190 protein-coding genes, 6 tRNA genes, 3 pseudogenes and 1 riboswitch (2 of these 200 only partly in view) are annotated in these 230,686 nt (G+C 70.6%); of the genes and pseudogenes, 77 read left to right on the top strand and 122 right to left on the bottom strand.

Annotated features, from left to right (window positions below):
* On the bottom strand, positions 1-292 hold the 5' portion of the coding sequence (gene rsmD, locus OG978_RS29375; RefSeq protein WP_326768089.1) for a 16S rRNA (guanine(966)-N(2))-methyltransferase RsmD. 293 nt of this gene lie to the left of the window's left edge; 292 of the gene's 585 nt are visible here — the first part of the coding sequence; it begins with the start codon at positions 290-292; the stop codon falls past the left edge of the window.
* Between the two features lie 139 nt (positions 293-431).
* Entirely contained in the window at positions 432-2,657 is a 2,226-nt protein-coding gene (gene recG, locus OG978_RS29370) for an ATP-dependent DNA helicase RecG (protein ID WP_326768088.1), read from the bottom strand.
* 196 nt (positions 2,658-2,853) lie between these two features.
* On the opposite strand from recG, the gene OG978_RS29365 reads away from it, so the two are divergent.
* Both OG978_RS29365 and OG978_RS29360 read left to right on the top strand, forming a co-directional pair.
* Positions 2,854-4,743 (top strand): HSP90 family protein, encoded by a 1,890-nt coding sequence (locus OG978_RS29365; RefSeq protein WP_326768087.1) that lies wholly within the window; start codon positions 2,854-2,856, stop codon positions 4,741-4,743.
* On the top strand, positions 4,740-7,700 hold the full coding sequence (locus OG978_RS29360; protein ID WP_326768086.1) for a tetratricopeptide repeat protein: 2,961 nt from the start codon (positions 4,740-4,742) through the stop codon (positions 7,698-7,700). Before OG978_RS29365 ends, OG978_RS29360 begins: the two co-directional genes overlap by 4 nt.
* Positions 7,701-7,730: 30 nt before the next feature.
* Here the strand turns inward: OG978_RS29360 and OG978_RS29355 are convergent, their stop codons facing one another.
* Complete coding sequence (locus OG978_RS29355; protein ID WP_326768085.1) at positions 7,731-9,353, bottom strand: DAK2 domain-containing protein; 1,623 nt, start codon at positions 9,351-9,353, stop codon at positions 7,731-7,733.
* A 259-nt stretch (positions 9,354-9,612) separates the two neighbouring features.
* On the opposite strand from OG978_RS29355, the gene rpmB reads away from it, so the two are divergent.
* A complete protein-coding gene (rpmB, locus tag OG978_RS29350; RefSeq protein ID WP_030928661.1) occupies positions 9,613-9,798 on the top strand; it encodes a 50S ribosomal protein L28 in 186 nt (61 codons plus the stop codon).
* A gap of 106 nt (positions 9,799-9,904) precedes the next feature.
* Here the strand turns inward: rpmB and thiD are convergent, their stop codons facing one another.
* Both thiD and OG978_RS29340 read right to left on the bottom strand, forming a co-directional pair.
* Positions 9,905-10,711 carry a bifunctional hydroxymethylpyrimidine kinase/phosphomethylpyrimidine kinase gene (gene thiD / locus OG978_RS29345; RefSeq protein ID WP_326768084.1) on the bottom strand — a complete coding sequence of 269 codons (807 nt, stop codon included), beginning with the start codon at positions 10,709-10,711 and terminating at the stop codon, positions 9,905-9,907.
* Between the two features lie 9 nt (positions 10,712-10,720).
* Complete coding sequence (locus OG978_RS29340) at positions 10,721-11,692, bottom strand: thiamine-phosphate kinase (protein ID WP_326768083.1); 972 nt, start codon at positions 11,690-11,692, stop codon at positions 10,721-10,723.
* A gap of 327 nt (positions 11,693-12,019) precedes the next feature.
* Between OG978_RS29340 and OG978_RS29335 the strand changes: the two genes are divergently transcribed.
* Together OG978_RS29335 and OG978_RS29330 are read left to right on the top strand one after the other, a co-directional pair.
* Positions 12,020-12,253: an Lrp/AsnC family transcriptional regulator gene (locus OG978_RS29335; protein ID WP_072487263.1), complete on the top strand. Its 234-nt coding sequence runs from the start codon at positions 12,020-12,022 to the stop codon at positions 12,251-12,253.
* Between the two features lie 20 nt (positions 12,254-12,273).
* Positions 12,274-12,756, top strand: a complete 483-nt coding sequence (locus OG978_RS29330) for a DUF3515 domain-containing protein (RefSeq protein ID WP_442817760.1) — start codon at positions 12,274-12,276, stop codon at positions 12,754-12,756.
* A 49-nt stretch (positions 12,757-12,805) separates the two neighbouring features.
* Here OG978_RS29330 and OG978_RS29325 read toward each other — a convergent pair whose 3' ends face one another.
* From OG978_RS29325 to OG978_RS29315, 3 genes are all read right to left on the bottom strand, one after another.
* A complete protein-coding gene (locus OG978_RS29325) occupies positions 12,806-13,963 on the bottom strand; it encodes a D-alanine--D-alanine ligase family protein (protein ID WP_326768082.1) in 1,158 nt (385 codons plus the stop codon).
* A 101-nt stretch (positions 13,964-14,064) separates the two neighbouring features.
* Positions 14,065-15,075, bottom strand: coding sequence for an NAD(P)H-dependent glycerol-3-phosphate dehydrogenase (locus tag OG978_RS29320; RefSeq protein WP_326768081.1), 1,011 nt, complete (start codon positions 15,073-15,075; stop codon positions 14,065-14,067).
* The gene (locus OG978_RS29315; protein WP_326768080.1) at positions 15,072-15,824 is read right to left on the bottom strand and encodes a lysophospholipid acyltransferase family protein; all 753 of its coding nucleotides are present in this window, start codon (positions 15,822-15,824) and stop codon (positions 15,072-15,074) included. Before OG978_RS29315 ends, OG978_RS29320 begins: the two co-directional genes overlap by 4 nt.
* Positions 15,825-15,973: 149 nt before the next feature.
* On the opposite strand from OG978_RS29315, the gene cofC reads away from it, so the two are divergent.
* Together cofC and OG978_RS29305 are read left to right on the top strand one after the other, a co-directional pair.
* On the top strand, positions 15,974-16,714 hold the full coding sequence (gene cofC, locus OG978_RS29310; RefSeq protein ID WP_326768079.1) for a 2-phospho-L-lactate guanylyltransferase: 741 nt from the start codon (positions 15,974-15,976) through the stop codon (positions 16,712-16,714).
* A gap of 10 nt (positions 16,715-16,724) precedes the next feature.
* Complete coding sequence (locus tag OG978_RS29305) at positions 16,725-16,928, top strand: hypothetical protein (protein ID WP_326768078.1); 204 nt, start codon at positions 16,725-16,727, stop codon at positions 16,926-16,928.
* Positions 16,929-17,068: 140 nt separating this feature from the next.
* Here OG978_RS29305 and OG978_RS29300 read toward each other — a convergent pair whose 3' ends face one another.
* The 4 genes from OG978_RS29300 to leuC all read right to left on the bottom strand — a co-directional run bounded on the left by OG978_RS29300 (position 17,069) and on the right by leuC (position 20,245).
* The gene (locus tag OG978_RS29300) at positions 17,069-17,731 is read right to left on the bottom strand and encodes an HU family DNA-binding protein (protein ID WP_326768077.1); all 663 of its coding nucleotides are present in this window, start codon (positions 17,729-17,731) and stop codon (positions 17,069-17,071) included.
* A 143-nt stretch (positions 17,732-17,874) separates the two neighbouring features.
* Positions 17,875-18,102: a hypothetical protein gene (locus tag OG978_RS29295; protein WP_072487271.1), complete on the bottom strand. Its 228-nt coding sequence runs from the start codon at positions 18,100-18,102 to the stop codon at positions 17,875-17,877.
* Positions 18,103-18,206: 104 nt separating this feature from the next.
* On the bottom strand, positions 18,207-18,815 hold the full coding sequence (gene leuD / locus OG978_RS29290) for a 3-isopropylmalate dehydratase small subunit (protein ID WP_326768076.1): 609 nt from the start codon (positions 18,813-18,815) through the stop codon (positions 18,207-18,209).
* 5 nt (positions 18,816-18,820) lie between these two features.
* Positions 18,821-20,245: a 3-isopropylmalate dehydratase large subunit gene (leuC, locus tag OG978_RS29285; protein WP_326768075.1), complete on the bottom strand. Its 1,425-nt coding sequence runs from the start codon at positions 20,243-20,245 to the stop codon at positions 18,821-18,823.
* A gap of 174 nt (positions 20,246-20,419) precedes the next feature.
* Between leuC and ndgR the strand changes: the two genes are divergently transcribed.
* The gene (gene ndgR / locus OG978_RS29280; protein ID WP_014048551.1) at positions 20,420-21,136 is read left to right on the top strand and encodes an IclR family transcriptional regulator NdgR; all 717 of its coding nucleotides are present in this window, start codon (positions 20,420-20,422) and stop codon (positions 21,134-21,136) included.
* A gap of 72 nt (positions 21,137-21,208) precedes the next feature.
* On the opposite strand, the pseudogene OG978_RS29275 reads toward ndgR, so the two are convergent.
* Positions 21,209-21,709 (bottom strand): annotated as a pseudogene (locus OG978_RS29275) (DUF4188 domain-containing protein).
* 90 nt (positions 21,710-21,799) lie between these two features.
* Here OG978_RS29275 and OG978_RS29270 point away from each other — a divergent pair.
* Positions 21,800-22,441: a MerR family transcriptional regulator gene (locus OG978_RS29270; RefSeq protein ID WP_326768074.1), complete on the top strand. Its 642-nt coding sequence runs from the start codon at positions 21,800-21,802 to the stop codon at positions 22,439-22,441.
* Between the two features lie 84 nt (positions 22,442-22,525).
* On the opposite strand, the gene OG978_RS29265 is transcribed toward OG978_RS29270, so the two are convergent.
* The 10 genes from OG978_RS29265 to OG978_RS29220 all read right to left on the bottom strand — a co-directional run bounded on the left by OG978_RS29265 (position 22,526) and on the right by OG978_RS29220 (position 26,672).
* Positions 22,526-22,598, bottom strand: a tRNA-Glu gene (locus tag OG978_RS29265).
* A gap of 25 nt (positions 22,599-22,623) precedes the next feature.
* Positions 22,624-22,695 (bottom strand) — tRNA-Gln (locus tag OG978_RS29260).
* 12 nt (positions 22,696-22,707) lie between these two features.
* Positions 22,708-22,780 (bottom strand) — tRNA-Glu (locus tag OG978_RS29255).
* Positions 22,781-22,840: 60 nt separating this feature from the next.
* A tRNA-Glu gene (locus OG978_RS29250) sits at positions 22,841-22,913 on the bottom strand.
* 60 nt (positions 22,914-22,973) lie between these two features.
* Positions 22,974-23,046: transfer RNA gene (locus OG978_RS29245), tRNA-Glu, on the bottom strand.
* A gap of 25 nt (positions 23,047-23,071) precedes the next feature.
* Positions 23,072-23,143, bottom strand: a tRNA-Gln gene (locus OG978_RS29240).
* 145 nt (positions 23,144-23,288) lie between these two features.
* On the bottom strand, positions 23,289-23,984 hold the full coding sequence (locus tag OG978_RS29235) for an HAD family hydrolase (RefSeq protein ID WP_326768073.1): 696 nt from the start codon (positions 23,982-23,984) through the stop codon (positions 23,289-23,291).
* A gap of 129 nt (positions 23,985-24,113) precedes the next feature.
* The gene (gene gltX, locus OG978_RS29230) at positions 24,114-25,586 is read right to left on the bottom strand and encodes a glutamate--tRNA ligase (RefSeq protein ID WP_326768072.1); all 1,473 of its coding nucleotides are present in this window, start codon (positions 25,584-25,586) and stop codon (positions 24,114-24,116) included.
* On the bottom strand, positions 25,579-26,355 hold the full coding sequence (locus OG978_RS29225; protein ID WP_124716171.1) for a fumarylacetoacetate hydrolase family protein: 777 nt from the start codon (positions 26,353-26,355) through the stop codon (positions 25,579-25,581). Before OG978_RS29225 ends, gltX begins: the two co-directional genes overlap by 8 nt.
* Before the next feature lie 128 nt (positions 26,356-26,483).
* Entirely contained in the window at positions 26,484-26,672 is a 189-nt protein-coding gene (locus OG978_RS29220; protein WP_326768071.1) for a hypothetical protein, read from the bottom strand.
* A gap of 579 nt (positions 26,673-27,251) precedes the next feature.
* Here OG978_RS29220 and OG978_RS29215 point away from each other — a divergent pair.
* The 8 genes from OG978_RS29215 (at position 27,252) to OG978_RS29180 (ending at position 37,765) form a co-directional block, all read left to right on the top strand.
* Positions 27,252-31,013, top strand: a complete 3,762-nt coding sequence (locus tag OG978_RS29215) for a sensor histidine kinase (protein ID WP_326768070.1) — start codon at positions 27,252-27,254, stop codon at positions 31,011-31,013.
* Between the two features lie 9 nt (positions 31,014-31,022).
* On the top strand, positions 31,023-31,436 hold the full coding sequence (locus OG978_RS29210) for a roadblock/LC7 domain-containing protein (protein ID WP_259934900.1): 414 nt from the start codon (positions 31,023-31,025) through the stop codon (positions 31,434-31,436).
* A 133-nt stretch (positions 31,437-31,569) separates the two neighbouring features.
* Complete coding sequence (locus OG978_RS29205) at positions 31,570-31,977, top strand: DUF742 domain-containing protein (RefSeq protein ID WP_326768069.1); 408 nt, start codon at positions 31,570-31,572, stop codon at positions 31,975-31,977.
* The gene (locus OG978_RS29200) at positions 31,958-32,539 is read left to right on the top strand and encodes a GTP-binding protein (RefSeq protein ID WP_072487286.1); all 582 of its coding nucleotides are present in this window, start codon (positions 31,958-31,960) and stop codon (positions 32,537-32,539) included. The genes OG978_RS29205 and OG978_RS29200 overlap by 20 nt, the downstream gene beginning before the upstream one ends.
* Positions 32,540-32,886: 347 nt before the next feature.
* Positions 32,887-36,063, top strand: a complete 3,177-nt coding sequence (locus OG978_RS29195; protein ID WP_326768068.1) for a sensor histidine kinase — start codon at positions 32,887-32,889, stop codon at positions 36,061-36,063.
* A gap of 10 nt (positions 36,064-36,073) precedes the next feature.
* The gene (locus OG978_RS29190) at positions 36,074-36,487 is read left to right on the top strand and encodes a roadblock/LC7 domain-containing protein (RefSeq protein ID WP_124272100.1); all 414 of its coding nucleotides are present in this window, start codon (positions 36,074-36,076) and stop codon (positions 36,485-36,487) included.
* A gap of 89 nt (positions 36,488-36,576) precedes the next feature.
* Positions 36,577-37,203, top strand: coding sequence for a DUF742 domain-containing protein (locus OG978_RS29185; protein WP_326768067.1), 627 nt, complete (start codon positions 36,577-36,579; stop codon positions 37,201-37,203).
* Positions 37,184-37,765, top strand: a complete 582-nt coding sequence (locus OG978_RS29180) for a GTP-binding protein (RefSeq protein WP_014048542.1) — start codon at positions 37,184-37,186, stop codon at positions 37,763-37,765. Before OG978_RS29185 ends, OG978_RS29180 begins: the two co-directional genes overlap by 20 nt.
* A gap of 76 nt (positions 37,766-37,841) precedes the next feature.
* Here the strand turns inward: OG978_RS29180 and OG978_RS29175 are convergent, their stop codons facing one another.
* From OG978_RS29175 to OG978_RS29135, 9 genes are all read right to left on the bottom strand, one after another.
* Positions 37,842-38,042, bottom strand: a complete 201-nt coding sequence (locus OG978_RS29175) for an acyl-CoA carboxylase subunit epsilon (protein ID WP_326768066.1) — start codon at positions 38,040-38,042, stop codon at positions 37,842-37,844.
* A gap of 70 nt (positions 38,043-38,112) precedes the next feature.
* Entirely contained in the window at positions 38,113-39,696 is a 1,584-nt protein-coding gene (locus OG978_RS29170; protein WP_326768065.1) for an acyl-CoA carboxylase subunit beta, read from the bottom strand.
* Between the two features lie 153 nt (positions 39,697-39,849).
* On the bottom strand, positions 39,850-41,085 hold the full coding sequence (locus OG978_RS29165) for an ABC transporter substrate-binding protein (RefSeq protein ID WP_326768064.1): 1,236 nt from the start codon (positions 41,083-41,085) through the stop codon (positions 39,850-39,852).
* Positions 41,082-42,089, bottom strand: a complete 1,008-nt coding sequence (locus OG978_RS29160) for a hypothetical protein (protein WP_326768063.1) — start codon at positions 42,087-42,089, stop codon at positions 41,082-41,084. The genes OG978_RS29165 and OG978_RS29160 overlap by 4 nt, the downstream gene beginning before the upstream one ends.
* Positions 42,086-43,495 carry a hypothetical protein gene (locus OG978_RS29155; protein WP_326768062.1) on the bottom strand — a complete coding sequence of 470 codons (1,410 nt, stop codon included), beginning with the start codon at positions 43,493-43,495 and terminating at the stop codon, positions 42,086-42,088. The genes OG978_RS29160 and OG978_RS29155 overlap by 4 nt, the downstream gene beginning before the upstream one ends.
* Positions 43,496-45,841 (bottom strand): serine/threonine protein kinase, encoded by a 2,346-nt coding sequence (locus OG978_RS29150; RefSeq protein ID WP_326768061.1) that lies wholly within the window; start codon positions 45,839-45,841, stop codon positions 43,496-43,498.
* Positions 45,838-47,220, bottom strand: a complete 1,383-nt coding sequence (locus OG978_RS29145; RefSeq protein ID WP_326768060.1) for a S1 family peptidase — start codon at positions 47,218-47,220, stop codon at positions 45,838-45,840. The genes OG978_RS29150 and OG978_RS29145 overlap by 4 nt, the downstream gene beginning before the upstream one ends.
* A 68-nt stretch (positions 47,221-47,288) precedes the next feature.
* A complete protein-coding gene (locus tag OG978_RS29140; RefSeq protein WP_442817759.1) occupies positions 47,289-49,649 on the bottom strand; it encodes a polysaccharide lyase 8 family protein in 2,361 nt (786 codons plus the stop codon).
* Positions 49,650-49,727: 78 nt separating this feature from the next.
* Entirely contained in the window at positions 49,728-53,603 is a 3,876-nt protein-coding gene (locus OG978_RS29135) for an endo-alpha-N-acetylgalactosaminidase family protein (protein WP_326768058.1), read from the bottom strand.
* Positions 53,604-53,939: 336 nt separating this feature from the next.
* On the opposite strand from OG978_RS29135, the gene OG978_RS29130 reads away from it, so the two are divergent.
* Positions 53,940-54,407: a hypothetical protein gene (locus OG978_RS29130; protein ID WP_326768057.1), complete on the top strand. Its 468-nt coding sequence runs from the start codon at positions 53,940-53,942 to the stop codon at positions 54,405-54,407.
* An 81-nt stretch (positions 54,408-54,488) separates the two neighbouring features.
* On the opposite strand, the gene OG978_RS29125 is transcribed toward OG978_RS29130, so the two are convergent.
* Together OG978_RS29125 and OG978_RS29120 are read right to left on the bottom strand one after the other, a co-directional pair.
* The gene (locus OG978_RS29125; protein WP_326768056.1) at positions 54,489-55,361 is read right to left on the bottom strand and encodes an MBL fold metallo-hydrolase; all 873 of its coding nucleotides are present in this window, start codon (positions 55,359-55,361) and stop codon (positions 54,489-54,491) included.
* 129 nt (positions 55,362-55,490) lie between these two features.
* Positions 55,491-55,928, bottom strand: a complete 438-nt coding sequence (locus tag OG978_RS29120; protein ID WP_326768055.1) for an ATP-binding protein — start codon at positions 55,926-55,928, stop codon at positions 55,491-55,493.
* Positions 55,929-56,039: 111 nt separating this feature from the next.
* On the opposite strand from OG978_RS29120, the gene OG978_RS29115 reads away from it, so the two are divergent.
* The 3 genes from OG978_RS29115 (at position 56,040) to OG978_RS29105 (ending at position 58,548) form a co-directional block, all read left to right on the top strand.
* Positions 56,040-56,864: a helix-turn-helix domain-containing protein gene (locus tag OG978_RS29115; protein ID WP_326768054.1), complete on the top strand. Its 825-nt coding sequence runs from the start codon at positions 56,040-56,042 to the stop codon at positions 56,862-56,864.
* The gene (locus OG978_RS29110) at positions 56,861-57,109 is read left to right on the top strand and encodes a DUF397 domain-containing protein (protein WP_326768053.1); all 249 of its coding nucleotides are present in this window, start codon (positions 56,861-56,863) and stop codon (positions 57,107-57,109) included. Before OG978_RS29115 ends, OG978_RS29110 begins: the two co-directional genes overlap by 4 nt.
* Positions 57,110-57,318: 209 nt before the next feature.
* Positions 57,319-58,548 (top strand): glycoside hydrolase family 64 protein, encoded by a 1,230-nt coding sequence (locus OG978_RS29105; RefSeq protein ID WP_326768052.1) that lies wholly within the window; start codon positions 57,319-57,321, stop codon positions 58,546-58,548.
* Positions 58,549-59,378: 830 nt separating this feature from the next.
* On the opposite strand, the gene OG978_RS29100 is transcribed toward OG978_RS29105, so the two are convergent.
* A complete protein-coding gene (locus OG978_RS29100) occupies positions 59,379-59,816 on the bottom strand; it encodes an Imm1 family immunity protein (RefSeq protein ID WP_326768051.1) in 438 nt (145 codons plus the stop codon).
* The gene (locus tag OG978_RS29095; RefSeq protein WP_326768050.1) at positions 59,767-62,109 is read right to left on the bottom strand and encodes an RHS repeat-associated core domain-containing protein; all 2,343 of its coding nucleotides are present in this window, start codon (positions 62,107-62,109) and stop codon (positions 59,767-59,769) included. The genes OG978_RS29100 and OG978_RS29095 overlap by 50 nt, the downstream gene beginning before the upstream one ends.
* Positions 62,110-62,404: 295 nt before the next feature.
* On the opposite strand from OG978_RS29095, the gene OG978_RS29090 reads away from it, so the two are divergent.
* Positions 62,405-62,692 (top strand): DUF1905 domain-containing protein, encoded by a 288-nt coding sequence (locus OG978_RS29090; RefSeq protein ID WP_326768049.1) that lies wholly within the window; start codon positions 62,405-62,407, stop codon positions 62,690-62,692.
* Between the two features lie 36 nt (positions 62,693-62,728).
* Here OG978_RS29090 and OG978_RS29085 read toward each other — a convergent pair whose 3' ends face one another.
* Together OG978_RS29085 and OG978_RS29080 are read right to left on the bottom strand one after the other, a co-directional pair.
* Positions 62,729-62,974 (bottom strand): hypothetical protein, encoded by a 246-nt coding sequence (locus OG978_RS29085; protein ID WP_326768048.1) that lies wholly within the window; start codon positions 62,972-62,974, stop codon positions 62,729-62,731.
* 215 nt (positions 62,975-63,189) lie between these two features.
* Positions 63,190-63,714: a hypothetical protein gene (locus tag OG978_RS29080; protein ID WP_326768047.1), complete on the bottom strand. Its 525-nt coding sequence runs from the start codon at positions 63,712-63,714 to the stop codon at positions 63,190-63,192.
* 270 nt (positions 63,715-63,984) lie between these two features.
* On the opposite strand from OG978_RS29080, the gene OG978_RS29075 reads away from it, so the two are divergent.
* Positions 63,985-64,617, top strand: a complete 633-nt coding sequence (locus tag OG978_RS29075; protein WP_326768046.1) for a YceI family protein — start codon at positions 63,985-63,987, stop codon at positions 64,615-64,617.
* A gap of 108 nt (positions 64,618-64,725) precedes the next feature.
* On the opposite strand, the gene OG978_RS29070 is transcribed toward OG978_RS29075, so the two are convergent.
* The 18 genes from OG978_RS29070 to OG978_RS28985 all read right to left on the bottom strand — a co-directional run bounded on the left by OG978_RS29070 (position 64,726) and on the right by OG978_RS28985 (position 88,717).
* The gene (locus OG978_RS29070; RefSeq protein ID WP_326770200.1) at positions 64,726-65,739 is read right to left on the bottom strand and encodes an NAD(P)/FAD-dependent oxidoreductase; all 1,014 of its coding nucleotides are present in this window, start codon (positions 65,737-65,739) and stop codon (positions 64,726-64,728) included.
* 94 nt (positions 65,740-65,833) lie between these two features.
* Positions 65,834-68,506 (bottom strand): SpoIIE family protein phosphatase, encoded by a 2,673-nt coding sequence (locus tag OG978_RS29065; RefSeq protein WP_326768045.1) that lies wholly within the window; start codon positions 68,504-68,506, stop codon positions 65,834-65,836.
* A gap of 164 nt (positions 68,507-68,670) precedes the next feature.
* A complete protein-coding gene (locus OG978_RS29060) occupies positions 68,671-70,053 on the bottom strand; it encodes a hypothetical protein (protein ID WP_326768044.1) in 1,383 nt (460 codons plus the stop codon).
* A 74-nt stretch (positions 70,054-70,127) separates the two neighbouring features.
* The gene (locus OG978_RS29055; RefSeq protein WP_326768043.1) at positions 70,128-71,570 is read right to left on the bottom strand and encodes a GH1 family beta-glucosidase; all 1,443 of its coding nucleotides are present in this window, start codon (positions 71,568-71,570) and stop codon (positions 70,128-70,130) included.
* A 47-nt stretch (positions 71,571-71,617) separates the two neighbouring features.
* Positions 71,618-72,634, bottom strand: coding sequence for an ABC transporter ATP-binding protein (locus tag OG978_RS29050; protein WP_326768042.1), 1,017 nt, complete (start codon positions 72,632-72,634; stop codon positions 71,618-71,620).
* Entirely contained in the window at positions 72,631-73,689 is a 1,059-nt protein-coding gene (locus OG978_RS29045) for an ABC transporter permease (protein ID WP_326768041.1), read from the bottom strand. Before OG978_RS29045 ends, OG978_RS29050 begins: the two co-directional genes overlap by 4 nt.
* A gap of 3 nt (positions 73,690-73,692) precedes the next feature.
* Positions 73,693-74,673: an ABC transporter permease gene (locus OG978_RS29040; RefSeq protein WP_326768040.1), complete on the bottom strand. Its 981-nt coding sequence runs from the start codon at positions 74,671-74,673 to the stop codon at positions 73,693-73,695.
* On the bottom strand, positions 74,670-75,728 hold the full coding sequence (locus tag OG978_RS29035) for an ABC transporter ATP-binding protein (RefSeq protein ID WP_326768039.1): 1,059 nt from the start codon (positions 75,726-75,728) through the stop codon (positions 74,670-74,672). Before OG978_RS29035 ends, OG978_RS29040 begins: the two co-directional genes overlap by 4 nt.
* Positions 75,729-75,761: 33 nt before the next feature.
* Positions 75,762-77,447, bottom strand: coding sequence for an ABC transporter substrate-binding protein (locus tag OG978_RS29030; protein WP_326768038.1), 1,686 nt, complete (start codon positions 77,445-77,447; stop codon positions 75,762-75,764).
* A 79-nt stretch (positions 77,448-77,526) separates the two neighbouring features.
* A complete protein-coding gene (locus tag OG978_RS29025; protein ID WP_326768037.1) occupies positions 77,527-78,501 on the bottom strand; it encodes a LacI family DNA-binding transcriptional regulator in 975 nt (324 codons plus the stop codon).
* Between the two features lie 331 nt (positions 78,502-78,832).
* Positions 78,833-80,440 carry a citramalate synthase gene (gene cimA / locus OG978_RS29020; protein WP_326768036.1) on the bottom strand — a complete coding sequence of 536 codons (1,608 nt, stop codon included), beginning with the start codon at positions 80,438-80,440 and terminating at the stop codon, positions 78,833-78,835.
* A gap of 280 nt (positions 80,441-80,720) precedes the next feature.
* Positions 80,721-82,055, bottom strand: coding sequence for an MFS transporter (locus tag OG978_RS29015; RefSeq protein WP_326768035.1), 1,335 nt, complete (start codon positions 82,053-82,055; stop codon positions 80,721-80,723).
* Positions 82,056-82,153: 98 nt separating this feature from the next.
* On the bottom strand, positions 82,154-82,759 hold the full coding sequence (locus OG978_RS29010; RefSeq protein WP_326768034.1) for a TetR/AcrR family transcriptional regulator: 606 nt from the start codon (positions 82,757-82,759) through the stop codon (positions 82,154-82,156).
* A gap of 3 nt (positions 82,760-82,762) precedes the next feature.
* Complete coding sequence (locus OG978_RS29005) at positions 82,763-83,764, bottom strand: agmatine deiminase family protein (RefSeq protein ID WP_326770199.1); 1,002 nt, start codon at positions 83,762-83,764, stop codon at positions 82,763-82,765.
* A gap of 23 nt (positions 83,765-83,787) precedes the next feature.
* On the bottom strand, positions 83,788-85,476 hold the full coding sequence (locus OG978_RS29000; RefSeq protein WP_326768033.1) for an urease subunit alpha: 1,689 nt from the start codon (positions 85,474-85,476) through the stop codon (positions 83,788-83,790).
* Positions 85,473-86,153: an urease subunit gamma gene (ureA, locus tag OG978_RS28995; protein ID WP_326768032.1), complete on the bottom strand. Its 681-nt coding sequence runs from the start codon at positions 86,151-86,153 to the stop codon at positions 85,473-85,475. Before ureA ends, OG978_RS29000 begins: the two co-directional genes overlap by 4 nt.
* Before the next feature lie 193 nt (positions 86,154-86,346).
* Complete coding sequence (locus OG978_RS28990; RefSeq protein ID WP_326768031.1) at positions 86,347-87,435, bottom strand: branched-chain amino acid aminotransferase; 1,089 nt, start codon at positions 87,433-87,435, stop codon at positions 86,347-86,349.
* A 238-nt stretch (positions 87,436-87,673) separates the two neighbouring features.
* Positions 87,674-88,717, bottom strand: a complete 1,044-nt coding sequence (locus tag OG978_RS28985; protein WP_326768030.1) for a 3-isopropylmalate dehydrogenase — start codon at positions 88,715-88,717, stop codon at positions 87,674-87,676.
* Positions 88,718-88,911: 194 nt separating this feature from the next.
* Here OG978_RS28985 and OG978_RS28980 point away from each other — a divergent pair.
* A pseudogene (locus tag OG978_RS28980) lies at positions 88,912-89,169 on the top strand (phosphoesterase); the annotation flags it as partial.
* A 113-nt stretch (positions 89,170-89,282) separates the two neighbouring features.
* Here the strand turns inward: OG978_RS28980 and OG978_RS28975 are convergent.
* Both OG978_RS28975 and OG978_RS28970 read right to left on the bottom strand, forming a co-directional pair.
* Positions 89,283-89,411, bottom strand: a complete 129-nt coding sequence (locus tag OG978_RS28975) for a hypothetical protein (protein WP_266426945.1) — start codon at positions 89,409-89,411, stop codon at positions 89,283-89,285.
* A 357-nt stretch (positions 89,412-89,768) separates the two neighbouring features.
* Positions 89,769-90,314, bottom strand: coding sequence for a GNAT family N-acetyltransferase (locus OG978_RS28970; protein WP_326768029.1), 546 nt, complete (start codon positions 90,312-90,314; stop codon positions 89,769-89,771).
* A 100-nt stretch (positions 90,315-90,414) separates the two neighbouring features.
* On the opposite strand from OG978_RS28970, the gene OG978_RS28965 reads away from it, so the two are divergent.
* From OG978_RS28965 to OG978_RS28950, 4 genes are all read left to right on the top strand, one after another.
* Complete coding sequence (locus tag OG978_RS28965; protein ID WP_326768028.1) at positions 90,415-90,987, top strand: CDP-alcohol phosphatidyltransferase family protein; 573 nt, start codon at positions 90,415-90,417, stop codon at positions 90,985-90,987.
* Positions 90,984-91,844 carry a phosphatidate cytidylyltransferase gene (locus tag OG978_RS28960; protein WP_326768027.1) on the top strand — a complete coding sequence of 287 codons (861 nt, stop codon included), beginning with the start codon at positions 90,984-90,986 and terminating at the stop codon, positions 91,842-91,844. Before OG978_RS28965 ends, OG978_RS28960 begins: the two co-directional genes overlap by 4 nt.
* The gene (locus tag OG978_RS28955; protein ID WP_326768026.1) at positions 91,841-93,049 is read left to right on the top strand and encodes a lysophospholipid acyltransferase family protein; all 1,209 of its coding nucleotides are present in this window, start codon (positions 91,841-91,843) and stop codon (positions 93,047-93,049) included. Before OG978_RS28960 ends, OG978_RS28955 begins: the two co-directional genes overlap by 4 nt.
* Positions 93,050-93,130: 81 nt before the next feature.
* A complete protein-coding gene (locus tag OG978_RS28950) occupies positions 93,131-93,841 on the top strand; it encodes a nitroreductase family protein (protein ID WP_326768025.1) in 711 nt (236 codons plus the stop codon).
* Positions 93,842-93,933: 92 nt separating this feature from the next.
* Here the strand turns inward: OG978_RS28950 and pruA are convergent, their stop codons facing one another.
* Both pruA and OG978_RS28940 read right to left on the bottom strand, forming a co-directional pair.
* A complete protein-coding gene (pruA, locus tag OG978_RS28945; RefSeq protein WP_326768024.1) occupies positions 93,934-95,565 on the bottom strand; it encodes an L-glutamate gamma-semialdehyde dehydrogenase in 1,632 nt (543 codons plus the stop codon).
* 39 nt (positions 95,566-95,604) lie between these two features.
* Positions 95,605-96,531 carry a proline dehydrogenase family protein gene (locus OG978_RS28940; RefSeq protein ID WP_326768023.1) on the bottom strand — a complete coding sequence of 309 codons (927 nt, stop codon included), beginning with the start codon at positions 96,529-96,531 and terminating at the stop codon, positions 95,605-95,607.
* Between the two features lie 179 nt (positions 96,532-96,710).
* Here OG978_RS28940 and OG978_RS28935 point away from each other — a divergent pair, with 179 nt between their 5' ends.
* Positions 96,711-97,886 (top strand): PucR family transcriptional regulator, encoded by a 1,176-nt coding sequence (locus tag OG978_RS28935; protein WP_326768022.1) that lies wholly within the window; start codon positions 96,711-96,713, stop codon positions 97,884-97,886.
* A 15-nt stretch (positions 97,887-97,901) separates the two neighbouring features.
* Here the strand turns inward: OG978_RS28935 and OG978_RS28930 are convergent, their stop codons facing one another.
* From OG978_RS28930 to OG978_RS28900, 7 genes are all read right to left on the bottom strand, one after another.
* On the bottom strand, positions 97,902-98,489 hold the full coding sequence (locus OG978_RS28930) for a TetR/AcrR family transcriptional regulator (protein WP_326768021.1): 588 nt from the start codon (positions 98,487-98,489) through the stop codon (positions 97,902-97,904).
* A gap of 78 nt (positions 98,490-98,567) precedes the next feature.
* Positions 98,568-100,160 (bottom strand): phosphoglycerate dehydrogenase, encoded by a 1,593-nt coding sequence (gene serA / locus OG978_RS28925; protein ID WP_326768020.1) that lies wholly within the window; start codon positions 100,158-100,160, stop codon positions 98,568-98,570.
* A gap of 272 nt (positions 100,161-100,432) precedes the next feature.
* Complete coding sequence (gene ilvC / locus OG978_RS28920) at positions 100,433-101,434, bottom strand: ketol-acid reductoisomerase (RefSeq protein ID WP_326768019.1); 1,002 nt, start codon at positions 101,432-101,434, stop codon at positions 100,433-100,435.
* Between the two features lie 263 nt (positions 101,435-101,697).
* Positions 101,698-102,225 (bottom strand): acetolactate synthase small subunit, encoded by a 528-nt coding sequence (gene ilvN, locus OG978_RS28915; RefSeq protein WP_326768018.1) that lies wholly within the window; start codon positions 102,223-102,225, stop codon positions 101,698-101,700.
* A 22-nt stretch (positions 102,226-102,247) separates the two neighbouring features.
* Positions 102,248-104,104, bottom strand: coding sequence for an acetolactate synthase large subunit (locus OG978_RS28910; protein ID WP_326768017.1), 1,857 nt, complete (start codon positions 104,102-104,104; stop codon positions 102,248-102,250).
* 217 nt (positions 104,105-104,321) lie between these two features.
* Complete coding sequence (locus OG978_RS28905) at positions 104,322-107,156, bottom strand: putative bifunctional diguanylate cyclase/phosphodiesterase (protein WP_326768016.1); 2,835 nt, start codon at positions 107,154-107,156, stop codon at positions 104,322-104,324.
* Between the two features lie 274 nt (positions 107,157-107,430).
* The gene (locus OG978_RS28900; RefSeq protein WP_326768015.1) at positions 107,431-108,399 is read right to left on the bottom strand and encodes a 2-hydroxyacid dehydrogenase; all 969 of its coding nucleotides are present in this window, start codon (positions 108,397-108,399) and stop codon (positions 107,431-107,433) included.
* Between the two features lie 168 nt (positions 108,400-108,567).
* On the opposite strand from OG978_RS28900, the gene OG978_RS28895 reads away from it, so the two are divergent.
* The 3 genes from OG978_RS28895 to OG978_RS28885 all read left to right on the top strand — a co-directional run bounded on the left by OG978_RS28895 (position 108,568) and on the right by OG978_RS28885 (position 111,179).
* Positions 108,568-109,560, top strand: a complete 993-nt coding sequence (locus OG978_RS28895) for an aldo/keto reductase (RefSeq protein WP_326768014.1) — start codon at positions 108,568-108,570, stop codon at positions 109,558-109,560.
* 187 nt (positions 109,561-109,747) lie between these two features.
* On the top strand, positions 109,748-110,908 hold the full coding sequence (locus tag OG978_RS28890) for a PQQ-dependent sugar dehydrogenase (protein WP_326770198.1): 1,161 nt from the start codon (positions 109,748-109,750) through the stop codon (positions 110,906-110,908).
* A 22-nt stretch (positions 110,909-110,930) separates the two neighbouring features.
* Complete coding sequence (locus OG978_RS28885; RefSeq protein ID WP_326768013.1) at positions 110,931-111,179, top strand: DUF6191 domain-containing protein; 249 nt, start codon at positions 110,931-110,933, stop codon at positions 111,177-111,179.
* Between the two features lie 34 nt (positions 111,180-111,213).
* Here the strand turns inward: OG978_RS28885 and OG978_RS28880 are convergent, their stop codons facing one another.
* From OG978_RS28880 to OG978_RS28855, 6 genes are all read right to left on the bottom strand, one after another.
* The gene (locus tag OG978_RS28880) at positions 111,214-114,357 is read right to left on the bottom strand and encodes a helix-turn-helix transcriptional regulator (protein WP_326770197.1); all 3,144 of its coding nucleotides are present in this window, start codon (positions 114,355-114,357) and stop codon (positions 111,214-111,216) included.
* A 98-nt stretch (positions 114,358-114,455) separates the two neighbouring features.
* Positions 114,456-114,641: a hypothetical protein gene (locus OG978_RS28875; protein ID WP_326768012.1), complete on the bottom strand. Its 186-nt coding sequence runs from the start codon at positions 114,639-114,641 to the stop codon at positions 114,456-114,458.
* Between the two features lie 260 nt (positions 114,642-114,901).
* Complete coding sequence (locus tag OG978_RS28870) at positions 114,902-115,507, bottom strand: hypothetical protein (protein ID WP_326768011.1); 606 nt, start codon at positions 115,505-115,507, stop codon at positions 114,902-114,904.
* A gap of 101 nt (positions 115,508-115,608) precedes the next feature.
* Complete coding sequence (locus tag OG978_RS28865) at positions 115,609-116,700, bottom strand: alpha/beta hydrolase (RefSeq protein WP_326768010.1); 1,092 nt, start codon at positions 116,698-116,700, stop codon at positions 115,609-115,611.
* 132 nt (positions 116,701-116,832) lie between these two features.
* Positions 116,833-118,077, bottom strand: a complete 1,245-nt coding sequence (locus OG978_RS28860) for a serine hydrolase domain-containing protein (protein ID WP_326768009.1) — start codon at positions 118,075-118,077, stop codon at positions 116,833-116,835.
* A 69-nt stretch (positions 118,078-118,146) separates the two neighbouring features.
* A complete protein-coding gene (locus tag OG978_RS28855) occupies positions 118,147-118,374 on the bottom strand; it encodes a hypothetical protein (RefSeq protein ID WP_326768008.1) in 228 nt (75 codons plus the stop codon).
* 259 nt (positions 118,375-118,633) lie between these two features.
* Between OG978_RS28855 and OG978_RS28850 the strand changes: the two genes are divergently transcribed.
* Positions 118,634-121,105 carry an XRE family transcriptional regulator gene (locus OG978_RS28850; protein WP_326768007.1) on the top strand — a complete coding sequence of 824 codons (2,472 nt, stop codon included), beginning with the start codon at positions 118,634-118,636 and terminating at the stop codon, positions 121,103-121,105.
* Between the two features lie 39 nt (positions 121,106-121,144).
* Here the strand turns inward: OG978_RS28850 and OG978_RS28845 are convergent, their stop codons facing one another.
* From OG978_RS28845 to OG978_RS28795, 11 genes are all read right to left on the bottom strand, one after another.
* On the bottom strand, positions 121,145-123,397 hold the full coding sequence (locus tag OG978_RS28845) for an MMPL family transporter (RefSeq protein WP_326768006.1): 2,253 nt from the start codon (positions 123,395-123,397) through the stop codon (positions 121,145-121,147).
* Between the two features lie 249 nt (positions 123,398-123,646).
* Positions 123,647-125,773 (bottom strand): phosphocholine-specific phospholipase C, encoded by a 2,127-nt coding sequence (locus tag OG978_RS28840; RefSeq protein WP_326768005.1) that lies wholly within the window; start codon positions 125,771-125,773, stop codon positions 123,647-123,649.
* 177 nt (positions 125,774-125,950) lie between these two features.
* A complete protein-coding gene (gene gatB, locus OG978_RS28835; protein WP_326768004.1) occupies positions 125,951-127,459 on the bottom strand; it encodes an Asp-tRNA(Asn)/Glu-tRNA(Gln) amidotransferase subunit GatB in 1,509 nt (502 codons plus the stop codon).
* A gap of 15 nt (positions 127,460-127,474) precedes the next feature.
* Positions 127,475-127,714, bottom strand: coding sequence for a hypothetical protein (locus tag OG978_RS28830; protein ID WP_072486848.1), 240 nt, complete (start codon positions 127,712-127,714; stop codon positions 127,475-127,477).
* Positions 127,711-129,213 carry an Asp-tRNA(Asn)/Glu-tRNA(Gln) amidotransferase subunit GatA gene (gene gatA / locus OG978_RS28825; protein ID WP_326768003.1) on the bottom strand — a complete coding sequence of 501 codons (1,503 nt, stop codon included), beginning with the start codon at positions 129,211-129,213 and terminating at the stop codon, positions 127,711-127,713. Before gatA ends, OG978_RS28830 begins: the two co-directional genes overlap by 4 nt.
* A 5-nt stretch (positions 129,214-129,218) precedes the next feature.
* A complete protein-coding gene (gatC, locus tag OG978_RS28820; RefSeq protein WP_015036350.1) occupies positions 129,219-129,515 on the bottom strand; it encodes an Asp-tRNA(Asn)/Glu-tRNA(Gln) amidotransferase subunit GatC in 297 nt (98 codons plus the stop codon).
* Between the two features lie 242 nt (positions 129,516-129,757).
* Positions 129,758-131,917, bottom strand: a complete 2,160-nt coding sequence (locus OG978_RS28815) for a putative bifunctional diguanylate cyclase/phosphodiesterase (protein ID WP_326768002.1) — start codon at positions 131,915-131,917, stop codon at positions 129,758-129,760.
* A 344-nt stretch (positions 131,918-132,261) separates the two neighbouring features.
* Positions 132,262-134,454: an NAD-dependent DNA ligase LigA gene (gene ligA, locus OG978_RS28810; protein WP_326768001.1), complete on the bottom strand. Its 2,193-nt coding sequence runs from the start codon at positions 134,452-134,454 to the stop codon at positions 132,262-132,264.
* A gap of 30 nt (positions 134,455-134,484) precedes the next feature.
* The gene (locus OG978_RS28805) at positions 134,485-135,510 is read right to left on the bottom strand and encodes a methionine synthase (RefSeq protein ID WP_326768000.1); all 1,026 of its coding nucleotides are present in this window, start codon (positions 135,508-135,510) and stop codon (positions 134,485-134,487) included.
* Between the two features lie 58 nt (positions 135,511-135,568).
* Complete coding sequence (locus OG978_RS28800) at positions 135,569-136,258, bottom strand: SDR family oxidoreductase (RefSeq protein ID WP_326767999.1); 690 nt, start codon at positions 136,256-136,258, stop codon at positions 135,569-135,571.
* 29 nt (positions 136,259-136,287) lie between these two features.
* A complete protein-coding gene (locus tag OG978_RS28795; protein WP_326767998.1) occupies positions 136,288-136,827 on the bottom strand; it encodes a TIGR00730 family Rossman fold protein in 540 nt (179 codons plus the stop codon).
* A gap of 87 nt (positions 136,828-136,914) precedes the next feature.
* Here OG978_RS28795 and OG978_RS28790 point away from each other — a divergent pair, with 87 nt between their 5' ends.
* Both OG978_RS28790 and OG978_RS28785 read left to right on the top strand, forming a co-directional pair.
* The gene (locus OG978_RS28790) at positions 136,915-137,250 is read left to right on the top strand and encodes a DUF427 domain-containing protein (protein WP_326767997.1); all 336 of its coding nucleotides are present in this window, start codon (positions 136,915-136,917) and stop codon (positions 137,248-137,250) included.
* 108 nt (positions 137,251-137,358) lie between these two features.
* Complete coding sequence (locus tag OG978_RS28785) at positions 137,359-138,159, top strand: alpha/beta fold hydrolase (RefSeq protein WP_326767996.1); 801 nt, start codon at positions 137,359-137,361, stop codon at positions 138,157-138,159.
* A gap of 77 nt (positions 138,160-138,236) precedes the next feature.
* On the opposite strand, the gene OG978_RS28780 is transcribed toward OG978_RS28785, so the two are convergent.
* Complete coding sequence (locus OG978_RS28780; protein ID WP_326767995.1) at positions 138,237-138,509, bottom strand: ATP-binding protein; 273 nt, start codon at positions 138,507-138,509, stop codon at positions 138,237-138,239.
* A 162-nt stretch (positions 138,510-138,671) separates the two neighbouring features.
* Between OG978_RS28780 and OG978_RS28775 the strand changes: the two genes are divergently transcribed.
* Both OG978_RS28775 and OG978_RS28770 read left to right on the top strand, forming a co-directional pair.
* Positions 138,672-139,442 carry a helix-turn-helix domain-containing protein gene (locus OG978_RS28775; protein ID WP_326767994.1) on the top strand — a complete coding sequence of 257 codons (771 nt, stop codon included), beginning with the start codon at positions 138,672-138,674 and terminating at the stop codon, positions 139,440-139,442.
* A gap of 12 nt (positions 139,443-139,454) precedes the next feature.
* Positions 139,455-139,658 carry a DUF397 domain-containing protein gene (locus OG978_RS28770; protein ID WP_326767993.1) on the top strand — a complete coding sequence of 68 codons (204 nt, stop codon included), beginning with the start codon at positions 139,455-139,457 and terminating at the stop codon, positions 139,656-139,658.
* Positions 139,659-139,886: 228 nt separating this feature from the next.
* On the opposite strand, the gene mnmA is transcribed toward OG978_RS28770, so the two are convergent.
* Entirely contained in the window at positions 139,887-141,014 is a 1,128-nt protein-coding gene (gene mnmA / locus OG978_RS28765) for a tRNA 2-thiouridine(34) synthase MnmA (protein WP_326767992.1), read from the bottom strand.
* Between the two features lie 61 nt (positions 141,015-141,075).
* On the opposite strand from mnmA, the gene OG978_RS28760 reads away from it, so the two are divergent.
* Positions 141,076-141,777, top strand: coding sequence for an N-acetylmuramoyl-L-alanine amidase (locus tag OG978_RS28760; protein ID WP_326767991.1), 702 nt, complete (start codon positions 141,076-141,078; stop codon positions 141,775-141,777).
* 36 nt (positions 141,778-141,813) lie between these two features.
* On the opposite strand, the gene OG978_RS28755 is transcribed toward OG978_RS28760, so the two are convergent.
* The 3 genes from OG978_RS28755 to OG978_RS28745 all read right to left on the bottom strand — a co-directional run bounded on the left by OG978_RS28755 (position 141,814) and on the right by OG978_RS28745 (position 143,740).
* Positions 141,814-142,983 carry a cysteine desulfurase family protein gene (locus OG978_RS28755; protein WP_326767990.1) on the bottom strand — a complete coding sequence of 390 codons (1,170 nt, stop codon included), beginning with the start codon at positions 142,981-142,983 and terminating at the stop codon, positions 141,814-141,816.
* 189 nt (positions 142,984-143,172) lie between these two features.
* Positions 143,173-143,529 carry a DUF4190 domain-containing protein gene (locus OG978_RS28750; protein ID WP_326767989.1) on the bottom strand — a complete coding sequence of 119 codons (357 nt, stop codon included), beginning with the start codon at positions 143,527-143,529 and terminating at the stop codon, positions 143,173-143,175.
* Positions 143,530-143,578: 49 nt separating this feature from the next.
* Positions 143,579-143,740, bottom strand: a complete 162-nt coding sequence (locus OG978_RS28745; protein WP_326767988.1) for a hypothetical protein — start codon at positions 143,738-143,740, stop codon at positions 143,579-143,581.
* A 117-nt stretch (positions 143,741-143,857) separates the two neighbouring features.
* On the opposite strand from OG978_RS28745, the gene OG978_RS28740 reads away from it, so the two are divergent.
* Entirely contained in the window at positions 143,858-144,499 is a 642-nt protein-coding gene (locus OG978_RS28740; RefSeq protein WP_326767987.1) for a TetR family transcriptional regulator, read from the top strand.
* Between the two features lie 15 nt (positions 144,500-144,514).
* On the opposite strand, the gene OG978_RS28735 is transcribed toward OG978_RS28740, so the two are convergent.
* From OG978_RS28735 to OG978_RS28685, 11 genes are all read right to left on the bottom strand, one after another.
* Positions 144,515-145,513: a helix-turn-helix transcriptional regulator gene (locus OG978_RS28735; RefSeq protein ID WP_326767986.1), complete on the bottom strand. Its 999-nt coding sequence runs from the start codon at positions 145,511-145,513 to the stop codon at positions 144,515-144,517.
* A 48-nt stretch (positions 145,514-145,561) separates the two neighbouring features.
* Entirely contained in the window at positions 145,562-146,428 is an 867-nt protein-coding gene (locus OG978_RS28730) for a thioesterase family protein (protein WP_326767985.1), read from the bottom strand.
* 78 nt (positions 146,429-146,506) lie between these two features.
* Positions 146,507-147,178, bottom strand: a complete 672-nt coding sequence (locus tag OG978_RS28725) for a trimeric intracellular cation channel family protein (RefSeq protein WP_326767984.1) — start codon at positions 147,176-147,178, stop codon at positions 146,507-146,509.
* 18 nt (positions 147,179-147,196) lie between these two features.
* Positions 147,197-148,408 carry an ABC transporter ATP-binding protein gene (locus OG978_RS28720; RefSeq protein WP_442817853.1) on the bottom strand — a complete coding sequence of 404 codons (1,212 nt, stop codon included), beginning with the start codon at positions 148,406-148,408 and terminating at the stop codon, positions 147,197-147,199.
* A gap of 35 nt (positions 148,409-148,443) precedes the next feature.
* Positions 148,444-149,544: an ABC transporter ATP-binding protein gene (locus OG978_RS28715; RefSeq protein WP_326767983.1), complete on the bottom strand. Its 1,101-nt coding sequence runs from the start codon at positions 149,542-149,544 to the stop codon at positions 148,444-148,446.
* Positions 149,541-150,542, bottom strand: a complete 1,002-nt coding sequence (locus OG978_RS28710) for an ABC transporter permease (RefSeq protein ID WP_072486881.1) — start codon at positions 150,540-150,542, stop codon at positions 149,541-149,543. Before OG978_RS28710 ends, OG978_RS28715 begins: the two co-directional genes overlap by 4 nt.
* A gap of 144 nt (positions 150,543-150,686) precedes the next feature.
* The gene (locus tag OG978_RS28705) at positions 150,687-152,456 is read right to left on the bottom strand and encodes an ABC transporter substrate-binding protein (protein ID WP_326767982.1); all 1,770 of its coding nucleotides are present in this window, start codon (positions 152,454-152,456) and stop codon (positions 150,687-150,689) included.
* A gap of 95 nt (positions 152,457-152,551) precedes the next feature.
* Complete coding sequence (locus tag OG978_RS28700) at positions 152,552-153,556, bottom strand: ABC transporter permease (protein WP_326767981.1); 1,005 nt, start codon at positions 153,554-153,556, stop codon at positions 152,552-152,554.
* Between the two features lie 449 nt (positions 153,557-154,005).
* Positions 154,006-154,785 carry an enhanced serine sensitivity protein SseB C-terminal domain-containing protein gene (locus OG978_RS28695; protein WP_326767980.1) on the bottom strand — a complete coding sequence of 260 codons (780 nt, stop codon included), beginning with the start codon at positions 154,783-154,785 and terminating at the stop codon, positions 154,006-154,008.
* Between the two features lie 179 nt (positions 154,786-154,964).
* The gene (locus tag OG978_RS28690) at positions 154,965-155,735 is read right to left on the bottom strand and encodes an enhanced serine sensitivity protein SseB (RefSeq protein WP_326767979.1); all 771 of its coding nucleotides are present in this window, start codon (positions 155,733-155,735) and stop codon (positions 154,965-154,967) included.
* 36 nt (positions 155,736-155,771) lie between these two features.
* A complete protein-coding gene (locus OG978_RS28685) occupies positions 155,772-156,467 on the bottom strand; it encodes an AAA family ATPase (protein WP_326767978.1) in 696 nt (231 codons plus the stop codon).
* A 158-nt stretch (positions 156,468-156,625) separates the two neighbouring features.
* A riboswitch (glycine riboswitch) is annotated at positions 156,626-156,723 on the top strand.
* A gap of 141 nt (positions 156,724-156,864) precedes the next feature.
* Between OG978_RS28685 and gcvT the strand changes: the two genes are divergently transcribed.
* The 5 genes and pseudogenes from gcvT to OG978_RS28660 all read left to right on the top strand — a co-directional run.
* Entirely contained in the window at positions 156,865-157,980 is a 1,116-nt protein-coding gene (gene gcvT, locus OG978_RS28680) for a glycine cleavage system aminomethyltransferase GcvT (RefSeq protein ID WP_326767977.1), read from the top strand.
* Positions 157,981-158,072: 92 nt separating this feature from the next.
* Positions 158,073-158,450 carry a glycine cleavage system protein GcvH gene (gene gcvH / locus OG978_RS28675; protein WP_148839342.1) on the top strand — a complete coding sequence of 126 codons (378 nt, stop codon included), beginning with the start codon at positions 158,073-158,075 and terminating at the stop codon, positions 158,448-158,450.
* A gap of 20 nt (positions 158,451-158,470) precedes the next feature.
* The gene (glyA, locus tag OG978_RS28670; RefSeq protein WP_093549220.1) at positions 158,471-159,730 is read left to right on the top strand and encodes a serine hydroxymethyltransferase; all 1,260 of its coding nucleotides are present in this window, start codon (positions 158,471-158,473) and stop codon (positions 159,728-159,730) included.
* Positions 159,731-159,884: 154 nt separating this feature from the next.
* Positions 159,885-161,267: an L-serine ammonia-lyase gene (locus tag OG978_RS28665; protein WP_326767976.1), complete on the top strand. Its 1,383-nt coding sequence runs from the start codon at positions 159,885-159,887 to the stop codon at positions 161,265-161,267.
* A gap of 49 nt (positions 161,268-161,316) precedes the next feature.
* Positions 161,317-161,559 (top strand): annotated as a pseudogene (locus OG978_RS28660) (SulP family inorganic anion transporter); the annotation flags it as partial.
* A gap of 99 nt (positions 161,560-161,658) precedes the next feature.
* On the opposite strand, the gene OG978_RS28655 reads toward OG978_RS28660, so the two are convergent.
* Positions 161,659-162,534, bottom strand: coding sequence for a hypothetical protein (locus OG978_RS28655; protein WP_326767975.1), 876 nt, complete (start codon positions 162,532-162,534; stop codon positions 161,659-161,661).
* Between the two features lie 332 nt (positions 162,535-162,866).
* On the opposite strand from OG978_RS28655, the gene OG978_RS28650 reads away from it, so the two are divergent.
* Positions 162,867-164,720 (top strand): caspase family protein, encoded by a 1,854-nt coding sequence (locus tag OG978_RS28650; protein ID WP_326767974.1) that lies wholly within the window; start codon positions 162,867-162,869, stop codon positions 164,718-164,720.
* Between the two features lie 2 nt (positions 164,721-164,722).
* On the opposite strand, the gene OG978_RS28645 is transcribed toward OG978_RS28650, so the two are convergent.
* The 5 genes from OG978_RS28645 to OG978_RS28625 all read right to left on the bottom strand — a co-directional run bounded on the left by OG978_RS28645 (position 164,723) and on the right by OG978_RS28625 (position 171,531).
* Positions 164,723-167,554: a CHAT domain-containing protein gene (locus OG978_RS28645; RefSeq protein ID WP_326767973.1), complete on the bottom strand. Its 2,832-nt coding sequence runs from the start codon at positions 167,552-167,554 to the stop codon at positions 164,723-164,725.
* A gap of 2 nt (positions 167,555-167,556) precedes the next feature.
* A complete protein-coding gene (locus OG978_RS28640) occupies positions 167,557-168,237 on the bottom strand; it encodes an RES family NAD+ phosphorylase (protein ID WP_326767972.1) in 681 nt (226 codons plus the stop codon).
* A gap of 3 nt (positions 168,238-168,240) precedes the next feature.
* Positions 168,241-168,933 (bottom strand): hypothetical protein, encoded by a 693-nt coding sequence (locus OG978_RS28635; protein WP_326767971.1) that lies wholly within the window; start codon positions 168,931-168,933, stop codon positions 168,241-168,243.
* Positions 168,930-170,024, bottom strand: coding sequence for a hypothetical protein (locus tag OG978_RS28630; RefSeq protein ID WP_326767970.1), 1,095 nt, complete (start codon positions 170,022-170,024; stop codon positions 168,930-168,932). The genes OG978_RS28635 and OG978_RS28630 overlap by 4 nt, the downstream gene beginning before the upstream one ends.
* A gap of 226 nt (positions 170,025-170,250) precedes the next feature.
* The gene (locus OG978_RS28625; RefSeq protein WP_326767969.1) at positions 170,251-171,531 is read right to left on the bottom strand and encodes a cytochrome P450; all 1,281 of its coding nucleotides are present in this window, start codon (positions 171,529-171,531) and stop codon (positions 170,251-170,253) included.
* Between the two features lie 373 nt (positions 171,532-171,904).
* Here OG978_RS28625 and OG978_RS28620 point away from each other — a divergent pair, with 373 nt between their 5' ends.
* From OG978_RS28620 to OG978_RS28545, 16 genes are all read left to right on the top strand, one after another.
* The gene (locus OG978_RS28620) at positions 171,905-172,237 is read left to right on the top strand and encodes a hypothetical protein (protein WP_124723873.1); all 333 of its coding nucleotides are present in this window, start codon (positions 171,905-171,907) and stop codon (positions 172,235-172,237) included.
* A gap of 21 nt (positions 172,238-172,258) precedes the next feature.
* A complete protein-coding gene (locus OG978_RS28615; RefSeq protein ID WP_326767966.1) occupies positions 172,259-172,570 on the top strand; it encodes a pore-forming ESAT-6 family protein in 312 nt (103 codons plus the stop codon).
* A 145-nt stretch (positions 172,571-172,715) separates the two neighbouring features.
* Positions 172,716-173,102, top strand: a complete 387-nt coding sequence (locus OG978_RS28610) for a toxin-antitoxin system YwqK family antitoxin (protein WP_326767968.1) — start codon at positions 172,716-172,718, stop codon at positions 173,100-173,102.
* Positions 173,102-173,506, top strand: coding sequence for a toxin-antitoxin system YwqK family antitoxin (locus OG978_RS28605; protein ID WP_326767967.1), 405 nt, complete (start codon positions 173,102-173,104; stop codon positions 173,504-173,506). Before OG978_RS28610 ends, OG978_RS28605 begins: the two co-directional genes overlap by 1 nt.
* 231 nt (positions 173,507-173,737) lie before the next feature.
* Complete coding sequence (locus OG978_RS28600) at positions 173,738-174,070, top strand: hypothetical protein (RefSeq protein WP_124723873.1); 333 nt, start codon at positions 173,738-173,740, stop codon at positions 174,068-174,070.
* 21 nt (positions 174,071-174,091) lie between these two features.
* The gene (locus tag OG978_RS28595) at positions 174,092-174,403 is read left to right on the top strand and encodes a pore-forming ESAT-6 family protein (RefSeq protein WP_326767966.1); all 312 of its coding nucleotides are present in this window, start codon (positions 174,092-174,094) and stop codon (positions 174,401-174,403) included.
* Positions 174,404-174,470: 67 nt separating this feature from the next.
* Positions 174,471-174,884, top strand: coding sequence for a DUF6507 family protein (locus OG978_RS28590; protein WP_326767965.1), 414 nt, complete (start codon positions 174,471-174,473; stop codon positions 174,882-174,884).
* Positions 174,881-178,267 (top strand): hypothetical protein, encoded by a 3,387-nt coding sequence (locus OG978_RS28585; RefSeq protein WP_326767964.1) that lies wholly within the window; start codon positions 174,881-174,883, stop codon positions 178,265-178,267. Before OG978_RS28590 ends, OG978_RS28585 begins: the two co-directional genes overlap by 4 nt.
* Positions 178,264-179,028: a hypothetical protein gene (locus OG978_RS28580; RefSeq protein WP_326767963.1), complete on the top strand. Its 765-nt coding sequence runs from the start codon at positions 178,264-178,266 to the stop codon at positions 179,026-179,028. The genes OG978_RS28585 and OG978_RS28580 overlap by 4 nt, the downstream gene beginning before the upstream one ends.
* A 35-nt stretch (positions 179,029-179,063) precedes the next feature.
* A complete protein-coding gene (locus tag OG978_RS28575; protein ID WP_326767962.1) occupies positions 179,064-179,858 on the top strand; it encodes a DUF6508 domain-containing protein in 795 nt (264 codons plus the stop codon).
* A 312-nt stretch (positions 179,859-180,170) separates the two neighbouring features.
* The gene (locus tag OG978_RS28570; RefSeq protein ID WP_442817758.1) at positions 180,171-180,425 is read left to right on the top strand and encodes a hypothetical protein; all 255 of its coding nucleotides are present in this window, start codon (positions 180,171-180,173) and stop codon (positions 180,423-180,425) included.
* A 103-nt stretch (positions 180,426-180,528) separates the two neighbouring features.
* Positions 180,529-181,902, top strand: a complete 1,374-nt coding sequence (gene eccD, locus OG978_RS28565; RefSeq protein WP_326767960.1) for a type VII secretion integral membrane protein EccD — start codon at positions 180,529-180,531, stop codon at positions 181,900-181,902.
* Positions 181,903-181,955: 53 nt separating this feature from the next.
* On the top strand, positions 181,956-183,431 hold the full coding sequence (locus OG978_RS28560; RefSeq protein ID WP_326767959.1) for a MinD/ParA family ATP-binding protein: 1,476 nt from the start codon (positions 181,956-181,958) through the stop codon (positions 183,429-183,431).
* A gap of 238 nt (positions 183,432-183,669) precedes the next feature.
* Positions 183,670-187,641: a type VII secretion protein EccCa gene (gene eccCa / locus OG978_RS28555; RefSeq protein WP_326767958.1), complete on the top strand. Its 3,972-nt coding sequence runs from the start codon at positions 183,670-183,672 to the stop codon at positions 187,639-187,641.
* Between the two features lie 81 nt (positions 187,642-187,722).
* Positions 187,723-189,141 (top strand): DUF6177 family protein, encoded by a 1,419-nt coding sequence (locus OG978_RS28550; RefSeq protein WP_326767957.1) that lies wholly within the window; start codon positions 187,723-187,725, stop codon positions 189,139-189,141.
* Between the two features lie 532 nt (positions 189,142-189,673).
* Complete coding sequence (locus OG978_RS28545) at positions 189,674-190,651, top strand: terpene synthase family protein (protein WP_326767956.1); 978 nt, start codon at positions 189,674-189,676, stop codon at positions 190,649-190,651.
* Between the two features lie 78 nt (positions 190,652-190,729).
* Here the strand turns inward: OG978_RS28545 and OG978_RS28540 are convergent, their stop codons facing one another.
* Positions 190,730-192,025 carry a PucR family transcriptional regulator gene (locus OG978_RS28540; RefSeq protein WP_326767955.1) on the bottom strand — a complete coding sequence of 432 codons (1,296 nt, stop codon included), beginning with the start codon at positions 192,023-192,025 and terminating at the stop codon, positions 190,730-190,732.
* A 173-nt stretch (positions 192,026-192,198) separates the two neighbouring features.
* Between OG978_RS28540 and OG978_RS28535 the strand changes: the two genes are divergently transcribed.
* A complete protein-coding gene (locus OG978_RS28535; RefSeq protein WP_326767954.1) occupies positions 192,199-193,689 on the top strand; it encodes a long-chain-fatty-acid--CoA ligase in 1,491 nt (496 codons plus the stop codon).
* Between the two features lie 106 nt (positions 193,690-193,795).
* Positions 193,796-195,283, top strand: coding sequence for a carboxylesterase/lipase family protein (locus OG978_RS28530; RefSeq protein WP_326767953.1), 1,488 nt, complete (start codon positions 193,796-193,798; stop codon positions 195,281-195,283).
* Positions 195,284-195,329: 46 nt separating this feature from the next.
* Here the strand turns inward: OG978_RS28530 and OG978_RS28525 are convergent, their stop codons facing one another.
* Positions 195,330-195,539: an EF-hand domain-containing protein gene (locus OG978_RS28525; RefSeq protein WP_326767952.1), complete on the bottom strand. Its 210-nt coding sequence runs from the start codon at positions 195,537-195,539 to the stop codon at positions 195,330-195,332.
* Positions 195,540-195,704: 165 nt separating this feature from the next.
* Between OG978_RS28525 and OG978_RS28520 the strand changes: the two genes are divergently transcribed.
* A complete protein-coding gene (locus tag OG978_RS28520; RefSeq protein WP_326767951.1) occupies positions 195,705-196,343 on the top strand; it encodes a GNAT family N-acetyltransferase in 639 nt (212 codons plus the stop codon).
* Positions 196,344-196,380: 37 nt separating this feature from the next.
* On the opposite strand, the gene OG978_RS28515 is transcribed toward OG978_RS28520, so the two are convergent.
* The 6 genes from OG978_RS28515 to OG978_RS28490 form a co-directional block, all read right to left on the bottom strand.
* A complete protein-coding gene (locus tag OG978_RS28515) occupies positions 196,381-197,571 on the bottom strand; it encodes a YVTN family beta-propeller repeat protein (RefSeq protein WP_326767950.1) in 1,191 nt (396 codons plus the stop codon).
* Positions 197,571-198,389: a polysaccharide deacetylase family protein gene (locus OG978_RS28510; RefSeq protein WP_326767949.1), complete on the bottom strand. Its 819-nt coding sequence runs from the start codon at positions 198,387-198,389 to the stop codon at positions 197,571-197,573. Before OG978_RS28510 ends, OG978_RS28515 begins: the two co-directional genes overlap by 1 nt.
* A 355-nt stretch (positions 198,390-198,744) precedes the next feature.
* Complete coding sequence (locus OG978_RS28505) at positions 198,745-199,260, bottom strand: ATP-binding protein (protein ID WP_326767948.1); 516 nt, start codon at positions 199,258-199,260, stop codon at positions 198,745-198,747.
* Positions 199,261-199,511: 251 nt separating this feature from the next.
* The gene (locus OG978_RS28500) at positions 199,512-200,279 is read right to left on the bottom strand and encodes an enoyl-CoA hydratase/isomerase family protein (protein WP_326767947.1); all 768 of its coding nucleotides are present in this window, start codon (positions 200,277-200,279) and stop codon (positions 199,512-199,514) included.
* An 88-nt stretch (positions 200,280-200,367) separates the two neighbouring features.
* Positions 200,368-201,618: a L,D-transpeptidase gene (locus OG978_RS28495; RefSeq protein ID WP_326767946.1), complete on the bottom strand. Its 1,251-nt coding sequence runs from the start codon at positions 201,616-201,618 to the stop codon at positions 200,368-200,370.
* A 213-nt stretch (positions 201,619-201,831) separates the two neighbouring features.
* Complete coding sequence (locus OG978_RS28490; RefSeq protein WP_326767945.1) at positions 201,832-203,058, bottom strand: L,D-transpeptidase; 1,227 nt, start codon at positions 203,056-203,058, stop codon at positions 201,832-201,834.
* Between the two features lie 154 nt (positions 203,059-203,212).
* On the opposite strand from OG978_RS28490, the gene glgX reads away from it, so the two are divergent.
* Complete coding sequence (glgX, locus tag OG978_RS28485; RefSeq protein ID WP_442817757.1) at positions 203,213-205,444, top strand: glycogen debranching protein GlgX; 2,232 nt, start codon at positions 203,213-203,215, stop codon at positions 205,442-205,444.
* Between the two features lie 23 nt (positions 205,445-205,467).
* On the opposite strand, the gene OG978_RS28480 is transcribed toward glgX, so the two are convergent.
* The 4 genes from OG978_RS28480 to OG978_RS28465 are packed head-to-tail and all read right to left on the bottom strand — an operon-like array spanning position 205,468 to position 209,139.
* Complete coding sequence (locus tag OG978_RS28480; protein ID WP_326767944.1) at positions 205,468-206,115, bottom strand: response regulator transcription factor; 648 nt, start codon at positions 206,113-206,115, stop codon at positions 205,468-205,470.
* Positions 206,116-206,134: 19 nt separating this feature from the next.
* On the bottom strand, positions 206,135-207,424 hold the full coding sequence (locus tag OG978_RS28475) for a sensor histidine kinase (RefSeq protein ID WP_326767943.1): 1,290 nt from the start codon (positions 207,422-207,424) through the stop codon (positions 206,135-206,137).
* A gap of 31 nt (positions 207,425-207,455) precedes the next feature.
* Positions 207,456-208,235, bottom strand: coding sequence for an ABC transporter permease (locus tag OG978_RS28470; RefSeq protein WP_326767942.1), 780 nt, complete (start codon positions 208,233-208,235; stop codon positions 207,456-207,458).
* A 1-nt stretch (position 208,236) separates the two neighbouring features.
* Positions 208,237-209,139 carry an ABC transporter ATP-binding protein gene (locus tag OG978_RS28465; protein ID WP_326767941.1) on the bottom strand — a complete coding sequence of 301 codons (903 nt, stop codon included), beginning with the start codon at positions 209,137-209,139 and terminating at the stop codon, positions 208,237-208,239.
* A 184-nt stretch (positions 209,140-209,323) separates the two neighbouring features.
* On the opposite strand from OG978_RS28465, the gene OG978_RS28460 reads away from it, so the two are divergent.
* From OG978_RS28460 to OG978_RS28445, 4 genes are all read left to right on the top strand, one after another.
* Positions 209,324-211,195, top strand: coding sequence for an ABC transporter ATP-binding protein (locus OG978_RS28460; RefSeq protein WP_326767940.1), 1,872 nt, complete (start codon positions 209,324-209,326; stop codon positions 211,193-211,195).
* A complete protein-coding gene (locus OG978_RS28455; RefSeq protein ID WP_326767939.1) occupies positions 211,192-213,078 on the top strand; it encodes an ABC transporter ATP-binding protein in 1,887 nt (628 codons plus the stop codon). The genes OG978_RS28460 and OG978_RS28455 overlap by 4 nt, the downstream gene beginning before the upstream one ends.
* Before the next feature lie 344 nt (positions 213,079-213,422).
* On the top strand, positions 213,423-214,610 hold the full coding sequence (locus tag OG978_RS28450) for an NAD(P)/FAD-dependent oxidoreductase (RefSeq protein ID WP_326767938.1): 1,188 nt from the start codon (positions 213,423-213,425) through the stop codon (positions 214,608-214,610).
* Positions 214,611-214,685: 75 nt separating this feature from the next.
* On the top strand, positions 214,686-215,069 hold the full coding sequence (locus OG978_RS28445; protein ID WP_326767937.1) for a DoxX family protein: 384 nt from the start codon (positions 214,686-214,688) through the stop codon (positions 215,067-215,069).
* A 165-nt stretch (positions 215,070-215,234) separates the two neighbouring features.
* Here the strand turns inward: OG978_RS28445 and OG978_RS28440 are convergent, their stop codons facing one another.
* The gene (locus OG978_RS28440; protein ID WP_326767936.1) at positions 215,235-216,443 is read right to left on the bottom strand and encodes a cytochrome P450; all 1,209 of its coding nucleotides are present in this window, start codon (positions 216,441-216,443) and stop codon (positions 215,235-215,237) included.
* Positions 216,444-216,626: 183 nt separating this feature from the next.
* Between OG978_RS28440 and OG978_RS28435 the strand changes: the two genes are divergently transcribed.
* Positions 216,627-217,301, top strand: coding sequence for a helix-turn-helix domain-containing protein (locus tag OG978_RS28435; RefSeq protein ID WP_442817756.1), 675 nt, complete (start codon positions 216,627-216,629; stop codon positions 217,299-217,301).
* 269 nt (positions 217,302-217,570) lie between these two features.
* Here OG978_RS28435 and OG978_RS28430 read toward each other — a convergent pair whose 3' ends face one another.
* Both OG978_RS28430 and OG978_RS28425 read right to left on the bottom strand, forming a co-directional pair.
* On the bottom strand, positions 217,571-217,780 hold the full coding sequence (locus tag OG978_RS28430; protein ID WP_326767934.1) for a DUF397 domain-containing protein: 210 nt from the start codon (positions 217,778-217,780) through the stop codon (positions 217,571-217,573).
* Positions 217,777-218,607 (bottom strand): helix-turn-helix domain-containing protein, encoded by an 831-nt coding sequence (locus tag OG978_RS28425; protein ID WP_326767933.1) that lies wholly within the window; start codon positions 218,605-218,607, stop codon positions 217,777-217,779. Before OG978_RS28425 ends, OG978_RS28430 begins: the two co-directional genes overlap by 4 nt.
* A 111-nt stretch (positions 218,608-218,718) precedes the next feature.
* Here OG978_RS28425 and OG978_RS28420 point away from each other — a divergent pair, with 111 nt between their 5' ends.
* From OG978_RS28420 to OG978_RS28395, 6 genes are all read left to right on the top strand, one after another.
* Entirely contained in the window at positions 218,719-218,973 is a 255-nt protein-coding gene (locus tag OG978_RS28420; RefSeq protein WP_442817852.1) for a hypothetical protein, read from the top strand.
* The gene (locus OG978_RS28415; protein ID WP_326767931.1) at positions 218,970-219,434 is read left to right on the top strand and encodes a hypothetical protein; all 465 of its coding nucleotides are present in this window, start codon (positions 218,970-218,972) and stop codon (positions 219,432-219,434) included. Before OG978_RS28420 ends, OG978_RS28415 begins: the two co-directional genes overlap by 4 nt.
* 53 nt (positions 219,435-219,487) lie before the next feature.
* A complete protein-coding gene (locus OG978_RS28410; protein WP_326767930.1) occupies positions 219,488-221,128 on the top strand; it encodes an ABC transporter ATP-binding protein in 1,641 nt (546 codons plus the stop codon).
* Positions 221,125-222,897, top strand: coding sequence for an ABC transporter ATP-binding protein (locus OG978_RS28405; protein WP_326767929.1), 1,773 nt, complete (start codon positions 221,125-221,127; stop codon positions 222,895-222,897). The genes OG978_RS28410 and OG978_RS28405 overlap by 4 nt, the downstream gene beginning before the upstream one ends.
* Before the next feature lie 121 nt (positions 222,898-223,018).
* Positions 223,019-224,050: an alcohol dehydrogenase gene (locus OG978_RS28400; protein WP_326767928.1), complete on the top strand. Its 1,032-nt coding sequence runs from the start codon at positions 223,019-223,021 to the stop codon at positions 224,048-224,050.
* Between the two features lie 686 nt (positions 224,051-224,736).
* On the top strand, positions 224,737-226,767 hold the full coding sequence (locus OG978_RS28395; protein WP_326767927.1) for a M4 family metallopeptidase: 2,031 nt from the start codon (positions 224,737-224,739) through the stop codon (positions 226,765-226,767).
* Positions 226,768-226,845: 78 nt separating this feature from the next.
* Here OG978_RS28395 and glgP read toward each other — a convergent pair whose 3' ends face one another.
* Entirely contained in the window at positions 226,846-229,449 is a 2,604-nt protein-coding gene (glgP, locus tag OG978_RS28390; protein WP_326767926.1) for an alpha-glucan family phosphorylase, read from the bottom strand.
* A 640-nt stretch (positions 229,450-230,089) separates the two neighbouring features.
* On the opposite strand from glgP, the gene OG978_RS28385 reads away from it, so the two are divergent.
* Positions 230,090-230,686, top strand: partial view of an alpha-1,4-glucan--maltose-1-phosphate maltosyltransferase gene (locus OG978_RS28385; RefSeq protein ID WP_326767925.1) — the 5' portion only. It continues 1,443 nt past the right edge of the window; 597 of the gene's 2,040 nt are visible here — the first part of the coding sequence; the start codon lies at positions 230,090-230,092; its stop codon lies off the right edge, out of view.

Here is a 230,686-nt window from a genome sequence, read left to right as displayed (position 1 = left end):
CCTCGGCGCCGGGCAGGCCGAGGGTGCGGACGTTGTCCCGGACGATGCGGACGGCCTTGGCGTCGGCCTCGACGAGCAGGGCGTGCACCGCGCCCCGGGAGAGCGCCTCCAGGCCGACGGCCCCGGACCCCGCGTACAGATCGGCGATACGGGTGCCCTCCAGGCTGCCGAGGAGGGCTTCCCAGGTGGAGAAGAGGCCCTCGCGTGCACGGTCGGAGGTGGGGCGGGTGCCGGTGCCGGGCGGAACGGCCAGGCGGCGTCCGCCGGCCGAGCCGGCGATCACGCGGGTCATGGGTGTCTGGTCCTCCGTTCGTGGGCGGCCCGCGGGGTGCCGCGGCGCCGTGCCACCCACGATATGGCGTCGTGGCTGATCGGGCCCGCGCACCCGGCGCCCCCGCAGGTCCTGTCGGCATCCCCGCAAGTCCCGGGGGTCAGCCCTTGTCGAGGTACTGCTCCCGCTCCTTGTCGAGCAGCGCGTCCAGCGCGATCCGCAGCTCCGGCAGGTGTTCGAGCTCCGGGTCGGCGGCGACGATCGCGACGGCCTCCTCCCGCGCGGCGGCGATGACCTCCTCGTCGTCGATGACGGTGAGCATCCGCAGCGAGGAGCGGACCCCGGACTGGGCCTGGCCGAGGACATCGCCCTCGCGGCGCTGTTCGAGGTCGATCCGGGAGAGTTCGAAGCCGTCGAGGGTGGCGGCGACGGCGGAGAGGCGGGCGCGGGCGGGACTGGCCTCGTGGGCCTCGCTGACCAGCAGGCAGAGTCCGGGGGCGGAGCCCCGGCCGACCCGGCCGCGCAGCTGGTGCAGCTGGGAGACCCCGAAGCGGTCGGCGTCCATGATCACCATGGCGGTGGCGTTGGGGACGTTGACGCCGACCTCGATGACGGTGGTGGCGACCAGTACGTCGACGTCGCCCGCGGCGAAGCGGCGCATCACGTCGTCCTTGTCGTCCGGATTCATCCTGCCGTGCAGCACCTCGACGCGCAGACCGGCCAGGGGGCCCTTGGCGAGCTGTTCGGCGATCTCCAGCACGGCGAGCGGCGGGCGCTTCTCGCCGTCGTCCTCGGGCTCCTTCTTCTTCGCTTTCTTCCCCGCCGCCTCGTCGTCGGCGTCGTCGCCGATGCGGGGGCAGACCACGTACGCCTGGTGTCCGTTCTCCACTTCCTCCCGCACCCGTTCCCAGGCGCGGCTGAGGAAGTGCGGCTTGTCCTTGGCGGGGACGACGTGGCTGGCGATCGGGGAGCGGCCGGCCGGGAGCTGGTCCAGTACGGAGGTCTCCAGGTCGCCGAAGACGGTCATGGCGACCGTACGGGGAATGGGAGTGGCCGTCATGACCAGCAGATGCGGCGGCCTCTTTTCCCCCTGGGAGTTCCCCTTGGAGCGCAGGGCGTCGCGCTGCTCCACCCCGAAGCGGTGCTGTTCGTCGACGACGACCAGGCCCAGGTCGTGGAACTGCACCTTGTCCTCGATCAGGGCATGGGTGCCGATCACGATCCCGGCCTCGCCGGTGACGAGGTCGAGAAGCGCCTGGCGGCGGGCCGCGACGCCCATCGAACCGGTGAGCAGCACCACCTTGGTCCCCTGCTCGGAGCCGCCCAGCATGCCGCCCTCGGCCAGCTCCCCCATCATTTCCGTGATCGAGCGGTGGTGCTGCTGGGCGAGCACTTCGGTGGGCGCGAGCATGGCGGCCTGCCCGCCCGCGTCGACGACGCCGAGCATGGCGCGCAGGGCGACCATGGTCTTGCCGGAACCGACCTCTCCCTGGAGGAGCCGGTGCATCGGGTGTTCGGTCGCGAGGTCGTCGAAGATCTCCTTGGAGACCTTCTGCTGTCCGTCGGTGAGGGTGAAGGGGAGCTTGGCGTCGAAGGCGTCGAGCAGCCCGCCGGCGGTGGGTCTGCGGGCCACGGCCGGGAGCTGGGTGTCGGCATACCTGCGGCGGGCCAGCGCGACCTGGAGGACGAAGGCCTCGTCCCACTTCAGGCGGTCCCTGGCCTCGGCGATGTCCGCCTTGGTCTGCGGGCGGTGGACCTTCAGCAGCGCCTCGGGGAGCGCGGTGAACCCGCGCCCCTCGCGCAGGCTCGGCGGCAGCGGGTCGACGGCCTCCTGCGCGCTGGGCAGCACCGTGTCGACGGCCTTGGCGATCCGCCACGAGTCCAGCTGCTTGCAGGCCGGGTAGATCGGCAGCAGCCGCCCGGCGAAGGCGTCCACCGCCTCCGTGGCCTCGTCGGTGTCCGCAGCGTCCAGCAGCTGGTACGTGGGGTGGGCCAGCTGCATCTTCCGGTTGAAGACGGAGACCTTGCCCGCGAACATCGCCCGCCGGCCCGGCAGCAGCTCCTTGTGCGGCTTGTGGACGCCATGGCCGAAGAAGACCAGCTGGAGGTGGCCGTTGCCGTCGGTGAGGGTCACTTCGAGGCGCTTGCCGCGGCCGTTGTTGAACATCAGGACGCGTGCGTCGGCGACCTGGGCGACCACCGTCACGTGCTCGTCCAGCGGGAGGTCGGCCAGCGCCGTGAGCCGGCCGCGCTCCTCGTACCGCCGCGGGTAGTGGTGGAGCAGATCACCGACGGTGTGCAGGTCGAGGTGCTCGGCCATCACCTTCGCGGTGGCTCCGCCGAGCAGCTTCTTGAGGGGTTCATCGAACGCAGACACGCGATCCATTGCACACCACACCACTGACAGATGTCGGCGGGCACCACCCGGAACCCGGGAATCCCCTGGTCAGAATCGTCGCCACGCACCTAGGATCGGCTCCCACGCTTCCGGCTCGCGATCACCTCCGCAGGGATCGCCCGACCCGCGCTGTCGCAAGTGTCTCGCCGGGCGAGGCACAGGTCCCCCCACCGGCGCTGCGACGATGACATCTGAGACCTCAGCGAATTCCGCGTCCCCCGAACACACCGAGCCCTCCTCCGGCCGGTCGCCGCACACCTTCCAGGTGGATCTGCGCGGACTGGTCGACCTTCTCTCCCACCACCTCTACTCCTCCCCGCGGGTCTATCTCCGCGAGCTGCTGCAGAACGCCGTGGACGCCATCACGGCCCGCCGCGCCGAGCAGCCGGACGCGCCCGCCCTGGTACGGCTGCACGCGGACGGCGGGCGGCTCCGGGTCGAGGACAGCGGGATCGGTCTGACCGAGACCGATGTGCACAGCCTGCTCGCGACGATCGGCCGCAGTTCCAAGCGCGACGGGGCGGAAGGGCTGGCCTCGGCCCGCGCCGAGTTCCTCGGCCAGTTCGGCATCGGGCTGCTGGCGTGCTTCGTCGTCGCGGCCGAGATCCGGGTGGTGAGCCGTTCGGCGCGTACGCCCGGATCGCCGCCCGTGGAGTGGCGCGCCCGCGACGACGGTTCGTACACCGTCCGTACGCTGCCCGACGACGCACGGCCGGAGCCGGGCACCACCGTGCACCTGACCGCACGGCCCGGCAGCGGGGAGTGGCTCACCGAGGAGCGGGTGCGCTCCCTCGCCCGTGACTTCGGCTCGCTGCTGCCCTACGACGTACGGGTGGGCGAGTCGCCGGTCACCGATCTGCCGGCGCCGTGGGACCGCCCGTATCCGAGCCCGGCGGCGCGACGGGTGGCGCTCGCCCGCCACTGCCACGAGCAGTTCGGCTTCGCGCCGCTCGACGCGATCGACCTGGATCTGCCGCTCGCCGGGATCCGCGGCGTCGCCTACGTACTGCCGTCCGCCGTGAGTCCGGCGCAGCGGGCCGGCCACCGGGTGCATCTGAAGGGGATGCTGCTGACCGACCGGGCCGACGAACTGCTGCCCGACTGGGCGTTCTTCGTGCGCTGTGTCATCGACACGGACAGTCTGCGGCCCACCGCCTCGCGGGAGGCGCTGTACGCGGACGAGACCCTGGCGGCCGTGCGGGAGGCGCTCGGCGACCGGATCAGGCAGTGGCTCACCGGGCTCGCCGCGGGTGATCCGGAGCGGCTGGCGGAGTTCCTCTCCGTGCACCACCTGGGGGTGAAGTCGCTCGCCCGGCACGACGGCGCCATGCTGCGCACGATGCTGCCGTGGCTGCCGTTCGAGACGACGGACGGGCGGCTGTCGCTGGAGGAGTTCGCCCGGCGCCATCCGGTGGTGCACTTCACGCGGACCGTGGAGGAGTACCGGCAGGTCGCGCCGATCGCCTCCGCGCAGGGCATCGGGGTGGTCAACGGCGGCTACACGTACGACAGCGAGCTGGTCGAGCGGCTGCCGTCGGTCCGGCCCGGGACGGTGGTCGCCGAGCTGGACGCCGACACCGTCACCGCGCATCTGGACTCCGTCGATCCGGCGCAGGAGCTGGCGCTCGGCGCGTTCCTGGCGGCGGCCCGCGCCAGGCTGGACCCGCTGGGCTGCGACGTGGCACTGCGCGCCTTCCATCCGCTGACCGTGCCCGCGCTGCATCTCGACGACCGGGCGGCCCGCCACGAGCAGGCCCGCGCCGACGCGGAGGGGCAGGCCGACGAGCTGTGGGCGGGCATTCTCGGCTCGCTGCGCGGCAGTGCGCCGCGCGCCCGGCTCGTACTGAACCACCTCAATCCACTGATCCGGCGGATCAGTTCGCTGGACTCCCCGGAGCTGGCCGCGACCGCGACGGAGGCGCTGTACGGGCAGGCGTTGCTGATGGCGCAGCGCCCGCTGCGGCCGGCCGACTCGGCGCTGCTGAACCGGGCGTTCATCGGCCTGCTGGAGTGGGCCACGCATCCCGCAGTACCAGGACACTCCCCCGCGGACCCCCAGGAGGACGGCCGATGAGCCCCGACATCACCACGATCCGCCAGGCCCTGCGGGAGAACGACGGGGAGCCGGAGGGTCCCGCGCGCAACGCCCGCGCGGAGCGGCTGCTGGCGGAGGCCGAACAGACCGGGGACGCCGCCCTGGTCATCGAGGCGCTCACACACCAGCTGCAGGTCTACAACTACAGCTCCGAGAAGGACAAGATGTTCGTGCCCTTCGCGCGGCTTCTGCGCATGTGGGACGAACAGCCCGGCGATTTCAGCGACTTCATGACCCACCACCTGTTCTGGATGTTCAAGTGGGTCTCCAGCTCCATGGTCGACCAGCCGCACATCCCGCTCGCCGCCATCGAAAAGTGGCAGAGCGAGATGGAGTACCGCTACCGGCTCGCCGGTCACTCCGAGCGTGCCGTGTGCCAGGGCGAGCTGGAGATCGCCCGCCACCTGGGCGATCTGCCGCGTGCCGAGCGGGCGTACGCCGCCTGGCAGGCGGCCGACCGCGACCGCATGGCCAACTGCCACGCCTGTGAGCTGCACGAACAGGGCAGCTGGCAGGCGCAGCGCGGCCTGGACACCGAGGCGCTGGAGACCTGGGCACCGGTGCTGGGCGGTGAGCACACCTGCGCCCATGAGCCGCACGCCGTGCTGGCGGCCTCGCTCGTTCCGCTGCTGCGGACCGGCCGGTCCGAGCAGGCCCGTGCCCATCATCTGCGCGGGTACCGGATGGTCCGGTCGATGGAGAGCATGCGGAACGCGGCCGCGCAGCACATCGAGTTCTGTGCGCTGACCGGCAACGAGGCCCGCGCCCTGGAGATCATCGCCGAGCGGCCCGCGTACTTCACCGACAGCGGGAACCCCGGCAGTCTGATGGACTACCTGGCCGTCACGGCACTGCTGATGGACCGGCTGACCTCGCTCGGCCACGGCGGGCAGTCGGTGCCGGGGCCCGCCGGGACGGACTGGACCGCGTCCTCGCTGGCGGCACACGCCCGTGCGCGGGCGCTGGAGCTGGCCGCCCGGTTCGACGAGCGCAATGGCACCGCCCAGGTCGGCACGCAGGTGCGGGAACGTCTGGACCGCCGGCCGCTGGTGGACCGGCTGCCGCTCGGCGTACGGGCCGTGCGGCTGGCCGCCCCGGACCGGAAGCCGGACGCCACCCCGGCGCCGGTGCCCGGGGCACCGGCGGAGGCACCGCTCGGCCTGACCGGTCTGCTGGCCGAGGCGCACCGCCTCTCCGACGCCCAGCGCCCGGAGGCGGGGCCCGCCTGGGAAGCCGTCGCCCGCCGGATCGCCGAGCCGGACGGCGCCGCGGCCGGGCTGTCGGACCACGACCGCGCGTGCGTCGAGGACCACCGGGCGATGTACGGCTCGCTGCCGCCGGCCGAGGCGATGGCGGCCTTCGAGGCCGCCGCCGGTCTCTACGAGGCCGCGGGCGACCCGGGCGAGGCCGCCGCAGCGGCGGGCCGGGCCGCGTACGCCCGCGCGCTGGAGCCCGGCGGGGCGGACGAGGCCCTGGCCGGGATCGCGCCGGTCGTGGACCGGGCCCTGGCCCTGTACGCCGACGACGCGGCCACCGCCCGCCAGGCGAGCGCCGTGCTGGTGTGCCGGGCCCGCATCCTCGGCCGGCTGGTGCAGGACGCCCCGGACGAGGCGGCCGCCGAGTCGGCCGTCACCGGTCTCGAACAGGGGGCGCGGGAGCTGCTCGCGTTCACCGAACCGCTACGCGCGGAGGCCGGAGTGGCCACCCGGATCGCGGAGGCGCTGGATCTGCTCGGCGATGTCGCGGCGTACCGGGGCGACCCGCACGGCGCGCTGGAGCGGTACGAGCGGGCCGCCGCCGAGACCAATGACGCCGGGCTGTCCTGGTACGCGGTCGAGTACGAGGCCAAGACGTCCGGGCTCGCCGCTCAACTGGAGGAGTACGAGCGGGCGGAGGGCGCGGCGCGGGCCGCGCTGGAGCACGGGGCGGCGTTCGTCCCGGCGCGCGGGCGGGCCCGGCTGCATCTGCGGCTCGCCGAAATCCTCGCCGGCACGGGGCAGTTCGCCGAGGCGACCGAGCAGGCGCTGGATGCCGCGCACTGGGCGGACGAGTCGGGCGAGAGCGCGACGATCGGGGCCCATGCCCGTCATCAGCTCGGCGGCTGGCTGCTCCGGCTGGACCGGGCTGCGGAGGCGGCCGCGGTGCTGGAGGCCGTGCTGCCCGACATCACGGCCGAGGAACACGGCGACGGCACGGTCGTACAGACGCTGTGGTGGCTCGGCGACGCGCTCACGGCGCTGCACGAGCCGCGCGAGGCGGCCGAGCACTGGCTGAAGGCGGCGGACATCGCGCGCGGCTGGCCCGAGCAGCACGACCACGCGATGCTCGCGAATCTGGCCGCGCAGGCGCTCTACCGGGCCGACCTGGACCCGCAGGCGGAGCTGGCGTACGCACGGGCCGGGGAGTTGTGGCGCGAGCTGGGCGATGTCCCGGCGCTGGTGCGGACGCTGCGGGTGCGGGCCTGGATCGCGATCCGGGAGGGGCAGCCGGGCCCCCGGGCGGCACGGGCGTTCATGGCGGCGGCCGCGCGCGAGTGCGAGACGGCACTGTCCTCCAACCCGGCGGACGAGGCGCCCCGGCTGCTCGCGGAGCTCGCGGACACCCACCGCCAGACCGGCGAGCTGATCGCCCATGTCTGCCAGGGCGAGCCGGGCGAGGCGCCGGAGTACGAGGAGGCCCTCGGGTACGTGGACCGGGCGGTCGCGGGGTTCACGGAGGCGGGCGCCGGTTTCGTCGGTCTGCGCACGGCCGCCGAGCTGATGGCCGCCTGGCTGGAGGCCGACCTGGGCCGTCCGGACGCGGCCCGGGAGCGGGCCCGGAGGGTGCTGGAGATCCACGGGGCCGGGGAGCCGGACGAGACGGGCGAGGAGCGCCGTGCGGAGGCCGCGTCGCTGCTGGACCACGTGGACAGGAGAACCGGCCCGTCCGGCGCCTGAGGCAGCTCCGCTACCTCTGAGGCAGCTCCGCTACTCCACCCCGATGAGCAGCGGAGCGCGCTGGTGGCCGCCCCGGTACACCACCGTGTCCACCGCCAGATAGCCCTCGCGCACGTGCTCCTCCAGCGCGTCCGCGAGGCTGTCGGGGACGTCCTCGCCCAGGACCAGGGTGACCAGTTCGCCGCCCGCCGCCAGCATGCGGTCCAGTACGTCGCGGGCCGTCTGCGGTACGTCCTCGCCGATGACCGCGACGTCGCCGTCGATCAGGCCCAGGATGTCGCCGGCCTGGCAGATGCCCGCCATGGTCCAGGACTGCCGTTCGGCGACGGCGAGTTCGGCGTAGCGGGTGGCACCGGCGGCGGCGGTCATCGCCACCACGTCCTCGTCGAAGCTGCGGTCGGGTTCGTGGACGGCGAGGGCCGCGATGCCCTGGACGGCGGCCCTGGTCGGGATCAGGGCGACCCGGACGCCCTCCGCGCGGGCCTGTTCGGCGGCGGCCGCGGCGGTGTGGCGCAACTCCGCGTCGTTGGGCAGCAGGACCACCTCGCGGGCGTGCGCCCGGCGGATCGCGTCGACCAGTTCGCCGCTGGCCGGCGGCTCCCCGGGGCGGGCCAGGACCGTAGTGGCCCCGGCCTCCTTGCACAGGCCGCGGAGCCCGTCGCCGGGGACCACCACGACGACCGCGCGCTGCACGGGCTCGGCGTGGGGGTGTACCCGGTCCGCGCCGAAGTGGGTGATCCGGATCCGGTACGGCCGCCCCGCCTCGACCCCGGCCTCCACGGCCGCGCCCGCGTCGTCGACGTGCACATGGACGTTCCACAGCCCGTCGCCGCCCACCACCACGAGCGAGTCGCCGAGCCGGTCGAGCCGGGTCCGCAGCCGGTCCACCGCCTCGTCCGTGGCCTCCAGCAGGTAGATGACCTCGAAGGCCGGTCCGCCTTCCGCGTCGGCCGCCGCGCAGTCGTCCGGCACGGGAAGGGTGGGCAGCACCGCCACGTAGGTACGTTCGGGCGCCCGCCCGCAGACCGCTTCGACGAGTGCCGCGAGCACCGTCACCAGGCCCCGTCCGCCGGCGTCCACGACGCCCGCCCGGCCGAGGACGGCGAGCTGTCCGGGGGTCGCCTCCAGGGCCGTGCACGCCCCCTCGTACGCCGCCCGTGCGACCGCCGCGGTCCCGGCGTCGCCCTCGGTGCGCGCGGCGGCTTCGGCGGCCGCGGTGGCGACCGTCAGCACGGTGCCCTCGACGGGGTGGGCGACGGCCTGCCGGGCCGCGGCGGCGGCGACGGCGAGTGCCCGGCGCAGATGGTCCGCGTCATGGCCGACGGCCAGCACTCCCGCCATCCCGCGCAGCAGTTGGGCCAGGATCGTGCCGGAGTTCCCGCGGGCGCCGATCAGGGCGCCGTGCGCCATGGCCCGTACCGCGTCGGCCGCGACGGGCACGGTCCCACCGGTCTCGTGGGCGGCGAAGACCGCCTCGACGGCCTGGTTCGCGGATTCCACGGTCAGATAGAGGTTCGTCCCGGTGTCCCCGTCGGCGACGGGATACACGTTGATCGCGTCGATCGCCTCGCGCTCCCGGCCCAGCGCCTCCAGGGCCAGTGAGCACCAGGTACGCACCGCGACGGCGTCCATGTCGTCGGCGGTCTGCGGCACCTGTCGGCCCTCCTCGGATTCGGCCGTGGGCGGCCGGCTGCATCGCAGAGTATTCCCCGCGCGCCGGGTCCGGCGGGGACAGGGGGCGGGACGGGGTCGGTGGAACCCATGGTAGTTTCGTTCCACCGACGCAGCCGTTGTATGCTGCTTCGGTTGCCCGATGAGAGTCGGGCCATCCCTCCGGCACCGCCACTTCAGTCAAATGATTCCGGCGCGCCGGATTTCACTGTAAGTGCATCTGAAGTCTTTGGAGTGACCCGTGGCTGCCAACTGCGACGTCTGCGGCAAGGGGCCGGGCTTCGGCAACAACATTTCGCACTCGCACCGCCGTACGTCCCGTCGCTGGAATCCCAACATCCAGCGCGTGCGTGCCGTGGTCGGTCGGACGCCGAAGCGGCTCAACGTCTGCACCTCGTGCATCAAGGCCGGCAAGGTCGCGCGCTGACGTTCCCGTCGTAGCGCAGCCTTCCGGTTGCCCAAAAAGCCGGTCCATCTCGGTGGACCGGCTTTTTGCTGTGCTCTCGGCCCTTTTTGCCGGCGCCTGGGCGCCCTCATCCGGTGCGCGTCCGCCAGCCGTGGTCGACCGGGCCGATCCCGGAGCCCAGCGGGAAGCCCGCCATGATCGCCCCCGTGACGTACACCTTCGCGTGCCGTACCGCCGTGGGCACGTCCTGCCCCAGGGCCAGCCCGCAGGCGATGGCCGAGGCGAGGGTGCAGCCGGTGCCGTGGGTGTGACGGTTCTCGTGCCTGGGGGCGCGCAGCCAGTGCTCCTCGGTGCCGTCCGTGAGCAGGTCGACGGGCTCGCCCGGCAGATGCCCGCCCTTGACGACGACCCAGCGCGGCCCGAACTCCAACAGCGCGGCGGCGGCCCGCCGCATCCCGGTCTCGTCCTCGACGTGGACGCCGGTGAGCTGTGCCACCTCGTCCAGGTTCGGGGTGGCGACCGTGGCGGCCGGCAGCAGTTTCGTCCGTACGGAATCGAGCGCCTCGGCGGCCAGCAGCGGATCGCCGTGCTTGGAGACACCGACCGGGTCGATGACGGCCGGGGCGTCGGTGCCGGCGAGGAGTTCGGCCACGGTCTCCACGAGGACGGCCGACGACAGCATTCCGGTCTTGACCGCCTGCACCCCGATGTCGTCCACCACACTGCGGTACTGGGCGCGTACGGCCTCGGCGGGCAGTTCCCAGGCGCCCTGCACCCCCAGCGAGTTCTGGGCGGTGACGGCGGTCAGCACGCTCATCCCGTGCACACCGTGCGCCAGCATCGTCTTCAGGTCGGCCTGGATGCCCGCACCGCCGCCGGAGTCGGATCCGGCGACGGTGAGCACACGGGCGGGTACAGCAGCAGATATGGGCATACGCCGAATCTACTGGGCGTCCTCGATGTCCCCGAAGTGGTCCCAGCCGCCCTTGCTGGTCCAGGGCGCCCCGTCGACCGTCACCTGCGGCAGCGCAGAGGGGTTGAGGACCTCGCCGATCACCTTCCAGCGGGCGGGCAGCTTCACGTCCGGCGGGAAGGTGGCGACGATCGCGTGGTCCTCGCCCCCGGTCAGCACCCACTGGAGCGGGTCGACGCCGACGGCCTGCCCGATGTCGGACATCTGCGAGGGGATGTCGATGAGTCCGGAGCGCAGATCGATCCGGACCTTGCTGGCCTCGGCGATGTGCCCGAGGTCGGCGACGAGACCGTCGCTCACGTCCGTCATCGCGGTGGCGCCGAGCCCTGCGGCCGCGGGGCCCGCGTGGTACGGCGGTTCGGGGCGCCGATGGGCCTCGACGAAGGCGCGCGGCGAACGGAAGCCGCGGGAGAGCACCGCGTACCCGGCGGCGGACCAGCCGAGCCAGCCGGTGACGGCGACGACGTCGCCGGGCTGGGCGCCGGAGCGGGTGACCGGCTCGTGGTTGCGCAGATCGCCCAGCGCGGTGATCGAGACGGTGATCGTCTCGCCGCGCACCACGTCTCCGCCGACCACGGCCGCGCCCGCGACCTGGCACTCGTCACGGATGCCGTCCATCAGCTCGCCGGCCCAGGTGACCGGGAGTTCGGCGGGGACGACCAGGCCGAGCAGCAGCGCGGTGGGCACCGCGCCCATCGCGGCGATGTCGGCGAGGTTCTGGGCGGCGGCCTTGCGGCCGACATCGTACGCGGTCGACCAGTCGCGGCGGAAGTGCCGTCCCTCCAACAGGATGTCCGTACTGGCCACGACCCTGCGGTCGGGAGCGGTCACGACCGCGGCGTCGTCGCCGGGGCCGAGTCGTACCGCCGGAGTGGTGGTGAGCCGGGAAGTGAGCTCCCTGATGAGCCCGAACTCCCCCAACTCGCCCACGGTTCCCTTCACCGAGTCTCACCTCTCATCTGTCGCGCCGGACGGTCGTCCGGGCTGCTTCGGCGGCCGGGGGTCCGGACCATGGACCGGCCGCCGCCGCCGCAGGGAGCAGTCTGCACCGCTGGTCACCGCCATGCCCGTCCCCCTTCCGGACCGCTGCGCCCGCGGTCGCGGGCCGTCACTGCTGTCGGTACTGTCAAGAGATACGTCAACTTGTGTGTTGTGTGCGCCACGCTCTGGGCGTCAACGGTCCACAGGTCTCCCCGCGGCACGCGGCAACGCGATACCGTGGCGTCCCTTTCTCCCCCACATGATCCTCGTGGCCGCCCTGGAGGTTCCGTGGTACAGGCGTACATCCTTATTCAGACCGAGGTGGGCAAGGCGTCGACCGTCGCCGAGACCATCGCCAGAGTTCCGGGAGTGATCCAGGCAGAGGACGTCACCGGTCCCTACGACGTGATCGTGCGCGCGCAGGCCGACACAGTCGATGAACTCGGCCGCATGGTGGTCGCCAAGGTCCAGCAAGTGGAAGGCATCACCCGAACCCTGACCTGCCCGGTCGTTCATCTGTAGTCCCCGTCTACGCTGGCTCGGTGACATCATCGCGCCGGCTCCGCCACCCCTTGTTCCTCGGCCCGTCCGTCGCCGCACTGCTGCTGGCCGCGGCGGGCTGCTCCTCAACGGACGCCGCGGTGTCGATCACAGTTCCCTCACCGTCCCCGGAAGCCGCGGCCTACTGCCGTGCGCTGCACGAGGAGCTGCCGAGGACCGTTGCCGGACTCGACCGCGGTGACGCCGGGCCGAAGTCCGAACTGACCGCCGAGTGGGGGGACGGGGAGATCGTACTGCGCTGCGGTGTCCCCCGGCCCGCGAAGATGGACGACCCCATGGCGAAGGGGACCGAGGCGAACGGCGTCAACTGGCTGCTGGAGCAGCCCGATGACGCCGGTCCGCGTTTCACGACGACCTACCGCAAGGCGTACGTCGAGGTGACCCTGTCGGCGGCGTACGTCCATGACGCGAGCCCGTTGGCCGCGTTCGGCCCGGCCGTCCGTAAGACGGTTCCGGGACTGTAGGGCGTGCGCTCCCGCCCGGGAGCGCACGCCGTACTGCACGGGATCCGGCTCAGCGCAGGCCGGTCGGGCGGCTCAACGCGGCCTGGATCAGCCGGTCCACCAGTTCCTGGTAGCTGACACCGCTCTCCTGCCACATCCGCGGGTACATGGAGATCGGGGTGAAGCCCGGCAGGGTGTTGATCTCGTTGATCACGAAGGTGCCGTCCTCGGTGAGGAAGAAGTCGGCACGGACCAGCCCCTCGCAGGACGTGGCCTCGAAGGCCTCGACCGCGAGCCGCTGCACCTCGGCCGTCTGCTCCTCGGTGAGCGGGGCGGGCACGATCCCGGAGGCCGAGTCGATGTACTTGGCCTCGAAGTCGTAGAAGTCGTGCGAGGTCACCGGCGGGATCTCGGCGGGCACGCTGGCGCGCGGCCCGTCCTCGAACTCCAGCACCCCGCACTCGATCTCGCGGCCCTGCAGCAGCGACTCGACCAGGAACTTGGGGTCGTGGCGGCGGGCCTCCTCGATCGCCTCGTCGAGGCCGGACAGGTCGTCGACCTTGGTGATGCCGATGGACGAGCCGGCCCGGGCGGGCTTGATGAAGAGCGGCCAGCCGTGGTCGCCGGCGAAGTCCACGATGCGCTTGCGGGCACCGGAGGGGTCGTTGTCCCATTCGCGGGGACGCACCACGAGGTACGGGCCGACCGGCAGCCCGAAGGAGATGAAGACCCGCTTCATGTACTCCTTGTCCTGGCCGACCGCCGAGGCGAGCACGCCGGCGCCGACATAGGGCACACCGGAGAGCTCCAGGAGCCCCTGCAGGGTGCCGTCCTCGCCGTACGGGCCGTGCAGCACGGGGAAGACGACGTCGACCTCGCCGAGCGCCTTGGGCACCGAGCCGGGCTCGCTGAACACCACTTCGCGGCTGCCGGGGTCGACGGAGAGCACCACGGCGCCCTCGGTGGACTCGGCCAGTTGGGCCACTTCCGGCATCTTCCGGTCCGTGATGGCCATGCGTTCGGGTTCGTCGGCGGTGAGCGCCCAGCGGCCGTCCGTCGTGATGCCGATCGGCAGGACGTCGTACTTGGTCCGGTCGATGGCGTTCAGGACGGCGCCGGCCGTGACGACCGAGATGCCGTGTTCGGAGCTGCGGCCGCCGAACACGACGGCCACGCGCGGCTTGCGGAGCTGCTGCTCCGGGCTCTGGGGGAGGTTCTCGCTGCTCATATCGCGTTGAGCGTACCTGCTGGTACCACTCGCGTCAGCGCGGCCGGGGCCGCCGAAGCGGTGAGCGGGAACGTTCACCGCTCCACCCGCCCCGGCCGCCCTCAGCGCCGCTCGGGCTTCGCGCTGCGCGACATCAGCTCGCCCAGCGCAACCATCGGCGGCTTGCCCTCGTGGACGATGCCGACGACCGTCTCGGTGATGGGCATGTCGACGCCGTGCCTGCGCGCCAGATCGAGCACCGACTCACAGGACTTGACGCCCTCGGCGGTCTGGCTGGTGACGGCGATGGTCTCCTGGAGCGTCATGCCGCGGCCGAGGTTGGTGCCGAAGGTGTGGTTGCGCGAGAGCGGCGAGGAGCAGGTCGCCACCAGGTCGCCCAGGCCCGCGAGTCCGGAGAAGGTCAGCGGATCGGCACCCATGGCCAGGCCGAGGCGGGTCGTCTCGGCGAGGCCCCGGGTGATGAGCGAACCCTTGGCGTTGTCGCCGAGACCCATGCCGTCGGCGATGCCGACCGCCAGGCCGATGACGTTCTTGACCGCGCCGCCGAGCTCGCAGCCGACCACATCGGTGTTGGTGTACGGGCGGAAGTACGAGGTGTGGCAGGCGGTCTGGAGGCGCTGGGCCACGGACTCGTCCTGGCAGGCGACGACGGCCGCCGCGGGGCGGCGTTCTGCGATCTCCTTGGCCAGGTTGGGGCCGGTGATGACAGCGATCCGGTCCGCGGAGACCTTGGTGACGTCCTCGATGACCTCGCTCATCCGCTTCGCGGTGCCGAGTTCGACGCCCTTCATCATCGAGACGAGAACGGTGTCGGAACCGAGGTGCGGGGTCCATTCGGCAAGGTTGGCGCGCAGTGTCTGCGAAGGCACCACGAGTACGGCGAAGTCGGCGCCGTGCAGCGCCTCGGCGGCGTCGGTGGTGGCCCGGACGGATTCGGGGAGCTCGATTCCCGGCAGGTAGTCCGGGTTGGTACGGGTCGTGTTGACGGCCTCGGCGACCTCGGCGCGACGGCCCCAGAGGGTGACCTCGCAGCCGGCGTCGGCGAGGACCATGCCGAAGGCCGTACCCCATGAGCCGGTTCCGAAGACGGCCGCCTTTGCGGGGTGCGTCACTTGGGTCCCTTTCCTTCGGCCTTGCGCCGCTGCTCCGCACGGGCCTTGCGATGGTCGTAGGGCTGTACGGGGGCCTGCTCGCCCCGCACGATCTCCAGCTGCGCGGTGACCGCGGACATGATGGCCTCGGTCGCCTCGCGCAGGACGTCGGGCGTCGGATCCCTGTCATAGAACCTGGAGAGGTCCACGGGGGGTCCGGCCTGCACCTGAAGGGTCTTGCGGGGGAACAGCCGGAGCTTGTTGTCCTTGGCGTACGGCGGCATCGCGAAGTTGGCGCCCCACTGGGCGACGGGGATGACCGGCGCCTTCGTCATCAACGCGACGCGGGCGGCACCGGTCTTGCCGGCCATCGGCCACATGTCGGGGTCGCGGGTGAGCGTGCCCTCCGGGTAGAAGGCGACGCATTCACCGCGCTCGATGGCGTCGACGGCCGCCCGGAAGGCGTCCAGTGCGTTGGTCGTCTCGCGATACACCGGGATCTGTCCGGTACCGCGCAGCATCATTCCGACAAAGGGGGTCTTGAACAGGCCCGCCTTGGCAAGAAGCCGCGGCACCCGTCCGGTGTTGTACTGGAAGTGACCGTAGGAAAGCGGGTCCAGATAGGAGTTGTGATTGACCGCGGTAATAAATCCACCGTCGGCCGGAATGTGTTCCATCCCCCGCCAGTCACGCTTGAACAGAACCACCAACGGCGGTTTTGCGATGACCGCCGCCAGGCGGTACCAGAAGCCGATTCTGCGGCGGGACACTCGGACACCTTCCTCTAAGGACCTGAACTCTGCCTGGCTACCGACGGTCAAGTCTCGCCCCAGGCCCCTGCTCTGTCGAGAACACCGTACGCCCCGCTTTCGGGACCGACCCTCCAGGTTCTCGCACCGGCAGGCGAGAATAAGCGGCGATGCGCATCGAGGGGGAGATCGCCACGAACACCGACCCGACCGGTCCTTGGTCCCTGGTCGTCCCGTTGAAACCCCTGGCACGGGCCAAGAGCAGGCTGACGCCCACGACGGGGGCCGAGCTGCGCCCCCGGCTCGCCCTCGCCTTCGCCCGGGACACCGTGGCCGCCGCCCTGTCCTGCCCGGCGGTACTGGATGTGGTGGTAGTCACGGACGACCGGGAGGCCGGGGCGGCCCTCACGGCCATCGGGGCGCGCGTCGTCCCCGACGAACCCGGCCGCGGGCTCAACGCCGCGCTGGCACACGGCGAGCGGGCCGTACGGGCCGGGCGGCCCCGGGCCGCGGTCGCCGCCCTCAACGCGGATCTGCCCGCGCTCCGCCCCGGAGAATTGGCCCGGGTGCTCGACTATTCCGCCGAATTCCCTCGCGCATTTGTGACCGATGCGGCAGGAATCGGTACAACATTTCTGTCGGCTGCGCCGGGAGTGGAATTGCGTCCGGCTTTCGGCGGCCCTTCCCGGGCCCGGCACCTGGACTCCGGCGCGGTGGAAATCGACCTGACCGGCATCGATTCGGTCCGCCAGGACGTGGACACCGGCGACGATCTGCTGGCGGCGCTGACGCTGGGCGTCGGCGCGCACACGGCGGGGCACTGGGCCCCGGGAGCCCCCCGGGGGGCCGCCGCCGCCCCCGGCCGGGCCCGCGGCGACGAACTCTCAACGGCTCCCTCACCGGACCGATAGGCTGCCGTCCATGCAGGCGACCTCGTACACCTACGACCCCGAGACCCGCACCGGCAGTGTGCTGCTCGACGACGGCACGCCGGTGGAGTTCGACGCCCGGGCCTTCGACGCGGGCGGTCTGCGGCTGCTGCGTCCGGGGCAGCGGGTGCGGATCGAGGGCAGCGGCGAGGGTGCGGAGATGCGGATCACACTGGTGACCCTGCAGACGTTCTGAGCGGGCGCGGCACACGTTCTGACCGGCCACGCGCAGACTTTCCGAACGGCCGCACGCACAGGACCCAGAACAGCCCGCGGGCCGGGCTCCCCGAGGGGAGCCCGGCCCGGCGCGTGTGAGTAGCCCTGCGCTGCTCGGTCTCACTTCTTCCGTGCAGTGGCCTTCTTCACCGTGGTCTTGCGCGCGGTGGTCTTCTTCGCGGGCGCCTTCTTCGCCGTGGCCTTCTTCGCGGGCGCGGTCTTGCTGGCGGCGGCCTTCTTGGTGGCCGTCGTCTTCTTCGCCGCCGCGGCGGTGGTCTTCTTCGCCGTGGTCTTCTTGGCCGCCGCGGTGGTCTTCTTCGCGGTGGTCTTCTTGGCCGCCGCGGTCTTCGCCGCAGTGGTCTTCTTGGCGGTGGCCTTCTTCGCCGTGGCCTTCTTGGCGGCGGCCTTCTTCGCCGCGGCCTTGGTCGTCGTACGGGTGGAAGGACCGCCCGACAGGCTGCCCTTGGGCGCCTTCTTCACGGCCACTTCGCCGCCCTTGGGGAGCTTCTTCGAGCCGCTCACCAGGTCCTTGAAGCCCTGTCCCGCACGGAAGCGGGGCACCGAGGTCTTCTTGACCCGCACACGCTCACCCGTCTGCGGGTTGCGGGCGTAACGGGCGGGGCGGTCGACCTTCTCGAACGAGCCGAAGCCGGTGACCGAGACACGGTCCCCCGCGACAACCGCACGGACGATCGCGTCGAGTACCGCGTCGACGGCGTCGGCGGCCTGCTGGCGGCCTCCGACCTTGTCGGCAATCGCTTCTACGAGCTGCGCCTTGTTCACGTCTTCCCCTTCGGAGACATTGCCAGAACGAAAGTGTTCAAGCGTTTTCGCACGTTAGGCAGATATATACCGCAAATCAAACACGAAACGGGCTAATCACCCTAGTGCCGCAACGAAGTCGACCGCTGCACAGTTCCGCAGAGTCAGTCACCTTCGGGGAATCGGCCCTCATCGAGGTCCTTCATCAACCGGTCCAGACGCCTTGCCGCATCCGGGAGATCGTGCTTAGCCGCGGCCGTGATGACCAACAGCTTCCGGGACAGCGCCATCCTTACGCCCTCCGGGACTTGCAGTGCGCGCACTCTTGTGTGCGCTTCCTTCAATCGGTCGGCGACTTGGCCGTAAAGCTTGAGTTGGCTGTCGCGTTCCATGCACCGATTGTGCCATCTGGGGCGAGTTGTCGCCCGACGGGGTCTCAACAAGCGACTGCGCCCCCTACCAGATGGCAAGGGGCGCAGTCCTGGAAACGCGCTGCTCAGGCGTTAATTGTACGCGGCTTGAAGGTCGGTCTTGCCGCCTCATAAGTCGCGATGTCCGCTTCGTTCTGAAGGGTGAGGCTGATGTCGTCCAGCCCGTTGAGCAGTCGCCAACGGGCATTCTCGTCGAGCTCGAAGTCGGCGGTCAGCTTTGATCCGTCGGGGGCCTCGGCGCGGACCTGGCGCGCCTCCAGGTCGACGGTGATCTCGGCCGTGGGATCGGCCTCGGTCAGCTCCCAGAGCGCGTCGACGACCTTCTGGTCGAGCACGACGGTCAACAGCCCGTTCTTCAGCGAGTTGCCGCGGAAGATGTCGGCGAACCGGGAGGAGATGACGGCCTTGAAGCCGTAGTTCTGCAGCGCCCACACGGCGTGTTCACGGGACGATCCGGTGCCGAAGTCGGGGCCGGCCACCAGGACCGTGGCGCCCTCGCGCTCCGGGCGGTTGAGGACGAAGTTCTCGTCCTTGCGCCAGGCCTCGAAGAGTCCGTCCTCGAAGCCGTCCCGGGTGACCTTCTTCAGCCAGTGGGCGGGGATGATCTGGTCGGTGTCGACGTTGCTGCGGCGCAGCGGGACGGCCCGGCCGGTGTGTGCGGTGAAAGCTTCCATGATTCTCAGACTCCGGCGGGCGTACGGACGTCGGACAGGTCGGCGGGCGAGGCCAGGTGGCCCAGCACGGCGGTGGCGGCGGCGACCTGCGGGGAGACCAGGTGTGTACGGCCGCCCTTGCCCTGCCGGCCCTCGAAGTTGCGGTTCGAGGTGGAGGCGGAGCGCTCGCCGGGGGCCAGCTGGTCGGGGTTCATGCCGAGGCACATCGAGCAGCCGGCGTGCCGCCATTCGGCGCCCGCGGCGGTGAAGACCTTGTCCAGGCCCTCCTCGACGGCCTGCAGGGCGACCCGGACGGAGCCCGGGACGACCAGCATCCGTACCCCGTCGGCGACTTTGCGGCCGTCCAGGATCGCGGCGGCGTTGCGCAGGTCCTCGATCCGGCCGTTGGTGCAGGAGCCTACGAAGACGGTGTCCACGTTGATCTCGCGCAGCGGCTGGCCGGCGGTCAACCCCATGTATTCCAGGGCCTTTTCGGCGGCGTTGCGCTCCGAGGCGTCCTCGTACGAAGCAGGGTCGGGGACGTTGGCCGACAGCGGCGCGCCCTGGCCGGGGTTGGTGCCCCAGGTGACGAACGGGGCCAGTTCGGCCGCGTCGATGACGACCTCGGCGTCGAAGACCGCGTCGTCGTCGGTGCGCAGCGTCTTCCAGTACGCGACGGCGGCGTCCCAGTCCTCGCCCTGGGGGGCGTGGTCGCGGCCCTTCAGGTAGTCGAAGGTGGTCTCGTCCGGGGCGATCATGCCTGCCCGGGCGCCGGCCTCGATCGACATGTTGCAGATGGTCATCCGGGCTTCCATCGAGAGCTTCTCGATGGCGGAGCCGCGGTACTCCAGGATGTAGCCCTGACCGCCGCCGGTGCCGATCCGGGCGATGATCGCGAGGATCAGGTCCTTGGCCGTGACACCGTCGGGCAGTTCGCCGTCGATGGTGATGGCCATGGTCTTCGGACGGGCCAGCGGCAGCGTCTGGGTGGCCAGCACGTGCTCGACCTGGCTGGTGCCGATGCCGAACGCCAGCGCGCCGAAGGCGCCGTGCGTGGACGTGTGGGAGTCGCCGCAGACGACGGTGGTGCCGGGCTGGGTCAGCCCCAGCTGCGGGCCGACCACGTGCACGACGCCCTGCTCGACGTCGCCCAGGGGGTGCAGTCGTACGCCGAACTCCGCGCAGTTCTTGCGCAGGGTCTCCAACTGGGCGCGGGAAACCGGGTCGGCGATCGGCTTGTCGATGTCGAGGGTCGGGGTGTTGTGATCCTCGGTGGCGATGGTGAGATCAAGGCGCCGCACCTGGCGTCCGGCCTGCCGGAGGCCGTCGAAGGCCTGGGGGCTGGTCACCTCGTGCAGCAGGTGCAGATCGATGAAGAGGAGGTCGGGCTCACCTTCGGCGCGCCGGACGACATGGTCGTCCCAGACCTTCTCCGCGAGTGTCCTACCCATCGCTTTCCCTCCGGCCGGCGTCTTCGCCGGCCCAACTAGAGATTCGGTGCGCCGCCGTCCGGACCCCCGTGCGGGGCGGTGGCTACGGGCCGTTGTATGGCCGCCCGTACAGGTTCGCAATTTCCGCCGAATATTGAACTTGCGTTTCACAGAGTGAGACGGGAGTATCGTCGTATGGACAACTCTAGCGGCGTCGGCGTTCTCGACAAGGCGGCTCTGGTATTGAGCGCCCTGGAGTCCGGTCCGGCCACCCTCGCCGGGCTGGTCGCGGCGACCGGGCTCGCACGACCCACGGCCCATCGACTGGCCGTGGCACTGGAACACCACCGCATGGTGGCGAGGGACATGCAGGGCCGTTTCATTCTCGGTCCCCGGCTGGCGGAACTCGCGGCGGCGGCGGGCGAGGACCGACTGCTGGCCACGGCGGGACCGGTGCTCACCCACCTCCGGGACATCACCGGCGAGAGCGCGCAGCTCTACCGCAGGCAGGGCGACATGCGGATCTGCGTGGCGGCGGCGGAGCGGCTGTCCGGTCTGCGGGACACCGTGCCGGTCGGCTCCACGCTCACCATGAAGGCCGGCTCGTCGGCCCAGATCCTGATGGCCTGGGAGGAGCCGGAGCGTCTGCACCGCGGCCTCCAGGGCGCCCGTTTCACGGCGACGGCGCTCTCGGGCGTGCGGCGCAGGGGCTGGGCCCAGTCGATCGGCGAGCGCGAGCCGGGTGTGGCCTCGGTCTCGGCGCCGGTGCGCGGCCCCTCGAACCGGGTGGTCGCCGCCGTCTCGGTCTCCGGACCGATCGAGCGGCTGACCAGGCACCCGGGCCGGATGCACGCCCAGGCGGTCATCGACTCGGCGGCAAGGCTCAGCGAGGCCCTGCGCCGCACCGGCTGACGTACCCGGCACATCCCCCCCGGCCGCCCCAGCGTCGTGGCGGCCCCCTTCCAGTACCTCATTCCCGGACCCTCACTTCGCGGACGAGCGGTGCGCGAAACGGTCCGCCCCTCGACACCCCCGCGCCTCCAGCGGCAGTACGCCGGTCGCCCCGGCCAGTCCGTAGGCCGGCATATCGGCGTAGAACGATTCGTAACCGCCCTCGGGCACTATGTACGCCTCGTGCCACAGCCCCACGTGCCGCCGGGACTCCTCCTCCTCCTTGCGGTTCATGATCGCCCAACCCCTGCGGTGGAACATGTCGGGAGCGCTCGCGTACGCGTAGAGCTTCTCCTTCGACTCCCAGTACTGGACGACCTAGTACGTCCGCGGCGAGCCGGTCAACAGCGTGTGGCCCAGCAGTCCGCGCCCCTTGTCCTTGCCCAACTCCCGCAGCATGCGCTCCATCGCCAGCAGCGGGGGCGGCCAATGATGCACGCCCCAGAAGTGGTTGATGCGCATCCCGATGAGCAGCACGACCACCTCTCCCTCGGCCGCGGCGGTGATCTTTCCCGGAATCGGCTTCGCGAACATTGGCCGTACCCCTTGCCGTTGGAGAGTTCAACTATCCAATGATTGGATAGTTGAACTGCCCAAGAGGTGGTGCAAGGGAAGGCACGGAACATGCGGCTCTCGGAACTGAGCGAGAAGAGCGGAGTCAAGACCGCGACGATCAAGTACTACCTGCGCGAGGGTCTGCTGCATCCCGGCCGGCGGGTCACCGCGACGCAGGCCGAGTACGACGAGAGTCATGTGCGCCGGCTGCGTCTGGTGCGGGCCCTGATCCAGGTGGGCCGCCTTCCGGTGGCCACGGCCCGCGAGGTCCTCTCCCACATGGACGACGAGTCCCTGGGCCGGACGATCCGGCTGGGCGCGGCGCTGTGGTCGCTCCCGCACGGCCCCGACCCCGACGAGGAGGCTCCGGAGACCGCCGCGGCCCGCGAGGAGGTCGAGCGGCTTCTGGACCGGGTCGGCTGGGCGACGTCGCAGGAGATCGGCTCGCTCTCCCCCGCGCATCGCTCGCTGGTGTCGTCGGTGGCCACACTGATCCGCCTCGGCTACCCCTGTGACGTCGATTACCTGGCCGAGCAGGCCCGCCTGATGCATCAAGTCGCCGTCCAGGACCTGGACATGATGGAGACGCACCCCACGGAGTCGGAGCAGGTGGAGATGGCGGTCGCGTCGGCGGTGCTCTACGAGCCGTTGTTGATGTCCCTGCGCCGGATGGCCCAGGAGGAGGAGTCGGCCCGGCGCTACGGGCTCTGAACGGGTCCGCGGCCCGAACGGGCCTGGCGGGCCAGCGAAAAGGCCCTTCACCGAGGTGAAGGGCCTTTGTCTGTCCTGCTGTTGTACCCCCGACCGGATTCGAACCGGCGCTACTGCCGTGAGAGGGCAGCGTGCTAGGCCGCTACACAACGGGGGCTTGTTACTGCTGTTGCATTTCTGCGCTGGGCTACCAGGACTCGAACCTAGAATGACGGTACCAGAAACCGTAGTGTTGCCAATTACACCATAGCCCATGGTGTTACAAGTACCCCCGACCGGATTCGAACCGGCGCTACTGCCGTGAGAGGGCAGCGTGCTAGGCCGCTACACAACGGGGGCCCTAGCGATCCTGCATCGAGAGCGTGGGTGCGACCCAGATGATCTCGCGGGAAGGATCTGTACCCCCGACCGGATTCGAACCGGCGCTACTGCCGTGAGAGGGCAGCGTGCTAGGCCGCTACACAACGGGGGCCCTAGCGATCCTGCATCGAGAGCGTGGGTGCGACCCAGATGATCTCGCGGGAAGGATCTGTACCCCCGACCGGATTCGAACCGGCGCTACTGCCGTGAGAGGGCAGCGTGCTAGGCCGCTACACAACGGGGGCTTGTTACTGCTGTTGCATTTCTGCGCTGGGCTACCAGGACTCGAACCTAGAATGACGGTACCAGAAACCGTAGTGTTGCCAATTACACCATAGCCCACCAAAACTCAACCCCCGTGAGGGGTTTTGTTCGGTTGCGCTTCCCGTTCGGTTCTTTCGTTCCGCTTGGGCGGCGCAGGAAGAACATTACCCGAAGGTGTCCGGCGCTCCAAAACGGGTATTGCCCGCCGGGCCTGTCCGGCGGATCAGGGTCGGACAGGCCCCAGCAGTCCGGGCAGCTGATCGAGCCCGCTGATGCGGACGAGCTCGGGCCGTCCACCGCGCCCGCCCCGGTCCAGCCAGATCCCCATCAGCCCGGCGGCGACCGCCCCACCGGCGTCGATGTCCGGCTCGTCCCCCACGTACGCGACCTCTCGCGGCTCCAGCGCCAGCGCCTCGCAGGCGGCGTGGAAGGCTCCGGCCTCGGGCTTGGAGACACCCAGCTCCACGGCGCACACCACGGCCTCGAAACGGTCCCGCACACCGAGTGTGCGCAGCTTGCGGTCCTGGTTGTGGATGCTGGAGTTCGACAGCACCGCGTGCCGGAACCCGTCCGCCAGCAGATCCAGCACGGGCAGCACATCCGGGAAGAGCGCCCAGGCGGCCTCGTAGTGGGCCGCGTGCCGGGCAAACCAGTCGTCGGCCTCCTCGTCGTCCAGCGCCCGCGAGACGAACTCCCTGACCCGGTCCCGGCGCTGCCCCAGGAAGTCCGTCTCCCCGGCGGCGAACCGCGCCCAGTGCGCGTCGGTGATCGTCCGCCATGCGGCGAGGGCCTGCTCGACGGAGTCGTATCCGTCGGGCAGGCCCTCCTGTTCGAGATGCTTGCGCATGCCGACGCGGTCGGCACCCGAGTAGTCGAAGATCGTGTCGTCGATGTCCCAGAGGACCGCGCGGATCGTCATGGGGTCAGCGTAGAGGCCCGTGCGGCGGGCACAGCGGGTTCGCGCCAGTGCGTGCACGCACGACGGGAGGGGCGGCAGCCGTCGCTTGGCTGCCGCCCCTCCCGTGGATGTGCTTCGGTGGACCCGCCGTTACGCGGCCAGCTTCGCCAGGGCAGCGTCGATGCGGGCGATCGTCCTCTCGCGGCCCAGGATCTCCAGGGACTCGAAGAGCGGCAGGCCGATCGTGCGGCCGGTGACGGCGACGCGGACCGGGGCCTGGGCCTTTCCGAGCTTCAGGCCGTGCTCCTCGCCCGCGGCGAGGATGGCGTTCTTCAGGGTGTCCGCGTTCCACTCGGCGTCGACCAGCTTGGCGCGGGCCGTGGCGAGCAGGGCGTCGGAGCCCTCCTTCATCGCCTTGTTCCAGGACGCCTCGTCCGTCGCCGGCTCGTCGAGGAAGAGGAAGTCGACGTTGGCCGTGATGTCCGACAGGACCGTGACGCGGGTCTGGGCGTGCGGGGCGATCGTCGCGAACTGGTCCGCGTCGAAGGACTCCGGGGCCCACGGGGCGAACGGGGCCTTCAGCCAGGGGCCGCAGGCCTCGGTGAACGCCTTCATGTCCATCTTGCGGATGTGCTCGGCGTTGATGTGCTCGCACTTCTTCAGGTCGAAGCGCGCCGGGTTGGCGTTGACGTCCTTGATGTCGAACGCGGCCGCCATCTCCGCGATGGAGAAGATGTCGCGGTCCTCGGCGATCGACCAGCCCAGCAGGGAGAGGTAGTTGAGCAGCCCCTCGGGCAGGAAGCCGCGCTCGCGGTAGAGGTTGAGCGAGGCCTGCGGGTCGCGCTTGGAGAGCTTCTTGTTGCCCTCGCCCATGACGTACGGCAGGTGGCCGAAGGCCGGGGTGTCCTTGGCGATGCCCAGCTCGATGAGCGCCTTGTAGAGGGCGAGCTGACGCGGGGTGGAGGAGAGCAGGTCCTCGCCGCGCAGGACGTGGGTGATCTCCATCAGCGCGTCGTCGACCGGGTTGACCAGCGTGTAGAGCGGGGCGCCGTTGGCGCGGACGATGCCGTAGTCCGGCACGTTCTCCGGCTGGAAGGTCAGCTCGCCGCGGACCAGGTCGGTGAAGGTGAGCGCCTCGTCGGGCATCCGGAAGCGGACGATCGATGTCCGGCCCTCGGCCTCGTACGCGGCGATCTGCTCGGCGCTCAGCTCGCGGCAGTGGCCGTCGTAGCCGGACGGCTTGCCGGCGGCGCGGGCGGCGTCGCGGCGGGTGTCGAGCTCCTCGGTGGTGCAGTAGCAGTGGTACGCGTACCCGCCGGCGAGGAGCCTGTCGGCGACGTCCTTGTAGATGTCCATGCGCTGCGACTGGCGGTACGGGGCGTGCGGGCCGCCGACCTCGGGGCCCTCGTCCCAGTCGAAGCCGAGCCAGCGCATCGACTCCAGGAGCTGGTTGTAGGAGTCCTCGGAGTCGCGGGCGGCGTCCGTGTCCTCGATGCGGAAGACCAGGGTGCCGCCGTGGTGCCGGGCGAAGGCCCAGTTGAACAGGGCGGTGCGGACCAGGCCCACATGGGGGTTGCCGGTCGGGGAGGGACAGAAACGTACACGGACTGGTGCGTTAACCACGCTTGATCACCTTGTTGGTGAGAGTGCCGATGCCTTCGATGGTGACGGCGACCTCGTCGCCGACATGGAGGGGTCCGACCCCTGCGGGAGTGCCGGTGAGGATCACATCGCCCGGGAGCAGCGTCATGGCTTCCGTGATGTGGACGACCAGATCCTCGATCGAGCGGATCATGTCGCTCGTACGGCCGAGTTGCCGTTGCTCTCCGTTGACCGTCGCCTGAATGGTGAGGTCATGGGGGTCGAGGTCGGTCTCCACCCAAGGGCCGAGCGGGCAGGACGTGTCGAAGCCCTTGGCCCGGGCCCACTGCTTCTCCCGCTTCTGGGCGTCGCGGGCGGTGACGTCATTGGCGCAGGTGTAGCCGAAGATGACGTCCTTCACGCGCTCGCGCGGAACTTCGCGGCACATACGGCCGATGACCACGGCCAGTTCGGCCTCGTGGTGGAGTTCGTTGGAGAAGGAGGGGTACTCGATGGCGTCGCCGGAGCCGATCACCGAGGTGGTGGGCTTGAAGAAGGCGACGGGGACGTCCGGTACCTCGTTGCCCAGCTCCTTGGCGTGCTCCGCGTAGTTGCGGCCGATGGCCACGACCTTGTTGGGGAGCACGGGCGGCAGGAGGCGGACCTTGCTCAGCGGGACCTTGGTGCCGGAGAGCTCGAACTCGGCGTACGGGATGCCCTTGATGATGTCGAGGACGAGACCATCGGGCCCCTCGCCCTCGACGGCGCCGAAGGCGACATTGCCGTCGATGGAGAACCTGGCGATGCGCACGGGATGCTGTCGCCCCTCACTTGCTGGCTGAAGACTGACGCTCCAGGCTAACGCGTCGACCGGCGAGGATTGCCCCGATTACGGGGCGGCCCGGCGGGGCGGGGTGGGTGAGGGGGACGGCGCCCGCACTACTCCGCTACGGCGGCGGTGACCGGGGCTTCCATGAGGATGGTGCGCCGCGGGTTGGCCGTCTGGGTGGGCAGGTCCACGGTGTGCTCCGGCTGCTCCGGCGTCTGCAGTTCGTCGGCGTCCTTGAGGTGCGCCAGCGTGGTGCGCCGGGGGTTGGCAATGTTGCGGAACATCGTCGTCGTCTTCATCTGCCGTTCGGACCCTGTCGGTACGGGCGCCGCCCGGAGGGGCGCCGGTTGTCGGATTTGCCATCCCTGTAAAGCGTCAGGCTAAACACCCAATTCCCTCCCGAAGGCCGGAAGAGACGACGATCATCATGTGAGTTTGCTCACGACCGCGCCGACAATTCCCCCATTTCAGGCGGTCGATCAGGTTGACAGAAACGGACATTACGGCACTGAATCAGCCATTCCGCTCCTGATCATGTCGACTGGGACACCCTTCACGCTTCGCCGATTCACACCTGATCGTCCGCTTTATCCATGATCACGCTCCACGGCTTGTTACTCAGTCATCACAACGCGTCACCCAGGTCGCAGCCCGGCACTGGGCCCTTGTTGGAGATCCGGCACTGTGCTGGAATTCCACGCACCGCCGCGGGTTTTCAAGCCGGCGCGCAGGGGCGCAACGGAGCGCCGAGTGGCGGCGGAAAGGGGAAGGACGCCGGTCACTCACGACCACCATGGGGCGGGCACAACGCCCCAAGACGCCGACACCGTTCCACCGCCCAGAGCGGCGGAACGCCTGGTCCAGAGGTTGCGACGCTAGTGCAGGGACGTTTCAAGAGGGATGGCAGCGCTGCGGCGGAACAGGAGCCGCACGGCGGGACCGACCGCGGTTCCTCGGCCCAGCACGCCCAGAACCCCGGGCCTGCTGCGGCCGGTGACAGCGGCGACCGCGCTCAGCGCCCCGGTGCCACGGCGAACGGCGGCACCGATCCGGTCTCGTCGCTCAAGTCCCGGGGCCCCGTCAGCACCGGCTCGCGAGTCGCTCTTCGCAACTGGCGCATCAGCACGCGCCTGGTCTCCCTGCTCGCCCTGCCCGTGGTCGCCGCGACCACGCTCGGTGGACTGCGGATCAACGAGTCCATGAACGACATCCAGCAGCTGGATCACATGCAGCTGCTGACCAGGATGACCAAGCAGGCGACGTCGCTCGCCCAGGCGCTCCAGGAGGAGCGCGACCGCTCGGCCGGTCCGCTGGCCAACGGCGTGAAGCCCTCCGACTTCAAGGTCACCGAGCCCCGCAAGAAGACCGACCGGGCGAAGACGGCCTTCCTCGACGCGACGACCTCGATCGGCGACCCCTCCGGCGACGAGGCCCTCGAGGGCATCTACTCGAGCGTCACCCAGATCGCGAGCCAGCTGGCCGAGATCCGCGACATCCGCAAGACGGCTTACGCCAAGGACACTCCGAGTCTCCAGACCGTCGACCAGTACAGCCAGCTGATCACCTCGCTGCTGAGCCTCTCGCAGGACATGGCGCAGGCGACCAGCAACTCGGAGATGATCAAGCGGACCCGGGCGCTGGCGGCCTTCTCCTCCGCCAAGGAGTACGCCTCGGTCCAGCGCGCGATCATCGCCGCGGCCCTGCCCGGCGGCAACGACAAGCAGCCGCACCTCGACGAGAACGACAAGCAGTTCGGCAAGGCCGCGCTCAACAAGGAGCGTGCGGCGCTCCGCTCCTTCGAGGGCGTGTACCAGGCCACCGGCAACAACGCCGACGAGCTGACCGCCACGCTGGACGAGGGCAACCCGGAGATCAAGGCCGCCAACACCTACGCGAAGAAGGTGCTGGACAGCCCCTCGGGCATGACCGGCACCGCGCGGCGCTCCTACCTGGACTGGTACGACCAGAGCTCCACCAAGATCCAGGCGATGAAGACCATCGAGGAGACCCTCCTCAGCGACATGGAGGGCAAGGCCCGCGAGCTCCGCGACGAGTCGAAGCGCGAAGCGATCATCAGCGGTGCGCTCATCCTGCTGGTGCTCGGCGTCTCGCTGGTCGGTGCCTTCGTCGTCGCCCGGTCGATGATCCGTTCGCTGCGACGGCTGCAGGACACGGCCACGCGCGTGGCCCAGGACCGGCTGCCCGAGCTCGTCAAGCAGCTCTCCGAGGCCGACCCGCAAGACGTGGACACCTCGGTCGAGTCGGTCGGTGTGCACTCCCGGGACGAGATCGGCCAGGTGGCCGCGGCCTTCGACGACGTGCACCGCGAGGCCGTCCGTCTCGCCGCCGAGCAGGCCCTTCTCCGGGGCAACGTCAACGCGATGTTCACCAACCTCTCGCGCCGCAGCCAGGGCCTCATCCAGCGTCAGCTCTCGCTCATCTCCGAACTGGAGTCGCGCGAGGCCGACCCGGACCAGCTCTCCTCGCTCTTCAAGCTCGACCACCTCGCGACCCGTATGCGCCGTAACGGCGAGAACCTCCTCGTCCTCGCGGGCGAGGAGCCGGGCCGCCGGTGGACCCGCCCCGTCCCGCTGGTCGACGTGCTCCGTGCCGCCGCCTCCGAGGTGGAGCAGTACGAGCGCATCGAACTGGCCGCGGTGCCCGCCACCGAGGTCGCGGGCCGCGTGGTCAACGACCTCGTGCACCTGCTCGCCGAGCTGCTGGAGAACGCCACGTCGTTCTCCTCGCCGCAGACGAAGGTCCGGGTCACCGGTCACGCGCTGCCCGACGGGCGGGTGCTGGTCGAGATCCACGACACCGGTATCGGCCTCTCCCCCGAGGACCTCGCGGCGATCAACGAGCGGCTCGCCTCGCCGCCCACCGTGGACGTCTCGGTCTCCCGCCGCATGGGTCTGTTCGTGGTCGGCCGGCTGTCCCTGCGCCACGGCATCCGGATCCAGCTGCGGCCGTCCGACTCCGGCGGCACGACCGCGCTGGTCATGCTGCCCGTCGACGTCGCGCACGGCGGCAAGCAGCCGGCTCCCAAGCAGGCACCCGGACAGCAGTCCGGCGCCCCCGGCGGCCTGCTCGCCGGTGGCAACACGGCGGGCCCGGGCAACGGCTCCCGTCCCGGCCTCGGCAGCTCCCCGTCGGGCCCGGCCGGCCGTCTCGCCTCGGGGCCCGGCGCCTCGCGCGGTCAGGTCGGTGCGGGCTCCGCACCGCGGGCCGCACTGCCCTCGCGCGACGGCGGCCCCCGCCATCAGCAGGGCCAGCCGAACCAGCAGGGCCAGCAGAACGCCGGATTCCAGTCCGCCGGGCTGTCCGGCTCCGGACCGCAGGACGCCTCCCGCCCGGAACCGCATCGTCACGGCGGCGGCCTCGCCGGCGCCTTCGGCAACGGTGCCCGCCTAGGTGCCCGCGGCCAGGGCGACGGACCGGGTCGTACGGAATCGGGCGGGCCCGACCTGTTCGGCCAGCACCGCCAGGACCAGAACCGCCAGGGTCCGGACCGCCAGGACCAGAACGGCTCGCAGGGCCGGCCGAACGGCCCCGCCCCGTGGCAGCCGTCCCAACCGCAGCAGTCCCGGCAGAACCCGGCCGACCAGGGCGGCTTCCAGCAGCCCGCCGGCCAGGGCGATCCCGGCCGTCAGCTGCCCCCGGTCGGCGGCCCGCGTGCCGAGCTGCCCGGTGGCAACCCTCAGCCGCAGCGTCCGCAGACCACCAGCTGGGGCACCGAGGAGCCGTCCGCGCCGCGGCGTACTCCGCTGGACGCCCCGCGCGGTCACGAGGACCCCGAGTCCACCGGCCAGTTCCAGCGGCCGATGAGCCCGCCGCTCACCCCGCGGGCGCCCATGGACGACCGGCAGGGCCCCGGCTCCACCGCCGAGTTCGCCCGCCCGGACTTCTCGGCTCCGGCCCCGCAGGACCTGTCCGCCCAGGACCCGGCAAGCACCGCACAGTTCGCCCGCCCCGACTTCGGACAGCAGCCTGTCCGGGCGCAGGACCAGGGCCTGCCGGCCCCGCGTCAGCGCGGCCGGGACGACGAGGACTTCGGCGCCCCGCGTCCGCCCGTCGCGCCCACCGGTGACGCGCAGTACCGTCCGGTCCTGCCGCCGCAGCCGCAGCCCGAGGCGCTGCCTCCGGCGGCCGGGCCCGGGGACGGTCGTACGCCGCTGTACGACACCCTGGAGACCAACTGGTTCCACGGCCCGCAGCAGGGTGGCCAGCAGCCGCCCGCCGAGCCGCAGGCGCCCGCGTCCCTCCCCCAGCGGCCGACCGCCCCGGAGCCTCCCGCTCCCGCGGCGCCCAACCGCGGCGAGGGCGACACGGGCAGCACCACAAGTTCCTGGCGCCCCTCGCCGAACGACGAACTCGTACGGCAGGCGGAGCGGGTCAAGAAGCCCGCGGCAGGCGGAGTGACCACTTCCGGACTGCCGCGCCGAGTGCCTCGGGCCAACCTGGTGCCGGGCACCGCTCAGCAGCAGAACCATCAGTCCGGTCCTCAGGTGTCACGTGCCCCCGATGATGTACGCGGGCGGTTGACCAATCTCCGCCGGGGCATCCAGCAAGGGCGGCAGGCCAACAACGGCCAGTCGACCGGCAGTTTCCCACTCGGCCCCACTCACCAGCAGGAGCGTTAGTTGAGCCCGATGAGTCAGGCCGCGCAGAATCTGAACTGGTTGATCACCAACTTCGTGGACAACACCCCCGGGGTGTCGCACACGGTGGTGGTCTCCGCCGACGGACTCCTGCTGGCCATGTCCGAAGGATTCCCCCGTGACCGCGCCGACCAGCTGGCCGCCGTCGCCTCCGGGCTGACCTCGCTGACCGCGGGTGCCTCGCGGATCTTCGAAGGCGGCGCCGTCAGCCAGACCGTGGTGGAGATGGAACGCGGGTTCCTCTTCCTGATGTCCATCTCGGACGGCTCCTCGCTGGCCGTTCTCGCCCACCCGGACGCCGACATCGGCCTGGTCGGGTACGAGATGGCCCTGCTGGTCGACCGTGCGGGCAGCGTTCTCACCCCCGACCTCCGCGCCGAGCTCCAAGGCAGCCTGCTCCATTAGGCGGCCATGGATCGATGACAGACTCGATTGCCCCAGGTAATGCCCTCATCCCTCACCCGTCAGGCCGCTTAGAGCCCCCCACCGGCCCCTTCAGACGGCAAGCCGACGTACTGCTGTCACGCCCGGAGGATTCATGACCCCGCCACCCGCCTCACCCGATCCGTACGGCGCACTGCACCACGCGTCGTACGAAGGTGAAGGCGACCAGCCACTGGTCCGCCCGTACGCCATGACCGGTGGCCGGACCCGGCCGCGCTATCAGCTCGCCATAGAGGCACTGGTCTCCACCACGGCCGACCCCGCGCATCTGGGGACCCTGCTCCCCGAGCACCAGCGGATCTGCCACCTCTGCCGTGAGGTCAAGTCGGTGGCCGAGGTCTCGGCACTGCTGTCGATGCCGCTCGGCGTGGCCCGGATCCTCGTGGCGGACCTGGCGGAAGCCGGCATGGTGGCCATCCACCAGCCGGGCAATGGAGAGACCGGCGGCGCGCCGGATGTGACACTGCTCGAAAGGGTGCTCAGTGGACTTCGCAAGCTCTAGCGGCGGTGCGGCCCGGGCCACCACCTCGGCGAAGATCGTGGTGGCAGGGGGCTTCGGCGTGGGCAAGACCACGTTCGTCGGTGCCGTCTCGGAGATCAACCCGTTGCGTACGGAAGCCGTGATGACGTCCGCGTCCGCGGGCATCGACGACCTGACGCACACCGGGGGCAAGACGACGACGACCGTCGCCATGGACTTCGGTCGCATCACCCTGGACCAGGACCTGATCCTGTACCTCTTCGGTACGCCCGGACAGGACCGCTTCTGGTTCATGTGGGACGACCTGGTCCGCGGCGCCATCGGCGCCGTCGTCCTCGTCGACACCCGCCGCCTCGCCGACTGCTTCCCCGCCGTCGACTACTTCGAGAACAGCGGCCTCCCCTTCGTCATCGCCCTCAACGGCTTCGACGGACACCAGCCCTACACCCCCGACGAAGTCCGCGAAGCCCTCCAGATCGGCCCCGACACCCCGATCATCACGACGGACGCCCGGCACCGTGCGGATGCCAAGAGCGGTCTGATCACGCTCGTGGAGCACGCGCTCATGGCTCGGCTCAAGTAGGCACAAGTCGGTATTGCCATACGGTAGTTACCGTAGTCGGACGGGGGTGGACTGTGTCCTTTGACACGATCCGCCCCCGTATTCATAACGTTTCGACAGAGAATTGAGCCGCGTTCGACACCCGACGCATCCAATTGGTGCCACTGCGCTCACATGAGTCCCGCCTTTTGACGGGGCTCGTTCTTTATGCCCGTTTTTTCTGAGGCATGGGCCACTCGGAATGACAGGTTCCGACTGTTTGGAACGCGACCGGTCCCCGTGCTGGAATTCGACGAACTCCCGAGTAGTACGGCCCTGAACGAAATACGGCACAGCGTAGGTGCCGACGCCGAGAGGTTGTTGGTCGAGTGAGGCGAAGCAACGCGAGCTCCACGGCGCGGCAGGAGCGGGGCAACTTCACCCCGCCACCGCGCGCCGCGGCGTCGTCCGCCGATGCGTCCGACGCGGCGGTGTCCGGTGGCAGCACCAGCCGGCTGTCGCCTCGCAACTGGCGGGTACCCACCCGGCTGAACGCGATTCTCCTGATCCCCGTCCTGGTCGGCCTGGTCATGGGCGGATTCCAGGTGAAGGGGTCGATCGACACCTGGCGTGAGGCGCAGGACGCCGAGAAGACCGCGCTGATCGTGCGCGCGGCCGCCGAGTACGGCCAGGCGCTCCTCAATGAGCGTGACCTCTCCGCTCAGCCCCTGCTCTCGAACAAGCGTGACGCCGCCGTCATCGGGGAGGTCCAGGCCACCACCGACAACGCCGCGGGCAAGTTCAACGAGGCCGTGAAGGGCATGCCCAAGAAGCAGGGCCTGGAGCGGCGTCTTCAGCTGCTCCGGCTGGAGGAGCCCACACTCCCCGAGCTGCGCAAGGCCGCCTTCGCCGAGGGCATGGACCCGGTGAAGACGGAGGAGGGCTACGTCAGGGTCCAGCACTCCCTGATGGAGTTCAGCAACGAGCTGGGTCTGGGCACCGGCAACATCACCACCTACGGCCGTACGGTCTACGCGGTCGAGCTCGCCAAGGCTGCAGAATCGCTTCAGCGCTCCATCGGCATGCACCTGCTGGTGCGTCCGAGCCAGGAGAGCGCCAAGTTCGATGCCCAGGTCAAGGCCTTCGGCTCGTACAACTACCTGGAGCAGATCGCGCTCGGCGAGTTCGTCTCCGGCGGCACGGAGGCCGACGCGGCCCGGTTGAAGCAGGTCATGGCCGCCAAGGCCGACGAGGGCGCGGAGAAGCTGAAGAAGGCCAAGGAGAAGGCCGACGCCGCGGGGGTCCCGTTCGTCGCCCCGCCCAGCATCGACGGCTCGGTCTTCGACGGCATGGCCCAGCAGATCGGGCAGGGCAAGTCGCCCGAGAAGCTGGCCGCGAAGGGCATCACGCCCGAGACCTGGATGGCGGCCGCCACCGCCAAGTTCGACGGCTACACCACGGTCGAGGACGAGCTCGTCGACAAGGCCGTGGCCGAGGCCGCGGACATCTCGTCCAGTGCCAGGACCGACGCCATCGTCAACGCCGCCGTCGTGATCGTCGCCCTGCTTGCCGCCTTCGTGCTGGCCGGCCTCATGGCCCAGCAGATGAGCCGCTCGATGCGCCGGCTGCGTACGGCCGCCTTCGGGATCGCCGAGCAGCGGCTGCCGATGCTGGTCGACCAGCTCTCCCGGGCCGAACCGGGCCGGGTCGACACCCGCGTCCAGCCGATCCCGATCCACAGCCACGACGAGATCGGCGAGGTCGCCCGCGCCTTCGACCAGGTGCACCGCGAGGCGGTCCGGCTGGCGGCCGAGCAGGCCATGCTGCGGGGTAACGTCAACGCCATCTTCACCAATCTCTCGCGCCGCAACCAGTCGCTGATCGAGGGCCAGTTGACCCTCATCACCGACCTGGAGAACAACGAGGCCGACCCGGACCAGCTGGAGAACCTCTTCCGGCTGGACCACCTGGCCACCCGTATGCGCCGCAACGGCGAGAACCTCCTGGTCCTCGCCGGCGAGGAACCCGGCCGCCGCTGGAACCAGCCGGTCCCGCTGGTCGACGTGCTCCGTGCCGCCGCCTCCGAGGTGGAGTCGTACGAGCGCATCGAGCTCACCGGGGTGCCCGAGACCGAGATCCACGGCCAGTCGGTCACCGACCTCGTGCACCTGCTGGCCGAGCTGCTGGAGAACGCCACCACGTTCTCCTCGCCGCAGACCAAGGTGCGGGTCACCGCGACCCGGCTGCCCGACAGCCGCGTGATGATCGAGATCCACGACAAGGGCATCGGGCTCACCGCCGAGGACTTCGCCGACATCAACCACAAGCTGGCCAACCCGCCGACCGTGGACGCCGCGGTGTCGCAGCGGATGGGTCTGTTCGTGGTCGGCCGTCTCGCCGACCGGCACGGCATCCGGGTCCAGCTGCGCCCCTCGGGCGAGCAGGCCGGAACCACGTCGCTGGTCATGCTGCCGGACGCGATCACCCACGGTGGCGGTGGCGGACCGTCCGCCGCGGCGGACGACTTCACCGTCTCCTCGATCATTCCGGAGCAGCAGAGCTTCGAACAGCAGCCGTCCCAGCCGCACATGCGCACTGCGGCGGAGCTGGGCTTCGACGACTCCCGCTACGAGCAGTCCTCGGCGGAGGCGGCGCAGCTGGATCCGGTGGGCCGTTCGCTGATGCGTGAGGAGCGCCGTGCGGCGCTGGAGGCGCAGACGGCGGGCGAGCCCCCGCAGTTCCCGCAGGATCCGTACGCCGGCAACCAGTACGCCGGGAACGGATACGCCCCGGAGCCGCAGCAGGGCTCGCGGCAGGAGCAGTACGAGCAGGCTCCGTACGAGGGCGGCTACGACCCCTACCGCGCCGACGCGGGCTTTGCCCAGCTGCCCGACCAGGGTCTGCCCGGTGGCTATACGGAAGCCCCATACACGGCCGGTGAGGCCTCGCAGCCGACGTACGAGGAACAGTTCGCTCCCCAGTCCCACCAGGGAGACTGGCCGGATCAGAGCGCCTACCAGGGTGCGTACGAGCCGCCGGCACCGGCCGAAACGGAATCCGTCCCGAGCGCCCCCACGGAGCCGCAGGAGCGCGTAGGCTTCGACCGTCCGGAGCCCACGCCCGACTCCGGTCCTGAGCTGACCGAAGCCGGTCTGCCGCGCCGGGGCGGCCAGCAGCACTGGCAGCCCACCGGCCGCGGGAAAAGCCGGCCCGTCGCCGCGCAGCAACAGCCGCAGCAGCAGGAGGAACTGCCGCAGCAGCCGTCGCCCGCGCAAGCGGACGGAAACGGCTCCGACGACTGGCGCTCGGCCAACGACGAGCGCTGGGAGCGGGCGGAGAAGCTCCGGGAGCCGAAGGCGGGCGGGATCACCCCGTCCGGACTCCCCCGGCGGGTACCCAAGGCCAATCTGGTCGAGGGTGCGGCGGAGCAGACCTTGCAGGGCGGCCCTCAGGTTTCCCGTGCCCCCGAGGACGTCCGCGGCAGGTTGAGCAACCTGCGGCGGGGCGTACTGCGGGGACGCAGCGCGGGTTCGGACGACAGTAATACCTACAACCAGGAGCGTTAGTGTGAGCCCGATGAGCCAGGCGGCGCAGAATCTGAACTGGTTGATCACCAACTTCGTGGACAACACCCCTGGGGTGTCGCACACGGTGGTGGTCTCCGCCGACGGACTCCTGCTGGCCATGTCCGAGGGATTCCCCCGTGACCGTGCCGACCAGCTGGCGGCCGTCGCCTCCGGGCTGACCTCGCTGACCGCGGGTGCCTCGCGGATCTTCGAGGGCGGTGCGGTGAATCAGACAGTTGTGGAGATGGAGCGCGGATTCCTCTTCATCATGTCCATTTCCGACGGATCCTCGCTGGCCGTTCTCTCACATCCGGACGCCGATATCGGTCTGGTCGGGTACGAAATGGCACTTCTCGTCGACCGTGCGGGCAGTGTCCTCACCCCGGACCTCCGTGCTGAACTGCAGGGAAGTCTTCTTAACTAGTAGGCAGACAGTGCGTTTCGCGCCACCGGGCCATAAGGTGCGGTGGCGCGGACCCACTGGGATCGGGACCGGTAGTCGGAGGAGGAATCGTGGACACACCCCAGGGCGGACACCCGTACAACGGTGGCCGGCAGGTACCGGGTGAGCACGGGGACAACCGATTCAATTTCCCCTCCGCACCCAGCGGACAGAGCGCCCAGCAGCCTTACCGGCCCTATCAGCAGCAGCCGCAGCAGCCTCAGCAGCCGCCGCAGGACACCCGGCAGAGTTCCGGGTGGCCCACGCAGCGTCCGCACCGCTACGACTCGCCCCGGACGCCCCGTATTCAGCCGGTACAGCCGCGGCAGACCCCCGAGCCTGCCGCGCCCGCCGCGCACAATCCGCTGGTTCGTCCGTACGCCATGACCGGCGGCCGGACCCGACCGCGCTACCAACTCGCCATTGAGGCGTTGGTCAGTACCACGGCTGATCCGTCCCGGCTGCAAGGGCAGTTGCCCGAGCACCAGCGGATCTGCCGGCTGTGTTTCGAGATCAAGTCGGTCGCCGAGATTTCGGCACTGCTCTCGATCCCGCTCGGCGTTGCCCGGATCCTCGTAGCCGACCTGGCAGAGGCCGGACTCGTCGCTATCCATCAGCCCGGCGGCGACGAGTCCGCCGGCGGCCAGCCAGATGTGACACTGCTCGAAAGGGTGCTCAGTGGACTTCGCAAGCTCTAGCGGCGGAGCAGCCCGCTCTACTACCTCGGCGAAGATCGTGGTGGCAGGGGGCTTCGGCGTGGGTAAGACCACGTTCGTCGGTGCCGTCTCGGAGATCAATCCGCTGCGCACCGAAGCCGTGATGACGTCCGCGTCCGCGGGCATCGACGACCTGACGCACACCGGGGACAAGACCACCACCACGGTGGCGATGGACTTCGGTCGCATCACCCTGGACCAGGACCTGATCCTGTACCTCTTCGGTACGCCCGGACAGGACCGCTTCTGGTTCATGTGGGACGACCTGGTCCGCGGCGCCATCGGCGCCGTCGTCCTCGTCGACACCCGCCGCCTCGCCGACTGCTTCCCCGCCGTCGACTACTTCGAGAACAGCGGCCTCCCCTTCGTCATCGCCCTCAACGGCTTCGACGGACACCAGCCCTACACCCCCGACGAAGTCCGCGAAGCCCTCCAGATCGGCCCCGACACGCCGATTCTGACGACGGATGCGCGGCACCGTGCGGATGCGAAGAGTGCGCTGATCACGCTCGTCGAACACGCGCTCATGGCTCGGCTGCGGTAGAGGTTCCCCGCGGTCCGGACGTACGAAAGGGCCCCGCACTCCCGAAGGAGTGCGGGGCCCTTTCACGCGTTGCGCGTCAGCCCTGCCAGGAGTGCGGGGCGCGGAAGCCCGGGGTGCGTTCCAGGCGGCGCCACCCGGCCGTGTTGCGGCCGCGGTGGGCGGGGGGCGCGGCGGGCTGGGCTGCGGCGCGGGCGAGCAGGACCGCGGTTATCGCGGCCAGTTCCTCGGGGTCGGCAAGGCCCTTCTCAACGCGCAGCACGGACTCGGCGGTGGTCATAGGTTGTTTCTCCGTCTTCTCGGCAGGCAGGTCTTCGCGGGCTCGGCAGGGGTGCTGCGCGGAGTGCGGACTACTGCGGGGGGTTGCCGTGCTTGCGGGACGGCAGGTCGGCGTGCTTGGAACGGAGCATGGCGAGCGAGGCGATCAGCACCTCGCGGGTCTCGGCGGGGTCGATGACGTCGTCGACCAGGCCTCGCTCGGCTGCGTAGTACGGATGCATCAGTTCCGCCTTGTACTCCTTGACCATGCGCTTGCGCATGGCTTCCGGGTCCTCGGCGTCGGCGATCTGCCGACGGAAGATGACGTTGGCGGCGCCCTCGGCGCCCATCACCGCGATCTCGTTGGTCGGCCAGGCGTACGTCAGATCCGCACCGATGGACTGGCTGTCCATCACGATGTACGCACCGCCGTAGGCCTTGCGCAGGATCAGCGAGATCCTCGGCACCGTGGCGTTGCAATACGCGTAGAGCAGCTTCGCACCGTGCCGAATGATTCCACCGTGCTCCTGATCGACCCCGGGCAGAAAGCCGGGTACGTCCAAAAGAGTGATGATGGGGATGTTGAAGGCGTCGCACATCTGGACGAAGCGGGCCGCCTTCTCGGAGGCTTCGATGTCCAGGACGCCGGCGAGGGACTGCGGCTGGTTGGCGACGATGCCGACGACCTGGCCGTCCATGCGGGCCAGGGCGCAGACGATGTTGCGGGCCCAGCGCTCGTGGATCTCCAGGTAGTCGCCGTCGTCGACGAGCTCCTCGATGACCTTGTGCATGTCGTACGGTCGGTTGCCGTCGGCCGGGACCAGGTCGAGCAGGACGTCGCCGCGCCGGTCGGCGGGGTCGTCGCTCGCGGCGGTGGGCGGGTTCTCGCGGTTGTTGGAGGGCAGCATCCCGATCAGGTAGCGGACCTCGGCGATGCAGGTCTCCTCGTCGTCGTACGCGAAGTGCGCGACGCCCGAGGTCTCGGCGTGCACGTCCGCGCCGCCGAGCCCGTTCTGGGTGATCTCCTCGCCGGTGACCGCCTTCACGACGTCGGGACCGGTGATGAACATCTGCGAGGTCTCGCGGACCATGAACACGAAGTCGGTCAGCGCCGGGCTGTAGGCCGCACCGCCCGCGCACGGGCCGAGCATCACACTGATCTGCGGGATCACACCGGACGCGCGGGTGTTGCGCTGGAAGATCCCGCCGTACCCCGCGAGCGCGCTCACACCCTCCTGGATACGGGCGCCCGCGCCGTCGTTCAGCGACACCAGCGGCGCACCCGCCGAGATGGCCATGTCCATGATCTTGTGGATCTTCGTGGCGTGGGCCTCGCCCAGCGCACCCCCGAAGATCCGGAAATCGTGCGCGTACACGAAGACCGTACGGCCCTCGACCGTGCCCCAGCCGGTGATCACACCATCGGTGTACGGCTTCTTCTCCTCCAGACCGAACCCCGTCGCCCGGTGCCGGCGCAGCTGCTCGACCTCCCTGAACGAACCCTCGTCGAGGAGCAGCGCGATGCGCTCACGCGCCGTCAGCTTGCCCTTGGCGTGCTGCGCCTCGGTCGCCCGGTCACTCGGTCCGCGACGGGCCTGCTCACGCAAGTCCAGCAGTTCGGCCACACGGCCACGGGTGTCGCTCGGCTCGCCCGGGGTTTCGTCCACAACGGTCATGTACCGACCCTACGAAGCCGAGCAAGTAAACCCTGCCGTCGACTCCGTACAGTCTCCTGACCCGTTTCCTGGTGGAGCCCAACAGAATCCGGACGGTATGCAGGCGAAGTACCAGCCGGTACGGGGCAGTCTTTGTGCGAGTCCGACAAAGGCTCACTGTGGTCTGCTGCACACCCCTGTCAGCCTCGGGGTGTGGCCCGGTTGGGCGGCCTGGACCCGCTGGATGTCATCCAGCCGGTCCCGCACCGGGGCATCGGGGTGGGCGATGGTCAGCAGCACCGCCTCGTAGAAGGCGTCCCGTACGGCGGCGGGCATCACATCGGAGGCGTCCAGACAGAGGGGCACGCGCTGGTCGGTGAGACGGCTGCTGATCTGCTTCTCGACCGTACCTTTCCTGGCGGGCACGTCGGAGTTCGGCGAGAATACCCCGGCCTTGCGGCCCCACTCCGCCTGGGCCTCGCGGGAGGTGAGCCGGGTGAGCAGATCGCGGGCCTGTGTCGAGCTGCCGAAGAGCGCGGCGAAGTCGGCGGACACCTCGCGTCCCTTGATCCTCGGGCCCGAGGGCAGCAGTGGCGCGGAGTCCGTGAAGGCGGCCTGCCCGCTGTGGTCCCCGTAGAAGGACCTGGCGAAGGAGCCCTGGTGCTCCAGGTCGCAACCGCCGTCGAAGAGCAGCCCGCGCCCGTCGGGCCCGCCCCGGTGGTCGTCGAGCAGGGCCCGGCCGGCCGCGTCCCGGTCCTGGGCCAGCAGGCCGGCCCACAGGCTCCAGGCATTGAGCACCGGGCCGTCCGTCCACTTCAGGCCCCCGGTCGCCCATCGCTCGTACAGCACCGGGCCCGCCGTCTGCAGGATCAGGTCCTCGATCCAGTCGCTGCCCGGCCAGCCCGATGCCCCGTCGTCGCCCATGCCGATGCACCAGGAGGTCAGCGGCGCCGGGTAGGAGGGCGGCGGCCGGTCCTTGCGGTACCAGACGATGCTCTTGAGGTCCGCCTTGAGAGCCACCCAGAGGTCCGCCTCGATGCCCCTCGCCTCCGGCTGCCAGGGCTTGCCGTACTTCGCGGCCGCGCCCTTGCCGCCCAGCGGGTGCAGCCGGCGCTCGGCGGCGTACTCGACGAGATCCCCGACGCCCGGCAGGATCGCGATGTCGGGCGGATTGCCCGCCTGCACCGCGGCGAGCAGGACCTCCCGGCTGGCGGCGGTGCCCTGGTAGGTGTAAGGGGTGCCCAACGTGTCCAGGACGGCCTTGAACTGCGTCTCCTGGTTGTCGGTCCACGGCCCGAGGATGGTCACCTTCGGCTGCTCGTCGCCGCCGCCGGGAGCGGCGAGCCCGCAGCCCGTCGCGGCCAGCATCAGACACAGGACGAGCAGGACCGCGCGGGCGCGCAGCATCATCCGGTCCTCCAGTAGTCGGCGTTCAGGTGCCGGCCGATGCCGACGGCGGGCAGCAGCACGATCAGGGCACCGGCGGTGAGCGCCCCGTAGTACATGCCGCTCTGCCAGCCCTGGGCGGCCAGCCCGGCGCGCACCCGGGTCGCTGTCTCGGTGACGGTCTGCTGGGACCTGGCCAGATCGCTGTGGTCGTCAGCCTGTTGTTCGATCCGGACCAGCCCGTCGCGGGCCGTGCCCAACCGGTCCTGGGTGACGCTCGTCGCGATCAGCGGGCCCGTCGCCAGGAAGACCACGGCCAGCAGCGAGACCAGCAGACAGAGGTCGAGGCTGTGGCCGCAGCGGGTGCGCAGCACCCACAGCGCGGAGAGGGTGATCAGGACCATGGCCAGCAGGCCGAGTTCGGCGACCGCCCAGCCGGACCACTGCAGGGCGCTCATCGAGCTGAGCGTGTCGATCCGGGCCATCTGGTGCCCCTGGAGGACGTCCAGGCGCGGCACCACACCGGTGCGCTCACGAGTGAGGAGCCTCTCGGCCTCGGCGAACTTCTCCTCCTGCATCAGATCGTCCGACACGTACTTCACCGCGCCGGGGGTGATGGAGCTGCTGTACGAGGTGAGCAGCCCGTTCACGGTTTCGAGCACCCCACGGCCGCGGTCCCCGTCGATCTGTACGTCGGAGAGGCGGGACAGGCCCTGGTCGGCGGCGGCGAGCTGGTTCTCGTAGCCGGCACCGGCGCCCACCACATCGGTGATGCGGTGCCGCACGGAGCGATCGGCCTCCTCGTGGGCGCGCAGCAGGGCGAGCTGGGTGGCGGCCACGCCCTGTACGGCCGGGGCGCCACGGGCGCGCATCTCGCCCGCCGAGATCTGGACCTCGCGGTACGAGACGAGCAGGGCACTCATCGAGACCAGGGCGGCCACCAGCATCGCGGCCAGATGCCACTCCAGCAGCCGCCGGGTGCGGGAGCGGTAGGCGCTCCTGCGCGACCGGGCCGGTCCGAGCCTCACAGCTGCCTCCCGCAGTCGATGCAGAACGCGGCCGCGGGTCCGGCCGGATGGTCGCAGTGCGGGCATTGGGTCTCCGTACCGGCCCGGGGCACCGGGGGCAGCTCGACCGGGTGCCCGGAGGTGATGCTCAGCATTCCCTGGCGGACGGTGCCCGGGTCGACGGTCGGCCCGATCCGGACGATCCCCCGCTGGCCGTCCACGATGCGGGCGACCTTGCGGACCTCGTCCAGGACCCAGTCCGCGGCGATCTCGGTGGCGAGCCGGACGGCGAGTCCGAGCTTCGCCTCGGCCCGCTCGCGGCTCCCCAGGTCGAGGGCGGCGTACCCGTCGTTGAGGGCGGTCCGCATCCGCGTGGAGACGTTCATGGTGTGGATGTCGCGGCCCGCGGCGCCGGAGATGCGCGCGGTGGCCGCGGCGGTTCCCGGCGGCAGCCAGCGGACCACGACCGCTTCGGTGGCGCCGCCGACGATGACCGCGGCGAGCTGGAGGGGCACGCCCAGCGGGTCGTTGCTCGCGTCGGCCCGGAGGGTGAGGAGGTAGTCGCGGGATTCCGGCTTCCACTGGTGGGTGCGGAACTCCAGCCGGCGTGGATCGTCCCGGACCGGTTCCGGCTCCAGCCGCTGCTGGTGCGGTGCGGTCTCGATCAGCGTCGCTTCCCGCACATTCGGGCGCACGGTCACCTCGATGGGGAGCTCGGGGCTGCGGACCCGGCGCAGCCTGCCCAGGGCCTCGGCGACCGCGGGGGCGAAGGCGTCGGGCGAGGACGCGGCGGCGCCGTGCAGCCGTTCCGTGACGGCGAGCAGCGGAGCCGGGTCCCAGCCCGCTCCCGGGGCGATGACGTCGGCGGTGAACTCTCCTTCGCAGCGGGCGAGTTCGATGTTCAGTGCGCTGTCCGGGCGGGAGGTGTCGTCCTCGTCGCCCCGGCTGGAGCCGTCGGTGATGAGCACCAGGTGCCGTACGGGGAGGGCGCGTTCGGCGAAGAGTTCGCGCGCCCTGGCCAGCCAGGTGGTGTATCCGGACGGCTCCTGTCCCTCGGCGGACGCGGTGATCCGTCCGACGCTGAAAACGGCGTGGCGCCGGTCGTCGGGGCCGGCGAGCGCCCACCGGCCGCGCAGCGGGTAGCACTGCGAGGCTTCGCCGCCCAGCACGGTGTAGGAGATCCCGTCGGGCAGGGCGCCCACGGCGTCGGTCAGCGCCGCGACGGCCGCGTCACGCCGCCCGGCGGCCACGTCCACCGCGATGACCAGCGCGATGTCGACGGCGGGAATCCGGTCGCGCGGCCCGACGGCGAGCGCCCGGACCCTCACATGGGCGTCGATCCGGGCGTCCGGGTCCGGCCGCTGCTGCTCCGCGACCTGGACGGAGAGGCTGATCCCGAGGCCGGTCGACGCGGCGGTGCGGCCCATTCAACTGCCTCCAGGGGTACGGCGTCGGGGTGGGAACCAGAAGCGGGTCTGCGGGCGGACGGCGTGCGAGAGGTCGATGAGCTTCTCGTGGTCGGCGGTGTCCTTGCACTGCCGGGCCATCCAGCGGTAGCACCGGGCCAGGTCCTCCCGTACGGCCCGTTCCCCGGGCATCGGCGCCGGTGGCAGTCCCCGCCGCCACCAGCGGCCGTCGTGCCGCGGGCCGCCGGCCTCGTCCCGGACCGCGTCGAGCTTCCACTCGTACAGTTCGGTGCGCAGCAGCCGGGCCGATTCGTCGCCCGTCACCACGGATGCCGGATGCGGTGCCGGGCCGCCTTCGCGCAGGGGTACCGCGGCGAGCACGGCGTCGATCCGCCGCTTCCCGGGCAGCGGCCGCCCGCCCGCCGCGAGCCGGGCCGCCCGGATGCGCAGCGCGGCGATCCGGGCGACGGTGTGGTCCCGCGACTCGTCCGGCACCAGGTCCAGGACCTCGGCCGCCGCGTCCCGGTCGCCGCGCGCCAGGGCCAGCCTGGCCAGGCCCAGCGCGGCACCGACGTGGGAGGGGTTGCGGGCGTGCACGGCCCGGAAGAGTTCGTACGCCGACGGGATCGGACCGGCCGGGCGGTCCGGGCCGAGCTGTTCCGCGGCGTAGGCCAGGGCCAGCTTCGCGGCGTACTCGCCGGGCAGCGCGCGGTGGACGGCGGCGAAGTGCTCCCGGGCGGCCTCCAGCAGCTGCCGCCGGTCGTCCAGGACCTCCGCGCTGCGCAGCGCGACGAGGCCCCAGTGCCAGCTCAGCCGCCACTGCCGCACCGGGCCGGGGCCGGGTATGGCGTTCGCCGCCTCCACCTGTTCGCGCGCCCGGGTCAGCGCTTCGACGCCCTCCTGGCCGAGCAGCAGCCGGGCGTTGTGCAGACAGATCTCCACCGACCGCTCCCCCTCGGCGGGCTGGGCCAGCAGCCGGCCGGGGTCGTAGCTGCTGACCAGGAACCGGGCGGCCTCCGGGTCCCCCGGATAGGGCCTGGGCACCGGCAGCCGACGGGCGATCTCGGTGGGGGTGGGGAGCCCGGGGTCCAGGGCGGGCGCTTCGCGCGTCTCGTCGCGGCGGTGCGGAGTACGGTCCAGCCAGTGCGCGTAGTCGGGTACGGAGCCCAGCCTCGCGCCGAGCAGTTCGGTGGACGGGGTGAAGTACGCGGATGGTTCGGTCCGGTCCCGCTTCCCGCGCAGTGCCCGGATCTCGCGCAGCACTCCGCGCAGCTGGCCCGCCATCTCCTCGGCGTCGGCGAACCGGCGTTCCGGGTCCTGGTCGGTCGCCCGCTCCACGACCAGCCGGAACGAGCTGATGCCGAGGCCGGGTACGTCGTCACCGACCGCCCAGCCCGCCAGTTCGGCCAGTGTCGCCCCGACCGTGTGGATGTCGTGGGCGACGGTGAGCGGACTGCCGCTGACCATCTCGGGCGCGGCGTACCGGGGGGTGATGACGGGCGGTGGCCCGGCGGATCCGCTCCCCCGCACCCCGCCGAGGTCGATGACCTTGACGCCGTCGTGCTGGTGGACGACGTTGGACGGCTTCATGTCCCCGTACAGGAATCCCATGCCGTGCAGATGGGCGAGGGCTTCGAGGATCTGGCAGCCGTAGGTGATGACGTGCTCGATGTCGAGGACGAAGTTGCCCTGCCGGGTCGATTCGACGACGGCGGAGAGTGTGCGGTCGCCGACGTCCTGCATCACGATGTAGCCGCCGGAGACCGTGCCGTCCTCGCTGCTGGTGCTGACGAAGTCCCGGATCTGGACGATGCGTTCGTGCCGGATGGCGACGAGGCTGCGGCGCTCCTCGGCGGCCTGGGCGGCGCCCCGTTCCGCGTACCGGTTCAGCATCCCCTTCACGGCGACGAGGTCTTCCAGGTGGGTGTCGAAGGAGAGGTAGACCCAGCCCTGGCCGCCGTGGGCGATGGGCCCGAGGATCCGGTACTGGTCCTGGAGCAGCGGCCCGTCCCGGTGGAGTTCGGGGCGGTAGGAGTACGGGGCGCCGCATCTGGGGCAGTGGCCCTCGTCGGGCGGCGGGGCGGCGGTGTACGGGGCGACGAAGTACGTGGCGCAGGACTTGGACGAGCAGCTCATCCGGACGTGTGCCTGTGTCACGGCGGCGCTCAGCCGCTGTTCGGGGGTGCTCGGGCTGAGCAGGGGCAGTTCCAGCAGTCCTCTGGGCCCGCACTTGTCGGGGGCGGCGGGCAGCGGCGGGAGTCCCGGGCCGTCCTCGGAGCGGCCGCAGGTGTCGCAGTAGCCGGTGGGCTGCACGGCGCCGTCGCAGGGGGCTCCGGTGAACCGGCGGTGCGGGCAGGGAATCCTCATCGGTGACCGGCCCGTCCCTGGTCGCCGCGCTGTCCGGGTACGTCCGCCCGGCCGTGCCTCTCCAGGTCCGCCCGGAGTTCACGCAGCAGGGCGCGCAGGGCCCTGAGCCGCTCGTACGGGTCGTCGACGGTGCGCAGTCGTGCCAGCTGCTGCCGGCGGCGGGCCGCGTCGGTCCGCGGCAGGGGGCTCAGGGAGGCCGATTCCACCAGGCCGTTCAGCCCGGCCCACTCCGTTTCGATGCCCTCGACGCGGCGGACCAGTTCGGCGGCCCGCTCGTCGAGGGCGGGTAACAGCAGCTGCCGCGCCACCTCGTTCACCTCTTCGCCGCGGCTGTCCCGCACGACGACGAGCAGCCGGAAGCCGAGCGTCCGCACCCGTGCGAGCAGGGGCACCAGCCGGTGCGGCTGCCGGTCCTCGTCGAGGCCGATCACGGCGAGGGTGGGCCCCGCGCTCCCGGGCCCGCCGTCCACCGGCCACCCGGGCGGGGTGCCGCCCACGAGCAACCACTCGCGGTACGCCTGGGCCTGGTGGCGGGGCGGCCGCAGCCTGGTCACCAGCTCGTCGACGAAGTCCTCGGGGGTGGTGCGTCCGCCCCGGTAGACGAGATGGGCGCGGTGCAGGTGGTGGCGGAGGGTGCGGTCGCGGCCGCCGCCGTGCGGTACGACGCTGAAGCGCACCGCGGGTTCGTCGCCCCCGGCGAACCATCTCCGCAGCCGCCGGGCCAGCCCGTGGTCCCAGCCGTCCGGGCCGCTCAACTCGGCGACCAGCGGGACGAGTTCGGCGATCCGATCGATCGGGATCATGTACGAGAACGCCAGGTCGTTCTCGGCGGGCAGCGCCAGGTCGAGGTCGCCGCGCCAGCTGACGACCATCCCGACGACCCGCTCGGGCGATCCGGCCGGCCCGCCGCGCACCTGCACGGCGGCCCCGCTGAACCCCGGTTTCACCACCTGCTCGTTGCGCCCGGCGTCGAGCTGGATCCACGCGCCGTGCGCTCCGCTGATCCGCCCGGTCAGCCACATCCCGTCGGCGAAGGACCGCGCGTACCCGCCGATCCACACCTCGCGGCCGCGCTCCAGGCTCCGGTCGAGCGTCGCGGGGGTGGCGTGCGGGCGCGGGCTGTCCAGGGCGAGTACGGCGATGTCCTCGCGGGTCGCCCCGAGACCGGGCAGCCAGCCGCCCTCGGCCACGCGTGCCCCGACCGGGGCGATGGCGGGGTTCTCGGCGAATTCCACCCAGATCCGGGCGTCCGGCTCCCCCACGACGTGCGCGCAGGTGAGTGCCCGGTCCTGAGTGAGCAGCACACCGGCGCCGCAGACGGGCCCGTCCGCGGCGCCCTGTCGCAGCCGGAGCCGCCAGTCCGCCTTCAACTCCCCCATGGCGCATGAGAATACGCGCGTAGCGGGCGCCACTCCCAGTCCCTGGACATACTCCGGTCACCCGGTGTCTACCGGACGTCACACCGGAGGGTGACGCCCGCCGTCCCCGGATCGACCCGGAGCACCAGGCGCCGTCCGGTGGCGCGCACCTCGATCCCCGGGTCCGCGGAGAGGACCTCCCGTACCGGCCGCTCCCACACCACCTCCACCGGGGCGCCGCTGCGGTCCGGCCCGCTCACGCACAGCGTCGTCGTCTCCCGCCGCTGCCGTACGAGCACGCTCGCCGGGGCCGTGACGGAGAGCGGTCCGGCCGTGCCCGCCCGCCAGAAGTTGGCGGCGGTCAACCCCTGCGAAGGCACCGCGACCGCCTGGGCGGCGGCGGTGTTGGCGAGCACGGTCAGCCACCCTCCGTCGGCGGCGCGGGCGGCGACGGTGCGGCGGGAGGCGCCGGGCATCAGCAGGTAGACGTAGCCGGCGGCCTCCGGGTCGGTGCCGTGGTCGAGCCAGAGGGTCTGGTAGCGGCGGGTGCGGCGCTCGGTGGAGCTGATGATGTTGATGTCGGACCAGGCGCCGGTGCGGTCCTCGCGCAAGGTGCGCAGGTCCGCACCGCCGGGGAAGACCCAGCCGCCGTGGCCCTCCAGATGGGCCCAGCGGGGTTCGGCGCGGCCGTCGACGGTGAGCGGTTCGGTGCCGTTCCAGCCGAGCATGCGGTTGTCGACGATCGTCTCGACGGGCACCCCGTCGGTGGCGGTGATGCCGGCGCCGAGACAGATGACCGTGTCGGCGGCGCAGAACCACGACTTGCGGGCGTCCAGGGTGGAGCCGAGGCCCTTGAGGTGCTGGCCGACCGCGCCGTACTCGCCGTCGGTGGCGCCGCCGACCCATCGCGCCGCGGGCCTGGCCGCACCCCATTCACCGCCGGCGCGGTCGGCGAGCCGTTTGGTGGACACGGTCGTGCCGGGCAGCCGGTAGGGGTTGACGGTGGGCCAGAACCAGTCGGTGTACTGGTCGTTCTGCTTCGCTCCCGGCCACCAGTAGAGCATTCCGGCGCCGGTGTGCCAGCCGCGCGGGTTCTCGCCGTTGCCGCACTCGTAGTACGAGATCCGCTCGGAGGCCATGGAGATGCCGGCGGCCCAGTCCGGGCGCCGGTGCACGGCGCGGGCCATCTGGGCGAAGAGGTGGTGGCCCACCCGCTCCGGTGCGGCGGGGACGGCGGTGTCCTGGACCGCGTGCAGCCGGGCCAGGTCCGCGACGGAGAACTGGCGGGCGGTGAGGATCGCGCTGGTCTGCTCACGGGCGATCCAGCCCTTGACCATGCCGTGCCACCGGTCGCGCTCGGCCACCGAGGCGCTCGCGGCGAGGAGGGCGATCCCGGCTATGACGCCCTGCCCGTGGAAGTGGTCGCTGCGCATCACCTGGAGGTCGTCGTGCTTCATGTAACCGCGGCTGATGGCACGACCGCTGACGCTGTCCATGATCAGGCCGTTGTGGATCAGCGGCGCGTAGGCGTGCTCGACGCTGTCCAGGATGACCTGCCGGTTCGGGTCGGTGACGGCCCAGGTGGATCCGGCGAGCAGGGCGAAGAGCCGGCCGAGCCCGTCGAGCATGACCTGGCCGTAGGTGCCGGAGTAGGCGACGGTGGTGTGCTGGATGAACGACCCGTCCGCGTACAGGCCGTCCCCCTTGGTGACGTACGGGAAGACGGGTGACAGGGCGTCCCTGGCGAGGGCGACCTTGGCGGGTGCCCGGCCGAGGACCCCGCGCAGGGCGACGGAGCGGCACAGGTCGACCCGGTTGGCGCCGGTGGAGGTGCCGCTGTAGACGCGCAGGACCTCGTCGGGGATGAAGTGGTCGACGGCCGCGCAGGCCGCCTCGACGCGGGCCGCGCCCAGCTGTCCGTACAGCACGGCGGCGATGTCCATCAGGATGCGCGGACTGCCGATCTGCCACTCCCACCAGTTGCCGTACGGCGTGACGGAGGAGTGGTAGGCGGTCGCGGCCAGGTGGTCCCAGCCGCGGAGGATGTCGGCGAGGAGGGCGGCGTCGTTGGTCGAGCCGGTGCCGGGCTGGACGTACGCCTGGGTCATCGTCCAGAGCCGGCTGTAGCTCTGGGTGATGCCGGACGGCGGGTTGTACGCGACGCCGGGCCACAGCGAGTCCGCGGCCGGGCTCATCGTCGACCGGAACCCGCGGGCGAGTGTGCCCGTATCGGCCAGGCGGGAGGCGAAGGGTTCGTTCCTCGGGTCGTAGCCGGTGCCGAGCGCGATGCCGGCCCAGCGGCGGCAGAGGACGTCGAATTCGTCGACGTCCGCGGCGGTACCGGCGGCCGTGGCGGAACCGGGCAGGGCGACGGCCAGGGCGGTGGCGGCGGAGAGGGTCAACAGGGTACGGCGGGACCAGGCGGGCGAGTTCGGCATGTGCGGCTCCATGTAGTCAGGGAATCGCCCTGCATGCACGATGCGGGACGGGCACACACATGGTGAGCACCCGTTCCGCATCATGGTGGATCAGCTTCCGCAATGGAAGCGTGCGTCACCCCAGTCCGCGTGATCGTTGCCGTTGCCGTCGCCGCCGTCGCCGACGACCAGTTCGACGTACTTGGCTCCGGTGACGTCCGCCGTCAGCGACCAGGCGCTGTCGGCCGCCTTCAGCACGGGCGACTTCACCTTCTCGGTGCCGTCGGCCGTGACGGAGAACTGCACGCTGCCGGCGCTCTTCTGCACGTCGTCCACGCCGACCCGGGCGGTGAACGAGGTGCACTTCCCGCCGAGGTAGTAGCGGATCTTCGCCGGTGCGTGGCTGCCGAGGCCCTTGGTGTAGACGGTGGAGCCGATGGTCAGCGGGGAGCCGTCGCCGGTGCCGGTCTCACCGTTGGAGAGGTCCTTCTCCACCGGGCCCCAGCCGTTCTCGGAGGCCGTCCAGTCCAGGTCGCTGGCCCAGCTGTCGGTGGTGGGCGGCGGCGGCAGGGTCCGTACGGAGGTCTGGGCGCCGAGCGTGCGCTGTGCGCCGCCGACCGTGTACTTCGCCTCGGAACTCAGGCCGTACACCTGGTACTTGGCATCGACCGGCGGAGTGACCCGCCAGCTGCCGGTGACCTCGGTGCCCGCCGCGACCGAGTCGAAGGTGACGGCGCCCGAGGGCTCCGCCTTCCAGCCCTCGGGAACGGAGAGGCTCAGTGCGACACCGGTCGCCGCCGTCGCCTCGTAGTTGGCGAACGAGACCTTGACGGTGTTGGCCGTGCCCGGCTCCAGGGTCTCGGCGCCCGGGTCGATCCCGAGGGTGCCGCAGGCGGCCTGCTCGGAGTCGGGGGCCGGGCCGAGGTCGGTCACGGTGAAGGAGTCGAGGACGAAGTCGGCGCCGTCGGGGGCGTCGTCTCGCTTGCGCAGCCCGGTCCAGGTGTCGCCACAGCCCGCGGTGACGGTCTCGGCGAAGTGGCCGGTGGTGCGCTGCTGTCCGATGGCGGTGGTCCGGGTCTCGACCGAGTCGGGCTTGCCGTCGGCGGTGATCCGGTCGTAGCCGTCGACCCACTCGTAGGCGCCCTCATGGCTGGACTGGTAGTCGTACTCGACCTTGTAGCGGTGCCCGTCGGCCATCGGCACGGTCCACGGGGCGGTGCGGTAGACGAGTCCGGCGTTCTCCTCGTGGGACTTGAGGGACTCCTTGCCGCTGATCACGTCGTCGATCAGCTTTCCGTTCCAGCCGGCCTGGGTGTACGGGGCGTGCAGCTGGGAGATGACGGTGCGGGGGTCGGTGGAGCCGCCCGCGTCGCCCTTGAGGAAGGGGCCCCAGCCCTGGTCCACGGCCTCGAAGTCCTCGTAGGAGAGGCTGTTCTCCTTCGTTGTCGGGGCGTTGGCGACGATGCGTACGTCATCGGCCCGCACGCTCGCGGCGCTGCCTTCGGCCGCCTCGATGCGCAGGGTGGTGCTGCCGTTCGCGGGGGCGGTGAAGTTCACCTTGGCCCGCTGGAAGTACGTACCGTGCCGCTCGGACGCGGCGACGTAGTCCTTCGCGGTGGAGCGGTCCACCGAGACGGACTTCCCACCGATGGAGAGCGTGGTGTGCCGGGCCTTTCCGGGCTGGACCTCGATGAGCGCGGACGCGGTGTAGCGCTTGCCGGGGGCGAGGCCGTCGATGCGCTGCGAGAGCGCCTCGGTGCCGCTGCCGGAGAGCCGGGCGCTGTTGAGGCCCTTGCCGTCGGTCTCACGGGCGACGGTTCCGGTCTTCGACCAGGCGGTCAGCCCCTTGTCGTTGAAGCCCGGGTCGTCGACCGGGGTGCCCTCGCCCCACTGGGGGTCGGCGGCCTCCGGCGCCTGCTCCGGGTAGAGGACGTACGGCTGACCGGCCTTGGCCGTCAGCGTGATCTCCCCGTCGACGGGCTTGACCGTGCCGGTCTCGACCCGCCCGTTGTCGGTAAGCTCGTAGACGGTGTACGCGCCCTTCGACGGCACCGCCCAACTGCTCGTGCCGCCGGACTTGCTGTAGTGGTACAGCTTCTTCCCGCCGTCCCACGGCAGCAGGTAGTCGGTGCCGCTCAGGACCTTGCGGCCGTGGTCGTAGAACGTCCGCCTGCCGTCCTCGATCGTGCCCCGGACACCGCCGGTGAGGGTGATGTCATTGCCGTCCCAGCGGGTGATCTTCTGCTGCTGGAGGTACTTGGCGGGCAGGTTGCGCTGCCAGATGTTGTTGGAGAAGGCGTTCCAGTCGGTCTCGCCGGTCCAGCCCTCGAACTCCTGGATCGCGGTCTGGCCGAGGACCGGGTCGTTGTTCCAGACGTCCTTCTCGCCGTTGCGGATGAACCGGATGATCTTCGAGTTGAGGCCCTTGTTGGTGGCGGGTCCGTAGTCGAGGTCATTGGCCCAGTGCGACCAGAGCGAGCCGCGCTCGAACTTGTCGGCCCACTCGGTGGCGACGTTCCAGCCCTGCTTCTGCACTTCCTGGAGGGTCTTGTCGGGGATCCAGCCGTGCGTGTAGTAGACGTCGAAGTAGAGCAGGCTGAGGTTGCGGTCCGTCTCGTCCCGCAGCTGCTGTATCCGCTTGACCAGGTCACCGCTGTTCACGTCGCGGCGCTGGTCGATGTAGTAGCTCTGGCCGAGCCAGTTCCAGCCGGGCTTGGTCTTGTCGACGAGCTTCTCGTCGAAGGCGTTGGCCTCCGGGTACGCCTCGGTGTCGTTGATGTGGACGCCGAAGGTGGCGCCCCACTTCTTGCCGTCCTTCAGGAGCTCGTTGAGGTCCTTCAGCCCGCCGGCGCGCTTGTTGTAGTTGCCGCCGTAGTCGGGGTGGGCGGAGTCGTGGCCCTCGGAGGCGAAGCCCTTGAGGATCGCGAGCTGCCCGAGACCGTCGGTGGCCAGGGAGACCCGCTTGACGTCGTCGAGAGTGCGCAGGAAGGGGTGGGTGGCCTGGCTGGCGAAGTTGAACGGGATGTGGGTGATGACCCGGTCCGGGGTGTCCTTGCTGCCGGGCGCCTTGACGCCGATGGAGCGGAACGCGACGGCGCCGTCCTGCCAGTCGACCGACTTGTCGCCGTTGGCGTCGGGGGTGACGACGACCTTCGCCCAGGGCAGGTTGTCCCCGCTCTCCGGCTTCGGCGCCCCGTCCCCGCGGTAGGTCCACTGGCCGGACCAGACGCCGACCCGGACGCTGCCGTCGTCGGCCTTGCGGGCCTGGTGCCAGAACCGGGCGTCGTCGCCGCCGGTGGCACCGGACGGCTTGTCGTACGAGGAGTTGGACTCCACGGCCGCGGCGAGCGACCCGGTGTTGAGAATCGCGTACGAGGCACCCACCGGCGCCTTGTCGGCGGCGGTGTCCGCGGTGACCTTGCCGAAGACATCGGCGGTCTTCGTCGAGTCGTTGTCCAGCCGGGTGAAGGCGGTGGCCCCGCCGGTGTCCGTGGACCCGACGGAGACCAGGTCGTGGCCGGGGATGTCGATGGTGCCGACACGGAACGCCTCGGTGTCGCGGACGGCCGTCACCTTGAAGGTGGTGGCGCGTCCGGAGACGGAGAGCGAGGCGTCGATCTCGATGCCGGGCAGGTCGGTGAAGACCAGCGTGTAGCGGGCGGCCGAGGCGGTGACCACGGGGGCGCCCTTGAGCTTCACCGGGTGCGCGGTGCCGTTCAGGGTCACGGCGGTGACCGGCTGCGTACTGCCGAACAGCCGGCTTCCACTGGCCTTGTCGGTGTACGCCAGAACGCGCGGGAAGTCGTCCGCGACGGCGACCGAGAGCTGCGCGGACCCGATGACGGTGGCGCCCGCGGGTACGGCCGGCCCGGCTGCGGCGGATGCGGGAGAAGCGGCGGCGGTGGCGGGGAGCGCGGTCCCCACCAGCGCCAGGACGGCGACTGAGGCGGCGGCTACGGCGCCCGCCGAAGTGAATCTTCGCGACATGTGCCCTGAGTAGTCCCCGTGACCGGACACCGTCAACGACCTGCGACGACTCGGAGCCCTCCAGTCCAACAACCGCGTTGCGTAAGTCCAAGCGGAGCGCGGGACAGGGGCAGTGACTGATCGCCAGATACGGCGGTGGGCGGCAGTGAACAAGAGCTGAACGGGCTGGAATCGCCCCTTGGACCACGGGTATGTGCAGGAACAGTGGAAAAGTTCCCCGAAGCCGGCCCTCACTCCGAAGCCCTCCACGTAGCCTGCTGCCGAATGACGAGCACGCGGTGGGGGCGGTGCGCGTCCACTGCCGCGGCTCACCGACGGATGACATCAGGGGGCAGCATGCACAAGCTGGACGCTCCAGGTAAGTCTTTCCAATCCGTGATCTCCAACCACGACTATTCGGATGCGGAAACCGAGTGGAACGGGACCGGGCCTGGGTGGAGTTGGATGTGGGTTCCCACTCCCTTCAGCTCGCAGTTCGTCCAAGGGCAGTTCACCCGTCAAGTCTTCAAGCGCAACCGGACGTCACGCGATGATCTCCGGGCTTTCATCAGCGAGAACCTCGCTGACAACGATCGACGCTGGTCCCAAGCGGCCGCTGCCACACTTCGTGGTGTCACTGCGCAGGAGTTCGTCCTGATCTGCTCGCATGTCTGGGCATTCGCCTTGTTCGAGGTCAACTCGAGCTCGACCGCGAATGCCGGGACCGCGTTCTACAACCGGTGGGTCGGAGCGATGAACGCCGATCCGCAGGCCCCGTACATGCTGATGGCCGCGGAGACGCCGACCGTCATGGCGATGAACTGACCACGGTTTCGCCTCGGCGACCGAGCGCCTGCCGGACGGCGTGGAGCCGGTCCGGCAGGCGTCACCAGCGGCCGTGGAACGTCACCAGCGGAGGGCGGTGAAGTCGATCGGCCGGGGCCGCAGCAGCGCCGTACGTTCCGCCAGCGCGTGCAACCGCCGGGACATCTCCTCGGCCTCCCGGCGCTGCCGGTCGCCGTGGCCGGGCAGCACCCACTCGAACCGCAACTGCCCCGCCGTCCTTGCCAGGGAGGCGGCCAGCTCCTCGATGGAGTACCAAGTCACGCTCTCCGCGACTTCGAGGTCCTCTGTCGTACGCGACCAGTAGAAGCTGTCGCCGCTGAAGCAGTACCGGTCGTCCGCGAAATAGAGCACGCTGCCCCGGGTGTGGCCGGGCAGCGGATGGGCGGTGACACCCTCGCCGATCTCCACCGGGTCGAGCCCCCGGATCACCTGGTCCGCGTCCGGCGCCGCGTCGAGGTCGCCCTCGTGGATCCACATCCGGGCGCCGAAGTGGTCGGCGTAACGGCGCCCGTGCGCGACGTGATCGCGATGGGTGAGCAGCACATCGGTGACGGGCCCCGTCGCCGCCACGTACCGCTCGGCCAGCCCGGGGCTCCAGCGCGGGGTGTCGATCATCATGACCGTGCCGGACGGGCGTCGCAGGAGGTAGGAGTTGGCGCCGGCGGTGTGCTGGGAGTTGTGCCCGCAGACCAGTACGCCGTCGTCCAGCGCCATCGGGAACGGGTCGAGCGCGGGGTCCGGCTGCCCCGACGCGGGCCGGATCGAGCGGGTGTGACAGGCGAAGACGGCGGCGTGTAAGCGCCGGTTCTCCGCCTCGTCGCTCGGCTGCCGCAGAATCCGCGACGTCCCTTCTTCCTCTCCGATCAACTCGGGTGCGAACTGTCGGGCCACGTCGCAGTTGGTGCAGCGATCGTCCACGTACCAGTCGGCCATGGCAGGGCTCCTTCCACTTCCACTTCCACTTCCACGGAAACGACCCCGACGGGGGCCGCCGTTCCAGGGATAGCCCACGCGCGGCCGGAACCGGTAGACCCTGCCGATCTTGTATCTCGTCCCCCGGTTCTATCTCGTCGACATGCCGCACCCCACCGACACCTCGAACTCGCACCACACCACCTTGCCGGGGTTCCGCTCCCCCACCCCCCACTTGTCGGCGAGCGCCGCCACCAGCCGCAACCCACGGCCCCCTTCCTCATCCGACGCCGCCCTGGAATCGGCAAGACGAACCTCCCCGTCACCGCTGTCGTGGACCTCGATGCGCAGGGTGCCGTCGGCCGGTTCCAGGCGGAGGTGGAGGCGGAACCCACGACCGGGCGGGACGCCGTGCAGCAAGGCGTTGGTGACGAGTTCGCTCACGCAGAGCAACACGTCATCGGTCCGGACGTCGCACGCCCAGTCGACGAGAGCCTCACGGACGAACTGTCGTACGAGCGGCACGGATCGGCGTTCCCGGCGGTGGAACACCTCGCGGAAGTGGGGGAGTTGAGTTGTTTCATTCACGCCACCAACGTCACACAAAGTCACTGCGGTTGAGCAGCGCGTCAGGTCGTACAACGGAGATGTACGCCTTCTGACGGGTCATCCGGGGTTCGTGACGGGGAGAGGCAGTCCATGCAACCGGCAAAGAAGAAGAGCAAGCGGATCACGTCCTGGCACCTGATCGGCGCCCAGTTGGCGATGTTCCGCAAGGCGGCGCGGATGACACAGGCGGCACTCGCCGAGCGGTGCTGTGTCGGCGAGGACACGATCGCGTCAATCGAGCAGGGGCGCAGGACACTGCAGCGGGAACTCGCGGTCCTGCTGGATGAACTACTGGACACGAAAGGGGCGTTGGAGGTCGCGGTGTTGAAGGTGCCGCAGAAGGAGCGGTTCCCGGCGTTCGTACAGGACTACGTGGAGTACGAGCAAGAGGCAGTGACGCTGCTCTCGTATCAGAACCAGGTGGTGCCGGGGCTGCTCCAGACCGAGGAGTACATCCGGTTCGTCTTTTCCTGCCAGTATCCGCCTCTTGAAGAGGACGAGCGGGAGGAGTGGGTGGCGGGCCGACTCGACCGCCAGAAGCTCCTCGAACGCAAGCCACGCCCCATGCTTCACTTCTTGCTGGAGGAGACCATTCTGCGCAGCGAGATCAGGGATCCCACCATGTTGCAGAACCAGATCCGGCATCTGCGCCAGTGCATGGAACTCCCGTTCCTGGGGCTCCAGATCATGCCGATGAAGCTTCCGAAGCATGCCGGGCTCGCTGGGCCGATGGTGCTGCTGGAAACCCCCGATCACGACCAGCTCGTCTACGTGGAGGGCCAGCTGACCAGCTACCTGCACGAGGACCCGGATGACGTCTGCGTGCTCCAGCAGATGTATGGGATGCTGCGTTCGCAGGCGCTTTCCGTCGAAAAGAGCGCACGCCTACTGGACGAACTGCTTGGAGAGACATGACCCACGCACGTACCGCCGCCCTCGCCTGGTTCAAGTCCAGCTACAGCAGCGACCAGGGCGGCAACTGCATCGAAGTCGCCTACGACTGGCGCAAGTCGAGCTACAGCAGCAGCCAGGGCGGTGACTGCGTGGAGGTCGCCACCCACCCCGCCGCTGTGCACATCCGCGACTCCAAGGTCACCGGCGGCCCCGTTCTCACGGTTCCCCCCGCCGCCTGGACCGCGTTCCTGGACGCCACGGTCTGACCGCGTCACGGCCCGGTACGCCGGGCCGCAACCTCCCGCGCACTACGCCGAGTTGTGAAGACTTCCCGTTTCTGAGAGCGCTCTCAGTCATAAGTCTTGACGCCCGATGCGGCCCTCACGAGAGTGGAGCGCACCGCGGACCCCCCGCCGCTTTCACCCCCCGCACGATCGCCCCGTCCGTGGCCCCCACACACCTCGGGAGTCCTCTCATGATTTCGCGCAGGCTGTTCCTGACGGGCGGCGCCGCCGCCACCGCGACCGCCCTCACCTACCCCGCCTGGGGCAGCGCCCTGAGCCCGAGCGCCTCCGCTGCCCCCGCAACCTGCGAACTCGCCCTGGAGAACCGCTCGTTGCCGGGCAGCGTCAACGCCTACGTCACCGGCCACGAGCAGGGCACCGACCGCTGGGTCCTGCTGCGGGCCGACGGCGGCGTCTACCGCCCCGACTCCCCCGCCGCACCGCAGACCCCGCTGCCGGTCGACTGCGCCATCCCGCTGAACGCGGCGGGTGGCGCACCGGTGGTCCTGACCTTGCCCCAGATGTACGGCGCCCGCGTCTACTTCGTACGTGACGACACGCTCACGTTCTACCTCAACCCCGGCCCCGCCCTGGTCGAGCCGGCGTTCGCGACGTCCACCGACGCCAACTACGGCCGCACGTGGTCCTTCTGCGAGTTCACCTTCAACCCGCAACAGTTGTACGCGAACATCAGCTACGTCGACCTGGTCACCGCACTGCCGATCGGCCTGACCCTGGCCGGCGACGCGACGCACACCGTGGCACCGCTCCCGGACGGCGCGGTACAGCGGATCGCGGACGGCCTCACCGCCCAGGCCACCGCCGACGGCCAGCCGTGGGACAAGCTGGTGATCCGCGGCGCGGACGGCAACGTACTGCGGGTGATCTCACCGCAGAACCTGATGGCGCCGTTCTTCGACCGGCCGGACGAGATGCCGTTCCGCGATGTGTTCACGTCGTACATCGACCAGGTCTGGGAGAAGTACCGCTCCACCGACCTGCGGATCGACCTCCAGGGCGGCCGCGGCGTCCGCACCGGCCGGGTCAGCGGGGACGTCCTGACCTTCGAGGGCGGGCACACCTTCACCAAGCCCGTCTCCAAGGACATCTTCACCTGCAACCACGGCCCGTTCGCCAACAACCCGGCCGACCCGGACGACAAGAAGGCCCTCCTGGCCCGCCTCGCCTCCGGCTTCAACCGCTCCCTCATGCTCACCCACCCCGACCAGCCGAACGGCACCTCGACCGCCGACTACTACCAGGACCCGACCACCAACCACTGGTCCCGCGTAGTCCACGCCAACACCCCGATCGGCTACGCCTTCCCCTACGACGACGTCCGTCCCGACGGCGAACCCGACGTCTCGGGCGCGGCAAACGACGGCAACCCCCGCCGCTTCACGGTGACCGTGGGGGCCTGATCCGGGGCGCGCGGGCGGTCGCGCCCGTGCGGGTCGCCCGTCCGCGCCGACGCCCCCATCGGCGCGGACGGGCCGGGCAGTCCACGCGATTGGACCGACTCGTTCACCCCGAGTCCGGGCTGTGTGACGTCAGCCGTCGAACCAGACGGTCAGCCTGACATCGTCGCTCCCGTGGAGGTCGGCGAGGGTGCTCATGACGGACCAGATGGGCCCCACTGGTCGCCGGGCACGGCATCGCAGCGGCTGAGGCGCTCGACACGGAACATCTGGTCGCCGTCGACCCGCTGGGAGCCTTCGGGGAGGTGTTCACCGGCTCGTACTGCGATGCGGGCCGGCTGCCCACAGCGATCGATGAACTCCTGAGGGCGTGGCAATGCCGCCGGAGAAGCTGCCATTCGCCCTGCGGATCACGGCGGTACTCGCGGATAAAGACGTCGGGAAAGCAGACTCTTCATCCCAGTCGATCCGCTTGATCTCCTCCCACCTGACCCAGCTCGCGCTTCTCCTAGCTGTTGTTTCGTGTTCCTCGCGGACGCGGTTCGACGCATCGACAGGCAGTCCCGCGGATAGGAACCACCGGAGCGAACTGCCCGTTGTCGCACACACCGAACAGACAGCCGAAGGCATCGTAGTTTCTCGGCACTCAAGGCACCGCTCGGGCTCTCATCTTCGACGGGCGCGCCTGCCGCAGAAGCTTGGCGGCGGCGGGGATCGGAAGCACCTCGCGCTGCCCTCGGGCTTTCACCGGGTGGGCTGTCCGGCAGGTGAAAGCCCGAGGTCATGCCGTCGCACAGCCCCACTTCGCCGAGCGCAGAAGCAAAAGAGGGCGATTACCAGATTTCCGGCTCCTGCCATTGGACACACGCCGGACGCCGCCCTCCAGAAGAAAGGAATTCCTTTACGGCCTGACGCACCAGAGCAAGGGGGATTTCTGCGGTGGCGGGAAATTCGGTCGGATTCTCTACCACAAAGTAGGAAACCTCCACTCCGCTACTCCCCGAAGAGCCGAGCGAGACAAAGCTCTTCTCGTCCATGAAGCTCAGAACGCCTACCTGCCGCTTCCCGTCGGCGCCAACCATGAACTCGTGATCTGGAAATCCTGATGGCAGAAGCTCACGCTCCGAACTGTGCAGAACAGCCAAGTTCTCGAACTCAGGGCCCGTAGCGAGAGCGTCGATCAGCGCATCGACGTCCTCAGGGGTTCGAACTACCGACGGTTCATCTGCGTGCTGTTCGCGATAGTACGCCTGAGCCCTGTTGTACGTCACTTTCCACCCATCCCTGTCTGAGTCTTTCGTTGGCGATTTTTAGCAGCTCCTTGTCGAGCGCCTTGTTTCCGCTTTGGACGGCGTAGATCTGCCCGTCAGCAGGAACACCAAGTCCAGAGGTTGGCCCACCCTTCTTGACGGGATTTGACTTGACCACATCCTTCAAGGACTTCACTGCTTGCGCAAAGCTGAGAGCTGCGCCGGTCCGGCTTGCATTTCCTAGAAGACGACTCGCACCCCCAGGGCTCCAAGGGAAGATAGCCTCGTCGTACGGACCGTACTCACACAAGCCGTCCGCTCCGCACATGAGGTGCATCTCAGGTGGACCGAAACCGAGAAATTCGTTCCAGAACCACTTGGCAGCCTGGCCTGCAGGGTCATATATACCTGCGTCCTTGTACGGACCGGAGGTCGGTTTCGGCCCCGGACTCGGGCTCGGGCTCGGACCATCGCCGCCAGTAGTCGCCGTGCTGCTGCCGCTGCCATGAGTGCCCCCGGACCTTCCCGGGGTGGGACTCGGCGGCCCGGCGGGCCCTCCGTCGCGCCGGGGCTCGCTGTGACCCGTGCCGTCGTCGATCCACATACCAGTGGGGTCAGCCGACGTAACAGGATTGTTGTTGCCGTACGCGTAGCCGTTCAGGGATTGGTGCTGGTCGAGAGCCAGTACAGGGTCGACGCTGATGAACTGGCCGACGCTTGGGTCGTATTCGCGAGCACCGATGTGGGTGAGGCCCGTGGTGGTGTCGGCGGGCTTGCCCAGGAAGGTCTTGTCGTCAGGCCAGGTCGTGGACTTCGTACCGCGGGAGGCGCCGAAGGGGGTGGTGTAGCGCTTCGTGACGTCCTGGGTGGTGGCGTCCATGGCGATGCTGCTGGTGCCGTGGTGGTCGGCGGCTAGGTAGCTGAGCTTGCTGCCCGCGGTGCCGGCCGTTGTGGTGCGGACCGCGATGGTCTGGCCCGCCGCGCTGTAGTAGCGGGCGCTGGAGATCGTCTTGGTCGCGCCCTTGGTGGTGAGGCGTACTTCGGTGGCGCCGAGGTAGAGGACGGTGTCGCCGTCTCCGGTCGCGCGGCGGATGAGGAGTTCGCCGTCGGCGTCGTAGAGGTAGGTGGTGCCCAGTGCGGGCTTCGCGCCGGCTGCCGGTTCGGTGGTGGAGGCGAGTTCGCCTTCGGTGTTCCAGTCCAGGGTCTGGGTGGCTTGGGTGCCGGGGCGTCCTGTGGTGTTGCCCGCCTTGTCGTACGCGTACGTGGCGGCCTTGGCGCCCGTGGTCTTGACGAGCGGGTGGGGCTGGCCGGTCGCCGTCTTGTATCCGTACGTGGTGGTGGCGTCACCCGTGGCCGCGTGGGTTGTCTCGGTGTCGCGCTGGCCGGCGTCGTTGTAGGTGTAGCTGGTCCAGTACGGGGCGGCGCCGTCGAGGTTGGCGGTGGTGCGGCCGCCGGTGGCGCAGTCGGCGGACTTGGGGGTCCAGGCTTCGGTCAGGCGCCGGTTGGCGTCGTAGGTGAAGCACTGGTTGTCGGCCTTGGATGTGCCACCGAGGGTGGTGGGGTCGAAGATGGACTGGACGTTGCCCGCGTCGTCCTGGGTGAAGTTGAGGTCCTGCAGCATGTACGAGTGGGTCTGATCCGTGACGTGGCTGCGGGTGAGACGGCCGGTGCCTGCCTCGTACGTGTTCCTGATGTAGGCGTTCTTGGCACCCTCGATGCCGACGGTGAGCACTTCTGCCTGGCCGAGGGCGGAGTAGGAGACACCGAGGAGGTAGGTGCTCGTTCCGGAGAGTTCGGTGGGCAGGCCAACGGAGTTGTACCTGATTCCGATGATCTCCTGGGGGAGCCCGCCGGCTTCCGGCTCCTTGGTGTTGTTGACATTGCCGTCGAGCCGGTAGTCCGTGCCGAAAGTGAGCGTGGACGATACCGCCCCGGCGGTGACCAGCGGGTCGTCGCTCGGCAGCACGACATCGGTGCTGATGGCACGGCCGAGAGTGTCATAGGCCGTGATCTGCTTCGTGTAGGCCTTGCCGGTCGTGCCACCGACGTAGCGGGTGGAAGCGGTGGGCCGGCCCTTGAGCAGAGTGTCGTAGCTCCAGTGGGCGAGTTTTTCGGCGTCCGTCTTCGTGGTCTGCCACAGGTCGGTCTTGCGGCCGATCTCGTCGTAGCCGTAGAGCAGCTTCGCGTTGCGTGAGTCGGTCGTGGAGTCGATCTGGTCGAGCTCCGTGTACTCGGTGGTGGACGCGCCCTTGTCCGGGTCGCTCGTGCCGGTCTGACGCCCGAACAGGTCGTAGGTGTAGGTCCAACTTGGCATCGTCGATGCCGGTGATCTGCGACTGCTTGCCGTCGCGGGTGTAGTCGTACTTCACCCGGGTGTAAGCCGTGCCGGTCGTGGCGCCGTACGCGGTGTCGTTCGGCTCGGTGCCTGCGTAGGTGCGGGTCTCGGCGGTGCGGCCCAGAGCGTCGGTGATGGTGCGGGTGGCATTGCCACCCTTGACCGCCGTGTTGGCGGTCGCCTCCCGCTGGTGGGCGACCGCCACCTCTTGTGTCGAGTGGGCCCGCATGTACGCTGCCCGGCATTCGGCTCCATCGATGAACGGATCGACCTCGTGCACGTTGTATTCACCGGCCGCGTCATCGAGTGGCGGGGGCCTTCACCGTTCTACTTCGCCGCCGTGCCGACCGAACAGGCCGCCGACATCCGCGAGGTGGCCGCGCTGGCCACGTACGGCTGGGGCGCGGTACCCGTGGACGCGCGCATCGGCGAGACCGCTTTCACCACGTCGCTCTTCCCCAAGGACGGCAGCTACCTGCTGCCGCTCAAGAACGCGGTCCGCAAGCCGCAGGGACTCTCGGCAGGTGACGAGGTCACCGTGACCATGACCGTCCGCGTGTAGCTGTCGCGTGATGTGGGCGTCGGCGGGATCGCGACCTCAGTGCTCCCGCGCGTACGTCACGATCCACGCGACAGTGAGAACGACTCCGAGAACCCCCACGCCGAAGATGCCGAAGGCCGTCCAGATCCCCTTTCCGTCCACCACGGAGCGCACCCCGCCGGCAAGCCCGCCGACGGCCATGCAGATGCCGAGGACGAACGCCCGTGAACTCCGGGGGCGCAGCCAGTGCCACGGGTCAGGACGGCGGCGACCAGGTGGCGGCGGGCCTGCGGGGTGCTTCACCGGTGCCTCGCCTTTCCTGGTTCTGCCGGGGCTTCCACATGGATGTCACCAGGTGGACCTCGGCAGTTGACCATGCTGATCCGTCACACATTCGGATCGGCGAGGTGGCGCCCTCTCGCCGGGGCCCGGCGCGGCCGACGTGGGGTGAGACAGCGACACGGGGTGCCCCTGTCCGGCGGACAGGGGCACCCCGTGCGGGTCGATGCGTGCGGAGGTCAGCAGCCGCCGCAGTTGTAGTACGTCACGTCCCAGTGGTTGCCCTCGTCGGCGTAGATGTTGCCGGAGCCCGCCTTGTACTGGGGGGCGCCGTCACCACGCACACCGATGTAGGTGAAGACGTTGTGGACGTAGTTGGTGAGGCAGGTCGACTTGGCGAAGTCGAGCTTGTAGCCGTTCCAGTGCGAGTACGTGCCACCGGCGTGGCCGGTCTCGGTGCCGCCGGTGATGTTCAGCGCGCAGCCCGTGGCGCTCTTGAGGGTCTGGGCGCCCTGGGCGGTGGCCAGGTTGAGCTGGTCGAACGAGGTGCAGGTGGGGACGTTGCGGTCGGAGCAGCCGCCGGAGGACGACCAGGTGATTCCGGAGGAGCTGAACCGGGCGGTGGCCTCGGCGTGGGTGAGCTTGGTGGCGGCGTGGGCCTGGGTGGCGCCACCACCGAGGACGCCGACGCCCGGCGCGAAGAGAACGCCGAGAACGAGGGCGAATGCGGTCAGGACGGGGCGCAGTCTCATATGGGACAGCATGGGGGAACTCCTCCTGCTCATGACAAGTAAGGCTAGGGAGATACTGCCCGAGTTCTACGCGCGTCCGCCAGAGGGTGGCGGCAATGGCGGGCAGCAATTCGGCCGACGTTCGGTCGGTGTTCACGACACCCCATGAGCCAGATGTTGAATGTTGAACTAGATCGCGCTACAGTCAGTCTCGTTGAAGGTTAAACAACCACTTCGACACCTGCCCGACCCCCGCCCGATCACCGCTCGACCGCGCTCGATCACGTCCCCCGAGGAGGAGCCATGGCTCTGTTCAACCGCAAGAACAACAACGCCCCGTCCGCCACTGCCACCGCCACCGTCGCCCCCGCCGTGGACCCGGCCCTCGCCGCCCTCACCGGCGACTACGCGATCGACCCGGCCCACAGCAGCATCGGCTTCACCGTGCGCCACGCGATGGTCACCAATGTGCGCGGCACCTTCGGCGAGCACGAGGGCAGTCTGAAGCTGGACGGCTCCGACCCGGCGAACTCCGCCGCGTCGATCGACGTCAAGATCGCCAGCGTCGACACCGGCATCGCCGACCGCGACGGGCACCTGGTCAGCGGCGACTTCTTCGACGCCGAGAAGTTCCCGCTCATGACGTTCCGCTCCACGCAGGCCGAGCAGCTCGGCGGTGACAAGTACCGCGTCACCGGTGACCTCACCATCAAGGACGTCACGCGTCCGCTCTCCATCGACCTGGAGTTCAACGGCTCCGCCACCGACGTCTACGGCAACGAGCGGGTCGGCTTCGAGGGCAGCGCGGACATCCTGCGCTCCGACTGGGGCCTGACCTGGAACGCGGCGCTGGAGACGGGCGGCGTGATGGTCAGCGACAAGGTCAAGCTCAACTTCGACATCTCCGCGATCAAGTCCGCCGCGACCCAGGCCTGACGCGTTTCGCCATCTCACGCCTGAACCCGAGCGCGCCCGCCCTCTCCTCCCCCGCCGGGGAGGGAGGCGGGCGCTCGGCGTTGCCCCGACGGCGCGGAGCAGTCCCCGTCAGGCACGGCGGGCGGCGACCGCGCGGTTCACATCGTCGGTGATCAGGTCCGCGTTGATCGCCGCGGCGGCCTGCACTCCGGCAGCGGCCACGGCGATGACCTGCCCCTTCGGGTCGGCCACATTGCCGGCCACCCGGACGCCGGGCACGTCCGTCGCCCCGGCCGGGTCGGCGGAGACGTACGTACCGATCACCTCGCCACCCATCTTCTGTTCGGCCGTGGTCAGCCCCAGGCTCGCGAGGAAGTCCGCGCGGGCGGTGAAGCGGGGCTGCACCACGACGGCCTCGCGCGGGATCACCCGGCCGCCCGCCAGCCGCACCCCGGTGAGGCGGTCGTCCGCCACTTCGAGGCCGGCCACCTCGCCGTCGACCACGGCGATGCCGCGGGCGGCCAGCTGCTCGTACTCCTCGTCCGTGGGCTCGGGCCCAGTGTGGCGGAAGAGGGTGATGTCCTCGCTCCACTGGCGCCACATCAGTGCTTGGTGCACGGCCAGCGGGCCGGTGGACAGGACGCCGATCGGGCGGGAGGCGACCTCCCAGCCGTGGCAGTACGGGCAGTGCAGGACCTCGCGCCCCCACCGTTCGGCCACGCCCGGTACCGGGGGCAGTTCGTCGACGAGGCCGGTGGTCACCAGGAGCCGGCGCGCCACCACCGGGGGCCCGTCCTCCCGTACGACGCGGAATCCCGTGCCGTCGGGCAGCCGCTCGGCGGCCACCACGGCGTCCTGGACGACCTCTCCCCCGTAACGGGACACCTCGTCCCGGCCGGTGGCCAGCAGTTCCGAGGGCGGGATGCCGTCGTGTCCCAGGTAGCCGTGCATGTGCGAGGCGGGGGCGTTGCGCGGGTGCCCCGCGTCGAGCACGAGGACCGACCGGCGCGCCCTGGCCAGGGTCACGGCTCCGCTCAGTCCGGCGGCGCCGCCGCCGATCACCACCACGTCGTAGGGGCGGTCCGGGCCGCCGTCCCCGGTCGTCGCTTCTTCGCCGCTGTTCACGCTGCCGTCTCCGGTCATTTCGCTCATGAGGAGCACCTCCCTTTCACCGGAGAGCATCCGCGCGACAGTGCGATTTCGGCAAGCTTCGTTGCTGGAACAGCAAGCGACGCCTCTAGAAGGCGTTGTCTTCCGGTTCGCCGACCGTCTGCTCCGACCAGATGACCTTGCCCGTCTCGGTGTAGCGGGTGCCCCAGCGTTCGGCGAACTGGGCGACGAGGAACAGGCCCCGGCCGCCCTCGTCCGTCGTCGCCGCGTAGCGCAGATGCGGTGAGGTGCTGCTGCTGTCGGAGACCTCGCAGATCAGGTTGCGGTCGTACAGCAGGCGGACCCCGATGGGTGCCCCGCCGTACCGCACCGCGTTGGTGACCAGTTCGCTCAGGATCAGTTCGGTGGCGAACGCCTCCTCCTCCAGGCCCCGGTCGGTGAGCCACTGGGCGACGTTCTTGCGGACTCCGGCGACGGCCGCCGGATCGGTGGCCACGGCCCATTGCGCGACCTGGTCGGGATCGAGCGTGCGGGTGCGAGCCACGAGCAGGGCGACGTCGTCGTCCGGCTGATCGTGCAGCAGCGCGGCAAGCACGTCGTCGCAGGTCTCCTCCGGCGTCCGGTCGCGGCCGGCGAGAGCGTCGCGCAGCAGGTCGAGACCAGTGCCGATGTCCCGGTCCCGCCGCTCGACGAGACCGTCCGTGTAGAGGACCAGACGGCTCCCCTCGGGTACGTGGAACTCGGCCGCCTCGAAGGGCATGCCGCCGATGCCGAGGGGAACTCCGGTCGGGACCTCGGGGCACTCGACGGTGCCGTCGGGAAGGACCAGCACGGGCCCGGGGTGGCCAGCCCGCGCCACCGCGCAGTTCCCGGAGACCGCGTCGTAGACCGCGTACAGACAGGTGGCTCCGGCGATCTCGACATCACCGGCGTCGACTTCCTCCCGGTCGATCCGGCTGACCAGTTCATCGAGATGCCCGAGGAGTTCATCGGGCGCCGGGTCCAGCGAGGAGAAGTTGTGGACGCTGGTGCGCAGCCGCCCCATGGTGGCCGCGGCGTGCAGCCCGTGCCCGACCACGTCGCCGACGACCAGCGCCACCCGGGCGCCGGACAGCGGGATCACATCGAACCAGTCGCCTCCCACCCCCTCGTACGCCGGCAGATAGCGATGGGCGACATCGAGGGCGTTCTGCTCGGGCAGGCCACGGGGCAGCAGACTGCGCTGCAGCGTCACGGCCAGCGCGTGCTCCCGCGTGTAGCGGCGGGCGTTGTCCACACCCACCGCGGCTCGGGCCACCAGTTCCTCCGCGAAGGACAGGTCGTCGTCGTCGAACGGTTCCGAATCGCCCGAGCGCCAGAAGTTGGCCATGCCCAGAATCACGCCGCGCGCGTGCAGCGGCACCGACATGAGCGAGTGGAATCCCTGCACCCTGAGCCGCTCGGCCACGTCGAGATCCCAGTTCCGCCAGCCCAGCTTCGTGAATTCGCCCTTCAGGTCGGCATCGTCCCTGTGCACACGCATGGCCCGGGTCCTGTCGGGGACGAAGCCGACCAGGTGGCCGATCGGGTACAGCGGATGGTCCGCGCGGACCGCCGCGACGGCGGTGCGGCGCATCTCCAGCGTGGCGCCGTCCGGCGTGACCGGTTCGTCCCCTCTCAGTACGGGGTCGGCGAGGTCGACCGTCGCGGCGTCGGCGAATCCGGAGATCGCCACCTCCGTCAGCTCCTGCGCCGTCCGGGTCACATCGAGTGTGGTGCCGATCCGGGCACCGGCCTCGTACAGGAGCAGCAGTCGTTCGGTCGCGAATTCCGCCTGTCCCGTGACCGCGCGGAGTTCGGTGGTGTCCCGCAGGGTCACCACGGTGCCGGGCGGGCCGCCGTGCGTGTCGGTCGGACGGAGGTTGACGGCCAGCAGCCGGTTGCCGGCCCGCAGCAGCTCATCCGTGACGGTCCGGCCGGAGACGAACAGTTCCGCGGTACCCGGGTCCAGCCCGAGGTCCGTCACCGCTCGGCCCTCGGCGTCCGGGGGCAGGTCGAGGAGTCTGCGGGCCTCGTCGTTGGCCAGGGTCAGCCGGTCGGCCTCGACGATGAGGACACCCTCGCGGACCGCGTGCAGCACCGCGTCGTGGTGCTCGTACATCCGGGTCATCTCGGCGGGTTCGAGCCCGTGCGTCTGACGGCGCAGCCGTCTGCTCACAAGCGCCGCGCCACCCACCGTGAGCGTGAGGGCGGCCACCGCGGCGGCGATGCTCAACCGGATGGAACGATCGGCCACGCTGTCCACCGACCTGTCGGTGAGTCCGACGGCCACCAGGCCGACAACCGAACCGTCGGACCGGGTGACAGGCACCACTGCTTCGATCGAGGGCCCCAGGGTGCCGGAGCCGGTCTGGGTGAAGCCCTTACCGGTCAGCGCCTCCTTGTACGGGCCGATGAAGTGCTTGCCGATCAGCGCGGGGTTCGGGTGGGTATAGCGGATAGCCCGGGGGCTGGTCACGACGACGTAATCGACATCGGCCTCCTTGCGGACCTCCTCCGCGCGTGGCTGCAGGATCGCGGTGGGGTTCTTGCTGTCCAGCGCCTGCACGATCCCCGGCGAGTCGGCGAATGTCTGGGCCACGCTCAGTGCGCGGGTCCGGGCCTCGTGCAGGCCGACGCTGCGGCCCTGCACCACCAGCGCGATCGCAGCGCCGGCGATGAGCAGCATGACGAGCGCGAGCACGAAGCAGAACACCTGACCGGCCACGGTACGCACACTGAACAGCGACAGCAGTTCGCGGCCCACGGAGCGGTGGGGCATATGCCGGTCGGGCGGCGCGGGGGCGGCTTGGCCCGAGCGCCCCCCATCGTGCCGATGTGTCCGCCGGACGGAGCGTAGCAGCCGCGCCCGGAATCGGCCGATACCAGACATAACATCAGGTCTAGCATGAATCGCACCTGCCCGGGAGGTTACTGGTCAGCGGCTCAGAACCCGCCCCCGTCGAATCCTCCGCCGCCCCCGAAGTCGCCTCCTCCGAAGCCTCCGCCGTCGAATCCCGACGAGTCGAAGTCGGACCCGGAGAAGTCGCCGCCGCTCCAGTCCCCGCCGGAGCCGAAGTCGCCGCCGCCGTACTCCGCCGCGTACGCGGGGCTCGACAGCATGGAGCCGAGCATCGTGCCGACGAGCAGGCCGGGGAGCAGGCCGCCGCCGAAGTAGCCGCCCGCCCACGGACCGTATGCCGGGCCCGCCTCCCAGTACGGGCGGCGGCCGTCGCCCGTGTCGACGGTGCGGCTCAGCGGTTCGTCGCCCGCGCGCAGCCGGACCTCGTCCGCCGCGCAGACCGGGACCTCGCGGGCCGTGCCACCGGACGGGGACCACCGGACGTCGGCGACCGAGGGGCCGTGGCGCGGGTCGAAGAAGCACGGCGGGCGGCGGGCCGGCAGTTCGCCGCCGGTGCGGCGGGCCTCCAGGACGGCCAGGGAGAAGCGGCCGTCCTCCAGGACCTGGGTGACCCCGCGCACGTCGGAGGGATGCCGGGCCCTGTCCATACGGGTCTTCGCGCTCTCGTAGGAGTCGAGTGCCCGCTCGTAGTCCGCGCGCATGGTGTCGTCGGCGCCCGGCTCGGCCGGGTGGAAGTCGAGCCGGTCCAGGGTTTCGCCGTACGCGGTGATGTCCTCGTCCACAACGACCCGGAGCTTGTCGAGTGCGGCCCGCTCCTCGGTCTCCTTGCGCTTGCGGTTGCGGCGGACGAGCGTGTAGGCCGTGCCGCCGGCCAGCACCAGGATCACGCCGAACGTGATCAGCCCGACGGCGGACGACGATCCGCCACCTCCGGACGAGCCGCCCCAGGAGGCGGGGGCGCTGCCCCGGGCCTGCTCGACGGCCCGGTCGACGAAGGCGTTCAGCTGCGTCGCGGCGTCGGTGTCCGCGCCGGGCGTCTTCACCGCGGTGGTGAGGTTGTGGACCGCTCGGGTGGACATCACCTGGGGGTCGGCGCCCGCGTCGAAGCCGTTGCCGAGGCGGACCGCGTAGACGCCGGTGATTCCGGTGTCGGTGCGCAGGGTGCTCAGCAGGGTCTTCGCGGGGAAGGCGGAGGTCTGTGGCAGTACCGCCACGAACACGGGCTTGTCGGCGTCCTTGATCTTCTTCGTCAGGGCGGCGGCCTGGCCCGGTGAGAGCTGGTCGGACGCTGCCGGGTCGACGTAGACCGGGCTCTTGCGCAGCGCCTGCGCGACGTCGTCGACGGTGGACGCGGCGACGGTGGACGCTCCGGTCGGTGCGGGCGCGCCGGGCGCCATGCCGAGGACGGCCGCTGCCAGGATCAGCAGCAGGCCGACCAGCAACGTCGGGAACAGCCTGTTCCGCATACTTCGAAGTTAACCCGAATGGGTGCGGTGTGCGACAGCCGCCGCGCGCGGTGCACACCGGCTCCGGGCGATGCTCACTGGTTCCGGGTGAGACGGATGGTGTCGCGGTACCACTTGGCGCTGTCCTTGAGCGTCCGCTCCTGTGTGCCGTAGTCGACGCGGACGATGCCGAACCGCTTGTCGTAGCCGTAGGACCACTCGAAGTTGTCCATCAGCGACCAGGCGAAGTAGCCCCGGACATCGGCCCCCGCGGCACGGGCCGCGGCGACGGCGGCGATGTGGTCGGCGAGATAGGTGGTGCGGTCGGCGTCGTGGATCTGCCCGTCCTCGGAGACGGTGTCGTCGAACGCGGCACCGTTCTCGGTGACGACCGTCGGGACGCCGTACTCCTTCTCCAGGCCCACCAGCAGGTCGGTGAGGGCGGTGGGGGTGATCTCCCAGTCCATCGCGGTACGCGGCAGGTCGCGCTCCACGCCGCGGGTGACGGGCAGCCCGTCGGCGTCGGCCGGGGAGCCCTCTTCCGTGACGCCGGAGAAGAGGGTGCCGCGATAGAAGTTGACGCCGAGGACGTCGATCGGGGTGGAGATGACGGCCAGGTCGCCCTCCAGGACCGGGAGTTCGGCGTTGTGCACCGCGAGGTCGGCGACGACGTCCTCGGGGTAGACGCCCTTGACGAGCGGGTCCAGGTAGAGGCGGCGGCCCATCCCGTCGGCGCGGCGGCAGGCCTCGGCGTCCTCGGGACTGCCGGTCTCGGGTGTGGCGGTGCCGAGGTTGAGCGTGATGCCGAGTTCGAGTTCGTTGCCGCGGGCGGCGGCCGTCTCGCGGATGTACCGCGCGGCGAGGCCGTGGCCGAGGAGCAGATGGTGGACGGCCTTGATCGCGTCGCCGAAGTCCTGCCGGCCGGGCGCCTGGTTGCCGTACGCGTAACCGAGCATGGCCGAGCACCACGGCTCGTTCAGCGTGGTCCAGTGCTTCACCCGGTCGCCGAGCGCGTCGTACGCGAGCGCGGCGTACTCGGCGAAGCGGTGGGCGGTGTCACGGGCCGGCCAGCCGCCCCCCGCGGTGGAGCCGCCGGCGTCGCCGGTCTCCAGCTCCTGCGGGAGGTCCCAGTGGTAGAGGGTGATCCAGGGGGTGATGTCCCTGGCCTCCAGCTCGTCCAGCAGGCGCTTGTAGAAGTCCAGCCCCTTTGCGTTGGCCGGGCCGCGCCCGCCCGGCTGGATGCGTGGCCAGGACAGCGAGAACCGGTACGTGTCGACGCCCAGGTCCGCGATGAGCCGCACGTCCTCGGGCATCCGGTGGTAATGGTCGCAGGCCACATCGCCGTTCTCGCCGCGGACGACCATGCCGGGCACCCGGCAGTAGGTGTCCCAGATGGACGGGGTCCGGCCGTCCTCGGCGGCGGCGCCCTCGATCTGGTACGCGGCGGTGGCGACGCCCCAGCGGAAGTCGGCGGGCAGGCCGGGGACGGCCGAGGCGGTGATCTCGCGCGCGTATTCCTTGGGGGTGGTGATGTTCATGGGTCTCCGTAAGTTGTCGGGTGGGGCCTACTAGGGCCGGACAGGCCCTAGCGGGGGGCCGGGGTCGCCTGGGCCCGCCGGTGGAGCCAGCAGGCCACCGTGCGCGACTCGTCCCCGTCCGGCACGGCGAGCACCGGGACATGGGTGGCGCAGGTGTCGAGCGCCTTGTCGCAGCGGGGGTGGAAGGCGCAGCCGACCGGCATCGCGGACAGGTGCGGGGGTGAGCCGGGGATGCCGGTGAGTTCGCGGCGGGCGCCGTGCAGTGCGGGGAAGGAGTGCAGCAGCCCGTCGCTGTAGGGGTGGCGGGGGTCCCGGTAGATCGCGGAGGCTTCCGCCTCCTCGACGATCCGGCCGCCGTACATGATCGCGATCCGGTCCGAGAACTCGATCAGCAGCGAGATGTCGTGGGTGATGAAGACGACCGAGAATCCCAATTCCTCGCGGAGTCTGATCAGTTGGCGCAGGATCTGGCGCTGCATGACGACGTCCAGGGCCGTCGTCGGTTCGTCCATGATGACGATCTCGGGCTCCAGCGCGAGCGCCATCGCGATCATCACGCGCTGGCGCATCCCGCCGGAGAGCTGGTGCGGGTAGGCAGTGAGCCGGTCGGCGGAGATGCCGACGAGTTCCAGCAACTCCCGGGCGCGGGCCGTGCGTTCGGGACGCTTCATCCCCGGGCGGTGTGCCCGGAGTACGTCGGTGAGCTGGCTGTGGACGGTGTGCACCGGGTTGAGCGAGTTCATCGCGCCCTGGAACACGATCGACAGCTCCTGCCAGCGGAAGGCCCTCAGCCCGTCGGCCGACAGGGCCAGCAGGTCGAGCGCCTCGCCGTCCCGCCGGTAGTAGTGGACCTCGCCGCCCGTGATCACCCCGGGCGGCGACAGCAGCCGGGTCACGGCGTACGCGAGGGTCGACTTGCCGGAACCGGACTCGCCCGCCAGGCCCAGGACTTCGCCCCGGTGCAGGGTGAGGTCGATGTCGCGCAGCGCGTGCACGGCGCCGTCCCCGGTCCCGTAGTCCACGTTCAGCCCGCGGACGGTCAGGACGGGCTCGCTGCTGCTCATGAGCGGGGCTCCTTGTCGTGCGTACCGCGTGCCACGGATGCTCGTGCCACGGGTGCAGGCGTCACGGGTGCAGGCGTCACGGATGCGCGTGCCACGGGGGTGAATCCGACCCGCATCCGGACCTTCCCGGACGCGCCGGTCTCCGTACGCAGGCGCGGATTGACGAACTCGTCGATGCCGAAGTTGATCAGGGCGAGCGACATGCCGAGCAGGGCGATGCAGAGCCCGGCGGGGACGAACCACCACCACGCGCCCTGGGCCAGGGCCTGGTTGGACTGCGCCCAGAACAGGACGGTCCCCCAGTTCCAGTCGGAGATGTCGGCGACACCGATGAAGGCGAGGGTGATCTCGGAGAGGATCGCGAAGATGACGGTGCCGACGAAGCCGGAGGCGATGACGGCGGTCAGGTTGGGGAGCACCTCGAAGAGGATGATCCGCCAGGTCGACTCACCGGTGGCGCGGGCCGCCTCGACGTAGTCCCGGCGCCGCAGCGAGAGCGTCTGGGCGCGCAGCACCCGGGCTCCCCACGCCCAGGAGGTGAGGGCGATGACGGCGGCGATGAGCAGGTCGCCCGCGTCGGAGACGAAGCTGGCGATGATGATGATCAGCGGCAGTCCCGGGATGACCAGGAAGACGTTGGAGAGCAGCGAGAGCAGCTCGTCGGCCGTGCCGCCGAGGAAGCCGGCGCTGACCCCGATCAGTACGGAGAGGACCGTCGCGAGTATCCCGGCGACGAAGCCGACGACCAGGACTCCGCGGGTGCCGACGAGGATCTGCGAGAGCACGTCCTGACCGGTCTGTGTGGTGCCGAACCAGTGTGCGCCTGACGGTGGTTGGAGGAGTTGATCGCTCATGGTGTCGGGGTCGTACGGGGCGATCCACGGTCCGACGACCGCGATCACGACGAAGAAGGCGAGGATCCCGAGGCCGATGACGGTCTTGCGGCCGCGCAGGAAGCGCAGCCTGCGCCTGCTGGGCGCCGGGGCCCCGGCGGGGTCGGTCCCGGCCGGGTCGGTGGCCTCGACCTCGGCGGTGGTGACGGAAGCGGTGTCCATGGACTAGGCCTCCCTTCGGGTACGGGGGTCGAGGACCATGTAGATGACATCGGCGAGTAGGTTCGCCGCGAGGACGGAGAGCGTGATGATGAGGAAGACGCCCTGCATCAGGGGGTAGTCCTTGGCGCCGACGCCCTGGAAGAGCTGGTATCCGATGCCGGGGTAGGAGAAGACCATCTCCACCAGCAGCGTGCCGCCGACGATGAAGCCCAGCGAGAGGGCGAAGCCGGAGATGTTGGGGAGGATCGCGTTGCGCGCCGCGTACCCGAACATCACCCGGCGCTCGGAGAGCCCCTTGGCCTGGGCGACCATGACGTAGTCCTCGGAGGACACCGTCACCATCATGTTCCGCATGCCGAGGATCCAGCCGGCCACGGCGCTGAGCACGATGGTGAGGCCGGGCAGCGCCCCGTGGTAGAGCGCGCTGGAGATGAACGGCCAGTCGAAGGCGGGCACGAGCGCACTGTCGTAACCCCCGGCGGCCGGGAAGAGCGGCCACTTCACGGCGAACAGCGCGATGGCGATGAGGCCCAGCCAGAAGTACGGGATGGCCGAGATGAAGGTGGTGACGGGCAGCAGGCTGTCCATCCAGGAGCCGCGCCGCCACCCGGTGAAGACCCCGATGCCGGTGCCGAGCAGGAAGCTGATCAGCGTGGTGATGCCGACGAGTGCGAGCGTCCACGGCAGCGACTGGGCGATCACCTCGCTGACCGGCGTCGGGAAGAAGGTGAAGGAGAGCCCGAGGTCGCCGTCGAGCAGATGCGACCAGTAGTCGGTGTACTGCTGCCAGAGCGACTGGTGCTTGTCGAGTCCGAAGAGCGCCTTGAGCGAATTGACGGCGTCGGTGTCGAGCTGGCCCTGGAAACGGGCGAGCAGTGCCTGGACCGGGTCGCCCGGCATCATGCGCGGGATCAGGAAGTTGATGGTGATCGCGGCCCAGGCGGTGACCAGGTAGAAGGCGAGCCGTTGCAGCAGATATTTCACGCCGCGGTCTCCTTCCGGGGCCCGTGGTCGGCCTTCGCGCCGTCCGCGTACAGCCAGCAGGCCGCCCACTGGCCGTCTGCGAGATCGAAACGGGGCGGCGCTTCGGTGCGGCAGCGCTCCATGGCCTTCGGGCAACGGGGGTGGAAGCGGCAGCCGGCGGGCGGTGCGATGAGCGAGGGCGGTTCGCCGCTGCCGGTCTCCTCCTGCTCCGCCTCGGCGACCACCCGGTCCGGGTCGGGCGCCGAGGCGATGAGGAGCTGGGTGTAGGGGTGGGCGGGGCGTTGGGTGACGGTCTCGCTGTCACCGCCCTCGACGATCCGGCCCGCGTACATCACCAGCGTCGTGTCCGCGAAGTAGCGGGCCGACGCGATGTCATGGGTGATGTAGAGGATCGCGAGGCGCAGCCGGTCCTTGAGGTCCTTCAGCAGGTTGAGCACGCCCAGCCGGATCGAGACGTCCAGCATCGAGACGGGCTCGTCGGCGAGCAGGACCTGGGGATCGGCGCCGAGTGCGCGGGCGATGGCCACGCGCTGGCGCTGTCCCCCGGACAGCTCGTGCGGGAACCTGTCCAGGTACTGGTGCGCGGGAGTCAGCTGGACACGGTTCAGCAGAGCGGTCAGGTTCTGTTCCAGCTCCGCCTCGCCGCTGCCCGCCCGGCCGTGGATCCGCAGTGCCCGGGTGAGGTGGTAGCGAACGGTGTGCACCGGGTTCAGCGAGGCGAACGGGTCCTGGAAGACGATCTGGACCCGGCGTACGTAGGCGCGGAAGGACCGGCCCCGTCCGGCCTTCACGGCTGTGCCGTCCAGCCGGATCTCGCCCCCGGTGAGCGGATACAGCTGGGCGAGCAGTCTGGCCACGGTGGACTTCCCGGAGCCCGACTCCCCCACCAGCGCCGTGACGGTGCCGCACCGGAGTTCCAGCGAGACATCGTCGACGGCGTGGACGGTGCGGCGTCTGCCCGTGACGAGGTCGCGTCCGGTGCGGCGTACGGGGAAGTGCTTGGTGACTGAGCGCGCTTCGAGCACGACATGGTTCTGTGCGGGCTGTTTCGACATGGCCGGTCCCTGTGTCCCGTATCCCCTAATCCCTTATCCCTGGCTCTGCTTGGCGGGCTGGAGCTTCAGCACGATCTGCAGCGCGGACGGCTGGGTGTGCTGCGGCGGGGCGTACGGGTCGGCCTCGGTGGGCCAGCCCACCCAGTTCTTCGTGGAGTACTCGGCTCCGATGGGGGCGGCGGCCGTCGGGATCACCGGCGCCTGCTCGACCATGATCTTCTGGAGGGTGTTCATGGCCTCGGTCCGGGCGGAGTCCTCGGTGGCATTGGCGAAGTCCTTGAGCGCCGCAGTCGCCTCGTCGCTCTTGAAGCGGCCGAAGTTGCCTTGCTGGGACGCCTTGCCGACGGGCTGGAGCAGCGCGCCGTCCATGATGTTCTGGTACATGTCGTACGGGGTGGCGCCGCTGTTGGTCCAGTGCAGGGTGGCGTCGAAGTTGCCGTTGGCGACGTCCGCGCCCCAGGCCTCCGCGGTCTGCGTCTTGACCTTGGCCTCGATGCCGAGCTGCTTGACGTTGTCCTTGATGATCGCGAGACCGGTGATGTAGTCGTTCCAGCCGGCCGGGTCGGTGAAGGTGAGCTTCACCGGCTTGCCGCCCGGGTCCTTCAGTACGCCGCCGCTGAGCGTGAACCCGGCGTCGGCGAGGATCTCCTTGGCGCCCGCCACGTCCGGTGCGGTGGTGGCGCTCTTGTACTCGGGCGCGAGGAAGGACTCACCTGCGGGCAGCGGGATGCCCGTCGGGTTGGTGATCTCCGGGTAGAGCGTGGCCTCGGCCTGGGTGTGGATCGCCTTGCGGTCGACGACCATCGCCATGGCCTTGCGCAGCGCCGGGCTGTCGAAGGGCTTGCGGGCGGTGTTGAACCACAGTCCGTGGATGCCGAGCCCGGAGGGGAACCACAGCTTGTGGTTCTCGGGGTCCTTGCTGATGAACAGCTGCTTGTAGTTCGGCATGAAGACGAACGACCACTCGACCTTGCCGTTCGCGAGCGCCGTGGTCGCGGCGCTGTTGTCGTTGTACGCGGTGTAGCGCAGCTCCTTGACCTTGGTCGCGCCCTTCCAGTACGTGGGCGTGGCGGTCAGTGTGGTGGTCTGCGGGGTGAACGTCTTGAGCTTGTACGGGCCCGAGCCGACGGGTGTGCGGTTGGGCCAGGTCTCGGGGTTCTTGACGCCTTCCCAGATGTGCTTGGGCACGATGAACTGCTGGATGATCTTGTTCTGGTTGACGTACTGGGACTCCTTGAAGGTCAGCACGACCTGCTTGCCCCGCACCGCGACCCCGTCGAACGGGATGCCGTTCCAGTTGAGCGCCGTGTGCTTCTTGAGCAGGTCGAAGGTGTACGCGACGTCGTCGGCGGTCAGCGGCTTGCCGTCGGCCCACTTGGCCTTGGGGTCGAGGGTGAAGGTGACCTTGGTGAAGTTGGCCTCCCACTTCCAGTCGGTCGCCAGCCACGGGGCGGCCTTGTCCGCGGGCCGGACCTGGTTCGTCATGGCGAGGGGCTCGTAGATCATGTAGCGGTAGCCGAGCGTGGCGCCCGCCGAGGTGTTCAGGAACGGGTTGCTGTTGTCGGTCTGCGGCCCGTCCGGCTTGCCCAGGGTCAGTACGCCGGAGGCGCCGCCCCCTTTGTTGGCACCCGAGTTGGCGGACGAGCAACCGGCGGCGAGCGCGACCACGGCGGTGGCGATCGAGAGCGCTCTCAACGTGGCGTGACGTCGTGCGGACATGGCAACTCCAAGAGGGACTGCGGTCTGGAAGATCCGGAGGGTACGGAGGAGCAGTCGGCCGCGGGCTCCGGCCGGACCGCTACGGCGCCGAGTGGCGCACGACCAGTTCGGTGGGCAGTACGACCGGTGCGTCGGGCACGGGCGTGCCGCCGAGGTGGGAGAGCAGCATCCGTGCGGCCGTCTCGCCCATCCGCCGGGTGGGCTGGCGCACGGTGGTCAGGGGTGGTTCGGTGTGCTCGGCCATCGGGATGTCGTCGAAGCCGACCACGGCGATGTCGCCCGGCACCGACCGCCCGGCCGCGCGCAAGGCCCGCAGCACGCCCGCCGCGCAGATGTCGTTGTGCGCGAAGACAGAGTCGAACTCCACGCCGGAGGCGATGAGTTGCTCAACGCCCCGCCGGCCGCTGCGTTCGGTGAAGTCCCCGTGGACGACGAGATCGGTGGGCAGGACCGTACGGAATCCGTCCAGCCGGTCACGTACGCAACCGAAGTGCTGCGGACCCGTGATGACCAGGGGTCTGCTGCGTCCGGCGGCCAGCAGATGCCGGGCGGCACTCGCACCTCCTTCGCGATTGGTGGTCACGACGGAGGGGAACTCGGGGTGGTGGCCGCGGTCGTCGATCAGCACGATCGGCAGACCGTCACGGTGCAGCGCGGTGAGGTGGTCGAGGGTGTTCTCGGGTTCGACGACCAGGAGCCCGTCGAAGGCGCGCGCCGACACCTGGCCGGTGAAGCGCTGCACGGACTCGGCACCGCGGTTGCAGGTGAAGAGCAGCAGCCCGTAGTCGGCGGCCTCGACGGTGTCCACGACGCCCTGGAGCACTTCGCCCATCCACGGCCAGGTGAGCGAGGGCACCAGCATGCCGACCGTACGGCTGCTGCCACGGGCCAGTCCGACGGCACCCGAGCTGGGTACGTAGCCGAGCTGTGCGATCACTTCACGAACGCGGGCGGCCGTGGAACCGCCCACTTCGCCCTTGGTGTTGATGACCCGCGACACGGTCGTCTTGCTGACGCCGGCCACACGGGCGACATCGGCGATGGTGACGCGCATCGGGGCCTCCGGGGCAAGGCGTGACTACGGAGACGGAACCGGTTCCGGAACCGGTACCGGCGTTGCGGCGTGAGTTAACCCCGCCGGAACAGTGCCGTCAATACTTCACGCCGACATTGGTCCGTACCCATCTCCCGTACAGGCAGGACGCGTTGTGCGTTCAGCTCCTGAACGCGAACGCCGCTCGCCGCCGCACTCGTGGCCCGTCGCGCAACGTTCACCGTGACGGGGTCGGCCGCGGTCGGATTCCGCGCGAGTGGTCGCGATCGATGTGATCCACATCGATCGCGACGGCAAGAACAACCGCGCCGTGGGCCCGCCCCCGCGAGGGCTACTCCGTAGGCTCGATCCCCGCCCGCAGCAGCCCGTACGTGTACGCGTCCTCCAGGGCCTGCCAGGACGCGGCGATGACGTTCTCCGCTACGCCGACCGTTGCCCAGTCGCCGGCGCCGTCGCCCGTGGTGATGAGGACTCGGGTGATGGACTCGGTGCCGGTGCGGCCTTCGAGGATGCGGACCTTGTAGTCGATCAGCTCAAGCTTGGCGAGCTGCGGGTAGATCCGCTCCAGGGCGACCCGCAGCGCCCGGTCGAGGGCGTTGACGGGGCCGTTGCCCTCGGCGGTGGCGACGATGCGCTCGCCCTTGGCCCAGAGCTTCACGGTCGCCTCGTTGGCGTGCGTGCCGTCGGGGCGGTCCTCGACGATGGCGCGCCAGGACTCGGTGCGGAAGTAGCGGCGTACGCGGCCCTCGGCCTCGGCGCGCAGCAGCAGTTCGAAGGAGGCGTCGGCGGCCTCGTACGTGTAGCCCTGGAGCTCGCGCTCCTTGACCCGTTCGACGACCCGGCCGACGAGCGCGCGGTCGCCGCCGAGGTCGATGCCGAGCTCCTTGCCCTTGAGCTCGATGGAGGCGCGGCCCGCCATGTCGGAGACGAGCATCCGCATGGTGTTGCCGACCAGGGCGGGGTCGATGTGCTGGTAGAGGTCGGGGTCGACCTTGATCGCGGAGGCGTGCAGTCCGGCCTTGTGGGCGAAGGCAGAAACACCCACGTAGGGCTGGTGAGTGGAGGGAGTCAGGTTGACGACCTCGGCGATGGCGTGCGAGACGCGGGTCATGTCGGCGAGCGCGCCCTCGGGCAGGACGGTCTTGCCGTACTTGAGCTCCAGGGCGGCGACGACGGGGAAGAGATTGGCGTTGCCGACCCGCTCGCCGTAGCCGTTGGCGGTGCACTGGACGTGCGTGGCGCCCGCGTCGACGGCGGCGAGGGTGTTGGCGACGGCGCAGCCGGTGTCGTCCTGGGCGTGGATGCCGAGCCGGGCGCCGGTGTCGGCGAGCACCGTGGCGACGACGGCCTGGACCTGGGCGGGGAGCATGCCGCCGTTGGTGTCGCAGAGGATGACGACATCGGCGCCGGCCTCGGAGGCGGCGCGCACGACGGCCTTGGCGTACTCGGGGTTGGCGCGGTAGCCGTCGAAGAAGTGCTCGCAGTCCACGAAGACCCGGCGGCCCTGCTCGCGGAGGTAGGAGACGGTGTCGACGACCATCTCCAGGTTCTCTTCGAGGGTGGTGCGCAGCGCGAGTTCCACATGGCGGTCGTGGGACTTGGCGACCAGCGTGATCACCGGGGCGCCGGACGCCAGCAACGCCTTGACCTGGGGGTCCTCGGCGGCCTTGCCACCGGCTCTGCGGGTCGCGCCGAAGGCGACCAGCTCGGCGTTCTTGAACTCGATCTCCTGCTGCGCGCGGGCGAAGAACTCGGTGTCGCGGGGGTTGGCGCCGGGCCAGCCGCCCTCGATGAAGCCCACGCCGAAGTCGTCCAGGTGCCGGGCGATCGTGAGCTTGTCCGCGACCGTCAGGTTGATGCCTTCACGCTGGGCCCCGTCGCGCAGTGTGGTGTCGAAGACATGGAAACTGTCGTCGGTGGGCTTGGCCTTGGTGGTCATGCTGGTCTGACTCCTGTCGGATGAGCGGATCCGGACGATCTGGCTCCACTTGCCCCCATCATCCCGCGTGCGTCTCGCCCCGGCCGAGGTGAGGGCCGGAAAACGAAAAAACCCCTCGCGGGTGCGAGAGGTCTGCGCGCGGGTCTGGGGCACGGTGGCCGTGCCGCACATGGTGGTGCGGGACGGTCACTGCGGACCGGCGCGCCTGCTGCCAATAATCATGACGGACGAGGGCACGGAAGCAGTCTTGCACAGGGCCGCCTCCGTGCCCCGCCCCGTCTCAGGATGCGGGCGTGGCGCTGGTGGCTCCGGACGGCTCCGTGCTTTCCCGGTCCGCGTCCTCGGCGCCGACCCGGCCCAGGTCGATGTCGCGGGTCTCGCGCATGGTCAGGTAGACGACCAGGGAGACCGCCGCGCAGCCCGCCACGTACCAGTAGAAGCCGGACTCGATGCCCGCCTTCTTGAACCAGAGCGCCACATATTCGGCAGTGCCGCCGAAGAGCGCGTTGGCGATGGCGTACGGGAGGGCGACGCCCAGGGCGCGGATGCCGGTCGGGAAGAGCTCCGCCTTCACACAGGCGTTGATCGAGGTGTACCCGGTGACGACGACCAGGGCCAGCAGCGCCAGGCCGAACGCCGGCCAGAACGTGCCCGCGTGCTTGAGCATCGTCATGATCGGCACGGTCAGGAAGGTGGAGCCGACGGCGAAGGTGATCAGCAGCGGGCGGCGGCCGATCCGGTCGGAGAGCATGCCGGCCAGCGGCTGGATGCACATGAAGACGAACAGGGCGCAGAAGCTGACGAGCGAGGCGGTGGGCTTGTCCATGCCGGCGCTCTTGGAGAGGAACTTGGAGAGGTAGGTCGTGTACGTGTAGTACGCGACGGTCCCGCCCATGGTCAGCGCCATCACCAGGAACGCCTCGCGCTTGTGCCGCCACAGCGCCTTCAGCGTGCCGCGGTCGTCCTGCTCGGCGGCGCCGGACTCCGCGTACACCTCGGTCTCCAGCATCGATCGGCGCAGATAGAAGACGATCGCGGCGCCGAGCGCACCGACGACGAACGGGATGCGCCAGCCCCAGTTGTGCAGGGCCGCCTCGGACATGTTGCGCTGGAGGACGATCTGGAGGCCGAGGCCGACCAACTGTCCCGCGGTCATGGACACGTACTGGAAGCTGGAGGCGAAGCCGCGACGGTTGGGGGCGGACGCCTCGGTGAGGTACGTGGCGCTGGCGGCGTACTCGCCGCCGACGGACAGGCCCTGGAGCAGCCGGGCCACCAGCAGGACGGCGACACCGCCGTACCCCGCGACGTCGTACGTCGGCGCGATGGCGATGAGGATCGCGGAGGCCGACATCAGCGTGACGGTGAGGGTGAGCGCGGCCTTGCGGCCCCTGCGGTCACCGATCCGGCCGAGCAGCCAGCCGCCGACCGGCCGCATGAAGAAGCCGACAGCGAAGATGCCCATGGTGTTCATGAGATTGGCGGTCTCATTGCCTTCGGGGAAGAACGAATCCGCGAAGTAGACCGCGAAGGTCGCGTACACGAACCAGTCGAACCACTCGACCATGTTGCCGGCCGAACCGACCCAGATTTTCTTCCACTGCTCTCGTCCCATGGTCCGTCACCGTGCCCGAACAGCCGGGACCGCAACAAGGGCGAAATGCGCAACGATCGCGCGTACTTACGTGCGTTTCGTTCACGGCTCCGCGGCTGCTACCGGACGGTGAGCGATTCCTCGATGAACTCCGCGACTTGCGCGAGGACTTGGGAACGGCCGGTGCCGGGGAGGCCGACCGCGACATGGACGCTGAAGCCGTCGAGCAGGGCGCGCAACCGGGTCGCGAACCGTTCGGCGTCGACGGGGCGGAACTCCCCGGCTGCCGCGCCCCGCTCCAGCAGGGCCACCAGGTCACGGTGCCAGGCGTCCTCGATGGCGGCCTGCCGGGCGCGCGCGTCGTCGTCCGCGTTCTGCGAGCGGTTCCACACCTCCAGCCAGAGCGTCCAGTGCGGATCGCGGGGGCCGTCGGGGAGGTACAGGTCGATGTACCCGTCGAGCCGTTCGCGGGCCGTCGCCGGACCCGACAGCAGGGCGCGCCGCTCCGCGCCGAGCCGTCCCTCGCTCCACTCCAGGGTCTGGAGCAGCAGCTCGTCCTTGGTGCGGAAGTAGTAGAGGAGGTGTCCGCTGCTCATCTGGACCTCGCGGCCGAGTCCGGCCATGGTGAGGCCGTCGAGCCCCCGTTCGGCGATGGTGGCCATGGCGGCGGCCAGCAGTTCCTCACGGGGCGGGGCGGTGTTGCGACGGCGTGGCGCGGGGGGCACGGTTCAGACCTTCGGCTGCTGCTGCGTGATGCAGTGGATGCCTCCACCGCCGGCAAAGATCGTACGGGCGTCGACGAGGGTCACCGTACGGTCGGGGAACAGCTCGCCGAAAATGGCCGCCGCTTCCTTGTCGCGCGGGTCGTCGAAGGCGCAGAGGACCACACCGCCGTTGCAGAGGTAGTGGTTGATGTAGGAGTAGTCGACCCACTCCCCGTCCGCCTGCAGCACGGTGGGCGCCGGGACCTCGACGACGTTCAGCGAGCGGCCCCTGGCGTCGGTGGCCTCGCGCAGGATGCGCACGGTCTCGCGGGTGATCTCGTGGTCGGGGTGGGCCGGGTCCGGCTGGACATGGGCGACGACGGTGCCGGGGCGGGCGAAGGCGGCGACGATGTCGACATGGCCGAGGGTGCCGTACGTGCCGTAGTCACCGGACAGTCCGCGCGGCAGCCAGATGGCCTTCTCGGTGCCGAGCCGGGCGTGGATCTCGGACTCGACCTGCTCGCGGGTCCAGTCGGGGTTGCGCTCCTTGCCGAGCTGGACGGTCTCGGTGAGCAGTACGGTGCCCTCGCCGTCCACGTGGATGGCGCCGCCCTCGTTGACGAGCCGGGAGCTCTGTACGGGTACGGCGGCGAGCTCGGCGACGGAGCGGGCGATGTGCTGGTCGTGCTCCCAGCGGGCCCAGTCCTGGGCGCCCCAGCCGTTGAACGTCCAGTCGACGGCGGCCAGTCGCTGTCCGTCGGTGACGAAGGTGGGGCCGATGTCCCGCATCCAGGCGTCGTCGAGGGGGCGTACGGCGAGCTCGATGTCCGGGCCGAGGAGCGCGCGGGCGCCGTCCTCCTGGCCGGGGCCGACCACCATCGTGACGGGTTCGAAGCGGCGCACGGCGCGGGCGACGGTGGCCCAGGCGGCGCGGGCCTCGTCCAGTTCGGCGTCGGTGTCGAAGGTGGGGTTGGGGCCGGGCCAGGCCATCCAGGTGCGTTCGTGCGGGGCCCACTCCGGCGGCATGCGGAAGGTCACTTCGGGGGTCCTCAGAGGAAGTAGAGGCGGTTGAGGGAGACGGAGTCGGCCGGCTCGGAGCGCAGCGGGTCGCCGTCCAGGGTGACCAGACCGCTGCGGGCGTCCACGGCGACCTCTCCGGTACGGGAGTTGTGGATCAGGTCGCCGGGGCCGATGCCCCGGGTGCCGTGCACGCCGACGCGGCGGCGGCGGGTGGGCATCGAGTCGGCGCCGAGCTGGGTCGCCGCCCGCGAGACGAAGGCCACGGAGAGATCGGCGGCGGTGGCTCCGTACGCCCCGAACTGCGGCCCGAGGATCAGGGGTTCGCAGGTGTCGGTGGCGGCGTTCGGGTCGCCCGTGACCCCGTACGCGGGGAAGCCGGACTTCAGTACGAGCTGCGGCTTGGCGCCGAAGAACTCGGGCCGCCACAGCACGATGTCGGCGAGCTTGCCGGTCTCGATGGAGCCGATCTCGTGCGAGAGGCCGTGGGCGATGGCGGGGTTGATGGTGAGCTTGGCGATGTAGCGCAGCACCCGGGCGTTGTCGTCCGCGGGGCCGTCGCCGTCCATCGGGCCGAGCTCGGCCTTCATCTTCCCGGCCATCGCGAAGGTGCGGCGCACCGTCTCGCCGGCCCGCCCCATGCCCTGGGCGTCGGACGAGGTGATGCCGATGGCTCCCAGGTCGTGCAGCACGTCCTCGGCGCCCATCGTCCCGGCGCGGATGCGGTCGCGGGCCATGGCGGCGTCGCCCGGCAGGTCCGTCTTGAGGTCGTGTACGGAGACGATCATCCCGTAGTGCTCGGCGACGGCGTCCCGGCCGAAGGGCAGCGTCGGGTTGGTGGACGAGCCGATGACGTTCTCGACGCCCGCCATCCTGAGGACGTTGGGGACGTGTCCGCCGCCGCAGCCCTCGATGTGGAAGGCGTGGATCGTGCGGCCCTCCAGGACGCGCAGGGTGTCCTCGACCGACAGGCACTCGTTCAGCCCGTCGCTGTGCAGGGCGACCTGGACGTCGTGCTCCTCGGCGACCCGCAGCGCGGTGTCCAGGGCGCGGGTGTGGGCGCCCATGTCCTCGTGCACCTTGAAGCCGCAGGCCCCGCCCTCCGCGAGCGCCTCGACCAGCGGGGCCTGGTGGGAGGACGAACCGCGGCCCAGGAAGCCGATGTTGACCGGCCAGGCGTCGAAGGCGTTGAAGGCGTGGCGCAGGGCCCAGGGCGAGTTGACGCCGACGCCCCAGACCGGGCCGAACTCCTGGCCGATGATCGTGGTGACGCCGGAGGCGAGCGAGGCCTCCATGATCCGCGGCGAGAGCAGATGGACGTGGGTGTCGACGGCGCCCGCCGTCGCGATCATCCCCTCGCCGGAGACGATGGTGGTGCCCGTGCCGACGACGACGTCGACGCCGTCGAGGGTGTCCGGGTTGCCGGCCCGGCCGATCGACGCGATCCGGCCCTCGCGGATACCGATCGACACCTTGCGGATGCCCTGCACCGCGTCGATGACCAGCACATTGCTGATGACCACGTCGCAGGTGTCGCGGACGGTGGCGGCCTTGAGGTGCAGCCCGTCGCGGGCGGTCTTGCCGAAGCCGGCGAGGAACTCCTCGCCGTACTGCTGCGCGTCGGACTCGACGCGGACGGTCAGCCCGGAGTCACCGAGTCGGACCCGGTCCCCGGCGCGCGGGCCGTGCACGGAGGCGTACTCGTACGGATCGATGCTCATCGCTCAGCTCCCAGATATCCACAGGCCGCGGCGCGCCGCAGGGCCTCTTCGCGCGCGCCCGGGGCGTCCAGCGGGCCGTCCACCAGGCCCGCGAAGCCGATCGCGATCCGCTCGCCGCCGATCGGTACGAGGCCCACCTCGACGGATTCGCCGGGCCCGAACCGGACGGAGGACCCGGCGGGGACGCGGAGCCGCATCCCGTAGGCGGCCTCGCGGGCGAAGTCGAGCCGCGGGTTGGCCTCGAAGAAGTGGAAGTGCGAGGTCACGGAGACCGGCACGGTCGCGGTGTTGTGGACGGTCAGCCGCACCGCGGGCTCCGGCTCGGGCGTGGCGGGCCCGGGGACGACCGCCCCGGGCGCCTCGTCGCCCAGCCCGTCGCCCAGCGGCCGGGAGACCACGGCGAGCCGCGAGCCGTCGTCGAAGACGGCCTCCACATGGACCTCGGTGACGACGTCGGCGACGCCCGGCAGCACGTCGTCGGGGCCGAGCACGGACCGCGCGGCCTCGATGGCCTCGGCCAGCCGGCGCCCGTCCCGGGCGGCCTCGCAGACCGTGTCCGCGATCAGGGCGGTCGCCTCGGGGACATTGAGCTTCAGGCCCCGGGCGCGGCGGGCCCGGGCCAGTTCGGCGGCGCCGAAGAGCAGTAGCCGGTCGCGTTCCGTCGGAGTCAGTCGCACGTCTCCACACCTCTCGGTTGGAGCAGTACTCTAACTCATGGTTAGAGCAGCGCTCTAAGTATGTGAGAGGGCACACTCCGGGGAGCGGGAGAGCACGTCCGGGCACACGAAAGCCGCGCCCGGCGGGGAGCGGGGCGCGGCTTTTCGTACGTACGGGTTCCGGGCCGGCGGTCCGGTCCGGAAAGAAGAACCTTCAGCCGAGGGGGTGCATCCAGCCGTGGGTGTCCTCGGCGACACCGCGCTGGACGTCCAGCAGACGCTCGCGCAGCTTCATCGTGACCTCGCCCGGCGCGCCGTCGCTCTGGACCCACTCGCCGCCCTCGGACTTGACGGTGCCGACCGGGGTGATGACGGCGGCGGTGCCGCAGGCGAAGACCTCGGTGAGGGTGCCGTTCGCGGTGTCGTCGCGCCACTGGTCGATGGAGACGCGGCCCTCCTCGGACTCGTAACCGAGGTCACGGGCGACCTTGAGCAGCGAGTCACGGGTGACACCGGCGAGCAGGGAGCCGGTCAGGGCCGGGGTGACGATCTTGTTCCCGTACACGAAGTACAGGTTCATGCCACCGAGCTCCTCGACCCACTTGTGCTCGACCGCGTCGAGGTAGGCGACCTGGTCACAGCCCTTCTCGGCGGCCTCGGCCTGGGCGAGGAGGGACGCGGCGTAGTTGCCGCCGGTCTTGGCGTCGCCCATGCCGCCGGGGACGGCACGCACCCGGTTCTCGGAGAGCCAGATCGAGACCGGCTTCACACCACCGGGGAAGTACGCACCGGCCGGCGAGGCGATGACCAGGAACAGGTACTCGTTGGCGGGCCGCACACCGAGACCGACCTCGGCCGCGATCATGAACGGGCGCAGGTAGAGCGACTCCTCGCCGCCATGCGCCGGAACCCATGCCTCGTCCTGCGCGACGAGCGCGTCACAGGCCGCGATGAACGTCTCGACGGGCAGCTCGGGCATGGCCAGCCGGCGGGCGGAGGCCTGGAAGCGCTTGGCGTTGGCCTCGGGGCGGAAGGTGGCGACCGAGCCATCGGGCTGGCGGTACGCCTTGAGGCCCTCGAAGATCTCCTGCCCGTAGTGCAGGGTCATGTTGGCGGGGTCGATCGAAAGCGGGGCGTAGGGCACGAGCTGGGCGTCGTGCCAGCCGCGGCCCTCGGTCCACCTGATCGTCACCATGTGGTCGGTGAAGCGGCGGCCGAATCCGGGATTGACCATGCTCGCCTCGCGCTCCGCGTCGGACAGCGGGTTCGAGGAGGGCTTGAGCTCGATCGTGGGCGTCGTCATGAGTGCGTGTCCTTCACCGTTGTGTGTGTTGGACCGCGCTCACGCCGCTCCTGCCAGACAGGTGCTAGGACGTCCGAGCTTTACCGCAAGCCACGGCCCCGTTCGATTATCGCTCCCGGGTGGCCGTGCACGAAACGACGCGATTGCGGTCCAGTGGTCGATGGTGGCACCCGGGGCCGCACAGGTGAAGCCGCCGGGTGCGGCTGCTACCCGGCGGCTTCGAAACGGAGTCGTCGGGTCAGTTCGCTACGCGTACCGCGAGCGCGTCGCCGATCTGGTCGGTCGTACGGCTCGTGGCACCGTCGCGCTCCGCGAGGTCGGCGGAGACGGCGTCCTCGATGCGCACGGCCTCGGCCTCGTAGCCGAGGTGGCGCAGCAGGAGGGCGACGGAGAGGATCGTGGCCGTCGGGTCGGCCTTGCCCTGGCCCGCGATGTCGGGGGCGGAGCCGTGGACCGGCTCGAACATCGACGGAAAGGTGCCCGTCGGGTTGATGTTGCCGGAGGCGGCCAGGCCGATGCCGCCGGTCACGGCAGCGGCGAGGTCGGTGAGGATGTCGCCGAAGAGGTTGTCGGTGACGATGACGTCGAAGCGCTCCGGCTGGGTGACGAAGAAGATCGTCGCGGCGTCGACGTGCAGATAGTCGGTGGTGACCTCGGGGTACTCGGTCGCGACCTTGTCGAAGATGTTCTTCCACATGTGGCCGGCGTACACGAGGACGTTGTTCTTGTGCACCAGCGTCAGCTTCTTGCGCGGGCGGGCGTTCGCCCGCTCGAACGCGTCACGGACGACGCGCTCGACGCCGTACGCGGTGTTGACGCTGACCTCGGTGGCGACCTCGGCCGGCGTACCGGTGCGCAGCGAGCCGCCGTTGCCCGTGTACGGGCCCTCGGTGCCCTCGCGGACGACGACGAAGTCGATGTCCGGGCGGCCGGCCAGCGGGGTCGCGGTGTTCGGGAACAGCTTCGACGGCCGCAGGTTGATGAAGTGGTCGAAGGCGAACCGCAGCTTCAGCAGGAGCCCGCGCTCCAGGACGCCCGACGGCACGGAGGGTTCACCGATCGCGCCGAGCAGGATGGCGTCGTGGCCCTTGAGGGCTTCGAGCTCCGCGTCCGGGAGAGTTTCACCGGTGCGGTGCCAGCGCTGGGCGCCAAGGTCGTACTCCTTGGTCTCCAGCTTCACATCCTGTGGGAGAACAGCGTTGAGGACCTTGAGGCCCTGGGCCACGACCTCCTGGCCGATACCGTCACCGGGGATCACTGCGAGATTGATGCTGCGAGACATGTCCGCACCTTACTGCGCGTCCCACCCCATGACACGTCACGTCCGCCATACGGACACATGAAGAGCTGTACGTGTACCGTTCACCTATCTGACGGTACGGCGTCAGGCGGACGGTTCGCTGGTGGCGCCGTTCGGCCGGCACCGGGCGTACGGCGCCGACCCGAGGACGCAGATGGCGGTCTCCTGGCAGGTCCCGTTCGCCGGCGTTCCACCTGCACGCGGGCGACATCTGCTACGCCGACCCGTCCGGCTCCGGGCAGAGCACCGACAGCTACGACGCCCGCGCCTGGGACCAGTTCCTGGCGCAGACGGAGACCGTGCCGTGGATGGTGACCACCGGCAACCACGACATGGAGGCCTGGTACTCACCGGACGTCTACGGCGGCCAGAACGCCCGCTGGACGCTGCCCGACAACGGTCCGGACCCGGTGAACCAGCCCGGCGCCTACTCGTTGGCGGTGGAGGTGGAGCCCGGCCGACACGCCCGGATGAAGGTCACCGCGCTCGCCGAGTCGGGCGAGCGCATCGACCACTTCGAGATCAGCCGGGCTGAGCAGAGCCGGTCTCAGTGACCGGTGGAGCCGCCGTTGTCCCTGCGGTCGAGGGCGCGCTGGAGGGCGGCGGCGGCATTCCGGCGCTCCGACTCGGTCGGGCGGGGGGTGTGACGGACACGGCGGACAGTCGTCTGGACCATGATGGATCGACTCCTTGAGATCGCGAGGATTTCGAGATCGAAAAATCGTCAAGATGATTTCGAGATCGGGATTTCGAGGCGCCGGAAAGGGCGGGGAGCGGGCGCCGCAGGGGTTGCCTGCACAAGGGCGCGCACTCACGACCGCCAGTCGCTGGATCTAGCGTGACGTTCGGCTCCTACAAAGCTAGGGCAGCCCGGCCGGTCTGTCTCCACAATTACTCGGACTTCCTACTATCTGAGACGGAGGTTTACCCCCGGCCGTCCCCGGTTTCCGGACAAGAGCCCGGACGGCAGGCCATCGTCCCTGCTCAGAGGGGGTGAAACGGCCTACGGATCGCCTCATCGGGCGATTGTCGCTCACATCACGTCGCCGTCCCGCCAGTCGAAGACCAGCGTCCCGGAGCCGGTGGGCAGCCCCCGGCCGGCCGCGCCGCGGACATAGGTGCTGCCCTCCTCGTCCGGCAGCCGCTCCACCCCGTACCGCGCCTGCACGGCGATCCACCCCGGCCACACCCGCCAGCCGCGCCCGGCGTACAGCGCGGCCCCGGCGGCCGACGCGGACAGGGCCCCGAACGCGTACGCCCCGTCGACGACCTCCTCCAGCGCGGCCATGATCCGCCCGCCGAGCCCTTCCCGGCGCCGGTCCGCGCGGACCGCCACGGCCTCCACGTAGCCGATCCGGTACGCGCGGCCCAGATGGACCACCCGGCGCTGGACGACGCTGCCGTGCGCCAGCAGCCCGCTGCCGTCACGCACGCACGCGTGGATGCCGCCGAGGCCGTGGTCCCAGTCGTCGTCGCTGAAGTCGCCCTCGAACGCGGTGTCCAGGAGTGCGCGGATCTCTTCGAGCGCGGCCGGGGCCAGTCGGCAGGTGTGCGCGGTACGCAGGATCGGCTCGGTCATGTCCCCCAGCCTCTCAGGCACCACGGCCACCAGGTACTCAGTCAGCATTTGAGTACCTGCCACGTGTCGAAGATTTGTGCGTCGCAAGAGAGTTGGGCACATGAACGGCCTCTACGCTCTCAAGCCCTGGTACGCGGACCGGCTCTGCGGTGTCCGCGCCTCGCTGGTCCGCCGTGAGGTGTCGCCCGACACCCTCACCGCAGCCGGTGTGGTCTCGGCGGCCGGCGCCGCCGCCGCGCTGGCCTGGCTGCCCACCGGCCTCGCCGCCCTGCCGGTCGCCCTGCTGCTCGCGGCCCGGCTCGCCTTCGCCAACCTGGACGGCGCGCTGGCCCGCGACACGGGCCGGACGACCAGGCGCGGCGCGGTGCTCAACGAACTCGGCGACCGGGTGGCGGATCTGGTCGTGCTGGCCGGTTTCCTGGCGCTCGCCCCGCTGTGGCTGGTGGCGGTGGCCGGGCTCGCGGCGACGCTGCCGTCCTGGGTGTCGCTGGCCGGGGCGGCGGCGGGCGCGACCCGGCGCAACGGCGGCCCGGTCGGCAAGACCGAACGCTGCCTGCTGGTCGTGGTCGCGGCGGCGAGCGGCTGGGCCGTACCCGTCCTGATCGTGATCGCCGCCGGTTCGCTGCTCACCGCGGTGCTCCGGCTGGCGGGCCTGTGGCGGGAGCTGGCATGAGCGCCGTACTGATCGCCGAGGAGGCCGCGGCGCGGGCCGTGCCGCTGGTCGCGGGGGTGCTGGGGGCGGGCGGTGTCGCCGTCGCCGTACTGCCGTCGAAGGTCCGGATGCGGGCCGAGCTGCGCAAGCGGTGGCGTACCTGGGCGCTGGTGGCACCGGTCTTCCTGGGGGCGTACTTCCTGGGCGGCGGCGGGACGTTCGCGCTGGCCGCGGGGCTCGGGGTGGTCGCGGCGGGCGAGTTCGCGCGGATGGCCGGGCTGCGCCGCGGCGACCTCGCGGTGCTGGTGGCGGCCGCTGTGGCGCTCCCCGCGCTGGCGTGGCTGGCGCCGCAGGTCCTCGACGTCCGGGCGGCGGCGCTGCTGCTGGTCGCGGCCGCGTTGCCGCCGGTGCTGGGCGGGGACGACCGGGCCGGTTTCACCCGCACCGCGCGTACCGCCTTCGGGCTGCTGTGGATCCCGGTCGCGCTGACCGGTCTGGTGACGCTCGGGGACACGGGCGTCGCGGTGGGGCTCGCGGTGGCGCTCGGCGATGTCGGCGCCTGGTGCGGCGGTACGGCGCTGGGCCGCCGGGGTCCGCCGGCCCGGCCGCTGTCGCCGCTCTCCCCCAACAAGACCTGGGCGGGGGTGCTCGGTGCGGCGGCGGCGACGGCCCTGCTGCTGCTCGTACTCGGCGAGTTCGCGTTCCCCCTGTGGGCCGCGGTGCTCGGCGGCTGTGTCCTCGGTGATCTGCTCGAATCGATGGTCAAGCGGGAGTCGGGGGTGAAGGACGCGGGCAGCTGGCTGCCCGGTTTCGGCGGCCTCCTCGACCGGATCGACTCCCTGTTGGTGGCCCTTCTCCTGGCGATGGTGATGACATGACCTCCACCCTTGCGCACGCACGCGACCGGGTCGCGCTGCCCGCCCGCTCCCGGTTCGCCGCCGCGCTCCGGCGCGGCCTGTGGTGGAGCGTCCTCAGCCTCACCGGCGGGGTCGAGCGGCGTGGCCGGCTGCCGCGCGGCGGCTGTGTCGTCGTCGCCAACCACTCCTCGCACGCGGACACGGCGGCGCTCCTCGCCGCGCTCGACGCCCGGCACACCCCGGCGATCGGCGCGGCGGCCGACTACTGGTTCGCCTCGCCGTGGCGGCGCCGGATCTGCCGCAGGCTCGCGGCCGGATTCCCGGTGCGGCGCAGTGGCGGCGGCATGGACGACCTGCTGTCCATGGCGGACGAGCTCCGCGCCGGCCGGGCGGTCGTCCTGTTCCCGGAGGGAACCCGGGGCAAGGACGGCGAGCTGGGCTCCTTCCACCGCGGCGCACTGGTCCTGGCCGAGCGGGCCGGGGTCCCGGTCGTGCCGGTGGGGATCGCGGGTACGGACCGGCTGCTGCCCAAGCACGGCCGGCTGCGCTCGGCGCTGGTGCGGGTGTCGATCGGTGACCCGCTGCCGTCGACGACCGGTCCGCAGGAGGCCCGCGACGCGGTGGTCGCACTGCACGCGCGCACGGTCGCCGAGCCGCTGCGGGACTCCGCGACGCGGCGCCGGGTGGCGTCGGTCGTCACCTCGCGCTGGGGTGTTCCGCTGGCATTCGTGTGGGCGCTGGCGGAGGCGCTGAGCTGGCCGCTGATGCCCGAGCTGCTGCTGGGCGTGGTCTGTGTGGCAGTGCCGCGGGCGGCGCTGCGGATGTCGCTGGGCGCGCTCGCCGGCAGTCTGGCCGGGGGCCTGCTCGCCCTTCAGCTGGCCTCGGCCGGTGTGCATCTGCCCGCCCCGCTGACCACGGACCGGATGCGGGCCGAGGTCCGGGCCGAACTCGCGCTGGAGGGGGCGTCGGCGGTGCGGCATCAGCCGTGGAACGGCGTTCCGTTCAAGGTGTACGGGGCCGAGGCGGGCCGCGCCGGTGTGCCCGCGCTCGACTGGTTCACCGCGTCGGCGACGGCACGGGGTTCCCGGACGCTCACCGTGGGGCTCGGCTTCGCCGCCTTCGGGCTGCTGATGCGCCGCCACCGCCGCCAGTACGGCCGCTATCTGGTCCTGCTGGGCGGCGGGTTCACGGCGGGGCTCTCGCTGATCGTGAACGGCTGGAGCTGACCGGACACTGACCGACGGGCGTGCCGGTTCTGTCCGAGGACGCTCTGGTCCGGACCAGTTGCCGCCCGCCAGACTGCCGACATGTCCGACACCACAGCCGTACCCCCGCAGTGGACGCCCATCCATGGCGCGCCCTACCAGCCGGTCCCCTACCGTCCCGAGCGGATCGCGGCCGACGAGTCGCTCGCACGCGCCGCCCGCCTGCGACAGCGGATGGACGAGCGCAGGACCGTACGCCGGTTCTCGTCCGATCCCGTTCCCGAGCAGGTCGTGAAGGACGCGATCGCCTGTGCCGCGACCGCCCCGTCCGGCGCCCATCAGCAGCCGTGGACCTTCGTCCTGGTCAAGGACCCGGAGGTACGACGGCTCATCCGCGAGGCGGCCGAGCACGAGGAGCGGATCAGTTACGACGGCAGGCTCGGCGAGGAGTGGCTGGCGGCGCTGCGACCGCTGGGCACGGACGCCGTCAAGGCCCATATGACGGACGCCCCGGCCCTGGTCGTGGTCTTCCAGCAGCGGTACTGGGTGGGCGAGGACGGCACCAGGCACAAGCACTACTACGTCGACGAGTCGGTCGGGATCGCCGTCGGAATGCTGCTCTCGGCCCTGCACCTCTCGGGTCTGGCGGCGCTGATCCACACGCCGAGCCCGATGCGGTTCCTGCGCGAGGTGCTGGACCGCCCGGAGAACGAGAAGGCGTTCGCGGTGATTCCGGTCGGGTATCCGGCCGACGACTGCCAGGTGCCCGGCCTGGTACGCAAGTCGCTGGACCAGGTGCTCGTGGAGATCTGAGGCAAATGGAAACCGCCTCCCGGCCGGCAGGGGAACCGGGCGGGAGGCGGAATTCGTGGCGGGGCGCCGGGGGTGCGGCGCCCCGAGGGGTGTCAGCCCTGGTGGGGGTAGGTGTAGTCGGTCGGCGGAACCAGCGTCTCCTTGATGGCCCGGGTCAGGGTCCAGCGCTGCAGGTTCTGCGGGGCGCCCGCCTTGTCGTTCGTACCCGAGGCACGGCCGCCGCCGAAGGGCTGCTGGCCGACGACGGCACCGGTCGACTTGTCGTTGATGTAGAAGTTGCCCGCGGCGTACCGCAGCTTCTCCATCGTGTACGCGGCCGCGGCGCGGTCGTTCGAGATGACCGAGCCGGTCAGCGCGTAGTCGGAGACCGACTCCATCTGCTCCAGCATCGCGTCGTACGTGTCGTCCTCGTAGACGTGCACGGCGAGGATCGGGCCGAAGTACTCGGTCGTGAAGACCTCGTTCGAAGGGTCGCTGCACTCGATGACGGTCGGGCGGACGAAGTAGCCCACCGAGTCGTCGTACGTGCCGCCCGCGACGATAGTGCAGGACGGGTCGGCCTTCGCGCGGTCGATCGCGGCCTTGTTCTTGGCGAACGAGCGCTCGTCGATGACGGCGCCGATGAAGTTCGACAGGTCGGTGACATCGCCCATGGTGATGGAGTCGACCTCGGCGGCGAACTTCTCCTTGAAACCGGAGTTCCAGATGGAGGCCGGGACGTACGCGCGGGAGGAGGCCGAGCACTTCTGGCCCTGGAACTCGAAGGAGCCGCGGGTCAGCGCGGTCTTCAGGACGGCGTGGTCGGCCGACGGGTGGGCGACGACGAAGTCCTTGCCACCGGTCTCGCCGACGAGCCGCGGGTAGGTGCGGTAGTTGGCGATGTTGTTGCCGACCGTCTTCCACAGGTGCTGGAAGGTGGGGGTCGAGCCGGTGAAGTGGATACCGGCCAGGTCGCGGTGGTTCAGGGCCACCTCGGAGACGGCGATGCCGTCACCGGTCACCAGGTTGATGACGCCCTTGGGCAGACCGGCCTCTTCCAGGAGCTGCATCAGCAGCACGGCGGAGTGGGTCTGCGTCGGGGACGGCTTCCACACCACGACGTTGCCCATGAGGGCGGGGGCGGTGGGCAGGTTGCCCGCGATGGCCGTGAAGTTGAACGGCGTGATCGCGTAGACGAAGCCCTCCAGCGGGCGGTGGTCCATGCGGTTCCACACGCCCGGCGAGTTGGCCGGGGGCTGCTCGGCGAGGATCTGGCGCGCGTAGTGCACATTGAAGCGCCAGAAGTCGACGAGCTCACAGGGGGTGTCGATCTCGGCCTGCTGCGCGGTCTTGGACTGGCCGAGCATCGTGGAGGCGGCCATCGTCTCGCGCCACGGGCCGGACAGCAGCTCGGCGGCGCGCAGGATGATCGCGGCGCGGTCGTCGAAGGACATCGCGCGCCAGGCCGGGGCGGCGGCGAGCGCGGCGTCGATCGCGTCCTGCGCGTCCTTCTGCGTGGCGCCCGCGAACGTACCGATGACGGCCTTGTGGTTGTGCGGCTGCACGACGTCGAAGCGCTCGCCGCCGCCCATCCGCTTCTCGCCGCCGATGGTCATCGGAAGGTCGATCGGGTTCTCGGCGAGCTCCTTGAGCTTCACCTCCAGGCGGGCACGCTCCGGGGAGCCCGGGGCGTAGGAGTGGACCGGCTCGTTGACCGGCGCGGGGACCTGGGTCACAGCGTCCATGGGTTCCGTTGCTCCTTGGGTAGAGAGGTGGAGGGGGGCTCAGCCCTTGGTGAGGATGGAGCGGCCGAAGAACAGCAGGTTCGCCGGCTTCTCCGCGAGGCGGCGCATGAAGTAGCCGTACCAGTCGGTTCCGTACGCCGTGTAGACACGCATCCGGTGGCCCTCGGCCGCGAGCCGGAGGTGCTCGTCGCTGCGGATGCCGTAGAGCATCTGGAACTCGTACTCGTCCAGTTTGCGCCCGGCCTTGCGGCCCAGCTCCTGGGCGATGGCGATCAGACGCGGGTCGTGGGACCCGATCATCGGGTAGCCCTCGCCCTCCATGAGGATCCGCAGGATGCGGACGTACGCCTTGTCGATCTCGGCCTTGTCCTGGTACGCGACGGAGGCGGGCTCCTTGTAGGCGCCCTTCACGATGCGGACGCGGCTGCCGGCGGCGGCCAGGCGGCGAGCATCTTCCTCGGTGCGGAACAGGTAGGCCTGGATCACACAGCCGGTCTGCGGGTAGTCCTTCCGCAGCTCCTCGTGGATGGCGAACATCGAGTCGAGGGTGGTGTGGTCCTCGGCGTCCAGCGTGACCGTGGTGCCGATCGCGGCGGCGGCCTCGACGACCGGGCGGACGTTGGCGAGCGCCAGCTCATGGCCCCCGTCCAGCGCCTGGCCGAACATGGAGAGCTTGACGGACATCTCGGCCTTGGTGCCCAGGCCCAGGGCCTTGAGGCGCTCGACCAGTTCGAGGTAGGCGTCGCGGGCGTCGGCGGCCTGCTCGGGGGTGGTGATGTCCTCGCCCACCACGTCGAGGGTGACTTCGAGGCCCTTGGCGGCGGCGTCCTCGATGATCGGGACGACCTGGTCGACGGTCTCACCGGCGATGAACCGGTCGACGACCTGCTTGGTGCCAGGTGCGGCCGAGATGAAACGGCGCATCTTGTCGCTGCGGGACGCGGCGAGAATCACGGGACCCAGCACGGGGCACCTCCACGGAAAGTACGAACGAAGGCCATACCGGAGAATTGGGAACAGACCGGTACAGCACGGAGAACCACCGTGAAATCTAAGGATCTCTCCGATCCTGTGCCATCGACAGCTGTCACGCATCCGTTCCCCGGTTCTCAGACATATGTCTGAAGGGGTGCGAGAATGGCCGGGTGAAGGGCGATTACCAGGAGCTGGTCGACGAGATCTCCGGGCTGCTCGGCGCCCCCGCGACGCTGGAGAACCGGGACTTCGGCCTGGTCGCCTTCGGCGCTCATGACAGCGACGACGACACCGCGATGGACCCGGTCCGCACCCGCTCGATCCTGACCCGCCGCTCCACGCCCGCGGTCCGCGCCTGGTTCGAGGGTTTCGGCATCACCCGCGCCACCGGCCCGGTCCGCATTCCGGCAGCCCCGGAGGCCGGCGTCTTCCGGGGCCGGATCTGCCTGCCGGTACGCCATCGGGGCGCCGTGCTCGGTTACGTATGGCTGCTCGACGCGGACCCCGGACCGACCGACGAACAGCTGAAGGCGGCGATGGAGGTGGCGGCCCGGATCGGGGCGCTGCTCTCCGACGAGGCGCGGGCGGGCACCGACCTCTCCCGGGAGTTCGGTGCGGTCCTGACCGCCGGGCGGGGCTGGCAGCACGACATGGCGGTGGCCGCGCTGGACGAGGCGCTGGGGCCGGACGCGAAGGGGCTGCACACGATGGTGTGCGTGACCCCGTGGCCGGACGATCCGCCGTCGGTCCGTACGGTGCCGTCGACGGCGGCACTGTCCTCGGTCCCCGGGACCGGGGGTTTTCCCGCCCTGGCCGCGCTGGTCCGGCTGCGCTCCACCGATGCCCTCGACCCGGCGCTCACCGCCGCGGACCGGCTGCGTTCCGCCGCGGGCCGGGGCGCCACCGCCGGGGTCGCGGTGCCCCGCCGGGGGCTGGCGGACCTGGCCGCGGCCTGGCACGAGGCGACGGGGGCCGCCCGCGCGGCGGCGGCCGAGGCCAGGTTCGGCCCGGTCGTCCAGTGGTCGGCGATCGGGCCGTACCGGCTGCTGACCGCGCTCCCCGCGGAAGCGGTCGCGGACCCCGTGGTCCGTACCCTGCTCACCCCGCCGCACAAGGATCTGGCCCGCACCGCCGAGGTGTTCCTCGACTGCGCGGGCCAGGCGTCCCGGACGGCCGCCGCGCTCGGCGTCCACCGCCAGACGCTCTACTACCGGCTCTCCCGGATCCAGCAGCTCACCGGCCTCGATCTGAACGACGGCGAGGACCGGCTGCTGCTGCACATGGCACTGAAGAGCGCGCGGCTCGGGAGCCGGGTCGGACAGGCCCTAGGGCCTGTCCGACCCTGATCCGCCGGACAGGCCCTAATCCACCCGGCCCTCCAGCACGACCTTCAGGCCGTCCGTCAAGTCCTGTGCGGACGGGGCGGATTCGCTGTCCATCATCCACTGGACCATCACGCCCGCGAGCAGCGCCTGGCAGAACAGCCCGGCCACCCGCGCCTTCTCGGGGTCGGCCTCCGGGTCGATGCCGAGCATGTTCTCGGCGAGCCCGTCACGCCCCTCGCGCTGCGGGCCCATCAGGGCCTTCCGCAGCTCCGGGTCCTTGTCGATCCGGGAGACGACCTCCATCTGGAGCTGCCAGACGGACCGGGTCTCCGGGTAGCTGGCGATCACTCGCTGCCAGGTGTCCTGGAACTGGTCCAGTGGCGAACGGGGCTCGTCGCCGCCGGCCGCGTCCTCGTCCGGCTTCTCGGTGAGCACATCGCCCCACTCCTCCGTCACCTTGAGGAAGGCGAGGTTGAGCAGGGCCCCCTTGGAGCCGTAGTGGTAGCCGATGGAGGCGAGGTTCGTACCGGAGGCGGCCACGATGTCGCGTGCCGTCGTCCGGGCGTACCCCTTCTCCAGCAGGCAGCGCTTGGCGCCTTCGAGCAGATCCTCACGGTGTCCCATAACAGCAGCGTACCCGGCATGCAGACGTTTGTGTAAGACGCACGTCTAGATGCCGGGTACGTGGGAACGCCGGAACCGTCAGTCGGTCAGGTTCACCGTGCGGGCCGAGGCGGCACCGATCTCCGAGGAGATCTCGGCGAGCACCGACGCGGGGACGTCGTCGTCGACGGTGAGTACGACCAGCGCCTCGCCGCCCGCGTCCGTCCGCGAGACCTGCATGCCCGCGATGTTCAGACCGGCCTCGCCGAGGATCCGGCCGACCGTGCCGACGACACCGGGACGGTCGTCGTAACGCAGCACCACCATGTGGTCGGCCAGCGCCAGGTCCACGTCGTACTCGCCGACGGCGACGATCTTCTGGAGGTGCTTGGGTCCGGCCAGCGTGCCGGAGACCGCGACCTCCTCGCCGCCCGAGAGCGTGCCGCGGACGGTGACCACGTTGCGGTGGTCGGGCGACTCGGAGCTGGTGGTGAGGCGGACCTCGACGCCGCGCTCCTGCGCGAAGAGCGGGGCGTTGACGTACGACACGGTCTCGTCGACGACGTCCTCGAAGACGCCCTTGAGCGCGGAGAGTTCGAGCACCTTGACGTCGTGCTGGGTGATCTCGCCGTACACCTCGACGTCGAGGCGGACCGCGACCTCGCCCGCGAGGGCGGTGAAGATCCGGCCGAGCTTCTCGGCGAGCGGCAGACCCGGGCGCACGTCCTCGGCGATCACGCCGCCCTGGACGTTGACCGCGTCCGGCACGAGCTCACCGGCAAGGGCCAGGCGCACGGACTTGGCGACCGCGATGCCCGCCTTCTCCTGGGCCTCGTCGGTGGAGGCGCCGAGGTGCGGGGTGCAGACGACCTGGTCGAACTCGAACAGCGGGGAGTCCGTGCAGGGCTCCTTCGCGTACACGTCGAGGCCGGCGCCGGCCACGCGGCCCTCCTTGAGGGCGGAGGCGAGCGCCACCTCGTCGACGATGCCACCGCGCGCGGCGTTGACGATGCGGACCGAGGGCTTCACCTTGTGCAGCGCCTCGTCGCCGATCAGGCCGAGCGTCTCGGGGGTCTTGGGCAGGTGCACCGTGATGAAGTCGGCGACTTCGAGCAGCTCATCCAGCGTGAGGAGCTTGACGCCCATCTGCGCGGCACGGGCGGGCTGCACATAGGGGTCGTACGCGACGATCTTCATGCCGAAGGCCGACATGCGCTGCGCGACCAGGACGCCGATACGGCCGAGGCCGACGACACCGAGGGTCTTCTCGCTGAGCTCGACGCCGGTGTACTTGGAGCGCTTCCACTCGCCGTTCTTGAGGGCGGTGTTGGCCTGCGGGATGTTGCGCGCGGTGGCGACCAGCAGACCGCAGGCCAGCTCGGCGGCGGTGACGATGTTGGAGGTCGGCGCGTTGACGACCATCACGCCGGCCTTGGTGGCGGCGGAGACGTCGACGTTGTCCAGACCGACGCCCGCGCGGGCGACGACCTTCAGCTTCTTCGCGGCGGCGATGGCCTCGGCGTCGACCTTGGTGGCGGAGCGCACCAGGATGGCGTCGACATCGGCGATCGCGGGGAGGAGCTCGGCGCGGTCCGCGCCGTTGCAGTGCCGGATGTCGAAATCCGGGCCCAGCGCGTCAACCGTGGCAGGCGACAGCTCTTCAGCGATGAGTACGACAGGTTTCGAGCTCACGTGAGTCCTCACAGGTCCAGTGCGGACGGCCGTCCCGACGGCCGCAGGCGGTGGAGGGGCTTGCCGCGTGGAAGACGCACGACACTGTGGGCCTGACGCGTGTATGTGTGGAGAAGTGTAGTCATGCGCCAGGACGCATACTGCGCCCCGTTGGAAGGATCACCCACACGGGGGTGGACGACTTGTACACACGTACGACGCCGCCTCTTCCAGCGGTGAAGCGGGGAACGCCCCGGGGGCGGGTCCGCGGACCCGCCCCCGGGGCGTCGGTGTTACGCGTCCTCGTCGTTGACCCAGCTCATGAGCTTGCGCAGCTCGCGGCCGGTGGTCTCCAGGAGGTGGTCGCTGTCGGCCTTCTTGTACTCGTTGTACCTGGGCAGGCCGTTGTGGTACTCGGCCATCCAGTTCTTGGCGAAGGTGCCGTCCTGGATCTCGGCGAGGACCTTCTTCATCTCGGCCTTGGTGGCGTCGGTGATGATCCGCGGGCCGGTGACGTAGTCGCCCCACTCGGCGGTCTCCGAGATCGACCAGCGCATCTTCTCCAGGCCGCCCTCGTACATCAGGTCCACGATGAGCTTCAGCTCGTGCAGGCACTCGAAGTACGCGATCTCCGGCTGGTAGCCGGCCTCGGTCAGCGTCTCGAAACCGGCCTTGACCAGAGCGGCGGTACCACCGCACAGGACGGCCTGCTCACCGAACAGGTCGGTCTCGGTCTCCTCCGTGAACGTCGTCTTGATGACACCGGCACGGGTGCCGCCGATGGCCTTCGCGTACGACAGGGCCAGCGCCAGGCCGTTGCCCGTGGGGTCCTGCTCGACGGCCACGATGCACGGAACACCACGGCCCTCCTCGTACTGACGGCGCACCAGGTGACCCGGGCCCTTCGGGGCGACCATGCAGACGTCGACGCCGGCCGGCGGCTTGATGAAGCCGAAGCGGATGTTCAGGCCGTGGCCGAAGAACAGCGCGTCGCCGTCCTTGAGGTTGTCCTTGATCGACTCCTCGTAGACCTGGGCCTGGATCGGGTCCGGGACCAGGATCATGATGACGTCCGCCTCGGCGGCAGCCTCGGACGGCGTCACCACACGCAGACCCTGCTCCTCGGCCTTCGCCTTGGACTTCGAGCCCTCGTGCAGACCGACCCGGACGTCGACACCCGAGTCACGCAGCGACAGCGCGTGGGCGTGGCCCTGGCTGCCGTAGCCGATGACCGCGACCTTGCGGCCCTGGATGATGGACAGGTCGGCATCGTCGTCGTAGAACAGCTCGGCCACTGGGTTTCTCCTTGGTGTGCAGGTGTTGCGTCCCACCGTACGGCGGGGTGCGTCAGATACGTTTTCGGGTCTCGCCATACGAGCGGCGAGGTGGCGGTTCAGGGCCTGTCCAGCGGATCATGGCCGGGGTCGCGACGCCTGGCACGGCACCTCGCGGCGTTGCCGAAACGTCCGAATAGCTCCGCTATCAGAACGCTCCGGCGCCTTGCGATGCGCCCCACCAGACGCCGCGCCCTGACCGACCCTGATCCGCCGGACAGGCCCTACGCCGTGCGGTCGAGGGCGCGCAGCGAACGGTCGGTGATCGAGCGCGCGCCGCGCCCTATGGCGATGGTGCCGGACTGGACCAGCTCCTTGATGCCGTACTGCTCCAGCATCTTGAGCATGGCCTCCAGCTTGTCGGCGCCGCCGGTCGCCTCGATCGTGACGGCCTCCGGGGAGACGTCCACGGTCTTGGCGCGGAACAGCTGGACGATCTCGACGATCTGGGAGCGGGTCTCGTTGTCGGCGCGGACCTTCACCAGGACGAGCTCGCGCTGGATCGCAGCGGCGGGCTCCAGTTCGACGATCTTCAGGACGTTGACCAGCTTGTTGAGCTGCTTGGTCACCTGCTCCAGGGGCAGGTCCTCGACACCCACGACGATGGTGATGCGGGAGATGTCGGGGTGTTCGGTGGTACCGACCGCGAGCGAGTCGATGTTGAAGCCGCGGCGGGAGAACAGGGCGGTGATCCGGGCGAGGACACCGGGCTTGTTCTCGACCAGGACGGAGAGCGTGTGCTTGGTGGACATGGAGTCGGTCTCTCTCTGTCTCTCAGTCGTCTTCGTTGTCGCCGAAGTCGGGACGGACGCCGCGGGCGGCCATGACCTCGTCGTTGGAGGTGCCTGCGGCGACCATCGGCCACACCATGGCGTCCTCGTGGACGATGAAGTCCACCACGACGGGGCGGTCGTTGACGGAGTTGGCCTCTTCGATGACCTTGTCCAGGTCGGCCGGGTCCTCGCAGCGGATCGCGTAGCAGCCCATGGCCTCGGACAGCTTGACGAAGTCCGGGACGCGGGTGCCCTTCGCCGGGACGCCCTCGGTGTCCGCGCCGGAGTGCAGCACGGTGTTGGAGTACCGCTGGTTGTAGAACAGGGTCTGCCACTGGCGGACCATCCCGAGCGCGCCGTTGTTGATGATCGCGACCTTGATCGGGATGTTGTTGAGCGCGCAGGTGGTGAGTTCCTGGTTGGTCATCTGGAAGCAGCCGTCGCCGTCGACCGCCCAGACGGTACGGTCCGGCATGCCGGCCTTGGCGCCCATCGCGGCCGGGACCGCGTACCCCATCGTTCCGGCGCCGCCGGAGTTCAGCCAGGTGGCGGGCTGCTCGTACTTGATGAAGTGCGAGGCCCACATCTGGTGCTGGCCGACGCCCGCCGCGAAGATCGTGCCCTCGGGGGCGAGCTCACCGATGCGCTGGATGACCTGCTGCGGCGAGAGGCTGCCGTCCTCGGGCAGGTCGTAGCCGAGCGGGTAGGTGTCGCGCCAGCGGTTGAGGTCCTTCCACCAGGCCTCGTAGTCGCCGACGTGGCCCTCGGTGTGCTCGGCCTGGACGGCCTGGACCAGATCGGCCAGGACCTCGCGGGCGTCCCCGACGATCGGGACGTCGGCGGCGCGGTTCTTGCCGATCTCGGCGGGGTCGATGTCGGCGTGGACGACCTTGGCGTACGGGGCGAAGCTGTCCAGCTTGCCGGTGACGCGGTCGTCGAAGCGGGCTCCGAGGGCGACGATCAGGTCGGCCTTCTGCAGCGCGGTGACGGCGGTGACCGCACCGTGCATGCCCGGCATTCCGACGTGCAGCGGGTGGCTGTCGGGGAATGCGCCGAGCGCCATCAGTGTGGTGGTGACGGGCGCTCCGGTGAGCTCTGCGAGGACCTTCAGTTCGGCGGTGGCCCCCGCCTTGATGACACCGCCGCCGACGTACAGCACCGGCCGCTTGGCCTGGGTGATCAGCTTGGCGGCTTCGCGGATCTGCTTGGCGTGCGGCTTGGTGACCGGGCGGTAGCCGGGCAGGTCCTGGGTCGGCGGCCAGCTGAACGTGGTCTGGGCCTGCAGGGCGTCCTTGGCGATGTCGACGAGGACGGGGCCCGGACGGCCGGTGGAGGCGATGTGGAAGGCCTCGGCGATCGTGTGCGGGATGTCCTCGGCCTTGGTGACCAGGAAGTTGTGCTTGGTGACCGGCATGGTGATGCCGCAGATGTCGGCTTCCTGGAAGGCGTCGGTTCCGATGGCGGCGGAGGCCACCTGACCGGTGATCGCGACGATCGGCACCGAGTCCAGGTACGCGTCGGCGATCGGGGTGACCAGGTTGGTGGCGCCGGGGCCCGAGGTCGCCATGCAGACACCGACCTTGCCGGTGGCCTGCGCGTAACCGGTGGCCGCGTGTCCGGCGCCCTGCTCGTGGCGGACCAGGACGTGGCGGACCCGGGTGGAATCCATCATCGGGTCGTACGCCGGAAGGATGGCGCCGCCGGGAATGCCGAATACCGTGTCGGCCCCCACCTCCTCGAGGGAGCGGATGAGGGACTGCGCGCCCGTGACGTGCTCAACGGTGGCGGGGGACGATCCGCCGTTACGGGCCCGCGGCTGGGGATGGTGGGCCCCGGTGGCCTGCTCGGTCATCGGCATTCTCTTCTCGAAGCTGAGGGTTTCTGCGGGTGTTTTGCGACAGTTTGCGTGGTGCCGGTGCAACAAAAAACCCCCCGTGCCGTGAGGCAAGCGAGGGGAGCGCGTCGGTGCGGTCTGCAGAGTGCCATGGAGGGACTCTGCTTCAGCCGACGCGCTTTCCAAGTACGAGAATTCGGGTGCGCATGGCAATGACCCTCTCTCCGACGCACTCGACGTGTCAAGTGGGTGGGACGGGCGTCTCAGCATGTGAGCCACTGAGGAGTGGGACCGAGCCGCCGGTCAGGACCGGCTGGGCGATGGTGCTGCCGGGCACCGGGAACTCGCCGCGAGCCAGGGCGCGGCGCAGCCGGTACTCGTCGAGCGGCCCGGAGAAGGCCATTCCCTGGCCGTGCGTACACCCCATGGCGCGCAGCGCGAGGACCTGTTCCGGTACGTCGACGCCGTCGGCCACGGACTGCATGCCGAGGTCGCAGGCGATCCGCAGGAGGCCGCTGGTGATCTTGTGCAGCCGGGCGGACTCCACCACGCCCTCGACGAGACCGCGGTCCAGTTTCAGTACGTCGATGGGGAGCCGGCGCAGGGCGTTGATCGCGGCGTAGCCGCTGCCGAAGCCGTCGAGCGCGATGCGGACACCGATGCGGCGCAGAGCCACGAGACGCTGCTCCAGTTCGTCGAAGGAGATCCGGGGGTCACTGTCGGCGACCTCGATCATCAGGGTCCCGGAGGGCAGGCTGTGCCGCGTGAGCAACGCCTCGACCGAGCCGAACGGCATGCCCTTGTCGAGGAGCCGGCGGGCGGAGAGCCGCACGGCGACGGAGACGGGGTGTCCGGCCCTGGCCCGGTCGGCGGCCTGCTCGACGGCCTCTTCGAGGAGCCAGCGGCCGAGCTCGGCGGTCCGGTCGCTGTCCTCGGCGACACGGAGGAACTCGGCCGGGGTGAACAGGATGCCCTGGGCGGAGCGCCAGCGGGCCTGGGCGGCGACGGCGGCGACCGCGCCGCTGGCGAGGTTCACGACGGGCTGGTGGAGCAGGGCGAACTCGCCGTCGCGCAGGGCGGTGCTCAGCCGGGCCGCCAGCTCGGAGCGGCGCACCACGTCGGCCTGCATCTGCGGGGCGTACAGCTCGACGCGGTCCTTGCCGCCGGCCTTGGCGCGGTACATGGCGAGATCGGCGTTGCGCATGAGGTCGCTGGGGGTGATGCCGGGCTCGGCGAAGGCGACCCCGATGGACGCGGCGACCCGGACCTCGCCGGCGCCGATCCGGTACGGCTGGGAGAGGGTGAGGCGCAGCCGGTCGGCGATCTCGTGGACCTGGCACTCCCGGGCGGACTGGTCGCGGGTGCCGTCGCCGAGGATGATCGTCGCGAATTCGTCGCCGCCGAGACGGGCCGCGGTGTCGCCCACCCGGACGGATTCGTGGAGGCGGCGGGCGGCCTGGATGAGGAGCTCGTCGCCCGCCTGATGCCCGAGCCGGTCGTTGACCGCCTTGAAGCCGTCGAGGTCGATGAAGAGCACGGCGGTGCCGGAGTCGCCGGAGCGGCGGCCTCCGAGTGCCTGGCGGACCCGCTTGGTGAACAGGGCCCGGTTGGGCAGGTCGGTGAGCGGGTCGTGCTCGGCGTTGTGCTGCAACTGGGCCTGCAGCCGGACCCGTTCGGTCACGTCGCGGCTGTTGAGGATCAGCCCGCCCTGATGGCGGTTGACCGTGGATTCGACATTGAGCCAGTCCCCCGTACCGGATCTGAAGCGGCACTCGATCCGGGTGGTGGGCTCCTCGCTCGGCGGGGCGGCGAGAAACCGGCGCACCTCGTGGACCACCCGCCCCAGGTCCTCGGGGTGGATGATCGAGGCGAGTTCGGCGCCGACCAGTTCGTCGGCCTCGCGCCCGTACACCCCGGCGGCGGCGGGGCTGACGTAGCGCAGCACACCGGTGGGGGCAGCGATCATGATGACGTCGCTGGAGCCCTGCACCAGGGAGCGGAAGTGGTTCTCCTTCTGCGCCAGTTCCTGGGTGAGGGCGATGTTGTCGAGGAGCATGATGCCCTGCCGGACGACCAGGGCGAGCGCCACCGTGCAGCCGGTGAGGATCACGACGCGGTCCACCCGGCGGCCCTCCACGGCGTTGTAGAGAATGCCGAGGGTGCAGACGGCGGCGGCGAGATAGGGCGTCAGCGCGGCCAGCGATCCCGCGATGGGGCGGCTGGTGGGCTGCGTGCTCCGCGGCGGGAAATCATTGTCCGCGGCCCTGTTCGCGCCCCAGGGGGCGTACGCGAGGAGCAGCGAACCGGCGAACCAGCCCGCGTCCAGCATCTGGCCGGAGTGGTAGGTCTGGCGCAGCAGCGGTGAGGTGAACAGGGCGTCGGACAGGACCGTCAGGGCGAGTGCGGCGACGGCGGTGTTCACCGCGGAGCGGTTGACGTTGGAGCGCCGGAAGTGCAGGGCCAGCACCATGGAGACCAGCACGATGTCGAGCAGCGGATAGGCCAGCGCCAGCGCCGCGCGGGCCACGCTCACGCCCTCGGCGTCCACCAGCTGCGCGGTGTGGGCCAGGGCGAGGCTCCAGGAGAGCGTGAGAAGCGATCCGCCGATCAACCACGAGTCCAGCACGAGACAGACCCAGCCGGCCCTGGTGACGGGGCGCTTCGCGAGGACGAGCAGTCCGACGATGGCGGGCGGTGCGAAGCAGAGGAAGAAGACGTCGGCCAGGGAGGGGGTGGGCACGGGGAGGCCGAGCACCACCTCGTACCAGCCCCAGACCGCGTTGCCCGCGGAGGCCATGAACGAGGAGAGCGCGAACAGCAGCCAGGCGGGCCGGAACCGGCTGCAGCCGGACCGTGCGTAGCGGAAGCAGGAGACGGCGGCGACCAGTGCCGCCGCGCTGAGACCGAAATCCCCCATGACGAGAGCCAGTTGCGACGAGCCCCAGCCGAAGGCCGCTCCCACGGCGTAACCGGCCCAGACCACGCCGAGAAGGATCTGCCAGACCAGCGCGGATGCGCCGCCCACGGCCGACCTCCGGGAAAGGAGCGCCCCGAGGGCGTCGGCCGGCGCGCTCACCGGGGCGACCCCGGTGTCGTCGGGTGCGCTCGCACCCGGCGCCCCGCCGGTCCCCGTCGGCTGCCCGGCGGTGTCGGATCATGCACCCATCGGCCGTACATCGCCCGTCGCCCCCTCGCGTGTCGCGTCCCCGGCGCCGTCCCCTTCCACGGCGCAGCGCCCCTTTCGGGACGATACACCAGACTCGTCACGCAGGGACATAGTTCCTCTACTCTCCGTGACGATCTGGGGAGTTGTCCGGAACGGTGTGCGACGGAGGGCATCCGCAGCGTGGTCAGCCGATGGTGCGTACCACGTTCCGCACCGGCTCTCCCGCGGCGAACCGGCTCAGCTGCCCGGCCAGCAGACGCTTGGCGCGCGGCAGGAAGGCCGACGTGCTGCCGCCCACATGAGGCGTGATCAGGACGTTGGGAGCATGCCAGAGGGGGTGGCCGGCGGGCAGCGGTTCCGGGTCGGTGACGTCGAGAGCGGCACAGAGCCGGCCGGACTCGAGTTCGAGCAGCAGCGACTTGGTGTCGACGACGCCGCCCCGGGCGACGTTCACGAGCAGCGCCCCGTCCGGCATCGCGGCGAGGAACTCCACGCCGACCAGCCCTTGTGTGGACGGGTTCAGCGGGGTGGACAGCACGACGACATCGGCCTCGGGCAGGAGCGCGGGCAGGTCGTCGAGCGCGTGCACGGGGCCGCGTGCGGTTGTCCGTGCGGAGCGCGCGACGCGCGCCACCCCCGCACATTCGAAGGGTGCGAGCCGGTCCTCGATGGCGGCGCCGATCGATCCGTACCCCACGATCAGCACCGACTTGTCGGCGAGCGCGGGGTAGAAGCCGGACCGCCACTCCTCCTTGTCCTGGCCGTGGACGAACCCGGGAACGCCGCGCAGGGAGGCGAGGATCAGGGTGAGGGCGAGTTCCGCGGTGGACGCCTCGTGGACCCCCTTGGCATTGCAGACCAGCGCCCCGGCCGGCAGCAGGCCGAGTGCGGGCTCGACGTGATCGATGCCCGCGGAGAGTGTCTGCACGACCTGGACGGCCGCCATGCCGGCCAGCGGACGGATCGCGACCTCGGCGCCCTTCATGTACGGCACGACGTAGAAGGCGCAGTCGGCGGGGTCGGCCGGGTAGTCCGGTTCCCCGTCCCAGAGCCGGTAGTTGAGCCCCTCCGGGAGCCCATCGACCTCGTCGGCCGGGAACGGCAGCCATACGTCGGGCGTCTTCGTCACGTCGGGAGTATGCGTGGAAGTCATGGTCAGGAGGTTAGGGCCTGTCCTGCGGATCAGAGCCGGACAGAGCCTGATCCTCGGAGGCCGTGCGAGGAGCGGCGGGCGGCAGAGGTTACTTTGGGGTGCGGTGCGGTCCCGTGACGGCGGGGCATGGGCCCGGTTCGACGGCGGGGCCTGGGGAGGGTCGGGGAGTTGGAGCGCAGGAGTCTCGGTGCGGCGGCGCTCGCCGTGGGGGCGGTCGGTCTCGGCTGCATGCCTATGAGCTGGGCGTACAGCGCGTCGCAGCGACGCGGTGACCGTGCGTTGCGTACGGTGCACGCCGCGCTCGACGCGGGTGTCCAACTGCTCGACACGGCCGACATGTACGGCCCGTTCACCAATGAGCTGCTGGTGGGGCGGGCGCTGAAGGGCCGCAGGTCGGATGCGTTCGTCTCCACCAAGTGCGGACTGCTGGTGGGCGACCAGCACATCGTGGCCAATGGCCGTCCCGGCTATGTGCGGCGGGCCTGCGACGCCTCGCTGCGCCGGCTGCAGACCGATGTGATCGATCTGTACCAGCTGCACCGGGCCGACCCCGAGGTGCCGGTCGAGGAGACCTGGGGCGCGATGGCGGAGCTGGTGACCGCCGGAAAGGTGCGGGCGCTCGGGCTCTGCGCGGTCGGGGCGCGGGCCTCGCGCCGGCCGGGTTCCCGGATGTACGACGAAACGATCCGTCAGCTGGACCGGGTGCAGCAGGTCTTCCCGGTGAGCGCGGTGGAGGCGGAGCTCTCGGTCTGGTCGCCGGAGGCGCTGGAGTCGTTGCTTCCGTGGTGCTCGGCGCGGGGTGTGGGGCTGCTGGCGGCGATGCCGCTGGGCAACGGCTATCTGACGGGCACGCTGACGCCGGGGCAGGGCTTCGAACCGGACGATCTGCGGGCCCGGCACCCCCGGTTCACGGCGGAGATGATGGCGGCCAACCAGCCGGTGGTCGCCGGGTTGCGGCGGATCGCCGAGCGGCACGGGGCGACCGCCGCGCAGGTGGCGCTGGCCTGGGTGCTGCGGCAGGGGCCGCATGTGGTGCCGGTTCCGGGGACCAAGCGGGAGCGGTGGGCGGTGGAGAACGCGGGGGCTGCGGGGCTGGCCCTGACCGCGTGGGATCTGGCGGAGATCGCCGGGCTGCCCGGGGCGCAGGGGTCGTGGGACTGAGATCCGCCCCTCGCGGGTGAGCGCCGGCCGACAGAAATTGGCGGGCATCGGGAACCCGAGGGCGGGGCCTCGGTGTAAGAACAGTAGTCAGGTGGCCGTCGAAGGGATCGATGCTGTGCGCGGTGTTCTGTTCGGATCTGTACGAGGCCCCGCCGGGCCGCGGGACCGGGGCCTGCGCCGCGGGGCAGTGGCCGCGCTGGCGGCCGGCTCGCTGGTACTGACCGCGGGGTGTTCCTCGGGCGACGGCTCCGGCAGCACGGCGGGCGTCGGGGGGACGCCACCGGCCTCCGGCTCCTCCCCCGCCACGTCGGCCCCGTCCGCCTCGCCCGCCCTGCCACCCGCGAAGGGCTCGGTGAAGGTGGTGTCGACGCTCACCGAGGGTCTGGAGTCGCCCTGGGGGCTGGCGGCGCTGCCCGGCGGCGATCTGCTGGTCTCCTCCCGTGACAAGGGCACGATCACCCGGATCGACGGGAAGAGCGGCAAGAAGACCCTGCTGGGCGCGGTGCCCGGGGTGGCGCCCGCCGGTGAGGGAGGACTGCTGGGGATCGCGGTCTCCCCGACGTACGGCGCGGACCATCTGGTGTACGCGTATTTCACGACCGAGTCCGACAACCGCATCGCCCGTATGCAGTACGACGAGGACGGCACGACGCCCGGACAGCTGCTGGGCGCGCCGGACACGATCCTGCGCGGCATCCCCAAGGGGGCGATCCACAACGGCGGGCGGATCGCCTTCGGCCCGGACCGCATGCTGTACGCGGGCACCGGGGAGACGGGCGACGACGGCCTCGCCCAGGACAAGAAGTCGCTGGCCGGCAAGATCCTGCGGATGACCCCGGACGGGGAGCCGCTGCACGGCAATCCGGCGGCCGACTCCGTGGTGTATTCGTACGGCCACCGCAATGTGCAGGGGCTGGCCTGGGACGGGCAGAAGCAGCTCTGGGCGTCCGAATTCGGGCAGGACACCTGGGACGAGCTGAACCGGATCGAGCCGGGTCGGAACTACGGCTGGCCGGAGGCCGAGGGCAAGGCGGGGAAGAAGGGTTTCATCGATCCCGTGGCACAGTGGAAGACGTCCGATGCGTCCCCGAGCGGGATCGCCTTCGTCAAGGGTTCGGTCTGGATGGCGGGCCTGCGCGGTGAGCGGCTCTGGCGGATTCCGCTGTCCGGCGGGGCCGACGAGGAACCTCTGGCGGCCCCGCAGTCGTTCCTGGAAGGGAAGTACGGCCGTCTGCGCACCGTGCTGGCCGCGGGCGGCGACAAGCTCTGGCTCGTCACGAGCAATACGGACACCCGTGGCACCCCGAAGCCGGGAGACGACAGGATCCTGGTGCTGCAGGTGCGGTAGCGGCTACAGCAGGTGAAAGGGCGTGCGGCCGGTGTTCAACTTCTTCGAGGAGCTCTTCGCGCCGGGCCGTAAGCATGCCGCCGACGAGCAGAAGCGGCTGGAGCTGACCCGGGTGGATCTCGGCGTCGGCGACCCGGGGCGCGGGCCGATAGACCTGGCCTCCGGAAAGGTGATCGTCAGGGCGTCCGGCGCGGGCGCGGCGCAGCCGTCCGGTCAGGACACGGCACCGGAGGCGGACCGGGACGCGGACACCCCGGACGCTCAGGGCTGAGTGAACGGGGCGGGCCGGGTTCGGCCGGTCCCGGTCAGGAGGCGCTCCCGGCGGGGTACAGGCGGAGCCGGTGGGCGAGGGCGGCCGCCTCGCCTCGGCTGGAGACGCCGAGCTTGGCGAGAATGCTGGAGACGTGCACGCTCGCGGTCTTGGGCGATATGTAGAGCTCCTCGGCGATCCTGCGGTTGGTGTGGCCCGCGGCGACCAGCCGGTGCACATCCTGTTCGCGCCGGGTGAGCCCGAAGGACTCCACCGCGGCCGCGGCCGCCGCGCGCAGGCGGTCCTCGGTGCGCTCCCGGTCCGGGGCCTCGTCGGTGCCGTCCTGGACGGTGACGGCGGCCGGGATCTCGTGTGCGGCAGCGCGGTCCGGGTCGGCGAGGGCGATGCGGGCGCGGCCGGCCAGCAGCTCGATGGTCTCGGTCAGCGGGCGGGCGCCGAGTCGCACGGTGGTGCGGTGGGCCTCGCGCAGCAGCGTGCTGACCGTGGACCGGTCGCCCGAGGCGATGAGTAGGGCCTCGGCCCAGCGGTGCCGGATCCGGGCCAGTTCGTACGGGCGGTGCAGGGGCGCGAAGGCGGCGGCCGCGCGGGACCAGTGGTCGGGGGTGTCGTCGCCCTCGGCCCTGGCCAGCTCGGCGTCGACGAGGAGACCGTGGGCGGCCCAGACGGGGACGAGCATCGGCAGCCGCTTCAGATGGGCCCGGATGGCGGCAAGGATCGCCGGCCGGCCGGGGTCGGCGGCGGGCAGGCCCCTGGCGTCGGCCTCGGCGGCGGCGGCGACGTGGAGCAGCGGCAGTGCGTACCGCTGGGTGCCGGGCGGGAAACCCTGCTCCGCCCGGGCCTCGAACTCGGCCCGCGCCACGGCGAGCCGGCCCTGCTGCGCGGCGAGGGCCATGGCGTGGCGTGCGGGGACGAGGACGTGCTGGGGCTGCGGGTCGCGGGAGCCGAAACAGCGCCGGGTCAGGGCGAGTTGCATCTCGGCCTCGGCCAGGTCGCCCCGGGCCAGGGCGAGTTCGGTGCGGCGTGAGGCCACGAGCCCCTGCGCCTTGCCGGACCGGGCGGCGCGGGCCGCCGCGTCGGTGGTGGCCCGGCTCTCGTCCCAGTGCCCCAGGGAGAACAGCGAGGTCGCCCGGTTGCAGCGCACCCAGGCCTCCATGTCGGCGATGCCGTGGCTGCGGCTGATCTCGATGCCGTGGTCGGCGGCGGCCACCGCCTCCAGGGAGCGGCCCATGGATTCGAGGGTGGAGGGGAGGTTGATGCCGGCCCGGCTCATGATGCCGACCAGGTGCAGTTCGTCGGCCCGGTCGCGGACGGCGTACATCTCGGCGATGCCCTCGTCGACACCGCCCGCCTCGGCGGTGAGCCGGCCGCGGGTGAGTCGGGCGTGCAGCTCGATGTACTCGTCGCCGACGAGTCCGGCGTACTCCACCGCCCGGTCGGCGGCGAGCAGTGTCTCGGCGCCGGGGCGGTGCAGGGCGCCCCATCCCGCCACGCTCATCAGGACATCGGCGTGCACGGCGGACGGGGGCAGGCCGCGGACGAGCTCCTGGGCGGTGGCCAGTTCCTCGCGGCCGTCGCCGCGGGTGAGGTCCTGCATCAGCCGGGAGCGCTGGACCCAGAACCAGGCGGCGCGCAACGGGTCGTCCTCGCCCTCCAGGACCCGCATGGCCTTCTTGGCGATGGCCAGGGCGCGTTCGCGTTCCCCGCCGAACCGGGCGGCGACGGTGGCCTCGGCCATCAGGTCGAGACAGCGCAGCGGGGTGGTGTCGGGGTCGCAGCCGCAGGCCGGGTAGCTCTCGGCGTAGTCGATGGGCCGCAGGGTGCGGCGTACGTCGTCGGGGGCGTCGTCCCACAGCTCCATCGCCCGTTCCAGCAGGCGGAGTTGTTCGGCGAACGCGAAGCGTCGGCGGGCCTCGACGGATGCCTTCAGCACGGCGGGCAGCGCCTTGGCCGCGTCGTGTGCGCCGTACCAGTAGCTGGCGAGGCGGGTGGCGCGTTCTCCGGCGCGGACGAGGGTGGGATCGGCCTCCAGTGCCTGTGCGTAGCGCCGGTTGAGCCGGGAGCGCTCGCCGGGCAGCAGGTCGTCGCTGACGGCCTCGCGGACCAGGGAGTGCCGGAAGCGGTAGCCGTTGCCCTCCGGGGTGGTGAGGAGCAGGTTGGCGCCGACGGCCGCCCGCAGTGCCTCGATGAGTTCGTCCTCGGTCAGCCGGGCGACCGCGGCCAGCAGTTCGTACTCGACGGTGGAGCCGCCCTCGGCGACGATCCGGGCGATCTTCTGGGCGTCGTCGGGAAGCGCTTCGACGCGTACGAGGAGGAGGTCGCGCAGCGAGTCGGAGAGCCGGGAGTGGTCGCCGCTCTCCAGGCTGCAGGCGAGTTCCTCGACGAAGAAGGCGTTGCCGTCGGAGCGTTCGAAGATCTCGTCCACGAGGGCGGCCTCGGGGGTGGTGGCGAGGATGCCGGTGAGCTGGCGGCGGACCTCGGCGCGGTTGAAGCGGGCGAGTTCGATCCGGCGGACGGTGCGCAGCCGGTCCAGTTCGGCGAGGAGGGGGCGCAGGGGGTGGCGGCGGTGGATGTCGTCGGAGCGGTAGGTGCCGATCACGACGAGGCGGCCGTTGCGCACGGTGCGGAAGAGGTAGGCGAGGAGATGCCGGGTGGAGGCGTCGGCCCAGTGCAGGTCTTCGAGGACGAGGACGACGGCGCGCCCGGCGGAGATGCGTTCCAGGAGTCCGGCGGTGAGTTCGAAGAGCCGGGCGGTGCTGTGCTCGTCGGTCGCGTCCCGGTCGGCCTCGCCGAGTTCGGGGAGCAGCCGGGCCAGCTCGCCCTCCTGCCCGGCGCAGGCCGCGGCGACCTCGTCGGGCAGGGTGCGGCGCAGGGCCCGCAGCGCGGTGGAGAACGGGGCGTAGGGCAGGCCGTCGGCGCCGACCTCGACACAGCCGCCGACGGCGACGACCGCGTCGCGGCGCACCGCCGCCGCGAGGAATTCCTCGACCAGCCGGGTCTTGCCGACCCCCGCCTCACCGCCGATGAGCAGCGCCTGCGGCTCGCCCGCGCCGTCGGCCCCGTCCGGGCCGCCGGTACCCGCCGGGCAGGCGCGGGCGAGCGCGTCGACGAGCGAGGCGAACTCGCCCTCGCGGCCGACGAACACGGGACTGACGGACCTGGTCTCCACGTCGCCGAGCATCGCATACGGGTCCGGCCGCGCGGGCCCCGTATCCGGGCCGTCGGACACCGGTCCGCCCGGCGCCGGTCCACCGGACACCGGGCACCGTCGGACGGCCTTCACGCGGCGTGGACGAATCGCTTCCGGTCGGTACTCACCGGCCCCTCGGCCTCCTTGCGCCCGGAGCGCCGGGCGGCCCTGCGGGCGTCCCGGCGGGCGCGAACGGCCTCCCGGACGAGCCGCTCCTGCTCGGCCCGGCGGCGCAGTTCGGCGGCGTGCAGCTCGTGGAGCCGGTACGTGTGCATGTGCTTCTCCCTGAGGACGAAGGCCCGTTGGGGCCGGGGGCGGCAGTGGTTCTCTGCCGTCCCCCGACTGTCATCCCGCAGGGGGTGTCGCCGCATCGGGCAAGATCCGCATCTTCGCGGGGCGGGGTGCCCTATCCCCGTGCGGGCGCCGCCGCATACGGGCCGGGGCCCCTCGGGCGGATGCCCTACGGGACGGCCCTCGGGCCGGGTCCGTGGAGCTCACCCGCTCCGTACGCGCCCGTGTCCGCCGGTCGTCGTGGTCACTGGGCGGCGGTCGCGGTCGGCAACGCCACGATGAGGTCGAAGTACATGCCGACGGAGAGCAGCAGGCCGAGGACACCGAGCGCGATGCCCGCGGTCGCGACGGCGCGTACCCAGCCGGGCTGCGGGTGTGCAGAGGGTGCGCCGAAGGCCGGGCGGACCAGGGCGAAGATCCCGGCCAGCAGGGCGAGCAGGGCGAAGAGTCCATTGACCAGTGCGGTGGAGTGCCAGGCGTCGCCGTAGATCTCGGAGATCTGCTGGGCCGCGGTGCCACCGCTCGAGGTCTTGATCTGGCCGATCAGGGTCTCGCGCTCGGCAGCGACCTTGCCCGTCCAGGACCCGGTGAGCGCGACGACCCCGAGAGCGGCCGCGGCCACGGCGGCGGCGGCCGCGCCGAGGCCGGAGGGCTCCTTGCCGGAGTCGTCGAGGCCGTCCGGCTCGTCGAAGCCGTCCTGCTCCAGGTCCTCGGCCTCCGCGAGTGCATCCCCGGCTTCGCCGGCAACCTTGTCCGTGTCGTACGCGGCGTCCTCGGTCGCGGTCTTCTCGGCATCGGATGCCGAGGGGGCAGTGGGGTTGGTGGGGTTCGCGGAAGTCGTGGGGTTCATGTTCCGCACGCTAGGTGGCCCGGATGAGAACCCCCTTAACGACCGCGCGGCCGACGGGCGGGCGCCCGCCGGCCGGGGGCCGGGCCTGTTTCCGTCGGGGGTCAGCCCGCCGTGCCGAACGAGTCCTGGAGCCGGGGGATGTAGTCGGCGAGGGCGGGGGCCCAGCAGCCGTAGTTGTGGCCGCCGTCGCACGTGGGAGACAGCGAGGACCCGTTGCCGTAGTCGACGAGGCGGCTGGTCAGGCCGAGCTTGTCCATGCGGGCCTCGACGTTCTTCGCGGCAATCCGAGTGAAGTGGTCGATCAGGCCCTGGCTGCCGGTGTAGAGCGTGACCTCGGTCCCGGCGAGCTTGGCCAGGTTGGTCGTGGCGGCGGGGTCGACCGCCTTCCAGATCCGATCCGCGTTCAGGACCGGGTAGGGGGAGCCGAAGATCGCGTCGCTGTCGACGGTGGGTCCGTAACCGGTGCACTGGCCGGTGCCGGACGGGGTGGAGGTGCTCACGGCGCACCAGGCGCCCGTGACGTTGAGTTCCGTGGCCAGGACCGCTCCGCGGACCTCCGCCATGCCGAAGTCGATGCCGCCGGACAGCGAGGCGACATGGCCGAAGAGGTCGGGGCGGGCCTCGCCGTAGTGCAGGGCACCGAAGCCGCCCATCGACAGGCCTACGACGGCCCGGTGGTCCTTGTCGGCGACGGTGCGCAGGTTCGCGTCGATGAAGGGGACGACCTGCTTCAGGTGGAAGGTCTCCCAGTTCGCCGCGCCCTCGGCGGTGTTCTGCATGACCCAGTCGGCGAACCAGCCCTTCAGGCCGGCGTCCGGCACGACGGTGATCATCGAGTCCGAGCGCAGCGCCGGGGCGGCTGCGGCATCGTCCACGGTTCCGCCCCCGCCGTGCAGGAAGTACGTCACCGGCCAGCGCTTTCCGGGGTCGGTGCGGTAGCCGCTGGGCAGGAAGATGCGGATCTTGTGCGCTCCCGCCACCTGCGGGGTGGTCACGGTGATCGTGAAGTCGGTGTCCGAGCGCACCTCGGTGCCCCCGGCGACCTGGGTCAGGCCGAATCCGTCGGACAGCACGGGAGGGGCGGAGCCCTCGGCGTGCGCGAGCGGGGTCGCGAGTGTCGCGGTCACGGTCAGCGCGGCAGCGGCGACGGCCGTCCTCGTCCGCGCGCGCCAAGTGGTCAGCAGCGTTCTCATCGGGTGTCCTCTCCGAGAGCGGGCGGCTCTCGCGGGTGGGTGAGGGGGGCGGCCGGGTCGGGGCCCGGCCCGGGGCGGCCGGGCCGTGTCATCGGCCCGGCCGCGCGGGGAGAGCCCTTCCGGTCGCGGTCCTCAGAGCGCGCAGAACGCGTCCGTCATGGCCTTGTACGTGTGGGTCTGCCCCGGCGTACCGCCGAGCAGATGGAACTCGTTGTTCGCGTGCATCACCTGCTGGGTGCCGTCCTCGCTGCTCAGCCACTCGCTGAAGTAGCCGAGCACCGCGCCGTTGTGCCCCCAGGCCCACTTCCCGCAGGACAGCTTCATGTGCTCGATGCCCAGCCCGTAGCCGATGTCGGCGGTCACGGGGACGGTGGTCTTGAGCTCGGTCATCTGCGCGGGCGCCAGGAGCTTTCCGGTCAGCAGCGCCCGGGAGAACGCGGCCAGGTCGTCCATGGTCGACACCATGGCACCGGCGCTCCCGGTGACCTGCACGTTGGAGACCGTGCCGTCGTCGATGAGGATCGCCCGGATCACATAGCCGTGGAGGTAGTTGCCGTAGAGCGCGGGGTCCGCGGTGGGGAAGCTGGTGTCGCGCAGACCGAGCGGTTCGATGATGCGCCGCTGGACCTCCGCGGCCGGTTCCGAGCCGGTGACGGCCTTGATCACCATGCCCGCGAGCACGTAGTTGGTGTTGGAGTAGCCGAACTTCTCCCCTGGCGTGGTCGTCGGCGCACGCATGCCGAGGGCGACGTTGACCAGGGTCTGCGGCGGCAGGACCTCCCTCGGGTTGGTGTTGAGGAAGTACGGCCCGTTGATCTGCAGGGAGCCGAGGTAGTCGGGCAGGCCCGAGGTGTGGTTGAGCAGCTGACGGATCGTGATCCTGGAGCCGTCATAGCCGTTGGCGGCGACCGCCCCCGGCAGCCACTTGGCGACGGTGTCGTCCAGTGAGAGCCGCTTCTCGCCCTCCAGTTGGAGCAGCACGGTGGAGATGAACGCCTTGGTGTTGCTGCCGATCCGGAACTTCGCCTTCGGGTCTGCGGGCACCTTGGTCGCGCGGTTGCCGACACCCGCGTGCACGTACTGGGTGGCGTCGCCCTGCCGGACCATGCCGATCACGCCCGGGTATCCGTCGGCGATCCCCTGCTGGGCGCCGGCCTGCAGGATGTCGGCCGGGGTCGCGGCGGCAGAGGTCGAGGTGCCGGTGGCCGGGGCGTCGGCGGCCGCCGGGCCGACACCGGTCATCAGCAGGCAGGCCGCGGTGGCCACCGGCAGCAGCCACCGCCGGCTTCCGCGCACCCGCGAGGAGCGTCGGGCCGCGCCACCAGTGCCCTGGTTCGCCGTGCCGGTCTCGATGCCTGCTCCGGAATCGTCGCGCATGCTCATCTTTTTTCCTGTCCCTTTCGGTCGGTCGGTCATTCCGGCTGTCTGGTGGGGTTCGGCCGCGCCTCAGCGTTGGCACGCGGCCGCAATGATCAGCAAAAGGACGAGAATTCCCGCCACTTGGAGGCAGCCGAGGCTGCCTTGCGGATTTTTCCGGTTGGTCTCCACATGGCCACCGGCAAGAATTCCCGGGTGCTGCTTGGTGTAGTGCTCCAGTTGGCGTTGCGCGCCCTCGGACTCGGCGAGCCACGGCGTCTTGAATCCGCATTCGCCGCACCAGAATCGGTAGGCCATGTCAACTCCTCATGAGTCGTAGCAGGAGAAATTCATGAGAGGCGATCAGGTCCGATGCCGGTGCCGGTCCGGCCCCATGGACGCCATCTGCTTCCCGGATGCCCGGCGGGGTGCGCCGCCCCGTGTCGGCGCACCGGCCGGGCACCACTGATCGTGCTGTTCGCGCCATTCCGCGAACAGGACAGGCGACCGGCCATATATGACCGGTCGTCACCGGTAGGGTCGTCGCGACCGCGCTCGGTGGTGGAGGGATGTCGAAGTGGCGGATCAGCTCGGCACTTTGTTGCGTCGGCTGCGTAATCGGTCGGGGCTGACGCAGGAGCAGCTGGAGGCACGGTCCGGGGTGAGCGTGCGTACGATCCGCAGACTGGAGAACGGCAGATCCAGCGATCACCGGCTGGGGACGGTGAACCTGCTGGCGGACGCGCTGGAGGCCGGGCCCGAGGACCGTCAGCGGCTCGCCGCCACGCTCGCGAAGTCGAAGGCCGAACCGGCCGGCGAACCCGCGCGCGTACCCGAATCCGCGCCCGCCACCGCTGCCGCACTCGTACCCGTACCCGTACCTGCGCAGAATCCCGCGCAGAGTTCCGTGCAGAATTCCGTGCAGAATCCCGGGCCAAAAGTCCGCCCCACCCCCGCCGCCTCACCCGTTCACGGCGAACTCGTCACCGCCGCCACCGAATTGGCCCGGGAAATCAGGCGCCGCTGGCAGCGTGAGGAGGAACACCGCCGGGTGCACGACCCTTTTCCGCTTCCGGTGCGCTGGCAGGACGCCCCCGAATCGCTGACCGACCATTCGGAGAACATTCAGCGTCTGCCGCCGGGAGCGACGCCGGACCGAATGGACCTGAGCGGCGATCTGGGCAGCGTGGCCGAGGTCTACCGGCGGATCGGGTCCGGGCGGCTCGTCGTCCTCGGCCGGGCCGGATCCGGCAAGTCGATCCTGACGATCAGGTTCGTCCTGGACCAGCTGGAAAGCCGGGAGCCGCACGACCGGGTGCCGGTGATCTTCAGCATCGGCTCCTGGGATCCCACGGCCGTCGCGCTGCGGGACTGGCTGATCGACCGGCTGGTGCGCGACCACCCGCATCTCACCCGCCGGGCCCCCGACGGGTCGACGCTGGCCGCCGCCCTGGTCGACGCCGATCTCGTACTGCCGGTCCTGGACGGCTTCGACGAGATCGCGGAAGGTCTGCGGAGTACGGCCCTGGAGGTGCTCAACTCCACCTCGCTCCCGCTCGTACTGACCAGTCGGCGCGGCGAGTTCACCGAGGCCGTCCAGGAGGCCGGTGCCCCGCTGGTCTGGGCCGCCGGTCTCGAACTGACCGATCTCACCCTCGACGACCTCGCCGCCTACCTGCCCCGGACGGCCCGGCCCGTCCCCCGCGGCGACGGCGGGAGCGCGGCGGTCTGGACCCCCGTACTGGACCGGCTGCGCGCCCGGGAGAGCGGGGCGGCCACCCCCCTGGCCAGGGTCCTGAGCACCCCGCTCATGATCATCCTGGCGCGGACGATGTACAGCGAGGCGCCCGACACGATTCCGGCGGAGCTGCTGGACGCCGAGCGCTTCCCCGACGAGAACTCCCTCGAAGAGCATCTGCTGGCGGGCTTCGTGCCGACGGTCTACCGGCGCCGCGTCGCCGAGCGGAGCGCCACCCGTCGCCGGGAGCGGCACCGCGATCCGGAGCGCGCCGAGCGCTGGCTCGGCCATCTCGCCCACCATCTGGCCCGGCTCGACGGCGACCAGCAGGACCTCGCGTGGTGGCGGATCGGTGATTCGCTGCGGCTGTCCACGCGGCTGCTGTCGGTGGTGGTGTCCTCGGCGCTCTGCGTCGCGCTCGCCGTGTGGTTCGTCAACCTGATCAACCTGCCGTTCCCGGTCGGCGAGGCCCTCCTGTTGGGCGGTTCGATGGGGACGGCCGCCGGTCTCGCCTTCGGATGTGTCCACGCGATCCTGGTCCGGTTCGGTACCACGGCCTTCGAACCCGCCCATGTGCGGTTGCGGCTGCCCGGCGCGGGCACCGGTGTCGGCCGCAGACCGGTGCGTACGTTCGTCGCCCGATTCGGCGCCGTTCTGCTGGGCGGATTCGTGATGGGTGTCGGATGCGCCTGTGCCCTCGCCCTCCAGCGCTGGCTGTACTACGGAATCCCGCTCGCGAACGAGCTGGTGATCAGGGGCACCGTCATCAACATGCTGGTCCTCGGCCTGATCTTCGGCGCGGGCGCCGGACTCGTCTTCGGGATCATGGCCGTGCTCGAAGCGCCGCTGGACGTCGCCTCCGCGGCCACCCCGGCCGGCCTGCTGGCCTCGAACCGCGCGACGGTGGTCCGGCAGGTTCTCGTACTGGTACCGATGCTCACCCTGGTGATCGCGGTCGGCGGGCACCTGATCACCGACCTGCTCGACGGAATCCTCGGAACGCTGATCTGGAACGCGGCGGACGGGCTCGTCATCGGTGCCATCGGCGGGCTCGGCGGCACGTGCTCGTACGCGCTCTCGTTCACCGCCTGGGGACGGTGGCTGGTCCTGTCGAGGGTCTGGCTGCCCCTGACCGGCAAGCTGCCCTGGGACACGGTGGCCTTCCTGGACGACGCCTACCGCCGGGGTGTCCTGCGCCAGACCGGCGCGGTGTACCAGTTCCGCCACATCCGGCTCCAGCACCACCTCGCCCGCTCGTACCGCGAGCAGCAGAGCAAGTACACACCGGCCAGGTTCGGTCCCGGAGCCTAGGCCCGTGCCGCCCACCACCGCTCAGTCGATCAGCGGACTTCACGCTCCCTCTCGAACCGCTCCTTCTCGGACCGCTTCCACCGCTCGCGCGTCCTGCGCCGCCTCTGCCGGTTGCGCCGCCTGCGGGATCCTCGCATGCGGCAGGCCGCGTTCGGGAGGCTCGATGCTGATCCGCGGCAGCAGCCGGTCCAACCGGCGCGGCAGCCACCAGTTCGCCCCGCCCAGCAGATGCATCAGCGCGGGGACCAGCAGCGTGCGCAGGACGAAGGCGTCCAGCAGGACGGCCGCGGCGAGCGCGATACCGAACATGGCGATGACCCGGTCCCCGCTGAGGACGAACGCGAGGAAGACCGAAATCATGATCACGGCCGCGGAGTTGATCACCCGGCCGGTCTCGGCGAGACCCACCCGGACGGCCCGCCGGTTGTCACCGGTCTCCAGCCACTCCTCGTACATCCGCCCCACCAGGAACACCTGGTAGTCCATCGACAGCCCGAAGAGCACGGACACCATGATCACCGGCAGGAACGGCTCGATGGGGCCCGAGCTGCCCAGCCCCAGCAGTTCGCTCCCCCACCCCCACTGGAAGATCGCGACGACGACTCCGAACGAGGAGGCGACTGCGGCCACATTCATCACTGCGGCCTTCAGCGGGATACCGATCGACCGGAAGGCCAGCAGCAGAAGCAGACAGCCGAGCCCGATGACCACGCCGACGAAGAGCGGGAGTTTGCCGATGATGATCCGGGCGAAGTCGTCGTAGCTGGCGGTCACTCCCCCGACATGGGCCCGGAGCGAGGTGTTCTGCTCGGCCCGTGGCAGCACGTCCGTGCGCAGCCGGTCGACGAGCGCGCTGGTCTCCTGGGACTGCGGCGACGACTTCGGTACGACGGTGACGAAGGCGGTACCGCCGTCGCTGTTGTACGTGACCGGGCCGACCGAGGCCACGCCTTCGGTGGACCGCAGCGTGGCGGGCAGGCTGTCCATCGCGAGCCGGTCGTCCGCGCCGTCCAGCTGTGCGGCGATCGTCAGTGGCCCGTTGACGCCGGGGCCGAAGCCGTCGGCCAGCAGGTCGTACGCCTGCCGGGTGGTCGACGACGAGGGGTTGTTGCCCTGGTCGGAGGTGCCCAGATGCAGGGAGAACGTGGGCAGCGCCAGTACCAGCATCACCACGGCGGCCAGCGCCCCGAGCAGCTTGGGGTGGCGTTCGACGAAGGCGGACCAGCGGGCGGCGAAGCCCGTGGGCAGTTCGGGCTGCGGGCCGTGCTCGGCGAGTTGTCTGCGCTCGCGCCGGCTCAGCGCCCGCGTGCCGATGAAGGACAGCAGAGCGGGGAGCAGGGTCACCGAGGCGGCCACGGTCAGGACGACGGTGAGCGAGGCGGCGATCGCCACACCGTTGAGGAACCCGAGCCGCAGGATCAGCATGCCGAGCAGTGCGATACAGACGGTGGCCCCGGCGAAGACCACGGCGCGGCCGGTCGTCGCGACGGCGTTCTGCGCGGCCTCGGTGACCGACAGACCCCTGCGCAGCCCTCTGCGGTGTCTGGTGACGATGAACAGGGCGTAGTCGATGCCGACGCCGAGCCCGATCAGCATGCCCAGCATGGGGGCGAAGTCGGCGACGGTCATCACATGGCCGAGCAGCACGGTGCCCGCGTACGCGGTGCCGACGGAGACCAGCGCGGTGGCGATGGGCAGCATGCTGGCGGCGAGCGAGCCGAAGGCGAGGAACAGGACGACCGCCGCGACGACGACCCCGATGGCCTCGCTGAGGTGGACGGAGGGCGCTTCGGTGAGGGCGATGGCCGGGCCGCCCAGCTCCACCTGGAGATGATCGGCGTCGGCCGCCTTCGCGGTGTCGACGACGGCCCCGGCCTGCTGCACCGGGATGTCCTCGACCGGCTGGTCGAAGGTGATCGTGGCGTAGGCGGTGTGTCCGTCGGCGCTGATCTGCGCGGTGCCGGACGCCCCGTACGGGCCGGTGACCGCGCCGACCCCGGGCAGTTCCTCGACCTCGTGCAGGGTCCGGGTCATCGTCTGCCGGACGTCGTCGGCCCGCACGGTGGAGTCGGAGGTGTGCCAGACGATGGTGTCGGTGTCACCGCCGAGGTCAGTGAAGCCGTCCCTGAGGAGCTCGGCGGCGCGGCCGGACTCCGTACCGGGCACCTCGTAGTCGTTGGAGTACGCGGAACCCGCGAAACCCGCCGCGGTGGCCGCGCCGCCGAGGGCGAGCAGCCAGAGGAGGACGGCGATGAGACGGTGCCTGATGCACCAGCGGGCGATGGCAGCCAACGGACGTGCTCCCTGCTGGTTCGTGATCCTTTACTGGTACAAAGCATGAATTACCTGCAAAGAACGCATGACCTGAGAACCGTCACTCTGGCAGCCGAACGTGATCCTTTGTCTCTTTCGTGGCCTTACTCACAGCGGCATCCGGACGAGTGGCTTCCGGAACTACAGCGGCTTCCGGACTCGCGGTGGCTTCCGGCGGGGCGCCGCGTCGTACGACGAGCCACGGCGCCCCCACCGTCCGGACCGGGGTCAGCCCGAGACGCTCGCCCGGCCGTTCTCGATGTGCCCCATCAGCCGGCGCCGGAACGCGTCGTCCCCGTCGACGGTGACGTCCAGGTCGTACCAGCCGTGCGCGTCGGCGGCCGAATGCACCACTGTACGGCTGCGCCCCGGCTTGACCTTGACGGTCCTGGTCCAGTCCCGCAGGTCCGCCTCGTCGACGTATCCCAGCGGCCGCACGGTGAAGGTGAGCGTCGTCCGGCCCGTGTTGCGCAGCGTGAGATGCAGGTCGCGCTCATGGGCGTCGACCCGCGACGCGACCTCGGCACCGGCCGAGGCACCGTCCTTCGCGGGCCCGGCGAACTCGCGACGGAAGCCGTTCGGCCCCGTCACCGTGAACCGGTACGCCGCACCGGAGACGGGCACAGTCCACTGCGCCGTGCCCTTCACGTCCCGGTGCTGCGGTACGGGGAACTCACCGGCGTACGGATACAGCGCGAAGTGCGCCGACGAGCGCCCCGTGTTGCTGAGGGCCACCTGCACCGCGCCGTCCACCACCTTCGCCTGCGCGTCCGGCTGGTACGGCAGCGCGCGCGCCGGGCGTGCACCGGGTTCCTGTACGGGCATGTGCTGCACGAGCGGCGGCTTCGGCGACCAGCGGCCGCTGAACGGCGGGATGGCGCCCGGCTGTTCCACCTCGGGCCGGCGCCGCCCGCGCGAGAAGTCGAAGGCCGAGGTCAGATCGCCGGTGACGGTGCGCCGCCAGTCGCCGATGTTCGGTTCCTTCACCCCGGTCCAGCGCTCCAGGAAGCGGATCACGGAGGTGTGGTCGAAGACCTCGGAGCAGACGTAACCGCCGACGGTCCACGGCGATATGACGAGCATCGGCACCCGTATGCCGAGACCGGTGGGCTTGCCCTCCCACTGCTCCTCGGTCACCTCGGGCGACGCGACCGGCGGCGGCACGTGGTCGAAGAAGCCGTCGTTCTCGTCGTAGTTGATGAAGACCGCGGTGTGCCGCCACACGTCGGGGTGCTTGCCCAGCGCGTCCAGGACCTTGTAGACGATCGTCGCGCTGTGGATCGGCGAGGAGACGCTCGGGTGCTCGGAGTCGACGGCGGAGGGCACCAGGTAGGAGACCTCCGGCAGGGTGCCCGCCGCCACGTCCTTGGCGAACTCGTCGGCCAGCGTTCCGGTCTCCACCCGGCGCAACGCCCGCTCGAAGAGGCTGCGTTCGGCCTTGTCCAGGGTGGCGACACCCTCCTCCAGCAGGCCGAACAGCCGCTCCCGCTCCGTGGCGTCCGCGTCCCGCACTGCGGCGTAGAACGACTCCATGAAGGTGTGGCCGCCGGTCTTCGCCAGCGCCTTGCGGGCGACCGCCTTGAAGGTGGCGAAGAACTCGATCTGGTTGTCGGTGAAGTTCTCCCACTCGGTGTACGTGCGCCAGCTGTGCCCGGCCTTCTCCAGCCGCTCCGCGTACGTGCCCCAGTCGTAACCGGGGTGCGCGCCCTCGTTGTAGGCGTCGTTGCCGACGGCCCGCTTGCCGTTCGGTTCGTTGCCCGTCTTCCCGCTCCACAGGTGGTTGCGGTTGGGGCTGGTCGAGGAGTGGACGGAGGAGTGGTAGGCGTCGCAGACCGTGAAGGTGTCGGCCAGTTCGTAGTGCAGCGGGATGTCACGGCGGTCGTAGTACGCCATGGTGGCGGCCGTCTTCGCGGTCACCCAGCCGTTCATCCACCCCCCGGCCCATGCCTTGCCGCCACCGCTCCAGGAGTGGTCGAGCGCACCGATGTACTGGAGGTCCTTCTTCTGCGTCTCGGCGGCGTCGCGCACCGGGAACGGCAGCACGGAGGTGCCCAGCGGTGCGGGCTGCTCGAAGACCGGCTTGCCCGAGGGCAGCTCGACGGCGTTGCGGTCACCGAAACCGCGTACGCCCCGGAGCGTCCCGAAGTAGTGGTCGAAGGAACGGTTCTCCTGCATCAGGATCACCACGTGCTTGATGGCTCCGAGCCCGTCGCGGCCTCCGGACCCCGCCGAGTGTGCCGGCTGCGCGGCGATCGCGGCCTGCAGCGACGGCGGCAGCAGCGACCCCGCCGCCGCGGCGCCGAGCGCACCGCCGCCGAGCGCGAAGAGCCGTCGCCGTGAAATGTCCGTGGTCAAGTTGAGCCTCCCGAGTCCTGTCGTACAGCCGGGAAGCTAATCAAGCCGGGTAGCGCGCGGAAGGATTTCGTACGGCTCGGTGGTGAACGTCCAACAGGCCGTAGGGGAAAGTCCAAGGGGCGGTGCACCCGGCTCACGGGTGCACCGCCCCTTCGGGGACGTGCCTGCGGAGAGGGATCAGCCCTCGACGCCGAGCTTCTCCAGGATCAGCTCGCGCACCCGGGCCGCGTCCGCCTGGCCCCGGGTGGCCTTCATGACCGCGCCGACGAGCGCGCCCGCCGCCGCGACCTTGCCGCCGCGGACCTTGTCCGCGATGGCCGCGTTGGCGGCGATGGCCTCGTCGACGGCCGTGGACAGCGCGCCCTCGTCGGAGACGACCTTCAGGCCGCGCTTCTCGACGACGGTGTCCGGGTCGCCCTCGCCCGCGAGGACGCCCTCGATGACCTGGCGGGCCAGCTTGTCGTTGAGGTCGCCCGAGGTGACGAGCTCGGCCACCCTGGCGACCTGCACCGGGGTGATCGGCAGCTCGTCGAGGCCGCGGCCGGTCTCGTTGGCGTTGCGGGCCAGCTCGCCCATCCACCACTTGCGGGCCTGGTCCGAGGGGGCGCCCGCGTCGGTCGTGGCGACGATCAGGTCGACCGCGCCGGCGTTGAGGATGGACTGCATGTCGTGCTCGGAGACACCCCACTCCTCCTTGAGCCTCGCCCGGCGCAGCCGCGGCAGCTCCGGGAGACCCTTGCGCAGCTCCTCGACCCACTCGCGGGCCGGGGCAACCGGCACCAGGTCGGGCTCGGGGAAGTAGCGGTAGTCCTCGGCGTTGTCCTTGATGCGGCCGGCCGTGGTGGAGCCGTCCTCCTCGTGGAAGTGCCGGGTCTCCTGCACGATGGTGCCGCCGGAGGACAGCACGGCCGCGTGGCGCTGGATCTCGAAACGGGCGGCGCGCTCGACGGAACGCAGCGAGTTCACGTTCTTCGTCTCGGAGCGCGTACCGAGCGTCTCGGTGCCGTTGGGGCGCAGCGACAGGTTGACGTCGCAGCGCATCTGGCCCATCTCCATGCGGGCCTCGGAGACGCCGAGCGCCTTGATGAGCTCGCGGAGCTCGGCGACGTACGCCTTGGCGACCTCGGGGGCCCGTGCGCCCGCGCCCTCGATCGGCTTGGTGACGATCTCGATGAGCGGGATACCGGCACGGTTGTAGTCGAGCAGGGAGTGGGACGCGCCGTGGATACGGCCGGTGGCTCCGCCGACGTGGGTCGACTTGCCGGTGTCCTCCTCCATGTGGGCGCGCTCGATCTGCACCCGGAAGATCTCCCCGTCCTCCAACTGGACGTCCAGATAGCCGTTGTAGGCGATCGGCTCGTCGTACTGGGAGGTCTGGAAGTTCTTCGGCATGTCCGGATAGAAGTAGTTCTTCCGGGCGAAGCGGCACCACTCGGCGATCTCGCAGTTCAGCGCGAGGCCGATCTTGATGGCGGACTCGACGCCGATCTCGTTGACGACCGGCAGGGCGCCGGGCAGGCCGAGACAGACCGGGCAGGTCTGGGAGTTGGCGTCCTGCTTGAGCTCGGTGGAGCAGCCGCAGAACATCTTGGTCTTGGTGCCGAGCTCGACATGGACCTCCAGGCCCATGACGGGGTCGTAGGACGCGAGCGCGTCCTCGTACGACACCAGGTCGGTGACAGTCACGGTGAAACTTCCCTCTCAGCCCAGCAGTACGTCGTCATCGCCGAGGCGCTTGAGCTCGCGCAGCAGCAGGGCGACACCCGTGGCGATGGCGGCGGCGGAGACAACGGCGTCGATCAGTCGGAGCGTGTCGTGCTCGTGGCGTGCCTTCTTGGCCTGCTTGAGCACGCCGACCGCCCCGAAGGCGGTGGTGCCGATGGACAGGTACGTACCGGTCTTGGACTTCTTGAAGCCCTTGGCCTTGGTCAGTGCGCTCACAACGACGGAGCCTCCTCCAGCAGCGGGTGTCCCCACTTTTCCACGAAGGCGGCCTCGACGGCGGCTCCGACCTTGTAGAGACGGTCGTCCTTCATGGCGGGGGCGATGATCTGCAGCCCGACCGGCAGTCCGTCCTCGGGGGCCAGGCCGCAGGGCAGCGACATGGCGGAGTTGCCCGCGAGGTTGGTCGGGATGGTGCACAGGTCCGCGAGGTACATCGCCATCGGGTCGTCGGCGCGCTCGCCGATCGGGAAGGCGGTGGTGGGCGTCGTCGGGGAGACGATGACGTCCACCTGGTCGAAGGCCTTCTCGAAGTCCTGCGTGATGAGGGTGCGGACCTTCTGCGCCGAGCCGTAGTACGCGTCGTAGTAGCCGGAGCTGAGTGCGTACGTACCGAGGATGACGCGGCGCTTGACCTCGTCGCCGAAGCCCGCCTCGCGGGTGAGCGCGGTGACGTCCTCGGCGGACCTCGTGCCGTCGTCGCCGACGCGCAGCCCGTAGCGCATGGCGTCGAAGCGGGCCAGGTTGGAGGAGCACTCGGACGGCGCGATCAGGTAGTACGCCGACAGGGCCAGGTCGAAGGACGGGCAGTCCAGCTCGACGATCGTGGCGCCGAGCGACTTCAGCAGCTCGACCGACTCGTTGAAGCGCTGGACGACACCGGCCTGGTAGCCCTCACCGGCGAACTGCTTCACGACGCCGACGCGCATGCCCTCGACGCTGCCGTTGCGCGCGGCCTCGACGACCGGCGGGACCGGGGCGTCGATGGACGTGGAGTCCATCGGGTCGTACCCGGCGATCGCCTCGTGCAGCAGGGCCGCGTCCAGGACGGTACGGGCGCAGGGCCCGCCCTGGTCCAGGGAGCTGGAGAAGGCCACCATGCCGTAGCGGGAGACGCCTCCGTAGGTGGGCTTGACGCCGACGGTGCCGGTGACGGCGGCGGGCTGGCGGATGGAGCCGCCGGTGTCCGTGCCGATGGCGAGCGGGGCCTCGTACGACGCGAGCGCGGCGGACGAGCCGCCGCCGGAGCCGCCGGGGATGCGGGTGAGGTCCCACGGGTTGCCGGTCGGGCCGTAGGCGCTGTTCTCGGTGGAGGACCCCATGGCGAACTCGTCCATGTTGGTCTTGCCGAGGATGACGACGTCGGCGGCCTTCAGCCTCTTGGTGAGGGTCGCGTCGTACGGCGGGATCCAGCCTTCGAGGATCTTGGAGCCGACGGTGGTCGGCATGTCCTGCGTGGTGAAGATGTCCTTCAGCGCGAGCGGGACGCCGGCCAGCGGGCCGAGCTTCTCACCGGCCGCCTTCTTGGCGTCGACGGCGCGGGCCTGCGCGAGCGCGCCCTCGCGGTCGATGTGCAGGAAGGCGTGGACCTTCTCGTCGACCGCGTCGATCCGGGCCAGGTGGGCCTCGGTGACCTGGACGGCCGTGAGCTCGCCGGAGGCGATCTTCGCGGCGATCTCGGCGGCGGTGAGCTTGATGATGGTGCTGTTGTCCGTCATGGCTGTTAGTCCTCCCCCAGGATCTGCGGCACCTTGAAACGCTGCTGCTCCTGGGCCGGGGCGCCGGAGAGCGCCTGCTCGGGGGTGAGCGACGGACGGACCTCGTCCGCGCGCATGACGTTGGTCAGCGGCAGCGGGTGGGAGGTCGGCGGTACGTCTTGGTCGGCGACCTCGGAGACGCGGGCGACCGCGCCGATGATGTCGTCGAGCTGACCGGCGAAGTGATCGAGCTCTTCGCCCTTCAGCTCCAGACGCGCCAGCCGGGCGAGGTGGGCGACCTCCTCGCGCGTGATGCCAGGCATGCAGCGATCCTCAGGGGTTGGTGTGTGGTTTTGGCCCAATCCTATGGTGTCGGCCGCCGCCACTCCCGCCACCCGGGCGAACGCCCTGGTCGGACGAGGATTTCAGGCTCCTCGGGCCGTTCCCGGCCCTGCTGTCGCCTCCCGGTCCCGTACCGCCTTCCGGCCCCGTAGCGCCTCCCGGTCCTGTAACGCTTCTGAGGGCGGAGGGGCCACGGGGCGCAGGGCCGGTGGCCACTCCGGGCTCAGGTCGTCGCGGGCCGCGAATCGACCGCCCGCCCGGAGGGCCGCTGCTCCAGCTCCGGTGGCACAGCGGCCGCTGCCGCCGCGGCGGCTGCCGCGGCCGCCAGCTCGGCCGGCCGCCGCCAGCCGTGCTCGCCCCGCGCCCGCAGCCAGGCCGTGGTCTCCTGCGGCGGCATCGCCGCGGCGACCAGCCACCCCTGCACCGCGTCGCAGCGCAGATCCCGCAGCCGCTCCCAGGTCTCGTCGTCCTCGACCCCTTCCGCGACGACCAGCAGGCCGAGCGAGTGGGCCAGGTCGATCGTGCAGCGGACGATCTCCGCGTCCTCGTTGTCCACGGCCAGCCGGGCCACGAACGAGCGGTCGATCTTCAGCTCGCTGACCGGCAGCCGGCGCAGATGGACGAGCGAGGAGTACCCCGTGCCGAAGTCGTCGAGGGACATCTTCACGCCGTGCCCGGTCAGCCCGGCGAGCGTGTCGGCGGCGCGCTGCGGGTCCTCCAGCAGCACGTGTTCCGTTATTTCCAGCTGCAGTGCCCCGGCCGGGACGCCGTGCCGGGCGAGCCGGGCCGCGACGCCGCCCGCGAACCCGGGGGTGTGGACGTCGCGCGGGGAGACGTTGACCGCGACCGGGACGAACAGGCCCTGCGCCCGCCACCGGGCGACCTGGGCCAGCGCCGTCTCCAGGACGTACTCCGTGAGGTGCGGCATGAGGCCGGACGACTCGGCGATGGCGATGAACTCGTCCGGGGGGACCCTGCCGCGTTCCGGATGCACCCAGCGCACCAGGGCTTCGAGGCCGGCCACCTGGCCGTCGAAGCGGACCTTCGGCTGGTAGTGGAGCTCGACCTCGCCGGCGTCCAGGGCGCGGCGCAGATCGCCCAGGAGTCCGAGCCGGTCCGGAGTGTTGCTGTCCCGCTTCGACTCGTAGACCTCGACGCCCGTACGGTCCCGCTTGGCCTGGTACATCGCCACGTCCGCGCGCCTGAGCAGCCCTTCGGCGTCCAGCGCGTGGTCCGGGTAGACGGCGACCCCGGCGCTGGCCTCCAGCACCAGAGTCAGACCGTCGAGGTCCAGCGGGGAGGACAGCTCGGCGACCAGATGGCGGGCGACCCGCTGGGCGCTGGTGGTGGAGTCCGCCGTCGGCAGGAGCACCGCGAACTCGTCGCCGCCGAGCCGCGCGGCCTCCGCGCCCCGGGGCAGCGCGAGCCTGAGACGTTCCGCTATCTGCAACAGCAGCCGGTCCCCCGCCAGATGGCCGAGGGTGTCATTGACCGCACGGAAACGGTCGAGGTCGATCAGGACCAGAGCGGACCTGGCACCGACGGATTCCGCGTCCTCCAGGGCCGTCCAGGTGCGCTCCAGCAGCCACTGCCGGTTGGGCAGCCCGGTCAGCGGGTCGCGCAGCTGCTCCTCGGCCCGGGCCCGGGCGATCCAGAGGGCGGAGTCCAGGGCGATCAGCGGGACCGCGAAGAGCGGCAGGAGCAGGGGGGTGGCCATCGCGACGACGCAGATCAGCGGTGCGATGGCGAGCAGGGCGACAGCGACGAGGCTCTGGCGCAGCAGGGCGGTGCGGGCGATGGTCGGCAGTCCGCCGCCCTGGGGTGCCCGCGCGTACCACAGCAGGACCCGGGTGACCAGAAGGTAGGTGGAGGCGGCGAGGAGGACCTCCGGGACGGAGTCGATGCCCCAGTCGAGTGGCTGCCAGGGGGATTCGACGGTCTGCACCTCACCGAACGCGGCGAGCACCAGGGCCGCCGCGCCGATCCCGAGGATGTCCACCGCGCCGTGCAGCAACCCCTGCCACCAGCGGTGTCTGCGGGCGACGCCGACGAGGACGACGACGACCAGGCTGACCAGTCCGGCGGGCACCCAGCCGTAGAGCAGCAGCACGGCCAGGGTGAGGGAGGCCCCGGAACCGGTGCCGCCCCACCAGCGGTCGCGTCCGAGCGCGACCAGATGGCCGACGATGATTCCGGTCAGGACGGCGAGGGACCAGCCGGCCCTGCCGTCGGGGAAGAGCGCGTGTCCTTCGCTCACGGTTCGGTAGAAACCGGTCGCGATCTGAACAACGGCGATCGCGATGACAACGGCACCCACTTTCGGCGTGAGGCCGACGAAACCTTGCAGCCGCGACAGCGGCGCGGCGCTCTCGGTCGGTTTCATTCCGTCCCTCTCACAGCCGGCGATGCCGATGTCACCCGATGGTTCCACTCCATGCCGCCACGACCCGGTTTCCCACCCCGCGGCCGGGCACGGCAGGTGCACGTCTCAACATTAGGCCGCGGAAGGCTCCTACGGGCAGCGCTCTGACGCTCTTGCCCGAATGCGGACCGACCATTCGTCAGCATCTGCTAGGCGCCGATCCGGTGAACCCGCCGCACGGCGAAAAACTTGCCCCCGTCTGCCCACTTACACCCTTTATCCACCTCCTTGTTCGCTGCTCACCCGCCGGCTCGTCCCGTTCCGTATCCCCACCCCGTTCCACCGGTCCGCGGCAGGGGTCCGTCCTATACGGCCGGTTCCTCGGCGGGCACAGCCGCCTCGCGCGCCGCATCCGGACCATGTTCGAGCAGTACGGCGAAGCCGTCCTCGTCCAGCACCGGCACCTTCAGCTGCATGGCCTTTTCGTACTTCGAACCGGGGTTGTCGCCGACCACCACGAAGGAGGTCTTCTTCGAAACGGAACCTGTCACCTTCGCTCCGCGGCTCTGGAGCGCCTCTTTCGCGCCATCCCTGGTGTGGCCGGTCAGCGTGCCGGTGACGACGACGGTGAGCCCTTCGAGCGGGCGCGGGCCCGTTTCCTCCCCCACTTCCTCATCAGCCATCCGGACCCCGGCCTCCCGCCACTTGCGCAGGATCTCCCGGTGCCAGTCCTCGGCGAACCACTGCTTCACCGATGCGGCGATGATGGGACCGACTCCGTCGGCGTCGGCGAGCTCCTGTTCGGTCGCCTCGTCGATCCGGTCGATGGAGCGGAACTGACGGGCCAACTCCGCGGCGGCGACCGGGCCCACATGACGGATGGAGAGCCCGGTGAGGATCCGGGCCAGCGGGGCGTCCTTGGCCGCGGCGATGGCGTCGAGCATGGCGACGGCGTTCTTCTTCGGCTCGCCCTGCTGGTTGGCGAAGACCCAGGCGGTCTTCTCCTCACCGGTCTTCGGATCGCGCTTGGGCAGCCCGCTGTCCTGGTCCAGCACATAGGCCCGGATCGGCAGCAGCTCCTCGATGGTCAGCCCGAACAGATCGCCCTCGTCGCGCAGCGGCGGCTCGGCGGGCTCCAGCGGCTTGGTCAGGGCCGCGGCCGCGACATAGCCGAAGTGGTCGATGTCGAGGCACTTGCGGCCTGCGAGATAGGCGACGCGTTCCCGCAACTGCGCCGGGCAGGAGCGCGCGTTGGGACAGCGGACGTCGATGTCGGCCTCCTTCATGGGCCGCAGCTCCGTCCCGCACTCGGGGCAGTGCGTCGGCATCACGAAGGCCTGCTCGGTGCCGTCGCGCAGATCGACGACCGGGCCGAGGATCTCCGGGATCACGTCGCCCGCCTTGCGGAGCACCACCGTGTCCCCGATGAGGACGCCCTTCGCCTTCACCACGTTCTGGTTGTGCAGGGTGGCGAACTCCACCTCGGAGCCCGCCACTTCGACCGGCTCGACCTGTGCGTACGGCGTGACCCGGCCGGTCCGGCCGACGCCGACCCGGATGTTGACCAGCTTGGTGTTGACCTCCTCCGGGGCGTACTTCCAGGCGATCGCCCAGCGCGGGGCGCGCGAGGTGGAGCCGAGCCGGCCCTGGAGCGGGATCTCGTCGAGCTTGACGACGACTCCGTCGATCTCGTGCTCCACGGAGTGCCGGTTCTCACCGAAGTACGCGATGAACTCCCGTACCCCGTCCAGGGAATCCACCACCTTGTTGTGCCTGGCGGTGGGCAGACCCCATTCGTGCAGAAGCTCGTAGGCGTGCGAGAGGCAGCCGATGTCGAAGCCCTCGCGGGCACCGATGCCGTGCACCACCATGTGCAGCGGACGGGTGGCAGTGACCTTCGGGTCCTTCTGGCGCAGTGAACCCGCCGCCGCGTTGCGCGGATTGGCGAACGGCTTGTCCTCGGCCTCGATGAGCCGGGCGTTGAGCTCGTCGAAGGCCTCCATCGGGAAGAAGACCTCGCCGCGGATCTCGACCAGTGCCGGGATCCGGTCGCCCTTCAGCCGGTGCGGGATCTCGGCGATCGTACGGACGTTGGGGGTGATGTCCTCGCCGGTGCGGCCGTCGCCGCGGGTGGCGGCCCGGGTCAGCAGCCCGTGCTCGTAGGTGAGGTTGACCGCGAGACCGTCGACCTTCAGCTCGCACAGGAAGTGGTACCCGGTGGTGCCGACGTCCTTGGCGATCCGCTCGCCCCAGGCGGCCAGCTCCAGGTCGTCGAAGGCGTTGTCCAGCGAGAGCATCCGCTCGCGGTGCTCGACGGAGGTGAATTCCGTCCGGTACGGCCCGGCGACCTTCTGCGTCGGCGAATCCGGTGTGCGCAGCTGCGGGTACGTCTCCTCCAGCGCCTCCAGCTCGCGCATCAGCCGGTCGAACTCGGCATCGCTGACGACCGGCTGGTCGTTCACGTAATACCGGAAGCGGTGCTCCTCGACCTGCTCGGCGATGAGCGCGTGCTGCTCCTGGACCTGTGCGGGCACCGCCGTCTGCTGTTCGCCGGCCATCGTCTCGTCCTCCCGTTACCCGTTGCCCCGTTACTCAGGGTTGTCTGCGAGCGATCTCGCGGCCCGGGCGCAGTGGGCGAGCGCGGCGCGCGCATACGCGGGCGAGGCACCCGCGAGCCCGCACGACGGGGTGATCACCACGGACTCCGTCAGAGTCCCCGGATTCAGCCCCAGCCTGCGCCACAGCGTCCTGACACCCATGACGCTACCGCCCGGGTCCGACAATCCGCCCGAGGCCGGGTCGGTGCCCGGCACCACTCCGAGGAAGAGCTGGGTGCCGCCCTCGGCGGCTTCCCCGATCGCCTCCTCCTCACGCTCGGTGAGCAGCGAGAAATCGAATGAGATGCCGTCGGCCCCTGCCCGGCGCAGCAGCGCGAACGGCACCTCGGGCGCGCAGGTGTGCACGAGCGTCGCCCCGTCCCCGGCCGCCGCCAGGACATCGCGCAGGGTGCCCTCCACGACCTGACGGTCCACGGCCCGGTAGGTGCGGTAGCCGCTGGCCGTCCTGATCCGTCCGCGCAATACGCCGGTCAGCGACGGCTCGTCGAGCTGGAGGATCACTTCGGCGCCGGGCACCCTGCGGCGTACCTCCGCGAGGTGGGCGCGCAGCCCCTCCGCCAGTGAGCCCGCCAGGTCGCGGCAGGCCCCCGGGTCGCCGAGCGCGGCCTCGCCGCCCCGGCGTTCCAGCGCGGCGGCCAGCGTCCAGGGCCCGACGGCCTGGACCTTGAGCGGCCCCTCGTAGCCCTGGGTGAACTCCTCCAGGGCGTCCAGGTCCTCGCCGAGCCAGGACCGGGCCCGGCGGGTGTCGCGTCCGGGCCGGTCGCTGATCCGCCAGCCGCTGGGCTCGACATGCCCGTACAGGTCGACGAGCAGCCCGATGGTCCGCCCGATCATGTCCGCACCGGGCCCGCGGGCGGGCAGTTCCGCCAGATACGGCAGGCCCTCACCGTCCGCGAAGGAGCCGGTGACGGTCTTCGCCGCCTCCCGTGCGTCTCCCCCGGGCATGGACCCGATCCCGGTGGCCGGGCAAACCCTGAACTTGCTCTTCTCGCTCACACGGGAAGCCTAAGGCCGCCGTCGGCCGGTCCGGCCTGCGGTGGCCGGGCCGCGGCGCTCAGCGGCCGGGGCGCACCGTCAGATCGTTGACCTCGGCGTCGCGCGGCAGGTCGATGGCCATCAGGATCGTGGTGGCCATCGACTCCGGGTCGATCCAGCGGGAGGCGTCGTACTCCTTGCCCTCCTGCTGGTGGACCTTGGCCTGCATGGGGCTGGCAGTGCGCCCCGGGTAGACGGAGGTGACCCGGACGCCGTTGGCGTGCTCCTCGTGGCGCAGCGAGTCGGCGAGCGCCTTGAGGCCGTGCTTGCTCGCGGCGTACGCGCTCCACTCGGCGTGCGCCGCGAGGCCGGCGCCCGAGTTCACGAAGAGCACATGGCCCTGGGCGACGCGCAACTGCGGCAGGAGGAGCCGGGTCAGCTCGGCGGGCGCGACCAGGTTGGCGTTGAGCTGGAAGTGCCAGGCCTTGGGCGTGAGCTCACCGACCCTGCCGAGCTCGACGACGCCAGCGATGTGCAGCAGCGAGTCGACCCGCTCCGGCACCGCCTGCTGGGCGAGCGCCCACGACAACCGGTCCGGATTGGAGAGATCACCGACGAGCGTGCGCGCGCCGGGGTGGAGCTCGGCCAGCTCCTTTGCGCGGCCCGCGTCGCGGGCGAACAGCACGGCCTCGTCACCGCGCTCCAGTAGACGGCGGGTGACAGCGGCTCCGATGCCGGAGCCGGCCCCGGTAATGACATGAGTGGACATGCGCCCCATGATCGCACCCCGCCGCCCCGTCACCGCAGGCCGGACCACTCCTCCAGGTAGGCCAGGGCGCCCACGCCGTCCTTGGCGAAGAACACCAGGTCGGCCAGCGGGACGGGCAGGAAGCCCTCGTCCTCCATGCGCTGGAACTGCTGGCGCAGCCCGTCGTAGAAGCCCGCCGTGTTGAGCAGGACGACCGGCTTGTCGTGCTTGCCGTGCTTCTTCAGCTCCAGGATCTCGGTCGCCTCGTCGAGCGTCCCGGTGCCGCCCACCATGATCACGACCGCGTCGGCCTTCTCCAGGAGCAGCGCCTTGCGCTCGGCGAGATCGCGCGCGATCACCATCTCGTCCGCGTCGGCCCGCGCCTTCGCCGCCAGGAACTCGACCGACACCCCCACCAGCTGCCCGCCCGACTCCTGAACCCCGTCGGCGACGACCTTCATCAGCCCGCTCTCCGAGCCTCCCCAGACCAGGGTGTGTCCGCCCCTGCCGATCAGCTCGGCGAATTCACGGGCGGGTTGGGTGTAGCGGTCGTCGAGGTCGGCGGCGGAGAGAAATACGCAGATCTTCATGGAGCAACCGTAAAGGTCACCACCGACACGACCGGCCACCACAGAGAAACCGGGAAGAAACCAACCCGCGAAACGGCTGAACCCGACATGACTACGTCACCAGGACACCGCATCACGGTCGAGCCCGGCACCGAGCACGTACGGGTGGTCCGCGACGGGCAGGTGCTCGCCGAGAGCCGGCGCCCGCTCGTCCTGCGCGAGACGGGCTGTCCGGTCCGCTACTACCTGCCGCCGGGGGACGTCCACACCGAACTCCTGACGGCTTCGGACACCCGTACTCACTGCCCGTTCAAGGGAGATGCCTCCTACTGGTCGCTGCCGGACGCCCCGGACCTCGTCTGGGCCTACCCGGACCCGAAGCCCGAAGTCGCCGCGATCAAGGACCACTTCTGCTTCTACGACACCGGGACAGTCACCGACTGATAGTCCCGACTGATCGTCAAGAACGCCCCTGGCCCGGGAGTTAGAAGAACTTCAAGAAAACTTCGGCCGGAGCGATGAGTTTCTCCGGGCCCGGCGGTCCACCCTCGCATGGACAAGATTCTCTCCCGCGACGGCACCGTGATCGCGTACCGGCACCGGGGTGAAGGCCCGCCGGTGATCCTGGTGGGCGGCGCGCTGGGCACGGCGGCGACCGAGGCGCCGCTGGCGCGCCTGCTCGCGCCGCACTTCCACGTCGTCACGTACGACAGGCGCGGCCGCGGTGCCAGCGGCGACAGCGGCCCGTACGCGGTGGAGCGCGAGATCGAGGACCTGGCCGCGCTCGTCACCGCGGTGGGCGGCCGGGCCTCCGTCTTCGGCATGGGCGCCGGCGGGGCCCTGGCCCTGGAGGCACAGGCCGCCGGTCTCCCCGTCGACCTTCTGGCCGTGTACGAACCGCCCTACACGCCGGGTGCCTCGGGCCTCCAGTACAAGGCGTGCTGCACCTCGCGCCTGCACCGGCTGCTGTCCACCGGGGACCGCGCGGGGGCCGTCGAGCTGTTCCTGTCCGTGACGGGCGTACCGGCCGACATGATCGCCCGCATGCGTCGCGCCCCGCTGTGGAGCGACCTGCTGGCGATGGCGCACACCCTCGCGTACGACGACGCGCTGCTCGGCAACGGCGCGATCCCGGCCGCGCGGTTCGCGTCTGTCACGGCGCGCACCCTGGTGATCTGCGGCGGCTCCAGCCCCACCCGCGCCCGCCAGTCCACCCGCGCCCTCGCGGAGACCCTCCCCCGCGCCCGCCACCGCACCCTGACGGGCCAGACCCGCGACCTGGCCCCCCAGGCGGTGGCCCCGGTCCTCACGGAGTTCTTCACCAGGTCCGTATCCCTGCGTCAGGCTTCCTGACCCACGACCCGCCCCGCGCGGTCCCGCCCGTACGGGGGTCGGACGTGACCGCGCGGGGCGTCCACGGTGTCCGCGGCTCAGGCACCGAGCGCGAGCTCGAACCAGACAGTCTTGCCGCCCGGCCCGAGCGCCCCTCCCCCTATGGCGCACCCGCCCCATCGGTCCGCGACGAGGATGGCCATGCCCCGCCCGGCTTCGACGTGGGGGGCGACGGGCGGGGCGTACGGCTTGGGCAGGTCCAGGCTCATGTCCCAGACGCTGATCCGGAGCACCGGGTGCCGCCACTGGAGCCGCACGGCGGCGGGCCCCTTGGTGTGCCGTACGGAGTTGGTGGTCAGCTCGGACGTCAACAGCTCCGCGCGGTAACTGAGTTCGGCGAGTTCGTGAGCATCGAGGATGGCCCGGAGGGTCGTACGGGCGATGCGGGGGCTGCGCGGGTCGCAGGGGAAGGCGAGCTCGTACTGCCAGGGTTCGGCGAACGGGAGCTCCGCCGGCTGCGCGATGCAGTCGGCATGTCAGCACCCGTTGCCGCCGAACGGCTCGGGGCAGACCGCACGATGATCTCCAACATCGAGTCAGGGCGATTCGGTATCAGCGAGGAACGGCTGCGCCGACTGGCCAGCATCTACGAGTGCGACGATCCGGAACTGATCGATGCTCTCGCCACGATGACCGGAGGGCGTCCGCGAGGCTGGTGGGACGAATACCGGGGCAAGATCCCGCCGGACTTCCTGGACGTGGCGGAACTGGAGCACCACGCGACGAGCTTGCGCACACTCCAGACAGCTCACATTCCCGGCCTCTTCCAGACCGAGGAGCACGCCCGTGCCCTCTTCGACCTCTTCGTACCGGCCCTGCCCAGGCTGGAAGTCGAACTACGGGTGACCCATCGGCTGGCCCGGCACAGCGTGGTGGCGGCCGACCGGGTGCCCTACGTGGGCTTGGTCCACGAAGCGGCTCTTCGGCTTCGCACCGGAGGGCGCAAAGTGGCCAAGGCCCAGTTGGGCCACCTCTTGGAGGAGAGCGAACGCCCCAATGTCCGGTTGCTCGTGATCCCCTTCACGGCCGAGCGCTTCCCCATGGCCGGGGACACTCTGATGTACGTGTCCGCCGCCAGCCACCACTTGGACACCGTTGAGGTGGACTCTCCGATCGGTGCCGTCTTCATGGACTCACCGACCCAGTTGGCCAACTTCCGACGTCGGCTGGACTTGGTCGAACAGGTCGCGTTGAATCCGAGTGAGTCGAGGGATCTCATCCTTGAGATCGCCGGAGAACTGTAGGAGGAGTTCGCCTTGCCCGAGTTGCCCGAGCTGAACTGGATCAAGTCCTCGTTCTCGGAGGCCTCCGGCAATGCCTGCGTTGAGGTCGCCGCAGCGAACGCGGACCTCATCGCAATCCGCGAGAGCGAGAGCCCGGATGCCGTTCTGGTGACAAGCCGGGGTGCGCTGCGTGCACTTGTCCTGGGCGTGAAGACCAGCGACAGCGAAATCGGCTGACCTGGAAACCAGTCACCGGGTCAAAGCCTTCTCCTCGCTGCTGAGCAGATCCTCGACGGCTCCCTGCTCCATCGCGCGCAGCTTCGCAATCTGCGCCTCGATCGATCCGGCGTTTGCAGGCCGAGTGCGTACAGATCTATGGGGCTCCGGACGACAGCGGACGGTCCGCAGCAGCGGCCTATGGCGGCCGCCCTGGCAGTGTCGGCCCCGGCGGTCGGCCGAGGCCGGTCAGCCGGTCGTCGCCGTCTCCCGCCGCACCGTCGTGGCGATCGTCGCCGAGCCGACCACCCGGGTGCCGTCGTACAGGACGACCGCCTGGCCGGGGGCCACGCCTCGTACCGGCTCGGTGAACGTGACGTTCAGCGTTCCGTCGACGAGTTCCGCCGCCACCGCCGTCTCGCCGCCGTGGGCGCGGAGCTGGGCGGTGTAGGTGCCGGGGGCGGTCGGGGCCGTGCCGCACCAGCGGGGCTTGATGGCGGTGAGGGCGGTGACTTCGAGGGCCTCGACCGGGCCGACCGTCACCGTGTTGTTCACCGGGGAGATGTCCAGGACGTAGCGCGGCTTGCCGTCGGGGGCGGGGTGGCCGATGCGCAGGCCCTTGCGCTGGCCGATGGTGAAGCCGAAGGCGCCCTCGTGGGTGCCGACCTTCGTGCCCGACTCGTCGACGATGTCACCCTCGGCGGTGCCGAGCCGACTGGCCAGGAAGCCCTGGGTGTCTCCGTCGGCGATGAAGCAGATGTCGTGGCTGTCGGGCTTCTTGGCGACCGCGAGGCCCCGGCGCTCGGCCTCGGCGCGGATCTCGTCCTTGGTGGTGAGGGTGTCGCCGAGCGGGAACATCGCGTGGGCGAGCTGCTTCTCGTCCAGGACGCCGAGGACGTACGACTGGTCCTTGGCCATGTCGGAGGCGCGGTGCAGCTCGCGGCTGCCGTCCTCGTTGAGGACGACGGTGGCGTAGTGGCCGGTGCAGACCGCGTCGAAGCCCAGCGCGAGGGCCTTGTCGAGGAGTGCGGCGAACTTGATCTTCTCGTTGCAGCGCAGACACGGGTTGGGCGTGCGCCCCGCCTCGTACTCGGCGATGAAATCGTCCACGACGTCCTCGCGGAAGCGTTCCGCCAGGTCCCAGACGTAGAACGGGATGCCGATCACGTCCGCGGCCCGGCGGGCGTCGCGGGAGTCCTCGATCGTGCAACAGCCGCGCGCCCCGGTACGGAAGGACTGCGGGTTCGCGGAGAGGGCGAGGTGCACACCGGTCACGTCGTGGCCCGCCTCGGCGGCGCGGGCCGCGGCGACGGCGGAGTCGACACCGCCCGACATGGCGGCGAGCACACGGAGGGGGCGCTGGGAAGTCTCAGTCATAGCTCCACCAGAGTACGGGGCGCCGGGAACCGAACGCTCTCGGATATGCGTTGTGGATCACATGGGGACCAAGGGGACATCGGGCGCCGAGAGCTCCGGGGGTACGAAGTCCGGGCGCGGCATCAGCCGGCGCGGGCTGCTGATCGGCGCTGCCGTCACGGCTGTGGGCACGGCCGCGCTGGCGCGGGAGCAGCTGGAGCACGCCTGGTGGCGGCTGCCGGGGGTGGAGAAGCCCCGCAAGCCCGGCGAGGTGGATTTCGCACGGGCCCAGTGGATATCGGCGTCCTCGGCGAACTGGCGGCGGGCCGACCGCCCCGACGACTACACCATCGACCGGGTCATCATCCATGTCACCCAGGGCAGCTACCAGAGCGCGGTGAAGGTCTTCCAGGATCCCGGGCACGGGGCGGCGGCGCACTACGTGGTGCGCAAGGACGGCCATGTGACGCAGATGATCCGTGAGCTGGATGTGGCGTTCCACGCGGGGAACAGGTCGTTCAACGAGCGCAGCGTCGGCATAGAGCACGAGGGCTTCGTGGACCGCCCACAGGATTTCACGGCGGCGATGTACGGGGCCTCGGCGCGGCTCACAGCCGCGATCTGCGGGCGGTACGAGATACCTGTGGACCGGGAGCACATCATCGGGCATGTGGAGGTGCCGGGCACGGACCACACCGACCCGGGCGAGCACTGGGACTGGGACCGGTATCTGAAGCTGGTCCGGGCGGCGGACAAGGGGATGACCGCCGGGCGCAAGGGGTGACCACGGGGTCCGCCCTGTCGCCTGACCGGCCCGGATTCAGCTGAGTCCCGCCGTGCGCGCCCGTTCCACCGCCGGTCCGATCGCGCGGGCCACCTCGTCGATGTCCTGCTTGGTGGACGTGTGGCCGAGCGAGAAGCGCAGGGTGCCGCGGGCCAGGTCCGGATCGGCGCCGGTGGCCAGCAGTACGTGGCTGGGCTGGGCGATCCCGGCGGTGCACGCGGAGCCGGTGGAGCATTCGATGCCCTGGGCGTCCAGCAGCAGGAGCAGGGAGTCGCCCTCGCAGCCGGGGAAGGTGAAGTGCGCGTTGGCGGGGAGCCGGCCGCCGGGGGCCGGATCGCCGCCGAGGACGGCGTCGGGCACGGCCGCCAGCACGGCCGCGACCAGTTCGTCGCGGAGCCCGCCGATCTCGCGGGCGAACTCCTCCCGCCCGTCTGCGGCCAGCCGCCCCGCGAGGGCGAAGGAGGCGATGGCGGGCACATCGAGGGTGCCCGAGCGGACGTGCCGCTCCTGGCCACCGCCGTGGAGCACGGGTACGGGGGTGTATTCGCGGCCGAGCAGCAGCGCGCCGATGCCGAACGGGCCGCCGATCTTGTGCCCGCTCACCGTCATCGCGGCCAGCCCGGACCGGGCGAAGTCGAGTTCCAGCTGCCCGAACGCCTGCACCGCGTCCGCATGCATCGGTACGTCGAACTCACGGGCCGCGCCGGCCAGTTCGCGTACCGGCATGATGGTGCCGATCTCGTTGTTGGCCCACATCACGGTGACCAGCGCGACATCGTCGGGATCGCGGAGGATCGCCTCGCGCAGTGCGTCCGGGTGGACGCGTCCGTGCCGGTCGACGGGGAGGTATTCGACGTTCGCGCCCTCGTGCTCGGCGAGCCAGTCGACGGCGTCCAGCACCGCGTGGTGCTCGACCGGGCTGGCCAGCACGCGGGTGCGGCGGGGGTCGGCATCGCGGCGGGCCCAGTACAGGCCCTTCACCGCGAGGTTGTCGGCCTCGGTGCCGCCGGAGGTGAAGACCACCTCGCTGGGGCGTGCGCCGAGGGCATCGGCGAGGGTCTCTCTCGACTCCTCGACGGTGCGGCGGGCCCGGCGCCCGGCGGCGTGCAGTGAGGACGCGTTGCCGGTGACGGCGAGCTGGGCGGTCATCGCCTCGATCGCTTCCGGAAGCATCGGCGTGGTCGCGGCGTGGTCGAGGTAAGCCATGGTGGGCACGATTCTACGAGGCCCTGTCGGGGCGTATGCCGGGCGCATCGCGGCCCGGTCCCCGCGCACCGAGCGCGGCACCCGGTCGCCCGCGCCGATCCGGAGCCCGATCCGGTCGTGCGTGGCGGTTCCTACGTGCGGCCGACCGTGAGCGGCGGCTCGCGCGCTGTCGGTCGCACCCGGACTCCGTCAGCCTGCGAAGTTCCAGGAGACGGTGCCGGAGCCGGTCACCAGGCAGGCCAGCACCACGAGGTCGGCGATGCCGAGCGCGAGCCCGAGGAAGGCACGGCCGCGGCGGGAAGTGGAACGGACGAGCGCGAGGATCGCCATGACGATCGCGGCCGGGCCGAGCAGGATGTTCATCACCAGCAGACCGACGAGCCCGAGCACGAACGAGGCGACGGCCAGCCCGTCGGCGTCCCGGGTCCGGGCGCTGCGGTCGCCGGGCTCGGCGACGGCGGTGGCCACGGATTCGGCCCCGGCGGCCGTCGTCCCGTCATTCGTTTCCGGCGTTTCCGGGCGGCGGACTGATGCGGCAAGTTTCATGGTGCGGGCTCCTTCGAAACGGTGGTCGGGGCGGCGGCCGAGACGGCGGTCAGCGCGAGCGGCGCTGCGCACCGGTCCGCTCCCGCACCGCGAAGATCAGCAGCCAGCAGCCGATCGCGGCGGCGAGCACGAGGCTCAGCGGCAGCGGAATCTGGACCACCGCTCCGAGCACGACCCCGAGCAGGAGCAGGGCGGCGACGAGGACGATCATGTTCAGCCTTTCTGCGAGCTCTCCAGGAGCATTTGAGAGTACGACTGTTCACTGACTTGTCAGTCTAGACCCGTTGGCCACTTCCCCACTCCGGAGAACAGTTGTTTACTGAATGGCATGAGTCACACCGTCGGCATCCGCCAGACCCAGAAGCTGAGAACCCGGCAGGCACTGCTGGATGCCGCACTGGAACTCCTGGAGCACCAGAGCCTCAGCAGCCTCGGGCTGCGCGAGGTGACCCGGGCCGCGGGCGTCACCCCCACCGCCTTCTACCGGCACTTCGAGGACACCGCGGCGCTCGGTGTGGCGCTCGTCGAGGAGGCGTTGGGCAGCCTGCACGGAATGATCGGCGCGACGCTCGCCGAGACCGGCGACAGCGAGGAACGCCTGGACCGCAGCATCGAGCTGATCATGCGTCACGTCGGTGACCAGCCGGCCCACTTCCGCTTCATCGCCCGGGAGCAGCACGGTGGCGTCGGCCCGGTCCGCGCGGCCATAGCGGCCCAACTGCGGCGGTTCGCCCAGGAGGTGGCGGCGGCGCTCGCCGAGGAGCCGGAGTCCCGAGGCTGGAGCGAGGAGGACCTTCTGATGCTCGGCGGCCTCTATGTCGACCACATGGTGATCACCGCGTCGGCGCTGCTGGACGCGGGGCCGGACGGCGAGCGGGAGGTGGCCGGGGTCGCCCGCCGCCGGCTGAGACTGGTCACCCTCGGCAGGCTGCACTGGCTGGACGACGCCGGCAGGACCGATACCCCTTAGGGCCTCTCGTACGGATCAGGCCGTGCCCGCCTCCCCGTACAGCGCCACGACCGCCGCCGCGTGACGGGCGAGGACGTCCCGCGCCTCGGGCGGCGAGAGCACTTCGACGTTCGGGCCGAAGGAGAGCAGGGAGCGGGCCTGCTCGACCGAGTCGACGGCCAACTCGGCCCGCAGCCACTCCCCGCCCGCCTCCTGCCCCTCGGTCCTCCCAGGCCCCTCGGGCCGCGGCTCCCCCGTCAGCGCCCCGGCGTGCAGGCGTACGAAGAGATCGAGGCGGGAGCGGTGCACGCGCACCCGCAGCCGTACCCGTCCGGGCCGCTCCTCGACCTGCCTGCGCAGCTCGTCCCACAGGTCCGCCAGCTCCACCCCGGGCCGGCGCACGACCGGTTCGTCCGTGAGCCCGGTCCGCCGCACCCGGTCGGCCCTGAAGAGCCGGGGCACCCCGTCCCGGTCCGCCACCAGGTACCAGACGCCCGCCTTCACGACGAGGCCGTACGGATCGACGGTGTACGTGCGCGGGGCGCTCGTACCGCTGTGGCGGTAGTCCAGCCGCAGCCGCCGGTCGGCGAAGACGGCCTCGTGCAGTTCGGCCACGTCGACGGCCGACTGCGGGCCGCTCATCCAGCGCACCGGGTCGACCAGGATCCGTCTGCTGGTCAGTTCGGCGGCGGGCCGGTGCGGTTCGGGCAGGGCGGCCATCACCTTGCGCAGCGCGGAGCCGAGCGCCTCGTCGAGGCCGAGCGCGGCATGGGCGCCCTCGGCGGCGAGGACGAAGAGGGCGCGCGCCTCGTCGGCGGTGAGCCCGGTGACATCGGTACGGAACCCCGGCAGCAGCGCGATGCCGCCGTGCCGCCCCCGTTCGGCGTAGACGGGGACGCCCGAGGCGGAGAGCGCCTCGATGTCGCGGTAGATGGTGCGTACGGAGACTTCGAAGCGCTCGGCGAGCTCGGTGGCGGGCACCAGGCCGCGGGTCTGGAGCAGCAGGAGGATCGAGAGCAGCCGGTCGGATTTCACCCCGCCAGCTTCCCCCGCCCGCTGCCCCTTCCCTGCCGCCGCCGGCCGTCAGGAGCGCGGTGCGCGTGCCAACTGGCGGGACTGGGCCACCAGACGGTCCGCGCTGTCCCAGACGTCCGCGTCCTCCTCCAGGAAGCCGCCCGCGAGGTTGCGGGTGGTGATGGAGACACGCAGCGGGCCGGGGGCGGGGCGGCAGCGGATGTGGGTGGTGAGCTCGATGGTCGGCGTCCAGCCCTTGAGGCCCAGCTCGAACGAGGTGGGCGGCAGCGCGTCGACGGTGAGCAGCAGCGAGAGCGGATCGGCGTCGCGGCCGTCCGCGAGACCGAACCAGCCGCGCATCTCGCCCTTGCCGGACGGCTGCCCGACGGCCCAGCCGATCGTCGCCGGGTCGAGCTTGATGTCGAGCCGCTCGGTGATGGCCGAGCTGCCGGGGATCTGGGCCGGGCCGTCGCTCGGGCCGAGGCAGTGCTCCAGCGGCGGGATGGCCGGCGGCTTCGCCGACGTACGGATCTCGTCGGAGAGGCCGTCCAGGTCGCCGTAGGTGGCGATGACCCGGATGCGCTCGACCTCGGTGCCGTCCTCCGCGAACTGGAAGAGGGACGCCTGGCCGGTGGAGAGGGTACGGCCGGTGCGGACGGTCTGGGTCCGGATCACCGCGGGGCCGGGGACGGAGGCGGTGAGGTAGTGCGCGGAGACGGAGAAGGGGTCCGGGTGCGGCAGGGCCTGGCCGAGCGCGCGGCCGAGCATGGCCAGCAGATAGCCGCCGTTGACGGCATGGATGATGGTCCATCCGGCGGAGAGTTCCGCGTCGTAGACGCCCTCTTCGCGAAGGGTGACGGCGGTGTCGCGGTCGAACTCGCTGTCCCCGATGGTCGCCGGTCCGGTCTGTGCCGCCTGCTCTGCTGCCTGTGCCATGCGGTGCACCGTACACCGATTGTATTACTGAGCGGTAGCTTTTTGGCGGGGATCACAGCGCCGCCGCAGAGCGCCGCCTCAGGTGGTCGCCGAGCTCTCCTCGGCCGTCGCGGACTTCCGGTTGTAGGCACGCGGGGCCCGCCAGTGGTAGCGCATCGACAGCAGTCGCAGCGCGAAGGCCGCGATCACGGCGGTGCCGCTGGTGAACGCGTTGAGCATCTCGAAGCGGATGCACAGAACGATCATCGTGGCGCCGACGATGGCGGGCACCGCGTACAGGTCGCGGTCCCAGCGCAGCAGCGAGGGCACCTCGTTGGCCAGTACGTCGCGCAGCACACCGCCGCCGACCGCGGTGGCCAGCCCCAGGGCCGCCGACGCGGTGAGGCCCAGGCCGTAGTCGTACGCCTTGACCGTGCCCGTGACGCAGAACAGCCCGAGGCCGGCCGCGTCGAAGACATTGACGCCCACCTGGATCCGCTCGACGTGCGGGTGCAGGAAGAACACCAGGACGGCGGCGAGGAGCGGGGTCGTGAAGTAGCCGAGATCCGTGAACGCCGCGGGCGGGACCGCCCCGATGACGATGTCACGGAACAGCCCTCCGCCCAGCGCGGTCACCTCGGCGAGCACCGCGATGCCGAAGACATCGAAGTTCTTGCGTACGGCGAGCAGAGCGCCGGAGATCGCGAAGACGAAGATTCCGACGATGTCGAGCGCATGCTGGACGGAGGGCGTGAACAGTTCGTTGAGCACCGGGCAATTGTGCCGGTACTACTCCTTCGGGCTGACCTCCGGCGTATCGGGCGGCGAGGCGGTGCCTTCGTCCGCCGCGGTCTCGTCGGCCCCGGGCTTGCGTACCTCTACGGCCTCCGGCTTCTGCACCCCGACGATCTCGATCGCCTCGCGCGCCGCTGCCGTCACCGTCTGGCCGGGCACCTGGTCGGGCGCGTTCTCCGGGTGGTGGCAGGCCACCTGGTGCCCGGTCTTCAGCGCGACCAGCGGGGGTTCCTGCGTCTTGCAGACCTCCGTCGCCTTCCAGCACCGGGTGTGGAAGCGGCAGCCGCTGGGCGGTGAGATCGGCGAAGGCACGTCGCCCTTGAGCAGGATCCGCTCGCTCTTGGCCGAACGGCGCTTCGGGTCCGGGATCGGAACCGCCGAGAGCAGCGCCTTCGTGTACGGGTGCATCGGCGCCTTGTAGAGCGACTCGCGGTCGGCCAGCTCCACGATCTTGCCGAGGTACATCACCGCGATCCGGTCCGAGACGTGCCGGACGACCGACAGGTCATGGGCGATGATCACGTAGGTGAGGCCCAGCTCGCTCTGGAGGTCGTCGAGCAGGTTCACCACCTGCGCCTGGATCGAGACGTCCAGCGCCGACACGGGCTCGTCCGCCACGACCAGCTTGGGGTTGAGCGCCAGCGCGCGGGCGATCCCGATGCGCTGCCGCTGACCGCCGGAGAACTCGTGCGGATAGCGGTTGTAGTGCTCGGGGTTCAGGCCCACGACCTCCAGCAGCCGCTGCACCTCCTTCCTGACGCCGCCGTCGGGCGTGACGCCCTGCAGCTTGAAGGGGGCGCCCACGATCGTGCCGATCGTGTGCCGCGGGTTCAGTGAGGAGTACGGGTCCTGGAAGATCATCTGCATGTCCCGGCGCATCGGGCGCATGCCGCCCACGCCGAGGTGCGTGATGTCCTTCCCCTCGAACTCGATCTTCCCCGCGGTGGGTTCGAGCAGCCGGGTGATCAGCCGGCCCATCGTCGACTTCCCGCAGCCGGACTCGCCGACGACACCCAGGGTCTCCCCCGAGCGCACCTCGAAGTCGATCCCGTCGACGGCCTTCACGGCACCGGCGTTGCGCTGCAGCATCCCCTTCTTGATGGGGAAGTGCTTCTGCAGCCCGGTCACCTTGAGCAGCACCTCGCGGGAGGCGGCGTCACCGGCCGGCGCGCCGTGCCCGGCAGACCTCTGCGCCGGAACGTCCACGCCCTTGTCCTCGCTCGTCACGGCCTTGTCCTCGCTCACAGCTTGGGCGCAATCTCTTCGGTCCAGATACGCTCCCGCTGCTCCTGCGACATGTGGCAGGCCGCCCAGTGCCGGCTGCCGACCTCCTGCAGCTCGGGCCGTACGGTGCGGGTGACGTCGTCCTTGGGCACATCCGCGTACGGGCAACGCGGGTTGAAGGCGCAGCCCGACGGGATGTTGATGAGCGACGGCGGGGAACCCTTGACCGGGATGAGCCGGTCGGTCTGGTCGCGGTCGAGGCGCGGCATCGAGCCCAGCAGACCCCAGGTGTAGGGGTGCCGGGGCTCGTAGAACACCTTCTCGGCCGGTCCGCGCTCGACGCAGCGCCCGCCGTACATCACCAGGATGTCGTCGGCGAGCTCGGCGACGACGCCCAGGTCGTGGGTGATGATGATGACCGCGGAGCCGAACTCCTTCTGCAGGTCCCGGATCAGGTCGAGGATCTGCGCCTGGACGGTGACGTCCAGCGCGGTCGTCGGCTCGTCGGCGATCAGCAGCTCGGGGTTGTTGACCAGCGACATGGCGATCATCGCGCGCTGGCGCATACCGCCGGAGAACTCGTGCGGGTAGCTGTCGACGCGCTTGTCGGGCTGCGGGATGCCGACCCGGTCGAGCATCTCCACGGCCCGCTTGCGGGCGGTCTTCTTGTCGACCTTGTGATGGACCCGGTACGCCTCCACGATCTGCTTGCCGATCGTGTAGTACGGGTGCAGCGCGGACAGCGGGTCCTGGAAGATCATGGCCATGTCGCGGCCGCGCAGCTTGCGCACCTCGTCGGGGTCGGCGGACAGCAGCTCCTTGCCGTCCAGCCAGATCTCGCCGGAGACCTGAGCCTTGCGCTTGCCGTACTGGCCGGCGGTGTGCAGGCCCATGATGCCCAGCGAGGTGACGGACTTCCCGGAGCCGGACTCGCCGACGATGCCGAGGGTCTTGCCCTTCTCCAGCTGGAAGTTGAGCCCGTCGACGGACTTGACCAGGCCGTCGTCGGTCGGGAAGTGCACCCTGAGGTCGCGCACTTCGAGGAAGGCGGTGGGAGCGGGCGAGCCGGCCGGGGAGGGTTCGCTCAGCGCGGCACCGCTCTTGTGCAGTTCGGTCATCCCAGCCTCACTCGCGGGTCGATGACGGCGTACATGATGTCGACGACGAGGTTGGCGACGGCGATCGCGAGAGCCGCGAACAGGGTGACGCCGAGAATCACCGGCAGGTCCTTGTTGCTGATCGCCTGGACCGCGGCGAGCCCGAGCCCGGGCAGGTTGAACGTGGACTCGGTGAGGACTGCGCCACCGAGGAGCACGCCGATGTCGAGGCCGAAGACGGTGAGGATCGGCGTCATCGCGGACCGCAGGGCGTGCCGGGTGATGACGGTGCCCTCGCCCAGGCCCTTGGAGCGGGCGGTGCGGATGTAGTCCTCGCCGAGCACTTCGAGCATGGTGGCTCTGGTGAGGCGGGCGTACATCGCGGCGTTCAGGAAGGCGAGCACGATCCACGGCAGGATCAGGGTCTGGAACCAGGTACCGATGCCGTCGTCCGTGGAGAGGTTGTCGGCGATGTGCACCCAGCCGAAGTTGTGCACGAACAGGCCCATCGCGACCATGCCGGTGAAGAAGATCGGCAGCGAGACGCCGGCCAGTGCCGTGGTCATCGCGGCGCGGTCCCAGATGCTGCCGCGACGGAGCGCGGACACCACACCGGTGGCGACACCGCCGAGGAGCCACAGCACGCAGGCACCGGCGGCGAGCGCGCCGGTGACGGGCAGCGCGTCCTTGAGGGTGGTCCAGACCGGAACTTCGGTACGGAAGGAGTAGCCGAAGCAGGGAGCGGCGCAGTGGGTGACATCGTCACCGTTCGCGTAGTCGCGCCCCATCGGGATGCCCTTGACGAAGTCCCAGAACTGGACAAGGAGGGGGTCGTCGAGACCCAGTTTGATCCGGATGCCCTGGAGCTGCTCGACACCCGTGGCCTTGCCGGCGAAGAGGACTGCGACGTCCTGACCCGCCCACTTGGGCAGCATGAAGAAGATGGTGAACGTCGCGAGCAGTACGACGAGCACCATGATGACTACGGCGAACAGGCGCCGGATGAGATAAGCAAGCACTGTGTGCGGCCCGGCGGTGGCCGGGAACCCCTTGTGGGGGCTCCCGGCCATCGCCCCGGCCCTCACCTGCCCTTCGGACTGGCGGGTTTCGGCGGCGGTGGAACAGTCAACCGGGTTGACTGCGAATGCTGTTGACTACAGCGACTACTTGACGACGCCGAGCGAGACGTAGTCGTAACGGCCGTTGTAGGCGTCGGACATGTAGGCGTTCGTCAGACGGCTGCCGCGCCAGGTGATGTTCTTCTCGTAGATGAAGGGCATCCAGTCGGCCTGGTCGAGGATCCGCTTGTCGATCTGCTTGTAGATCTCGCCGGCCTTGACCGGGTCGGTCTCCGCGATCGCGTTGTCGAAGAGCTTGTCGACCTGCGGGTCCTTGATCTGCGACTCGTTGTAGTTACCGGTGTCCGCGAGGAACCGGCTGTCCCACAGCGGCTGGCCGAAGCCCTGGCCGGACGGGAAGTCCGGGCCCCAGCCGCTCATCGTCATGCCGTAGCCGCGCTTCTTCACGACGGACGGCGAGCCGGTGATGCTGGACGCCTCGGCGCCGTCGAGCGGGTCGACCTCGATCTTGATGCCGACCTTGCCGAGCTGCTCCTGGAGCGCCTCGGCGGCGTCGACCTCGCCCGGGTTGTTGTTACGGGCGGTGAGCTTGGTGGAGAAGCCGGTCGGGTGGCCGCACTGCTTCAGCTCGTCCTTGGCCTTGGCGACGTCCGGCTTGCCCTTGCGGGCGAGGACACCGTACGGGTCGTAGTCGCTGTGACCCTTGATGGAGACCGGCAGGGTGCTGTTGGCTATCGCGCCACCGGCGATCTCGCCACCGCGGGTCTGCTGGAGACCGGCGAAGTCGGTGGCGTAGAAGACGGCCTTGCGGCAGTGGACGTCGTCCAGCGGCTTCGCCGTGTGGACGAGCGCGACGTAGCGGACGAAGGACGTCTGCATGTTGTCGACGCTGTCCTTGTGATCCTGGACGGCGGTGACGCGGCCGGACTGGGTCATGCCGGTGCCGTTGAGGTCGACGTCGTAGTCGCCCTCCATCAGCTTCTTGTCGTTCTCCTCCAGGTTGGCGGAGATCGTCACGGTGACCTTGTCCGGGAGCGCGGCGCGCAGCGGGTCGGAGGCCTTCTGCCACTTGTCGTTGCGGACGAGCACGATGTTCTTGCCCGGCTTGTACGACTCGAACTTGTACGGGCCGGAGGAGAACGGGCGCTGGGTGTACTTCGCCCCGGTGTCCTTCTCCGCCTTCACGGGCGAGCCGGACGGCATGGCGAGGAACTGCTCGAAGTCACCGTTCGGCTTGGGCAGCTTGAAGATGATGGTGTTGTCGTCGGGCGTCTCGATCGCCTTGAGGCCGAGCTTGTCCGCGGACTTGTCCTTGTAAGGGCCCTTGTACTCGCCCTTGGGGTCCAGCGTCTGCTTCAGGTACTGCGGGCCACCGGTGATGGTGTCCGTCGCCCAGATGCGCTCGATGCCGTACTTGACGTCCTTGGAGGTCAGCTTGGAGCCGTCCTCCCAGGTCAGGCCATCACGCAGCTTGTACGTGTAGGTCTTGCCGCCGTCCGTGATCTCACCGGGGCCGGTGGCCAGGTCGCCGACCAGCTTGGTGGAGGCCACACCCGGCTTGGTGTCGTACGTGACCAGCTGGCGGGTGTAGAAGCGCATGAAGTCCCAGGCCATGCCGTAGTAGGCACGCTGGGGGTCGGCGGAGTCGAGGTCCTGCTTGCCGACCATCTTCAGCGTTCCACCCTTTTTGGTGGACGGGTTGGCAACCTTGTTGAACGCCGCGTTGAAGCCGGCGCCCTTCGACTTGCCGCCGCCTTCGCTGTCGCCGCCGCCGCACGCCGTGGTGGTCATCAGCGCCGCGACCACGAGGGCCGCACCAGCGGTGAGCCGTCGTTTCGAGGTAACTGTGGACATTTTCTCGTAACCTCCGAGATCGCGGTCCCAGGCCGTTGCTTGCCGGAGAACCATGGGAAGAGCCACCTGACGATGCGGCAGGGGCAAGTCGTGGGCTATCGGGTCCCCTTGGGGTCCAGGGCGTCGCGCAGCCCGTCCCCGAAGAGGTTGAAGGCCAGCACGGTGATGAAGATCGTCACGCCGGGGAAGACCATGAACATCGGGTCGTGCTCGTACGTCTCCAGGGCGTCCCGCAGCATCCCGCCCCAGGAGGCGGTGGGCGGCCGGACACCGGCACCGAGGAAGCTGAGGGCCGCTTCGGTGAGGATGTTGGTGGGGATCATGAGCGTCGCGTAGACGGTGATCGGCGCCACCAGGTTCGGCAGCAGCTCACGGAAGAGGATGTGTGTCCGTCCCCCGCCGAGGCTGCGCGCCGCCTCCACGTACTCGCGCTCGCGCAGCGAGAGCGTCTGGCCCCGGACGATGCGTCCCACGTACGGCCAGCCGAAGAAGCCGATGACGGCGACGAGTACGGCGATGCGTACGCCGCTGCCGGTGAGCCCGAGCAGATCGTCGGGGAGGACCGAGACCAGCGAGATGATGAAGAGGAGCTGCGGGAAGGACAGCAGCACGTCCATGACCCGGCTGATCACCGCGTCCACCCAGCCGCCGAAGTAGCCGGCGATGATCCCGAAGAGAGTGCCGAGGGCGACGGCGACCAAGGCCGCCAGGAAGGCCACGAGCAGCGAGATCCGGGCACCGTAGACGACCCGGCTGAAGATGTCGCGGCCCTTGTTGGGCTCGACGCCGAAGAGGTAGTCGCCGCTCACGCCGCCGAGATCACCCATAGGGAGATTGGTCAGCGGGTCGAGCATGTCCTGGTGGAACTCGTTCGGCGGATGCCCGAACAGGTTCACGATCAGCGGAGCGAAGATCGCCACCACGATCAGGCCGAGGACAACGATGCCACCCGTCAGAGCGACCTTGTCCTGCTTCAGGCGGTTCCAGGCGATCTGCTTGAGAGACCGTCCCTCGACCTTCTTCACCCCGGAGTCGACTGCGGGACCGCCGGTCGCGACCGGATCCGCTTCCTTGGTCGGCTCGTGCAGTGGTGCCGTCATCGTGGCAAGGACCCCTCTCAACCGGCGGTGGCCGGGCCGAACTGGCCGCTGTGGCGGCACGATCAGTCAGTCGTACGCAGAGGCGGCAAGACGCCCTTGCTGCGGGAGTCTTCATTGCCGTTACGACTGGTAGCCATACCGACAGGCGAATGGATGCCTAACCGTGATGCGGTCTGGGGTGTTCCGTTATCCGGACGGATGTGAACGCCCGCCGAACACAGGTCAGTTAATACGGAAGGGATACGGAAGGGGGCATGCGCGCAGATTCGCGACGCTTTCACCATCAGACGTGCCCAGCATGGAAATCTCGGACATGGAAGGCCAGATGAGGCGCCGGGCAAATGAACGTGCGTGCACATTCGGGGAGTTGGTGCCTTATGGTCGCGTTCCGGGAATCCGGCAACGTACAACTGCATTCCGGTCTTCAGGGGCGAACAGCCCCAGAAGGGTCAGTACGTGCCCTGCGGCGGGTAGCCGTAGCCCGCGGCGGGGGCCGCCGGGGCATGCGCCTCACGGTCGTAGAACGGGCGGGCGTTGGCGCGCAGCCACATCGCGACCGGGTCGTACTCGTCGGACATCGCGACGGTGGAGACGGGCAGCCCGTCCGGGACGGCGGAGATCGACTGCTGCATCATCGCGCGCGCCGCGTCCACCGAGGGCGGGCTCGTGTCGTAGAGGTCGAGACCGATGGTGAGGTACGGGACCCCGAGCGCGGGCTGCACCCAGGCGCGGCGCAGCGAGCGGATCGCCGGTGTGCGATGGGCGTTCTGCGTGAGCAGGGCGTAGAACTGCGGGATCTCGATGGCCGGCTCGGTGAGCCGGAGCGGGCCGGCCGGCATCCGGTCGAGGCCGGTGGCGATCCGGCGCAGATCCAGCCAGGGGATGCCCACGCCGCCGCCGGGGGCGTGCGGGTTGAGCCAGATGCCCCAGCGGTCGGGGAAGAGGGCTCGGGCGATGTCCCGGCCGCCGACCAGCTCATGGGCGCGGTTCCAGCCACTGGCCGAGAGCTCCTGGGCGGAGGTCACACAGGGGGCGTAGCCGAGGCCGTCGACCTCCATGTTTCCGTACTGGGCGTCGGGCGAGCCCGCCTGGCCGTGCCAGAGGAGCATCCAGATCCGGCCGCTCGCGAGGGCCTGCAGCAGTGCCTCGTACGCGTCATAGCGCCCGGGCGTCACTTGGCGCAGCATGTGCTCGACCTGCCCGGCCGCCGCGGTGCCTGACGCACTCACCTGGTCCCGCCCCTCTTCGATCCACTGTGTCGGCCCGCCGCTCCCGGGCACACGGGTGCGGCATGATGCCGAGGCACCAGCCATGAAACCAGCTTATGCGCCGGTCCTGACACCGACTTGACGCCATGGGTCGAAGCGGTGTTCCACGCCGGTGCCCGCCACGGGCGCCACGAAAGGCCCTACGCGCCCGCCCGCTGGTAGAACGGCTGGATCTTCTCCCGCATCCAGTCGGCGACCGGGTCCTGCGCCACATCGAGCAGTACGAGATTGACCGGCCAGGGCACCTCGACCCGGCCCAGAGCACGGCCGAGGGCGTCCATCGGGGCATTGCGCCCCGCGCCTTCCCAGGTGGAGAACTCGACGCCGATGAAGAGGACGGGGTCGCCGCCCTCGATGCTGGCCAGCGCCCGGCGGGCGGAGAGCACGACGCCGCTCACCTCGAATTCACCGGCCGCCGCGGAGAGGAAGTCGACGGGCTCCTCCTTCCAGTCCGGTTCGTACAGCCGGACCCTGCCGCCGCTGGCCGGCCCGTCCAGCGGGGTGCGTCCGGCCCGGCAGAGTTCGGCCACGGCGGGCGGCGGCAGCGGCAGCCCGACCGCGCCGCCCGGGTTCACGGCGATGCCGAGCTGCGGGGGCAGCCCGCGGGCGAAGTCGCGGGCGGGCGCGACGGTGAAGGACATCTGGGTGCCGACGCAGGCGAGGAACTGCTGTTCGGAGCTGAACACGGGGACGTACGCGGCGCCCTCGATCTCCAGCGTCGGCAGGTCCAGGTCCGACGAGTCGGGTCCGCCGCCGTTGGGCAGCGGCACCCATACCTGGCTGCGTCCGAGCACCTCGACGAGGCGGCCGCCCGCCTCCGGGCTGCCCACCGAGGCCATCAGCACTTCTTCGAGCTCATTGGCCGGCCATCCGCCCTGCGGATGGGACTGGACCTGCGCCGGAACGTCCACTGCTTCCCCTTCTCACCCAAGCTTTCCGGCAGAAGATTAACGCCCGGCCCCGAACCGCCCGTCCGAGAACGTGATCCGGTCGAGCCTCCCCGCCGCCTCCCGGTCCAGCAGCACCGCCGAGCCGCACCCGGGCGGCAGCAGGCCGGTCTCGGCCGCCCTCAGCAGCCTGCCCACCGCCCTGCGGTGCCGGGCGAAGGCGTAGCCCGATACGCCGCGTCCGCGCTCGCGCTGGCCCTCCCTCGCGGTCGCGGGTGTGACGTCGAGCAGGACGAGATGCAGCACACGGCCACGGCGCCGCGCGCCACGGGCCAGCCAGCCGCGCACCCACGACTGCGTCCCGCAGTCGTGGACGACGACGGACTCCCCGGAACGCAGCACCCGCCACAGCCCCCAGTAGTGGGCGGCGCGGACGAGCGGGCGGTAGAGGGCGTACGGCAGTAAGCGGGGCATGGCCCGCGCCCAGCGGTCACGGGTGTCCTGGGAGTCGATGGCGTGCGCCGTCGTCACCGCCCGCCGGATGAGCGTCGACTTGCCGCTGCCGGGCAGCCCGGAGACCACCACCACGTCGCCCGTGGCGAAACGCAGGCCGCGCGGACTGCGCCCGGACCGCTCCCGCAGATCCCGCACGACGGGCGCGTGCGGGCCGGACATCTCCCTCGCCGGGGCCCCCGGCTGTGCGGGCATCGCGCCGTGCGCGACCCCCGCGGTCGTCGCGTACCGCTGCAACGTCATCGCCCTCCCCTGTCGGGTCACCCCACGTATGCCCATGAAGTGTAAAGAAAAGGTAATGCTGCACAACCGTCCACGCCGCCGAATTCCGGTGGGGGACCGAGGCCCCACTCCGGCTCGATGCGTGCGATGATGACCCGGCCAACTGCATAAAGGCCGCTTGAATCCGCGCGGGAGAGTTCCGGTCACCGTTTGTGCCGGGCGCCGAAGGAGCAAGTTCCTCCCTTGAATCTCTCAGGCCCCGTACCGCGTGGATGAGGCAGATCTGAAAAGCGGGCCGCTTCGCGGCTCCACCCAAGGTGCAAGCCGAACCCTTCCAGGGGCTCTCGGCGAACCTCTCAGGTTCCGATGACAGATGGGGAGGGATTGTCCTCGTCGTCATGCCCTGGGAGCCATATCCATGAGCACCGCCCCCCGTCTCACCGCCCTCGATGCCCTGCACCGTTCGCTGGGCGCGACCATGACCGACTTCGCGGGCTGGGACATGCCCCTGCGGTACGCCAGTGAGCGCGACGAGCACAACGCGGTGCGCACGAAGGCCGGCCTCTTCGACCTGTCGCACATGGGCGAGATCACCGTCACCGGCCCCGAGGCGGCGGCCTTCCTGAACTTCGCGCTGGTCGGCAACATCGGCACCGTCGCCGTGGGCCGGGCCCGCTACACGATGATCTGCGCCGAGGACGGCGGCATCCTGGACGACCTGATCGTCTACCGCCTCGGCGAGAGCGAGTACATGGTCGTCGCCAACGCGGGCAACGCCCAGATCGTGCTGGACGCGCTGACGGCGCGGGCCGACGGCTTCGACGCCGAGGTGCGCGACGACCGCGACGCGTACGCGCTGCTCGCCGTCCAGGGCCCCGAGTCCCCCGCCATCCTGGCCGCCGTCACCGATGCCGACCTGGACGGTCTGAAGTACTACGCCGGTCTGCCCGGCACGGTCGCCGGTGTCCCCGCGCTGATCGCCCGTACCGGCTACACCGGTGAGGACGGCTTCGAGCTGTTCGTCGCCCCCGTCCACGCCGAGCAGCTGTGGAAGGCGCTGACCGAGGCGGGCGCCTCCCGCGGCCTGATCCCGTGCGGGCTCTCCTGCCGCGACACGCTGCGCCTGGAGGCGGGCATGCCGCTGTACGGACACGAGCTGACCACCGGGCTCACCCCGTTCGACGCCGGTCTCGGCCGGGTCGTGAAGTTCGAGAAGGAGGGCGACTTCGTCGGCCGCAAGGCCCTCCAGGCCGCCGCCGAGCACGCCGAGACCGCCCCGCCGCGCAAGCTGGTCGGGCTGGTCGCCGAGGGCCGCCGGGTGCCGCGCGCCGGCTTCTCGGTCGTCGTCGGCGGCGAGGTCGTCGGCGAGGTCACCTCGGGCGCCCCGTCGCCCACCCTGGGCAAGCCGATCGCCATGGCGTACGTCGACGCCGCGCACGCCACGCCCGGTGCCGAGGGCGTCGGAGTGGACGTCCGGGGCACCCACGAGCCGTACGAGGTCGTGGCGCTGCCGTTCTACAAGCGCCAGAAGTGACGTCCGCGCTCCTCGAGAAGTGACGCATTCGCGTCTCACACCGTAAGACCACCGTTCATCAGCACTCCCCCGCGTACAGGAGAATTCAGGTCATGAGCAACCCCCAGCAGCTGCGTTACAGCAAGGAGCACGAGTGGCTGTCGGCCGTCGAGGACGGTGTGGCCACGATCGGTATCACCGAGCACGCGGCCAACGCGCTCGGCGACGTCGTCTACGTCCAGCTCCCCGAGGTCGGTGACACGGTGACCGCGGGCGAGACCTGTGGTGAGCTGGAGTCGACCAAGTCGGTCAGCGACCTGTACTCCCCGGTGACCGGCGAGGTCACCGAGGCGAACCAGGACGTCGTGGACGACCCGTCGCTGGTGAACTCCGCTCCCTTCGAAGGCGGCTGGCTGTTCAAGGTACGCGTCGCGGAGGAGCCGGGGGACCTGCTCTCCGCCGACGAGTACACCGAGTTCTCCGGCAACTAAAGACCCCAAGGGACCACCTGATGTCGCTTCTCAACTCCTCCCTCCACGAGCTGGACCCGGACGTCGCCGCCGCTGTCGACGCCGAGCTCCACCGTCAGCAGTCCACCCTCGAGATGATCGCCTCGGAGAACTTCGCTCCGGTCGCGGTCATGGAGGCCCAGGGCTCCGTCCTCACCAACAAGTACGCCGAGGGCTACCCCGGCCGCCGCTACTACGGCGGCTGCGAGCACGTCGACGTCGTCGAGCAGATCGCCATCGACCGCATCAAGGCGCTGTTCGGCGCCGAGGCCGCGAACGTCCAGCCGCACTCCGGTGCGCAGGCCAACGCCGCCGCGATGTTCGCGCTGCTCAAGCCGGGCGACACGATCATGGGCCTGAACCTGGCCCACGGCGGTCACCTGACCCACGGCATGAAGATCAACTTCTCCGGCAAGCTCTACAACGTGGTCCCGTACCACGTCGACGAGACCGGCGTCGTGGACATGGCCGAGGTCGAGCGTCTGGCCAAGGAGTCCAAGCCGAAGCTGATCGTCGCCGGCTGGTCCGCGTACCCCCGTCAGCTGGACTTCGCCGCCTTCCGCCGCATCGCGGACGAGGTCGGCGCGTACCTCATGGTCGACATGGCGCACTTCGCCGGTCTGGTGGCCGCGGGGCTGCACCCCAACCCGGTGCCGCACGCCCACGTCGTCACGACCACCACGCACAAGACCCTCGGCGGTCCGCGCGGTGGCGTCATCCTGTCGACGCAGGAGCTCGCCAAGAAGATCAACTCCGCGGTCTTCCCGGGCCAGCAGGGCGGCCCGCTGGAGCACGTGATCGCGGCCAAGGCGGTCTCGTTCAAGGTGGCGGCGACGGAGGAGTTCAAGGAGCGCCAGCAGCGCACCCTGGACGGCGCCCGCATCCTCGCCGAGCGCCTGGTCCAGCCGGACGTCACCGAGGTCGGTGTCTCCGTGCTGTCCGGCGGTACGGACGTCCACCTGGTCCTCGTCGACCTGCGCAACTCCGAGCTGGACGGCCAGCAGGCCGAGGACCGGCTCCACGAGCTGGGCATCACGGTCAACCGGAACGCCATCCCGAACGACCCGCGGCCGCCGATGGTCACCTCGGGTCTGCGGATCGGTACGCCGGCCCTGGCGACCCGCGGTTTCCAGACCGAGGACTTCACCGAGGTCGCGGAGATCATCGCCGCCGCCCTCAAGCCGTCCTACGACGCGGACGCCCTGAAGGCCCGCGTCGTCGCGCTGGCCGAGAAGTTCCCGCTGTACCCCGGCCTGAAGTAATCCGGACAAGTTCTGGTAACACGTTGGGGCGGGGCACCGCGCACACTGAACTGTGAGCGCGGTGCCCCGTCCCATGCCCCGCCCTCCGGGCCGCCCGGCCCGTACCGCACCACCCGGCAGACGACGATGTCTACCAACCCCTGAGGAGTCACCCGTGGCCATCTCGGTCTTCGACCTGTTCTCGATCGGCATCGGCCCGTCCAGCTCCCATACGGTCGGCCCGATGCGCGCCGCCCGGATGTTCGCGCGCCGGCTGAAGAACGAGGGCCTGATCGCCCACACCGCCTCGATACGCGCCGAGCTGTACGGCTCGCTCGGTGCGACCGGGCACGGCCACGGCACCCCCAAGGCCGTGCTGCTCGGCCTGGAGGGCGAGTCGCCCCGCACCGTCGACGTGGAGTCCGCCGACGACCGGGTCGAGCAGATCCGTACCACCGGCCGGATCAACCTCCTCGGCATGCACGAGATCGACTTCGACGCCGACGAGCAGCTGATCCTGCACCGCCGCAAGGCCCTCCCGTACCACGCGAACGGCATGACGATCTTCGCCTTCGACCGCGAGGGCGCCCCGCTCCTGGAGAAGACCTACTACTCGGTCGGCGGCGGCTTCGTCGTGGACGAGGACGCGGTGGGCGAGGACCGGATCGTGCTCGACGACACCGTCCTCAAGCACCCCTTCCGCACCGGCGACGAACTGCTGCGGCTCTCGAAGGACACCGGCCTGTCCATCTCCTCGCTGATGCTGGAGAACGAGCGGGCCTGGCGCACCGAGGACGAGATCCGCTCGGGCCTGCTGGACATCTGGCGCGTCATGCAGGCCTGCGTCTCGCGCGGCATGTCCCGCGAGGGCATCCTGCCCGGCGGCCTCAAGGTCCGCCGCCGCGCCGCGAACACCGCCCGCCAGCTGCGCGCCGAGGGCGACCCCCAGACCCACGCGATGGAGTGGATCACCCTCTACGCGATGGCGGTCAACGAGGAGAACGCGGCGGGCGGCCGGGTCGTCACCGCCCCCACCAACGGCGCCGCGGGCATCATCCCGGCCGTCCTGCACTACTACATGAACTTCGCGGCCGGCGGCGCCACCGAGGCGGAGAAGGAGGACGGCGTCGTCCGCTTCCTCCTCGCCGCCGGAGCCATCGGCATGCTCTTCAAGGAGAACGCCTCCATCTCCGGCGCCGAGGTCGGCTGCCAGGGCGAGGTCGGCTCCGCCTGCTCCATGGCCGCGGGCGCCCTCGCCGAGGTCCTCGGCGGCACCCCCGAGCAGGTCGAGAACGCCGCCGAGATCGGCATGGAACACAACCTCGGCCTCACCTGCGACCCGGTCGGCGGCCTCGTCCAGATCCCGTGCATCGAGCGCAACGGCATGGCCGCGGTCAAGGCCGTCACGGCGGCGAAGATGGCGCTGCGCGGCGACGGCAGCCACAAGGTCTCCCTCGACAAGGTCATCAAGACCATGAAGGAGACGGGCGCGGACATGAGCGTGAAGTACAAGGAGACGGCGCGGGGCGGGCTCGCGGTGAACATCATCGAGTGCTGAGGATCCAGGTCCTGATAGCGGCGCCCGGAGGCCGTGGGACGCCGGTTCGCACGACGTGCCCTGGCCGGTCTACCCGCTGATCGCCGGCGGCCTCGCGCTGCTGGTGTTCTTCCCCAGGGTCACCAGGGTGATCCCGGCACCGCTGGTCTCGGTCGTCGTCCTCACGGTCATCACCGTCGCCGCCGGGATCGCCGTCCCGACCGTGGGCGACCGGGGCGACCTGCCGTCCTCGCTGCCGGTGCCCGGCCTGCCGGATGTGCCGTTCACGCCGGACACGACGAACAGCGCGGCAAGACCGTCGAGATCGTCGGCCTGAACGAGCCGAGCGCCGCGATGCACAAGACCCTCAGCGGCGAACTCACCGGCAGCCACTGACCTCGGGCGCTGCCTGTCACGGCACCGGTCGACCCCGCAGGGTCACCCCGTACCTCGTGCGCAGGCGGTCGATCTCCCACCACGCCACGGCCGAGACCGAGACCGGGCCACCGATCAGGGCGCAGATCCGGATGAACGGCGGGCCCGGCGGCATGCCGTCCGTGATCAGGTTGATGGCCGCCAGCTCCCACACCAGCACACCGGTCAGCAGGGCCGGAAGCGCGGAGTGCACCTCGGAGGTACCGAACACGGTGCGGACCATCGTCGCGGACGCGAAGAAGACGAAGAACACCGTCCACACCTCCGGAGCGGTCAGGGCGAGCGCGACGAGCGGAGTGAACCACTGGTTCTCCAGACTCTGTCCCGCGAACACGATGGCCACGAACAGCAGCAGAACCGCCGTGAACGCGGCAACGTACATCAGGGCGGAGCGCATGGCGGGGCGCAGGCGCGCTCGCATGCCCGGCCGCGCGACCTCGGGTGCGATCCGGAACAGGCCGAGGATCACCAGGGGCGCGGTGAGCAGCAGCAGCCACGGGGTGACGGCGAGCCGGAGCGCGTACTGCTCCGGAACCTCCGCGAAGTCCGACGTGGTGCCGTAGACGACGAGGATCAGCAACGACGTGGTCAGCGCCGCCCAGGCCCTGATCCGCTGCACGCGCGTCACCTGCGGATCCAGGATGCGGCGGCGGGCGTGCGGGGGGAACCTCAGGTGCGCCTGGCGGCGGGCCGAGCGGGCCAGTGGGTAGGCCGGGACGAGCAGGAGCAGAGGAGTGAAGCAGAACAGGAGCAGGGCCCACACGCAGCCGTGGATGGGCAGACGCCGCAGCAGCTCCATCAGCGGCGGCCAGTCGCCGTCGCGGAACTGCTGCCACAGCGAGCGGTAGGGCACGTACGGGCCGTAGGGCGGCGGACCCTGGGGCGGATACGGCCCCGGGTACGGTCCCGGATACGGATGGGGACCGGGCTGCGGGGGCACGCCTGGTGGTGGCGGTGGCTGCCCGTTCGGCTGCCACGACGGGCCGTACGGATTGTGTCCCCCGAAAGTCACGCCGAATTCCCTTCCTGAGATGTGCGACGGGTGTGCCGCGGAACGATCCTGGTGAGTCTCCGCCAGCAGTCAACATCCAAGGCTGCGGCGGAACATGGGGTGGTGCGCACCTGCCCGGCAATCGCCCCGGAATCGCCCTGCCCCTGGCCCGGCCGGGCTGGCACGATCACCGCATGCGAACCGTGTACGCGCTTCTTGTGGGCATCGACGACTATCCGGACAAGCCGCTGAGCGGTTGCATCAACGACGTGGCGGAGGCGGAGAGTTGGCTCCGGCAGCAGGGCGGGCCCGATCCGGAGATCCTCTTGCTGCGCGACAAGGAGGCGACCAGGGCGGCGGTGGTCGACCGTATCAGGACGCATCTGGGGCGCAGCGGTCCGGGCGACACGGCGCTGCTGTGGTTCAGCGGGCACGGCAGCGAGCACGCGAGCGACGATCCCCGTGCGGCGACCGGCCGGAGTCAGGCGCTCGTGTGCGCCGACAGCCTGGACGCGGGCGGGCAGCCGTTGCTCCAGGACACCGAACTCGGCGCCCTCCTCGACGAGATCGCGGCGCGCGGCGCGCATGTCGTCGCCGTGCTCGACTGCTGCCACTCCGGCGGTGCGAGCCGCAAGCTCCCGCCCGGTGCGCGCTCGCGGGGCGTGGCATGGCAGCCGTGGTGGCGCAAGGACGGTGCGGGGGCCTCGCGCGGTGCGGGTGCGCAGGGGGCCGAGCCGCGTCGGCATGTGCTGCTCGCCGCGTGCCGGGAGCAGGAGGTCGCGTACGAGGCGCTGGTGGACGGCGAGTCGCGCGGATACTTCAGCCACTCGTTGGTACACGCGCTGCGGCGGCTCGGCCCGGCGGCCACGTACGGGAAGGTGCACGCGCTCGCGGAGGAGCGGGTGCGCGGCCGGCATCACGCGCAGCATCCCGAGTTGCGCGGGCCGGAGCACTTGCGTTTCCTGTACGGCGGCGCGCTGACCGTTTCGCCGTTCCTGCTCCGGCACACGGTGTCGGGGTGGGAGGTCAATTGCGGTCATGTGCACGGACTGCGGTCCGCAGGCGCCGAGTTCACCCTGGTCGAGGAGGACGGCGCTCGGCGGGCCGACGCGCCGCGGACGGTGGTCGTACGGGAGGTGCGGCCCGAGTCGGCGCTGGTGGAACCGGTCGGCTGGACGCCGGGGCGGGACGATCTCACGACGGTGTACGGGGTGACACCATCGGCGATGGCGTTTCCGCCGGCCGCGGTGACGGTCGTCGGCGACCCCGTGGCTGTCGGGATGATGACGGCGGCCGTGGACGGTGCGCCGATGCTGTCCAGCGGGGGCTCCGGGCTGCCGCTGCGGCTGGAGGTCGGTGGCGGCTCGGCCCGGGTGACCGGGGGCGACGGGCATCCGGTCGGCCCGCTGCCGCTGCGGTCGCCCGACGATGCCGCCCGGGTGGCCGACTGCCTGTCCCACATCGCCCGTTGGCATCAGCTGAAGGATCTCACCAACCCGGACCCGTGGCTGTCGTCGCTGGTGCGGGTGACGGTCGAGCCGCTGGTCGGCGATCTGTGGCACTCGGCGACGGGCGAGGTCGTCTGCGCGTACACGCGGGACGGCCGGGAGCCGCAGGTGATGGTGCGGGTCCACAACGACTCCCCGCACATGCTGTGGTGCGTGCTGCTCGATCTGGCGGACGACTACGAGTCGTCGCCCGGCCTGTTCGAGGGCGACTTCGTGGCGCCCGGGCACGCGGGGACGGCGCGGTACGGCGAGCCGGTGTGGCTGCGGCTGCCGCCCGGCCGTTTCCTGGTTAGGGGTTCGTTCGCCCGGGACTGGCTGAAGCTGATCGTCGCCGAGAACGAGTGGAACGTGGCCCCGTTCCGGCTGCCGGCCTGGTCCCCGGACGCCCCGGGGACGGGGCGCGGCGGCGTGGCTCCGGGGGACGGGGACGGTCTGCTGCGGTTCGCTCCGCCGCCGGGTGCCCGTAGCGCGGGCGGTCCGGCCCGGGACGTGGGGCGGTGGGGCACCGTCTCGGTGCCGGTGCGCACGGTGCTGCCCTGACCTCACCAGCCGAGGTGGGTGAAGCCTGCCCAGCCGGTCGGGTCGGCGGCGTCGATCAGCGGCACTCGCGCCGCCATGTCCGCGGGCATTCCGGCCGGCGTCCTGCGCCCCTTGTCGAGCATCCACAACTGGGCGTCGCGCAGGGCCTGTCCGGGCGTCCGGCGCTCGCGGCACATGTAGTGGTGGGTCATGTACATCAGCACGGACGTGGCCGCGTCCGGTACCGGCCACAGGGAACCGAGCACCGAGCGTGCGCCCGCGACGAGGAACGCGGTGGAGAGGCTGTAGGCCTCGTCGTAGCCGTGCCCGGACACATTGGTGCTGCATGCCGCGAGTACGACGAGTTCCAGGTGGCGGTATCGGGCGGTGCCCTCGGTCAGTTCCTCGGCGTTCAGGTGCCCGCCGGACAGTTTGAGGTACGCGCTGTTCCGCAGGCCCTGGCGCACCTCGCCGTGGCAGGCCAGGTGCAGCAGTCCGCCGCGTTGCCGGCCCAGCCAGTCGGCCACGGCGGCGGGCGTGGCGGTGCCGGGGCCGAGGAGTTCGCCGTCCGGGTAGAAGGTGCGGAAGATGGCCTCGGCCTCCTTGCCCGCGTGGAGCAGGTCGCGGGTCGGGTCGCCGACGACGAGGGCCTGCCGGGTGCCGGCGGAGGGCCGGGTGGCCACCTCGCACAGCAGGCGGGCGGAGGGGGTGTACGAGATCTCTGCCTCGTGGCACGCGTACCGATGTGCGCCGTGCCGGCCGGACAGGCGCGCGGCGTGCCAGGGGACGACGCCCAGCTCCGCCATCGGCACCAGCACCATGGCCGGGACCCGGCCCCGTCTTCGGGACACCTCCTTGAGCAGTGGCTCCATCACCGCTTCGCCCGCCCAGTCGCACAGCCGCTCCAGCGCGGCACGGCCTTCGCCCTGCGTGGGCGGCTGCGGCCGGGGCGTACTCGCGGTGGGTCCGCCGGCGGTGCGGCCGGGGGCTCCGGTGGACCGGTAGCCCGTCAACGCGTCATCGGAGACGGTGAGTCGGGGAAGCTTCAGCGCCTTGGCCGTGCCGTCGGCGGAGACGATCAGCGCCGTTCCGGGCACGCCGTCGCCGCCGGGCACCAGATAGACCAGCGCGGTGCGGCCCATGGCGTGCAGCGCCCGGCCGATGTCCGCGATGGCGGGGACGTCCAGCAGCCGCTGCCGGTGCGGGGACGCGGCGAGTGCCTGGAGGACACGGCGTCGGAGCCGGCTGGAGGGGCCCGAGGCCGGAGGCGGGGCGGTCGCGGCGGCCTCGGGGCCCGGTTCGGGTGCGACGCCCCCTGCGGCCCGCCACTCGTCGGCGGGACCGGACTGCCCGAGGGCGTCCAGCATGTCGGGGACGGTGGCGGCGACGGTCGCCGCGTGCAGGACGAGGCCGCGTCCGGCATCCAGGGCGCGTACGGCGTCGTCGTGGGCGCCGTCGGCCAGGCACCAGCGGGCCACGCCGAGCGCCTGCTCGCCGGCCCGGCGGCCGGTCTCGGCGGCGTGCACCGTACCGGACTGGAGGAGGACGCTCCAGGTGGCAGCGCGCAGCGCGTCGAGGCCGACGCGGCGGGACTCGGCGTGGTTCAGACGGGTGGCGCGGGCGTCGAGCACCTGGTTGTCGCCGCGGAACCGGTAGCCCGAGGCCAGGGACATCCCGAGGGAGTTCCACAGCGGGTGCGCCGGGCCACCGGCCAGGCGCAGGGTGTGCTTCAGCCAGGAGATGCCCTGGTCGAGGTGGCCGGGGCGGTCGGCGCGCGGGACCGACGCCATTCCGCCGAGGAAGAGGTGGGCGGTGCCGAGCGCCTGGGCGTTGCGGATCCAACGTTCGTCGTCGGGTTCGAGGAGGTCCAGGGCGTCCTGGAGCAGTCGCATGGCCTCGATGGCACCCCTGGCGTTGCCCGCGAACAAGGCTCTGCCGACACTGCTGGCGCCCGCCTCGCCGAGCCGGTCGGCCTGTCCTTCGCGCGGCAGCAGTGCGATCTGCCGCCGTACCTCGTCGAGGTCGGGGGTGGCCACCATGCCGGAGGAGTCGGGGAAGAGCCGTCCGGTGCGCCGGCTGCGCAGGATCTCCAGGTTGGCCCTGGCGACATCGAGGTTGGACTCCATCCCGATCCGGTCCATGTGGTCGGGGGACAGTTGCGCGACGACGGCTTCCAGCTCGCCGATGTGCCGGGCGAGCGCGGTCTCGTCCTCGCGCCGGACGGCCTGGTGCGAACGGAACACGGCGAGCTGCCCGTCGAAGCCCTGGCGCATTCCGGCGTCGAAGGACGGCGAGTTCCGCAACCGGGCCAGGTCCTCCACGGCCGAGTCGAAATCGTCCTCGCCGCCGCCGGTCTGGGCGAGGTGGGCACGGAGTCCGGCGTGGGCCGCGTCGAGCGCGTCCCGTTCCCGGCTGCCGGGCGGGAAGGCGTCGCGGTTCTGCTCGATCCGGGCGATCGCCGCCTCCATCTCGGCGGGGGTCTCGATCCGTTGCAGTCCGGACATGCTGTTCACGGCCGCGATCGACGCCCGCCAGCGGTCGCCGGGTCCGTGGGCCTCGGCCTCTCTCTGGAGTTCGTCCAGCTGGTGCTGCTCGCCGACGGGCCGGTGGTACCGCAGCATCGGCAGGACGGCGAGGATCTGCCCGGCGCGCATGCCGGACATCGCGGTCCCGTGCACAAGAGCCTTCCAGTCGGTGTGGAGCCGCTCCCACGCCTCCTCGGCCGTGGCGCAGCCGAGCCGGTCCAGGACCAGGTCGGCGGCCCGGGTGAGGTCCTGGGCGTCGGTCCTGCCCGCGAGGAGCGACTGCTGGATCTCGTACAGGAGGGACTGGAGGTCGTACGGCTTCCCCGACATGTCTAGCTCATCCATTCCTGCTGTCGTGGCGCGGCCTGCGTGCGGTACGGGGCGAGGACACCGTTCAGCCATCGCTCGCCGTCCTCGGTCCCGAAGTCGATCCGGGGGGCGCCGGTGGGTTCGAGGGGCGGTGCCTCGCACCGGTCCTCGAACAGGACGGCCACGCGGTCGGCGGGCTCCCGTTTGGAGGGCCAGACGAAGCCCTGCGCCCAGGGCGCGGTCCTGCGGCGGATCCAGTGGCCCCAGTCGCGGGTCTGCGGGTAGTCCGCGCCCTCGGCGTGCACGAGCCACGAGTCCTGGGCGACCGCTGCCAGATCCCTGCCGGACATCAGCGGCACCACGTCCACATCGGTGGCCAGGCGCAGGAAGGACAGGCTGCGGCGCTCGAAGGCGACGCGCGGGAGCAGGCGCGCACCGCCGTCGCCGTCGCCGTCGAAGGGGAGCGAGCGCAGCAGGACCTCGCACACGGCGGCGCCGACGCCGAACCCGACGTACAGGTAGCCGTACTTCTCGTACGGGGTGCTGTCGAAGCGTCCGCCGTAGTAGAAGGCGTGCGCGGGCTCGGGATTGAAGGCGATCGGGTCGCGATGGGTGCTGTGGACGCGGTGGACGGGGGTGCCTGCGGGCAGCGTCACGCGGTCGGGCTCGCTGGGAAGTTCCTCGGGGGGCGGGTACTTGGGCACGGTCTACCACTCCCCGCCCGCGACGGTGAGCGCGCGGGCGGCGCCCAGGAGTTCGGGGTCGCGGCTCTGCCCGAGCAGGCCTGCGGGCGGGGTGCCCGTCCACGCGTTCGCAGAGAGCCACCAGTCTGCGGCGCCCCAGGGGTCCCGGTCGGCGCGCAGCACATCGGCCACCTCCAGGACGACCTCCCACGGCATGGCCCCGGCCTCGAACTGGAAGGCGGGCAGCTGCCGCTCGCCGTTCTCGCGGGTCAGGACGATCAGCCGGGGGTCGGTGGGCCCCGTCTCGCGCGGGCTCGATGCCGGTGCCCGCAGCAGGCGTTCGCGCACCGGGCCGAGGAGCGGGCCGACCATCGGGTTGCCGTCGATCACGAGCATGCAGAGGTCCATGACGTCGAAGCCCTCGTGGACGGCCGACGGGGAGGTGCCCGCGAACCGTTCCGTGCCGCCGTCGCCGCGGAGCCGGGCCGCCTCGTGGTCCGGAAGCGCGTCGAGCACGGCGCGCACCGCGCGGTCCGCCGCTCTTCGGTCCGCCTCGGCCGGCTCGCCCTCGGCCGGGCGGCCCCGGTCGTGCGTCCGCAGGCCGGTGCGTAACTCGGCCAGCAGGGTGCGCAACGCCGGGTGTGCGTAGGGGTCGAGCAACGGCCCGAGCCGGGGCCAGTCGGCCGCGACGGCGGCGAGCATCATGAAGGGGTTCACCCGCACCCATGTCCTCTCTGTTCGCGGGATCCGGTCCGTTCCTGAGGTCCGGCCCGGTCGGGCCGACCGCCGGTGAGAACGTCCGTCACCAGGTCCGCCACGAGTGGTCTGCGCACGATCAGATGCAGCTCGCGGTCCGGGTCGGCGTCCGCGGCGAGCGCCGTCCACAGGGCGCTGACGCTGGTCTCCGGCGTGAGCCCGCCGCGTCCCGCGCCGAGGAGCGGGAAGCAGACGGACCGCAGCGGCGGCGTATGGGCGTCGCGTTCCTGCGACATCAGGGCCAGGGCGCGGGCGGCCGCGGCGACGACGTTCTGCGGGGTGACCTCGTAGCCGTTGGTGCCGGGCCTGGGGATGGTGACCGCCGCGTGGTAGATGCGGCGGACACCCTGCTCCGCCAGGGCGCCCGGACCGGTGGGCGCGACGGTGCCGGGCAGGGCGGGGCGGTGCAGTACGCCGTGTTTCCTGCGCCACTCGGCCAGTTCCTCGTGGACGGGGTCCGCGATCACGTCGCCCGCGGCGTCGCGCACCGCGCCCGCCCGGCGCAGTGAGGCCGAGACGGACGCCTTGTACGTCTCCGGGAGTCCCAGGTGGGTGTTGCTCGGCGAGACGATCACGTCCACGTCCCGCAGGAGTTCGACGGGGTGGGTGTGCAGGGTCACCGTCAGGGGTCTGCCGGACCGGGTCAGGTGCAGGGTGCGGTGCTGGAGGTGCGGCGCCAGCATGACGGCGTCGGCCGCCGCGGCGTCCCGGTTCCCGTTGCCGGCGATCCAGCACACCCACTCGGCGATCTGCCCGAGGACCATCTCCTCCTGGCTCTTGCGGAAGCGCTCCACGCTGAGGCTGTACACCTCGGCGGCGAGCCGGCGCCGGTCGGCGGCCGCCCGGTCGCGCATGCCCGGCGCCAGTCCCAGCGTGCGCTCGGCCGCCGCCTGGAGGTCCCCGCCGCCGAGCCGGGAGACGGCCGCGCGCAACAGGTTCTCGACGTCGACCGGCCAGGCGTCGGTCACGGCGCCCGGCACCGACGCGGCGGCCCGGCGCAGCAGGGGCAGGTCGAGTCCGCGGAGCCGCACCAGCCCCTCCAGGCGGATCATCTTCACCTCCCGCAGAACCGACGCAACGTCAAACTGTCCGGCGCGAGTTGGCATGGGCCCATGATCGTGCGCCGGTCATGGCATCACAAGGTGCGCCGGGCCGTCCGTTCACGCTAGGCGTCGGCGGGAGGCCCGTCGGGTCGGCAGCGGGTCGTCACCGGGTCGGCGCCACGGGCGGGAGGGCCCCTCCGGTGCGGCGCATCCGCCGGACAGGCCCTGGTCCCGATCAGCGCAGGTGCACCGGCAGCGATTCGATGCCGTACACGATGGACAGCTTGCGGAAGGCCAGGTCCTGGGGCGGGACTGCGAGCCGCATCCCGGGAAACCGCCGGACCAGGGCCGGGTAGGCCGTGCGCAGTTCCATCCGCGCCAGTTCGGCGCCGACGCAGCGGTGGATGCCGTGGCCGAAGGCGAGATGACCGGCCGAGGGGATGCGGTCCAGGTCGAAGCGCCCGTCGTCCGTGACGTACCCGGCATCGCGGTTGGCGCCGCTCAGCGAGCAGAGCACCATGTCGCCCTGGGGAATGACCACTCCGCCGATCTCGATGTCGTGGCGGGCGAACCGGGGGAAGGCGATCTGCACCGCGGAGAGGTAGCGCAGCACCTCCTCGACGAAGGGGGCGGTCATGGCGTCGTCGTCACGTATTCGATCGAGGACGTCCGCGTTCTGCAGCAGTACGAGGGAGCCGAGCGCGATGGTGCTGGCGGTCGTCTCGAACCCGCCGGTGAGCACACCGTCGGCGAGGCCCGCGAGTTCCTCGTCGTCGACGCTGTCGCCGTGCTCCCGCACGATCATGCCGAGCAGGCCGTCGCCCGGCTTCGCCCGCTGTGCCTTGACGACGTCCCTGAAGTACGCCAGCGACTCCGACATCGCGCCGAAGGGCGCGGTCGTCCCGGCGAAGAGGTCGAAGCGGTCCATGGCGAGCTGCTGGAAGTCGTCGCGGTCCTCGTACGGCACGCCGAGCAGCTCGCAGATCGTCAGCGAGGGGATCGGCAGCGCGAACTCCTGCACCAGGTCGACCGGGCCCCGGGCGGCTTCCATCGCGTCCAGGCGTTCCTCGACGATGGCATCGATCCTGGGGGTCAGGCGCCGCAGCCGGCGCATCGTGAACTCCGGGGTCAGGATGCGGCGCAGTCGCGTGTGGACGGGAGGATCGTTGAAACCGAGTCCGCCGGGACTCTGCTCGGCGGCCACTCCGGCGTTCGACGCGAGGTGGGCAAAGTCGGTGCTGAATCCGTCGGCCGAGCCGAGGACGGCTTTCGACTCCTCGTAGCCGCTGACCACCCAGGCGTCCATGCCGAACGGCAACGAGACCTTGTGCACCGGCCGCTTCACCCGGGTCCTGGCCAGTTTGTCCACCGTGTCGAGGCCGTCCCTGCGCAGCATCATCAGCAGGTCGTCGGGGAGCAGCCTGACCGTGGAGGACCCGATCCCGTACTTCTGGATCCTGGACAGGTAAGTTCGCCCGATCCGGGCGGTGATACGAGAGCGGAACGTCGTAGTCAATCTGCACTCCAGGAGTCGTCGCGCGGTCCGCACACACGGTGCGGACGTGAAACAGCTGTGCAGCAGGCGCGGAAGTGGATAGTGGCCGGCGGCGACACGGCTTGTGCCAAACGGCATTCTGTCTCAGAGCGTGAGCAATCAGCGCCCCGGTGGCACCGGATCCGTCCTGCGGCGACCGGACAGCGGCGGCCTGTGATCGTGCGCACACGCCCGGGGCGAATGCTCCGTGTCCGGCTCTCCTTGCCCGTACCGGACCAGCGGTGGTTCTGTCACAGCCTCTCAACAGCACCACAGGCCCCGATTGCCTCCGGTCCTGGGAAGTTGATAGGCATGACCAGACATTTGTTTGCTCAGGGTTCGACAGGGGGACTGAATGAAGTTCGACATGGGGGCGCAGGTTCTGACGAGCCTGTCGTCGAAGTCGCGTGGGTCGAGTGATGACCTGGGGACCTTGATCCGTCAGTTGCTTCAGGCGGCGGCGCCGTTGGAGGGAAAGTTCAACGGTGCGGGCCGTGCGGCGTTCGACTCGTTCAAGGGTCGTTCGGACGAGATCACGGCGGCGTTGAACGGTTCGCTCTCGGCTCTTCTCGGCGGTCAGTCGGGGATGGAGCAGGCGTTCGGTTCGGGTGACCAGGAGCAGGGTGACAACGCGCGGCAGCAGATGTCGGCGGCGAATTTCGACGCGGCGCGCTTCGGCGGCCGGTGACAAGCGGGGGTTGGGTTTCTGATGGCTGGTAACAGTGACCGTCGTTCGTACGACATCGGCGCGTCCACGGACGCGCAGGGCAACATCCAGGTGGTGATCGCGCGGCTGGAGGAAGTGATCGCGGCGCGCGACGGCCAGGTCAAGGCGGCGATGGCGGACTTCACCGCCGATGGCGTGGCGGACGAGTACCACGGCAAGGAAATGCGGTGGAACCGTTCGTCGCAGGAAGTCAAGAACATCATCCAGCTGCTGAAGACGACGCTGGAGAAGAACGACGGCACGGCGCAGCACACGATCACGCGCGCGAAGGCAGCGGTCGACAACATCGGCTGAGCCTTCCGTTCTCTTCCTGACCAAGGTTCGTCCGGCTGATGCGACCGGCTGTTTCACGGGGGATGTCGTGGTGACTGGATGGGGCCCGAAACCGCAGGGGTGCTCGGGGGTGCGCTGAAGGCGGAGAAGCCCGGGGGCGAACGAAGTGATCAAGCCTGAGGCGATGACACCTCCCCGAATCGACATCGACGATCCAGAATTCGAAATGGATGAAGGTGAGGTCGTCTTCTGTCGAGGAGAGCATTTCACCGGCGAAGTGGTCGAATACCAAAAGGGTGCGCTCGTCAGCCTCGTCACTTACAAGGACGGGGTTGAGGACGGCCCCTCCAAGGAGTGGTACATGGGTGGGACCCTGAGGTCCGAGGGAGTGCTGCGAGGCGGGTTCCCTGTCGGTGAGTCCAAGACATGGCACCCCAACGGGAGGCCGGCCGCGCGCGTGCTCATGAGCGCGAACGGACTGCGGCAGTTGGAGATCACCGAGTGGGACGAGGAAGGGAACCTGACGAAGGAGTGGCGCGCCGAGCGCGGTTGATGCCGGACCAGCCGTGGCGCGACGTGACACGGATCGACATCGACGACCCCGAAGTCGACATGGACCGGGGGCAGCGCCTGCTGTACAGAGGGGAACTCTTCACCGGCGAGGTCGAGGAGCATCTGGGCGGTGCCCTCGTCAGCCTGGACTCCTACGTGGAAGGGGTGCAGCACGGCCCCAGTCGCGAGTGGTACGAGGACGGCACACTCCGGTCCGAGGCGACAGCCCGCGAGGGACGTCCGGCAGGGGTGTCCGGGGAGTGGCACCCGAACGGTGTGCTCGCCGCCGAGGTGGAGTTCTCCGAGAACGGTCTGCGCACGCTGGCGGAACGCCGGTGGGACGAAGAGGGCCAACCGACGAAGAACTGGCGTGCGGACGAACGGTTGCCGCCCAGGATCGTGTGAACGAAGTGAAGATCGGCCGGAGATCATCGGGAGCCCCGTCGCGCCCGGAGGGCTCGCCGGCCTCCGCGGCGCGATCAAGTGCCTCGTCTTCGCACCTCATTGCCTGCGCCGCGCTTCCGTGACCATGTCACAGCCTGTCCACAGACCTGAGGTCCTCGATTGCTTCAGCACCCCGGAATTGATAGGCATGGTCAGCACATTTGTTTGCTCAGGGTTCGACAGGGGGACTGAATGAAGTTCGACATGGGGGCGCAGGTTCTGACGAGCCTGTCGTCGAAGTCGCGTGGGTCGAGTGATGACCTGGGGACCTTGATCCGTCAGTTGCTTCAGGCGGCGGCGCCGTTGGAGGGAAAGTTCAACGGTGCGGGCCGTGCGGCGTTCGACTCGTTCAAGGGTCGTTCGGACGAGATCACGGCGGCGTTGAACGGTTCGCTCTCGGCTCTTCTCGGCGGTCAGTCGGGGATGGAGCAGGCGTTCGGTTCGGGTGACCAGGAGCAGGGTGACAACGCGCGGCAGCAGATGTCGGCGGCGAATTTCGACGCGGCGCGCTTCGGCGGCCGGTGACAAGCGGGGGTTGGGTTTCTGATGGCTGGTAACAGTGACCGTCGTTCGTACGACATCGGCGCGTCCACGGACGCGCAGGGCAACATCCAGGTGGTGATCGCGCGGCTGGAGGAAGTGATCGCGGCGCGCGACGGCCAGGTCAAGGCGGCGATGGCGGACTTCACGGCCGATGGCGTGGCGGACGAGTACCACGGCAAGGAAATGCGGTGGAACCGTTCGTCGCAGGAAGTCAAGAACATCATCCAGCTGCTGAAGACGACGCTGGAGAAGAACGACGGCACGGCGCAGCACACGATCACGCGCGCGAAGGCAGCGGTCGACAACATCGGCTGACTCGCCCGGGAAACCTGCCTGGGGTGGGTTCGGGGTCGGGGCGGTAACGGGGAGCATGAGGTAGCGCATGACCGGGTGGGATCTGAAGCCGCAAGGTATTCAGGGTGTGCTGAAGACGACGGGTGAGGTCGCGTCGAAGATTCAGACACACGCGACGTCGTACGGGGATCATCTGTCGTCGGCGGCGTCGAGTGCGGGCACGATCAGTGCCGAGGGCGGCGGCGACGGCGGTGGCGGTGGCGGCAAGGGCGGGGAGCAGGCCGTGGGTGGTCTGGTCGCGCTGGCGTTGTCGAAGTTCGCGGAGCACACCACCCCGGATCTGAAGTTCATCGCGGCACGGGCGGGGAAGTCCCTGACGGGTGCGGTGGACGCGACGACCGCGTACCTGAACGGTGACCTCGACATGGCCGCCGAGGCGCAGCGCAAGGCGCTCGGTGCGGTGGATCTGGATCCGAAGAAGCCGGGGGTGCAGTCGCGGTGATCAAGCCTGAGGCGATTCCGCAGTACACGGGTGATCTGGGTCAGCTGGAGAAGGACCATGCGAGTCTGAAGACCGATGCGGGTCATATCCGGGACACCGGTTCGTCCGTCCATACCCATTTCCAGGCGCTGTCGGCGTACTACAAGGCTCCGGAGGCGGAGCAGTTGTTCGCGTCGACGAAGCCGGTGAAGGACCGGGCGGACGGTTTCGCGGACGATCTGGAGAAGGTCGCCTCCTCGTTGTCGGACTACGCGACGGAGATCCGTCCGCTGGTCACGAAGCTCGCGCAGCTCAAGACGGACGCGACGACGTTCGTGAACGACAACAAGGACGACGACGAGTGGGAGTACGACGGGGACAAGGTCGAGGAGCACAACAAGCTCCGCGATGACATCACCGCGACCGTCGCCGCGTTCTGGGCCGCCGAACGCACTTGTCACAACAAGATCACCGCGCTGTTCGGCGGAACACAGATGGTCGCCGGGGACGGGTCCGAACGCAAGGACCAGTACGGGTTCAACGCGGACGACCTGAAGAACGCGAAGCTTCCCTGGGGCGACCCGGTCGAGGAGAAGCACCACTGGTACGAAGTCGGCCACTGGGTCAAGTCGTTCGTCTGGGACGGACTGATCGTCGACGGGATCTGGGGCACCATCAAGGGCCTGGGAACCCTGGTCGGGTTCGGTGGCTGGGAAGCAATGGGACAGGCCTGGAAGGGCCTGGCCCAGCTCGCGACCGGCCTCGTCATCAGCGCCGTCCCCGGCGCCAGCACCCTGTTCTGGACCCTGCCCGACGACAAACTGCCCTCCTGGCTCCGCGACTCACGCACCGCGATGAAGGAGACCGGCAAAGCCCTGGTCGCGTGGGACGAGTGGGGCAAGAACCCCGGCCGGGCAGCCGGCGCCGTCACCTTCAACGTCCTGACCACCGTGTTCACCGGAGGCGCCGGCGGCGCCGCCGCAGGGGCCGGGAAGGCCGGCGCGGTCGCGAAGGTCCTGTCCGTCGCGGGCAAGGCCGGCAAGGTCATCGACCCCATGACCTACATCGCCAAGGGCGCCGGCGCGGGCCTGTCCAAGATCGGCGACATCACCAAGGGCCTCAAGGGCATCACCAACATCGAGATCCCCAGGCTCCCCGACGACGCGATCACCCTGCCCGAAGGCACGATCCACCTCCCCGACGGCACCGTCCACCTCCCCGAAGGCGCCGCCATCCCCGAAGGCGGCGTCAAACTCCCCGACGGCAACGTCAAACTTCCCGACGACGTCCCCGTCCTGCCCGAAGGCACCACCAAACTCCCCACCCACACCGACGTCCCCGTCCAGTACTTCGACAACGAAGGCAACCTCCTCGACGAACACGGCGACATCGTCCAGAAGGCCGACGACGCCCCCGTCGAGCCCTCGCCCGACGTCACGCACACGGACACCCCGCACACCAACAGCCCGGTCAGGGAACCCGCCCTGGTCGGCGTCGGCGCCCACACCGCCGACGTATCGGCCCACGTCGGCGACAACGCCGTCCACCTCGGCAGCGACCTCGGCGACACCGGCCGTTTCGGCGACGACCTGCCGGGCAGCCACACCGGCGACAACCTCCCCGGCGGTCACGCAGGCGACCATCTCCCGGGCGGCAACGCGGGCGACCACCTGCCCGGAGGCCACGCGGACGACCTCGGGCACGGCCCCTCCGCCAGCCACGAACCGCCCACCGGCGGACACCACGGCGACGGCAACGGCGGTCACGGCGGCGGCCACGAAGACCCGGTCGGCGGCGGTCACGACGGTCCCGGAAGCCACGGCCACGACGGGCCGTCCACGGGCGGCGACCACGTTCCGGACGGTCCCGGATCCGACCTTCCGGGTCCCCCTCATGGCGGCGACGGCGGTGTTCCCGGCGGGGTCGTCCCCGACGGCCCCCGGGGCAACCTGCCCGACGGTTCCTGGGCGGGCGAGAACGGTCTGCGCCTGGACCGCGAGGCGAACGCGGCGGCCGACGACTTCATGCGCCGGTCCACCGAGGCGGAACCGCGTATCACCGAGTCGATGCAGGGCATCGCGGGCAAGGTCGACAACGGTAAGCTTATCGGCCTCGAGTACCGCCTCAAGGGCGAGGACTCGCTCAAGCGCAAGCTCGCCACGGACATGCTCGAAGACGTCGGCATGGACCCCGCTCGGGCCCTCGGCGACATCAAGGACTCCATCCGCTACACGATGGAGGTACCGAGCAACAGCTACACCCACGGTGTGCAGCAGGCGATCGACGACCTGCAGGCCAAGGGCTTCGAGAACGTCACGTTCAAGAACACCTGGGACTCCACCGGCTACAAGGGCATCAACTCGACCTGGCGCGACCCGATCAGCGGCCAGACCTTCGAGTTGCAGTTCCACACCGCGGACAGCTTCGCGGCCAAGATGGACGGCCACGTCCTGTACGAGAAGGAGCGCCTGCCCGGCGTCTCCCCGGACGAACTGGCCGCGATCAAGGCCGAGCAGTCGGAGCTCTTCGGCAAGGTGCCGGTGCCGCACGACGCGGGTGCCATCACGATCGGCGGGCGCAGCGTCGACGACGTCGTGTCCGCACTCGGCAAGGACGTGGACTCGACAGCCCACGGTGTCGGGTCGGTGGGAGACGACGTCGGGCGCCTGGGCGATGACGCCGCACACGTCGGAGACGACGCCGCACACGTCGGAGACGACGCCGCGGACGCCGGGGACGATGCGGCGGACGGAGCGCGGGCCGACGACGACGGCGGTCCGTACACCCACGGCCCCAACGGCGGCTGGAGCGGCGCCGGCTGGGTGCATCAGCCCTCGGATTACGCGGCCGGGATCTACGAGCAGCTGCGGGCCACACCGAACCATGTCGACCTGCCGGAAATGGCGCGGAACACCGGTGTCGACGAGTCCGTGCTCCGCGAAGTGAAGAGCCACATGATCCGCTCGCAGCACGATGTTGTCGTGCAGCCCGGCGACGTGAGGCGTGGGCTCTTCACACCGCGGGACGACATCGCGGCGATGTGGGACGGAGCGCGGAAGGGCACCCTCTCCGAGGCGAAGATCGCCGAGTTCAAGAACCTCATGACGCACGAGTACGTCGAGAGCCGGCTGATGAAGTCCGGCCTGCCGTACCTCCACGACCAGACGGGGCTGTGGCGCCTGGACGAGGACGGCACCTACAGCCGGCGGTCACCCAAGAGTCTCAGTGCGGCCGGTGCCCATGACTTGTCGCCCAACCCTGTGCGCGGCGGCTTCGGAGGGGCCTGGCAGCGGCTGGGGCTCAAGCATCCCAAGGTGACGCTGGCGGACGATTTGTCGAATATCGACGACCTGGTGAAGGGTATCTTCCAGGAACTTCGAGCAAAGGGGCTGGACCTCAAGTGACTCATCCCGCACGCCCGGTGCTTGAGCGACTGCGTGCCGTCGACTGGTCCGATGTGGACGAGGCCTACCGCCACGAGAACTCCCGCGCACGCCTGATGCGGGAGTACCTGCGCCGGGCAGCTCTCTGGGCGCACCACTACGGTGCCGAGCAGTCCTGGCCGTTCTTCGACCTGGCGGAGCATGTCGACCCCACCGTCCGGACACCCGACGACATCGCCGCCGAGCTCGACGAGGTCCTGAGAGGAGTCGGCCCCTTCTCGGTCGAAACGACGTGCCGGGGGGCTGTCCGCTGGGCGGCGCTCGGTGCCGAGAGCAAGGTCGATCTGCCGGATCTCCCGGATCCCTACGAGCCGCTGCTGGCCCTGTACGAACGGGGCGGCGGGTTCTTCGTCGAGGAGTTCATCGACCTCAATGGTGCGATGATCCAGCTTGCGGAGCTGTCGAGCTACCTCTCCGCGCCCCCTTTCCTCACGCTTGCACCGGCCACGCTCGACGCTCTTGATGCCGAGGGCGAGATCACGTATTACGCGAAGATCAGCGAAGGCTACCCACGAAGCAGCCCGCGCGGCATCGTCCGGCGGCGGGTCGACGACGGCCGGACGTACGACGAGGCGTTCACGCGCAACCTCCGCTGGGAACCGACGGAATACCTCAGGTTGTACGAACTCGGCCACAACGAGGTCGACCACGTCCAGATCACCGAGATCGAGGCCGCCGCCTTCATCGAATCGACGACGAAGAGGCTCACCGGATCCCGATGAACCGAGAACCAGGCGGTCCGGGGCAGGAGTGAGTCATGGTGAACCGGGCTGACGCACCGCGTTACCGCAACACGACCGACAGACCGGTCCACCACCTCACCGTCGCCAACTCCCGCGGCGAGGCGATGGGCTACCTGTGGGCCAATGACGAGGACGACGCGGCCGGATGGTGTCTGCGGCCGGCCGGTGACGCGGCCGGCTTCGCCGAAGGGCTTGAGTGGTCCGCAAAGCTCAACGCCGCCAAGGCGCGCGGGCTCGTACCCACGGCCGCGCTCGCCGAGCTGGTCCGCGGCTCGGACCCGAGGCGCGTCAGCCATGTCGTCCCGGGCTCCGTGACCGCGGCCCCGTCCCTGGCCGCGCTCACGGAGCTGGCCGGCGTCGTCACCGAGGCCGACGACCGGCGTCTGCTGGATCGGCTCGACCGCGAGAACGCCGACGCGTGGCGCGAGCTGAGGGAGGCGCTCGCCGCGCTCACGGACGAGGACCGCGATGTGCGGTGGTCCGAGGGCGGGCAGCAGCCCGACGGCACCTGGCGGATGAGCTACCCGCTCCACAGCGAGCGGCTCCAACGCCTGATGCGCACACTGCCCGCTGTCGGCGCGGTGACGCCCGCGTACCTGTGGCGGGACAACCCGCCGCCGGCCGTGCCCGCCGACGGACGGCTGAGTCCGGCCGACGCGGTGCGCGCGGCCACGGCCGTGGTGCGCGGGGAACGATTCTCCGACGGAACGATCGCCCAGGCGGCGAGGGACGGTCTTCTCGACGCCGTGGCCGAGTCGTTGTGCGCTTGGTACGAGGCCGTGGCCGACGGCTCGCGTGACGATCCCTGACGAATACGGAATGCCCGTTCGCCGTGCTCGCTCGTGCCGCAACCTGGGCTGTACTGCCTGCTCACCCATGCCTTATGTTGCAGGAGTGAATTAGGGGATTCCCGTACGGTGCCCGCCGGATGATGCGGAAAATGCCGCTCCCCCGGAGCGCGCGGGAGTGACCCGGCCCCGGCCGCCGTTCCTCGCGCCGACGGGTGATGATGCAGCGACCATGACCGACGCAACGTACGACTGAGGCAACGGACGACGAGACGAATGGCACGGGATTACGACAGCCAGCTTCTGGAGTCGGTGGCGGTACGCCGGCGCAGGATGCGCGACGCACTGCTGTTCGGCGCGCAGCGGGCACGGCGCACGGCGGACGAGCGGCTCGGAAAGGTGTTCGCGGGGATCGCCATCACCGCCGTGCTGTGCGCGGGATGTGTGGGATGGTCCTTCGTCCAGAACATGATGGAGAAACAGAAGGCCGAGCAGCAGAAGCAGCAGCGCCAGGAACAGCAGTACCAGCAGCCGGCGAAAACGGCGCAACCGGATAAAACCGGGGAATCGGCGAAGAATCCCCAGTAAGTCGGTAACTCCGGCGAATTCAGAAAGAGTTCCCCGCAAAGGGGACCGAGAAGGCGCTAGTAGCATGGGCACGCCAAGCTGCCCGACTCCTCAAAACGTCGCGATGATAGGTTCCCGTAAAGTGGTGAGCACAGCAACGACTTCCCGAGCGCAGCTCAGCCGGGTGACTCTGGTCGGTGAGCGACGCCGGGCCGATATCGTCCTGCCGTCCGACACCCCGATCGGGCAGCTACTGCCGGACATTCTGCAGTTGCTGGACGACCGGGCGGCGGCACGCCCGATGACACGGCAGTTGATCACCTCGGACGGCTCCGCGCTCCCGCACGACAGCACGCTGTCCTCGGCCGGGATCGCGGACGGTGCGGTGCTCCGGCTCGTCCGGGCCCACTCCGCGCCCCCTGCCCCGGTCGTGCACGACGTCACCGACCTGGTGGCCGACGACCTTGATCTGCAGGCCTGGCGCTGGCGTCCCGCCGCGCGCCGGACGAGTGCGGGTGTCGCGTCCGTGGCCTTCGCGGTGGTCGCCGCGCTGCTCGCCCGGCGTGAGTTCGCCCTGGACGCGCTGACCGCCGCTCTCGCGGCCGCGACGCTCGTCCTGCTGGCGGCCGGTGCGCTCATCGCGAAGATCGGGCAGGGCAACCGGGGTCTGGCGACCGCGCTCCTGCTCGCCTCCGGCAGCCTCGGCATCCTCACCGCCTGGACCGCCGCGGATGCCTACGACTGGTCGGGAACCGCGCGGCTCGCCGCCGTCGCCGCCGCGCTGGTCCTGACGCTGGTGCTCCTCGGCTACTTCTCGCCGCTCGGCCGCGGCGGGCTCATCGGCGCCGTCGCCACCACCGCGATCACCGTGGTGTGGGAGGCCGTCGCCGCCGTCCAGGACGACCTGGCCCGGCTCGGCGCCGTCATGGCCGTCTTCTCCGTCGTACTGCTCGGCCTGCTTCCCCGGCTGGCGCTGGCGGCCTCCGGGCTCACCGCGCTCGACGACCGCCGCTCCGGCGGTACCTCCGTCAGCCGTCACCAGGTGGGCAACGCCCTGGCGGCCACCCACCGCGGCCTCGCCCTGGCGACGGTGGTCACCGCGGTCTCCGCGGCGGCCGGCGGCTGGCTGCTCACCCTGGCCGACAAGCCGTCCGTGTGGACCGTGGCGCTGCCCTCGCTGGTGGCCCTCGTGCTGCTCTCCCGGGCGCGGGCCTTCCCGCTGGTCGCCGAGGTCGTTGCGCTCTTCGCCGCTGCCGCGATCCTGGTCGTGCGTCTCGTCATGCTGTGGATGCAGCACGCCGGGGGTGCCGGACCGCTCGCCCTGCTGTGCGTGGCCGCGGTGCTGCCACTGCTCGTCCTGGCGGTGCAGCCGCCCGAGCACGTGCAGGTCCGGCTGCGGCGCATGGCCGATCTGGTCGAATCCATCGGCGTGGTGGGGCTCTTCCCGCTCGCCGTCGGTGTGTTCGGCGTGTACGGACAGCTGCTCAACAAGTTCTGAGTCGACGCGCAGGTGCTCCGGGCGGGGCAGCAGGGCGAAAAAGAAGGGCAGACATGCCGAACGAAGACAACTGGCAGGGCGATGTGCTGCGCGCCATGAGGGGCGGCTCCGCTCAGGAGGGCCGGCAGGGCCCCGGCGGTCAGCAGTACGGTGCCCCCGCGCAGGGCCAGGGCGATCAGGCCGGTCAGCCGAACGGTGCCGCCGTGCCGGGCCCCGGCCTTCCCGCGCAGAACGCCCACGCCTACGGGACACCCCAGCAGCAGTACCCCGGCTACCAGGAGCCTCAGCTGCCCCAGCAGCAGTACCCCGGCCACCAACAAGAACAACCGCAGCCCCAGCAGTACCCGGGCTATCAGGAACAGCAGCAGCCCCAACAGCACCTCGACTATCAGGGACAGCCGCAGCCCCAACAGCAGTACCCCGGTTACCAGGAACAGCAGCAGCCGGCTCAGCAGCAGTACCCCGGCCACCAGGAACAGCAGCAGCCCCAGCAGCAGTACCCCGGTTACCAGGAACAGCAGGCCGTGGCCGCCCACCCCGTAGGGCAGCCGCAGCAGGACCGGCCCCAGGCGCAGGCCGCGTACACCCCGGGCACCCGGCCCCACCACACCCCCGACTCCCGGCCCGTGGTGGACCGGCAGCTGGCCGCCGTCGGGCGCAAGGCGCGGCGCGGCGAGCCGTTCACCGCGCGGGCGGCGCGCGCCCTGCGGGTGAGCGTGTCCTCGTCGGCCGCGCGCGAGGTCGCCCGTACCACCGCCACCGCCGAGCTGCTCCAGCAGCCGGTGACGACCGGCCGGCAGATCGCCGTCACCTCCATCCGGGGCGGCGCGGGCAAGTCGACCGTGGCCGCGCTGCTCGGCACCACGTACGCGCACTACCGCCAGGACCCGGTCCTCTTCGTCGAGGCCGACCCGGCGCTCGGCTCGCTGCCGCTGCGGCTCGGTGCCGAGACACTGCGCTGGACCACCGGTGACCTGGCGGACATCATCGAGCCGCAGATGTCGCTGCTGGACATCACCGGCTATCTCGTCCAGCTCCCCGGCAACGCCTGGCTGCTGCCCGGCAGTCAGGGCCAGATCGGCGCGATGCTGGACAGCAGGGCGTACGAGCGGGTCATGGTGTCGCTGCGCCGCTACTTCGGCGTCACCGTCGTCGACTGCGAGACGCTGCCCGCCGAGGTCGCCCGGGTCGCGCTGTCCGCCGCCCAGGCCCGGGTGCTGGCCGCCCCCGCCACGCTGGAGGGCGTCACCAGCACGTACGCGGTCCTGACGTGGATGCAGTCGCTGCCCCGGCAGGTGATCGCCGGCACGGTCGTCGTGCTCAGCGAACTGGTGCCGCACCCCGGACTCGACCTCGACGAGGCCGTGGAGAAGCTGAAGGCCACCGGCGCGAGTGTCCAGGTGCTGCCGTACGACCGGCATCTGGCGGCCGGTGGCGAGATCCGTACCGAACTCCTGGCGCACGCGACCAGGGAGGCCGCCACCCGCCTCGCCGCGGACGTGTTCCGGCTCTCCCAGCAGCACCACTGATCACCGATCGGCAGCACCCACTGATCCCGATGCCCAGGTCGTGTCCGCAGAGTCCCGTCGTACGCCCGCAGGGCGTGGCCCGCGGCGTCTGGTGCGTGCAATCGCAAGGCGGAGGATCGTCCTCGTACTGGGCGTACGAGGACGACTCCGACAACGCGGCGAGTGCGCGTGCCAGGCGTCGCGGGCCAGGTGGGACTCTGCGGACACGACCTGGCCCGACCCCGAGTGACGGACGACGATGAGTACCCGACTGATCCACCGCCCGGCCAGGACCACCCGGCCGCCGGCCGCCTCCGAGGCGCGCACCATCGAGGCCCCGCCGAACCTGCCCGAGGGCAAGTCCGGCAACATCGCGATGTCGCTGTTGCCCGTCGCCGGTGTGATGTCCTCCGTCGTGATGATGACGGTCGTACGCAACAGTCAGTTCGCCGGGCTCGGTGCGATCATCCTGGTCGTCACCATCATCGGCTCCGTGGCGCTGGTCTTCTCGCAGCGCGGCAAGGCCCAGCGCACCCGCCGTACCCAGCGCGAGGCCTACCTCGCCTATCTGGAGGATCTGCGCGAGGAGCTGTCCGTCGAGGAGCGTCGGCGGGCCGAGCGCGCCGATGTCCTCAATCCGCCGCCGCACGCCCTGTACGACATAGTGCGCGACCCGGCCCGGGTCTGGGAGCGGCGCCGGCTCGACGGCGACTTCCTGCGGGTACGCGTCGGCACGGGTGAGATGCCGGTACGCGATCTGACGGTCGCCCAGCAGGGCTCGTCCGTCCTCTCGCCGCCCGACACCTTCATGCTCAACGAGGCGTCCGCGCTGATGGACCGCTTCCGTACCGGCACCGAACTCCCGCTCACCGTCCCGCTCGACCGGGTCGGCAACATCAGTGTCATCGGCCCCCGCGAGGACTGTCTGCGCATCGCGCGCGCCGTGCTCGTCCAGACCGCCGCCACGCACGCCCCCGACGACGTCGCGATGGCGCTCGCCGTGCCCGGTGACCGGCTGGCCGACTGGGAGTGGGCCAAGTGGCTGCCGCACCTGCTCGACACCGAGCAGTTCGACGGCCCTGTCGCGGCCCGCCGGATCGCCCCGTCCGCGCCCCAGCTCTCCCGCCAGATCGGTCCGGAGCTGCGCCGTCGTGCCTCGTACGCGGCCGAGGTGCGGCGCGGTCTGTCCGGGAAGGACGCGCTGTCCATGACGTCCCGGCTGCTCGTCGTCACCGACGGGCACGGCGAGGACGCCGTCGACCTGCCGCGTCCGGACGACGCGGTCGGGCTGCGCGAGATGGGCGTCAGCGTGCTCCACCTGCTCGAACACCGGGTCCAGGAGCCGGGACACGTCAGCGTACGGATCACCGTCGACGGCGACGGGGTGGTCATCGAGGACCTGCGCGAGCAGGAACCGATCAGCGCCCACGGCACCGTGGACGAGGTCAGCATCCCGTTCGCCGAGGGGCTGGCCCGGATGCTGGCTCCGATGCGGCTGTCCGCCGAATCGCTCGTGGACGCCCCGCTGTCCGGGCCCGTCGACTTCGCCGACCTGCTCGGCATCGACGACGTGGCGCAGCTCGACCTCTCGCGCATGTGGGCGCCGCGCGGCGAACGCGCCTTCCTGCGGGTGCCGATCGGTATCAGCGACTCCCACCAGCCGGTGCTCCTGGACCTGAAGGAGTCCTCCGAGCTGGGCATGGGGCCGCACGGGCTGTGTGTCGGCGCCACCGGTTCCGGCAAGTCGGAGCTGCTGCGCACCCTGGTCCTCGCCCTGGTGGCCACGCACCCGCCGGAGGACCTCGCGCTGGTCCTGGTCGACTACAAGGGTGGTGCGACCTTCGCCCCGTTCGCGGAGCTGCCGCACGTGGCCGGTGTCATCACCAACCTGGAGAACCAGGCGGGCCTCGTCGAGCGGGTGCACGCCTCGCTCGCGGGTGAGGTCAAGCGCCGCCAGCAGGTGCTCAAGGACGCGGGCAATGTCGCCGACATCGGTGACTACGCGGCGCTGCGCGCGGACCGGCGGCCCGATCTGGACCCGCTGCCGCATCTGTTCGTCGTGATCGACGAGTTCGGTGAACTCCTCACCGCGAAGCCGGACTTCATCGACCTGTTCCTGTCCATCGGCCGGATCGGCCGCTCCATCGGTGTGCACCTGCTGCTGTCCAGCCAGCGCATCGAGGGCGGCAAGCTCAAGGGCCTGGACACCTATCTCTCGTACCGGCTCGGTCTGCGTACGTTCTCCGCCGACGAGTCGCGTACGGTCCTGGACACCACGGACGCCTTCCATCTGCCGCCGCTGCCCGGCTTCGGCTATCTGAAGGTCGACACCAGCCACTACGAGCGCTTCAAGGCGAGCTATGTCTCGGGCGCGTACCGGGGCCCGGTGCAGCGTACGCAGGAGGAGGACGCCGGTCCGCTCGCCCTGGAGTACGAGGCGTTCAACACCCTGGCCGAGCCGGAGAGTTCGGGCGAGGAGCCGAAGGTGCGGCGCCGCGAGACCGGGCCGACCGAGATGGGTGTCATCGTCGACCAGCTGCAGCAGGCGGCCGGTCCGGTGCGCCGTATCTGGCTGCCGCCGCTGCCCGACGCCGTCGCCCTGGACAAGGTCGCGGGGCCGCTGGACGTGGGCCCGCGCGGGATGCAGCTCGCCAAGCGGCGCGGTCCGCTCCAGGTGCCGCTCGGTCTGCTCGACGACCCGACCAAGCAGTGGCAGGGCCAGTGGTACCTGGACCTCACCGTGGCGGGCGGTCACGCCGCGATCATCGGTGGTCCGCAGGCCGGCAAGACGACGCTGCTGCGCACGCTCGCTCTGGCGATCTCGCTGACCCATACCCCGCAGGAGGTCGGCGTCTACGGCCTCGACCTGGTCGGCGGTGGTCTCCAGGCCGTGTCGGGGCTGCCGCACGTCGGCGGGGTCGCCGGCCGTGCGGACCGGGAGCGCGCGGGTCGCACCGTCGAGGAGGTGCGGGGCATGCTCGCGGTCCGCGAGGAGCTCTTCCGCGAGCACAACATCGACTCCGTGGAGCAGCTGCGTTCGCTGCACTCGGCGGGCCGGCTGCCCCAGTTGGCCTCGGCCGAGATCGTGCTGATCATCGACGGTTTCGGTGCGCTGCGCGACGACTTCGACGAGCTGGACGACGCCGTCGTCGACATCCTCAAGCGCGGTGGCGGCTACGGCATCCATGTCGTCGCGGGCATGCTCCGCTGGAACGACGTACGCATCGCCACCCAGTCGAACTTCGGCACCCGGGTCGAGCTGCGGCTGAACGACCCCAGCGAGTCCAGCATCGACCGCAAGCTCGCGCAGACCCTGTCGCCCGACGAGCCGGGCCGCATCCTCACCGACGGCAAGCTCTTCGCGCAGGTCGCGCTGCCGCGCACGGACGGTCTCGCGGACGTCTCGGACCTGGGTGCCGTCCTGGAGCACACGGCCCGCACGGTCCGCGCCACCTGGAGCGGCGAGGTCGCCCAGCCGGTGCGGATCCTGCCGCACATCCTGGAGCCGCACCTGCTGCCGGGCCCGGTCGCCGAGCCCAAGCGGGTGCCGATCGGCCTGGACCAGACGGCGCTCGCGCCCGCCGTGCTCGACCTGTTCCACCACGACCAGCATCTGCTGATCATGGGCGACAGCGAGTGCGGCAAGACGAACCTGCTGAAGACCGTCGCCGGTGGGCTGATCGAGCGCTACGGCGAGGAGGAGCTGGTCTTCGCCGTCATGGACCCGCGGCGCGGTCTGCGCGGTGCGATCCCCGAGGAGTTCCGCGGCGGTTACGCGTACAACCCCAAGATGTGTGCGGGTCTGGCCGCCGGTATCGCCACCGAGCTGGAGAAGCGGCTGCCGGACGACCGGGCGGACACCGAGGACCTGGAGCCCGGCAGCTGGGGCAGCGGTCCGCGGATCGTGATCCTCGTCGACGACTACGACGTACTGACCACGGCCGGCCAGTCGCCGCTCGACCCGTTCCTGCCGTACATCCCGTCCGCCGTCGACATCGGGCTCCACTTCGTGCTGACGCGCCGGGTCGCGGGTGCCTCACGAGGCATGTACGACCCGCTGGTGCTGGGGCTGCGCGAGTCGGGGGCCTCGGCGCTCCTGATGGCGGGCGACCGCAGCGAGGGCCAGCTGTTCCCCGGCGTGTACGCGGCCCAGCAGCCGCCGGGCCGCGGTGTGTTCATCCGCAGGGGCCAGCCCAACCGTCTGATCCAGACCGTGTACACCGCGGAGTGACGGGCCGGGGAGCGGTCCCGCATACGCGGGCCGCGCCCCACCGCACATCCGCACCCGGACGAAGAAGGAACGGCCGACCACATGACCAAGGACGTCATCGCCCTCACCCCGCGCATGCCCGACCCGTTGACCGTGCTCGCGGCTCTGCTCGCGGGCGGCCCGGACAAACTGGTGGGGACGGCGGGCGAGGATGCCGTCGTGCAGCTCTGCGACGATCAGGGCCGGCCGCTCGTCTCCATCGAGGCGCCGCTGCTGGTGCAGGTCGCGGGCGAGGCCGAGCGGCTACTCGGGGCCACCGCGCCCCCGGTCCCGTTCTGGTGGACGGAGGCCCGTGCCACCACCGGTGTCGAGGAGGCCGAACTGCTCGCGGGCACCTTCGCCGCCCGGATCGCCACGCTGGCCGGGGGCTCCGCCTGGCCACCCGAGGCCGCGCGTTCCCTCGCGGTGGTGAAGACCGAGGGCGTGAGCGTCGCGCCCACGCCCGCCGCCGCGCAGCCCGCCGTCGACGCACTCACCGACAAGGTGGCCGTCATCATCCAGGACCGTCCGGTGATCGCCATGACGGCCTGGCTCTCGGACGCGTTCCGGGCCGCGGCCAATGCCGAGCTGGGGCTCCAGATCGTCACGTCGCCGGGTGCCACGCTCTCCCCCGCGGTACGCAACAGCCTGAGCGGCTGGCCGTCGCGCTGGGTGGTGCAGGACGAGAAGGACGGCTACTACGACGGCCTGTCCGGTGCCGTACTGCGCTGGCAGAACGGCATGTTCGCGACGGTCGAGGCGGCCGACGCCACCCCCGAGGACCCGCGCACCCCGGTGGCCGCCTCCTACCAGGAGGTCGCGAACACCGGTGAGCGTCAGCTGGCGATCTCGTTCCGCACGGTCCACCCGGCGGACGACCGGCTGGTGCTGGGCGGGGCCCTGGAGTCGGTGTGGCAGGAGCTGACGGGGCAGGCTCCGGCGGGGTGGGGCACCGCCGAGCCCGCCAACCTGCCGTGGTCGCTGCGCCGGCTGACCGATGTCGCCTTCGACCGGGCGCCCGCGCCGACCTGGCTCGTGGTGGTCGGCAGCCCGGACCGGCCGGGCCTGGCCACGGTCCGCATCAGCCGTACGAAGGCGGGGGTGGAGGAGGACGTCACGCTGGCGTTCGGTTACGGCCCCGGCGAGGAACCCCCGCTGGACGCCCTGCCCCGGGTGGCCGAGGTGCTCGCCACCCGTCATCACCTGCAGTCGATGCTGGTCCAACTCCGCAAGGCCCGCCGCGACTTGGCGGTGCCGCCGCGCTTCGAGGGGCCTGGGGTCCCGCTGGCCTTCGTGCTCGGCGCGGAGGAGGTGCGCGAGATGCCCGGCGACCGCGCCCGGCGCACCCCGCTTGCCGAGCCGCCGGTCCAGCTCGGCCCGAGGTCCCGTCCGGCGCTGTACTACCCGCTGCCGGGTGACCCGTCGGACCTGTCCGGCTGGCAGGACTTCGAGCGGCTGATGCGGCATCTGAAGGGCGCCTGAGCGAGACGACACCGTGCGGCCCCGTACCGGGTATCCGGTACGGGGCCGTCGGCATGCCCGGGGGCGGGGCAGCGCAGCGGGGCGGCGTGAAATCGACGGCGTGGACGGCGGCCCGGACGGCTGCGCCATCGACAGGCGATCACCACAAGAGGTCACCAACTGCTCAGAGATGTTCAGTCGTTCCTGACGATCAGGCAGTTTCGGTCACAAACGACTTCCCTCTTACCGCCACAGGCGGTTGACTGGGTGTCACGCATGGTGATGCCACCGTCCTGAGCCAAGGGCGATTGCCACCGCGGGCCCGCGGGCCCGCCCCCGATGCCCCGAACCCCGGCGGAGGAGAGTGAGCAGGGATGACTGCCTCGTCTCGCTCGGTGATCCTCTGGCCAGAGACGGTGGGTGCGGGCGGCCCGTCCCCCGATGCGTACCCGGCGCCGACACGTGAGTCCGACCGGATACCCGTTCGTATCGTTCATCCGAATCGTTTCGACGAGGGGCACCAATGAGCCAGATTGCGCTGCCAGCGTTTCATATGCCGTTCCAGAGCACCGGATGCAATCCCGGCATCGAGGCGACCAGGGAGGCCGCATGGGAATGGGCCGAATCCAATGACCTCGTGCTCTCCCCGGTGGCCCGGAAGAAGATGATCCGGACAAGGCCCGAACTCTGGATATCCCTCATATTCCCTTCCGCCTCGCAGCAGCATCTCGATCTCTTCTGCCAGTGGCTCTTCTGGGCCTTCCTCGTCGACGACGAGTTCGACGACGGGCCCGCCGGACGTGATCCGCGCATGTGCGAGGCGGCGATCGACCGGCTGGTCGCCGTTCTCGACGGCGGCCCGCCGCGCGGCGCCATGGAGCGCGCACTCGTGGGGCTGCGGACCCGGACGTACCGCAACCGCTCGGCGCGCTGGATCCGGCAGTTCCGGCGGGACACGGTCGCCTGGCTGTGGACCTACTACGCCGAGGCCGTGGAGCGGGCCGCCGGGCAGGCGCCGAGCCGTACCGAATTCGTGAAGCACCGCCGGGATTCGGTGGCCATGCAGCCCTTCCTGGATCTCCATGAGATCACCGCCGGAATCGACCTTCCGGAATCGGCCCGGAGCCTTCCCGCGTACATCGCGCTGCGCAACTCGGTGACCGATCACTCGGGGCTCTGCAACGACATCTGTTCCTTCGAGAAGGAGGCGCTGCTCGGATACGAGCACAATGCGGTGCGCCTCATTCAGCGTGATCGCGGATGCACGCTCCAGGAGGCCGTCGACGAGGCCGGCGCGCAGCTCGCGGAGATCGCGCAGCGGGTGCAGCGCGCCGAGAAGGAACTGATCGAGGAAATCGACGCGGCCGGTATCCAGGGCCCCACCCGGACCGCGCTGGAGCGGTGTATGCAGGACTACCGCGGGCTGGTCCGGGGCGACTTCGACTACCACGCCCGCGCGGAGCGCTACACCCGTCCCGATCTCGTCGAGGTCGACGAACGGGAGTCCCTGTCGGAGCACTTCGCGGCCTGACCCGTCGTCGGCACGGCGCGGGAGCCGACGACCGGAGGCCCGGCAACGGCCTCCGGTCCCGCGCGGCCGCCCGCACGGTCAGGCCCGGCCCAAGTCACCGTCCATCGGCGCCCGTTCGTCGTCGGCGCCCATCAGCGGCAGCGCCCGCAGGGCCAGCGCCCACCCCAGCCGCACCTCGCCCGACTCCGCGGAACGGCCGGTGAGTTCGGCGATCCGGCCGATCCGGTTGAGGACCGTGTTGCGGTGGCAGTAGAGCAGCTCGGCCGCCCGCGCCGCCGAGCAGCCGTGGTCGAGCCAGACCCGGAGGGTGCCCAGCAGTACGTCGCGTTCGGCCGCCGTGTCCAGGACGCCGCCCAGCTGTGTGGTGACGATGCGCTCGGCGATCTCCGGCCGGCCGACGAGGAGCACCTCCGCGAGCCGGTCGTCGAAGGCCGCCGCCTCGCCGCTCCCGGCGGGCAGCGTGCGCAGCGCCTGCTCGGCCAGCCGCAGGGCCCTGCCCGCCTGGGCGAGCCGGTCGAACTCCGGTGACACGCCCGCGGTGGCACCGGTGTGGTGCCGCAACAGGTCGAGCAGGACACCGGACTCCCCCGCGGCCAGCCGCACGATTCCCGCGTACCGGCCCGACCTGGGGCGCCAGAAGGACCAGATGCCGTGGTCGTCGAGGACGGGTGCCGGGTTGGGCGGTGCGGCCGGGTCCTGGGCGGCGACGACGATGACGTACCGGTCGTGGACCGGCACGCCCAGCGCCGCGGAGGCCGCCGCCGCGACCGCCGGATCGTCGCCGCGCCCGTCGAGCAGGGCCTCGAAGAGGGCGACGCGGCGGGTGTCCTGCCTGCCCTGCATCTCCAGCTGGGTCAGCCGGTACGACTCCGCCATCACCAGCGAGTAGCGGTCGATGGTCTCCCACACGGCGCCCGCCATGTCGAGCTCGGTGTCCCGGTCGCCCGAGACCGGCCCCACGGCGTCCGGTGTCCCGCGCGTCGCCCGCAGATGCTCGGCCATCATCTGCCACATCACCCGGCCACCGCGCCGGTAGGCCTGGAGCACGGTGTCCAGCGGTACGTCCTGCTCCGCCCGCCGTCGCCCCGTCTCGCGCGCCGCGTGCTCGCCGTCGCCCTCACTGGACGGCAGCCCGCCGAAGTCCTCCAGCGCACGCACCAGGTTGTCGCGGCAGATCCCCCACAGGTCGTCCCGGCTGACGGGCGAGCCGGAGGCATACGTACCGCTGTGCGCGTGGATGTCGTCGACGACCCGCCGGGTCAGTTCGTCGATCCCCGGCAGGAGGGCGACGGCCAGCGCGCGGCGCAACTCGCCGTCGTCGTCGGGGCGGTGGCCGTCGGTGCGGGGGGCTCGGGCACCCGGATTCTGCGCCATGCCCGAAGATTAACGCCCCCGTTATGCGGATGCCTTGTCGCGTACCGCTCCGAGTGGCCGCTGCCCAGGTGAGCGTTACGCATGGTGGGCACCTGCACATTGTGCCGAGGTGGGGACACGGCCGATTCTGAGCAGGAGCAGCCGTGTGAACGCCATGTTTCCTGGAGCGTGTCATGTTTCTCAGCGTCGCCATCATCCTGCGCGAGTCGGCCCGCAAGCATCCCGACCGCGTGGCCGTGGTCGATTCCGGCACCCACATCAGCTACCGCGAGCTGTGGGAAGGGGCGCTGCGCTGCGCGGGCGCGCTGCAGGCGTCCGGGGTCCGGCCGGGCGACCGGGTCGCGGTGCTGCTGCCCAACTCGGCGGACTTCCTGTACGCGTACTTCGGCGCGCTCGCCGCCGGGGCGACGGTGGTGCCGGTGCACGGGCTGCTGGTGGCCGACGAGGTGGCGTATGTGCTGCGGCACAGCGGTTCCGTCGCGCTGATCGGCGGCGGTCCGATGTGGCCGGTCGCCGAGGAGGGGGCGCGCGCCGCAGGGGTCCGGGCCGTGCAGGGCGTGCCGACGGGCGGCGACCCGCTGCTCGCGCCGGAGCCGGCGGCGCCGGAGGACACCGCGGTGATCCTGTACACCAGCGGCACGACCGGGCGGCCCAAGGGGGCCCTGCTCACCCACCTCAACATCGTGTTGAACGCCTCCGTGATCGCCCACGACCTGCTGCGGCTGGACGTCGACGACGTGGTCCTCGGCTGTCTGCCGCTGTTCCACACCTACGGGCAGACCTGCGCGATGAACGCGACGCTCAGGGCCGGGGCGACGCTCGTCCTCATGCCGCGCTTCAGCGGCGCGGGCGCGCTGGAGCTGCTGGCCGCCGAAGGGGTGAGCATCTTCATGGGCGTACCGACGATGTACCACGCCCTTGTCGAGGCCGCGGCGCAGGACGACACGACGCGTCGGCCCACCCTGCGCGCGGCCGTCTCGGGCGGCGCGGCCCTCCCGGTCGCCGTACTCGAACGCTTCGAGGAGACCTTCGCGACGCAGGTCCTGGAGGGCTACGGGCTGACCGAGACCTCCCCGGTCGCCACCTTCAACCAGCCGGAGCTCGGCCGGCGCCCCGGCACGGTCGGCCACCCGGTGTGGGGCGTGGAGATCGGTGTGGCGGACGCGGCGGTGGAGGACGCCGTGCTGCTGCTCCCGGACGGCGAGGTCGGCGAGGTCGTGGTGCGTGGCCACAACGTGTTCGCCGGGTACCTCGACGATCCGGCGGCGACGGCCGCGGCGGTGGTCGACGGCTGGTTCCGCACCGGGGATCTCGGGGTCCGGGACGAGGACGGCTTCCTGAGCATCGTCGACCGGAAGAAGGACCTGGTCATCCGGGGCGGCTTCAACATCTATCCGCGTGAGGTCGAGGAGGTGCTGGTCCGGCATCCGGCGGTCTCCGAGGTCGCGGTGATCGGTGTGCCCGACGAGGCGCGCGGTGAGGAGATCTGCGCGGTCGTCGTGCTGCGTGCCGGGGCGGACGCGATGACGGAGGAGGAGCTGATCGCCTGGTCCAGGGAGCGGCTCGGGCGGCACAAGTATCCGCGCATCGTGCGGTTCACCGGTTCGCTGCCGCTGGGACCGACCGGCAAGGTCCTCAAGCGGGCCCTGACGGCCTCCTCCTGATCCCCCGCCCGATCACCCCCGCGGGGCCGGTCCGGGTCGACGCGGCCCCGGACCGGGTACATATCGGGTCTCCGTTCGCGATCGCGCCGCAGAAGGGCTGAATCACATGTCTGCCGTACCCTCTCCGATACCCGGGACGTCACCTCAGGTCAGCACGGTCCACGGGGCGGTGCGCGGCACGCTGGAGCAGGGTGTTGCCGTCTTCCGCGGCATCCCGTACGCCGCCCCGCCGGTCGGCGCCCGGCGCTTCCGGGCACCCGAGCCGCCCGAGCCCTGGGAGGGGGTGCGGGACGCGGTGGCGTTCGGGCCGACCGCGCCCAAGCGGCCGTACAACCCGCCGCTGGACCGGCTGCTGCCCGACCCCGATGTGGCGGGCGACGACTGCCTCAACCTCAATGTGTGGACACCGTCCCCGGACCGCACCGGGCTCCCGGTACTCGTCTGGATCCACGGCGGTTCGCTGCTGCACGGCTCGTCGGCGGTGCCGCTGTACGACGGGACCGCGTTCGCCCGGGACGGTGTGGTCCTGGTGTCGGTCAACTACCGGCTCGGCATGGAGGGGTTCGGGGTGTTCCCGGACGCGCCCGCCAACCGGGGGCTGCTCGACCAGATCGCGGCGCTGACCTGGGTGCGGGACAACATCGCGGCGTTCGGCGGCGATCCGGACCTGGTCACGGTGTGCGGCGAGTCGGCGGGGGCGATCAGCATCGGCGCCCTGCTGGCCGCCCCGCGGGCAAGGGGCCTGTTCCGGCGGGCGGTGCTGCAGAGCGGTGCGCCGACCGCGCTGCCGCTGGGCGCGGCCGCCCGCCGCACCACGGAGCTGGTCGCCAAGCGGCTCGGGGTCGAGGCGACGGCCGGGGCGCTGGCCGCGGTGGATCCAGCCGCGCTGCTGGCCGCGCAGACCGAGGTGACGGCCGGCGGCTCCCCGCTGACCGGCGGGAACTCCTTCCAGATCGTGGTGGACGGTGATCTGTTGCCCCGCGAGCCGCTCGAAGCGCTGCTGGACGGCGCCGCGTCCGACGTCGATCTGCTGATGGGCTCGAACAGCGAGGAGTACCGGCTCTGGTTCGTACCCAGTGGTCTGACCGAGCGGCTGTCCGCGTTCAAGCTCAGGCTGGCCCTGCTGAAGTTCAAGGTGCCGGGCGCCACGACGCGTACGTACCGGGCGAACCGGCCGGGTGCCATGCCGGGTGAGCTGCTCGGCGCGCTCGCCACCGATCTGCTGCTGCGGGTCCCGCTGAACCGGGTGGCGGACGCCCATGCCGACGCCCCGGGAAGCACCCATGTCTACGAGTTCGGCTGGCCGTCCCCGGTGCTGCGGCTGGGCGCCTGTCACGCGCTGGAGATCGGCTTCGTCTTCGACACACTGGACAAGCCCGACGCGGTGGCGCTGGCCGGCGAGGAAGCCCCGCAGGAGCTGGCCGACGCGATGCACGCGGCGTGGGTGGCGTTCGCCGCTTCCGGCGACCCCGGCTGGCCGGCCTGGGACGACTCGCGCCCGGTGATGGGCTTCGGCCCCGGAAAGCCCGCCGTGGTGCGGGCCCCGCGCGACGAGGAGCTGCGCGGCTGGGCGCCGTACCGCAGGAACTCCTGACGGCGGCCCCCGGCCCGCGGGCCGGGGGTCCTCCGGGCCGTCGACCCTAGTTCTGCGCCGCCCAGAACTCGTCGAACGTGAGCAGCCCGTCGCCGTTGGCGTCGTGCGAGTTGATGACGGCCTGGGCCACCGTCTCGGTGACGTAGGGGTCGCCGAGCTGAGCCATCACGCTCTTGTACTCGGCGGCCGAGATCAGCCCGTCGCCGTTCAGATCGAACCGCTCGAATGCCTTGCGCGCCGACTCTATGTCCGCCACAGTTCCGCCCCTTCGTAGTGCCTGATCATTGCCTGGCCAATGCCTGACTGACGGGGGTCAGATTAACGGTCGCGACGGATGGCGGTCGCGGCGGCCGGTCGTCGATCATGGGTGGGAGGTCCGCCGCCCGGCGGACCACGGCCCGGACGGGGGAGCGGAACGCCCATGGATGACGCGCTGGCACGGATTCTGGTAGCCGCGGCGCAGGGGCGGTTCCCCCCGCCGGACGGTTCGACGACCGTGGTGGGGCAGCCGGGTGCCCGGGACGCGGGAGTGCTGGCGTTCACCGCGCACTCGGTGGTCTTCACCGACGAGGACCCCGACTGGGTGCGGGCCGTGCTGGCCGGCACCCCCGGCGACGCGCTCGCCGCGACGATGAATCCGTACTTCCTGAGCGCGCTCCTGGCCCGGAGCGGCCGGCACATGAACACCATCGACCTGCTGACGGTCGCGGACGCGCTGCCCGGCGAACCGGAGATCGCGCTGCGGGAGATCGAGGACCCGGAGCATCCGCGGGTGGCACGGGCGATGAAGTACCGCGACGACGTGCGGGTCTGGTCCACCGACGGCGGTGTGGTGATCCTCGGCCGGGGAGTCGCGGGGCGCTGGGAGACCGCGATCGAGGTGGCCGAGGAGGCGCGCGGACGGCGGCTCGGCGAACGGCTGGCGCGGGCGGCCCGGCATCTGGTGCCGGACGCGGTGGTGTGGGCCCAGCAGTCGCCGGGGAACGCCCGCAGTGTGCGGACGTTCCAGGCGGCGGGCTACCGGCCGGTGGGCTCGGAGGCCCTGCTGATCGCCGGGTGAGCGACCGACAGGGCCACGGCGCACGCCTTTCCGGCGGTCAGCGGAAGACGCCGGTGTGGCCGAGCGAGTAGCGGCCCGGCTGCGGGTAGACGGCGAGTCCGTGCGGGCCGCTGCCCACCGGGATACGGGCGAGCTGTTTGCCGGTGGCGGTGTCGATGGCGTACACCTCGGCGTCGTAACGTCCGCTCAGCCAGAGGACCTTGCCGTCCGCCGATACTCCGCCCATGTCGGGGCTGCCGCCACCGGGCAGGCGCCATTTCTTCGCCGGCTTGCGCTGTGCGAAGTCGAAGACGGAGATGGTGCCTTCGCCGCGGTTGGAGATGTACATCTCCTTGGAGTCGCGGCTGACGTAGAGCCCGTGGGTGCCCTTGCCGGTGTGCAGCAGCTTCGGGGTGGTGAACTTCTTCCCGTCCAGCACCCAGATGCCGTCGGCGATCATGTCCGCGATGTAGAAGGTCCCGCCGTCGGGCGACAGCTTCACGTCCTGCGGCATCGCGCCCTTGAGCGGCAGCTTCTGCTGGGCGACGACCTTCATCCTCGCCGTGTCGACCTTGAGGAGTTCGCCGGAGAACTCGCAGGAGACGATGAAGTACCGGCCGTCGGTGGAGAAGTCGGCGTGATTGACGCCCGCGCAGTCGACCGGGACGGTCCTGGCCGTCTTCATGGTGTGGGCGTCGCGGAACACCAGCTCGCGGTCCATCGAGGCCATCACCACGGCGTACTTGCCGTCCGGGGTGAAGTAGAGGTTGTACGGGTCGGACACCGGCACCGTCGGACCGGCCTTCCCCGTGGCCGGGTCGATGGCCGTGAGGCTGTCGCCGATGTCGTTGTTGACCCAGAGCGTCTTCAGGTCCCAGGACGGGACGACGTGCTGCGGCTGGCGACCGACCTTGATGGTCCTGATGACCTTGTACGTCGCGGGGTCGATCACGGTCACGGTGTCGGAGTTGGTGTTGGGGACGTACACCCGGGACGGGAAGTCCTTGACGACCGGCGAGAGCTTTCCCCGGTCGGCCGCGTAGACGTCCTTGGCGTCGAGCACCGGAGGCATCCCCGGGAGTCCCGGCGGTGCGGGCGGTGTGGCGCGATCGGACTTGGCGGGCAGTGCGGCGGCCTCGCTGCCGACGGCCTGGACGTTCGCCTTGTCGGCTGAGGTGCCGCAGCCGGTGAGTACGGCCAGCAGGACGCCGCCGAGCAGGGCCGCGGTGTGCTTGGTGGAGGGAGACATCAGGTCAGCAGCTCCGTGGTCGTCACCGCGCGCAGTCGGCGGCGGTCGATTTCGGTGAGGAGGAGAGGCAGCGCGGCGACCGTGTCCGCGTAACCGAAGTGCAGACTCACCACCGATCCGTTGCGGATCTCCCCGGCCACCTTGCGGGTCACGGCCGCGGCGCCGGGAGAGGTGAAGTCGAGGGAGTCCACGTCGTACGAGAGGACGTGCGGGTAGCCCGCCCTGGCGGCCAGCCGTTGGACGAAAGGAGTGGCGAACCGGGTGCGCGAGGGGCGGAACCAGGTACCGATGGAGCCGGTGAGCCTGCGCAGCCGCTGGGCGCAGTCGTTGATCTCCGCGTACGCCTCGGCCTCGCCCATCGAGGAGATGTCGGCGTGGTGCTGGGTGTGGTTGCCGAGTTCGTGGCCGCCGTCGAGGATGCGCCGGGCCATCCCGGGGTGTTCGTCGAGCCAGCTGCCGACGGCGAGGACGGTGACCCGGACGTGGGCCCGTTCGGCCTCGGCGAGCACGGTCCGGGCGATGGCGGGGTCGCCCTGACCGTGGAAGGTGAGGGCGACGCGGGCGCGGTCGCGGGGGCCGTGGTCGATCTGGGCCGGCTGTCCGGGGAAGCGGTGCGGTCCGGGCGCGGGCTGCGGGGACGGGGGCCGGCCGGTCGCGTCGACGGGGTTCTTCGGGCTCACCGCGTCCGTGACGGTCCCGGCCGGTGTGCCGGCGGCGTCGCGGTCCGCGCACCCGGCGGCGAGGACCCCGGCGAGGGCAGCCCCTGCTCCCGCACGCAGGGCGCTGCGGCGGTGCACCGGAGCGTCGGAGGCGTTCATGTACAGACACAGTAGGGGCGAAATGAGAAGAAAATAACAATTTAGACATATGGGCGACGCGAATGAATCACTCACCGAATCCCATAAATATTCACACTTTTATAGGCAAGTGACCCATCACACCTGCGATTCACCTGGAGAATGTCCCACTATGACGGCGAATGCGTCGATTGCACTTTTGGCGGGGAGGTCGCCCGTCTGCCATAGTCGGTGACACGACCGCATGACCCGAGCCCGGTCGTCATAAGCGGCCGTGAACACCCCCCCCATTTCACGGCCCCCACACAGCAGCCCCCGAAGCGCCTCACCACGGCGGACCGGGGGCTGCTGTGGTTCCGGGCACGGCCGGCCGGGGTCAGCGGTCGGAGATCCGCATCTCGAACCAGGTGGTCTTGCCGCGCGGCAGCAGATCCACGCCCCAGCGGTCGGAGAGCTTGTCCACGAGGAAGAGGCCCCGGCCGCTGATGTCCATCTCCTGGACGGGCATCAGACAGGGCAGCCCGCGCGAGGGGTCGCGCACCTCGATCCTGATCCAGCCGCGGCGGCGCAGCATCCGCAGCCCGAAGACCCGGGCGCCGGTGTGCCGCACCGCGTTGCCGACGAGCTCCGAGACGAGCAGCACGGCGTATTCGGCGGTCTGCGGGGAGAGCGCCCACTGACGCAGCACCACGCACGAGGTGAGCCGCCGGGCGGTGGCCGCGGACTCCGGACGGGAGGGCAGCCGGACTTCGCCCTCCGTCGGATTTCCGAACAACTCCAGTACCTTGAAAGCCTGTTCGTCCTCGACGACCGGCATCCAGCGCGCCGCTGTCGCACCACTGTGCGGTCGCGGCTGTTCCACACCCTCCAGGCCCGCCATGGACACCATCATGGCCGCAAGACCGGCGCGCCGGGGCCGTTCCGAAGGAATCCGCACCCCGGAATGCACTGCTCCAAAGAGGTCGGTAGGCATATGCCATTGGCAGAATGCACCCCGCCGCAACCCGTCTGACCTGCGCGGATACCCCGTTCGAGCGAGGTCTGCGGGCCCTCCCGGGAGCTGTGCCTCAAGGTTCCCTCGAGGCACAGCTAATCCGCCCGCACGGATGAACCCGCGTCAACCTGTGCCCAACTGACGGACGGTCAGAGGAACTTGGCCTTGCCCGGACCCTCTTCCACAAAGCTGCGCATTCCGCGCTCCCGGTCCTCGGTGGCGAACAGTCCGGCGAACCAGTTCCGCTCGATCGTGAGCCCGGTGTCGATGTCCGTCTCCAGACCGGCATCGATGGATTCCTTGGCGGCTCGCAGCGCCAGGGCCGGCCCCTTCGCCAGCCCGGCGGCCCAGGCGTGCGCCTGCTCGTACACCTCGGCGGCGGGCACCACACGGTCGACCAGACCGATCGTCAGGGCCTCCTCGGCCCTCACATGACGACCGGTGAAGATCAGGTCCTTGGCCCTGGAGGGGCCGATCAGCCGGGCCAGGCGCTGGGTGCCGCCCGCGCCCGGGATCAGCCCGAGCAGGATCTCGGGCTGGCCGAGCTTGGCGTTGTCGGCGGCGATGCGGAAGTCGGCGCAGAGCGCCAGCTCGCAGCCGCCGCCCAGCGCGTAGCCGGTGACGGCGGCGACGACGGGCTTGGGGATCCGGGCCACCGCGGTGAACGAGTCCTGGAGCGCCTTGGACCGTACGACCATCGCCGTATGGTCCATCGCCTGCATCTCCTTGATGTCCGCGCCCGCCGCGAACACCTTCTCGCCGCCGTAGAGGACCACGGCACGCACGTCGTCGCGCCGGGTGGCCTCCTCGGCTAGTTCACGCAGCCGGTCCTGGGTGGCGACGTCCAGGGCGTTCATGGGCGGGCGGTCCAGCCGGATCGTGCCGACGCCGTCGCGTACTTCGAGATTTGCGGTCATGGGAGGCAGGTTAACCGCCGCTAACGGCGGCGGGCCCGGTGCTGTTGGTCACAGCGCCGGGCCCGCTCCGTAATCCTTGCGTCGGGAGCTACTTGGTCCACTCCGACCAGGACATGTTCCAGCCGTTGAGGCCGTTGTCCGGCTGGATCGTGCTGTCGTGCGAGTTCTTCACGACCACGACGTCGCCGATGAGCGAGTTGTCGAAGAACCAGGCCGCCGAGGTCTTCTTGGACCAGGCGCCGCGCACGTCCTGCAGACCGACGCAGCCGTGGCTGGTGTTGGTCGAGCCGAAGATGCTGGAGGCGCCCCAGTAGTTGCCGTGGATGAAGGTGCCCGAGGTGGACAGACGCATCGCGTGCGGCACGTCCTTGATGTCGTACTCGCCACCGAAGCCGACGGTGTCACCGTTCATCCGGGTCACCTTGAGCTTCTCGCTGATGACCATCTGGCCGTTGTACGTGGTGGTCGCCGGGGCGCCCGCCGAGATCGGGATGTCCTTGATCTGCTGACCGTCGCGGACGACCTTCATCCGGTGCGTGCTCGCGTCGACCGTGCTGACCTGCTTGCGGCCGATGGTGAAGGAGATCGTCTTGGCCTGCTTGCCGTAGACGCCGGGGCGTCCCTCTACGCCGTCGAGGTTGAGCTTCACGGTCACCTTGGTGCCCGCGGCCCAGTACTCCTCGGGGCGGAAGTCGAGGCGGTCGTTGCCGAACCAGTGGCCCTCGACCGGAACGGACGGCTCGGCCGTCACCTTGATCGCCTTCTCGACCGCCTCCGGGTCGGTGATGCCACGGGTGAAGTGGATCGAGACGGGCATCCCCACGCCGACCGTGGAGCCGTCCTCCGGGGTGTACTGCCCGATGAAGGTGTTCTGCGGGACCAGCGTGGTGAAGCTGGTGTCCTTCGCGGACTCACGGCCCTCCGAGTCCTTGGCGACCGCGTGGACCTTGTACTTGGTCGCCGCGGCCAGATGCTGGTCCGGCGTCCAGCTCGCGCCGTCCGCCGCGATCTTCCCCTCGACCTCGGCGCCCTTGGGGTCGGAGACCTTGACCGTGGTCAGCTTGCCCTGGTCGGCGGAGACCTTCAGTGCCCCGCTGGTCGCGACGGAGTCCGCGCCGTCCTTGGGCGCGACGGTCACCACGGCCTGCGAGGCGGAGGTGTCGTCGACCTTCCCCCCGCCCTTGCCGCCCTTACCGCTGCCCGCGTCGTCTCCCCCGCCGCACGCCGTCACCAGCAACAGCAGCGCACCCAGTACCAGAGCCAGCAGTCCGGTGGACCCTCGCCCGCCCCGTACGCCGTTCGCCCCGGCCGATGTCCCCGATATCGGCTGCCCGTTCAATGTGGTCGTCTCCCCTCACACGGCCTGGCCCCGCCAAGGCCCCGGGAGCCCGAAGGCTCCCTCCCCCGCGCGCTGCACATGCACGCTCAGCGAAAGATAATCACACCGCCCGTGGGGAAATGACCCCCCGGATGTCACCGTTCAGTCCCAAGTTGTCCCGGGACTTCACCGGGGGGCGCGGTAGGCGGCCGACCGGGGCGGTCCGACGGGGACTCAGCGGAGGGCGGAGCCGGCCTTCCAGCGGGCCCAGTCCAGATTCCAGCCGCCGAGCCCGTTGTCCGGCGCGACCTGTTTGTCCTCGGAGTTGACGACCTCGACCACGTCGCCGATGAGCGTCCGGTCGAAGAACCAGCCGGCCGGGGTGTCACTGCTGCCGCCCGGTACGTCGAGCAGCCCGACACAGCCGTGGCTGACGTTCTCCGAGCCGAAGACGTCCTCGTCCGACCAGTAGTTGCCGTGCAGGAAGGTACCGGACTTGGTGAGCCGGATGGCGTGCGGGACGTCCTTGATGTCGTACTCGCCGCCGAAGCCGACCGTGCGGCCGTCCATCCGGGTCACTTCGTGCATCTCGCTGACCACCATCTTCCCGTTGTACGTGGTCGTCTTCCCTGCGGAGCCCGCCGTGATCGGAATGGTGGAGACGGGCTCGCCGTCGCGGCGCACCTCCATGGTGTGCGCGGCCGCGTCGACCCGGGACGTCTGGGAGCGGCCGACCTTGAAGACGACCTTCTTGTCCTGGGTGCCGTACACGTGCGGCGCGCCCTCCACGTCGCGCAGCGCCATCTCGACGGTCACCTCGGTGCCCGGCTTCCAGTAGGCGGCGGGGCGGAAGTCGAGCCGGTCGCCGCCGAACCAGTGCCCCACCACCTCGACCGGCGGTACGGCCGTCACCTTGATGGCCTTCTGGACGGCCGCGCGGTTGACGACCGGCCGGTTGAAGTCGAAGGAGACGATCATCCCGGTGCCGACCGTGGAGCGGTTCTCCGGCTTGAAGTAGCCGATGAAGCGATGCTCGGGCACGGCCGTGGTGAAGGTGGTGTGGCGGGCCGAGCGGTTCCCCGAGCCGTCCACGGCCACCGCGTCCACGCTGTACTTGGCGGCGAGCCTGAGCCGGCCCGCCCCTGCCCGGGGCGCCCAGGACAGACCGTCGTCCGCGATCCGGCCCGGCACCTTCTGGCGCTGCGCATCCTCGATCCGGGTCACCTCGACGCTCTCCAGCCGGCCGTCGGGGACCTTCACCCCGATCCGGCCGTCCGGGCCGATGTTCTTCGCCCCGTCCCGCGGGGTGACCTGGATCGCGTCCTGCGGTGGGCCCGCCTTCCCGCTGAAGATCGATCCGACGCCGGTGCAGCCGGCCAGTACGGCCAGCACGACGAGCAGTCCTGCCCATGTCAGCACGGTGGCCGGGTTCGCCACCGCCTTCTTCGCTACGTGGTTCACGTCCCCCCAACGACGGGGGCCGGTCGGGGGAAACGTGAGTGCGGGCGCCGGGGTGGGCAGAAACAGAGGGGAGGACCACACTCGGGGAGCCTCGGCCGGGACGCCGTGCGCTCCTTTTCGGTGCCGGTCCCCACGAGCCGCGGGAGGCGAGCAGGTGTCGAGCGCAGCCGAGCAGGAGGCAGTGCAGGAGCCGGGGACGGCGGCCGGACGGCAGCGGCGGGAGGCCGTGCCGGGGCGTCAGCCCGCCGTGTGGCCCGGCGCCCCGACACCGCTCGGGGCCCGTTTCCGGGTGGGCCCCGACGGGGTCGCGGGCACCAACTTCGCGCTCTGGGCGGGTGGTTCGGAGGCGGTCGAGCTCTGCCTCTTCGACGAGGACGGGACCGAGCAGCGCCTTGCGCTGACCGAGCTGACCCATGAGATCCGGCACGGCTTCGTGCCGGGCGTACGACCGGGCCAGCGCTACGGCTACCGGGTGCACGGCCGCTGGGACCCCTGGACCGGTGCCCGCTGGAACGCGGCGAAGCTGCTCCTCGATCCGTACGCGCGGGCGGTGGACGGCTCGTTCACGCTTCCGGCCGAGGTGTACGGCCATGTGAGGGACTGGCCGCAGCAGCATGTCGCCGACACCGTCCGCGACGAACGGGACTCCGCTCGTCACGTCCCCAAGGGCGTCGTGGTCCATGACGACGAAGACTGGGCGGAGGACCGCCGGCCCAAGACCCCGTGGGCGGACTCCGTCATCTACGAACTGCATGTGCGCGGCTTCACCAAGCTGCATCCCGGGATCCCCGAGGAGCTGCGGGGCACGTACGCCGGTCTCGCCCATCCGGCGGCCATCGGGCATCTGCTGCGGCTCGGGGTGACGGCGGTGGAGCTGCTGCCGGTGCATCAGTTCGCCCACGAGGACCATCTGCTCCGGCGCGGGCTGCGAAACTACTGGGGCTACAACTCCATCGGCTACTTCGCCCCGCACGCCGGCTACTCGGCGAGCGGCACCGCGGGCCAGCAGGTCGGCGAGTTCAAGCGGATGGTGCGGGCCCTGCACGACGCCGGGATCGAGGTGATCCTCGACGTGGTCTACAACCACACGGCGGAGGCGGGCGAGCTCGGTCCGATGCTGTCGCTGCGCGGCATCGACAACCGCGGCTACTACCGCCTCCAGCCCGACGCCCGCAGGTACGCCGACTACACCGGCTGCGGCAACACCCTGCATGTGGTCCAGCCGCAGGTGCTGCGGCTGATCACGGACTCGCTGCGCTACTGGGTGACGGAGATGGGCGTCGACGGCTTCCGCTTCGACCTGGCGGCCGCGCTGGCCCGCTCCATGCACGACGTCGACATGCTCTCGCCGTTCCTCGCGGTGATCGCCCAGGACCCGGTGCTGCGCCGGGTGAAGCTGATCGCCGAGCCGTGGGACGTCGGCAACGGCGGCTACCAGGTGGGCGCCTTCCCGCCGCTGTGGACCGAGTGGAACGACCACTACCGGGACGCCGTGCGCGACTTCTGGCGCGGCGCCCTGCCCGACGTACGGGACCTCGGCTACCGGCTGACCGGCTCCAGCGACCTCTACGCGTGGGGCGGCCGGCGCCCGTACGCCTCGGTCAACTTCGTCACCGCGCACGACGGCTTCACCCTGCGCGACCTCGTGAGCTACGAGCAGAAGCACAACGAGGCCAACGGCGAGGGCAATCGGGACGGCACCTCGGACAACCGGGCCTGGAACTGCGGCGCCGAGGGCGAGAGCGAGGACCCCGGGATCAACGCGCTGCGCCGCCGCCAGCTGCGCAACCTGCTGACCACGCTGCTGCTGTCGACGGGGGTGCCGATGCTGGTCGCGGGCGACGAGATGGGCCGTACGCAGGGCGGCAACAACAACGCGTACTGCCAGGACAACGAGATCGGCTGGCTGGACTGGTCGCTGCTCGAACAGCCCGGGTGGCGGGCGCTGACCGAGCTGACGGCGCGGGTGCTGCGGCTGCGCCACACCCATCCGGTGCTGCGCCGCCGGGCCTTCTTCTCCGGGCTGCCGCAGGCGGCGGACGGGCTGCGGGACCTGGCGTGGTTCACCCCGAGGGGTACGGAGATGACGGAGGGCGACTGGTACGCGCCGGCCGCCACGGTCGGGCTCTATCTCTCCGGGCGCGACATCCCCGGCCGGGACGCACGGGGCGAACAGATCACGGACGACAGCTTTCTGGCGATCCTGCACGCGGACCACCGGCCGTCCGGATTCCGGCTCCCCGGGCCGCCGTGGGCGCAGAGCTATGAGCTGGTCCTGGACACCTCGCGGGAGGACCAGGCCGCGGCCCCCGGCACCGTCCACCCGGGCGACGGGACGCTGACCGTGCCGGCCAGGTCGGTGCAGCTGCTGCGCGTCACAGGGTGAACGGGGTGCGGGGTGCGGCCGGGTCAGCCGAGGATGCCCCGGTCGTAGCCGATCGCGACGGCGGCGGCCCGGTCCTTGGCGCCCAGCTTGGCGAAGACATGGGTGAGATGGGTCTTCACGGTGGCCTCGCTGATGAACAGCTCGGCGGCGATCTCCCGGTTCGACGTGCCCTTCGCGACGAGTTCGAGCACCTCGCGCTCGCGGCCCGACAGCGACTCGCTGCCCGCCGCGGGGGTGCGCACCCGTGAGATGAGCCGGGAGGCGACGGCGGGCGAGAGCACGGTGCGGCCGTCGGCGGCGGCGCGGACGGCGGTGAACAGCTCGTCGCGGGGCGCGTCCTTGAGCAGGTAGCCGGTCGCGCCGGCCTCGATCGCGGGCAGGGTGTCGGAGTCGGTGTCGTACGTGGTGAGGACCAGCACCTTGGACCGGGCGCCGCGCCTGGCCAGTTCGGCGATGGCGGCGACTCCGCCGCCGCCCGGCATCCGCAGGTCCATCAGGACGACATCGGGGTCCAGCCGGACCGCCAGGTCGACCCCCTCCACCCCGTTCGACGCCTCGCCGAGGACCTCGAAGTCCGGGGCCGAGTCGAACATGCCGCGCAGACCGTCCCGTACGACGGGATGGTCGTCGACGACGACGAGCGTGATGACGCGTGCGGAGTCCTGAGCCATGGCAGGTCAACCGTACTGGTCATCGGCTGTGCCGGACCAGGGGCACCCGGGCGCCGACCGCCGTGCCGCGGCCCGGCTCCGTCTCCACCTCGACGGTCCCCGCGATGCGCTCGGCGCGGGCCCGCATGCCGCCGAGCCCGAAGCCGCCCGCACCGCCGGCCGGCGGCAGGGCGGCCGGGTCGAAGCCGCAGCCGTCGTCCCGTACGTCCAGGGTGAGTTCGTCCCCCATGAACGACAGCGTCACACCGGCCCGGGAGGCCCCGGCGTGGCGGCCGACGTTGGCGAGGGCCTCCTCGGCGATCCGGAGGAGGGTGGCGGCTATCTCGTCGTGGACCGGCTCGACGGTGCCGGTGACGGTGAACTCGGCCCGGACCCCGTGGCGTTCCGCCCAATCGGTGACCGTGCGCTTCAGCGCGCCCGGCAGGTCGTCGTGTTCCAGTGCGGCGGGGACCAGGTCGTGGACCGAGCGGCGCGCCTCGCCGAGGCTGTGCCGGGCGAGGGCGGCGGCGCGGTCCAGGTGCACCCGGGCCAGCGCCGGGTCGGTGTCGCCGATCGAGTCCACCACCTGGAGCTGGGCGATGATGCCGGCCAGGCCCTGGGCCAGGGTGTCGTGGATCTCGGCGGCGAGCCGGCGGCGCTCGTCGGCGACGCCCGCCTCGCGGGCCTGGACCAGGAGCTGGGCGTGCAGCCCGGCGTTCTCCGCCAGGGCCTGTTCGAGGCGGGCGTTGGCCGACTCCAGTTCGGCGATGGTGTCGACCTGGGTGCGGGCGTGGTCGGCCTCACGGTCGCCGATCTTGGCGAAGACCATGGTGAGGGTTCCGTGCAGACCGAGCAGGGCCACGAAGGCGACCCAGTTCATCAGGGAGACCGGCGGCAGGCCGCTGCCGCACTGCGCGCCCGCCATGATGGCCGCGGTGACCAGCAGCCCGGGACGGACGGCCCGGCGCGGGAGCAACCGGCCGGTGTCGAAGTATCCGAGGATCGCGAACACCGAGAAGAACGAGTTGCACCAGGTCAGTGCGAAGGCGATCAGGGTGCGGGCGACGTAGTAGAACTGCGACGCCCGCGACTTGGGGACAACGATCGGCCTGACCCGCCCCCACCAGAGCTGGAGGGCGAGAGCCACGGGCACCAGCACCGCGGTGGTGTACACGTCGGCGCGGTCCATGATGAGCGGGGAGGTCACGGCCGCGACGAGGGTGCTCAGGCCGAGGAACCCGTAGGGCCCGTACCTGAAGAACCGTTCCCACCCCAGCTCGGCGCTCAACATGTCGTTCCGATGCGCCGTCGCCGTGTCCCACGCCTTCATGGGTGCAGTCTCCCCGTCTCCGGCGCGGCGGTCACTCCCAGCGGAACAGACGGGTCGCGAGCAGCGTCACCAGCGCCGTCCACAGCACCATCACGCCGAGCTGGGTGAAGCCGGGCCAGTTGCCGGACGCCGCCCGGTCCAGCGCCTCGGACGCCGCTCCGAACGGGGTGAACCGGACGATGTTCCGGAGGGTGTCGGGCATGCTCTGCACCGGGATCCAGACGCCGGCGGTGAACATCATCAGGAGGTTCACGACCGAACTGATGGCGGCGGCCGCCTTGGTCGTACGGGAGAGGGCGCAGAGCAGTGCGCCGAGGGTCAGCACGCTCGCCGTCGACAGGAGCAGCGCCAGGACGTAGGCGACGGGCCGGCCGGGCAGTTCGACGCCGAAGGCGACCCGGCCGACGGCCATCGCCAGTACGGCGGAGCCGAGGGCGGCGGCGCCGTGCAGGGCGATCTGCGCGGTGAGCAGTGCGGAGGGGCGTACCGGAGTGGTGGACATCCGGCGCAGGATGCCGCGTTCGCGGTAGCCGGTGAGGACGGGCGGCATGGCCTGCAGCCCGGACATGATCATGGCGAGCAGGACCGCCACCGGTACGTACAGGTCGATGACGCGCCGGCCGCCGAGATCGTCGGTGTGCTCCCGGAAGGAGGGGATGAGGCCGAGGATCGTCAGGAGCGCGGTCGGGAAGACGACGATCCAGAACAGGGCGCCGGGTTCGCGCAGGAAGAGCCGGGTCTCGGACCTGAGCACCGCCTTGCGCGCGGATGCCGGTGCGGGTGTCGTGGTGGCCGGGTTCGCCGTGGTCATCTCAGGCCGCCTGTTCTGTGAGGTCGAGGAAGGCGTCGTCGAGCGTCGCCTCCGAGACACGGAGCCGGTGTGCGGTGATGCTGTGCCGGGCCAGCAGGGAGATCACGGCGTTGACCGTCTCGTCGGTGCCGCTGATGACGATCCGGTCGTCCTTGCGCTCCACGGAGGCCGCGCCGGGCAGCTGCTCCAGTTCGGTGTCGGTGAGCGGCCGCGACGGGGTGAAGGAGATGACCGTGGAGCTGCCCGCGCTGCCGATCAGGCCGGAGGGGGTGTCGAGGGCGACGACCTTCCCCTTGTCGATGACGGCGATCCGGTCGCAGAGCTGCCTGGCCTCCTCCATGAAGTGCGTGACCAGCAGGACGGTGACGCCGCTGTCGCGTACGTCCTCGATCAGCTTCCAGGTGTCCCGGCGGGCCCGCGGGTCCAGGCCGGTGGTCAGCTCGTCGAGCACCACCACCCGCGGATTGCCGACCAGGGCGAGCGCGATGGACAGTCGCTGCTTCTGACCGCCGGACAGCTTGGCGAACCGGGTGCCGTACTGGGTGTGCAGGCCGAGCCGTTCGGCGAGCGCCCGCCAGTCGGCGGGGTCCGGGTAGAAGGCGCTGTACAGCTCCAGCGCCTCGGCCACGGTGAGTTTGGGCTGCAGTTCGCTCTCCTGGAGCTGGGCGCCGAGCAGCCGGGTGACCCGGTCGTGGTCGGCGACGGGGTCGAGACCGGCGACGCGGACCGTGCCCTCGTCGGGGACCCGCAGCCCCTCGACGCATTCGACGGTGGTGGTCTTGCCCGCACCGTTGGGGCCGAGGATCCCGAAGATCTCCCCCTCGTCGACGGTGAAACTCACTCCGTCGACCACGGTGCGCCCGGCGTACGCCTTGTGCACCCCGTTCACTTCGATGATTGCCATGCCCCCGAGCATCGTGTCGCGGGGGCCGGCGCACCATCGTCCATCGCGCTCGAAGGGGCATCAGCCGATCGGTTGATACGGGCTACGACCGGGCTGCGACCGGCGGTGACCGGGTCCGGGGCGCCGCCGGTCGGCCGAAAAACCACATGAGCGATGTCAGGGGTGAACCGTAGGCTCGCCTGTGATGCCCGAAGAACATGCAGAGCCCAAGGATCGGTCCACCGTTCAGTCCCTGATGCGGTTGTGGCCTTATGTGAAGCCGGTACGCAAGCGGCTGTTCGGCGCCGCCCTGGTCGCGATCGCCGCGTCCTGTGTCGGCCTGGTGATCCCCCTCGTACTGAAGTGGATCGTCGACGGCCCGGTGGCGGACCGCGACCCCGGCGGCGTCTGGCTCGGCGCGCTGTATCTGCTGTTGCTGGGCATCGGCGAGGCCGCGCTGTTCGGGGTGCGGCGGTGGATGGTGGCGCGGCCGCTGGCCGGGGTCGAGGCGTCGATGCGGGCCGATCTGTACCGGCATCTGCAACGGCTGCCGGTGGCGTTCCACGACCGCTGGGCGTCGGGGCAGTTGCTCTCGCGCGCGACCACGGACCTGATGCTGCTGCGTCAGTTCCTGGCCTTCCCGCTGACCTTCCTGCTGGTCAACGGGGCGACGATCCTGATCGGCTTCGTCATTCTGCTGATGCAGCAGTGGACGCTGGGGCTGGTGCTGCTCGTTCCGGTCGTACCGCTGATGATCATCTGCTCGGTCTTCGAGACGAAGTACTCGACCGTGGCGCGCCGGGCCCAGGACCAGGTCGGCGATCTGACGACGGTCGTCGAGGAGAGCGTGCTCGGCATCCGCATCATCAAGGGCTTCGGCCGGCACCGCAGCCAGGCCCATGCCTTCCGGGCCCTCTCGCAGCGGCTGCGCACCACGGAGCTGGAGAAGGCCCGTCTCCTCGCGGGCATCTGGGCCGCCATCACCGTGATCCCGGAGCTGGCCATCGGCGCGGCACTGGTGCTCGGCACGGTCCAGGTCGCCGACGGCGACCTCTCCGCGGGCACCCTGGTCGCCTTTCTCTCCACCGCGCTCGCGCTGCGGTGGCCGGTCGAGTCGATCGGCTTCCTGCTGGCGATGAGTCAGGAGTCGGCGACGGCGACCGAGCGGTTCTTCGAGGTGATGGACGTGGCCGAGGAGAACGACGCGTCCGCCACCGAAGGCCACGCCCCGGGCAGCGGGTCGGCCGCCCGAGGCGAAATGGTCTTCGAGGGCGTGGAGTTCCGCTATCCCGATGCGGAGCCCGGCTCCGTGCCCGTGCTGTCCCGGATCGATCTGCGTATCCGGCCCGGCGAGACGATGGCCCTGGTCGGGGCCACGGGTTCCGGGAAGACGACGCTCACCGCCCTCGTGCCGCGGCTGCACGAGGCGACCGCGGGGCGGATCACCCTGGACGGTACGGACATCACCACCATGCCCCGGGAACAGCTGCGCGAACTGGTGTCCGTGGCCTTCGAGGAGCCGACGCTCTTCTCGGCGAGCGTCGGGGAGAACGTGCTGATGGGCGCCGAGGGCGCCGGGGACGAGGAGTTGCGCAGGGCGCTCGCCATCGCCCAGGCCGACTTCGCGCACGATCTGCCCGAGGGCGTCGGCACCCAGGTCGGCGAGCAGGGGCTCAGCCTCTCCGGCGGGCAGCGGCAACGGCTCGCGCTGGCCCGCGCCGTGGTCGGCCGGCCGCGCTTCCTGGTCCTGGACGATCCGCTCTCCGCGCTGGACGTGCACACCGAGGCGCTGGTGGAGGCGGCCCTGCGGCAGGTCCTGGAGGAGACCACGGCGATCGTGGTCGCGCACCGGCCGTCCACCGTGATGCTCGCGGACCGGGTGGCGCTGCTCTCGGAGGGCCGGATCACCGCCGTCGGCACCCATCAGGAACTGCTGCGCAGCAGCCCGGAGTACGCCTGGCTGATGTCGGGCACCGGAGGCGCGCCGGACGCGTCCGCCGGGGACGCCTTCCCCGACCCGTCCGCCGAGGACCGCCTCGCCCAGGACGTCCCCGCCGAGAAGGGCCGCACCCGATGACCAGTACGACGACGGACACCTCTCCCGCCGAGGACGCGGCGGACGCCGGTGGCTCCAAGGACACCGGAACCGCCGAGCACGCCAAGGACTCCAAGGACCGCTTCGACCGGGACGATCTGCCCACCCCGCCCGGCGCGACCAGGGCACTGCTGAGGTCGCTGCTGCGGCCGATGAAGGCCCGGGTGGTGGTGTCCGCGCTCCTGCTGCTGGTCCAGCAGGCCGCGGTCCAGGCCGGCCCGCTGCTCGTCGCGTACGCCATCGACAGCGGAGTGCCCGCGTTCCGGGACGCGGACTACGGGCCGTTGATCGCGGTGGCGGTCGGGTACGCGCTGTGCTCGGCGGCGGCCGGGGGCATGCAGTACGCGTTCATCCGGGCCTCCGCCCGGATCAACCAGGACGTGCTGCTCGATCTGCGCGGGCGGATCTTCCGTCATGCGCAGGCGCTGAGCGTGGACTTCCACGAGCGCTACACCTCGGGCCGGCTGATCTCCCGTTCCACCACGGACGTGGAGTCACTGCGGGAGCTGCTCAGCGAGGGGCTTCAAGAGCTGATCGGCGTCGTGCTGTCCTTCGTCTCCATCTCGCTGATGCTGCTCTGGCTGGACTTCGGTCTGGGCGCGCCGGCCGTGCTGTCCTTCGTCCCGCTGTATCTGCTGGTGCGGCTCTTCCAGCGGCGGGCCGGGGTGCTGTACGCCTCGCGGTCGACGGCGATCGCCGCGGTCATCGTGAAGTTCGCGGAGACGATGAACGGCATCCGCCCCGTCCAGGCCTTCCGCCGCGAGCCCGTCAACGACGCGCACTTCGAGGGCCTCAACAACACGCACCGGTGGACCAACGGCAGCGCGATGCTGGAGATGGGGCGGTACGTCGTCGGCTCCCGGCTGGTCGCCAACACGGCGGTCGCCGGGATCGTGCTGTGGGGTGCGTACCGGGTGGCCTCGGGCACCCTGGCGCTCGGGGTGCTGGCCGCGGCCGTGCTCTATCTGCGCCGACTGTACGACCCGATCGACCGGCTCGGCATGTTCCTCAACTCCTACCAGTCGGCCGCGGCCTCGCTGGAGAAGATCGCGGGCCTGCTGGCCCAGACCCCGTCCGTCCCGGAGACGTCGAGCCCCCGGGAGCTGCCGCCCCTGACCGGCGAACACCCGGGCCGCGAGGTCGTCTTCGACCAGGTGCGCTTCACCTACCGCACGGGCGGCGAGGTGCTGCCCCGCTTCGATCTCACGATCCCGGCCGGCCAGACCGTCGCCGTGGTCGGGTCGACGGGCGCGGGCAAGTCGACGCTGGCCAAACTGCTGGCCCGGTTCTACGACCCGTCGGACGGCCGGGTGCTGCTCGACGGGACGGATCTGCGGGACCTGGCCGTGCCGGAGCTGCGGCGCGGTGTGGTGATGGTGACCCAGGAGGCGTTCCTGTTCTCCGGAACGGTCGCCGAGAACATCGCGGTCGGCAGCCCGGACGCGACCCGTGCGGAGATCGAACAGGCCGCCAAGGCGATCGGCGCGCACGATTTCATCAGCGGACTGCCCGACGGATACGACACGGACGTGCGCAAGAGGGGCGGCCGGATCTCGGCCGGCCAGCGCCAGTTGGTCGGCTTCGCCCGGGCCCTGCTGGCCAACCCGGCAGTACTGATCCTCGACGAGGCGACGAGCTCGCTGGACGTCCCCGGCGAACGGGCGGTGCAACGGGCCATGGACACGGTGCTGCACGGCCGGACCGCGGTGGTGATCGCCCACCGCCTCTCCACGGTGGAGATCGCGGACCGGGTCCTGGTGATAGAGCACGGCCGCATCGTGGAGGACGGCGCCCCGGCCGACCTCATCGCCGGCACCGGCCGCTTCGCGGGGCTGCACCGGGCTTGGCGGGAGAGCCTGACCTGAGACCGGTCCTCCAGGATCCGCGGTTACGTGAGCGGATCCGCGTGATCACGAGCAATCCCCCTGGCCGTCGACGCGGACCACGCGGACCGGGAACGTGCCGTGGCATGTGGAGGCACCGCAGTGGTCCCCAGCCAGTAGCAGCCAGGCGGCCAGCGACCACGGCGAAGGATCCGCTGCGGCGGGGAAGGGAGCGGGCAGGGCGACGCCGCGTTCAGCGGCGAGCGTCGCCGCGGTGAACCCTGGGCCGAGCCCGAGCCCCCGCAGAGTGATCCGCCTCACATGCTGTCACAGCGATCGGTCTTGCGGTGTCTTGTGCCCGAACCCCTCGGAACGAAGGAGACACCATGACTGGGAGCACCGATGTGGTCGTGATCGGCGGCGGGTACGCGGGCGTCTTGGCCGCCAATCGTCTGACGCAGCGCGACGACGTATCAGTGACGCTGGTCAACCCGCGTTCGGCCTTTGTCGAGAGGGTTCGCCTGCACCAGGTGGTGGGAGGGTCCCACGCGGCGGTCGTCGACTACCGGGAGGTCCTGGGCGAGCGCGTCCGGCTGGTGGTCGACACCGTGGCACGGATCGACGCCCCCGGGCGCAGCGTGACGTCGGCGAGCGGCGGCACGATCGGCTACGACTACCTGATCTACGCGGTGGGCAGTGGCAGCGCCGACCTGCGCGTCCCCGGGGCGGCCGAGTTCGCCCACCCGATCGCCACCCTGGAGGAGGCACAGCGGTTGCGGACGATGGTCGACGCCGCGCCCTCGACGGCCGTGGTGACGGTTGTGGGAGCTGGTTCGACCGGTATCGAGATCGCCGCCGAGCTGGCGGAGCAGGGCCGTCGGGTGACCCTGGTGTGCGGCGGGGTACTCGGCTCCTATCTGCATCCGCGGGTTCGGCGCTCGGTTGCCAAGAGGCTGGCCAGGCTCGGGGTGACCGTACTCGAAGGCCCCGACGCGAAGGTGACGGCGGTGACCCGCGATACCGTGCAGCTCAGTGGCGGCCACACGCTGCCGAGCACGGTGACGATCTGGACCGCCGGGTTCGGCGTGCCGGACCTGGCCACGTGCAGCGGGCTGAGCACCGACGCCTTGGGCCGCCTGCTCACCGACGAGACGTTGACGAGCGTGGACGATGTGCGCATCGTCGCGGCCGGGGATTCGGCGGCACCGTCGGACCTGCCGCTGCGAATGAGCTGCCAGACCGCTCGTCCGCTGGGAGCGCACGCCGCCGACACGGTGCTGGCCCGGATCGCGGGTGCGCAGCCCGAGGCCATCAACGTGGGTTTCTTCGGCCAGTGCATCGCCCTGGGCCGTCGCGCCGCCACCGTGCAGATCGCCTCCAAGGACGACACCGCGAACAGGTACTGCATCGGCGGCCGCCTCGGCGCAGGGATCAAGGAGCGCGCTTGCAAGGGCGTCGTCAAGGAACTGGTGGACGAGGCACGCAAGCCCGGCTCGTTCACCTGGGGCTTCAAGGATGACAAGCGCCGGCAACTGCTGCAGGCCAAGCGCGGCGAGGCCGCTGTCCACCGCTGAACCAGCAGTTCGGCCAAGCGTTCACGGTCGGTTGTCGACACCCGGAGCCACCGACACAAGGCAAGGAGAAACCCCATGAACCTCACTCTGTGGATTGCGACCGGACTGCTGGCCGCAGTCGCCCTGGGCGGCGGCATCAGCAAGGCGTTCATACCCAAGGAGAAACTGGCCGCGCACGATGGCGGGGAATGGACCCAAGACGCCGGCATCGGTTTCGTCAAGACCCTCGGGTTCCTGGAGCTGCTGGCCGCAGTCGGCCTGATCCTGCCCGCCGTGCTCGACATCGCACCGGTCATGGTTCCGGTAACCGCTGTGTGCTGGGTTGCTCTCATGGTCGGCGCGATGATCACTCATGGCCGCCTTGGTCAGTACAAGCTCGTGATGCTGAACTCGGTCTACCTCGTGCTCGCAGCCTTTGTCGCGTGGGGTCGCTTCGTCCTTGAGCCTTTCTCCGGCTGAGGAAAGATGTGCCGCCGGTCGGGGCGAACGGATAGCAACGAACGAGGATGCCTCTGGCACTCGCGGGGCGGATCGTGCGGCTCGTGTCGCACCGTCTGCGGCCTCCCGGCAGGCAGACGGTTCCACGACAGCGCAGCGCTCGGCGTCCGCAGTGATCCTCATCGGTCACACGTCCCAGGTGACCGGGAGGCTCTTCACCCCGTAGATGTCCGCGATCTCCGGACGCAGGGCAACCTCTTCGGGCGGTACGGCCAGGCGCAGCGTGGGGAAGCGGTTGAACAGCGCGGGGAACGCGACCTTCATCTCGACGCGGGCCAGTTGCTGCCCCAGGCACTGGTGGATGCCGTGGCCGAAGGCCAGGTGTCCACCGTCCTGCCTGCGGAGGTCGAGCACGTGGGGATCGGCGAAGCGCTCGGGGTCGCGGTTGGCGGTGTTGTACGACAGGATCACAGGCGAGCCGGCCTTGATGGTCCGGCCGCCCACCTCGACGTCCTCCAGCGCCGTCCTCATGAACGTCTTGGCGACGCTGAGGTACCGCAGCAACTCCTCCACGGCCGGGTCGGCGAGCGTGGGATCGGCACGCAGCGCGGCCAGTTGCTCCGGGTTGCGCAGCAGCGCGAAGGTGCCGAGGGCCAGCATGTTCGCGGTGGTGTCGAACCCGGCCGCCAGCAGGACCAGGGCGATCCCCTTCAGCTCCTCGTCGGTCAGATCGCTGTCGGTGGTGAGGTCGCTGAGCACGTCGTCGGTGGGGTTCGCGCGTTTGGCGGCCACCAGTTCCGCGAGGTACTCCTGGGTCGCGGTGTAGGCCGCTATCAGGTCCTCGTCGCTCGTCTCCCCGCTCATGAACGAGTCGACCTGCTCCTGGAAGGACCCCCGGTCCTCGTACGGCACCCCCAGCAGTTCACAGATCACGATGGCGGGGACGGGCTTGGCGAACGCGGTCACCAGGTCCGCCGACGGCCCGGCCTCCTCCATGGCGTCCAGGTGGTCGGCGGTGATCTGCTCGACGCGCTCGGTGAGCAGACGCATCCGCCGTACGGTGAACTTGCCCATCAGCGGCTTTCGGTAGCGGCTGTGCAGGGGCTCGTCCATGAGGAGGAACTCACCGGGCGGCGCCGGGGGTGACTTCATGTCTCCGTAGTCGATGGTCGGGTGGAGCAGGAGCTCCTTGCGCGAGCTGAACCGCTGGTCAGCCAGGACCGCCCTGACCAGGTCGTATCCGGTGATCAGCCAGCCGGGCTTTCCGCCGGGGAAGGTGTACCCGCTGATGGGGCCGTGCCGGCGGGCGTCGACCAGCTCCGCCGGCGGGTCGAAGGGACAGCCGGACCGACGCTCCGTCGGCATCGTCGTGACGGTGTGCAGTAATTCACCCATGACCATTCCTCATCTCGCGATAGTACGCGTTTGACGATGCTCGAAAGCTACGTTGCATTCAGAATGGCGTCAATCGGCAGAAAGGCGTTTCCCCAGATGAATAGCGGAATATTGATGCAATGACGATGGGCCTGAATGCAATATCGCGTTGCAATGAATGGCGGCGAAAGCAATACTGACGGCATGCCAGGAGGACGGTTGACCCAGCAGGACCGCCAGCGCATCGCGGCCGGACTCACCGACGGGCTCTCCTACGCCGAGATCGCGAGGCGGCTCGACCGGCCGACCTCGACGATCAGCCGGGAGATCGGACGCAACGGCGGCCCCAGCGGCTACCAGCCCCAGCAGGCGCATCGGGCGACGGCCCAGCGGGCGCGGCGTGGCACACCAACACCCCCGCGCACGGCCGGACCGCCGAGTGGCACAACGGGAGAGGAGATCATCGAGATAGCGGTCCGGGCGGGGCTGCCGAGGATGACAGCACGCGTGCACGTCGACCTGCTGCTGTCCGAGGACGGCAGGCGCACCGCGGCCGAGCTGACCCGCAGGCTGGAGGTCAGCCCCGCCTCCGTCTCCGTGGCCGTCAACTACCTCGTCCAGCACGGCTATGTCCGGCGCGAACGCGATCCGCAGCGGCGTCGCGACGTCTACGTGATCGACGACGAGGCCTGGTACCACTCCGTCGTGCTCAGCGCGCGGCAGACGCTGGAGGCGGCGCGGGCTGCGATGGCCTCGGCACAGACGTACGGACCCGACAGCCCCGTGGGGCAGCGGCAGGCCAGGTCAGGCGCGTTCCTGGAGCAGGTCAGCCTGGACACCTTGGAGTCGGCCGACCGCTGGCGCGACCTCCTGGCGTGATGGGTCCCGGACGAACCCGGGGAGCCGGCTGACCAGTTCCCGAAGGCGCACAGTTGTCATGCGCCTGACGGCAGTGAACCCCGTGGCACTGGCCAAGGCTTCGGCCGTCAACATCAAGCATCGCGGGGCGGCTGTGCCACCGGCGCAGCTTTCACACACAGGGTCATGACCGGTTCCCTCCCAGGGCTACCTGATCGGCCTGTGCGGAAGAAGCCCCACCGCACTCGGCACGATGGGGCAGCCTGCAACGGTGTGCATTGACCGGGCGGTCAGATGGTGCCGAGCTCTCCGGCCTTGACGCCCGCCACGAACGAGGCGAACGAGGCGGCGGAGGCATTCAGCACCGGGCCGCTCGGGTTCTTGGAGTCGCGGACGGGAACCACGCCGAGCGGGGCGACGAGGTTGGCGGCGACCTCGATGCACTGGCCGCCGTTCTCGCTGAATGAAGACTTGAACCAACGGGGGGACTCGGTCGTCACGGGGTGCCCTTTCGTAACTGGCTGATCATGGCCACGGACGCCGCTCGCGACAGCGCTTCGGCCTGTAGTTGATGGTAGTCCGTCAGGATGGGCAGCACCGATGCGCTGTCCCGCTCAAGATGGCCCCGGTTGGCGGACTCCGCGTACGACATGAGCGAACGGTCCGGCATCGTGAGCACTGTTACCGGCAACGTCATCGGACGACGAACCCCGATGGCGAACGGAGCGACTTGAAGCACGGTGTTCGGCAGCTCGGCAAACTCCATCAAACGCGCGAACTGTGCGCCCATGAGCGCGCCGTCCCCGATGGGACGGAGGAGACAGCTTTCGTCAAGCACCACGAAAACCAACGGGGGCGGTGTTCGTGTGAGCGACGCTTGGCGCTGCGCCACCAGCGCAATCCGCTCGTCGGCTTGCTCCCGCGAGGCAACGCCCCGTTTCACCGTGCTCTTTCCGAGCGCTGATGCGTACTCCGGAGTCTGGAGCAGGCCAGGTATGACACCAACTTCGTAGAGCCTGATCTCTACCGCGCGCGCCTCGTGAGTGACGTACTCCGGGAAGCCCTCAAGCAGCGCCCTGTGCCTGACCGCCCGGCTCTGGCGTTCGAACCGGTTGCCGGTTCCAAACGTCCTGTCAGCACTTGCTGCGAACTGTTGAGTTGGTTTCCGCCGTCCAGTTTCAACAGCAGAAATGTGCGCCCCGGAACACCCCATGCGCTCGCCGAGTTCATCCTGCGTCCAGCCACGCTCATCCCGCAAACTGCGAAGACGCGCGCCGAACGCCGCACTCGGCGATCGATCGGGGTCCAGTTCCTTCCGATTCACCATCCGGCACCTAACTTGCCTGTCAATCTGCGTAAGTTGAAGACCTTCTCGACTCTAGGCCACGCTGATCCCCCTTGGTAGCGGAACCGTTACGGAGAGGAGTGGCCCGTGTCTGTGCAAAACGGCCCCCCGAACGAGCAGAATCCCCCACAACTGCCCTCACCCGGCACGCTGTTGGTGGACACCAGCCGCCGTGACCAGGTCGGAGAGTTCCGGGGGACGTCCGGCCCGTACTGGTCGTTGCGGCCGGTCTGTGGCGGGACGGAGTGGGAGGCGGAGCCCGCAAGCGTGCGGGCTCCGAGTCCGATAGAGCGGTTGCGGGCCGAGATCGCGCGGTGCAATGCCCGGAGCGAGGGGCGGATCCTGTGACCGGCGACGTGAACGCATCGCCCGAGCAGGCGAGTTACCTGTGCGCGGCAATCGCCGAAGGGCTCGTGTACGGCGCCGATGAAACGGCGCGGTACGTCCTGGGCACCTTCCGGACGATCTCCCCCGTCCTCGCGCTGCGGTGGCTCGGCGGGCAGGCGTTGTGGATCGTGGACCGGCTCGGCCTCGACCCGCGCCTCGGCCACCTCGCGGAACTCCGCGCCTGGTACGAGGACCGCGAGAGCCAACGCGCCGCCCACGCACACATCAAGACCGGCGCCCCGCTCCTCGTCGTCGTCCCCGACACGGACTGCACGTACACGCTGTCCGTACGATCCATGGAGCAGGCATCCGCGACCGCGTTCCGCTGCCGTCCCAGGGAGGGATCGAGATCAGGAATCGCCCACCGCACCCCATACGACCCCCCGACCACCGCAGCGCCCTGCGATACCTCTGGTGGCTGATCGTCTGTCAGCGCCGCCGGATCGCCGCCGGTGCGCTGCTCGGCAGCGCCTGGATGGTCTGTCTGACGCTGCCGCCGTACCTGCTCTCCCGCGCCATCGACGACGGGTTGCAACCGGGACGGTGGCCCGCACTGGCCGGCTGGGTCGCGGCGCTGCTGGGTGTGGGGGTGCTGAACGCGTGGCTGGCCATCATGCGGCACCGCACGATGACCAGGGTGCGGCTGGACGCCGCCTTCCGTTCCGTGCGGGTCGTGGTCGGACAGGCGACCCGGCTGGGCGGGGCGCTGCCGCGGCGGGTCACGGCCGGGGAAGTCGTCACGATCGGCTTCGGCGACGTCGCCGTGATCGCCGGCACGCTGACCATCACGGGCCCCGGTGTCGGCGCGGTCCTCGCCTTCGTCGTCGTGGCCGCGTTGCTGCTGGCCGTGGAACCGCTGCTCGCCGCGGTGGTGCTGCTCGGGGTACCGCTGCTCGCGGTGCTGGTCGGCCCGCTGCTGGGGCGGCTGCAGGGCGTCGAGGCGACGTACCGGGAGCGGCAGGGCCGGCTCGCCGACCGGTTCGAGGACATGGTCGGGGGCCTGCGCGTACTCAACGGCATCGGCGGCAAGGAGGTGTACGCCGAGCGCTACCGGAGCGGCTCGCGGGCCTTGCAGGCGGAGGGGTACCGCGTCGGCGCGGTGACCAGCTGGATCCAGGCCCTCGGCGTCGGCCTGCCCACCCTGTTCCTGGGGGCCGTGACCTGGCTGGCGGCCCGGATGGCCGCTCAGGGGACCATCAGCGTCGGCGAGTTGGTCGCGGTCTACGGGTACGCCGCGGTGCTCGTGGTGCCGGTCTCGTTCTTCATCGAGGGCGGCTACGACCTCAGCCGCGGACTGGTCGCCGCCCGCAGAGTCATACGTTTCCTGGCCCTGGAGCCCGATTCCGAGGGCGGGGACGCGGGTGGAGACGCGGCCGCGGACGGGCCCGCCGAGCCGTCCGTCCTGCGTGATCCGGCATCCGGCGTCGAGGTGGTGCCCGGGAGGCTGACCGCGCTGGTCGGCGCCCGGCCGTCGGAGTCCGCGGCGGTGGTCGAGCGGCTGGGGCGGTTCACCGGTTCGGCGGCGGCCTGGGGCGCGATACGCCTCGACGAGATCGACCTGACGCAGGTGCGCCGGCGGATCCTGGTCGCGGACAACGAGGCCGATCTGTTCGCCGGTTCGCTGCGCGAGGTGATCGGCGGGGTCCGGGACCGGGACGAGGAGTCCATCGGTCGCGCCCTGTACGCGGCCGTGGCGCAGGACATCGTCCGCGGTCTGCCGGACGGGCTCGACTCGCCCGTCGACGCGCAGGGCCGCAACCTCTCCGGAGGCCAGCGCCAGCGCATCCGGCTGGTCCGTGCCCTGCTGGCCGATCCCGAGGTGCTCCTGGCGGTGGAGCCCACCTCGGCGGTCGACGCACACACCGAGGCGGCCATGGCGGCCCGGCTGCGCGCCGCACGCTCCGGCCGCACCACGGTCGTCACCAGCACCTCACCGCTCCTGCTGGACCGGGCGGACACCGTGTACTACCTGGTCGACGGCTGCGTCGCGGCCGTCGGCAGCCATCGTGAGCTCCTGGACCGGGAGTCCGGCTACCGCCTCCTGGTGTCCCGCGGCGCGGACGACGACCCCGCCGACGAAGGAAACGTCCCGCCGTCCAGGGAGGCCGTGCGATGACCGCCGGATCCGGGCCTGCGCCCCAGGCCCTGCCCATCGCCGAACCGTCCCGGATACGCCGGGCGGCGCTCCGGCTGATCCGACTGGACGGTCGCGTCTTCGCCGCCATGATCGGCCTCAACGCGCTGGCCGCCGGTGCCGGACTCGTCGGCCCGTGGCTGCTCGGCCGCATCATCGACGAGGTGGGGGCCGGCGGCGGGGTGGCCACGGTGGACCGCCTCGCGCTCACCATCCTCGTCTTCGCCGTGGCGCAACTCCTCCTGGCCCGTTACGCCGGCTACGTCGGACACCGCTTCGGCGAGCGGACCCTGGCGCGTATCCGCGAGCAGTTCGCCGACCGGGCGCTCGCGCTGCCCGCCCCGGTGGTCGAGCGGGCCGGCACGGGCGACCTGATGACCCGTGGCACCACCGATGTCGCGTCGGTCGGCGCCACCCTCCGGGATGCCGGGCCGGAGGTCCTCATCGCCACGGTCCAGGCGCTGTTCATCCTCGGCGCGGTCTTCGCGCTCGACCCGCTGCTCGGTGCGTGCGGGGTGCTGGGTCTGCTCGGGATCTGGTTCGCCGCCCGCTGGTATCTGCGCCGGGCGCTCACCGCGTACCTGGATGAGGGAGCCGCCAACTCGGCGCTCGCGGAACAGCTCGCGGCCACCGCCGCCGGCGCCCGCACCGTCGAGGCCCTCGGGCTTCAGCAGCGCCGCATCACGGCATGCCAGGAGGCCATCGAAGAGTGCTGGACCACCCGGACCCGGACGCTGTTCCTGCGCAGTGTGCTCTTCCCGGCCGTGGACATCTCGTACGTCATTCCGGTGGCCGGTGTCCTGCTGATCGGCGGCGTACTGCACGAGCACGGCACGGTGAGCCTCGGCGCAGTGGTCGCCTCGGCCCTCTATCTGCGGCAGCTCTCCCAGCCGCTGGACACCATCCTCCAGCGGCTGGAACAGCTGCAGAGCAGCAGCGCCTCGTTCGCCAGGGTCGAGGGCCTCGGTCCGGCGGCGCACACCCCACCGGCCGCCTCCCCCGCGCCGGCCGACGACCGGATCGAAGTGACGGATGTGCACTACGCCTACGACGACGGGGACGACGTCCTGCACGGTGTCGGCCTGACGGTCCGTCCCGGCGAGCGGCTGGCGATCGTCGGCCCCTCCGGCGCGGGCAAGACCACCCTGGGCAGACTGCTGGCGGGCATGGACGCACCGCGCACCGGCTCGGTGACGGTCGGCCGGGTCCCGGTCGCCGGCCTGGACCCCGACCGGCTGCGCCGGCACGTCGTCCTGGTCACCCAGGAGCACCACGTCTTCCTCGGCACGGTCCGGGACAACCTGAGGATCGCCTCGGCCGGCGCCACCGACGCCGAACTGCGCGCGGCACTCGCCGCCGTCGGCGCCGCCTGGGCCGACGAGCTGCCGGACGGCCTGGACACCGATCTGGGCCACGGAGGGCATCGGCCGGACGGCGCCCGGGCACAGCAGCTCGCCCTGGCGCGCGTGGTGCTGGCCGACCCGCACACGCTGATACTCGACGAGGCCACCGCGCTCCTGGACCCGAGGACCGCCCGGCACACGGAACGGGCGCTGGCCGCCGTCCTCGAAGGCCGGACCGTCGTCGCCATCGCACACCGCCTGCAGACGGCCCACGACGCCGACCGAGTGGCCGTGATGGAGGACGGCCGGATCAGCGAACTGGGCACCCACGACGAGCTCGTGGCAGCGGACGGCGCCTACGCCGCGCTCTGGCGCTCCTGGCACGGCGAACGGCCGCCTTCCCCCTGAGCCGGCGACGCGCGGCCGCGGCGGGCCCGGCCCCCGTCCGCTCCGCCCAGCGCGCGTGACCGGACCGGAGCTGGTCTGCTGATTGCGGGGGCCGTCCACCCGTAATACCGGAGAGATCCAGATGAGCGTCTCCAGCGTCTACCGAGCCGCGCAGGCCACCGCCGCCGGCGGTCCTTTCGAGATCGTCGAGCGCGCGGTGCCGCAGCCTGGCCCGGGTCATGTCCGGGTGGCCGTGGACGCCTGCGGCGTCTGCCACAGCGACGCGCTCTTCGTGAACGCCGCGCTCCCGGGCGTACGGTTCCCGGTGGTCCCCGGGCACGAGATCGCCGGCCGGATCGCGGAGCTCGGCGACGGTACGCAGAGCTCCTGGCAGGTGGGCGACCGGGTGGCGGTGGGCTGGTTCGGTGGCAGCTGCGGCCACTGCACGCCCTGCCGACAGGGCGACTTCGTCGTCTGCCCGAACCTGAAGGTGCCCGGGTGGGCGTACGACGGAGGCTATGCCGAGAGCGTGACCGTCCCGGCGGACGCCCTGGCCCGGATCCCCGACGCGCTGTCGGCGGCCGACGCGGCGCCCATGGGCTGTGCGGGGGTGACCACGTACAACGGGCTGCGGCGCAGTTCCGCCCGGCCGGGGGACCTGGTCGCCGTGCTCGGCATCGGTGGCCTCGGGCACCTGGGCGTGCAGTACGCGGCCGCGATGGGGTTCGAGACGGTGGCGATCGCCCGCGGAGCCGCCAAGGCCGACTTCGCGAAGGAGCTCGGCGCGCACCACTACGTCGACAGCACCGCGGGCACCAGCGTCGCGGACGCGCTGCAGGCCCTGGGCGGTGCCCGGGCCGTCCTGGCCACCGCTGCCCATTCCGGGGCCATCACGGCGACCGTGGAGGGGCTCGCGCCCCGCGGCGAGCTGGTGGTCATCGGCGCGGACCAGGAGCCGCTGGGGATCAGCCCGAACCAGCTGCTGATGAGCGGCAAGGTCGTCCGCGGCCACCCGTCCGGCACCGCGCAGGACGTGCAGGACACCCTGGCGTTCAGCGCCCTGCACGGGATCCGTCCGATGACCGAGACCGTGCCGCTGGACGGGGCGGAGGAGGCGTACCGGAAGATGCTGTCCGGCGCCGCCCGTTTCCGGATGGTGCTCACCACCGCCTGACGCCCGGCCTTCCGGGCTTCCGGGCTTCTCCGCGACCGGCTCCGCTCCTCCTTACGGGCGGCACCGGTCGCGCCCGCGCTTCCCGGGGGCGCCGGCGCGGCGTCGGCTACGCCGGGAGCCGTAGTACCCGTGCCCCGGTCGTGAACGGCGGACCCGGTGGGTGTCGTACGGAGCGCCGAGCCCGCCGATACGGGTGAACGAGAGCAGGTCCGCGGCGGAGACGACCGGCCCCTCCGTCCCCGGCGCACCGAGGTCGGCCGCCGGGCGAACGCGGCGAATCCGGCCGCCGCCACGGCCGGCTGCCCCGAGTGACGGACTCCTCCAGGCACCGGCTCTCCACCGACCAGTAGATGGTAAGAAACAAGCCACATCCCGATGCCATCTCGGCCAGCCGGGAACGCCCCCTTCCCCGCCCTCGTTCGAACACGGCGGGTTCGGGCCGACCCCGGCCCGCTCCTCGAATTCGGCCCCCGAGGGACGCCGTACAGCACCCGGGCGACGAGCGGCGAAACGTCCGCTTAACGAACACGACCTTTCCAGCAACGGACGAGTTCCGGCCAAGTTGTTGACGCGCTCCTGACAGAGACGGCCTCCGGCTGACACTCTTCACCCCGTTCTGCGCACTTCTCGACTCACCCCGGACGGCTCACCGTGCCGCCGGTACCCCCCTCGCAGAAGGAGTCCGCGTGAGATCCACGCCCAGCCGTCGTGCCACCGCGACCGGCGCTCTGATAGCCGCAGCAGCCCTCCTCGCCGTCGGCGTCCAGACCGGTACGGCCACTGCCACCCCCGGCAGCACCACCTCGGCGGTACCGGCGTACGCCGGCGCCGACCAGGGTTCCCTGGCCAAGCAGCTCTCCCCGTCCCAGCGCGCCGAGTTGATCCGCGAGGCCGACGCGAGCAAGGCGGACACGGCCAAGGACCTCGGTCTCGGCTCGCAGGAGAAGCTCGTCGTCCGGGATGTCATCCAGGACAACGACGGCACCACGCACACGCGTTACGAGCGCACCTTCGCCGGACTCCCGGTGCTGGGCGGCGACATGGTCGTCAAGGAGTCCAAGGCCGGGGCGACCCAGGGCGTCACCAAGGCCTCCAAGGTGACCAGCGGTCAGCTGAAGGCCGTGGACCTGAAGGCGGACATCGCGCCCGCCAAGGCCGAGAAGCAGGCCCTCGGGCTCGCCCAGGCCGACGGTTCGAAGAAGGCCGAGGCCGACCGGGCACCCCGCAAGGTGGTCTGGATGGCGCAGGGCAAGCCGCAGCTCGCCTACGAGACCGTCGTCGGCGGCCTCCAGCACGACGGCACCCCCAACGAGCTGCACGTCATCACGGACGCGGCCACCGGGGCGAAGCTGTACGAGTGGCAGGGTGTCGAGAACGGCACCGGCAACACCCAGTACAACGGCCAGGTCACCCTCGGCACCGCCCCGTCGTACACCCTGACGGACACGGGCCGCGGCAACCACAAGACGTACAACCTGAACCACGGCTCGTCCGGCACCGGGACGCTGTTCACCAACACCACCGACGTGTGGGGCAACGGCAACCCGTCGAACGCCGAGACCGCCGCCGCGGACGCCCACTACGGCGCGGCCGAGACCTGGGACTACTACAAGAACGTGCACGGCCGCAGCGGTATCCGCGGTGACGGTGTCGGCGCGTACTCCCGCGTCCACTACGGCAACGCCTACGTCAACGCCTTCTGGCAGGACAGCTGCTTCTGCATGACGTACGGCGACGGCGAGGGCAACGCCAAGCCGCTGACCTCGCTCGACGTGGCCGCGCACGAGATGTCGCACGGTGTCACCGCCGCCACCGCCAACCTGGTCTACAGCGGAGAGTCCGGCGGCCTGAACGAGGCCACCTCCGACATCTTCGCCGCGGGCGTGGAGTTCTACTCCAACACCACCGAGGACCCGGGCGACTACCTCGTCGGCGAGAAGATCGACATCAACGGCGACGGCACCCCGCTGCGCTACATGGACAAGCCGAGCAAGGACGGCGCGTCCAAGGACGCGTGGTACTCGGGCATCGGCAACATCGACGTCCACTACTCCTCGGGCCCGGCGAACCACTTCTTCTACCTGCTCTCCGAGGGCAGCGGCGCCAAGGTCGTCAACGGTGTCTCCTACGACTCCCCGACCTCCGACGGCCTGCCGGTGACCGGCATCGGCCGCGACAAGGCCGCGCAGATCTGGTTCAAGGCGCTCACCACCAAGTTCACCTCCACCACGAACTACGCGGCGGCCCGCACCGGCACCCTCGCCGTGGCCGGTGAGCTGTACGGCACGACCAGCGCCGAGTACAAGGCGGTCGGCGACGCCTGGGCGGCCATCAACGTCGGCACCCGTGACGGCGGCAACCCCGACCCGGGCGGCAAGGTCTTCGAGAACACCACCTCGGTCGCCATCCCGGACCGCGGTGCGGCCGTCTACAGCTCGGTCAACGTCACCGGTGTCACCGGCAACGCGCCCAGCACCCTCAAGGCCGACGTGGACATCACCCACACCTACCGCGGCGACCTGGTCATCGACCTCGTCGCCCCGGACGGCACCTCGTACCGCCTGAAGAACTCGGGCTTCGACTCCGCGGACGACGTCAAGGCCACGTACACGGTCAACGCGTCCTCCGAGGTCGCCAACGGCACCTGGAAGCTCAAGGTCCAGGACGTCTACTCGGGTGACACGGGCCGGATCAACAGCTTCAAGCTCACCTTCTGAACCCCACACCGGTCATGACCCGGTGACCACCGCCCGGCAGGAGCTCACGCCCCTGCCGGGCGGTTCCGTGTCAGGCCCTCAGCGCATCAGCACGCCCGCGCCGTCCCCCGCCGCCTCCGTGGGCAGCGCCACCAGGCCGAGTTCCGCCCCGGTCGCCAGCAGCGGATGGGCCGGCAGCACCCGCACCGTGTAGCCGTACGGCCCCGTGCGGTCGAGGGCGAGCGGCCCCTCGTAGAGCCAGCGGCCCTCCAGGTCCTGGCCCCCGGCCGGCTTCAGCGGGAAGACCTGGGCGTCCGAGATCCCGTCGGCGGCGTCCACCCGGCCGGCCACCGCCTGCACCTCCACGTCGTCCGGCTCCAGCGCCCCGAGGGCGACCCTGACCCGGAACAGCAGCGTCGACCCCAGCTCGGCCGAGTCGTCCGCCGCGGTGGGCGCCACGGCCTCCACATGGTCGACGGCCACGCGCGGCCAGGCGGCCCGGACCCTGGCCTTCCAGTCGGCGAGCCGGCGCGCCGTCCCCGGGTCCAGCGCACGCCGGGCGCGAGCGGCGGGCACGTACAGCCGCTCCACGTACTCCCCCACCATCCGGTCGGCCAGCACCTTGGGACCGAGCGTGCCCAGTGTGCGGCGGACCATCTCGATCCAGCGCTCCGGAAGTCCTGCACCGCCCCGGTCGTAGAAGCGCGGCGCGACCCTGTCCTCGATCAGCTCGTAGAGAGCGGCCGCCTCCAGATCGTCCCGACGGTCCTCGTCCAGCGCCAGACCGTCGGCGGTCGGGATCGCCCAGCCGAAGTCCGGCTCGAACCACTCGTCCCACCAGCCGTCGAGCACCGAGAGGTTGAGGCAGCCGTTGAGCGCGGCCTTCATCCCGCTCGTACCGCAGGCCTCCAGCGGGCGCAGCGGGTTGTTCAGCCATACGTCGCAGCCCGGGTAGAGCTTCTGCGCCATGGCCATCCCGTAGTCCGGCAGGAACACGATGCGGTGGCGCACCCGGGGATCGTCGGAGAACCGCACCAACTCCCGCACCAGCCGCTTTCCGCCGTCGTCGGCGGGGTGAGCCTTGCCGGCGACGACGATCTGGATCGGCCGGGTCGGGTGGAGCAACAGATTTGTCAGCCGGTCGCGGTCGCGCAGCATCAGCGTCAGCCGCTTGTAGGAGGGAACGCGCCGGGCGAAGCCGATCGTCAGCACGTCCGGGTCCAGCACACCGTCGATCCAGCCGAGTTCGGCCGGCTCGGCGCCCCGGGCCCGCCACGAGGCGTGCAGCCGCTCGCGCACCTCGGTGACCAGTTGTCCGCGCAGGGAGCCGCGCAGGTCCCACAGTTCCCGGTCCGGGACCTCGGCGGCGGAGTCCCAGCGTCCGGGTGTGCCGCCGTAGCGGTTGCGCAGCCGGAAGACCTCGGGGGCGACCCAGGTGGGTGCGTGGACCCCGTTGGTCACCGAGGTGATCGGGACCTCGGCCGCGTCGAAGCCCGGCCACAGTCCGGCGAACATCTCCCGGCTGACCGCGCCGTGGAGGGTGGAGACGCCGTTGGCCCGCTGGGCGAGCCGCAGGCCCATCACCGCCATGTTGAAGAGGCCGGGTTCACCGCCGGGGTAGGTCTCCATGCCCAGTTGCAGGATGCGTTCGACGCCCACGCCCGGGAGTTCGCCGTCGTCGCCGAAGTGCCGGGCGACGAGTTCCCGGTCGAACCGGTCGATGCCGGCGGGCACGGGGGTGTGGGTGGTGAAGACCGTGCCGGCCCGTACGGACTCCATCGCGGAGTCGAAGTCGAGGCCGGTGCCGGAGAGTTCCCGGATGCGTTCGAGTCCGAGGAAGCCGGCGTGCCCCTCGTTGGTGTGGAACACCTCGGGCTCCGGGTGCCCCGTGAGACGGCAGTACGTGCGCACGGCCCGCACGCCGCCGATGCCGAGGAGCATCTCCTGGAGGAGCCGGTGCTCGCTGCCGCCGCCGTACAGCCGGTCGGTGACCTCGCGTTCGCCCGGCGCGTTCTCCTCCACATCGGAGTCGAGCATCAGCAGCGGTACGCGTCCGACCCGGGCCTGCCAGATGTGGGCGTGCAGCGAACGGCCGCCGGGCAGGGCCAGCACCACCCGGCTCGGGGTTCCGTCGGCTTCGCGCAGCAGGGCGACCGGGAGCTCGTTCGGATCGAGTACCGGATAGTGCTCCTGCTGCCAGCCGTCGCGCGACAGGCTCTGGCGGAAGTAGCCGTGCCGGTAGAGCAGGCCGACCCCGATGAGGGGGACGCCGAGATCGCTGGCGGCCTTGAGGTGGTCGCCGGCCAGGATGCCGAGCCCGCCGGAGTACTGGGGCAGGGCCGCGGCCACTCCGAACTCGGGCGAGAAGTAGGCGACGGCGGCCGGGAGTTCGGCTCCCAGCCCCAGCTGTTCCTGGTACCACCTGGGTCCGCCCAGGTAGTCCCGGAGGTCCTGGGACGCCTCGGCCAGCCGGTGCAGGAACTGCTCGTCCCGGGCCAGCTCGGCGAGCCGTCCGGCGGACACGGCGCCGAGCAGCCGCACGGGATCGCGTTCCGCCGTACGCCGGACCTCCGGGTCGACGGCGTGGAACAGCTCACGGGTCTCGGTGTGCCAGGACCAGCGCAGGTTACGGGCGAGGTCGCTGAGCGATTGAAGGGGGTCGGGGAGGACGGGGCGCACGGTGAATCGACGAATGGCCTTCACGTATTCCACCTTCGCAGGGGATGTACGGATCCGAGGGGACGCACCACGGTGTGCGCCGCTCCGTCACCCTCGACGGCGGTGGCGGGACGCCGCCCCATCCGTATCCGGATTCCCTCACGACCCGTCCAGTCACATCGGCCACACAGGTAATGGCCGATTCCATTCCCTCATTCGGTCTTGTGGCACTCCACACCAGAAGGAAAGCTGCCCAGTGGCGTCCGGAAGGGCACCGGCGAGCCCGCGAACTCGGGACGGCGCCCGACGCAAACAGGTCGTCACAGATACGCCCGAGTAGTTAACAAACCACCGGATTGGCCCACCGAGAATCGTGGGAAGGCTTCTCCGGTACACAGTCCGAGTGCGCACCGGGCGGCATGTGAATGCCGCCCGAATGCAGCACGAATGCGAGGCATCCGCGGGTCCGGTTTTCATCCGGTTCACATCCGCGCAACACACCCGTGCCCCGGCCATTCGACTGCCATTCGAGTGAATGCGGACAGGAGCGGCCATGCCCACACCCCATCAGCCGTCGACGGAGCAGCTAGAAAGGACGGACCCGATCGGTCGCGGTGCGCGCAATTCGCCCTCCGCCACTGTGCCGCGCCCCGTTCAGCCCGAACCCCAGTCCCCAGGTGATTCCATGATCGGTCGCATTCCCGTCCTCGACGTCCGTCCCCTCGTCGACTGCGGCAGAAGGCCCGCCAAGGCCGTTGCCGGTGAGACCTTCCAGGTCACCGCGACCGTCTTCCGCGAGGGCCATGACGCCGTCGCCGCCAATGTGGTCCTGGTGGACCCGGGCGGGCGTCCCGGTCCCTGGACGCCGATGCGCGAGCTCGCTCCCGGCACCGACCGCTGGGGCGCCGACGTCACCCCGGATTCCGAGGGCCGCTGGACGTATACGGTCGAGGCCTGGAGCGATCCGGTCACCACCTGGCGGCAGCACGCCCGGATCAAGATTCCGGCGGGGATCGACACCGCGCTCGTCCTGGCGGAGGGTGCGGAGCTGTACGAGCGGGCCGCAGACGGCGTACCCAAGCGGGACGGGCGCGAGGCGGTGCTGGCCGCCGTCGACGCCTTGCGCGACGAGTCCCGCCCGGCCGCTGCCCGGCTGGCCGCGGCGCTCGCGCCCGAGGCGCAGGCCGCGCTCGCCCGTCATCCGCTGCGCGACCTGGTCAGCGCGTCGCCGCCGGTGCCGCTGGTGGTCGAGCGCCGGCGGGCCCTGTTCGGCTCCTGGTAC

The organism is Streptomyces sp. NBC_01591 (genome assembly GCF_035918155.1).
Classification (GTDB): Bacteria; Actinomycetota; Actinomycetes; order Streptomycetales; family Streptomycetaceae; genus Streptomyces.
Note: the sequence above shows the minus strand (reverse complement) of the source record. Positions and strands in the feature narration are given on the sequence as shown.

Coding starts and splice junctions, on each gene's coding strand:
- OG978_RS29060 (WP_326768044.1), bottom strand. CDS start 70,053: ATGCGGAACAGGCTGTTCCCGACGTTGCTGGTCGGCCTGCTGCTGATC.
- OG978_RS29025 (WP_326768037.1), bottom strand. CDS start 78,501: ATGCGCGTCACCATCGCCGATGTCGCCCGTGTGGCCGGCGTCAGCAAG.
- OG978_RS28900 (WP_326768015.1), bottom strand. CDS start 108,399: ATGACTTCCACGCATACTCCCGACGTGACGAAGACGCCCGACGTATGG.
- OG978_RS29360 (WP_326768086.1), top strand. CDS start 4,740: ATGAGCCCCGACATCACCACGATCCGCCAGGCCCTGCGGGAGAACGAC.
- ligA (WP_326768001.1), bottom strand. CDS start 134,454: ATGGCCGGCGAACAGCAGACGGCGGTGCCCGCACAGGTCCAGGAGCAG.
- OG978_RS28455 (WP_326767939.1), top strand. CDS start 211,192: ATGACCAGTACGACGACGGACACCTCTCCCGCCGAGGACGCGGCGGAC.
- OG978_RS28755 (WP_326767990.1), bottom strand. CDS start 142,983: ATGGCTTACCTCGACCACGCCGCGACCACGCCGATGCTTCCGGAAGCG.
- OG978_RS28515 (WP_326767950.1), bottom strand. CDS start 197,571: ATGTCTCCCTCCACCAAGCACACCGCGGCCCTGCTCGGCGGCGTCCTG.
- OG978_RS29205 (WP_326768069.1), top strand. CDS start 31,570: ATGACCCCGCCACCCGCCTCACCCGATCCGTACGGCGCACTGCACCAC.
- OG978_RS28405 (WP_326767929.1), top strand. CDS start 221,125: ATGACCGCCGGATCCGGGCCTGCGCCCCAGGCCCTGCCCATCGCCGAA.
- OG978_RS29050 (WP_326768042.1), bottom strand. CDS start 72,634: ATGAGCAGCAGCGAGCCCGTCCTGACCGTCCGCGGGCTGAACGTGGAC.
- OG978_RS28435 (WP_442817756.1), top strand. CDS start 216,627: ATGCCAGGAGGACGGTTGACCCAGCAGGACCGCCAGCGCATCGCGGCC.
- OG978_RS28575 (WP_326767962.1), top strand. CDS start 179,064: ATGGTGAACCGGGCTGACGCACCGCGTTACCGCAACACGACCGACAGA.
- OG978_RS28990 (WP_326768031.1), bottom strand. CDS start 87,435: ATGACGACGCCCACGATCGAGCTCAAGCCCTCCTCGAACCCGCTGTCC.
- eccD (WP_326767960.1), top strand. CDS start 180,529: ATGATAGGTTCCCGTAAAGTGGTGAGCACAGCAACGACTTCCCGAGCG.
- OG978_RS28790 (WP_326767997.1), top strand. CDS start 136,915: ATGACTACGTCACCAGGACACCGCATCACGGTCGAGCCCGGCACCGAG.
- OG978_RS28650 (WP_326767974.1), top strand. CDS start 162,867: ATGCGAACCGTGTACGCGCTTCTTGTGGGCATCGACGACTATCCGGAC.
- OG978_RS28510 (WP_326767949.1), bottom strand. CDS start 198,389: ATGAACGCCTCCGACGCTCCGGTGCACCGCCGCAGCGCCCTGCGTGCG.
- OG978_RS28875 (WP_326768012.1), bottom strand. CDS start 114,641: ATGCACACGTACCGGCTCCACGAGCTGCACGCCGCCGAACTGCGCCGC.
- gcvT (WP_326767977.1), top strand. CDS start 156,865: ATGAGCACCGCCCCCCGTCTCACCGCCCTCGATGCCCTGCACCGTTCG.
- OG978_RS28815 (WP_326768002.1), bottom strand. CDS start 131,917: ATGAAACCGACCGAGAGCGCCGCGCCGCTGTCGCGGCTGCAAGGTTTC.
- OG978_RS29130 (WP_326768057.1), top strand. CDS start 53,940: ATGCACAAGCTGGACGCTCCAGGTAAGTCTTTCCAATCCGTGATCTCC.
- OG978_RS28630 (WP_326767970.1), bottom strand. CDS start 170,024: ATGATCCGCCTGGAGGGGCTGGTGCGGCTCCGCGGACTCGACCTGCCC.
- thiD (WP_326768084.1), bottom strand. CDS start 10,711: ATGCCCATATCTGCTGCTGTACCCGCCCGTGTGCTCACCGTCGCCGGA.
- OG978_RS28970 (WP_326768029.1), bottom strand. CDS start 90,314: ATGACCGAGCCGATCCTGCGTACCGCGCACACCTGCCGACTGGCCCCG.
- OG978_RS29055 (WP_326768043.1), bottom strand. CDS start 71,570: ATGAACATCACCACCCCCAAGGAATACGCGCGCGAGATCACCGCCTCG.
- OG978_RS28750 (WP_326767989.1), bottom strand. CDS start 143,529: ATGAAACTTGCCGCATCAGTCCGCCGCCCGGAAACGCCGGAAACGAAT.
- gcvH (WP_148839342.1), top strand. CDS start 158,073: ATGAGCAACCCCCAGCAGCTGCGTTACAGCAAGGAGCACGAGTGGCTG.
- OG978_RS28540 (WP_326767955.1), bottom strand. CDS start 192,025: ATGGCGCAGAATCCGGGTGCCCGAGCCCCCCGCACCGACGGCCACCGC.
- OG978_RS29165 (WP_326768064.1), bottom strand. CDS start 41,085: ATGATGCTGCGCGCCCGCGCGGTCCTGCTCGTCCTGTGTCTGATGCTG.
- OG978_RS29070 (WP_326770200.1), bottom strand. CDS start 65,739: ATGACCGGAGACGGCAGCGTGAACAGCGGCGAAGAAGCGACGACCGGG.
- OG978_RS29105 (WP_326768052.1), top strand. CDS start 57,319: ATGATTTCGCGCAGGCTGTTCCTGACGGGCGGCGCCGCCGCCACCGCG.
- OG978_RS29000 (WP_326768033.1), bottom strand. CDS start 85,476: ATGAGCATCGATCCGTACGAGTACGCCTCCGTGCACGGCCCGCGCGCC.
- OG978_RS28570 (WP_442817758.1), top strand. CDS start 180,171: ATGCGCGACGCACTGCTGTTCGGCGCGCAGCGGGCACGGCGCACGGCG.
- OG978_RS29095 (WP_326768050.1), bottom strand. CDS start 62,109: ATGCCAAGTTGGACCTACACCTACGACCTGTTCGGGCGTCAGACCGGC.
- OG978_RS28615 (WP_326767966.1), top strand. CDS start 172,259: ATGGCTGGTAACAGTGACCGTCGTTCGTACGACATCGGCGCGTCCACG.
- pruA (WP_326768024.1), bottom strand. CDS start 95,565: ATGGACGCTGTGACCCAGGTCCCCGCGCCGGTCAACGAGCCGGTCCAC.
- OG978_RS29365 (WP_326768087.1), top strand. CDS start 2,854: ATGACATCTGAGACCTCAGCGAATTCCGCGTCCCCCGAACACACCGAG.
- cofC (WP_326768079.1), top strand. CDS start 15,974: ATGCGCATCGAGGGGGAGATCGCCACGAACACCGACCCGACCGGTCCT.
- OG978_RS28470 (WP_326767942.1), bottom strand. CDS start 208,235: ATGACCACGGCGAACCCGGCCACCACGACACCCGCACCGGCATCCGCG.
- ilvN (WP_326768018.1), bottom strand. CDS start 102,225: ATGTCCACCAAGCACACGCTCTCCGTCCTGGTCGAGAACAAGCCCGGT.
- OG978_RS29220 (WP_326768071.1), bottom strand. CDS start 26,672: ATGAAGACGACGACGATGTTCCGCAACATTGCCAACCCCCGGCGCACC.
- mnmA (WP_326767992.1), bottom strand. CDS start 141,014: ATGACTGAGACTTCCCAGCGCCCCCTCCGTGTGCTCGCCGCCATGTCG.
- OG978_RS28955 (WP_326768026.1), top strand. CDS start 91,841: ATGACCTCCACCCTTGCGCACGCACGCGACCGGGTCGCGCTGCCCGCC.
- OG978_RS29140 (WP_442817759.1), bottom strand. CDS start 49,649: ATGGAGCCGCACATGCCGAACTCGCCCGCCTGGTCCCGCCGTACCCTG.
- OG978_RS29325 (WP_326768082.1), bottom strand. CDS start 13,963: ATGAGCAGCGAGAACCTCCCCCAGAGCCCGGAGCAGCAGCTCCGCAAG.
- OG978_RS29015 (WP_326768035.1), bottom strand. CDS start 82,055: ATGGGACGAGAGCAGTGGAAGAAAATCTGGGTCGGTTCGGCCGGCAAC.
- OG978_RS29080 (WP_326768047.1), bottom strand. CDS start 63,714: ATGCTGTCCCATATGAGACTGCGCCCCGTCCTGACCGCATTCGCCCTC.
- OG978_RS29045 (WP_326768041.1), bottom strand. CDS start 73,689: ATGGACACCGCTTCCGTCACCACCGCCGAGGTCGAGGCCACCGACCCG.
- OG978_RS28965 (WP_326768028.1), top strand. CDS start 90,415: ATGAACGGCCTCTACGCTCTCAAGCCCTGGTACGCGGACCGGCTCTGC.
- OG978_RS29075 (WP_326768046.1), top strand. CDS start 63,985: ATGGCTCTGTTCAACCGCAAGAACAACAACGCCCCGTCCGCCACTGCC.
- cimA (WP_326768036.1), bottom strand. CDS start 80,440: ATGACCACCAAGGCCAAGCCCACCGACGACAGTTTCCATGTCTTCGAC.
- OG978_RS28620 (WP_124723873.1), top strand. CDS start 171,905: ATGAAGTTCGACATGGGGGCGCAGGTTCTGACGAGCCTGTCGTCGAAG.
- OG978_RS28560 (WP_326767959.1), top strand. CDS start 181,956: ATGCCGAACGAAGACAACTGGCAGGGCGATGTGCTGCGCGCCATGAGG.
- OG978_RS29035 (WP_326768039.1), bottom strand. CDS start 75,728: ATGTCGAAACAGCCCGCACAGAACCATGTCGTGCTCGAAGCGCGCTCA.
- OG978_RS29065 (WP_326768045.1), bottom strand. CDS start 68,506: ATGCCCCACCGCTCCGTGGGCCGCGAACTGCTGTCGCTGTTCAGTGTG.
- OG978_RS29190 (WP_124272100.1), top strand. CDS start 36,074: ATGAGCCAGGCGGCGCAGAATCTGAACTGGTTGATCACCAACTTCGTG.
- OG978_RS28400 (WP_326767928.1), top strand. CDS start 223,019: ATGAGCGTCTCCAGCGTCTACCGAGCCGCGCAGGCCACCGCCGCCGGC.
- OG978_RS29170 (WP_326768065.1), bottom strand. CDS start 39,696: ATGACCGTTGTGGACGAAACCCCGGGCGAGCCGAGCGACACCCGTGGC.
- OG978_RS28460 (WP_326767940.1), top strand. CDS start 209,324: ATGCCCGAAGAACATGCAGAGCCCAAGGATCGGTCCACCGTTCAGTCC.
- OG978_RS28440 (WP_326767936.1), bottom strand. CDS start 216,443: ATGGGTGAATTACTGCACACCGTCACGACGATGCCGACGGAGCGTCGG.
- OG978_RS28855 (WP_326768008.1), bottom strand. CDS start 118,374: ATGGCCTACCGATTCTGGTGCGGCGAATGCGGATTCAAGACGCCGTGG.
- OG978_RS28910 (WP_326768017.1), bottom strand. CDS start 104,104: ATGCCGATGACCGAGCAGGCCACCGGGGCCCACCATCCCCAGCCGCGG.
- OG978_RS29115 (WP_326768054.1), top strand. CDS start 56,040: ATGCAACCGGCAAAGAAGAAGAGCAAGCGGATCACGTCCTGGCACCTG.
- OG978_RS29235 (WP_326768073.1), bottom strand. CDS start 23,984: ATGACGATCCGCGCGGTCCTCTGGGACATCGACGACACGATCTTCGAC.
- OG978_RS28975 (WP_266426945.1), bottom strand. CDS start 89,411: ATGGTCCAGACGACTGTCCGCCGTGTCCGTCACACCCCCCGCCCGACC.
- OG978_RS28730 (WP_326767985.1), bottom strand. CDS start 146,428: ATGGCACAGGCAGCAGAGCAGGCGGCACAGACCGGACCGGCGACCATC.
- OG978_RS28715 (WP_326767983.1), bottom strand. CDS start 149,544: ATGACCGAACTGCACAAGAGCGGTGCCGCGCTGAGCGAACCCTCCCCG.
- OG978_RS29270 (WP_326768074.1), top strand. CDS start 21,800: ATGCGGCTCTCGGAACTGAGCGAGAAGAGCGGAGTCAAGACCGCGACG.
- OG978_RS28645 (WP_326767973.1), bottom strand. CDS start 167,554: ATGTCGGGGAAGCCGTACGACCTCCAGTCCCTCCTGTACGAGATCCAG.
- OG978_RS28520 (WP_326767951.1), top strand. CDS start 195,705: ATGGATGACGCGCTGGCACGGATTCTGGTAGCCGCGGCGCAGGGGCGG.
- OG978_RS29295 (WP_072487271.1), bottom strand. CDS start 18,102: ATGGAACGCGACAGCCAACTCAAGCTTTACGGCCAAGTCGCCGACCGA.
- OG978_RS28545 (WP_326767956.1), top strand. CDS start 189,674: ATGCCGTTCCAGAGCACCGGATGCAATCCCGGCATCGAGGCGACCAGG.
- OG978_RS28425 (WP_326767933.1), bottom strand. CDS start 218,607: ATGGTGAATCGGAAGGAACTGGACCCCGATCGATCGCCGAGTGCGGCG.
- OG978_RS28500 (WP_326767947.1), bottom strand. CDS start 200,279: ATGACCGCAAATCTCGAAGTACGCGACGGCGTCGGCACGATCCGGCTG.
- leuC (WP_326768075.1), bottom strand. CDS start 20,245: ATGGGTAGGACACTCGCGGAGAAGGTCTGGGACGACCATGTCGTCCGG.
- leuD (WP_326768076.1), bottom strand. CDS start 18,815: ATGGAAGCTTTCACCGCACACACCGGCCGGGCCGTCCCGCTGCGCCGC.
- OG978_RS28865 (WP_326768010.1), bottom strand. CDS start 116,700: ATGAGAACGCTGCTGACCACTTGGCGCGCGCGGACGAGGACGGCCGTC.
- OG978_RS28605 (WP_326767967.1), top strand. CDS start 173,102: ATGCCGGACCAGCCGTGGCGCGACGTGACACGGATCGACATCGACGAC.
- OG978_RS28700 (WP_326767981.1), bottom strand. CDS start 153,556: ATGACGGCACCACTGCACGAGCCGACCAAGGAAGCGGATCCGGTCGCG.
- OG978_RS28480 (WP_326767944.1), bottom strand. CDS start 206,115: ATGGCTCAGGACTCCGCACGCGTCATCACGCTCGTCGTCGTCGACGAC.
- OG978_RS28775 (WP_326767994.1), top strand. CDS start 138,672: ATGTCAGCACCCGTTGCCGCCGAACGGCTCGGGGCAGACCGCACGATG.
- OG978_RS29135 (WP_326768058.1), bottom strand. CDS start 53,603: ATGTCGCGAAGATTCACTTCGGCGGGCGCCGTAGCCGCCGCCTCAGTC.
- OG978_RS28590 (WP_326767965.1), top strand. CDS start 174,471: ATGACCGGGTGGGATCTGAAGCCGCAAGGTATTCAGGGTGTGCTGAAG.
- glyA (WP_093549220.1), top strand. CDS start 158,471: ATGTCGCTTCTCAACTCCTCCCTCCACGAGCTGGACCCGGACGTCGCC.
- OG978_RS29150 (WP_326768061.1), bottom strand. CDS start 45,841: ATGAGGATTCCCTGCCCGCACCGCCGGTTCACCGGAGCCCCCTGCGAC.
- OG978_RS29005 (WP_326770199.1), bottom strand. CDS start 83,764: ATGCCGCCGGAGTGGGCCCCGCACGAACGCACCTGGATGGCCTGGCCC.
- gatC (WP_015036350.1), bottom strand. CDS start 129,515: ATGCCTGGCATCACGCGCGAGGAGGTCGCCCACCTCGCCCGGCTGGCG.
- OG978_RS28785 (WP_326767996.1), top strand. CDS start 137,359: ATGGACAAGATTCTCTCCCGCGACGGCACCGTGATCGCGTACCGGCAC.
- OG978_RS28550 (WP_326767957.1), top strand. CDS start 187,723: ATGACCAAGGACGTCATCGCCCTCACCCCGCGCATGCCCGACCCGTTG.
- OG978_RS29175 (WP_326768066.1), bottom strand. CDS start 38,042: ATGACCACCGCCGAGTCCGTGCTGCGCGTTGAGAAGGGCCTTGCCGAC.
- OG978_RS28475 (WP_326767943.1), bottom strand. CDS start 207,424: ATGAAGGCGTGGGACACGGCGACGGCGCATCGGAACGACATGTTGAGC.
- OG978_RS28950 (WP_326768025.1), top strand. CDS start 93,131: ATGTCCGACACCACAGCCGTACCCCCGCAGTGGACGCCCATCCATGGC.
- OG978_RS28860 (WP_326768009.1), bottom strand. CDS start 118,077: ATGCGCGACGATTCCGGAGCAGGCATCGAGACCGGCACGGCGAACCAG.
- OG978_RS29030 (WP_326768038.1), bottom strand. CDS start 77,447: ATGTCCGCACGACGTCACGCCACGTTGAGAGCGCTCTCGATCGCCACC.
- OG978_RS28465 (WP_326767941.1), bottom strand. CDS start 209,139: ATGGCAATCATCGAAGTGAACGGGGTGCACAAGGCGTACGCCGGGCGC.
- OG978_RS28800 (WP_326767999.1), bottom strand. CDS start 136,258: ATGTCCACTCATGTCATTACCGGGGCCGGCTCCGGCATCGGAGCCGCT.
- OG978_RS28530 (WP_326767953.1), top strand. CDS start 193,796: ATGTCTGCCGTACCCTCTCCGATACCCGGGACGTCACCTCAGGTCAGC.
- OG978_RS28985 (WP_326768030.1), bottom strand. CDS start 88,717: ATGTCTCGCAGCATCAATCTCGCAGTGATCCCCGGTGACGGTATCGGC.
- OG978_RS28960 (WP_326768027.1), top strand. CDS start 90,984: ATGAGCGCCGTACTGATCGCCGAGGAGGCCGCGGCGCGGGCCGTGCCG.
- OG978_RS28445 (WP_326767937.1), top strand. CDS start 214,686: ATGAACCTCACTCTGTGGATTGCGACCGGACTGCTGGCCGCAGTCGCC.
- OG978_RS29305 (WP_326768078.1), top strand. CDS start 16,725: ATGCAGGCGACCTCGTACACCTACGACCCCGAGACCCGCACCGGCAGT.
- OG978_RS29145 (WP_326768060.1), bottom strand. CDS start 47,220: ATGGGGGAGTTGAAGGCGGACTGGCGGCTCCGGCTGCGACAGGGCGCC.
- OG978_RS28705 (WP_326767982.1), bottom strand. CDS start 152,456: ATGTCCACAGTTACCTCGAAACGACGGCTCACCGCTGGTGCGGCCCTC.
- OG978_RS28760 (WP_326767991.1), top strand. CDS start 141,076: ATGGGGACCAAGGGGACATCGGGCGCCGAGAGCTCCGGGGGTACGAAG.
- OG978_RS29155 (WP_326768062.1), bottom strand. CDS start 43,495: ATGGGCCGCACCGCCGCGTCGACCGGCCTCGGGATCAGCCTCTCCGTC.
- OG978_RS29210 (WP_259934900.1), top strand. CDS start 31,023: ATGAGTCAGGCCGCGCAGAATCTGAACTGGTTGATCACCAACTTCGTG.
- OG978_RS28535 (WP_326767954.1), top strand. CDS start 192,199: ATGTTTCTCAGCGTCGCCATCATCCTGCGCGAGTCGGCCCGCAAGCAT.
- gatA (WP_326768003.1), bottom strand. CDS start 129,213: ATGACGGACAACAGCACCATCATCAAGCTCACCGCCGCCGAGATCGCC.
- OG978_RS28740 (WP_326767987.1), top strand. CDS start 143,858: ATGAGTCACACCGTCGGCATCCGCCAGACCCAGAAGCTGAGAACCCGG.
- OG978_RS29125 (WP_326768056.1), bottom strand. CDS start 55,361: ATGGCCGACTGGTACGTGGACGATCGCTGCACCAACTGCGACGTGGCC.
- OG978_RS28450 (WP_326767938.1), top strand. CDS start 213,423: ATGACTGGGAGCACCGATGTGGTCGTGATCGGCGGCGGGTACGCGGGC.
- eccCa (WP_326767958.1), top strand. CDS start 183,670: ATGAGTACCCGACTGATCCACCGCCCGGCCAGGACCACCCGGCCGCCG.
- OG978_RS28410 (WP_326767930.1), top strand. CDS start 219,488: ATGGTCTGTCTGACGCTGCCGCCGTACCTGCTCTCCCGCGCCATCGAC.
- OG978_RS29110 (WP_326768053.1), top strand. CDS start 56,861: ATGACCCACGCACGTACCGCCGCCCTCGCCTGGTTCAAGTCCAGCTAC.
- OG978_RS28795 (WP_326767998.1), bottom strand. CDS start 136,827: ATGAAGATCTGCGTATTTCTCTCCGCCGCCGACCTCGACGACCGCTAC.
- OG978_RS28685 (WP_326767978.1), bottom strand. CDS start 156,467: ATGACGTTGCAGCGGTACGCGACGACCGCGGGGGTCGCGCACGGCGCG.
- OG978_RS28595 (WP_326767966.1), top strand. CDS start 174,092: ATGGCTGGTAACAGTGACCGTCGTTCGTACGACATCGGCGCGTCCACG.
- OG978_RS28600 (WP_124723873.1), top strand. CDS start 173,738: ATGAAGTTCGACATGGGGGCGCAGGTTCTGACGAGCCTGTCGTCGAAG.
- ndgR (WP_014048551.1), top strand. CDS start 20,420: ATGGACAACTCTAGCGGCGTCGGCGTTCTCGACAAGGCGGCTCTGGTA.
- OG978_RS28745 (WP_326767988.1), bottom strand. CDS start 143,740: ATGATCGTCCTCGTCGCCGCCCTGCTCCTGCTCGGGGTCGTGCTCGGA.
- OG978_RS28870 (WP_326768011.1), bottom strand. CDS start 115,507: ATGAACCCCACGACTTCCGCGAACCCCACCAACCCCACTGCCCCCTCG.
- OG978_RS28880 (WP_326770197.1), bottom strand. CDS start 114,357: ATGCTCGGCGACGTGGAGACCAGGTCCGTCAGTCCCGTGTTCGTCGGC.
- OG978_RS28930 (WP_326768021.1), bottom strand. CDS start 98,489: ATGGGACACCGTGAGGATCTGCTCGAAGGCGCCAAGCGCTGCCTGCTG.
- OG978_RS28505 (WP_326767948.1), bottom strand. CDS start 199,260: ATGATGGTGTCCATGGCGGGCCTGGAGGGTGTGGAACAGCCGCGACCG.
- recG (WP_326768088.1), bottom strand. CDS start 2,657: ATGGATCGCGTGTCTGCGTTCGATGAACCCCTCAAGAAGCTGCTCGGC.